The sequence below is a fragment of the Dyella flagellata genome (genome assembly GCF_030160275.1).
Classification (GTDB): Bacteria; Pseudomonadota; Gammaproteobacteria; order Xanthomonadales; family Rhodanobacteraceae; genus Dyella_B; species Dyella_B flagellata.
In genome coordinates, this window is record NZ_BSOA01000003.1 from 111,141 (window position 1) to 327,917 (window position 216,777).

The following is a 216,777-nucleotide window of genomic DNA, read 5'->3' on the forward strand; positions in this document are numbered from 1 at the left end:
CAAAAAGCCTCGAATCCGTATCGCGCGCGCGGTCTGTAAAGGAAAATACGCAATGTAGAGGAAATGTTCGCGGTAAAGCATGCACGGCAAACTCAACCAATGCCGGGCGCACTCTCCCCGTTCAAGGACTTTTGCATGCGCAAGATACTTCCCATCGTTTTTGTACTGATTCCCTCGTTGGTTCCGGCCACGCCCCAATCCGGTTGGGATGGCAAGGTTTCCGCTCAGCAAAGGGCGAGAGAGTTTGAGCAGAAATTCGATCAAGCCAACACGACTCACGATGGCAAGTTGACCTTGGATCAAGCCAAGGCGGGTATGCCGCGCCTGGCCGAACATTTCGACGAGATCGACACGGACCATCGCGGCTATGTGACGCTCGAACAGGTCGAGGCGTATTTCACTAGCAGGCGCAATAGCGCTGCAGGCAGGTGAGTTATTAAGAGAACATAGTGCTTATCCCCATGCCGGCAAGGCGATAGCCACCTATTCGGCACAGCCCATTCATACGGAAAACCGAAGCTGCCGGCAAACACGGCTTGAGCAGTTGGTCTTGCTTGAGCCCAACAATCCATCAGGAGTTACGAACATGAAACTACGCAAGGTTTCTCAGCTTGTTGCAGTGGCTATCGTGATTGCCCTGCCCATGGTGTCCATTGCGGGAACAACGGTCGTCCATCATTGGGTCGCTCCGGGCGGCAGCGTGACCACCGTTCAACACTACGGACCCTACTACGGCTATCGCCCGGGACCCTGCTGCTACTACGGCGGCGCGGCGGCGGCAGGTGCGGCCGCCGGCCTGATCGTTGGCGCAGCTATCGCATCCAAACCAACCGTGGTTTACGCGCCACCGCCAGTGGTGACTTATGCAACGCCTACGATCATCTATACGACTCCCCCACCCATCTACCGCGTACCGTGAGCTGATGAATCGCAAAGATTCATGGCTGACGCGGAGCCAGCCGGGGATACACGTCTGCGCGACTAGTACTTCATGTAATGCCATGTTGCGACATCGCTTCGCCGCACTTCAACCAAGTCCACCAAGGTGGCAGTGAACCTTGACCGAGCAAAGAAATTGGACGCCGCTTTCATCCATCATTATGAGTACGGAGCGAATATGCAGTACCCAAGCCAAATCACGCTTGTTGCCTTCCTCATTGCAAAACCAGGAGAGGAGAACGAGCTAATCCGTCATTTTCAACCGGTCATCCAAGCAACCCGCCGTGAAGCCGGATGCATTGATTACCACCTTCATCAGAACGCGAAAGTGCCCACTGACTTCGTCATGTATGAGAACTATGTTGATCAGCATGCGCTCAAAGCGCATCAGAACGCACCTTACACACAAGCACTTCTCAACTACCTGAACGATAGCGGCGCATCCGTCCAATATGATTTGTGGACCATGCTCACGGAGCATCCGAATCACCACATCGCGTGGTGCTGACAAGCTGCTTTCTCCAAAAGCACCACTACCGCAACCGGCGCGGCTGAGGCAGCTGCACGAACAGCCGCGCTGAACTTAGCTAAGCCGGTTGCTGCCATGCGAGCGACCCACCGCCGCCATGGCCTTAAGGATTTCACTCAAATCCACTTCCCCCCCGTGAATGGCCAAAGCAGGTGTTGAAGCTGGAGGTCCACGACCTGCAATGGGTCGTGTTCCTAGCCATCAGGAAGCCCCGGTGGCGGAGACAGTTTTTGCTCATCGCAGCCGTGACACGGCTTATCGGCAGGCTTTTACATGACAAGAACAATATTGGGAGCCCTTGCGCTCGGTACCTTCGCCATGGGCGTGACTGAATTCACCCCTATGGGTTTGTTGCCGCCTATCGCCAGCAATTTGAATGTGTCCATTCCTACGGCGGGCATGCTCGTCACTGCATTCGCGATCGGCGTAATGGTAGGAGCTCCAGTAGTTACACTCCTGCTGGGCAGACTATCGCGCAAGACCGCGCTATTGTCGCTCATGGGCCTGTTTATCGCAGGCAACGCACTGTCGGCCATCGCCCCCGACTACGGAATTCTAGTGCTGGCCCGTGTCCTAACGAGCCTCTCCCACGGCGCGTTCTTTGGTATCGGCGTCATGGTAGCCATCGAGGCGGCGCCTGCTACGCACAATGCGTCTGCGGTATCCAGCATGTTCATGGGCTTGACCATCGCCAACATCGGCGGCGTTCCGGCCGCGACCTGGCTCGGGACGACCCTGGGCTGGAGATCGGCCTTCGGCGGCATTGCGATACTGGGAGTTCTTGCACTGGCCGCCCTTGCCATGGCACTGCCCTCAGGAAGACATGACCATGACGCAGCCACCTCAGTCAGACGAGAGCTTCGTGTGCTCACCAGTCGCTCGGTCGTGTTGGCACTACTGACCACGGCCTTCGGCGCCGGCGCGATGTTTGCGCTGTTTACCTATGTCGCTGCCCTGCTTGAACGCCTGACCCACGCATCGGCGAGTTTTATCACGGCGATGCTGGCGCTGATCGGAATCGGCTTTACCCTGGGCAACGCGATCAGCGGCCGCTTGGCGGACAAATCCCTGCAAGCCACATTGCTGAGCTTCTTGTCGCTGCTGGCGCTTCTGAGCTTTGCCTTCCCCTTTGCGGCGACAACGCACCTGGGTGCTGCTGTCGCGCTCCTGCTTTGGGGCGCGGCCACGTTTGGGGTGGTGGCACCGGTACAAATGCGTGTGATGCAGGAAGCTCATAGTGCTCCCGGTCTCGCATCGTCCGTAAACATCAGCGCATTCAATCTGGGCAACGCGCTCGGCGCCACCGTGGGCGGATGGGTGATTTCGGCGGGACTCGGGTATGCATGGGTTGCACCGGCGGGCGGCATGCTTGCATGCATCGCCGGCTTCATCGCTCTCTTGAACCGGAATCGCAGAACGATCGTTTCGAACCAGATAGTGTTGGGCGAGCAAGCTTAAATGGGCTCACTTGGCGAGTCATTCCCGGCGAACTAACACCGAGGTCTCGAGTAAGCACCCCGTGCCAGGGCGAATGACCCATTGGCGCATAGACGTGATCTCAGCCGCCGGGATCATTGACCAGCAACATGACCGCGACGGTGCAGCCGCGCAGGGCGTCCAACGAAAGCAAGCGGCGAGAAGGCGCGTTCATGGCTTACCCTTGCTCTCGCTTGGCGGCACCTGCGATACGCGGTCAAAGGCGTGCAGCGCGTAGGCTGGGATGCTAATCCCAGCTTTCCACACCGCATCCCGATGCTGGGATTGTCATCCCAGCCTACGGCGATTCCGCTCCACGGCAGGCAACGCTGTAGCCCCACGATACCTTGCGTGCGCCTTCAGGGCTTAGCCTTGTTTTCGCTGGAAGGAATCAACGACACACGGTCGAAGGCGTACAGTGGCCCATCGGTCGGCGCGGTGAATACGAGGCACAGGTTGTGCTCGTCGTGTTGCGGCGTCAGCGCGGCATCGAGCGCGAAGCGCCTGGTGCTGTTCGCTGGATCGGGCAGCGCGGCGCTCGCAATTGCCGGTCCGTCGCAGCGATCCAGATGGACGACCAACTCGCCATGCGGTGTACTGTGCGGCCGCGGCACCACCAGCTTTATATCGTGCGCGAGCGCGAAATTTCGCTCCAATCGAGCCACCTCGACGTGAATCGAAGCGATGTCATCCAGCGGAGCGGCCAGATACTGCTGACAGGTGTCGAAGATATTGACGGCATACACCGGCAACATGCTGGTGGCATCCGGCATCGGTTGTAAGTGCAGGCGGAAGTCACTGCCTTTGCAGTTCACCAGTTCCGCACCAGTGCGCGATAGCAAATGCTCACGGTCGATCAACCGCGTGCGCGCAGCGGCGAGCATGCCACCATCGCTCGCATAAACCGCAGCCTTGATCGTGACCGGCCAGATCACGTTAAAAGGCTTGTCGTACAGCGGCGCCTGGCCGTCAGGGGCGCTGCCGTCCATTGTGTAATGAATGGCGCCGTACCCGGCCTGGTTGGAGAGCTTTACCAAGGCCTTGCCGCTTTTCAGTGCTGTATTGGCGTCAACCTGGATCACCGGCGCGAACGCACTATCGGCGTAGTCGACTTGCTGCGCCGCATAGCGCTGAAACTGCGCCGGCAGGCGCGCAAGAAAACCCATCCAATCGCGCGAGGAAGCCGGCGACCACACCACTTCGCTCAATGCGTCCAGGCGCGGGAAGGCGGCGTGCTCCACGTGCCGCATGCTGGGCATGTGCTCGGTCCACGCGTTCGCCTGCGCACCCAATACGTGCGCCGCCTGCGCCGCATCGAGCACGGCGGGAACGGGGTTGAAGCGATAGACGTCTTCCAGGCTGCGCACCGGACCGCGGCCGGCGGTTTCATCCGGGAGCTGGCTTTGCAGGCTGTCCAGGTACAGGTCCGGAGCCGGCGACATCACCACGTCGTGGCCGAGCTTGGCGGCCTTGATCGCGCCGTCGGTGCCGCGCCAGGACATCACCGTGGCATCGGCCGGCACGCCACCGTCGAGGATTTCGTCCCAGCCGATCAGGCGCCGCCCGTGCGCCGACAGATAGCTGCCGATGCGGCCGATGAACCAGCCCTGCAAGGCATCCTCATCCTTCAGGTGCAGCGTACGAAGCTTTGCCTGGACGGCAGCCGACGCCTTCCACTGGTCCTTGATCGCTTCGTCGCCGCCGACATGGATGTAGTGCGAAGGGAACAGGGCCATCACTTCATCGAGCACGTTATCGATGAACTGGAAACTCGCGTCGTCCACATTGTAAAGGTAGGGGTTCACGCCCCAATCGACCGATACCGGCGGACGCTTGCCGGTGACGCCGATTTGCGGATACGAGGCGACCGCGGCCTGCGCATGCCCGGGCATGTCAATCTCCGGCATCACGGTAATATGGCGTGCGGCCGCATACGCCACCACGTCGCGAATCTGGTCTTGCGTATAAAACCCACCGTAACGCACAGGCTCGCCGTCGTGACCTGCATCCGGCGGCGTACGCCATGCGCCGATGCGCGTAAGCTCCGGATAGCGCTTGATCTCAATGCGCCAACCCTGGTCGTCGGTGAGGTGCCAGTGCAGCACGTTGAGCTTGTGCTGGGCCATCTGGTCGAGCAACTGCTTTACTTTATCGACGGCCTGGAAATGGCGTGCGGAATCCAGCATGACGCCGCGCCAGGCGAAACGCGGCCAGTCGTTGATATGCAACGCCGGAACTTGCACTTCGCCGTGTTGCGCATTGGGTGTCAGCAATTGGAACAGGGTAACAGCACCATAGAACAGGCCGGCATCGTCGTGGGCCTCGATGCGAATGCCCTTTGGGGTGACATCGAGTATGTAGCCTTCAGCATGCGCCAGCTTGGGATTGCGCTGGAACACAATGGCCTGGCTTGCTACGCCAGCGTCCGTTACCCCGAGATGCAAGCCGCGCGTGCTGGCGATCAAGCCGGCAAGATATTGTGCCGATGCGCTAGCCGCTTGATCGTTCGCGGGTACGCGGATGGAAGTTTTTTCGTCGACCTTGAACGAGCCCTTGGCCAGCTGCAGCTGCGCGGGTAGCGGGATCAGCGATACGGGAGTGGCATGAGCGAAGCCACAAAAGGCAAGGCAGAAGAATAGAGCGGCAAATCGCATGCGTTTTCCCATCATTCGAGTAGGTGCGTAGGCTGGGATGATAATCCCAGCTTTGCATGCGGCATCCCTATGCTGGGATTGGCATCCCAGCCTACGTTAGTCCCCGGAAAAAAAGCGGACCTGGCAAAACATCACCAGGTCCTTGGCGGGGAAGATGACTTAGAACTTGAAGCGCAGATTGAAGTAGTACTGGCGGCCGTTCACATAGAACGCATACGGCTGCTTACCGAAGGTGTTGTTGTCCTGGTAGTAGTAGCGCCACTTCGGGTTGTTGAGGTTCATCGCGTCGAACGTCACCGACATCCAGTCGGTGATCTTGTAGCCGGCCGAGAACGCGAGGTTGCCCACGCCGGCCTGGAAGTAGTTCGCGCCATGGCTGACCGTGTCGTAGAACGACGAGCGGTAGGTGTAGGCCAGGCGTGCGTTGAACAGGTCGTTTTCGAAGTACACCGAAGCGTTGAAGGTGTGCTTGGACGTGCCTTCCAGCGGCTGGCCGTTGTCGGCATGGGCACTGGCGAAGGTGTAGTTGGTTTCCACGCCGAAGTTCTTGCCGATCGGCTGGATGTAGGCCAGTTCCACGCCCTTCACGTTGCCATTGACGTTGCTCGGGACCGTAACGGTGTAGGTCGAGAACACGTCATGCCCAGCAAGGGTGGACGCCTGGATGTCCTTGTACACGCGGTTGACGTCGCCGAAGTTCACATAGTTGTGCAACGACATGTTGTACACGCTGGCCGACAGCAATCCGCGCGGCGCGAAATACCATTCCAGCGCGCCGTCGAAATTGGTGGAGATCAGCGGCTTCAGTGCCGGGTTGCCGCCCGCGCCCGTATGTGTAAGGTCATCCAGCGACACCGAGCCGGCCATCGCCGAATAGTCCGGACGGGTCAGGGTTTGCGACACCGCCATGCGGGCGATGACATCGTCCGTGAGGTCGAACTTGAGGTTCGCGCTGGGCAGCACCTTGTTGTACGAGTGCTTGATGGTGTTCCAGTAGTACGGACCAAAAGCCGAGGTGGTGATCGGCCCGATGGCCGAGCTGGCGCTCGCATCGGGGCTGGTGGTGGCGTCGTTGATCGTCTCGCCGGTATGGACGTAGCGGACACCCACGTTGCCGCCCCAACGATCGCCGTCGAAGTTGGCTTGCAGATACACCGCGCTATCCTTCTCCTTCACGCTATAGATATCGTTCCAGTAGAAGCGCGTGACAGGATTGCGGTTGGCGAACTGCCCGTCGATCGTCGCGAGCTGGCTCGGCGTGTAGAACCACACGCTGCCCGGCACGGTCGCGCCCAGCTGGCTGCCGAAATCACCGGGATAGTTGCCGTAGCCGCCGGCCGGCAGCTGGGCCTGGGTAGGCATGCCGTTCAACGGGCCCTGCGCGATGTCTTCCAGGCTCTGGCGCGTATGGCTGGAATAGCGCGCACCGAACTGCAACGAAGACATCGGGCCGTCAAAATCAAGCTCGCCGTCACCTTGGACCCAGTTTTCCTTGTCCACCATGTGGATGGACTGCTCGCCGAAGATCCAGCCCGCCGACGGCACCATGGTGGAAGGCGAGTTGTTAACGGCGCCTTCGTACCAGCTGATCGGCGTACCCAGGCCATTCATTTGCCAGCCGCCGCTGCCGGCGTTGTTTTCACCCAACTCGAGCACGTTCTGGTGCGGACTGTCGCCGGCGCCATGGGTGGTACCGGCCTGCCCGTGGAAGCTCAGCTTATCGGTGACCTTCCAGGCAGCGTCCAGCGCGACGTACCAGGTTCGGGACGCTGCGCCCGGACGCGAGATCTGATCATAGATGCCATAGGGCGCATTGGTGCCCGGCGCCAGGTCGGCGTGGGTGATGACATTGCCCTGCGTCTGCACGTTGGTGAGCTGACCACCCGCACCCAGCACGCTACTGGTCCACAGCATGTAGTTGCGGTTGTAGTTGTCGGCCTTCATCAGCGAATAGAAGCCGTTCAAATCGAGCGTAAGGTTGTCGCTCGGCTTGAACTCCACGTCGAAGGCGCCGCCTTCGCGCTTGCGCGTCTGGGTGAAGAACGCATTGCCGATTTCATTCGGGTAGTAGTAGGTCTTGCCGTTGAGCGTGGTGGAGTTGTAGCCACCGACCACTTCCTGGCCTTCGCGCTGCAGGCTGCGCTCTTCGTAGAACGCCTGACCCAACACGCCGAAGGTGTTGTCGGGGCTCTTGTAGTTGAACAGGCCGCTGAACTGCGGCTTGGTGGTGCCGGGCAGGTCCGCGTACACGCCACCGATGGAGGCTTCGGCAGTGAACTCCTTGGCGTACTCCAGCGGCTTGCGCGTAACGATGTCCACGGAGCCGGCGCTACCACCTTCCAGCAGGCTGGCTTCGGAGGTCTTGTGCACCACCACTTGGCTGACGATTTCGGACGGCAACAGCGAATAACTGACGCTGCGACCCACGGTCTGCACCTGGTTGAGCACGAACCAGTCACCAGTGGCCACGGTGTGGCCGTTGATCGTGGTCTGCGTCATGCTCGGATTGGTGCCGCGCAAGCTGACACGATCGACTTCGTCGAACGCGCCTTCGCTGGCGCTGGAGGAACTGATGTTCACGCCCGGCAGGCGCTGCAGGGTATCGGCCACGTTCTTGGCGGGCAGCTTGCCGATGTCTTCGGCAGAGACCACTTCCACGTGGGTGTTGTCCGCACGCTTGGTATCCAGCGACAGCTCCTGGCTGCTGCGGATGCCGGTGACCGTAATCGTGGACAGTTCCTTGATCTTCTCCTTGTTGGCCTTCTCTGCACTGTTCTGCTGATTGGCCTGGCTGGAGGTCTGGCTGTTGTCTTGGGCATAGAGCGCACCCGACACGCACCAAAGGCCGGCGATGATGCTCGCGGCGAGCAGGGTCTTACGATGTGACATGGCTTCCTCCCCTCAGAGGCGTTTTTTTCAGCACGGAATATGTTCGCGGCATGTCCGTACTGCATGGCGTATGGGCTTGCGCCCGGTTCGTTTCAGAACACTTCCTCAACCCTTTACATCTCTCACGCGCGCATCAGTGCGCGTGCTGACCATCTAGATACAAGCCAGCGGCGCCAATCACGCCGAGCTGGCCATGCTCCATCAGTCGAACAGGTACCTGCTGCAAAAAAGGGCGCATCACGCCCTTGTTGAAGTAGCGCTCGGCGAAGGTGCTCGACAGCAGCAGGCCGCGAATCTGCGGCAGGATGCCGCCGGCGAGGTAAACCCCGCCGCGGGCGCCGTACAACAACACCAGATCGCCGACAAAGCTGCCGAGCAATCCGCAGAACACATTCAAGGCTTCAACCGCTGCCGCGTCGCTGCGCTCCACCGCGCTGCGCGTTACTTCGGCAGGCAGTTGCAAACCCGGCGTTGCGCCACGCAATGCGCAAATGGCGTTGTACAAATTGAGCAAACCCGGGCCGGATAGCGCATGTTCGTAGGAGACGTACGCGCGATCTCGCGCGAGCCAGCGCAGTATGTCGATTTCCAGTTCGTTGCCGGGTGCCAGCGAGACCTGCCCGGCCTCAGTCGCCAACACGGTGGCGTGCGGCATGCCGGGCAGCAGCACAGCCGAACCCAGGCCCGTGCCCGGCCCCATCACCAACACAGGCCCAGCGACCTGCGCTGCGCTGCTCTCGATCACCGGCACGGCATCGGCCTGGGTCATGAACTGGGTAGCGTAGGCAACGGCCTCGAAGTCGTTGATCACCGCCAGAGTGGAAATTCCCAGGCCTTCGCGAATGTCGCGAATGGATACCGGCCACGGCAAGTTGTCGTTGACGATGGCGTCGCCCAACACATAGCCGGCACTGGCCACCGCACAATGGTCCACCGGCATGTCGGCACTCAACTGCGCGACAAAGTCCTTGAGCACAGCGGTGAGACTGGGCCATTCGGCGCAGGCGTAGCGGCGGTACTCCAGCACGGTGACCGGACGGCGGCCATCCGGACTCGGACTGACCAGCCCGATGCGCGCATGCGTACCGCCGACATCGGCCGCCAGAAATGCCGGTTGCAGCGATCGCGCCGTTTGCGCCTTGCCATGTACAACAGCCTGAACCACGCCCCCTCCTCACGTTTTTTCCCGTGCCTACCCCGCGAAATGCGAGGCCACCTCCAGGCACGTTTCGATGACGGAGTCTGGTCACGAATGACAACGCTGTCAACAGGGTCAAGCCCAGGCATGGCAATGAGCTGTGCCGCAGCGCGAAATGCCACCGCGCGCGGCCACCGGCACGAGTTTTTAAGCCTTTGACAATAAAGCTATTTTAGGTCAATCATGTAGGCCGAATGGCCTATCCCTTGAGCTGCTGCAGCGCATCACGAGCAGCTGTTTGGCAGGGCCAAATGACGCACGTTGTCGTCGGCTCCGGAGGGCTCCGATTGACAACGTTGTGCATTGAGGACAATAAAGGACATCACAGTGATGCCGGTTGCCGGCATCGGGTCAGCCACGGGGAAAGCGCTTCATGTCGTCCACCACTTACACCGCCGACGCACGCACGTCGACCTTGCTGCCGATGCTGATCATCGGCGTACTGTTCTTCATCATGGGATTTTTCACCTGGCTCAACGGGCCGCTGATTTCATTCGTGAAAGTGGCCTTTACGCTGGACGACATCAACGCCTTCCTGGTGCCCTTTGCGTTCTACGTTTCCTATTTCGTGCTCGCACTGCCCGCGGGCGCGGTGCTCAAGCGCACCGGCATGAAAAAGGGCATGGTGCTGGGGCTTTTCATCATGGCCATCGGCGCGGCGGTGTTCGGGGAATTCGTGCGCATTCGCGTCTATCCGGGCGCGCTGGCCGGCTTGTTCGTGATCGGCGCCGGTCTGTCGCTGCTGCAGACAGCGGCCAATCCCTACATCAGCATCCTGGGCCCGATCGACAGCGCCGCCCAGCGCATCGCGCTGATGGGCATCTGCAACAAGGTGGCTGGTGCGCTAGCGCCATTGGCCTTCGGCGCACTGGTGATGGCGGGCATCGATACCTTCCTCGGCCAGGTGACCACCATGGCCGAAGGCCCCGCGCGCGAAAGCCTGCTCAATGAGTTCGCCGCACGCGTATTCTGGCCTTATATGAGCCTGGCCGGGCTACTGGTGGTGCTGGCGATCTGGATCCTGTTTTCCTCGCTGCCGGAAATCAAACCCTCCGGCGCCAACAGCGAACGCTCGATCGGGCATGGCAAAGGCGGCATTTTCAGCTTCCCGCACTTGTGGCTGGGCGTGCTATGCCTGTTCCTCTACGTGGGCGTGGAAGTGATGGCCGGCGATGCCATCAACACTTACGGCCAGGGCTTTGGCCTGCCGCTGCAAGTGACCTCGCACTTCACCACCTACACCATGGTGGCCATGCTAGCCGGCTACGTGATCGGCTCGGCATTGATTCCACGCGTCATTTCGCAACAACGCTACCTGGCTGTGTCGGCCGTGCTCGGCGTGCTGTTCGCCATCGGCGCCTTCGTTACCCACAGCTACGTTTCAGTGGCCTTTGTCGCCGCGCTGGGCTTTGCCAACGCCATGATGTGGCCGGCGATCTTCCCGCTTGCGATCAAGGGCCTGGGCAGCCATACCGAGCTGGGCTCGGCCGTGCTGATCATGGGCATAGTGGGCGGCGCGTTGCTGCCACAGGCCTTCGTGCACTTGAAGCAGTACATCGATTTCCAGCTCGCGTTCGTGATTGTCATCGTGCCGTGCTATCTGTACATCCTGTACTACGGGGTGCGTGGCCATAACGTGGGCACGCACGCCGCCTGAGGCAAATCGTGAAGCCGGGCATCGCAGCTTCCATCTCCACTACACGCCGACATCGGGCGGGGCATTGGGCTACGATGCCCACCCGACACCCGGGAGGATCTCTCGTTGCACAGTCCCACCATCAAGGACGTAGCCAAGCACGCCGGCGTTTCGTTGAAGACGGTTTCGCGCGTCATCAACCACGAGGCAGCGGTACGACCCGAGACCCGCGAAAAGGTGGAACGGGCGATCGAGCAGCTCGGCTACCGCCCGGACCCTTCCGCGCGCAGCTTGCGCAGCAGTTCCCACGCGTATGCGATCGGCCTGGTCTACGACAATCCGAACGCGCATTACGTGATCGATATGCAGAACGGCGTGCTGTCGGCCTGCCGCGAGCGTGGCTTCGGCTTGCAGATCTATCCTTGCGACTCGGCCGCACCCAGCCTGGCCGAAGAACTGGTGTCGCTGGTGCAGCGCGCACGCCTGGCCGGCCTGATCCTGGCGCCGCCGATGTCGGAGCAATCGGCCCTGCTGGCTACGCTGAAGGCGAGCGACGTGGACTTCGTGCGCATAATCGCTGCACGCGAGGACCCCAAGGACGGCATGCCCTGCGTGTACGTGGACGATCACGACGCGGCCTATGCCATCACCGAACACCTGATACAGCTCGGCCATACCCGCATCGGCTTCCTGTGGGGCGAGCCGCATCACCGCTCCAGCCCGGAACGCTATCAGGGCTACGCGGATGCCTTGAAGGACTATGGCATCCCGCTCAATCGCAAATTGATCCTGCCTGGGCGCTATGCCTTCGACGACGGCTTCCGTGGCGCACGCAAGCTGCTGGCACTGAAAGAACCACCCACCGCGATATTCGGCTGCAACGACGAGATCGCCGCAGGCGTGCTGGCCGCGGCGCGCTCGGCCGGCCTGGACGTGCCATGGGACCTGTCCATCGCCGGCTTCGAGGACAGCCCGTTTTCCAAGCAGGCCTGGCCAGCACTGACCACCGCGCGGCAGTCGACCAGCGAAATCGGGCGGCATGCGGCGCTGCATCTGATCAGCGGTCTGCAGCAGGACAGCGACTTGCCCAACGAAGGCTTCATGCCGGAACTGGTGGTGCGCGGATCGACTGCGCCGCCGCGGCAGACCTGATTTTTCTTTCGTTTTCCCACTCCCCCATCCATTTCCGACGCGCCTATCCACTGTACGGCGAGGTTGCCCCCTCTCCCCAATCCTCTCCCCGGCGGGGAGAGGAAATAGCGCATGCCGCGTCTTATTCCCCCGGAGCCTCCCGTGAAATCCGCTCGTGACACCCTGATGTACAACGAGGCGCAGGAAAGCGCCGCCACCGTCGAACGGCAGCTTGCGCAGAACGCATCGATTCTCGCTGCACTCGGCGAACGCTTGCGCGCAAAACCGCCTCGCTTCATTGTGACCTGCGCGCGCGGCAGCTCCGATCACGCTGCAGCCTATGCGAAATACGTGTTCGAGACCCGGCTCGGGCTGATCACGGCCTCGGCCTCGCCGTCGATCTCCTCCATCTACGACGCGAACCTGCAATTGGAAGGCGCCCTGTTCGTGGCGATTTCGCAGTCGGGCAAGAGTCCGGATCTGCTGCGCAGCGCGGAGGCAGCGAAGCAGGCCGGTGCCTATGTGCTTGCCCTGGTGAACGTGGAAGACTCTCCGCTTGCTGCACTTGCCGATACGGTCATTCCGCTGCGCGCCGGCCCCGAGCGCAGCGTCGCGGCCACCAAAAGCTATCTCGCCACGCTTGCCGCCGTGCTGCAATTGACTGCGCATTGGTCCGATGACCCATCGCTGCATGCCGCGATTGCGCGCCTGCCCGACGATCTTCGCCGCGGTTGGGAGGGTGACTGGAATGCGCTGGAACAGGGGCTCGTCGGCGTCCATAACTTGTTCGTGGTAGGTCGCGGCTATGGTTTCGGTGCTGCGCTGGAAGCGGCGCTCAAGCTCAAGGAAACCTGCGGCCTGCACGCGGAGGCCTTCAGCGCCGCCGAGGTGAAGCATGGCCCGATGGCCCTGGTAGGCGAGGGCTTTCCGGTGCTGTTCCTGGCCCAGGATGACGGCACGCTGGAAAACACTCTCGCCGTCGCCAACGAATTCCGTTCGCGCGGCGCGCGTGTGTGGGTAGCGGCACCGGGCGCGCAAGGCGCCGATGCGCTGCCGCTGCCCGGCGGCATCGACCCGATCGTGACACCGCTGCTAGCCGTGCAGAGCTTCTATCGCGCGGCCAGCGCCCTGTCGCTCGCACGCGGCTACGATCCTGACGTGCCGCCGCATCTGCGCAAGGTCACGGAGACTGTGTAATGCCGCCGAATCCGCTCATTGCCCTCGTCAATGGCCGCGTGCTCGGCGATCACGGCCCGCGCGAAGGCTTGGCCGTGCTGGTGCGCGGCAAACGCATCGTGGCAATCGTTGCGCACGACGATGCGCGCCTCGCCGATGCGAAACAGCACGATCTACAGGGTCGCCTGCTGTTGCCGGGCTTCATCGACGTACAAGTGAACGGCGGCGGCGGCCTGTTGTTCAACGACGATCCCAGTGTCGAAACCTTGCGCGGTATCGCCGAGGCGCACCGCAAATTCGGCACCACCGGCATGCTGCCCACGCTGATCACCGACACCGCTGAGAAGATGTGCGCCGCCCTGCAGGCGGTGGATGATGCGATCGAGCAACGGGTTCCGGGCATTCTCGGCATCCACGTGGAAGGCCCTTTCCTGGCCAACGCGCGCAAGGGCATCCACAACGCCGACCTGTTCCGTCTGCCTGACGATGACGACGTCGAAGCACTGATCGCTCCGCACAAGGGCCCGGTGATGCTGACGCTCGCGCCCGACCAGGTGCCGCTGCCGGTGATCGCGAGACTTTCCGGCGCCGGTGTGGTGGTAGTTGCCGGCCACACCGCTGCCGATTACGCGACCACACGCGCCGCGCTCGATGCCGGCGTCTGTGGCTTTACGCATCTCTACAACGCCATGACGCCACTCGCCAGCCGCGATCCCGGAGTAGTGGGTGCAGCCCTGGATGATCCGCATAGCTGGTGCGGCCTGATCGTGGATGGCCACCACGTGCATCCGGCGACGTTGCGCGTCGCCATCGCAGCCAAAGCGCGGGGCAAGTGCGTGCTTGTCACCGACGCGATGCCGCCGGTGGGCAGCGATCAACCCAACTACGTGCTCAACGGCCAGACCATCGTGATGCGCGACGGCATCTGCCAGAGCGAAGCCGGCGTGCTGGCCGGCTCCGGCCTGGACATGGCCAGCGCTGTGCGCAACGCCGTGCAGATGCTCGGCCTGCCCTTGGCGGAAGCATCCCGCATGGCGAGCAGCTATCCGGCGGCGTGGATTGGACTGGATCGCACGCATGGGCGGATCGCGGCCGGCTATCAGGCGGATTTCGCGGTACTGGATGATGCGCTGGTGGTCCAGGAGACCTGGGTGGGAGGCGTGCCTTATCCGGTGCATGCGTAGGCTGGGACGACAATCCCAGCTTGCTGTACCGGTTGCTGATGCTGGGATTGTCATCCCAGCCTACGCGGCTAAAGCTGCTTGAGGACGAGCTGTTTGAGCTGCTCCGCCAACTCCGGCGTGAGTTGCCCCAAGACACCGCGCTTGTCAGCCGGAATGTGCGCAACCGGATCGCTGCTGTCGAACAGGTAGTAATCCAGCAGATGTCGCCAACCCTCTCGCTCCGCTGGCGATAGCCACCTCATGCTCAGCAGCCCGTGCAGCAGAAAGCCGCGTGCCGAATACGTAGCAGGCACGCCGTCCAGCACCGGCTTCCACCAGTAATTCACCAGCGCATTGAGCCGTTCCAGCGATGCCACGTGATGCCACCACAGGGGCGGGATGTAGATCGCATCGCCCGGCTCCAGCACTGCCTGTTGCGCATGCGCCAACGCTTCCCTCAGTTTTGGAAAACGCGGATCGTCAGGTCGGTCCAGCCGCACCATGCTGATCGCCGCTCCGGTGGGCGCAAAATCCAACGGACCGACATAAAGATTCTTCACCTGCTCCGGCGGGAACAAGGTGAATTCCCTGCGTCCGCACACGACGCAGGCGATGTTGAAGTATTCGTCGAAATGCGCCGGCGTCACCACCCGATTGCCCAGCCACAAGCGCGGCTGGATCTGTGATGCGAGAAAGGATACGCCATGCTGTTCGGCGAAACCGGGCATGCATGAGGGTATCAGCGCGCTTTGCACAGCAAGCCCGGCGGTGCTGTGTTCACGACTGTATTGCGCCAGGCGTTGCAGTCCTTGCGTAAGGGACACTCGGTGATGTTCGTAATTGAATCCGCTCAGATCGGCGTTGTAGCCCACCCGGCCATCCTCGCCCGGTGGTATTAGCAAGGTGTCCACAGGTGTGCCGTTGTCCAACTCCGACACCCGGCGTGCGAAAGCTGTATCCGATTCCTGCGCGAGCTTGACGATCGGCCAGTCGCGAACCAGACCGCGGATGACCAGGGGACGGTCGCGGCCGGCAAAATCATCGATGGTTATCGATGAAATGGAAGCTTCGAATGCCTCAATGGATGCCATCATGGGTAGGCCGATAGCTGGGATGGTCATCCCAGCCTACATGAAGCACCGGCTGCTGCATGCGTCATTGATAGACGCGCAGGCGATTGAACACCCAACCGTAATAAGCCTTCACCAGCGACTTGTCGGCGCAATCGGCATACAAGCCGTTGCAGCGCTGCCGCAATGACCCCAGTGCGGAAAAATAGGCGTCCGGCTGCAGGCCGGCCGCATTCAGCACCATGCCCGGCAAATGCGCGATATCCAGCATGGGATAGGTCGGCAACGGCGCGCCGGGCAGGTTGCTCTTGATCATGTAGTAGGTCAGGTAGTCCCGGTATGGCACCAATGCCGGCGGCAGGCTACGCGGCAACGTGCGCATCAGGTCGTCGAACGAAGGCTGGTGGTCGCCGAAGTGCACCAGCACGGTCGGCTGTTCGCGATCGAGGAAGTCGTGCTCCAGCCCCTTCATCGCCATATCCGAATCATGCACACGCTGCAGATACGTGTCGAAATTCAGCGCCGTGGCCGGCGGCAAGCCTTGCAGCAGGTTCTGGAACGGCTTGGGCAGGGTCGACATCGGATCATCGTGCGGGCCGTGCTGGTTGATGGTGAGGACCATCATGAAAACCGGCTGGCCCGGTTTCTTCAGCTTGTCGTAGACGCGCTTGGCGGCTTGGAACATCTGGGCATCCGTTTCGTCCCAGTCGTCCAGGCCTAGCTCGCCGGCGCCGTAGAACTGATCCACGCCGTAAGCCTTATAGGCATCGCGTCCGTTGAGAAACTCGCCATGCGTGGGATAGACCGCCACGGTGAGATAGCCGAGCTTTTTCAGCAGCAGCGGCAGCGAGTCTCGCACGTGCGGGGCGAGCACATACGGTGCGTACATTCCACCGGGGCCGAAGATGTCCTGCGGCATGCCGGTGAGCGCAGCGAACTCGCTGACCCAGGTGCCGCCACCGAAGGTATGCACACGTAGCACGCCGGTGCCGCGCGTACGGGCATCCGGCTTGAACATGTCCAGGCGGCACTCAGGCACGTCGCAGTGCGTGAACGGCGCTGGATCGAAGGTGCTTTCCTCCAACACCTGCACGATGTCCGGATAATGGCTTGGATCGATGTTCGAGGGCACGTCCACCGCCGTGGCCTGCCATTCGCGTGCGGCCGTGGCAGCGTCGGAACCGGCCGGTACGTGCACGCTGGAGTCGCGCAAATTCACGAAGAAGTTGGTGAGATCCGCATCATCGGACATCTTTTCCCAGGTGCCTCTCGCGTGCACTTGTTCAAACGGACCGGTCGGCAGCAGGCAGATCCAGAACAGCAGCGCGCAAAGCACGATGCCTCCCACCCGCAGCAGGGAGCGCGGCATTTTGCGCAAATGCAGGAACAACTGCCGGTCGCAATACCACGCCAGCCACAGCACGATGGGTACTGCGATACCGACGCAGAGGCCGACGCTGTAGATGTTGGGATAGCGCCGCAAGGTTTCGAACAGGCTGGAGCGTACGTAGTAGACGAAGTCCGCCGGCATCAGCGGGGATTCGAGATACTGCTCTTTCAACACCGTGACGGCGCGCAACAGCAGGAACAGGCCTCCGCTGAAGACCAGCGCGAACGCCAGTCGCGCGAACACGAACAGCGCTACGCCAAACGCGCACAGCATCAGGGCCAATACAAAGCTGCGCTGTTCGAGCAGGGGCTCCTGCCAGGCGGTGAACCACACGCAGACGGCAAAGAACGCCCATGCGCAAGCAACAGTCACGCGGTTTCGCTCGGCGCGAAACGGAATCAACGGCATGAGCGATTTCCCTGTATCGGCGGCGCCAGCAAGGCGCTTTCTTCTGGTTGTCAAAAGAGCGTCATTTTACTGCCATTTTGGCGCCCGGCAGCTGCCGGAGGGCAGGCGCGGACTGTCACCCATATCTGCTAGGTTCATACATTTGGCGCCCTAGAACCTTCCCCATGCCTCAACGCTCCTGCCTCGCCGCCCTCGCCGCCGCTCTTTTCCTGGCCGGCTGCGCCAGCCAGCCGTCCGCCGAACAGCCCCGCGCCCAGCCGCTACCGGATGGCCTGCGCGCCGACATCGCGGTGCTGGAAACCACCGACCTGCACTCCAACGTCCTCAGCTACGACTACTACAAGCAGAAGGCCGACCCGACCCTGGGTTTCGAGCGCACCGTCACCCTGATCCGCAAGGCTCGCGAGCAGTTCACCAACAGCCTGCTGTTCGATGCCGGCGACACCATCCAGGGCAGCGTGCTGGCCGACTACCAGGCCAGGGTGCAAAAGCCGGGCTGCGGTGAAGAACTGGCGATCTACAAGGTAATGGACGCCGTGGGCTACGACGGCGGCACCATCGGCAACCACGAATTCAACTACGGCCTGCCCTTCCTTTCGCAGGTCACTGGTACGCCGATGAACGTGGACGGGGGCGCTACGCAACGCTGCGTCGGGCCGCGCTACCCGCTGGTGCTGGCGAACGTGTATAGCGCGCGCGACGGCAAGCCGATCTTCCAGCCGTGGACGATCGTCCAGCGCAAGATCGCGGCGTTTACGCCGGATGGCAGCAAGCTGAGCGTGCCGCTGAAGATCGCCATCATCGGCTTCACCCCCCCGCCGATCATGCAGTGGGACAAGCAGAACCTCGAAGGCAAGGTGACCGTCACCGGGGTAGTTGAAGCGGCACAGAAATACCTGCCCGAGATCCAGGCGCAGCATCCGGACCTGGTGATCGCCATCCTGCACGGTGGCATGAATACCTCGCCCTATACGTCCGACATGGAAAACGGCGGCTGGTATCTGGCCGGCGTGCCGGGCATCGACGTGTTGCTGATGGGACACGAACACACCGAATTCCCCGGCACGCGTTTCGAACACATGCAAGATGTGGACGACGAGCATGGCTTCGTGCGCGGCGTACCGGCGGTGATGGGTGGCTTCTTCGGCAAGGACCTGGGCGTGATCCGCCTGGCCATGCTGCGCCAGCAAGGCCATTGGACCATCGATAAAACCAAGACCTTCAGCCAGGTGCGGCCGATCTGCCCGCCCATGCTGGTCGCCGGCAAGCCCACCGTGTCGGCAAGTAACTGCGTGCCGGCTGATCCGCAAGTCGCCCTCGTAGTCGGCAAGCTGCAACAAGCGACGATCGATTACGTGAACACGCCGATCGGCCAAAGCACAGTGCGCATGAGCAGCTATTTCGCCGACGAGGGCGACATGAGCGCGCTGGCACCGGTGAATGCCGCGCAGATCGATTTTGTGCAGCATGAGCTGGCGACGGCGCATCCGGAACTGGCCAATGGGCCGGTGCTTGCCGCAGCGGCCGCTTTTCGCAATGGCTTCGGCGGTGCAGACGATTACACCGACGTGCAACCCGGCCCGCTCACCCTACGTAGCGCGGCTGATTTGTACTTTTACCCCAATACGCTTTCAGCCGTGAAAATCGACGGTGCGGCGCTCAAGGCCTGGCTGGAGAAATCCGCCGAACGCTTCAACCGCATCGATCCGAATGCAACCGGCGAACAGCAACTGATCAATAGCAAATACCCCGGCTTCAACTTCGACCAGATCCAGGGCGGCATCAACTATGTCATCGACGTCTCCCAGCCGGCCGGGCAGCGCATCGAAAAGCTCAACTACCAGGGCAAGCCGGTGACGGCGTCGCAGACCTTCGTGGTGGTGACCAATAACTATCGCGCCAGTGGCGGCGGGCGTTTTCCCGGCCTGGACGGCAGCAACATCGTGTTGACCTCGCCTGATGGCACGCGCGAGATTCTTGCGCAGTGGCTGAAGGCGCATCCCACGCTCAACGCAGACGATTTGCCGCGCTCCTCATGGCGTTTTGCACGACTGAAAGCGCGGGGCACGGTGGTGTTCACATCTGCCAGCGACAAGCAACCCGCGGCGGAGGCCGATGGGCTGCATAACATCCGGCAATTGCACGACAACGGCGATGGCACAGCCGTATACGCCATCGACCTGTCGTACTGAGACATGGCTTGCAGCAGCGAGCCAGCTGGACAATGGTTTCGCAAGCAACCGTTGACAGCCGCTGCAGTGCACAAGTAGTGTCGATGCCATGTCGCCCGCATTCACGCCAGCACGCATCGATTTCGCACCGGTCAGTACCGGTTGCATCGGCGTTGCGGCGGCAACGATCAGCGCCACGATTATTACCACCACTACCGGAACCGGAACGACCGGGTCTGGGGTGGTGTCTGTGCGCGAATAGTCTTCACACGCAAACGGTCCCGCCCTCGACGAGGCGGACCGGTACTCCCGAACCGCCAGCGAGCTAGGGGCCTCAACCGGAGGCCGTCATGGAAAGCTGTGCATCACCCATCGCCGAACACCCGCACCGCCTGCCCCCTTTGCAGGCCGCCGTGTCGCGACGACGAACGCTCGCCGTTGGCCTGATTGGTCCAGGGCGCGTAGGCAGCGTGTTGTTGGCGCAGTTGCGAGCCGCACAAGAACGCCTGCTGCGTGACGCGGGGCTGGCATTGAAGCTGTGCGGCGTAGCCGCCAGCCGCCGCATGTGGCTGGATTGCGATGATCCGGAACTCAATGCCCAGCACGACGCGCAAACCTGGCGCCCCACCGACCTGGAGCAATTCGCCGCGCACGTTCGCGGCGACAATGGCCGTCACGCGATGCTGATCGACTGCAGCGCGAACGACATGGTGGCTTCGCGGTATTCCTACTGGCTCGCTTCGGGCCTACACGTCGTAACGCCGAACAAACTGGCCAGCAGCGGCCCGCTCTCGCGCTGGCAGGCGATCCGCGCGGCAAGCCAGCACGGCGGCCGCTTCCGTTACGAAGCAACGGTATGCGCCGGCCTGCCGGTGGTGCAGACGCTGCGCGACCTGCTCGACACCGGCGATCAGCTGCTGTCGGTGGAGGGCATGTTTTCCGGCACGCTCGCCTGGCTGTGTTGCCATTACGACGGCAAACGCCCGTTCTCTGCGCTGGTACGGGAAGCGCACGCGCTTGGCTATACGGAACCTGATCCACGCGACGATCTCTCCGGCATGGATGTGGCGCGCAAGCTGGTGATCCTGGCCCGCGAAGCGGCCTGGCCATTGTCCCTGCATGACGTGGGCATAGAGAGCCTGGTGCCGTCCGAACTGGCTGAAGTGCCACTGGATGAATTCATGGCACGGCTGCCGGAACTCGACGCGCCGATGGCCGCGCGCCTCGCCGAAGCCAAGGCGCACCAAGGCGTGCTGCGCCACGTCGCCAGCCTCGACCGTAACGGCCGCACCCAGGTCGGCCTGCAGGCACTGCCTTCATCACACCCGTTCGCGCACACGCGGCTTACGGATAACATCGTGCAATTCCGCACCCAGCGCTACCACGACAATCCGCTGCTGGTGCAAGGTCCCGGGGCCGGTCCTGAAGTGACGGCGGCCGGGATCTTCACCGATCTGCTGCGCATCGCCGAAGCGCTGGAGGTGCGCGCATGAACGCCCCACTTGCCATGAAGTCCGCCATGCCCGCGCAACGCCTGCAAGCCGCCTCCGCCACTGCCTTCGCCAGCGTCGGCAACGTGGGCGTAGGTTTCGACATCCTTGGACACTGCATCACAGGCGCCGGTGATCGCGCCGACGTGCGGCGCGTCGATGCGCCCGTCGTGCGCCTGGCCAGCATTGACGGCTGCGTGGAAGTGCTGCCGATGGATGCGGCGCAGAACACGGCCGGCGCCGCCTTGATGGCCTTGCGCAAGGCACTGGGTTTGCAGCACGGCTTCGAGATTTCATTGCACAAGGGCATCGCGCTTGGTTCCGGCATGGGTGGCTCGGCGGCTTCGTGCGTGGCTGCGCTAGTCGCGGCGAATGCCCTGCTGGAGCGGCCACTTCCGCGCGAATCGCTATACGGCTTCGCATTGGAAGGCGAAGCTGTGGCCAGCGGTGGACGCCATGGCGACAACGTCGGTCCGATGCTATTGGGTGGCTTGGTGCTGGCAACGCGCGATCGCCTGGTGCGACTGCCGGTGCCGGCAAGCTGGCACTGCGCACTGGTGCATCCGCACGCAGTGTTGGAAACACGCAAGGCGCGCGCGGCGTTGGCCGGCGATTATGCGCTGGGCGAGTTCGTGGCCCAGTCGGCCAACCTTGCCCTGGTGCTGGCCGGCTGCTTCCGTGGTGAAGCGGAGCTGGTGCGCGAAGGCCTGAAGGATGTATTGGTGGAACCGCGGCGCGCCTCGCTGATCCCGAATTTCGCGCGCGTGAAGCAAGCCGCGCTGGATCACAAGGCGCTCGGCGCCAGCATCTCCGGCGCCGGGCCTAGCGTGTTCGGCTGGTTCGAACAACGCGCGCAAGCCGAGGCCGCTGCCGAAGCCATGCACAACGCGTTCGCCGAAGCGGGATTGGAGAGCGACCGCTTCGTTTCACCGGTGGATGGGCCTGCCGCTACCTTGGTTCCCGCGGTAGATGCGGGTGAGCGCGCATGAGTGCGGTCATGCGCTATCTCAGCACGCGCAGCGCCAGTCCCGCCGCCACCCTGAGCGAAGCAATCGCTGCGGGACTGGCACCGGATGGCGGCTTGTACGTACCGGATCGCTTGCCCAAGCTCGGCGTGGCCGACTTCAAGCCGGACGGCAGCCTGGCTGAAACGGCGACCACCCTGCTCGCGCCCTTCTTCGCCGGCGACGCCCTCGCTGCGGCGCTGCCGGCCATTTGCGCCGAAGCACTGACTTTTCCCACGCCCTTGCGCTCACTCCCGCAGCATCCGAATACCTGCGTGCTGGAGTTGTTCCACGGCCCCACGGCGGCCTTCAAGGATGTGGGGGCGCGCTTTCTTGCCGCCTGCCTGCGACGCTTGCGCGGCGATGCAACGACACCGTTGACCATCCTGGTGGCCACCTCCGGCGACACTGGCGCAGCGGTCGGCGCAGCGTTCCATCAGCAGCCCGGCATCGAAGTGGCGATTCTTTATCCCGATGGCCGCGTTTCGCCACGCCAGGCGCATCAGCTCGGCTGTTTCGGCGACAATGTGCAGGCATTGCGCGTGCAGGGCCGTTTCGACGATTGCCAGCGCATGGTGAAGGCCGCCTTGAATGACGCCTCGCTGCAGGCGCGGTCGCCGTTGTCATCGGCCAACAGCATCAGCCTGGGCCGCCTGCTACCGCAGATGAGCTACTACGCGCATGCCGCGGTGACGTGGTGGCAACAGCGTCGCGAAGCGCTGAACTTTATCGTGCCCACCGGCAACCTTGGCAATGGGCTGGCGGCGGTGTGGGTGCGCGCCATGGGCTTGCCGCTGGGCGAGATTCGCCTTGCCTGCAACGCCAACCAAACGCTGCCGGATTTCTTTGCCGGCCATGACTACACGCCACGCCAGGCGGTCGCCACGCTGGCCAATGCCATGGACGTGGGTGCGCCCAGCAATTTCGAACGCCTGCGTTGGACGTATCCGGATGCGGATGAGCTGCGCCGCGTCTTTCGGGCCCACAGCGTGGATGATCGCAATATCAGTGCCACCCTTTCCTTGCACGCGCGCGAACACGGCGAAGTGTTCTGCCCGCATACCGCAACGGCGATGCACGTGCTGGATCAGCTGCGCGCCGCCGGTGACAACGCGCCGTGGGCCGTGGTGGCCACCGCGCATCCGGCGAAGTTCGAAAGTGTGGTGGAGCCTTTGATCGGCAAACCGGTCGAGATGCCCACCGCGTTGGGGACCATGTTGCAACGCTCGGCTTCAGCAGAAGCCATGGCGGCGCAAGACAATGCGCTGCGAGAGTGGCTGCTGGATAGATCAGTGCAGCACGTGACGTTGCCTTCCTGAAAAGACCGGCACCGCAGCGATCGTAATCACATGGACTCGCCCCCGCTCCGATAAGGCCTCAAGGGCCAGCGGAGGAGAGTAAAAACTGCCCACCGTCACTGAAGAGCGAGGGCGAGTCCATGAACAAGCGTACTCCTACCGCAGAAGCCAGCGAACTGGCGATTGACCTGGCCAAGAACGTCTTTGACATCGTCGCAGCCGATCGTCAGGGTCGGGAGCTGTGGCATCGAAGCATACGTTCGCGTCGGGCATTCGAAAGCTTTCTGGACAAGCTCAGAGCGCCGTTGTGCGTGGGGATGGAGGCGGGCCCGGGAGTTCAAGCGTGGGGGCGGCGCCTGCAAGGGAATGGTATCGAGGTGAAGATCTTGCCGGCCCGTGCGGTGAAGGCGCATGCCCATCGCATGAAGAATGACCTCAATGACGCGCGAGCGATCCTGCGTGCGATGCGAGACAGTGACATCCACCCCGTCCCGGTCAAAACGCGTGAGCAGCTGGCGTTGCAGATGCAGCATCGGGTGCGTGCCGGCTGGGTGAATCGACGTACGGCGGCGTGCAATCAACTACGTGGTTTGCTGTTGGAGCAGGGGCTCGTTGCGGGGCGCAGTTGGGCGGCGCTGAAGGCGTTGGTGGATCGGGTGCTCCGTGGCGAGTGGTCCCTGCCGGAGGGCGTGGTGGACGTGGTGGAGGCATGCGCCAGTGAGTGGCAAAGTCTGAGCGCCCGCATTGAGGCAGCGACCGCCCGCTTGGCGCGTTTGGCGCATACCGATGAAACGGCCCAGCGGTTATGCACCATACCGGGGATCGGTCCGATCACCGCCACCGCGGTGGTGGGTAAAGGGCTCGATCCAACCCAGTTCAAGAACAGCCGGCGGTGTGGCGCTTACCTGGGCATCGTTCCCGAACAGCACGGCACGGGCGGGCGGGTCGTGCTGGGCAAGATGAGTCGCCGAGGCGATGCGTACTTGCGCACGCTGTTCATCGAAGGAGCCCTGTCGGTGGTCAGGCAGGCGAGGCGGCGCAAGGATGCCACGGACGTGCTGACCTGCCGCATACGGCGCTGGATGGAGCGCCATGGCGTCAAAGGCGCCGCTGTGCGCTTGGCCAATCACAACGTGCGCGTGGTTTGGGCCTTGCTTGAGCACGGTGGCACCTATCAGGTCAGCGCCAGCCACGCATCGATGACTTTGTAACCGAGTTTTCCCGAGCGTATCGCTCAACCGCTGCTGGATAACCTCGAACCCAGGTCAGACCGTCGCGAATCGATGCCTGCCAGCCTACCGACCCTTGAGGTCTTCACGTAATCGGCATTGCGCGAGCTCAAACGATGATGGCCCGGTGGCCCAAACCTGCCACCTTGATGAGGCCTCATACATAGATGCAGCCGGTACTCGGGGATAGAAAAAAGCGGTTGACGAAGGGGGCGAGTCCATACATAGGCTGGGATGACAATCCCAGCTTCGCGCGCCCTGGGGAAGCTGGGATTGTCATCCCAGCCTACGGGTTACGCGCGATAACGCTCCAAGGCATCAGCAAGCATTTCCTTGAGCGGAGCAAGCTGGGGCGCGTACCGGGTCCACTGGTCGATGCCGTCACGGAAGATGGGGCGGCGTACCTGCTCGGAACTGGCGGTGCGCACACTACGCTCGGTCTTGTGGAATTGGAGGCAATCCGGTTCGAACGGCAAGCCGCAGAAATCGAGGATGCGGCGCACGCTGCCTTCCAGGTCATCGACAACGTCTTCGTGATGCACGCGCAGCACACTGCCCGGCAGCACCTCGTCCCAGTGTTGCATTAGGTCGAGATAGGTACGGTAGTAGCGCGCGATGTCCTCGATGCTGTAGGTGAACTCCTGACCGGTGGCGAACAGCTGCTTGAGGTTGCTGAAGCAGCAGGCCATGGGTTCGCGACGTGCGTCGATGATCTTAGCGTTGGGCAGCAGCAGATGGATCAGGCCCAGGTGCCGGAAATTGTTCGGCATCTTGTCGATGAAGTAGGGCTTGCCGCTGCGGTAGATCCGGGTATCGCGCAGATACTTTTCGCCTAGCCGGCGAAAATCCTCGGGCTGCAGTTCGGCCAGCACGCCCGGATAGCGCGGATCGTCCAAGTTGGGATCGCGTCCTTGCAGATCGAGCACGATGCGCGGGATGTCGGCCAGTTCCTGGGTACCCTCGACCAGCGAGTGCGAGGCGAGAATCTGCTCGATCAGGGTGGAACCGGCGCGCGGCAAGCCGACGATAAAAATCGGGTCGGGACTGGGATCACCCGCGCCCGTACGGCTGGCCAGGAATTGGCGCGTGCAAACTTCGATCTGCCTGCGCGTGTTGGTCTCGATGATCTCCGGGCGATAGCGGCTTTCTGAGCGCTTGAGCGCATTGCCCTGTTCGTAATGGCGCCACGATTGAGCGTAGTCGCCACGGTCCTCCAACGCCTTGCCCAGCGCAAAACACAGATGATAGCGGTCGACCAGCGACGTATCCGGCGAGGCGACCTCGCTGCGCATGCGCGCGATCTCATCGTCCCCAAAAGCATAGGTCTTGAGGTTGGCCAGGCTCCAGTAGGCATCGCCAAAATTGGGGCGTGCCGTGGTGGCGGCGCGATAGGCGTCGATCGCCTCGGCCCGTCGACCTTGTGTCTTCAGCGAATGGGCGAGCGACAAATGCAGTTCGGCCGCGCCGGGCAGGTCGCGCAGCAGCTCCCGGTATAGCGCAATCGCGCGTTCGTGTTCGCCCAAGCCTACGCTCGCACTGGCGTAGAGCGTGCGGTAGTCGAGGTGCGCGGGGGTGATGACGAGCAGCTTTTCAACTTCCTCGCAGGCGCGCTGATACAAGTGCCGCTCAAACAAGACACAGGCGTAGTCGTAGCGCGCCGCATGATATTCCGGTGCGATCTTCAGCACGGCGTCGAGCAGGATTTCGGCGTCGTCGAGCACATCGCGGGCCAGACCGATGCGTGCGAGCAGACGCATCGCCTCGACATCGTTGCCCACGCGCAGCAAATACGGACGAATGACATTTTCGGCCGGCTCCAGGTCGCCATCCGAGAACAGGCTGGTAGCGTGAACGACTTCGGGCGCCAGGCGCTTGAGGGTGGCGACATGGGCCGCTGCCGTCGCGGCATTGGCGGCATCGCCGGTCATGCGGTACAGGCCTTCGAGCATGTGCCAGCTCGAAGGCAAGGCGGGATTGATGTTGACGGCACGCAGCAAGGCGTCGATCGCTTGCGGTGCATTGCGCATGGCCACGTAACACAGCCCGCGTTCTTCATGCAGGCGGCTGAATTGCGGATGCCCCTGTTCCAGCTGCGCCAGCGTCGCCAAGGCGGCTTGAAGCTGTCCAACGTGGCGCTGGCTTCTGGCGATCAGGTGCAGCACATCGCGATGGTTCGGCGCATCGAGCGCCAAAGCCTGGACAGCCTGCAAGGCCTGCGCATGTTGGCCTTGCTGCTGCCATTCGCGTACGCGTTGGAGCCCCTGCTCCACCGATGTGTCAACCGCCGTGGCGTTCATGCTCAAAACCTTAAAAAAAGGGGGTGGGCTTGCGCCCACCCCAATTCTACTTTCCTGCTAGCGGAGCAAGGACTTGTAGGCTGGGATGCCAATCCCAGCATCTGGAAGCCACCGGGAGCTGGGATTGACATCCCAGCCTACGCCCGGCGGCTATTGAGCAGGTCAGAACTTGTAGCCGAACTTCACACCCAGCACGCGCGGGCGCAGGGGCACTTCCGACTTGATGAACTCGGCCGAGGAGGTGAACACGCTCGCATGGCTGTTGCCCAGGTTGGTGCCGTACAGGGAAACGTTCCACGCGTCCTTGGCAACGCCGATCGAGGCATCGAAGGTGGTGTAGCCAGCCTGCAGATAACGCAGCTCCACCGTAGTGACGTTGGTCACGCCCTCGCCACTGGGATAGGTGGCCGGCTGGTTGTACATCGAACCGGTGTAGTTGGCGCCGAACTGCCAGAAGGCCTTGTAGCCGCCACCGAAGGTCCAGTCGTAACGCAGGCGCATATTGACCTGCGAACGCGGCGAGAAGGCCGGGGTGCTGCCGATGACACCGAACGGATTGGCGAACGACGTCACCGCGCCAATCGCACCGGTCTGGATGATGCACTGGTTGAAATTGGGCGATTTGGCGATGTTGTCGACCAGGCACGGCGAATTGGTCTGTTTGGCGTGGTTGAGCGAACCGGAGCCGATGAGCGACAGGCCATCCGTCAGACGCGCATGCCATTGCAGCTCCAGGCCGTCCACTTTGTAGTTCGGACCGTTCACCGCGAAGGTGGTGTTGCCCAGCACCAGCGGGTTGAAGAACTGCATCTGCACGTTGTCCCACCGCATGTCATACAACGAGCCGTTGAGCAGCAGGCGGTCGTTGAAGAAGGTGGTCTTGAAGCCGATTTCGTTGTTGGTCAGCGTATCGGGGGCGTAGCTGATCGGCTTCTGGTACTGCGCCTGGCCGTCGAGCTTCGCCACGGCGCCGGTGGTGCGGTTGAAGCCGCCCGGACGGAAGCCCTGCGAGAAGGTGTAGTACACCATCATGTCCGGCGTGATGTGCCATTCCACGTTCGCACGGCTCTTAAAGCCGTGATAGGTGGTGTGGTAGTTCATCACCGCATCATTGCCCAGGAAGCTGCCGTTGGGGACGTTCACCTGGTTGCTGGCGGTCCAGAACTCCGTGCCAGTCTGCCATTCGGAGTAATGGTAGTAACGCGTACCGCCGGTCACGGTCAGCACATCCGGGATGATGTCATAGGACAGCGAACCGAACGCTGCTTCCTGCTTGTAGCCACGGTTCTCGACTTCACCGAAGGCGGTGCCGTCGGGGAGCATCACGCCAGGGGACGACATCGCGTTGGCCACGCAGGGTGCGCCGCCAGCGAGAGCACTGGTGAGGTTCTGCGGCGTACAGGACGGGATCGTCCTGTAGTTGAAGTCCATGTGGTCGTCGATGTTGAAGTTTTCATAGTACAGGCCACCGATCACGCGCAGGCGATAGTCGTCCGGCGTGCTCAAGCGCAGCTCGTGCGTCTCGTGCGTGCTGGCCACGTGGTCGTTCCAATAGCCGATCGGCGAATAGCAGGTCGGCTTGCCGGCGCTGGACAGGCCAGCCGAGGTGCCGGTGCAGCTGTAATACATGCCGCCGGCGCTGCGCGAGTAGTTGGTGTAGTCCTGCTGTTCGCTGATGTGGCGGTTGGTGTAGCCACCGGTGTAAACCAGCGAAAGATCGCCGATCTGGCCATTCAACGTCCAGGCGGTGTTGGCGAAATGGTCCTTGTTCCAGCCCGGCACGAACGCGGTGATCTGGTTGGTGCCAAGCGTCTGGCCATCGGCACCGATCGGATAGACCGAAGACTGGCCGCGGGCGTCCAGGTCCTGGTAGCTCTCGGTGATCAGCGCATTCCAGTTGTCGTTGATCTGGTAGGCGAGGCCCACGCGGCCGCCCTGGTAGGTGACCGGGTTCCACGCGGTCTGCGCCACGGGATAGTTGTTGGCGACCGGGGTGCCGCCGGCGGCCACATACGGCGCCATGGCGCCGCCACCGTCGGTGGGCTGGCGGGTGAACGTGCTGGGCACGTTGTCGATATAACCGCCCTGGCGCTCGTTGTAGAGGACGCCACGCACGGCGAGCTTGCCGGTGATGATTGGCAGGTTCAGCACTACGTTGGCCGAGTTGTTGGCCGCACCGCCCGCGGTCGTGCCGACGCTGGCTTCCGCGCTGCCGCTGACCTTGTACAGATCCGGCTTGTTGGTGATGTAGCGCACCGCGCCCGCTTCGGCGCCGCCGCCGAACAGGGTACCCTGCGGGCCTTCGAGCACTTCGACGCGTTCCATGTCGGCCATGTAGATGTCGAGGTTGCGCGCCGGGAACTGCATCGACTGGTCGTCGAGGTAGACCGCGACGTTCGGGAACGGCGCGATGGACGCGCTGGACTGGTTGCCCAGGAAGCCGGTGCTCAGGCCGCGCATGTAGATATTGCCCTGGCCCGGACCGTTGCTGGCGAAGGTCACGTTGGGCAGGTATTTGATCAGGTCGTTGAACGACACGATGTTCTGTTGCTGCAGGGTGGTGGCAGTGAACGCTTGCAGCGTGATCGGCACGTCCTGCATGTCCTCGGCCGTGCGCTGCGCGGTGACGGTCACTACGCCGAGCATGGCTGCCTGGGCCGTATTGGCCTTATCGGTGGACTTGTCCGCCGGCTGCGCCGGCTGGCTGGTCGAAGCGGGTTGGGTCGTCGCAACCGGTGGGGTCGTGCCATCAGCGTAGGACACACGACTCACCGCGAGCGCGGCCAGCACCGCGCAGGTGATTGGATTGATCTTCAAGATGGTTTCCCCCGAGGGTGTGATGGCCGGAATCCGCCGGCGCAAATGTTTGATACTGCAACTAGGGAAAGGCTAGACAACCGCGATGAAACGCTTATGACGTGGTCTAGCCAAGTTGGATAGATGTCTATACCTTTTCTCGGCGGCAAAGCTTGGGAGGCCGAGGGCAACAACCGCGAAGCGCGGTCATGCGCATGAAACGATTAGAACGCACGCTCTCCGCGCACCCACACGTTGCGCACGATAGGCAGGTTTCCCACGGCGCGCATGCGCACCAGGTCCGCGCGCATGCCGGCCTTTAGCAAGCCACGGTCCTCAAAGCCGAGCGCCTTGGCGGGATTGCGGCTGACCGTCGCCATCGCCTTGGGCATCGACCAGCCGGCATGCGCGTGCAGCATGAAGGCACCGTGCAACAGGCTGGCCGGCACATAGTCGGACGACAACATGTCCAGTCGATCGGTGCGCGCCAGTTCCAGCGCGGCGACATTGCCCGAATGCGAACCGCCGCGTACGACGTTGGGCGCCCCCATCACGGTGACCAGACCGCGCGCATACGCGGCATCGGCGGCTTCTTGGGTGGTGGGAAATTCCGAAATCGTCACGCCAATACGGTGCGCGTGCTCCACCTGTTGGGTGTCCGTGTCGTCATGACTGGCCAGCACCATGTTGCGGCCGTGCATCATGCCCAGCACGACGCTTTCGTGCCTTGCGCTGTATTGGGCTTGCTGCTCGGTGCGACGCCTCACTACGTCGGCGAATTCGTCTTCCGTCCAGCTTATGTGGTTCTTGCTGTAGTACTTGCGGTACTGCGCCAGGTCGCGGTACTGGCGCTGGCCCGGCGTGTGGTCCATCAGCGAGATCAGGCGCACGCTGCCGTGGTCCATCAACGGCTCCAGCGCTTCGATCAGGCGCGGATAGGCCAGCTCGCAGCGCAGGTGAATCCAGTGCTCGGCGCGCAAGGCGCCGGTTGCCTGCCCTTCCAGAATCGCATCGTAAGTGCTGCGCAAGGTTTCGATGCGCACGCTTTCCTCTTCCAGGTCTCCGACCGACAGCGCATCGAAAACCGTGGTGATGCCGGCCGCCGCTACTTGCGCGTCATGGGTCAGCACCGCGGGAATCGATGGCCAGAGCACGCCCGCGCGCGGCATCAGGTGCTTTTCCAAATTGTCGGTGTGCAGCTCCACCAGGCCCGGAATGACGTAGTCGCCGTCGCAATCGATCGCGCCGGGCGCCTGCGTCGAGCCGTCTTCGACCAAACGGATGATCCCCTTGCGGGCGATCAGGGTGCCGTGGATCACGCCGTCGTCCTGCACGATGCGGGCATTGGTCAAAACAAGATCGTTCATGGTCATCTCAGTGCAGACTGTTATCAATGATCGGGTGGTTGAAACGGTGCATCAGGCGGCTTCGAGCGCTTGCATCGGGAACAGGCGGGTGGCGACGCGATCGCGCATGTCCTCGTCATGGAAGATGCCGAGCACGGCCGAACCGGCACTGCGCGCTTCGGCCAGCAACTCCGCGACGATGGCGCGGTTGTCCGCATCCAGCGATGCCGTCGGCTCGTCCAGCAACAGGATCGGGCGCGGCACGATCAAGCCGCGCGCGATGTTCACGCGCTGCTGTTCGCCACCGGAGAAGGTACCCGGCGGAAGTTGCCACAAGCGTTCGGGCACGTTCAGTCGGCTTAACATGTAGGCCGCACGGCGGCGCGCCTGTTGGACGTCGACGCCATGCTCCACCAGCGGCTCAGCAACGATATCCAGCGCCGGCACGCGCGGAATCACACGCAGGAACTGGCTCACATAGCCCAGCGTCTGACGCCGGACGTCCAGCACTTCGTGCGGCGTCGCCTTGGCCAGGTCGAGCCAGCGATCCTGGTGCCGCACATGCACCGCGCCCAGGCTGGGCCGATAGTTGGCGTAGATCACGCGCAGCAAGGTGCTCTTGCCCGCGCCCGACGGACCGGACAACACCACGCATTCGCCGGCGTGCAGCCGCAAATCGAGTCCACGCAACACATTCAGGCGCGCTCCGTGCTGCTGGTGCAATTCGAACGACTTGCTGAGGTCGCGCAGTTCAAGCATCAGGGCGGCGGTCATGTGGTCAACACCGAGGAAACGAGCAATTGCGTATAGGGATGTTGCGGATCGTCCAGAATCTGGTCGGTAAGGCCGGTTTCGACCACACGGCCGCCTTGCATCACGATCGTACGCGCCGCAAGCAGGCGGGCCACGGCCAGGTCGTGCGTCACCATCACAGCGGCCAGTCCCAACTCGTTCACCAGCCGCCGCAACAGGTCGAGAATGCGCGCCTGCACCGAGACGTCCAGGCCGGCCGTGGGTTCGTCCATGAATACCAGGCGCGGTTGCGTGACGAGCGTGCGTGCAATCTGCAAGCGCTGCTGCATGCCGCCGGAGAAACTGGTGGGCGCGTCATCGATGCGCGTGGGATCGATCTCCACGCGTTCCAGCCAATGCCGTGCGGTGGCGCGCAATTGGCTGTAGTGGCGCATGCCGAGCGCCATCAGGCGTTCGGCGACGTTGGCGCCCGCGCTGACATTCAGGCGTAGGCCGTCGCGGGGGTTCTGGGTGACGAAACCCCATTCCTCGCGCGCCAGACGGCGCCGGTCCGCTTCGCTCAGCGTGCCAAGCTCGAGCCATTCGCCGTCGCGCTGGCGGTAACGCACGCTGCCCGCAGTGGGCGTGAGCTGCGCCGCAACGGCGTTGAGCAGCGTCGATTTGCCCGAGCCCGATTCGCCGACGATGCATAGCAGCTCACCAGGATGCAGGTCGAAACTCACGTCTTGGCAACCTACCCGTGGCCCGTAGTGAAGGCTCAGGTTGCGTACTTGCAGCAGCGCGCTCATGCCTGTGCCTCCACCCGGCGGCCGCTGCAGTAGTCGGTGTCTGAACATACGAACATGCGCGCGCCGTGGTCGTCCACCACCACCTCGTCCAGGTAGCTGTCGCCCGAGCCACACAAGGCGCACTGGTGGTCCCAGCGCTGCAGCTCGAAAGGATGATCGTCGAAGGCCAGGCTTTCGACGCTCGTATACGGCGGAATGGCGTAGAGGCGTTTCTCGCGCCCCGCACCGAACAACATCAGCGCTGGCGAGCGATCGAGCTTGGGATTGTCGAACTTGGGAATGGGCGAAGGCGAGGTAAGGAAGCGGCCGTCGACCAGCACCGGGTAGTCATAACTGGTGGCAATGTGCCCGTACTGGGCGATGTCTTCGTACAGCTTCACATGCATCAATCCGTAGTCGGCCAGGGCGTGCAGCGTACGCGTCTCGGCTTCGCGGGGCTCCAGGGTGCGCAGCGGTTCGGGTTCCGGCACCTGGAAGATCAGGATCTGATCTTCCCTGAGCGATGTTTCAGGAATGCGGTGGCGGGTCTGGATCAGCGTGGCGTCGGTAGTGTGCTCAGTGGTGGCGATACCGGCCACGCGGGAGAAAAAGCGACGGATATTCACGGCGTTGGTGGTGTCGTCCGCGCCTTGGTCGATCACCTTCAGCACGTCGTCAGGTCCAAGCAAGGCAGCCGTCACCTGGATGCCGCCGGTGCCCCAGCCGTAAGGTAGCGGCATTTCGCGACTGCCGAACGGGACCTGATAGCCGGGAATCGCCACGGCTTTGAGCAGCGCGCGGCGCAGCATGCGCTTGGTGTCTTCATCGAGGAAAGCGAAGTTGTAGCGCGGTGTCATGCCTGCGCTCCTCCGGCGATGCTGCCTGGCTGCTCGTCGGCATCCGCGGCGTACTGCGCGGCCAGGGTCCGCAGCAGCGACAGTTCCGCCTGGAAATCCACGTAATGCGGCAGTTTCAGGTGCTGCACAAAACCGGATGCCTCCACGCTGTCCGAATGCGACAGCACAAACTCCTGGTTCTGCGCCGGCGCATGGCTCGCTTCGGCCAGTTCATCGCAGCGCAAGGCGCGATCGACCAGCGCCATCGACATGGCCTTGCGTTCGCCCTCGCCCATGCTCAGGCCGTAGCCGCGCGTGAATTGCGGGGGAGTGCCATTGCCACCGTGGAATTGATTGATCATCTGGCATTCGGTCAGCGTGATCGAGCCGATTTCGATCGGGAAACCAAGCTCGTCGGGGCAGATCACGACATCCACCTCGCCCATGCGGATTTCGCCGGCAAAAGGATGGTTTTCCGCATAACCGCGCTGCGTGGAATAGGCCATGCCGAGCAGGAAGCCTTCATCGCCACGCGCGAGATTCTGCAGGCGCGTGGCGCGGTCGGCGGGAAACGTCAGCGGTTCGCGCGTCAGGTCCATGGGTTCCGGATCGCTGCCGGGATCGATGCGTTCGATCAGGGCTTCGGCATCGAGCAGATCCAGTACACGCGGCATATGGGCCGGCAGCGCCGCATCGGCGGGCTGCACCTCTGTGATTGGCACGGTGTCGAATTCGAGCAGGCGTTGCGTGTAGTCATACGTGGGGCCCAGCACTTGCCCGCCGGGAATGTCCTTGAACGTGCCCGAGACACGGCGTCGTACACGCATGGCCGCGGTATTCAGCGGCCTCGTATAGCCAAAACGTGGCAGGGTGGTGCGGTACGCACGCAGCAGGAAGATCGCTTCCAGCATGTCGCCCGCGGCCTGGCGTATGGCCAGGGCGGCCAGCTCTTCGTCATACAGCGAGCCTTCTTGCATCACGCGCGCAACGCCCAGACGAAGCTGCTCGCGGATCTGCGCCAGCTCCAGCTCCGGCACAGCCCTGTCGCCACGGCGCGCTTCCGCCAGCAATTCCAGCGAACGGGCAATGGCCTGCTCGCCGCCTTTTACGGCTACATACATTCAACCCTCCAACAAGCGAGTCGTGCGCGGCATGGCAACGACGTGTTGCGCGGCGACGAAATACAGGTCCACACCCAGCGGCAGCTGCGCGGAAAGCGCCGCGCGCTGGCGCCAGAACCCATCCTGCAGCCCCTCGATGGCTAGCATCTCGGTATGGCGGATGCCGGGGCCGGCAAAGCGCGGACCGCGATCGGTGCGAAAACCTTCGACCTGCACGATCAGGCTGGCCGAGCGATCCGGATAGCGCAGATCGCCGCGCGCGAAACCCTCCAGAGCGGGCATCGAAGTGGGGTCGTCGATCAATGCGAAATCCGCCTGCTGCACCTGGTCGGCCAGCCGCAAACCGGCGTGAAAGCGCAGATGTTCGGCTACTTCGGCGTTGGGCTGCTGCAGCCACAGCGTGGTCGTGGCATCGCACAGGGTCAGCACAATCGCCATCGCTTCGGGCATGACCGGTGCGGGAGAGGGCGGCAACACAGGCAGGCGGCGCGGCACCGCCGGCCGGGCCATCGCCTGCAGCAGTTCGCGGAACGTGCGCTGGCTGTCGAATACGGGATCGGCAAAGGCGGCCAGCATCATTCGCCCCTCACCACGGTAAAGAATTCCACCTTGCTTGCGGCCGCCCTGCGGCTCGCCGCCTCACGGCGCTCGTCGAGCGAACGGCGGAGCGGTTCGAGCACCTGCTGGCGCAGCTGCGGGGCCTGCTCGGGATCCTGCATCAGCGCGTCGGCAAAGGCGGCCAGCTCGGCGTGGCGTGCCTGGCTGCCACGCACCCAGGCATGCCCGATGCGCTCGCCCACCTGGACGCTGCAGCGGGTCACGGTGACTTCACCGAAGTTGAATTGCGGACCGGTGCCGCCGACCCGGCCGCGCAGCATGTACAAGCCGGTCTGGGCCGGACGCAGCCAGGCGGTATCGGCCGGCGGCGCAAAGGCGTCCATGGCCACGGCCAGTTCGGCCGGATCGGCCTGCGCCAGCAGCGACATCCATTGCGCGCGCGCCAAGTGGGGGGAGGTGTCCATGGGTGTTCCTAGGCTTGTCACAAATATCTAGTTATCTAGACAGGTCAGGACGCGACAATGCGCCTCCTGATAGCCATTCCAGCAGGTCAGCGTGCCGCTGCCATGACGATGATTAGACAGGTTGAGGACGTGGTATGAGCGAGATCGAACGCGGACGAGGGGTGGCGCTGTGGAGCCAGATCAGTGGCATCCTCGCGTCGGACATACTGAAGGGCCAGCTACGCCAGGGTGAGCAGTTGCCCTCGGCGCAGGAGCTGGCCATGCGCTTCAACGTCAATCGCCACACCGTGCGCCGCGCCATCGCGGCCCTGGAGCAACGCAACCTGGTGCGCACCGAACAGGGCCGCGGCACCTTCGTGCAGGAGCAGACGCTGGATTACGTCATCAGCCGCCGCACGCGTTTTACCCAGAACATGCGCAATCTGAACGTCGACGCCGATATCCGGGTGCTGGAAGAGGCGCATGAGCTGCCGCCGCCACCGGTGGCACGGGCTCTAGGCCTGGATCGCAATGAATACGTCTACCGCGTCGAAACGCTGGACCGCGCCGATGGCCACATCATCGACTACAGCACGTCGTATTTTCCCGCCGCACGTTTTCCCGACCTACCCGCGCTATACCGGCGCCTGCTGTCGGTCACCCGCACGCTGGCCGAATTCGGCGTCGCCGACTACGAACGCAAACATACCCGCGTTTCCGCCCGTCTCCCCGACGCCACTACCGCGCGCGTGATGCAGCAGCAGACCAGCCGCCCCTTGCTGTATGTGGAATCGATCAATGCCGACACGCGTGGCGTGCCGGTGCAGTACGGGATCACGCGATTTTCTGGCGACTGGGTGCAACTGGTGCTGATGGCGGATCACTGATGCGTTACGCCGTGTATTTCTGCCCAACTGCCGGCAGCGAACTGGGTACTTTCGGCCATGACTGGCTGACTACCGACGCCATTGCGGGCATTGCCGCGGAACGTTTGCGCACATTGACCAGCAACGTGCATCGCTACGGCTGGCACGCGACGCTGTGTGCTCCGTTCGCACTGGCCGAGCAGGCCAGCTATGACGAGCTTCGCTCCCAGGTAGCGGACATCGCACAACACACTCAGACCATTGAACTTCCCCTGCACCTTCAGCGGCTGGCGGGCTTCCTGGCATTGCGCCCGTCAGCTGACGAGCGGGACATCAACCGGCTGGCCGAGCAATGCACGCGTCGCTTGAAGGCGCTGCGCGCGCCAACCACCGAGGCAGCATGGCAGCGCAGGGCGGCGAAGCTCGATGCCACCGAACTGGCCTTGTTCCGGCAATTTGGCTACCCCTACGTGCTGGACCGTTATCGCTTCCACCTGACCTTGTGCGCAGCTGCCAGCGAAGAAGAAGAATCCGCGTTGCGGGCATGGCTGTCGCCCAGGGTGGCAAGCCTCCCGCCGGCCCGCATCGATGCGCTGACGATTTGCCGTGAAGCGGAGCCGGGACAGCCGTTCGAACCATTCGAACGTTTTGCGCTCGGCGCAGGTGTGCGCGCATGAGCGCGGGCCATCTGTATTACGTGATGGGACCTTCCGGCGCCGGCAAGGACAGCGTGTTGGCCTGGGTACGCGAGCATGGCATTGCCCACGGCGTGGTGTGCGCGCATCGTTATATCACCCGTCCCGCGCATGCTGGCGGCGAAAACCATGTGGCGCTGAGCGAGGCGGAGTTCCAATTGCGCGAGCAGCGTGGTTTGTTCGCTCTCACGTGGCAGGCGCACGGCCTGCACTATGGCATCGGCAATGAAGTGGCGCTCTGGCTGGCGCGTGGCGCCGATGTGCTGGTGAATGGATCGCGCGGCGCCCTTGCCTTGGCCTGCGAGCGGTTTCCGGCGTTGCGGCCGGTGCTGATTACCGCCAGCCCCCAGGCGATCGCCAGCCGCCTCGCGGCACGCGGGCGCGAATCGGAACAAGACATCACCGCGCGACTCGCCCGCATGGACGCCTACCCGATTCCTGCCGGCAGCGTGGTGATCCAAAACGACGGCAGTATTGCCGATGCCGGCTCAAGCTTGCTACGGGCGATTCACTCCGCTCACGCATAGGCTGGGATGCCAATCCCAGCATTGCCATGCATGCAGCCGCGCGATGCTGGGATTAGCATCCCAGCCTACGTGACATTGCTCGTCATGCGGGAGCGGGCACGCCGACCATTGCCTTGGAGCGACGCGCCTTTTCATAGAAATAGAACGCCGAACCCAGGGTAATCAGCATTCCGATACCCGATAGCGCCATCACCGTATCGCCATAGAATGACGCCCACGAAAGACGCATGCCGCCGAATTGCTTGAGCAATATCACCAACACGCTGCCCGTGTAGCCGCTGCTGTCGGCGATGTACATGATGAAACCGACATTGCCGGTGACCCGGAACGTCGCCAACATGCGTTCAAAGAAGGTGACACTGTACGGTACGTAGGCGAGATAAAGGCCAAAACCGGTAAAGCCGATCCAGGCCAGCGGATCGATCATGAGGTGCCGGTGCATCCAGGTGCTGAGCACCGCAATGGCGAAGCCACCGAAAATCAGCACATGATTGAGCATCAATGCCTTGAGGTTGTCACGCACGAACATGGTGAAGCCGGTAATGATCAGCACGGCGATGGCGATCGGCACTTCGGTTTCGGTGAAGACGGAGACATCGCCGCCACGGCCAAGGTCGCTCCAGATCTCCGCCGCGAAGTTGTCGCGGAAATCGCGCATCACCGTCAGTGCCACGTAAGGCACCACGATCATCACGATCCCCGCCAGGAAACGCCGGACAAAGGCGCGACGGCTGCCGGCGTCCATCGGCATGCGCACGCTGCGTGCCGCGATATCGGCGGCGCTGGGGGCTGGCAGGTGTTCCAGGATCCAGGTAGCCAGGCACAACGGCGGCACGAACAGCGCCCCGGTGGCGAACGGCATCCAGAATTCGCTGACATGGAAGTTGACCATCAGCCACATGCCGACCGACTTCACCACGCCCGATCCCACGATGAAGCTGGCGCACATGCATGCGCCCATCAACTCGGTGCCGCGGCGTCCTTCCAGGTAGCCGAACAGCACGCCCCACACCATGCCCAGCGGCAGGCCGTTGAGGAACAGAAACGGGATGTTCCAGGGTGCCGGAACCAGGGCGAAACCGAGCAGAGCCAGCCACGAAAACCCGATCAGTCCCGCCATCGTGCGTGCGCGGCGCTGGCGCTGGATTTCCGCAATCCAGGTGATGCCGCGCACCTTGCTCAGCATGTAGCCCAGCACCTGCGCGATCACCAGCCAGACCTTGTAGTCGACGCCGGCCAGGTACATGCCTTCGAACGAAGCCGCCGTAAACGGCTTGCGGAAGGCGTACATGGACGCATAGGCGAGAAAGGCGGCGCCACCGGCCAGCAGATTGATCGCCATGGGATGGCGGACACGCGACAAAAACGACACGAAACCCACCCGACTCGTGGCCCAAAGCTGCCAGCCAGGATGACGGGGGCAGGTTACAGCCGCGTGGCGGTTGCTAGTCCGGGGAGGATGCCTGGCCTAAAGAGATAGGCCTGGAATGTGGCCTAGGCCGCTATGCCAGGGCTTCGTCGCTGGTCTCGATCAGCTTCGCATAGAATCCGTGGCAGTTAGGGCGGTTTGCGCAGGGCACACAGCACGGCGCCTGCACATCATTCAATTATTCAATGCCCTGGCACACAGAGTCATCAGCCCTGGCGGCGAAGTTCAGCCCTCATGAATAAGTTATCCGGTCGCACTGATACAACCGCTCGTCGCCGGACCTGACGACCGGGAACCACACGAGGTCGCCACTGGGCCAAAATCGCTACCAGCGCAATGGTGATTTCACTGATCGCAAAGCGATCACCCATGCATCGGTGGGCGCCGAATCCAAAGGGAATGAATGTGTGGTTGATATCCTCAGCCCCGGACTTCCAACGGTCGGGGACGAATCGATCAGGATCAGGGAAGTACCGCGGATCTCGACCGATGATGTGAGGACTAACCATGACATGGGCGCCCGCTGGTAGCCGGAATTTCCCGAACGTGACGGGCCGTCGCGTGCGCCTGGTGATGGCAAGATTGCCGTATTTTCGCAGTATTTCGGTGATTACAGTGCTCAGAAACGGCAAATTTGGTACGGCATCGTAATCAAGGCTGCCTCCTGCGATCAGCTCATCGATTTCCTGGTAGACCCGTTCCGCAACATCCGGATTCGCATCGAACTCGTAAAATGCCCAGGCAATTTGTTTTCCTGTGTTATTCGCGCCGGCAGCGACGAGGTCCACCACCATATCCAGCAGTTGCAAATCCGACAAAGCTTCTCCGTTTGCCTTATTGGCAGATTGCAGCATCGATAGCATGTCGTCCCGCTCAAATTCCTGCTGACGATGAAGGCGGATAGCAGCTTCCAACGCGGATCGAAGCACACGACCGGCCTTTGCTGCTGCACGATCGCCCGGCAAGGGCACCAGCCTCCACCACTGCTCCGGCCGCGGGTTTCTCAGGGAAACGGACTCAGCCAGGGCAGGCAATGTCTGCATGATCGTGGCCGCCACGTCCTCGCCAATTTCGTTGGAGAACATGCTCTTTGACATGATCCTGGCGACCAGATAGTCCGTCATCTGGCATACGTCAATGACTTGTCCTGGCTGCCAGGCTCCGACAACCGCCTTCGCCTCCTGCCACGTCAGGCGAATTGTGGTGCTTCGCATCGCACGACCAAACGCCGGTTGCGCGCGCCGCCGATACCACAAGTGCTCGTCACCGGAGGTGGTTTCCACGCTTGTTCCAAACACCGGCTTGAGCAGATCGGCAAACATGCCCTGCGAAACGACATCTACGTCGGCAAGCTGACGGATCAATGCCTGATTGGAAATGACATAGACAGGCAACCTGCCCAGACGAATCTCGACCACGTCATCCAGCCTTGCCAGCATGGACAGGAATTGAAGCGGCTTCCGGGCCAGAACCGCGCCGTGGCCGACAATTGGCAAGGCGCCGGGTGCCAAAGGAATACCAACTGCCGTCGCTTTTCCAGGCGGCAATTGCTCTGCGGGCTTGGCTGTACCCCGGACCGTTGTTGCGCTGCCATGCTGACAATCTACTTCGCACTTGGCTTCATGACGTCCAATCATTGCGTCGAACTCCTTTCATTGAGCGATGGCACTTTCCACAGATACTTTGGCCGGACGCCAAATCGGGTGGAGCATCAAGTCGCTGTCCGGCAACGGGAGAGGATGGCCTACCAGCGAAAATCCAATACGCGTCCATAGTCTTGCGTTGTTTTCGTTTCCAGCTTCCGCATACATCGGCAAATTTTGTTCGTCTATCAGATCAAACACTGCGTGCACCAGTCGCGCACCTAGCCCCAGATTCTGATGACTCGGCATAACACCAGTAAAGACCGAATACATGTGATTGGGCGAGTTTGGATGGTGCTCAGCCATGACTTGGTTCATGGCCGATACGCGAACGAAGTGAGGGCCGCACATCTTCTCTAGCTTGGCATCGAATTCGATATCGCTTTCGAGCCGCCTCAACGCATCTAACGGCATTCCGATGGTCGCAGCAACTACATCGCCGGCAATGAAAACATATCCATGTTTGAGGCAATAGTCTGTGTAGCAGGAAAAATAGCCACTAGCGTACCGATGATAGGTGGCCGGATTGTCGAATATCCAGCAATTGATCGGATCAGCTGAAAAACCCTCGGTCAGCGCGGCGACAACCCCATCGCGATCGGCCTGCGTGGCCCGCCTGATGACTAGCTCTGTAGCTGCGTTCATCTCTTTACCCTCCGTTGCTGGCGAAACTGCATCCAAGTAAGAATAGGTACGATGATTTTGCTGCGACTTTCGCGCACTATCGGTAGATGTCGCGCACTACCTGCAGGGTTTGCAAGTCGGGATCGGCGACATAGGCGATTCTTGTTTTGGTGGCCGCTACGTTGCGCAGTGTTGCGAGCGTATCTGCCGTAATTCGTTCCCCAGGCAGCAATACCGGGATGCCGGGCGGATAGGGAGTAACGGCCTCAGTGCTGATCCGATGCAACGCTTGTTCGAGCGGCACAGTTTCATGCGAGGCGAAGAAAGCCTCCCGGGGCGACAAAGCCTGGGTCGGTACTGGCAAGCTCCATGCCGCAGAAACTTCTACAGCACGAGGTTTGTGCTGTTGATGCGCCACCGCGGCGAGCAAACCTGCTTTCAGCACCTGCAGGCTATCGGGTCCATCCATGAGACTGACGAGCGCCACAAGCATGTCTTTGTTCGCCATAGCGAGCGGCATTCCGCGAGCAATCAGCTCACGTTCAATGTCGAGGCCGGCGTACCCGGATGCCGCCGTCTGCAAGACCAGCTTGGCTGGATCAAAGCGGCCGGTGGGGAAATCTTCGGGGGATGGCCCGGTCAGCCCCACACTACGGAGTTCAGTGCGCAGACTAGCGACCCGCTCAGCAAGCTCAGTGAGCATGGTGCTTGCCAAGCCACTTGCAAGCAATGCCCGAGAGGAGTCGATGCTGGCAAGGATCGCTCCCGACGGACTGGTGGTATGGCTGGCCTCAAAGGCACGATCAAAACGAACGCGGTTCAGCAGGTCGCACCGGGCGAGCACCATGGCGCCCTGGCTGAAAGTAGGTAAGGTCTTGTGCAGGCTGATGACCATCGCGTCGGCGCCCGCGGAGAGCGCATGGGCGGGATAGCCTGGCGCAAACCCGAAATGCGCACCCCAGGCTTGATCGACGATTACCGGCACATTGCGCGCATGAGCGATCCTGACGATTGCTGCGAGGTCGGAGACGGTGCCGACATAACTGGGTTCAACACAGAAGACAGCAACCGCATCGCGATGGTCTCTCAACGCTTGCTCAAGCGCCGAGAGAGACAGCTGCGAAGGGATACCGAATCGAGCGTCAATCTCGGTAGGCAGCCAAACGGGGCGTAGACCTGCAAGCACCAGTCCAAGCAGCACGCTGCGATGGGCTGTGCGCGAGACCAATACGGTATCGCCAGGCTTGCCTACAGCAAGGCAGAGCGCCTGGTTGGCGTGCGTGGAGCCTGCCACTGAGAATCGGCACCAGTCAGCCTGCCACAAGCGCGCAGCACGCCGCTCGGCGTCTTTCAGCAAGCCCGCTTCAAGCCGCATGGAGTCCAATCCACCCAGCAGCGGAACATCCGCATCGAGAAGTCGCCCCAAATCAGGATGCAGCTCGCCGGCACGACGCTTGTGGCCTGGTGTTGTGAAGGGTGAATGGTTGGCGCTTACGAAATTTCGCCAGGCACGCAAGAGAGAGGCGTCAGCAGTCCAGTCTGACGACCAGTGCCTTACGTCACCGCCGCCCCATTCCGGCTGTCGCTCACTCGCTTCGGAGCATGGAACGGCGATATGGCCACGCACCACCATCGCCGACGGTGGTGGGATGTCTGCAAGCTTGGTCATGACAGCTCAACCTCGTCGATGAGGATCGGAAAGAGCGTCGCAGATGGTTCAATCGCAAAGCATTGACAGCAGACAGCGGGCATCCAGGTACTCGGATGCGTTCAAGGCAGCATTCTCACTCTCTCAGCAAATACTAGCTCGCAGCCGATAGACGACCTATTTGATGCAATGTCGGGAAGCGGAGTGAAGACAGGGTCGCCCTATGAAGTACTTCTCAATAGTTCCGCAGTGTTCCTAATGGATGACGCTGTTGCGAAACTCAATGATCTTCATTAAATGAAGCATACCAAGTAGAAATAACAGATATGTTTCGAAGCAGCTTCAGCTATATCTCATTACGTCGCGTATCAGTTTCCAACGTTACCTTTTCTTTCTGCGTTGACAACAAACACCCTCGTCGTGCCAAGCTGTCGGCACAACGATTCATAGATTTCTCTGGCAGTCAATTTCAACCATGCAAACGGCATGACGCCCGAGCCGTTTTCAGCGTGATCGACGTATCTAATAGCACGCCATTTACCAGCAAAAACGAGACTCTTATCGCAATTACCACCCACGCATTGCGTCGCGCACAAGTGTTTCAAACCACTTCGATTCGAAAGCGGAGAACGAAAGCATCAAATCGAACCCCATGCCACGCGCTCCAAAGACACCGTTGTCTTCAACAAGAACCACCGCATCCGAATTGAACAATAAGTCACGCGCAGCAATCGTCGCAGTGTCGCCGCGACTACGCCAATACCTGATTTAGGGCAGAACCTTAGCTAAAAAACGGGTAGCCTCACGAAAAATACGTTTAGCGCAAGGTGTGCAAAGCACGACTTAGCAATCAACTGGATGCCAGGGCGTCATTCCGGATAGCCGAACAGACTTTCCACTTCCCTCCCGGAACTGCCGCGGGATTCGTCAGGAGCGAGACGGTCGCGGCGGTTTGCGCAGTTTGCGCGACGCGGCCCCGGCAGCGGCCTTTCCCCCGCAAGATTCGCGGATGACTATGTCGCATCCCAGCGTTTGGACCGACGCCGGCGTCTTGTCAGTCCGATTGAGCAAGGCCGCGAGGCGCTCCAGCGCGAGACGGCCGAGATCGGCGATGCGCACCTGCACCGTGCTCAGCGGTGGCGTGAGATAACGCGACACCAGGATGTCGTCGAAGCCGGCCAGCGCGATGTCCCCCGGCACCGCGAGGCCAGCCTCCCTGAAAGCGCGCAGGCAGCCGATCGCCATCATGTCGTTGGCCGCGAACACCGCTTGCGGGCGCGGCTTTTTAGCCAGCATCTGCTGCCCCGCGCGATAGCCCGATTCTTCGCTGAAATTGCCGTCGAACAGGGTGAGCGGTGCGTCTGGCGCATGCCTGGCCATGGCGGTGCGATAGCCCTTCTCGCGCTGCTGTGCGTTGTAGTTGGTCTTGGGACCACCGATGAAGGCGACTTGCTGGTGTCCTGCTTCGATCAAATGCCCCACCATGGCGATCGCGCCTGCGCGGTTGTCGATGTTCAGTACCGGGTAACGCGCGCTTTTCACCGGACTGTCCAGCAGCACCGCGGGCAGCTTGTCGGGCAAGTTTTCTTCGAGGAAGGCCGCGTCGACGTGTTCGGACAGGATCAGCATGCCATCCACACGTCCGCGCATCGCACGCATCGCGGCGGCGGCATCCTCGATACCGTCATGCGTGCTCGATAGCAGCAGGTGCAGGCCTTGGGCGCGCGCAGCCAGTTCGATACCACGTATCAGCTCGGAAAAGAACTCGCCATGCAGATCCGGCAGCACGGCGCCGATGGTATGCGTGCGTCCGGTGATCAAGCTGCGCGCCGCGTTGTCCGGCACGTAATTGAGGCGCGCGGCCACTTCGCGCACGATCTTTTGCGTCACGGGAGTTACCCCGCCCAGCCCATTGAGCACACGAGAAACCGAAGCGACCGAGACCTTGGCCTCGCGCGCAACGTCCTTGATGGTTGCGTTTTTGGTCGTCATCGTAGCGTTCCTTTGCGCGACGGATGTGCGCGGCAACACCAATGTAAACGAAGCTGTAAAGGCGCTGTAAAGACGCGTGGCGGCCCAGCTGCGCTGCGCCGCAATAGTGGCCAGGACGTTTAAATCCGATAAATTCTTCCGATTCGCGTCAGCTGACAGACTTCGGACCATCCGGACGGCGCCGCGGCGCAGCATCGATTCATGACGGCCGATACGCCTACGGACTCTGCTGCATGATGAATGGGTCAATTAAAGGCGATCGCGCCCTGTCTGCTGGTCACGGCGACGAGCGCCGTCACAGCCGTGACAGCGCTTGTAGATTTCTATGACGGCGCGAATGGCCTCTTCGAAATGGCGCAAGGTAGCTGCACACGTCGAGACACTGTGCCGTCGTAAATCCTCTTCAGCGTGCTCGCAAAGAACCGCCGTCTCTGTTTCACCGAAAACGATCAAGGCACCCCGCAGGGCGTGCAGCCGTCTGAACAGACTGTCTTTATCCCTACTGCGCTGGGCACGTCGTATGACCTTCAGATCAGCTTCGCAGCCGCTGATGAAGATTTCACGGGCTTCCGCTGAGTGGATCAAGGAACTCCGATGGGCTGGAACGGGACGCATGTGGGCGGCGATGACGCAAGCTTGGGGTGAGTACCCACAGTGTGGCCGTGCCCAAGAAGATAAGGGATAACAATAGTTTTAAATTTGAAGGTTTGACCGCCTGATCGCCGTGACTCGGTAGCCCGCATGGATTCGCCAAGCGGCTAAAGATAACGCGGCGATCACTGCTTTGAAGTCCTTGAGATTGCTCTGCATCAGCGCCAGCCCCAGCGGCATGCCCTGGGTTTCCGAGGGCCAGGCCATTAGCAGAGCAGCCGATCGGTCAGCCGCGTCTGCAAGTCGACTCATCAGCGGCCCAGCATCTTATGGATCTTGAATAGCTCGTTGTTGGTGTGGATACCCAGTTTGCGGAACGCGGCATGCTTCTGCGCACTGATGGTGGTGACCTCACGGGAGAACTTCTTTGCAATTTGCGTGACGGACATGCCGTCGAGGAGACAGCGCAACACTTCGCGCTCCCGTGGGGAAAGCCGGGCATAGCCCAGCAGCTCGTTGCCAGCCTCCACGCCGGCTGGGGCGGGCGCTTCGATCGCCTGGAGCAGCTCAGGGCAGAGATAGGTACGTCCTTTGGCGACGGTTCGTATGGCCAGGAACAAATCCGAAGAGTCCTGCTTTTTGCAGACGAAACCGTGGGCGCCGGCCCGCATCGCCAAGGACGCCGTGCCCGCATCTTCATCGGCCGACATCATCAGGATCCGCGCATGCGGAGCGTGCTGTTTCAAGCGCCTGATCAGGTTCAGGCCATCGATATCCGCCCGCCCGAGGGCATAGTCGCAGAGGATCACGTCCGCGCAAATCTGCTTCAGCGCCGCAAACAGCTCCGCGCTCGTGCGAAAGCTGCCCACCACGTCAAGCGAATACTGCTGCCTGAGCAGGAACTCCAGGGCATGGCGCATCACTTCGTGATCGTCCAGCAGCATTACGCGCAAACGCGCCAGCTCTACGCGATCCTGGATTTGCATCACCCGCCCAAACGCGCGGGCATCTTCGGCAAAGCTGAGTCGGCATGCTTGATCGATGCGCCCGGGTGCCGGAATCGGCTCGGCCTGCTCCCCGCTGGACGGCCACGGGTGCTCAAACCACCTCTGCAGCACGGCTTGCAGATCTTGAGCACGCACCGGCTTTTTCAGCACAGCATCCACGCATCTTTGCCCGTGCGCGGCATCGGCAACGTCGCACAGGGCGATGATGGGTCTGCGCGGCACACCCTGCTCTGCTTCCCACCGCCGAATGCGCCGCGCGGTTTCGTAGCCATCCATGCCTGGCCCATGGCAGTTGATTAGAATCAAGGCGGGCGTACTCCACGCGATCGCCTGCAACGACGCAAAGATATCGTCGACGGCTAGCGCAGCCGCACCGAAGCTCTTGAGCCGCTCGACCAGCTCGAAGCGGCGCCGGGGCTGGTCGTCCACCACCAGGATGCGCGCACATGCTTGAGCTGACGCCGCGTGCACGTAGTACAACTCGGACGGCTCCCTCACCATCCAGGCCGACGAGGCAAGACCTAAAGGAAGCGGACAGGTGCGCATGGGGGAACCATCCGTCTCAGGGCATTGGAAACATTAACTACTCGCCCTGCGTCTCGTGGACTGAGACCTGCGTATTCGCGGATCAGCCGCGCAGCTGGTGCCAGATCTTGAATAGCTCATTGTTGGTGCGTATGCCCAACTTGCGGAACGCGGAATTCTTCTGGGCACTGATGGTGGTGATCTGTCTGGAAAACTTGTTCGCGATGCTTGAGATCGACATGCCGTCGAGCACACAGCGCAACACCTCCCGTTCCCGTGGAGAAAGCTTGGCACAGTCCAGCAATTCATCACTTGCCTCCTCGTCGGACGACGCAGCCGGGCTGACGGCTTCGGCCTGCGCGCCAGCTGGGTAGACACGGCCGGCGGCGACGGCACGTATGGCTATGGCCACCTCCGCCAGGCTCTGGCTTTTGCCGATGAAGCCATGCGCCCCGGAGCGCATTGCCATGGCTACCGTGCCTGGATTGCAATGGCTCGACATGACCAGGATGCGCGCCTGTGGGAAGTGCTGCTTCAGGGAGCGGATCAGGCGATGGCCATCGACATCTCCCTTCGCCAAGGCATAGTCGGTAACGACCACATCCGCATGGATGGTATTTTGCACCGCGAACAGTTCCTGGCCGTTGCGGAAGCTGCCCACCACGTCGAACGAATACTCCCGCTTGAGCAGCAGTTCCAGGCCACGAAGCATCACCGGGTGATCATCGACCAGTATCACGCGCACGCGCGCTTCCGTTGATTCGGACATTGACTGCTCCTCTCGGCAACCGCGCGCATCCCGTCTCCCTTTCGAGTTGAATCCGACCGAATAGCCATGCGCTCCGTGAGTACTGCTGCAGGCGCTGGCAAAGCTAACAAAAGCCCAGGCCAGCGGAAGCTTTTCGCCAGGATTTTCGGATTACTACTAGGCGCATGCGAACGACGCTGGACGATACTTTGCGGGCTCGCCAGCACCTCTCCCCACGCCATGCCCATCGTTCGTAGCCTCATTAGCTCGCTGTCATGCTGCTTGCTATGGTCCATCCCGGCCATGGTGATATCCGCCGAACGCTACGCGCAGCCGGAGCTGGATCGCATCCACGCCAATTCAGTCGTCCGCTATGCGGTCTATCCCGGCCAGGCTTTCGCGCCGCAGGACGGCGATCCATCCAACGGCGTGCAGATGGAGTACCTACGTGCGATTGCGCGGACTAGCGGCCTGGTGTTCCGGCCGGTCGAGGTCACGGACGTTGAGCAGGCCACCTTAGCGCTGCGCCAGCATGAGCTGGATCTGCTACCGGTGCTGTCGTCTTCGCAAAACGCTCAGCCGGCACCCGGCCTGATAACGATGACCCGCCCCTATCTGGTGGCAACGGCCGTGGTCATCGCGCGCGGCGCCACTGCCAACATCTTTCGGCTGAGCGAGCTGGAGGGCCTGCGTATAGCCGTTCGACGCGACAGCCTGCTGCACCGGCTTTTGGGCCAACAGCTTCCCGCGGTCACGCTGATGCCCGTAGTCGACGCAAACGAAGAGCTTGCTCTGGTTTCGCGCGGCCTCGCCGACGCCGCGGTGGATGTGGATGCCGTATTGCTGCCACGCTGGCGCAAGCTGTATTTCAGCAAGCTGCACGTCGCCGGCACGATCAGCGACCTGCTGTTGACGTTCCGCATGGGCGTGCGTAGCGATGATGCCGTGCTTCTTGCGATGCTGGACAAGGCCCTGGCATCACTCACCGCCGAGCAGACCGACGTGTTGATGGCGAAGTGGCTGGGCGACTCCAATTACGGCGCTCCCTCCTGGCGCGTGCATTTCCGCTTCCACGCGCCGGAAATCACCGCCGCCTTGATCTTGCTGATAGGTTTGATTTGTTTCTATCTACGCGCCTGCCGGGAGCGCAGGCGCGCCGTCCGGGGCGAGCAGGAAAAATCCCTGTTTCTCGCGGTGATGAGCCACGAGATTCGTCTGCCGTTGAGTGCCGTGCTGTCTGCCGTCGAACTGCTACGGCATACCCGTATCAGCCGGCGACAGAAGAAATTGCTGGCCACCGCCGGTACGGCGGCGGACGCCTTGCTTCGGCTGGTCGACGACGTGCTCGACCTGTCCAAGCTGGGCGCAGGTGGCATGCACTTGAACAACGCGCCTACCAATGTCGCCGCGCTAGCGCGCAACATGGTCGAGATCGTCAAGCACCAGGCCGCGCAGAAAGGACTCGCACTCAAGCTGCACACCGAGGTCCCCGATGACGCCCGGGTGCTGCTGGATGCCACGCGCTTCCAACAAGTCGTGATCAACCTGCTGGGCAATGCCATCAAGTTCACCCACCAGGGCAGCGTTACGCTTGAGGTGACGCTGACTGCCAACGGCGACGACGCTACGTCGCGAAAACTCTCGGTGCGTGTCACCGACACCGGCATCGGCATTCCCGCCCAGCAACGCAGTCGCTTGTTCCGAGCCTATGTGCAGGCCGACAGCACGATCGCGCGGCGTTATGGCGGCACCGGCCTAGGCTTGAGCATAAGCCGCCAATTGGTCGAGCTGATGGGCGGCAGCATCGACCTGCGCAGCGAAGTGAACGTGGGCACCGCCATTTCGTTCCGGCTGCCCGTGCAGCTCGCCCCGATCGAAGCGACCACCACGCCGGATCGCCGCACCCGGCACCCCAAGCCAGGCCGCGCAAAAGCGGTCTCAGTTCTGCTGGTCGAGGATCATCCAGCCAGCCGCCTCGTCTTCGACGAGCAATTGCGCAGCATCGGCTGCCAGGTCACCGCTTGTGCGGATGGCACCTCCGCCCTGCGCTTCTTCGGCAGCAAGGTCTTCGATCTAGTGCTGATCGATGCAGGCCTGCCGGACCTGAGCGGCTACGAAGTAACGCGCATGATGCGCGAGCGCGAAAACGACGGTCATCACACCCCGATCTACTCGCTTTCCGCCTACACCGACACCGCACACCGTATGGCATGCATCGAACACGGCATGGACGGTGTCCTGAAGAAACCGCTGGAGTTGTCTTTGCTGCGCGCGAAAATCCGCGATTGCTGCGACGTCGAACTGCCTGATCCCAAAGACTCTAATGATGGTGAATATCCATTGCCGACTAACGGCGCGGCCAGCTCACCTAAGCACGGATGCATACATCGAGGCAGAGGAAGTACCTGATCCGGGTTCAGTCTGTGTCCAAAAAAACGGGCACCTACTTCGCAAAGATCCCCAAGCGGGGTACGCCATAATTCGCGCTCACGAAGATACTTACTCAGTGCGGTTGATGTGTCGCGCACTGGAGGTATCGCCGTCCGACTACTACGCGTGGCGTGGCCACCCATCCTCATCTACCCAGCTCAAGCCAATCAAGATTCGGCACGCCGTATCTCTAGCCGTTCGATGCACGCGGAATCACACGGCGCATGATGTCATCATGAGTTGGCAGTGTTTTGAGGTCATAAGCAGCCTGCAGCGCCATCCAGCTCGCCGCGTCGCCGCCGAAATAGCGGGCGAGTCGTTCGGCGGTGTCGGCTGTGACGGCGCGCCGCTCGTTGACAATTTCGTGCATGCGGGTGGCAGGTACGCCGAGCGCCAGAGACAGGGCGTTGACGCTCATTCCGAGAGGCGCGAGGAAATCTTCCCGGAGAATTTCTCCAGGGTGGACGGGCCGCATGCGGTTGATGGGTTTAGTCATAGTGGCGATTCCAGTTCAGTGGTAGTCCACGATTTCGACGTAGGCAGGCCCGGCCTTCGTCCATACAAAGCACACACGGAATTGTCCATTGATGCGAATGCTGTGTTGCCCTTTGCGATCACCTTTGAGGGGCTCAAGCATGTTTCCAGGTGGTGCGCGCAGAAAGTCCAGCGTCAAAGCGGCATCCAATTGGGTCAACTTGCGGATGGCAGCGTCTTCGAATGCTCGGAATTTGCGCGGATGACCGCCTTCAAATAGGGCCTGGATGTGTTTGCAGGCGAAAGACTGGATGGCCATGCTATTCCGTTTGGCGTAATACGTCAAACGGAATAGCTAGCCTGAGTGCGCTTACGTGGCAAGGACGAAGTTTGACTCAATCCAGAGCGCTAACCGCAGGTCGGCTTCTCAGCTCCGCTGACGATGGCGCATCGCCCAGCTAACGCCGGTTGGCGGCCTTGTGCTCAAGCCGCCACGGCAAAACGCAAGCATCAACCGCCCTTGGCTGGATAGGTCTGGAATCCGCCGCTCTGTTGCACCGGCGGTGCCTGGTTGCCGGGGTTTTGCGCCGGCGGCGGGGCAGTCGGGCCGAACTGATGATTGCCGCAAGCATAGGCTTCCCATGGCTGCGAACCATTCTCAGGATCGCCCAGTGGCTTGATCGTGTCCGCATGCATGCTTGCCGCGCTGTTGCGCGCCTGTACCTGCAGTTCGTCGCGCACCTTGATGTCGTTGCGATCAAATGGCCCGACTCGGCTCATCACCGACACGGTGATCTTGCCCAGGTCGCGACAGCTGGAAGGGACTTCACCGGTCCACACCGTGCGGATGTTGTTCGAACCGGGATCCGGGTTGATGCCCCAGGTACAGCCGCCAAGCAACACTAGCGGTGCGAGCAGCAGCAGGGTCTTGCGCATAGGTAGCTCCATCGAGAGAGGGAAAACTCAAACTCCGTATGGAATCGTAGCGCGTCGCCGCCGCCTGTCACCTAACGCCGGCTTAGCGCGACCTGTCCGGCCCTGCGCGGACACTGTCCGATCGAGCGCTCGCGCTGTCCGCGGACAACTCACGACGTCCATTCATTCGACAATAATTTTATAGATATCAAAGGATTGCAAAGGCATGCAGGCCTGGCACGGGGATTGCTCAGACCAGGGTGAGGAATTCACCCAATGAGTCGGAGATACGGACATGAAATTCGAAACCCTGATCCTGCGTGGCCTGTTCGTGGCGTGCATCCTGGTCTGCGGCCTGATCCTGACGGCCATGGTCACGAGCAAGACTTCGCCGCTGCACTTGGCGGCCAGCACCTCGATCGCTTCCTTGCTGGTTAGCGCCCCTTCCAGCTGCGTGCTGCCCGTGGTCGACGACATGATTTGCGTGCGCTCGTCGATCTGAAACCTGCCTGAGCCTTAAGGAGATACGGTCATGAACTTCGAAACCCTGTTACTGCGCGGCTTGTTCGGTACCTGCGTACTGGCTTGCGGGCTGATGCTGCTGGCGATGGTGACGGCCAGGCCCGCCTCGGCTTTGGTCACGCCGGCTCACTCGATCGCCGCCGCCACGGCCATCGTGTCGGCGAGTCATGCCGGAAAAGCCGGCTGAGGCGACACGGCGTCCTCAGCCAGCCGATAATGGCGGCATGCTGCATGTCATTCTCTTCCGCCCCGAAATCCCGCCCAATACCGGCAACGTGATCCGCCTGTGCGCCAACACTGGCGCGGCGCTGCACCTGATTCGCCCGCTGGGCTTCGAACTCGATGATGCCCGCCTGCGGCGTGCAGGCCTGGATTATCACGAATACGCCCGCGTCAGCGTGCACGACGATCTGGACACCTGCCTGGCAGCGCTCGCTCATCCACGCGTTTTCGCGTTTTCTACACGCGGCCGCAGCTGGCATGTCGATGCAAGCTTCGCCAGCGGGGACGCCTTGCTGTTCGGCTGCGAAACGGCCGGCCTGCCCGACGCGGTGCTGTCCGAGCTGCCGGCCGAGCAACGCTTGCGACTGCCGATGCGCGCCGACAGCCGCAGCCTCAATCTTTCCAACAGCGTGGCGGTAGCGGTGTACGAGGCATGGCGGCAGCTGGGTTTTCCCGGCGCGGTGGAAACCTGAAAGAGCCTCCGTCACGACCAGGGCGGCTACAATCGCAGCATGACTGCCGCCACTTCCCCGAACCTGTTCCCCCGGCCGTTGCGCAAGCTCGCCGGCCGCGCGCTGGAAAGCGCGCTCAATCATGCGCTTTCGCTCGATCCGGACACGCAAGGCAAGCTCTCCGCGCTCGATGGCCGCAGCGTGCAATTGCAGTTGCAGGGCCTGGACGTGGCCTTGGCGGTAACCGTCGAAGGCAAGCAGCTGAAGGTCGGCCCTGCGCCGGAAAGCAGCGACCTCAGGGTAGCGGCCACGCCCGGCAGCCTGCTGTCGATGCTGTTCCGGCGCAACAACGAAAGCCTCGCGCCCGGCAAGGTGGAAATCGCCGGCGACGCGGAGCTGGCGCGCCGGCTGGAGAAACTCGCCAGCGGCTTCGCACCGGACTTCGAGCAAGCCTTCACCCGCAGTTTCGGCGACGTGGTCGGCGTACCGCTGGCCAAGGCCGTACGGGAGGGCTTCGCTCACGCGCGCGAAACCGCCTCGCATCTCAGCGAGGATGGCGCGGCATGGTTGCGCGACGAGACGCGCATTGCCGTGGCGCCGGGCGAAGTCGAGGGCTTCCTGGATGACGTCGATGCCCTGCGCGAACGTAGCGAACGGCTGGACGCGCGTCTGGTCCGGCTCGAACGCCTTGCGCGGGGAAGCCGCCCGTGACGCCGTTGAAGGTGGTACCCGGCCTGCTACGCGTCGCCATCGTGTTGTTGCGCTACCGGCTCGATGAGCTGGTCGATGCCACGCACCTGTTCCGTCCGCTCAAATTCGTGCGTCCCTTGCTGGGCCGGCCCGTCGTTGACGTGCGGCCGCTCTCGCGCGGCGCACGCATTCGCCTGGCCTTGAACGAACTGGGTCCGATCTTCGTTAAGGCCGGACAGATCCTGTCAACGCGCCGCGACCTGGTTCCCGGCGACATCGCCGACGAACTGGCCTTGCTGCAGGATCAAGTGTCACCCTTCCCCGGCGATCAAGCGCGCGCCATCGTGGAACGCGAATTGAGGCAACCGATCGGCCAGCTCTACGCCAGCTTCGATCCGGTGCCGCTGGCTTCCGCTTCGATTTCGCAGGTGCATGCCGCGACCCTGCACGACGGCCGTGCCGTGGTGGTGAAAGTGCTGCGACCGCGCATCAACGAGCGCATCGCGCGCGATGTCAGTTTGTTGCATTCGCTGGGCGAGATGGCGCAGCGCTGGCACCCCAATGCCGACAAGATCCGCCCACTCGATGCGGTGGCCGAAGTCGAGAAAATGCTGGAAAACGAGCTGGACCTGCAGCGCGAAGGCGCCAATGCCAGCCTGCTGCGCCGCAATTTCATCAGCGGTGTGGATCTGTACGTGCCGGAGGTGCATTGGGAGCTGACCACCGCCGGTGTGCTGACGCTGGAGCGTGTGACAGGTCTTTCCACCGATGACATCGCGGCCATCGATGCGGCGGGCATCGATCGCAAACAGTTGGCCGCCAAGGGCGTGCGGCTGTTTTACGAGCAGGTGTTCCGCGACAACTTCTTCCATGCCGACGCCCACCCCGGCAACATCTGGGTGGATCCCACACGCAAGGAAGAACCGCGCTTCATTGCACTGGATTTCGGCATCATGGGTTCGCTGCCCGAAGCCGACCAGTACTGGCTGGCGCAGAACTTCGTGGCCCTGTTCGAGCGCGATTACGCGCGCATCGCCAAGCTGCACGTGGATGCGGGCTGGATGCCGGCCAGCGTACGGCTGGACGAACTGGAAGCGGCGGTGCGCACGGTTTGCGAACCTTATTTCACACGCCCGCTGTCGCAGATTTCCCTGGCCGAGCTGGTGGTGAAACTGTTCCAGACCGCGCGCCGCTTCGAACTCACCCTGCAGCCGCAGCTGATCCTGCTGCAGAAAACGCTGCTGAATATCGAAGGTGTCGGGCGCATGCTCGATCCGGACATCGACATCTGGGCAGTGGCGCATCCGGTGCTCAAACGTATTCTGCGCGAGCGCTATAGTCCGTTCCGCACCATGCGCGAGATTCGCAAACGCATCCCGGAGTGGTTTCACAACGCGCCGCAGCTACCTGAACTCGTGCGCGATGCTTTGCGCCAGGTTGCGGTGGGCGAACAGCGCCTGCTCGCCGACGCCGATGAGCTGAGCCACCAGCGTCATCTCGTGCGCAAGCTGATGCAGATGCTGGGCAGCGGCTTGCTGGGCTCCACCCTGATCATCTGCGCCACGGTGATGTGGACGTTCGGGCAGCAGCATGGTCCGTTGCTGCCGCTGGGCTTGGGTGCATGCGGCTTGCTGTCGTTTGTGTATGGGTGGGTAAGACGCTAGTCCCGCCTCGCCGATGCTCGACATCCTGTACCAAGACGACGCCCTGATCGCGGTCAACAAACCCGCGGGCCTCGCCGTGCACCGCTCTAAAATGGTGGGCAACGCCGACACCTTCCTGGTCGACGTCCTGCGCGAACAAGTCGGCGGCACGCTGTACCTCGCGCACCGTCTCGACCGCGCCACCAGTGGCGTGCTGCTGGTCGCCCGCTCTACCGAGATGGCCGCCGCACTGGGCGAGCAGTTCATGGGTCGCGACGTGCACAAGCAGTATTTGACGGTGGTTCGCGGCTGGCCGGAGCCGACCGAAGGCACGATCGACTACCCTCTCCCGGGCTCACGCGAAACGGGCCCACGCCGCGAAGCACGCACCTGTTATCGCCGCTTGGCCACGGTGGAGGTGCCCATCGAGCTGGGCCGTTATCCGCAGCAACGCTATGCACTGGTGCTGGCGGAACCGCAAACCGGCCGGTTTCGCCAGATCCGCAAGCACCTGGCGCACCTCCATCACCCGGTGATCGGCGATTGCCAACACGGGCGCAGCGACCACAACCGCCTCTACAAACAATATTTCAGCTGTCATCGCATGTTGCTGCACGCCTGGCGGCTCAGCTTCCGCCATCCGCTCGATGGTCGGCCGATGCTTTTGGAGGCGCCGCTCGATACCGCCTTTCTGGGTCTGCTGGAACGCTTCGGCTGGTCCCTACCGGAGCCGTAGGCTGGGATGACAATCCCAGCATCGCGACAGGCACGCATGACAATGCTGGGATTGTCATCCCAGCCTACCGAGCGAAGGCCAAGCGTCATGCCGACCGGCTAAACTGGCGGCATGTTGCCTGTTAGCCGATCCATCAACCTGCCGGAGTCCGAGCTGGTCGTGCGTTTCATGCGCGCGGACGGCCCTGGCGGCCAGCACGTCAATCGCACCGAAAGCGCGGTGGAACTGCGCTTCGATGTGCTGCACTCTCCTTCCCTGCCGGAAGACGTGCGCGAACGCCTGCTCGCGCGCCGCGACCGGCGCATGACCGATGAAGGCGTGCTGGTGATCCAGGCCCGCCGCTTCCGCGACCAGGGCCGCAACCGCGAAGACGCGCGCGAACGCCTGGTGGAAATCCTGCGCGGTGCGCTCGTCGCGCCGAAGAAGCGCGTTGCCACCAAACCCACCCGTGCCTCGCAACAGCGCCGCCTGGACAGCAAGCAGCAGCGGGGCAAGATCAAGCAAGGCCGATCCCGTTCCTGGAGCCACGAGTGAGCGACCCCATCCTGCCGGCGGTACCACCGCAAGCCCCCCGGCTCAACAGCCGCTTCTGGCCCTGGCTGATGCGCGCGCTGCTGCGCCTTTCCGGCTGGCGCTTGCTTGGCCTGCTGCCGGACGAGCCGAAACTGATCCTGATCGGCGCGCCGCATTCGTCCTATTGGGACGGCGTGTGGGGCTTGATGATGAAGATCGGGCTGGGCATCAACATCAACATCATGATCAAGCGCGAAGTGCTGGAAGGGCCGCTGGGTGTGATCCTCAGGCCGATCGGCATGATCGCGATCAATCGCAAGGCCGCCTTGAACGTGGTCGGCCAGATGGTGAAGCGCTTCGGCGAGCACGAACGCATGTGGCTGGGCATCACCCCCGAGGGCACGCGCAAGCACGTCAAGCAATGGAAATCCGGTTTTCTGCGCATCGCGCGCGAGGCCAACGTGCCGATCCAGCCGATCTTCATCGACTATCCCAGCAAGACCTTCACCCTGGGCCCGCTGCTGCGGGCCAGCGATGATCCCGACGCGGACATGCCGGCCATCCGTGCGTTGTTCCGGCCATACCGCGGCAAGCACCGCAACACTGAAGCATCGTAAAGAGGGAAACGCGTGGAAACCTTAGGCATCCAGCACTACGAAGCCTTCCTGCTGGCCAGCATCGCACTCAACCTCACACCAGGCCTGGATACGTTCTATATCCTTACCCGCAGCGGTCGCGAAGGGCATGCGGTGGGCATGGCGGCAGCGCTGGGCATCAATGCCGGCTGCATCGTGCACACGCTGGCGGCCGTGCTGGGGATCTCGGCGATCCTGATGACATCGGCACTCGCCTTCAGTGTGCTGAAGTATCTGGGCGCAGCCTATCTGGTATGGATCGGCTTGCGCATGCTGTTGTCGCGCGGCGGCACACGGCAGCCAACGGAAACGCGCGGCAAAGGCCTAGGCGCGGCGTTCCGGCAAGGCATGCTTACCAACGTGCTCAACCCCAAGGTGGCATTGTTCTTTCTCGCGTTCCTGCCGCAATTCGTATCCATGCATGCCACCCACCCGCAAATTGGCCTGCTGCTACTGGGCCTGAGCTTTATCGGTACCGGCCTGGCCTGGTCGACCGTGCTGGCTTTGATGGGCGCGCGCATTCATCGGCTGCTGACCACCCGCCCGCGATTCGGGCAAGGGATGGACCGCCTGTGCGGCACGGTGTTGCTGGCGTTTGGCGTGAAACTCGCGCTGCAGCAGCGCACGTAACGCGTAGGCTGGAATGGCAATCCCAGCATCGGGATGCTGTGTAAAAAGCTGGGATTATCATCCCAGCCTACGCGCTTCATCTCCACAACCGCCCTCGATCGAGCCGGCTATTTCGCCTCTGCGGCCAATCCAGTCGGCCCACCCACGGCCTGCTGGTAATTGTGCTGCAGATACTCCTGGGAAACAGTAGCAATGCGATCGAGCATGCCCACGTCGCTTCCCCCAAAACTGTACGCCCCGCCCATCGCAGCGGCACGCTGGTAGAACTCCGGATCGGCCACGACTTTTCCGGTCGAGGCATCGACCAGCCGCAGCTTCATTACGACCGCCGAACTTCCCGCGAACGCTCCGCCCCAAATGCGACCAGCGGTAGTAACGAACTTCAACTGCGTTACGACCGGTTCGATTTGCAGGGTGCGCCCATCGGTGCCCTGGGAATCCCAGCCGGAGATCACCGGCTGAAGCTTGGTTTGCAGATTACCCTCGATCTTCTGCAACGCCTCGGCATTACCCTTCGCATCGGCCGAAGCGGTCAACGGAAGCAGCTTGAAGTGCTGGAAGTTCGCGAGCCGCTCTGACGGCGGCGGGTTTTGGGTCACGTCCGGCTTGATGTTCGTAACGCACGCAGTGAGAGCCACCGTCATACCTAACAGCAGAAAATACCTTTTCATAATGCCCCCTATGGCCTTTGATCCATCACATTTGTCCCGAGCGTCGCTCGGCTTATCAGTATATAGGGACGGTCATGGGCAATTTTCTTTTCTTTCGTTGTCGGACAAACCGATGATGAGCCAGCGGTTGTCGGTATAGCCAAGCGTTATGACGTCGGTGCCGCAATGATGCACGTGCCCATCTACCGTGAACTTGTAAGGCGCCCACACCACGGCAAGATCATGATCCACTTGCACCCGTGGATGATCGATGTGCTCGGCGATGGTTCCGCCTCGATGTGCTGCAATGGCATCGGCCAGGGCATCGATACTCAATCGGTGTAGTTCGCCTTGGTGCATGCTGGTGATTTCGATATGCGGCGCCGCCACGGTGAGCATGGCGTTCTTGTCCTGACGCCCCAGGGCATCGAAAAACTTATGCACGGGTTCCATGACCTGAGAAGCCTGGTCGGCGGCGTGACAGGGAACCCATGAGCACAGCATCAGCGTGCCGGCAAGAATGGATTTGCGAAGTTGCATGATGGACACCCTCTCTCGATGTGCCGGCCATCGTGGCCTGCGCTCGAACAGGACGCCAAGTGCCCATGGTCAGTGGTGCTCAACGCTCCGAATGCCCCGACTCGTCGTAATCGCGATGGGTCAGCAGGCCGGGACGGATCAGGTCGATGAAGGCCTGCGCCTCCTTGCTCAGGAACTTACCCTTGCGCATCGCCACGCCATAGCTGCGCGGCGGGAAGTACTGGCGCATGTTGCGCACCGCCAAGCGTTGGCGATCCGCCTCGGTGATGCAGATGCTGGTGACGATGGAGATACCCATCCCCATCGCCACATACTCCTTGATTACTTCCCATCCGCCGACTTCGATGGCGACGTGATAAGGCACTTGCCGCTGCTGGAACACCAGGTCCACCAGCCGGTAGGTGGAAAGGCGTTGCGGCGGCAGGATCAGGCCATATGGCGACAGATCTTCCAGCAGCACGTTCTGCCGATGCGCGAGCGGGTGATCCAGCGGCGTGATCAACAGAGGGTCGTAGTGATAGACCGGCGCCCAGGCGATGTCGTTGGGCACGTCGAGCATCGAGCCCACGGCGAAGTCGGCCTCGTCCGCGCGCAACAACGCCAGGCCATCCTTGCCGGTGACGTTGGCCAGCTGTAACTGCACTTCGGGGTAGCGTTCGCGATACTGCCGCACCAGGCCAGGCAGCAGGTACTGGATGGTGGACGTGCCGGCCGCCACCGTCAGCTTGCCCGCGTGCATGCCTTTCACCTTCGCATGGAACTGGCGATCGAGGTTTTCCCAGCCCTCCACCAGGGGGCGCGCCAGTTCGTACAGCGCTTCACCGGCGTCGGTGAGATTGATGCGCCGGCGGCTGCGACGCAGCAGCTCCACCCCCAGCTCCCGCTCCAGCGCCTGCAACTGCAGGCTGATCGAGGGCTGGGACAGGTACAGCGCCTCGGCGGCACGACTGAGCGTGCCTAGCTTTACCGTGGTGACGAAGGCGCGCATCTGCTTAAGGCGATTGCCCTTGTAGTAGTACCGGCCGCCGTCTGCTTTCGGGGTGGCAGCCTTGCGCCTTGGCGCGCGCTTCACGCTGCCGGATGCTAGCTTTTTTGCCATGTTCGGCCTCCAGACAGGCCCCAGGATGACAGCTTCTTCAATAGCTTATGCTATGTATTGACAATTTGAATATCTAAAATTGAAACATTTGCTTTGTCAAATCTTACCTCGCTGGCCTAGCTTTCCATCGCACCCGATCAACCCAAGGTGGAGAAGCAGCCCATGGCAGTACCCAGCGAAAAACTCGTCAGCCGGCCGATCGAGATCCAAGCGGACACTACCGGTTACGAGGACCTTCTTACCCCCGAGGCCCTGGCCTTCCTGGCCCGCCTGCACCGCTTTGCGGAACCGCGACGCCGGCAGTTGCTGGAGGCACGGCGCCAGCGCCAGGCCTGTTACGACGCCGGAGTCTTGCCGGATTTCCGGCCCGACACCCAGGACATCCGCCAGGGTGACTGGACCGTAGCCCCGATTCCCACCGCCTTGCAGGATCGGCGGGTGGAGATCACCGGGCCGGTCGAACGCAAGATGATCATCAACGCGCTGAACTCGGGCGCGAAGGTGTTCATGGCCGACTTCGAGGACTCCTCCGCGCCCAGCTTCGCCAACCAGCTGGATGGCCAGCTCAACCTGCGCGACGCGGTGGACGGCACGCTGGAATACCGCGCCCCCGAGGGCAAGCACTATCGCGTGGGCGCCAATCCGGCGGTGCTGGTGATCCGCCCGCGCGGCTGGCATCTGCCCGAACGGCACATCACTGTTTACGGCGAACCCATCGCCGGCGCCCTGGTCGACTTCGGCCTGTTCGCCTTCCACAACGCGCGCAAACTGCATGCGCGCGAGCGCGGCCCGTACTTCTACCTGCCCAAGCTGGAAGCGATGGAAGAGGCGGCGCTATGGAATGAAGTGATGGCGCTGGCCGAGGACGAACTCGACCTGCCATACGGCTGCATGAAAGCCACCGTGCTGATCGAAACGCTGCCGGCGGTGTTCCAGATGCACGAGATCCTGCATGCGCTGCGCGAGCGCGTGGTCGGGCTCAACTGCGGCCGCTGGGACTACATCTTTTCCTACCTGAAGACCTTCCGCGGCCACCGCGACCGCTTGCTGCCTGACCGCGGCCAGGTGCTGATGACGGTGCCGTTCCTGAAGGCGTATTCGGAACTGCTGATTCAGACCTGCCATCGCCGCGGCGCGTTCGCCATGGGTGGCATGGCAGCACAGATTCCGATCAAGAACGACGAGGAAGCGAACGAACAGGCGATGGCCAAGGTGCGCGCCGACAAGTTGCGCGAAGTGCAGGCCGGCCACGATGGCACCTGGGTGGCGCATCCCGCGCTGGTAGCCGTGGCGATGGAAATCTTCGATCGCCACATGCCGACGCCGAACCAGCTCCACGTCAAGCGCGACGACGTGCAAGCAGACCGCGACACGCTGATCGCGCCTTGCGGCGGCACCATCACCCGCGCCGGCTTCGACAACAACGTGGAAGTGGCATTGCGCTATACCGCCGCCTGGCTGGAAGGCCTGGGCTGCGTACCGATCCATAACCTGATGGAGGATGCGGCCACCGCCGAAATCGCCCGCTCGCAGCTGTGGCAGTGGCTGCATCACGGCAGCCTGGAATTCACCGACCACGCGCCGATCGATTTCGCGCTGTTCGATCACGCCCTCGCCACGCACGCACATCGCCTGCAAGGGAGCACGCTGCCCGGCGCACGCCGCGCCGCCGATGCCGCTCGCCTGCTTGCCGAACTCACCCACGACGATGAACTCGGCAACTTCCTCACCCTTCCCGCTTACGAACAGCTCGCTTGATCGCGCGCACAACAAAAAAGGAGCACGCGCCATGAAAACCCACTTGCCGACTGCCGAACAGATTGCCCTCGATTGGAAAAACAATTCGCGCTGGAATGGCATCCAGCGCAGCTACACCGCCGAAGACGTCGCGCGCCTGCGCGGCACGGTAGCGGTCGAACATTCGCTGGCGCGCCGCGGCGCGGAGCGCCTGTGGAAATCGCTGCAGAAAGAGCCGTTCGTCAATGCGCTCGGCGCGCTGACCGGCAACCAGGCGATGCAGCAGGTGAAAGCCGGCCTGCAAGCCATCTACCTGAGCGGCTGGCAAGTCGCCGCCGATGCCAACGTGGCTGGCGAGATGTATCCCGACCAGTCGCTTTATCCGGCCAATTCGGTGCCGCTGGTGGTCAAGCGCATCAATAACACCTTGTTGCGCGCCGACCAGTTGCATCATGCCGAAGGCAAGGACGACATCGACTGGATGGCGCCGATCGTGGCCGATGCGGAGGCCGGCTTCGGCGGCGTGCTCAACGCCTTCGAGTTGATGAAGGCAATGATCGAGGCCGGCGCGGCCGGCGTGCACTTCGAGGATCAGCTCGCTTCAGTAAAGAAGTGCGGCCACATGGGCGGCAAGGTCTTGGTGCCTACCCGCGAAGCGGTGGAGAAATTGAATGCCGCACGCCTCGCCGCCGACGTGCTTGGCGTGCCGACCTTGCTGGTGGCGCGCACCGATGCAGATGCCGCCGACCTGCTCACTTCGGACATCGACGACAACGATAAGCCCTTCACCACCGGCGAGCGCACGCTGGAAGGTTTCTTCCGTGTGCGTCCGGGCCTGGAACAGGCGATCAGCCGCGGCCTCGCTTATGCACCGTATGCCGACCTGGTCTGGTGCGAGACCAGCAAGCCGAACCTGGAGCAGGCGCGCCAGTTCGCCGAAGCGATCCATGCGAAGTTCCCGGGCAAGCTGCTGGCCTATAACTGCTCGCCCAGCTTCAACTGGAAACGCAACCTGGACGACGCCACCATCGCCAAGTTCCAGCGAGAACTCGGCGCGATGGGCTACAAGTTCCAGTTCATCACGCTCGCCGGCTTCCATAGCCTGAACTACGGCATGTTCGAATTGGCGCAGGGCTATGCGCACCGCCAGATGAGCGCCTTCGTGGAGTTGCAGGAGAAGGAATTCGCGGCGGCGGAACTAGGCTTCAGCGCAGTGAAGCACCAGCGCGAAGTGGGCACCGGCTACTTCGATGCGGTGACGCAGGCGATTCAGCAGGGCAAGTCTTCGACGGTAGCCCTGAAAGGTTCGACCGAAGAGGCACAGTTTCACCGCGCATCAGCGGCGTGATGAGCACCATGCACCCTCTCCCTGCGGGGCGAGGGTGCCTACGCGCTAAAACACATAATAGAAAATCAAGCTAGCGACCAAGGACGACGCAACGAAATACAAGATCATCCGCTTATACATTTGCTGCGATGGCATCAGCGGCTGTCCCCGCTGGATGCGATTGGCGCCGTCCCATGAAATGGGCAGGAAGGTGCACGCAAATACCAGGCAAATCAACAGCAGCGCCAGCAAATTCCACAAAAGCGCATCGTCCCGCGCGGAGCCGTCCAGATGGATATGGGTGGCCATGCCAATGATGCAGCCCGCTACCCCGCCGACGCTCAATCTTGATAGCCGTACGAAAGGTGCGGCTTTCAAGGCTTCTCCCCATTGCATGCTCGATCTCCCAGGGTCATCCATGCATTACAAACTGACATCGTTCCACACAGCTGTACCGATCAATCCAGCCCTCGATCGATCAGCGACGCAAACCATCAGGGACGTAGAGGGATGACAATCCCAGCTTTGCGCGTGGCTACTCGGACAGCATCGACAAGCGCCGGTACTGCAATGCCTCGGCCAGGTGATGCTTATCCAGTGCAGCCGCACCGTTATCCAGATCGGCAATCGTGCGCGCCACACGCAGGGTGCGATGATAGGCCCGTGCCGAAAGGCCGAGCTTTTCCAGCGCCGCGTCGAACCATTTGCGCTCCGCCGGCCCCAGCGCGCAATCTCGCTCCAGCTCGCGGTTGCTGATCTCCGCATTTGGCTGGCCGGCGCGCGCCAAGGCATGATTGCGCGCACGCACCACGCGCTGGCGCACCGTGGCCGAATCTTCGTCGTGCGTAGTGCGCTGCGCGCTCAATTCACTCAGAGGCACGGTGGGCACGTCTACGCACAAGTCGATGCGGTCGAGCAGCGGACCGGAAATACGCGAGCGGTAACGCTGGACCTGGTCGGGCGTGCAGCGGCAACGCTGGTTGCTTTCACCCGCATAGCCGCAGGGACATGGATTCATGGCCGCGACCAGCTGGAATTGCGCCGGAAAACGTAGCTGTCGCGCCGCACGCGAGATCAGGATATGCCCCGATTCCAGGGGTTCGCGCAGGACTTCCAGGACGTGCCGGCTGAATTCGGGCAGCTCGTCGAGAAACAGCACGCCGTTGTGCGCAAGCGAGATTTCGCCGGGCCGAGGCTGCGAGCTGCCGCCCACCAGGGCGACCGCCGAGGCAGTGTGATGCGGCGCCCGGAACGGACGGCGGCGCCAATGCGCCGGGTCCACCGTCTGGCCCGCCACCGACAGCACGGCGCAGGTTTCCAGCGCCTCGGATTCACTCAACGGTGGCAGGATGCCGGGCAGGCGCTCGGCCAGCATGGTCTTGCCGGTGCCAGGCGGCCCCACCAGCAGCAGGTGATGACCACCTACCGCGGCGATTTCCAGGGCTCGGCGGGCCTGCAACTGGCCACGTACGTCGATGAGATCCGGGCCGCCATCGTTGTCGGGCGCCAGGCTTAGCGCCATCGCCGGCTGCGCCAGCTCATGCGAGCCACGCAACCAGCCGCAAACGTCGGAAAGCGTGTCCGCCACGCGCACGTCGACTTCGGGAATCAAGGCGGCTTCGTCCGCGTTCGCGCGCGGCACCACTACCCGCCGCCCGCGCGCCCTGGCCCGCAGCAAGGCGGGCAGCACGCCGGAGACGGGGCGCAGCTGGCCGGAAAGCGCCAGTTCGCCCAGGAATTCGCAGTCGTCGAGCTTTTCGCGCGGAACCTGGTTGCCCGCCGCCAGGATGCCCAAGGCGATGGCCAAGTCGAAACGGCCGCCGTCCTTGGGCAGCTCCGCCGGGGCGAGGTTCACCGTGACCTTGCGGTTGGGGTATTCGAACGCAGCGCTCTGGATGGCCACGCGCACCCGGTCGCGCGCCTCGCGCACGGCCGCCTCGGGGAGGCCCACGATGTGGGTGCTGGGCAGGCCGCCGGAAAGATGCACTTCCACCATCACCTGCGGTGCGGCGACCCCTTCCTGGGCACGGCTTAGGGTAACGGCCAGGCTCATGGGCCACCCATGCAAACGGAGTCGCTGATTGATCGGCCCATCGAGCGACTCCATGGCATCTGCGCAAAATGAGGACGAAAACGGCCGCCCCCGATTCCTTGGGGTGATGGTGACGAATCGGGGACGGCTACCGGAACTGGATTAGACCCCGCGGGATGAGACGGCGGCTTCCAGTTCCGCCACGCGTTTTTCGAGTTCCTCGACCCTGGCGCGGGTACGCGCCAATACCTGGGTCTGAACTTCGAATTCCTCGCGGGTAACCAGCTCGAGATGGCGCAGTCCCTGCGCCAGGACATCGTGGAAATTGGCGCGCAAATCCTTATGCGCGTCCACCATCCCTGGCGGAACCAACGAAACTAGTCGCAGGGCAATCTGGTCGATATCCTGCCTGCCCATCATGGTAGGCACCTCGAACTCGTCGGGGAGTAGTTTATGAAGAAGGGGAAAAGCCGCGCCATCGGTGTGCTCCGTCAAAACGTGTAGGCATTTTCCTACAAGGCAGTCCGGACTGCCCTCGGCGGGGCAGAATGGCTATCCTGCGCACCGCGTAACCGGGCCCGAGCGGGCCTGCCAAAGGAAAATTCCATGAAATTGGTGGTAGCTGTCATCAAACCGTTCAAGCTGGACGACGTCCGGGAAGCCCTCGCCGAAGTAGGCGTGCAAGGCATCACCGTGACCGAGGTCAAGGGCTTTGGCCGGCAGAAGGGCCATACCGAACTTTACCGCGGCGCCGAGTACGTGGTCGATTTCCTGCCCAAGATCAAGGTGGAAGTGGCGGTGGACGACGACCAGCTCGAACGCGTGGTGGAAGCCATCACGCAGTCGGCCCGCACCGGCAAGATCGGCGACGGCAAGATCTTTGTCAGCAACCTGGAGCAGGTGGTCCGCATCCGCACCGGCGAGCTGGACCACGACGCCCTGTAGTCAGGCCGGGTCGCGCAGCTCGGGCCGGTTGCGCACGATGCGCTGGTGATGGACCAGCAGCCCGCCGTAGTAGCAGACGTAATAACCCACGACCAGGCCAAACGTGAGCAGGGTCAGCGGACTCTGGCCGATGCCGGGGCCGTGGAGGGGCTGTGTGGCGCCGGTCGGGTCCTGCATCGCCGGCCCTAGCATGGCGAAGCGCCATACCAGGCGTGCCAGCAACAAGGCGGTGACGAGGGCGCCGATGTAAGGATTGGGCACATAGCAGTCGCCTTTCACCGGGTGCACCTCGAACCGGCTGAGGCGAAGCCCGAGCAAGCCCAGTGCGGCGCCGGCCAACACTCCGCCGGCCAGGCCCTCCAGCAGCCGCAGGTCGTGCATGACGGCTAGCGTGATGAGGCCGGCAATCGCGGCGAGGATCGCGATGCGCAGGATCATTCGTGTACGCCGGATCGGCTGCGGGCCAAACTGCCTGCGCACTCGCCGCCATACGGCGAACGCGATCACCGGGATCAGGACCAGCGGCATGCTGAAATGGGGTTCCATGAGGTCTGCCAACCAAGGAGTCCCGCGCAGATTAGCAGCCGCTTCGATGACAGGCGATTGACACCCGTCATGCGCTTTGCCCGCGACGAATGCCTACTTGGCCTTGCCCTGGTTGGCCACGGCGGCCATCTTGGCAGCGATCGCATCCGCGTCGCCCAGGTAGTAGTGGCGCAGCGGCTTGAGCTGTTCGTCGAACTCGTACACCAGCGGCACGCCGTTGGGAATGTTCAACTCGACGATTTCCTCGTCGGAAATCTGGTCGAGGTACTTCACCAGCGCGCGGATCGAATTGCCGTGCGCCACCAGCAGCACGCGCTGGCCACTGCGGATGGCAGGCGCCAGCACTTCATTCCAATACGGCATCACGCGCTCGACGGTGTCCTTCAGGCACTCGGTGTCCGGAATCAGCTTCGGGTCGAGTCCGGTGTAGCGCGGGTCCTCAAGCGAAGGGTTTTCCGCGCGCGGCAGCGGCGGCGGTGGAATGTCATAGCTGCGGCGCCAGACCTTCACCTGGTCCTCGCCGTACTTGGCCGCGGTTTCGGCCTTGTTGAGACCGGTGAGGCCGCCGTAGTGGCGTTCGTTGAGGCGCCAGTCGGTAAGCACCGGTATCCACATCAGGTCCATTGCGTCCTGCACATGCCACAGCGTGCGCACCGCGCGCTTGAGTACCGAGGTATGCGCCACGTCGAAGTGATAACCCGCCTGCACCAGCAGTTCGCCCGACTCGCGCGCCTCCGCGGCGCCCTGCTCGGTGATGTCCACGTCAGCCCAGCCGCTGAAGCGGTTTTCGAGGTTCCATTGGGATTGGCCGTGACGGATCAGGACTAGCTTGTGCATGGTTTCGGTTCGAAGGTAAGCGGAGACAAGAAAGGGAATGGTGCAGGCCGTGCCTGACCGCGTCAATTCCCGGCCCTGTCGGAAGTCACGCTAAACCCTGGGCTGGCACCAGGCATCCTATGTCCAACCCACCAAGGAGGTTCACCATGCGCTTCACGACGTTGGCTCTCGCCCTGACCCTGCTCCTGCCCCTGACGGCGGCCGCCCAGGACATCAGCAAGGTCAATGGCTCGGTTTCGGTCGATGCCGGTCAACACGCCGGAGACGTGCACAGCGTCAATGGCTCGGTAAACATTGGCGACGGCGCCGTCGTGCAGGATGCCAAGACCGTGAACGGTTCGGTGCACCTGGGCGCCAAGGCGCAGGCCGCAAGCGTACGCGCGGTCAACGGTGCGGAGACCCTCGCTCAAGGTGCCCAGGTGCGTGGCGATGTGAGCAGCACGAACGGAGGTATTTCGCTAGCCTCCGATGCGGACGTATCCGGCAATGTAGCCAACGTCAACGGCTCCATCCGGCTTGATCGCGCTCACGTCGGTGGCGGCCTGGAAACCACCAACGGCGACATCACCCTGGGTGAAGGTGCGCGCGTGGACGGCGGCATCGTGGTCAACGAGCAACACGGCTGGAGCATTGGCAGTCGCCCACCGCGCGTAATCATCGGCCCGCATGCGGTCGTTCGCGGCACGCTGGATTTTCACCGCGAGGTGGTCCTTGAGGTCAGCGACAGCGCGCAGATCGGCCCCGTGAAAGGCGCCACGCCGGTGCGTTTCAGCGGCGCCCAGCCCTTGAACTGAGCGCTACAGCCACTCGCGCGGCTTGAGGTATTCAGCAAGCCGCGCTTCGGCGGAGCCTTCCTGCGGCTGGTAGGCGTATTCGAAGCGCACGCGTGGCGGCAGGCTCATCAGGATCGATTCGGTCCGGCCACCGGACTGCAGTCCGAACAGCGTGCCGCGATCGTAGACCAGGTTGAATTCCACGTAGCGGCCGCGCCGGTAGAGCTGGAACTCGCGTTCGCGTTCGCCGTAGGGGGTGTTTTTGCGGCGTTCGACGATCGGCAGATAGGCATCCATAAAACCCTGCCCCACCGCCTGCATGAACTGGAAGCACTGGTCGAATCCGCCTTCGTTGAGGTCGTCGTAGAACAAGCCGCCGACGCCGCGCGTTTCGGCGCGATGCTTGAGGTAGAAATACTCGTCGCACCATTTCTTGTAGCGCGGATAGAAGTCCGCGCCGAACGGCGCGCACAAGTCATGTGCAACGGTGTGCCAATGCCGCACATCTTCTTCGAACGGATAGAACGGCGTGAGATCGAAGCCGCCACCGAACCACCACGCCGGCTGCTCGCCTTCCTTTTGTGCTTCGAAATAGCGTACGTTGGCGTGCGTCGTGGGCACATAGGGGTTGCGCGGATGCAACACCAGCGACACGCCGGTGGCGATAAAACCGCCGCCGGACAGCTCCGGTCGATGTGCGGTCGCACTGGGCGGCAGCTTGTCCCCATGGACCAGGGAGAAGTTCACTCCGGCCTGCTCGAATACAGCACCCTCACGCAACACGCGCGTACGCCCGCCGCCGCCAGCTGGCCGAGTCCACGCATCTTCGATGAAGCGTGCGTTGCCGTCGACCTCTTCGATCGTCTTGCAGATGCCATCCTGGAGCTTGCGCAGGAAAGCTTCGACTCTTTCGACCTGCTCGCTTTTCATCCGTCTATCCGTTTCGCACGTGGGGTGCTCAAGCTTAGCAAGAGCCCTTCCGAGCGAAACCAAACCAAACCGCTGTCGTAGGCTGGGATGGCAATCCCAGCATCGGGAAGCTGGGATTGCCATCCCAGCCTACGCGAATGAACGCCAGCCGCCACGGGCCGGAGAGCCATCTAGGCAAGCCCCTGTCCCGTGGCTAGGCTCTCGCCATGCGTGTGACAACCCTTCCGCTTGCGGTCACGGCCTATACCGCAACTTCTGCACTGGGCCAAGGCTTGGATGCCCATCTCGACGCGCTTTGCCGGCAGCGCAGCGGCCTGCGCATCAACGACTTCAGCAACACCCCGTTGCCGTGCTGGATCGGGCGCGTCGATGGCGTGGAAGAGCTTGCGCTGCCGGCCGCCCAAGCCGAGTGGGATTGTCGCAACAACCGCCTGGCCTGGCTGGGCTTGCGCCAGGATGACTTCCTGGCCAAGGTGCAAGCCGCCCGGGAACGCTATGGAGCCAAGCGTTTGGCCTTGTTGCTGGGCACCTCCACGGCGAGCATCAGGGCTACCGAGGAAGGTTACCGTCGTCTCGAAGCCGGACGCCTGCCCGCCGACCTGCACCGCAAGAGCATTCATACGCCGCATTCGCTTACCGCGTTCGTTGCCGCCGCACTGGGCGTCGAAGGCCCCTGTCTCACCGTTTCCACCGCCTGCTCTTCCAGTGCGAAAGTGTTTGCCAGCGCGGAACGGCTGATTCGCCTTGGGCTGGTGGATGCAGCCATCGTGGGCGGAGTCGATTCGCTATGCGACAGCACGTTGTTCGGTTTCAACGCACTGGAACTCGTATCGCCGGAGCCGTGCCGTCCGTTCGATGCCGCAAGACGCGGCATTTCGATTGGCGAAGCCGCCGGCTTCGCCTTGCTGGAACGCGCACCATCCCAACCCCAGGCGGAGCTGCACCTGCTGGGTTGCGGCGAGTCGAGCGATGCGCATCACATGTCCACGCCCGATCCGTCGGGCCTCGGCGCGGAGCTGGCCTTGCGCGACATCTTCGAGCGCGCGGGCATCGCCGCATCCGCGGTGGACTACATCAACCTGCATGGCACGGCGAGCCAGAAGAACGATGCGATGGAAGCGGCAGTCGTCGCACGCCTGTTTCCCACCAGCACGCGCGTGAGCTCCACCAAAGGCCTCACCGGCCACAGCCTGGGTGCGGCCGGGATCGTCGAAGCGGTGATCACGATGCTGGCCTTGCGCGAGGGCTTCGTACCCGGTAACGCAGGCATTATCGAGCCTGATCCGGCCTGTTCCGAGCACTTTGCATGGCGCAATGAAACACGGTCTTTGCGGATAGCACTCAGCCATTCCTTCGGTTTTGGCGGCAGCAATGCCTGCCTTGCCTTTGCACGCGCGGATCACATCGCATGAATGCGCTGGCGATCCAGATAGAAGGCATCGGCGTATGGTCGCCACAACTGGCCGGCTTCCATGCCTTGCAGGACCTGCTTGCCGGCGAAATGCCCGCGACGGGGGCTGCGCGCCCGCCTGCATCGGCCTTGTCGCCCATTGAGCGGCGGCGCGCTCCGCAAAGCGTGCTCGTAGCCATCGAAGCGGCCTCGCAAGCCGTGGCGATGAGTGGACGGGCCGCCAGCAGCCTGGCTTGCGTGTTCGCCTCGGCCTATGGCGACCAGGTCACCACCGATTACATGTGCAGCGTGCTTGCACGCACGCCCACCGAGCTTTCACCCACGCGCTTCCACAATTCCGTGCATAACGCGGCGGCCGGCTATTGGACCATCGCCGCCGATTGCCATGCGCCGTCCAGCGCCACCTGTGCTGGCAGCGCCAGTTTCGGTGCCGGCCTGCTGGAAGCTGCCGTGCTCGCTTGCGCGGATAACCGGCCAGTGCTGCTGGTCTGCAGCGACGATGTCGGCGTCGGTCCACTCGGCGAGCTGATCGGCGGCACGCAGGTCTTCGGCTGCGCACTGGTGCTGTCGCCTGGCAAGGATGCGGGTCATCGACTGCGTCTTGCCCTGACGGCATCCGCACCCCGCCATCCGCCGCTGCCCACCGAATGCCTGGCATGGATGCACGACAACGCTTCCGCGGCGGCATTGCCGCTGCTGGCCATGTTGGCGACCGGACGCGGCGACTGCGTGCTGGCGGCTTCGGAGCAACTCGGCTTGCATGTACAAAGGGAGATGTAGGTGTGAACGGTGTATTGCGTTGGTGCGTGCTGGTTCCCTGCCTCAACGAGGAGAAGGCGATCGGCAAGGTGGTGAAATCTGCCCTGCGCTTGGGCGTGCCGGTCATCGTCATCGACGATGGCTCCGACGATCGCACCGTGGAGATCGTCAGCGCACTGCCCGTTACGCTGCTGCGTCATGATCATCGGCAGGGCAAGGGCGAGGCCTTGCGCACCGGCTTTCGTGCAGCATTGCGGCAAGGTTTTGACGCCGTGGTCACGATGGATGGCGACGGTCAGCACCTGGCCGAAGATATCCCGCGCCTGGTCGACGTGGGCAAGCGCTTTCCCGATCACATCGTGATCGGTGCGCGCCTATTGCAACGTGAGCAGCAACCGAAGGCACGCCGCCGTGCGAACGCCTTCGCGGATTGGGGCATTTCGTGGGCCTGCGCACAACCGATAGCCGACACGCAAAGCGGGCAGCGCTGGTATCCACGCAGCGCGCTGGAGCTGGTGGAGCTGGATGCCCAGAATTTCGTCTTTGAAGCCGCCGTGTTGATTGCCGCCTCACGCCAAAAGGGGCTGGGCATCGTCTCGGTGCCGATCGCCTCGCGTTACGAAGGTTCGTTCCGCCTTAGCCACTTCAACCCGCTGCGCGACTTCATGCGGATTGCCCTATACACCACCGGCCAGGTTTTCCGTTACGGCCAAATCCGGGCGAGCTACAGCCGCTCCAGGGCAGCACCGCTGATCGTCGATGACACGTACTCGCATCGTGTGGTGTAGGTGACTACAACCCAGTGGCATACATCACTGTCACGCGACCCGAAGCGAGCAACTGACCTTGCTGTTCGACCTCGAACCGGTATTGCGCTCCCAGTTCATCCGCCGCGAGCCGATGCGCGTGGATGTCCAAGCGCCCGTCCGATAGGTCGACGTATTCGACCGCCAGCCGCACATCACGCAGGCTGACCAGCCGGCCCTCGCGTCCACCTGTTTCACCGAGCAACGCGCCATGCACAGCGGTGGCTTGTGCGCCATATTCGGCAAGATGCACAGCATGCAAGCCCGTGGAACTACGCAAGGGATGTTCGTCCAGTGCATGTCGCTCAGCTACCGCATGAATGGCCGTGGCGCTCCAATCCACCACGGTATCGATCAATGCCATGGCACCGGCATGCGGAATCCGTGCTGCCCACGCTTCTTGCCGCAGCATGCTCATGCCTCGCGCACAGCACGCGTAGGGACCGCTTGCGCCAGCAAGCTGTCCTGTTGCCAGAAGTCGTAGAAGTTGAACCAGTTATACGGCTCCAGGCGGGCATAGTGCTCCAGGCGCTGTGCGTAATGGCGCAAAATCTCGTCCAGCGCCTGATGGCGCGTCGCGCGAGGAATCTCCACCCGCTCCATGAAAAGCTCGAAATTGAGCGCGTAACGACGTCCGCCTCGGTACAAGCCGAAACACAGCATCACCGGCACTTGCAGCGTACTGGCCAACAACCACGGACCGATCGGAAACGGCGCTGGTTCGCCAAGAAAGTCCACGCGTCGCAGCGTTTCGTGCGCTCGGCCACGATCAGCGAGCAAGGCCACCATCCCACCGGCGCGGCAGGTTTCGGCCATCGCCAGCGTAACGGCGGTGCCCCCCTGTGAAACGTCGATGACCGCCTCGCCTACTTCGGGGGCCAGGGCTTCCAGTAGCTCGGTGATGGCCGGGGTCTTCTGCTTGTCCAGCAGGACCCGCAGCGGCACCTCGGGACTGCGCGACGCCAGCGCACGCAGCGCTTCGAAACTACCCTGGTGGGAACCGACCAGCAGCACGCCGTTGCCCTGCGCAAGGTAGTGCTTAAGCTGCTCCAGCCCGGTCACTTCGAACTCGAAGTCGCGCTCGCCATGCGCAAGCAGATAGATGCGATCGAGCATGGTGGTGGCGAAATAGTGAAGATGCTTGAACACCTGCCGGAAGCTCGCGCGGCGACCGAACAGGCGGCTCAGATATTCGCGCGAGGCACGCCGCTCGGGACCACGGCGCAGAAAGTAATACAAGCTGATGAGATACAGGAACCGGCGCATGAAGCCATGCCCGAAACGCAGGGTTGCCGCCACTAGTACGCCAAGCCAGAAGCGACTGCCGCCTTCGCGCTGGTCCTGCCAATGGCCGCTCACGCCGCAGCCTCGATCACGCCCCGAGCCAAGACTTGGCCGGCGCGCAGCAACTCGAATCGCAGCTGTCCGGCGCGCTCCACCAGCTCAAGCTCGGCCGTTTCGCCGGGATTGAGCGGAGCGAGGAATTTCGCTTCGCGGATACTCGCCAGGCGTTGCCCGCGCCAATCGCGCAAGGCGCGCGCCACGTACTCGAGCAAAACCACGCCAGGTACCAGCGGGCGACCCGGGAAATGCCCGGGAAGGCAGGGGTGCTCCGGCGCTACGCAAAGCGCCATTCGATGGCTGGCTTGATGGGAAGTAGGCAGGTCCACGTTTACTAGGCCGAGGTCTGGACCGTGCCGATCATGCACGTTTCAAATGTCAGGCGGCTTAATGAGGCTCTGGCTGAGCGTAGGCTGGGATGATAATCCCAGCTTTCCACACGGCGCCCCGATGCTGGGATTGCCATCCCAGCCTACGCTGTACGCTCGCGTTCAATATGTTCGCTAAGCGCGCGCAGGCTGCCGAAGATGCGCTGGTTGTCCGGATGGTCCGAGCGCAGCTGCATGCCGTAGCGCTTGGAAACGGCCAGGGCGATTTCCAGGGCATCGATCGAATCCAGCCCCAGCTCGCCGCCGAATAGCGGGGCTTCGGGATCGATCGCCGCAGGGTCGATCGCTTCGAGATTGAGCGCGTCCACGATCAGGGAGGCCAGTTCGTGTTCGGCGGCGGTCTGCGTGGACATGCTTGGGTTTCGATATTCCGGAGGCACGGCCCCCGGGCAAGAGAGGTGGCCGGCCAGTGTAACATAGGGGTCTTTCGACCCCGGTTGCTGCTTCCCAGCATGGTTCAGGCAAGCGAAAACCTTCAGGCCCAGCCCGATCTGCCGCGTACTCCCCGCGTTACCTATCGCATGGCGACGCCTGCGGCGGCCTTGGCCGAACCCGGCATCCTGGCCGCCTTCGGCTTCGGCGCCGGGACGGAAGACTGGGACGATCCGCGCTGGCTGCGCGTGCCCCTGGAGTGCTTCGACGCGCCCGCACCGCTGGAGGTTTGGCAAGTCGACGCCCCGGTCGTCAGTGGCCGCCAGCACAAGTTGCGCTGGTCCGCCGGTGGCGGCTGGCTGTTCGCTGCGATCGAGCTGGATGAGCGCGAGACGGGCGGCATCGAAGCGGCGGCTCGACAGGCGTATGCCGAACTGGGTCACTTCATGCGCACGCGCAACGAGCGTCATGTGCTGCGCATCTGGAACTATATCGCGGACATCAATCTTGGCGATGGCGATGCCGAGCGTTACAAGCAGTTCTGCAATGGACGCGCGGCGGGCGTGGATGATTTCTTCGCGAACGGATTTCCAGCCGCCACCGCGATCGGCCATCACCACCGCGAGCCAGTGCTGCAGGTCTACCTGCTTGCCTGCGTGGATGAAGGAGCCGCGGTGGAAAATCCGCGCCAGGTCAGCGCGTGGCGTTATCCGCGGCAATACGGCCGCACATCGCCGGGCTTTGCGCGCGGCATGCTGATGCCCCCAAGGGATGCTCTGGCGATTTCAGGCACTGCGGCCGTTGTCGGCCACGCTTCGGCGCATGCAGGCGACCTTGAAGCGCAACTCGACGAAACCCTGCTCAATCTGCAAGCTTTGCTCGCCTCGGCGGACATGCCGGCTGGATTCGATACGCATTCGCCAATGAAGGGCTACGTACGTCATGCTGTCGACGCGGCTCGTGTACGCGAAATGCTGCAGCGGCGTTTGCCTGGCGTGCCGGTACTGCTGATGCACGGCGACGTATGCCGGCAAGAATTGCTGATAGAACTGGACGGCTGGCGGTTCAGATAACGCAGCGCGTAGGCTGGGATGCTAATCCCAGCGTTCCACACGGCATCCCGATGCTGGGATCGTCATCCCAGCCTACTCGCGGGCCAACTTAAATCCGTCCCCGCGCCTGGATCGGCCAGATATCCACCAGCGTGTCGCCATCGACCAGATGGTAGAAGTTATGCAAGTTGACCGTGGGATCGCAGTGCGACGTAACGAACTCGATATGATCGCCTAGCGCTGGACGATGCGGCGTAGCGACGATCAGCTTGCCATGCTCGTCGCCGAAAAATTCATAGTGCGTCGTTCCCTGGACACCATACGCCACCTCCGGCGTGCCGCTGTCCGTAGCCAGGCTCTTGAGGCCGGCATCGACGGCGACCCACTCATCGGCATTGACGCTGACCACCGTGCTCTGCACGAATAGCGCGGTTTCGAACGGTGCCGGATGCGAGGCGTCGCTCATCGCTCTCAAATAGTCCGAATCCATGAACAGATAAGAGCCCGGCTGCATCTCGGTAAAGACGCCGGCGGCCGCATCGAAAGCATGCGTACCGGTGCCTACGCCGGTGACGATATTGAGCGGCATGCCGGCCGCTTCGATTGCCGCAACAACGGCCTTTACGTCCTTGCACAGATTGGCAGCAGCCTGCTCTCGTTGCTGCGGATCATAGATATGCTGCAGATGCCCGCCATAGGCTTGCAGGCCTTGCAGCAGCAGCGAATCGCTGTCGGCGATTTGCTGCGCCAATGCTACTGCCGCCGCTGTATCGGTTACGCCGGTGCGATGAAGACCGGCGTGGTAGTCGACCAACACCGGCAGCCGATAGCCAAGGAGCTTTGCTTGTGCTGCCAGCTCCTGGACATTGCCTGGATGATCGGCGACCACCATCAATTGCCCGGGCCCGGCCTTGCGGCCCGATTCGATCAGTCGGCGCAGCTTGTCAGCGCCGACCACGGGTGAAGTGATCAGTACACCCGGCAGACCGGCCTCGACCATTACCTCGGCTTCGCCAAGCGTTGCGCACGAAATGCCGCGCACGCCGGCCTGGGCTTGCAGGCGGGCGATCTCGATCGATTTGTGACTCTTGGCATGAGGCCTGAGACCGATGCCATGGCTGGTTGCCAGCGCCGCCATGCGAGCGATATTGCGCTGCAAAGCAGGCAGGTCCAGCACCAGGGCGGGGGTGCTGAGCCGGTACCGGCTGCCAGGCTTCCCGATCAGAGCAAGGTTTGGGTTCATCAGCGTAGCTATAAGGCAGGAGGTGACTTGCCTAGCATACGTGCATGGATGGGCATCAAGTGCAACGCACGCGGACATCAACCGCCGGCGTGCGCATTGCGTGATGACGTTGCATGCCTACGTGGCGTGACAGAGATTGCGCGGATCGCTCGCCGGCACTTCAACGATTCACCGACCGGCCACGCATTGCCCGTTTTAGGATGAAAGACAGGCATGCGTCACATCGCTCATTTCTGCTTTTCGGGACGCTTCCATCCCGGCAGCGTCGCCTGCCGTCCGCGCGCCACGGTGAGTTCACCTGCGGGCGCATCCTTGGTAATCACCGAGCCGGCACCAATGGTCGCTTGCGCACCGACCGTCACCGGCGCGACGAGCGCGCTGTTGGAGCCGATGAACGCGCCATCTTCGATGGTGGTGACAAACTTGTTCACGCCGTCGTAGTTGCAGGTAATGGTGCCCGCGCCGACGTTGACGTGGCGTCCGATCACTGTATCGCCGAGATAGGTGAGGTGATTGGCCTTGCTGCCTTCGCCAAGGCGCGCCTTCTTCGTTTCCACGAAATTGCCGATGTGCACGCCCGCCGCCAGCTCGGTGCCCGGACGCAGGCGCGCGAAGGGGCCGATCAGGCAGGGTCCGTGCGTCACGACGCCTTCGATGTCGCAGTGCGCGTGCACGATGGTGCCGGCAGCGAGCTGCACATCCTTCAGGCGCGAATACGGTCCGATGCGTACATCTTCACCCAGCTGCACGTCGCCTTCCAGGATCACATCGATGTCGATTTCCACATCACGCGCGGCGCTAACGCTGCCACGCACATCCACGCGCCGGGGATCGGCTACGCGCACACCTTCGGCCATCAGCGCCTGTACGGCGCGCAGCCGGTAGGCATCTTCCAGTTCCGTGAGCTGCCAGGGATTGTTGGCGCCGGCAGCTTCCACCGCATCCTCGCACTCGATGCACTGCGCGGCGCGATCTTCCTGCGCGGCCATCTGGAAAACGTCGGTGAGGTAGTACTCGCCTTGCGCATTGTTGCGGCCGAGTTTGGCGATCCATTGCTTCAGCGATGCCGCCTCGGCGGCGACGATGCCCGTATTGATCAGGTCGATGGCGCGCTGCTTGGCATCGGCGTCCTTTTCCTCGATTACCGCCTGGACCAGGCCATGGCCGTCACGCATGACGCGACCATACCCGTGTGGATTGGCCACGCGCGTAGCCAGCATGGCCAAGCTGCTTTCGGCGTGCACTAGACGCTGCAGTGTTTCAGCGCGAGTAAGCGGCACATCGCCGTAGAGCACGAGTACGCGCGCTTCGTCCGGCACATTCGCCAAGGCCTGGCCGACTGCATGACCGGTGCCAAGCTGTTCGCTCTGCAAGGCCCAATGCAGGTCCGGCTGGCCATGGAATGCAGCCAGCACCTGCTCGCCGTTGAAGCCGTAGACGACATGAATGGCGGCGGGGCGCAGGGCGCGCGCCGTCTCCAGCACGTGGGCCAGCAGCGGCCGGCCCGCCAAGGGCATCAGCACCTTGGCTTTCTTCGACTTCATGCGCTTGCCTTCGCCAGCGGCGAGGACGATGACATGCACGGCGGGCTGACTCATAAGGGGTTGCTGCCTGGATGACGGTGAGCGCTAAGGATAACTGCTGATTCGTATGCACTTGGAGGCGCTGGGTTGGCAATCCCAGCCTCGGACGTCGCATGGAAAGCTGGGATTGTCATCCCAGCCTACGGGGTGCACGAGTCAAAGCGGTGTGCAAACAAAAACGCCGGCACAAGGCCGGCGTTTTGCGCAGGTTTAGGCGCACTCAGTGCTTGAGGTTCTTGCGCAGGCGTTCCAGCGCCTGCAACTGCGCCAGCGCCTGGGTGAGCTTGGCTTGCGCCTCGGCCACGTCGACCGTGCCGGTGCGGTTGGCCAGGGCGTCTTCGGCCTCCTGCTTGGCGCGCTTGGCGGCGGCTTCATCCAGGTCGGCGGCGCGTGCGGCGGTATCGGCCAGCACGGTGACCACCTGCGGCTGCACTTCGAGGATGCCGCCGGAGACGTAGAACTGCTGGCGCTCGCCACCTTCCAGCACCACGTCGATGTGGCCGGGCTTCAGGCGGGTGATCAGCGGGGCGTGGCGCGGCGTGATGCCCAGTTCGCCCAGCTCACCGGTGGCGACCACCATCACCGCCTCGCCATGAAAAATCTCGGCTTCGGCACTGACGATATCGCAACGAATCGTGCTCATAACTCTCTCGCTTCGCCCGGCGGACCGGACGGAAAGGATTTATATCGCTTTGCGGGGGCCCGCCACGGCGGACTCCCGCACAAGCCTGGATCAGGCAGCCTTCTTGGCGCCCATGTCCTCGGCCTTCTTGATGGCCTCGTCGATGCCGCCGACCATGTAGAACGCCTGTTCGGGGACGTGATCCACCTCGCCTTCCACGATCATCTTGAAGCCGCGGATGGTTTCCTTCAGCGTCACGTACTTGCCGGGCGCGCCGGTGAACACTTCGGCCACGTGGAACGGCTGCGAGAAGAAGCGCTCGCACTTGCGCGCGCGATACACCACCTGCTTGTCTTCTTCGGACAGTTCGTCCATGCCGAGAATCGCGATGATGTCCTTCAGCTCCTTGTAGCGCTGCAGGGTGCCCTGCACCTTGCGGGCCACTTCGTAGTGCTCGACGCCGACCACGTTCGGGTCCAGCTGGCGGCTGGTGGAGTCCAGCGGATCCACCGCCGGGTAGATGCCCAGCGACGCGATCTGGCGGCTCAGCGTCACGGTGGAGTCCAAGTGCGCGAAGGTGGTCGCGGGCGACGGGTCGGTCAAGTCGTCCGCCGGCACGTATACGGCCTGGATCGAGGTGATCGAACCGGTCTTGGTGGAGGTGATGCGTTCCTGCAGCACACCCATTTCCTCGGCCAGGGTCGGCTGATAGCCCACCGCCGACGGCATACGGCCGAGCAGCGCGGACACTTCGGTACCGGCCAGGGTGTAGCGATAGATGTTGTCTACGAAGAACAGCACGTCACGGCCCTTACCGTGCTCGTCCTTCTCGTCGCGGAAGTATTCGGCCATGGTCAGGCCGGTCAGCGCCACGCGCAGACGGTTGCCCGGCGGCTCGTTCATCTGGCCGTACACCATCGCCACTTTCGATTCCGGCAGGTTGTCCAGCTTCACCACGCCGGCATCCTGCATCTCGTGATAGAAGTCGTTGCCTTCGCGGGTACGCTCACCCACACCGGCGAACACCGACAGACCCGAGTGCTGGGTGGCGATGTTGTTGATCAGTTCGAGCATGTTCACCGTCTTGCCCACGCCGGCGCCGCCGAACAGGCCGACCTTGCCGCCCTTGGCGAACGGGCACACCAGGTCGATCACCTTGATGCCGGTTTCCAGCAGTTCGTTGGCCAGCGCCTGCTCGTCGTAGGACGGCGCTTCGCGGTGGATTTCCCAATGCGCTTCAGCGTTGATCGGACCGACTTCGTCGATCGGGCTGCCGAGCACGTCCATGATGCGGCCGAGAGTGGCCTTGCCGACTGGCACCTTGATGCCCGCGCCGGTGTTGCGGGCAACCAGGCCACGCTTCAGGCCGTCGGTGGAGCCGAGGGCGATCGTACGCACCACGCCATCACCCAGCACCTGCTGGACTTCCAGCGTGATCGCGGTGCCGTCGATCTTCAGTGCGTCATAGACCTGCGGCACTTGATCGCGTGCGAACTCGACGTCGATAACGGCGCCGATGATCTGTACAACTTTACCCTGGCTCATTGGATAGGCTCCGGATGGATCTTTAAAGTATTCGTTTAAGGCGCCGCCAAGCGTCGCCAAGCATGATTCAAATCAAACCGCGGCAGCGCCGCCGACGATTTCCGAGATTTCCTGGGTGATCGCCGCCTGGCGCGCCTTGTTGTAGCGCAATGTCAGCTCGCCGATGACCTTGTTGGCATTGTCGGACGCGGACTTCATCGCCACCATCCGCGCGGCGTGTTCGCTGGCCAGGTTTTCCAGCACCGCCTGGTACACCACCGACTCGATGTAACGGCCAAGCACGTGCTCGAGCACTGCCGCCGCGTCGGGTTCGTAGATGTAATCCCAGTCGTGCGACTGTTCCAGCGCGATGCCCGCAACCTGCTGTGCCTCCAGCTCAGCCGCAACAGCCGGTAGTGGCAGCAGCGCGTCGACCGTCGGCTTCTGCGTCATGGTGTTGACGAAGTCGTTGTAGGCAAGATAAACGCGGTCCAGCTTGCCTTCCGTGTACGCATCCAGCACGACCTTGATCACGCCAATCAGCTGCTCCAGCTTCGGCCGCTCGCCCAGGTGGGTGGTGCTGCCGATCAGGTTCACGCCCTTGAGGCGGCGGAAGAACTGCGTCGCCTTCTGGCCGATCGCGATCACGTCGACCTGCACACCCTTGTCCTGCCATTCGCGAATGGCCGGCAGCAGGCGGCGGAACAGGTTCGAGTTGAGGCCTCCGCAAAGACCGCGATCGGTGGTCACGACGACGTAAGCCACGCGGGCCACGTCTGCGCGCTCGACCAGGAACGGATGCTTGAACTCGGTGCTCGCCTGCGCCACATGCGCAATCACCTTGCGCATGGAGCGCGCATAGGGACGCGAGGCCTTCATCAGGTCCTGCGCTTTGCGAATCTTGGAGGCCGAGACCATTTCGAGCGCGCGCGTCACCTTGCGCATGTTCTGCGTGCTCTTGATCTTGGTTTTAATTTCGCGTCCGCTTGCCACGTTTGCCTCAACCTGTTGGGTCCGATTCGGTCGGCTGACCGACCTCAAGTGCAGTCATCCAGAGCGGACGACTACACACCCTTGCATTGCTTACCAGCTGCCGGTCTTCTTGAACTCGTCCAGGCCCGACTTGAAGGTGGCCTCGATGTCGTTGTTCCAGTCACCGCTGGCGACGATCTTCTTCATCAGTTCGCCGTGGTTCTGGTGGAAGAAGGCGTGCAGGCCCTTTTCGAACGCCAGCACCTTGTTCACCGGCAGCTCGTCCAGGTAGCCCTTTTCGGCGGCGTACACGGACAAGGCCAATTCGGCGATGGAAAGCGGGGCATACTGCTTCTGCTTCATCAGCTCGGTGACGCGCTGGCCACGGTCCAGCTGGGCGCGGGTAGCCGGGTCCAGGTCCGAGGCGAACTGCGCGAACGCCGCCAGCTCGCGGTACTGGGCCAGCGCCAGCTTCACGCCGCCGGACAGCTTCTTCACGATCTTGGTCTGCGCCGAACCACCCACGCGCGACACCGAGATACCGGCGTTCACGGCCGGACGGATGCCGGCGTTGAACAGGTCCGTTTCCAGGAAGATCTGGCCGTCGGTGATCGAGATCACGTTGGTCGGCACGAATGCGGACACGTCGCCGGCCTGCGTCTCGATGATCGGCAGCGCGGTCAACGAGCCGGTCTTGCCCTTCACTTCGCCGTTGGTGAACTTCTCGACGTACTCTTCGGACACGCGAGCAGCACGCTCGAGCAGACGCGAGTGCAGATAGAACACGTCACCCGGATACGCTTCGCGGCCCGGCGGGCGCTTCAGCAGCAGCGAGATCTGGCGGTAAGCCACGGCCTGCTTGGACAGGTCGTCGTAAATGATCAGGGCGTCTTCGCCGCGGTCGCGGAAGTATTCACCCATAGCGCAACCGGCGTACGGCGCGATGTACTGCAGCGCGGCCGACTCGGAAGCCGAAGCGACGACGACGATGGTGTTGGCCAGCGCGCCGTTCTCTTCCAGCTTGCGCACCACGTTGGCGATCGACGAACGCTTCTGGCCGATCGCGACGTAAACGCACTTAATGCCGGAATCTTTCTGGTTGATGATCGCGTCGATGGCCAGCGCGGTCTTGCCTGTCTGGCGGTCACCGATGATCAGCTCGCGCTGACCACGGCCGATCGGGATCATCGAGTCCACCGACTTGTAGCCGGTCTGCACCGGCTGGTCGACCGACTTACGCCACACCACGCCCGGCGCGACCTTCTCGATCGGCGAGCTGAGCTTGGCGCTGATCGGGCCCTTGCCGTCGATCGGGTTGCCGAGGGAGTCGACGACGCGGCCGAGCATTTCCGGGCCGACCGGCACTTCGAGGATGCGGCCGGTGGTCTTGGCGGTATCGCCTTCGCGCAGATGCTGGTATTCGCCCAGCACCACGGCGCCGACGGAATCGCGCTCAAGGTTCAGCGCCAGTGCAAACGCGTTGCCCGGCAGTTCGATCATTTCGCCCTGCATCACGTCGGCCAGGCCGTGGATGCGCACGATGCCATCGGACACGCTGATGATCGTGCCCTCGTTGCGGGCTTCCGCGCCGAGCTTGAACTGCTCGATGCGGTTCTTGATCAGTTCGCTGATCTCGGACGGATTCAGAGTGGTGCTGGACATGGTTTTTATCCCAAATGTGTATAACGAGACGCTTTTCTTAAGAGTCCGCCATGGATGGCGGGTTTTGCTCTTCGCGAAAAGGACTTCGCGTAAAACTTAACTGGTGAGCGCGCCTGCAAGGCGCTGCAAACGCCCGCGGGCGGAGCCGTCGATCACCTCGCTGCCGGTATCGATCACCACGCCGCCGAGCAGCGAAGGATCGACCTGGGTTTCCAGTTCGATCTCGCGCTTGAAGCGGCGCTTGAGCGAGGCCTTCAGCTGCTCGGTCTGCGCGGCATCCAGGGCCATCGCGCTGGTCACCTTCACCAGCAGCTGCGACTCGGATTCACGCTTGTAGGTTTCGTACAGCGCGGCCACTTCCGGCAGCAGCGGCATGCGGCGCTTCTCGGCCAGTTCCGTCAGGAACTTGCCGAAGGCGCCATCCGCCTGCGAGCCATTGGGCAGATGCAGCGCTACCAGCTGCTGCGGCTGCACGCGCGGATCATTGCTGAGCGCGGCCACGCGCGCGTCCTTCGCCACTTCAGCGGCGAAAGCCAGTGCCTGCGACCAGGAAGAAAGCGTGCCCTCGGCCCGCGACAGCTCGAAAGCGGCGCGGGCGTAGGGACGGGCGAGGGTAATCGACTGGGCCGCCATCGATCAGATCTCGGTGGCGAGCTGGTCGAGCAGCGTCTTGTGCGCCGCCGCGTCGATTTCGCGCTGCACGATCTTCGAAGCGCCCTGCACCGCCAGCGCACCGACACGCTCACGCAATTCTTCGCGTGCACGCTGCGCCATCGAGGCGATGTCGTCCTGCGCAGCCGCTTTCAGGCGGTTGATTTCCGCCACGGCATCGACCCGCGCCTTGTCCAGAATCTGGTTGGCCTGCTGCTGCGCGCGGTCGATGATCTCGGCCGCCTGCTGGCGAGCCTGCTTCACCTCAGCGGCAGCCTTGTTGTCCGCTTCCCGCAATTCGGCATGCGCGCGCTCGGCGGCATTGAGACCCTCGGCGATCTTCAGCTGCCGCTCTTCGATGGCCTTGGTGATGTGGGGCCAAATGAAGTGCACGCAGAACCAGATCAGAATCGCGAAGGCGATCATCTCACCGATCAGAGTGGCATTGAATTCCATCGCTGCGTTACCTGTACCTACGTCGTGTTACGGGGCTCAATACCCTTAGGGGCTGTGGCGCCGCGCGTGCGGCGCCACCTTCCACGAGGCTTAGTGGCCTGCGGCGGCAGACAGACTGCTGAGCAGCGGGTTCGCCACGGCGAAGTACATAGCCAGCGCCACGCCGATCAGGAACGCCGCGTCGATCAGGCCGGCCAGCAGGAACATGCGACCCTGCAGCAGCGGGACCAGCTCAGGCTGGCGAGCGGCGGCTTCGAGGAACTTCGAACCCATGATGCCGATGCCGATACAAGCGCCCAGCGCGCCGAAACCGATGATCAAGCCGAGCGCGATGGCGGTGAAGCCCTGGACCTGAGCAATATGAGCAACTAGTTCCACGATGATCTCCTCAAGAAAAAGAAAGCGGTAGTTCTAACAAAGGTGAACCAAATCAATGATGATCGTGAGCCATCGAGATATACACGATGGTGAGCACCATGAAAATGAAGGCCTGGATCGAGATGATCAGGATATGGAAGATGCCCCATACGGTATAGCCGATGATGCCCATGCCGTAGAGCAGCCAGCTACCCGCACTGAACAAGCCGGCGATGAGCATGAACACCAGCTCGCCCGCATACATGTTGCCGAACAGTCGCATCGACAGGCTGACCGGCTTGGAAAGCAGCTCAACCAGGTTCAAGGCGAAGTTGAACGGGGCGAACCACTTGCCGAAGGGTGCGGTAAACAGCTCGTGCATGTAGCCGCCCAGGCCCTTGGCCTTGAAGCTGTAGAAGATCACCAGCAGCAGCACCGTAATGGACATCGCGAAGGTCATGTTGACGTCGGCGGTCGGTACGGAGCGGAAATGGCTCAGACCGAACTTCTCGGTCGCCCAGGGGAGCAGGTCGACCGGCAGCAGGTCCATGGCGTTCATCAGGAACACCCAAACGAAGACGGTGAGCGCCAGCGGCCCGAGGAAACGGCGGTCGCCGTGGAAGACGTCCTTGACCTGGCCGTCCACGAACTCGAGCACGATTTCCACAAAAGCCTGGCCCTTGCTCGGCACGCCGGCCGTCGCCTTGCGGGCCAGCAGCCAGAACCACAGGCAGAACAGTACGCCGAGCACGAGCGAAACCGTGACGGAGTCGACATGCACCGACCAGAACCCGCCCTCACTCACGTGCGGCGGCTTCAGATGCGTCAAATGGTGCCGGATGTATTCGGTAAGACCGCCCTGCGGCTCGCTTGCCATCTCTCAACCCTTAAATCTGAATGCCAGCAGATTAACCGCGTACGCTACCGCCAGCCCCGTAATGGCAGCCAGCGGCGGCAATTTCCATTGAAACATGATCGCAATCATCCCCCCGATGATCACCATCCATTTCAGGATCATGCCCGTCAGCAGACGCCCCAGTGCCACACCGGCACCGCTCACCTGGCTGAAAGCCCTCACCGACAGCAGCGCAGTACCTGCCGCCACGATCGCCGCCCCAGCTGCTGCCGCTATCGCCTCGCGGCGCCCAAGCGTCGCGAAAGCGAGACCCATGATGATCGCCGCGACAAGCTGCCAGAGCAACAATCGCAGAGCAAGACGCCGACCGGAAGCAAGACTGTTGAGCACGTGAGGTTCCCGCGGTGTAGCGAGGTATCAAACCCGCCACGGGTCACGATCCAATCTGAAAAAGTATATCAGTGCAGGTTTTAGAGCGGCAAGCGCAAGTACCTGCGACCTACAGTCTCGGGGGGATTTTCGGACAAGAAAAAGGCCGGACGCTTACGCCCGGCCCAAGGGCATACCGCGAGGGGAGTCGCGATATGCTGAACAGCTTGAATTACTTGGCAGCGGCAGCGGCCTTCTTGATGGCGGCGACCGGAGCGGCCACGGCCTCGTTGGCGGCCTTCTGCTGTTCCTGCAGCAGCGCATTGAGCGACTCGGCGGTCTTCTGGGCCACGGCCACCACTTCCTTGGTGACGGAGACCGCGCCTTCGGCCTGCTCGCGGGTCAGCGAAGCGCCCTTTTCCCACAGGCCGCGCAGAGCGTCGATGTCGCGCACTTCAACCGCCTGGGCAATGAATTCAGCCGTCGCCTGGGTCTGCTTCTCCAGCGCGGCGAGCTGCAGCTCGGCGACCTGCTCCAGACCCTTGATGGTCAGGGCGTGGGCCTTGAACGCATTCTCGGCCAGCTGCTTGGCGTAAGCGAAAACCTGGGTGTTCAGTTGCTGAGTCATGACTTGGTTCCCTCGCGGCGGGAATGGGATAGTGGAACAAAGCCTAACAGGGAATTTTGTGCGCTGCAATATGTTCTTTGTTAAAAACTATGTCTGTCACAAAAAATTCAAGGAATGCAGCCGCTTAGTGATAGATTTGTGAATTTTGCGTTGCGTCAAAAACTGTCGCGAGAGCAGCTGGCGCCCGAGGTACAGGTTTCATGCACCACCACCTGGTCCAGTCCCGGCAGGCCAGGCTCCAGGCGCTTGAAGATCCAGCGCGCCAGCATTTCGCTGGTGGGATTCTCCAGGCCTTCGATGTCGTTGAGGTAGTGGTGATCGAGCTGATCGTAGAGCGGCGCGAAGGCCTGCTTGAGGTCGGCGAAATCCATCACCCAGCCGAGCTTGGGATCGGGCTCGCCGCGCACATGGATTTCGACGCGGAAGGAATGGCCGTGCAAGCGCGCGCACTTGTGCCCCTCGGGCACGTTCGGCAGGCGATGGGCGGCTTCGATGTGGAAAACTTTGTAGATGTGCATGGCGCTATTTTACCCGGCTAGGACACGCCCGTAGGCTGGGATGACAATCCCAGCATCAGGAATGCGGCAAGAAGCTGGGATTGGCATCCCAGCCTACGACTGTTTCAGAACCTTGCTACATCTCACCGTTGCGTCCGATCGAGCGCCACACATGCCCCGGATCGAGCAGGCGCTGCTGGCTCGTCGGTCCCTCCGAACCGGACGCGTAGAAATCCGGCTTGCCGTCCTGCCAAACTTCGAGCACCGGCATCAGCAGTTTCCACGCCCATTCCACTTCGTCAAAGCGCAGAAAGTGCGTGCGGTCGCCGCCGATCGCATCGGTCAGCAACTGCTCGTACGCGGAAAATTCGCGATCTTCCGAGTTGGCATACGGCGCGGTAAGGACCACCGGCCGGCCGGCCAGTTCGAGGCCCGGTCGCTTCGCCGTCACCAGCAGATCCATCTGTTCGGTCGGGCGGATGCGGAAGATCATCCAGTTGTTGCCCGCATGCACCGCCTTGGGCAAGGCGCCGGGCACTTCGCGGAACTGCACCGCAATTTCCGAGTAATTGCTCGCCAGCCGCTTGCCGCTACGCAGATAGAACGGCACGCCACGCCAACGCCAGTTGTCGATTTCCAGGCGCAGCGCGGCAAACGTCTCGGTGCGGGAGCCGCGCGCGATGCCGGGCTCGCTGCGATAGCCGGGAAGCTGCTTGCGTCCGATCCGTCCGGCACGGTATTGCCCCCGCACCGCATGCGCATCCACCGTTGCCGGCGTGATCGGCAGCGTCGAGCGCAGCACTTCCACCTTGTGGTTGCGCAGCACTTCGGGATCCCATTCCGCCAACGGCGCCATCGCGGTAAGGCTGAACAGCTGCATCAAATGATTCTGCAGCATGTCACGCAGCGCGCCGGCTTTGTCGTAATACGCTGCGCGCTTTTCTACCCCTAGCGTTTCGGCATAGGTAATCTGCACCTGGGCAATGTGCTGCGCGTTCCAGATCGGTTCGATGAAGCGATTGGCGAAGCGGAACACCATCAGGTTCTGCGTGGTTTCCTTGCCGAGGAAGTGATCGATGCGCAGGATCTGCTCTTCATCCCAGTGCGTGTGCATCGTCTGGCGCAGCGCCTGCGCCGAATCCAGGTCGGTGCCAAACGGCTTCTCCACGATCAGCCGGCGCCAGCCGCCACGCGGCGCCTTGGCAAAACCGGCCTCGCCAAGTGCCGTCGCCGCCTTGCCGAACAGCGGCGGCGGCAAGGCGAGATAGAACAGCGAGGCTGGACTCAGCTTGTCCTTCAGTGCGGCCAGTTGCCCGGGATCCAACTCGCCGCCCACGTAATCGAGCTGGCGGCGGAAGCGGTTCCATTGCGCCGGGCTGTAGTCCGACGCAAACGATCGCAATGCCTTCTGGATATGCCGCTCGAAATGCTCGCGGCTCCACTTGTCCATCGCGTAGCCCACGATGCGCAGGTCGCGCGTCAAACCGAGCGCATGCAGGCGATACAACGCCGGCATCAGCAGGCGCTGGGTGAGATCGCCGCTTGCCCCCAGGATCACCAGCGTTGTCGCAGCCATGGTAGGGGGCCTCCGATGTATTCCTGCGTACCCGTCACCGCACTGTATGCGCGTCTGGCTGCGCCCCAGCGGCGAAGGCATACCGGGAGTATGTCTAGACGCCGGGGCGAAGCGAGGCGCGCATACAGTGCGGCCCCAACATTTAAAATTTAAAGACGGGGTGACGTCCAGAAGGCCCGCAGGCCGTGCCGTGCGGCTTGAACAGACGGCCAGTCTGCCCTGTGCCGCGCGACCCACCCTGCGAGCCTTCTGGACGTCATGCCGGGCACGTAGGAATAGATCAGAGGCTCCCTTGCTAATGTCGAATCCTTCCCCGCTTCCCCCTCCGGCCATTCTGAGTCCGTGCATCGGCATCTGCCGGCTGGACTCGCGTGGGCTTTGCGAAGGCTGCCATCGCACTGGCGATGAAATCGCGCGCTGGCGCAGCATGAGCGAGACCGAGCGTTCACACTACATGGACGTGGTGCTGCCCGCGCGCGCGTCCGCATGATCGAGGCCCTGCAGCGCGCTTTGCGTCCGCTGTCGCAGCCACCGACGCCGCCAGGCTGGAACCACGCCGTGATGACGGAGCTGATCGGCGAAGTCGAACGCAGGCCGGCTGCCGTGCTGATCGGCTTGCGTGACGAATGCATGGTGTTCACGGTGCGCACGGATCATCTGAGTTCGCACGCGGGGCAAGTTGCGTTTCCCGGTGGCAGTGTCGATCCCGCCGATGCCGATGCGTTGAGCGCGGCATTGCGCGAAAGCGAGGAGGAGATCGGCCTGGATCGCGCCTGGGTGACGCCGCTGGGCTACCTGGATTGCCTGGAAACCATCAGCGGCTTCTGCATCACGCCGGTGGTTGCGCACATTGCCAGGGAAGCGAAATTTCGCCCGGCGCCGGACGAAGTGGCCGAGGTGTTCGAAGTGCCGCTGGCTTTTTTCCTGGACCCGGCGAACTTGCGGCGCTACACGATGGACTACCGCGGTCGTGCGCGCGAGATGGCGGAGTTCCTCTACGAAGGCCATCGCATCTGGGGAGCCACCGCCGCGATCTTGCTGAATCTTTTGCAAAGAATGGAGCCGCAATGAAAAGCACATTGATTGCCGCCGAAGAGCTTGCGGCGCTGCCGCCGGAAAACGTACTGATCGTCGATTGCCGCCATGAACTGGCCGATCCGACCAAGGGCGAGCGCGATTACCGCAGCGAACACATTCCTGGCGCGGTGTTCGCGGACCTCGATCATGACCTGTCCGATCTGAGCCGAGTGCCATTGGGCCTGGGGCGTCATCCGCTGCCGTCGGAAGCCGCGTTTTCAGCCGTGCTTTCACGCCTGGGCTGGCGCCCTGGCTTGCAGGTGGTGTGCTACGACGCAAGCACCGGTGCGCTGGCGGCCGTGCGTCTATGGTGGCTGCTGCGCTTGTGCGGCGTGCGCGAAGCGGCGGTGCTAGATGGCGGCTATGCGGCATGGAAGGCGGCCAAGCTGCCGGTGACGCAGGAGATCCCGCAACGGCAACCGACCCAGGTGAGCGTGCATTACCAGCCCAGCCAGGTCATCCTCGACCATGCTGCGATCAACAGCCTGCAACAAGAACTGCTGATCGATGCACGCGCCACACCGCGTTATCGCGGCGAAGTGGAGCCGATCGATCGCGCCGCGGGCCATGTGCCGGGCGCGGTGAATCGTCCGTTCACCGACAACCTGCAGGCGGATGGGCGATTCAAGGCGCCGGCCCAATTGCGTCAGGAATTTCAGTCAGTGATCGGCAAGCGTGCGCCGGATCAAGTGGTGCACATGTGTGGTTCCGGGGTCACCGCCTGTCACAACCTGCTAGCGATGGAGCATGCTGGGCTTGCCGGTTCGCGGCTGTATGCTCCATCGTGGAGCGGCTGGATCAGCGACGAGTCACGCCCGGTCGCGACCGGCGATGCGTAGGTTGGGGTGTAAACCCCAACATCGTTAGCCGTCCGGCAAGGCAATGCTGGGGTTTGCACCCCAGCCTACGTGTCATTTCGCCTTGTTCTTCAACCTGTCCACCAACGCTTGCAACGTCGCTTGCGTCTGCGGATGGAAGAACGCATCCACGAAGCTGTCGATCGGCAAGGCATCCACATCGGCAAAGGCGGTCGTGAGATCCGTACGCGCGATCTGGCGCGTTCCCAGCATGGCGTGCGAGGGCAGGGCGAGCGTTTCGTTGAGCCAATGCAGCGCGCGCGTGGGAACCTGATCCACGGCGGTAAGTTCATCGACAAAGCCGAACGCGAGCGCTTGCCCCGCTTCGATCAATGCGCCGGAAACCAGCAAGCGCTCCGCTCGATAGGCACCTACAACGCGGCGCAACGCCATCTGGATGCAGTCCGGGGCGATCAGGCCCACCTGTACCTCATTCAGCCCGATGCGATAGGGTCCCTCGGCCATCACGCGATAGTCGCAGAACAAGGAAAGCACCGCGCCGCCCGCCGGGCTATGGCCGGTGATGGCGGCGACGACCGGTATCGGCAAGTGGGCAAGGGCGGCGCAGGTGGCGAAGAACTCACGCCAGTATTCGCGCACACCGGCACGATCGCGCGTCAGCAAGGCCGGTACATCCACCCCGGCCGAGAACATGCCTTGCGCACCGGACAGGGCGATGCCGCGTGCACCGCCTTTCACTGCTTCCGCCAAAGCTTGCTGCAAGGCGCGCAGCAGCTCCAGATTCAACGCATTGACGGGTGGGCGCGCCAGCTGGATCTGGGTAATAGCGTCGTGTTGGGTGATGTTTAGCATAGGCTGTCCATACGGTAGTCAGGATTGTGGCTGGTCGTCAGCCGTCCAGGTATAGCGTACGCCATAGTCGAGCACGGCCTTGCCGTTGGCGGGTACGTCGACCCTGAATTCCAGCGTATCGGAGGTCTGCTTGCTGGGCTTGACCGTGGACGAGCTGAGCGTCCATTGCCGCCAGCGGTTGGGGTGTTCGCGGACCGTTACCGTGCGGGTGCTGTCGCCGCTATTGCTCAGCGTGATGCGGAACGCCTCGTCCATCGTGCGACCATCCTTGTTTACGTGGAGACTGCTGCGTTCGCGCTTGCCGCGCAGATCGAAAGCGGTGCCCAGGGTGATCGTTGCATCAGTCCCCTTGGGGGTGTCGTTGATGCGATCTTCGCCGATGAATTGCGGTATGCCGTTGCGGTCAGCGGTGAGCACGCGCAGATAGCCGGCGGGCAGGCTGTCAAAGGCGCCGAAGCGCAGCGTACTGGTGATGCTGGTGCTGCTATCGGAATTGAACTCCTCGTTGAGCATCGGCTGCGGTGGCATCCAGTTACCACCGTTCTCATACAGCCACGTGCGTTCACAATCGACCGAGCGCGGGGCATATAGCGGCACCTGGCTGATGCTGCCATCGGGCAGGTCGACCGGCGCGGGCATGGCATAGCTGCGGTAATCGCCTAGCGAGGATTGTGCGGGCAAGGGAGCCGGGGCGGCGGCAGCCATCGCGCGCATCATCACCGGGCGCGGCGCGGAAGTCTTGGCCATGTTCGGTTCGCCGGCGATCAAGAGCAGCCGGGCATCGTGCCAGTCACGGCCGCTGCGATTGGCAATGCTGGCGCGTGATTCGAATTGCATGCGGCAGCCGTTGCCCGGTTGCAAGGTGGCAACGTAGCTGGCACGCCAGCCGATGCCGGAGGTGGGATAACTCAGGACAGCCTCGGCTTGCCCGCTGCGCGACGAATCTACGCGCAGGCGCAGGCTGGAGCCGGTAGGGAATTGGCCGCCTGCCGTAGTCACCGCGGCGTATTGGCGAATCAAGATGGTGCCATTGCCGTTACGCACGACCAGCCCATCCGGGCCAGCACGCAGCAGCGAGCCGCTGGCCAAGGCCTGGCCAGCGTCGCCAAGCACCTTGATATCGCTGCCGGTCAGGCCGGTCAGCGCGGCGTTCGGGCCTTGTCCTAGCAGCAGGCGTTGCGAAATGACCTTGGCCGTGCCGTCGGGAAAGCCCAGCGCCATCGCTTCGGCATCCAGGTGATTGGGCAGGTCGCCCAGCACCAGATCGTGAAGACCCGACTGCAGCATTACGTTGCGCTGCTCGCGTACTACCGCATAGCCATCATTGCTGCCGTTTTCGCTGCTGCTGGCATACAAAGAGGGGCTGTCGCTGCGATACAAGGTGATCGATGAACCATCGGCAGCAGCCCACGCCGACGAAGCGCCGCAGAGCGTGGCGAGGCTGAAGGCCAGTACGGTTCGATGCCGGATCGTCATGGTGCACTCCCTTGGCGGATGATGCGGCCGATCATAGCGGCGGAACCTGGCTCTGCATGTGCCCCCCTTAGCACATGCTTCAGCCTGCGCTAGGGATTCCTAGATGGCCTACGCTGTTTGCGAGGCGGCGTCCCTGAGCGCTTGTGGTAGCGGCACGGATTTTCCGGTGGCCGGATCCATCCACACCATCACCACATGACCGTCGCAATAAAGCTTGCCGTGATCGGTGGCATCGACGATGCGGTGCCCGACCGTCATGGAACTGTTACCCAGCCGGGCGCAGTACAGCTGCACGTGCACCTCGCCGGGCCATTCGATCGGCAGGCGATAGTTGAGTTGGCTGGCGGCCATCACCGGCATCGCGTGCTCGCTGGACCATGGCCCGGGGAGGTGCTGCAGCCATTGCACGCGCGCCTCTTCCAGATAGGTAAGGTAGGTCGAATTGTTGACGTGGTTGAACGCGTCCAGATCACGCCAGCGCACGCTGATGGGTGCCGTGTACAGCAGCTGCGCTTGCGCCGCAGAGGTATCGGTTGCCGTCGTCATGAGGCCACTTTGCGTTTGGATTTGGGCTTGTCGTTTTCGACCTTGGCGCGAGGTGCTTTGGCCGGCTTCAGGTGTGTGGCCAGGAAACGTCCGGTGTGCGAACCCGGCGTGGCGGCCACGGTTTCCGGCGTGCCGGTGACCAGGATACGTCCGCCGCCGGCGCCGCCTTCGGGACCTAAGTCAACGATCCAGTCGGCGGTCTTGATCACGTCCAGATTGTGCTCGATCACCACCACCGTGTTGCCTTGCTCGACCAGCTGATGCAACACGTCCAGCAACTGTTCGATGTCGTGAAAATGCAGGCCCGTGGTAGGCTCGTCGAGGATATACAGCGTGCGTCCGGTTTCGCGCTTGGACAATTCCTTGGACAGCTTCACGCGTTGCGCTTCGCCGCCGGACAGCGTGGTCGCGCTCTGGCCGAGCTTGATGTAGTCCAGGCCCACCGCGCGCAAGGTATCGAGCTTGCGCGCAATCACCGGCACGTTCTCGAACAGCTTGGCGGCGTCTTCCACCGTCATGTCGAGCACATCGGCAATCGTGTGGCCCTTGTACAGAATTTCCAGCGTTTCGCGGTTGTAGCGCTTGCCATGGCAGACATCGCAAGGCACATACACATCCGGCAGGAAGTGCATTTCCACCTTGATCATGCCGTCGCCTTCGCAAGCCTCGCAGCGCCCGCCACGGACGTTGAAGCTGAAGCGGCCCGGTGTGTAACCACGCGAACGTGCCTCCGGCACCTGCGCAAACAGTTCGCGCAGCGGGGTGAACAAACCAGTGTAGGTGGCGGGGTTCGAACGCGGCGTGCGGCCGATCGGCGACTGGTCGATGTCCACCACTTTGTCGAACAGCTCCAGCCCCGTCACCGACTTGTACGTCGCCGGCTGCACGCTTGAGCCATTCAATTCGGCGGCCGCGAGCGCGAACAGGGTGTCGTTGATCAGCGTGGACTTGCCTGAGCCTGATACGCCGGTAACACAAGTGAACAGGCCGGCGGGAATCGACAGGTCCACGTTCTTCAGATTGTTGCCGCTGGCGCCGCGCAAATGCAGCCAGGAATCCTTGTCCAGCTGCTCGCGGCGCTCTTCCGGCACCTTGATCTCGCGCTTGCCCGACAAATATTGGCCGGTGAGCGAACGGGGGGAGGCAAGGATGTCCTTCAGCGTGCCTTGCGCGACTATTTCGCCGCCGTGCACGCCGGCACCGGGGCCGATGTCGAGCACATGATCGGCGGCGCGGATCGCATCCTCGTCGTGTTCCACCACGATCACCGTATTGCCCAGGTCGCGCAAGCGCGTAAGCGTGCCGAGCAGGCGCTCGTTGTCGCGCTGGTGCAGGCCGATCGATGGTTCGTCCAGCACGTACATCACGCCGACTAGGCCGGCGCCGATCTGCGAGGCCAGGCGAATGCGCTGCGCTTCGCCACCGGACAGCGTATCGGCCTGGCGATCGAGCGTGAGGTAGTTCAGGCCCACGTCGTTGAGGAAGCTCAGGCGCTCGCGGATTTCCTTTACGATCTTCACCGCGATCTCGCCGCGCCAGCCGCTGAGCGTGAGCGTTTCGAAGAAGGCGAGGGCGTCGTCGATGGAGCGCGAGGTGAGCGCGGGCAGCGATTGATCGGTCACGAACACGTTGCGCGCCGAGCGGTTCAAGCGCTGCCCCTCGCATTCGCGGCAAGGCTGGTCGCTGATGTATTTGGCCAGCTCTTCGCGCACCGCCGCCGATTCGGTTTCCTTGTAGCGGCGCTCCAGGTTCGGCAGGATACCTTCGAAGGCGTGCTCGCGCGTGACCTTGCCGCCGCGCTCGGTGAGGTACTTGAAGGTGATCTTTTCCTTGCCGCTGCCGTACAGGACTGCCTGTTGTACCGGTTTGGACAGCTTCTGCCAGGGCGTGTCGACATCGAAGCCGTAGTGCTTGGACAGCGACAGGATCAACTGGAAGTAATGCGCATTGCGCCGGTCCCAGCCGCGGATTGCGCCGCTGGCAAGTGACAGGTCCGGGTGATGCACCACCCGCTCGGGCGAAAACACCTGGGTCACGCCCAGGCCGTCGCAACTCGGGCACGCGCCCACCGGCGAGTTGAAGGAGAACAGGCGCGGTTCCAGCTCCGGCAGCGAGTAGTCGCATACCGGGCAGGAGTAGCGGGACGAATACAGCTGTTCGCTCGCCTTGGCGTCGTCCATGTCGACCACGATGGCCAGGCCATCGCCCAGGCGCAGCGCGGTCTCGAACGATTCGGCCAGGCGCTGCTTGATGTCTTCACGCGGACGGAAGCGGTCGATCACCGCCTCGATGGTGTGCTTCTGGCGCAGGGTTAGCGGCGGGACGGCGTCCAGGTCGTACACGGCGCCGTCCACGCGTGCGCGCACAAAGCCCTGGGCGCGCAGTTGCTCGAACACCTGCACGTGCTCGCCCTTGCGCTCGCGGATCACCGGCGCCAGCAGCATGAAGCGCTTTTCGGGGTTCAACGCCAGGGTGGTGTCGACCATCTGGCTCACCGTCTGCGCCTCCAGCGGAATGCCGTGATCCGGGCAGCGGGGCGTGCCCACACGCGCATATAGCAGGCGCAGATAGTCGTATACCTCGGTAATGGTGCCCACGGTGGAACGCGGGTTGTGCGACGTGGATTTCTGTTCGATCGAGATCGCCGGCGACAGGCCCTCGATGTGGTCCACGTCCGGCTTTTCCATCATCGAGAGGAATTGCCGGGCATAGGCCGACAGCGACTCGACATAGCGCCGCTGGCCCTCGGCGTAGATGGTGTCGAAGGCCAGCGAGGATTTGCCCGAGCCGGACAGGCCGGTGATCACGATCAGCCGATCGCGTGGCAGGTCCAGGTCGATGTTCTTGAGGTTGTGCGTGCGCGCGCCGCGGATGCGTATGGTGTCCATTACGCTAACTATTTTGGGTGACCTCGCACTATAACAAGTGGACGGAGCAGGACCGCATGGCGTTCACGGAAACCTGCTGACAGCGTTGTGTCAGCAGCCGGCGGCGGGGCTTGTCTAGGCAGCAGCCAGGCAGGCGACTTATGCTCGCCGGCGTGAATCGCGTTGGGCGAGCGGAGGACCTATGAACGCAAAGCGGTTGATGATCCTGGGGGCGTGGGCAGCGCTGGCGGCCGGGCCTGCCTTGGCGTCGCAGCCCACCGAGGCGCAGGTCCGGGAACTGATGCAGGTCATGAACGTGTCCAGCCAGTTCGCCGCCATGAACGGCCAGATGGCCGAGATGATGGGCCAGCAGCTGCCCTGCGTGCCGGTCGACTACTGGAAGGGCTATATCGACAAGGCCGGGACGGAGCAGCTGGTTACCGCGATGATTCCGGCCTACCAGCACCATTTCAGCGCCGAGGAGGTGGCGGCCCTGATCAAGTTCTATAAATCCCCGCTGGGGCAGAAGCTGGTGGCGCAGATGCCGGCCACCCTGGCCGAGGCGGCCCAGAGCGGCCAGCAATGGAGCCGCAGGCGCACAGCGGACATGTTTGCCGAGCTTGAGAAGCAAGGAAAACTGGGGGCCGACGGCCGTTGCCCGGCGACCGGCGGCGACTCGAGCCCGGCTGGTCAGTGATTGACCAGCTCATGGCCGCGTCGCTATAATCCCCAGTTCGCTACGTCCGTAAAGGGCGCAGCGTACCCAAGAGAATAACGACACAAGGGCCAATCCCATGAGTTATGCAGTCATCAAGACCGGCGGCAAGCAATACCGCGTCCAGCAAGGCGACGTCCTGCGCGTGGAACTCCTGAACGCCGAAGAAGGCGCCAGCGTGAAGTTCGACCAGGTGCTGCTGGTCGGTTCCGGCGAAACCATCACCGTCGGCGCCCCGACCGTGGCTGGCGCCACTGTCTCCGCCACTGTGCGCAAGCACGGCCGCGCCGACAAGGTCCGCATCATCAAGTTCCGCCGCCGCAAGCACCACAAGAAGCAGCAGGGACATCGTCAGCATTTTACCGAAGTCGAGATCACGGGCATCAACGCCTGATCCGCCAATCTGGAGTAATCAGTCATGGCACATAAGAAAGGCGTAGGTTCATCCCGCAACGGTCGCGATTCGAACCCGAAATACCTCGGCGTGAAGATTTACGGCGGTCAGGCCATCGAAGCCGGCAACATCATCGTGCGCCAGCGCGGCACCAAGTTCCATGCCGGCACCGGCGTGGGCCTGGGCCGTGACCACACCTTGTATGCGTTGGTCGACGGCGTGGTCGAGTTCAAGACCCGCGGCGAGAACAACCGCAAGTTCGTCAATGTAGTCAAGGCCTAATCCGGCCTTTGCACTGCAACGAAGGCCCCGCTCCGGCGGGGCTTTTGCTTTATTCGTATCCGGGTCGTGCCCGGCGACGCCTGGCCTTCGTCATTCCGGTCTGCGCCGGAGCGAGGGTATGGCAAGATCGCCTTTTCGCCACGATCCCTCCTCTACGGTCTCAATCCCATGAAATTCGTCGACGAAGCGATCATCAAAGTCCACGCCGGAGACGGCGGCAACGGCTGCATCAGCTTCCGCCGCGAGAAATTCATTCCGTTCGGCGGCCCCGATGGCGGCGACGGCGGCTCGGGCGGCTCGGTATGGCTGGTGGCCGACGAGGGCCTCAATACCCTGATCGACTTCCGTCACCAGCGCAGCTTCAAGGCGCAGCGCGGCCAGAACGGCATGGGCAGCGACATGTACGGCAAGGGCGGTGAGGACACCACCATCCGCGTCCCGGTCGGCACGGTGGTCACCAACCGCGACACCGACGAAATCATCGGCGACCTCACCGCGCACGGCCAGCGCCTGCTGGTGGCACAGGGCGGCAAGGGTGGCCTGGGCAACATCCACTTCAAGAGCTCGGTGAACCGTGCTCCGCGCAAGTCCACTCCCGGCACCCCGGGCGAAGTGCGCGAGCTGAAGCTGGAGCTGAAGCTGCTGGCCGATGTGGGGTTGTTGGGATTCCCCAACGCCGGCAAATCCACTTTTATCCGCGCTGTTTCCGCCGCCACCCCGCGCGTGGCCGACTATCCGTTCACCACCTTGCACCCTAATCTGGGTGTGGTCAGGCTGGGGTCCGAGCAGAGCTTCGTGATCGCCGATATTCCCGGCCTGATCGAAGGCGCCGCGGACGGTGCCGGCCTGGGCATCCAGTTCCTGCGCCACGTAGCACGCACCCGCCTGCTCTTGCATGTAGTGGACATCGCGCCCATCGACGGTTCTGACGTGGCGGAACAAGTTCACGCCATCGAACATGAACTGGAGAAGTTCGACCGCGAACTCCTGCAGCGCCCACGTTGGCTGGTGCTGAATAAGGCAGACGTGCTGCCGCAAGACGAGCGCCAGGCGGTGGCCGAAGCCTTAGTCAAGCGCTTGGGCTGGACCCAGCCATGGTTCCTGGTCTCGGCCATCGCGCGCGAAAACACCATGAGCGTGTGCCAGCAGATCCAGCGCTTCTTCGAAGCGCAGCATGAGGCGCGCGAAGAGCGCACCGACATGCTGCCGGGGGATGTGCGCTTGCGCGGAGAGTCCTGAGCCGCGCAATGAAACTCCAGGCCCGCATCGCCACCTATCGCCGCCTGCGCGAAGAGCCCTTGTGGCGCCTGCTGGCCGCCGATCACGCACCGGAAATCGTCGGCCTGCTGCAGACCCTGCTGATGGATGGCGAGCGCAAGCTCGGCGCCTCCATCCTGTTCGAGCGTCTGCAGCATCAACTCGATGCCATCAACGCTTCGGACCTGCCGCGCGAATTGCCGCGCACCGCGCAAGCCTATGTCGCCGATTGGCTGGCCAAGGGCTTCCTTGAGCGCCGACTGCCTGAGAACGCCAGCGAAGAGGAATACGAGCTTTCCGCGCAAGCTGCGCAGGCGATCCGTTTCGTAAGCACGCTCGATACACCACGTCATGTTGCCACCGAGAGCCGCCTGTCGCTGGTGATCCAGCAGCTGGTGCGCCTGGCCGAACAGACCGAGACCGATCCGACCACGCGCCTGGACGCGCTATACGCAGAACGCGACCGGCTGGACGCGGAAATCGCACGCGTCGGCACCGGTAAAGTGGCCTCGCTGGATGGCAAGCGCGCCTTGGAGCGTGCGCGCGAGGTGATCCAGCTTGCCGACGAGCTGGCCGAAGACTTTCGCCGCGTGCGCGATGACTTCGAGCACCTGAACCGTGAATTCCGCGAGCGCATCATCGATGACGAAGGCGAGCGCGGCGAGGTGCTCGATCGCCTGTTCGAGGGCGTCGACGTGATTGCCGAAAGCGAAGCCGGCCGCAGCTTTAACGCTTTCTGGAACCTGCTCAACGACATGGAGCAAAGCGCCCAGCTCGATGCGGCACTGGAAAACGTACTCTCGCGCAACTTCGCCAAGAAGCTGCAGCGCCACGAACGCCAATTCCTGCGCGGCTTCACCGGCGTGATGATGGAGCGGGGCGGCCACGTCCATGACGTGCTGCAGCAGTTTGCACGCAGCCTGCGCGGTTTCGTGCAAAGCCGCGGCTACCTGGAGCAGCGCCGCTTGAACCAGTTGCTGAAGCAGGCACAGGCCGAAGCGCTGCAACTACGTGACTCGGTAAGCGTGCGCCAACGCACCCCGTACACGCTACAGCTCACCACCAGCCGCCTGCGCTCGCTCTCCCAATGGCGTCTGCACGATCCGCGCAATGCCCAAGTGGATGGCAGCATCCTGCGCAGCGAAGGCGCGGCGATTTCGCTGGACAGCGTGAGCGAGCTGGTGTCGCAATCGGAAATCGATTTCCGCAGCTTGCGCCGCGACCTGCACGAGTTGCTGGCCGAGCACGACCAGCTTTCCATTGCTCAGGTACTGGAGCGCAAGCCGGCCGAGCAGGGACTTGGCAGCGTGGTGGGCTATCTATCGCTGGCCACGCGCCATGGCGTGATCGGCGACGAACAGGAAGCCGTACGCTGGAAAGGTGGCGACGGCAATTGGCGTCAGGCGCGCATTCCGCTGGTGTGGTTTCTGAAAGAGAAACGCAATGAATTTGCTTGAAGACGAAACACCTCCCGTCGAGCCTGCGCCCAAACCGGCGCGTGACGGCACGTTGTTCGAGGGCGACTCTGGCAGTTTGCCGCTGGATGCGCGGCGCGCATTGTGCCAATTGCTGAGCGGTCCCAGCCTGGACCAAGGGCGGCATGGCCAGTTATGGTCAGCTGTATTGCGCTACGAAACGCAATTGCGCTCGCAACTCAACGACCTGTTCCTGGAGCTAGTGCTCGATCGCGACGCTGGCGTCGCTTTCACCCGCCAAGCCGATACCGGGGAGCTGGAAACGCCTGTGCTGCTGCGTTCTTCGCCGCTCACCTTCATCGACTCGGTGCTGCTGTTGTATCTGCGCCAGCAACTGGCCGAAGCCGACGCGCAAGGTCATCGCGCGGTGGTGGAAGAAAGTGTGCTGGTGGATGCGCTGTCGGTCTACGAGAAGAATCTTTCCACTGATCGCGCCGGCTTCAACAAGCGCGTCGCTACCTCCATCGCCAAGATGAAGGACAATCACGTGCTGGAAAAGCTGCGCGGCAGCGAAGATCGCTATGAAGTTTCACCCGCGCTGAAGCTGCTGTTCTCCGCCGAAGACGTGCAGAACCTGGCGCAGATCTATCGTCAGCTGCGCGAGGCCGACGAAGCCATGGAGGAGGTGGCGGATGAACGCTAAGACCAAGACCGCGCGCAAGCAGCCCAAGCGTGACACGATGCCCACGCTGTTCCTCTCCGACTTGCCTGACCCGCGTGACGAGCAATTTCGCATGCGGCGCCTGCAGGTGCTCAACTGGGGCACTTTCAGCGGCCTGGTCGAGGTGCCGATCGCCGAGCGCGGTTTCCTGTTCGTTGGCCGTTCCGGCTCGGGCAAATCCACTTTGCTCGACGCGATGTCGGCCTTGCTGGTGCCGCCGAACCTGGTGGATTTCAACGCGGCGGCGCGCGAGGCCGAGCGCAGCGGCCGCGATCGCAGCCTGATTTCCTACGTGCGAGGTGCGTGGGCCGATCAGCACGATGGCGAATCCGGCGAAATTGCCACGCAGTATCTGCGCAAGGGCAGCACCTGGTCGGCGCTGGTGCTGGAATACCGCAATGCGGTGGGCGCAACGGTCAGTCTGATCCGCTTGTTCTGGGTGGCCGGCAACGGCTCCACCGCGGCGGACGTGAAGAAGCACTACATGGTGTGCGAGCGCGCCTTCGACGTCGCTACCGAGCTGCAGGGATTCGATCTGGATCTGCGCAAGCTGAAGACGCGCCTCGGCGAAGACGTGCATCACTTCGACACCTTCGCTGGTTACGCCGAACGCTTCCGCCGTTTGCTCGGTATCCAGAACGAAATGGCGCTGAAGCTGCTACACAAGACGCAGTCGGCCAAGAATCTGGGCGATCTCAATTCGTTCCTGCGCGGCTTCATGCTGGACGAGCCGGAAACTTTCGGTGCGGCCAGCCGGCTGGTGACGGACTTTGGGGAGCTGGACGCCGCGCACAAGGCGGTGGTTATTGCGCGCGAGCAGGTCGATACACTGGTGCCTGCACGCAGCGCGTATGAAAACCTGCAGAAGCTGCGCCGCGAAACCAGCACTCTGCGCGAACTGCATCTGTGCGTGGACACCTGGCGCGAGCAACGCCGTCTGGTATTGCTGGATGAGCGGCTGGCCGAACTCAAGGTGCGCGACGTAGCGCTGGAAGGCGAAATCGCCCAGCGCCGCCAGACCCTGGACAATCACGACCGTCGCCTGAGCGATCTGGAGCAGCAGCGCCGCGATCAGGGTGGTGACCTGATCGACCAGTTGGAGCGCGAGCACGATCAGGTCTCGCGCGAGCGCGATGAACGCATGAAGCGCAGGGACAAGGCCGAGCGTGCCTGTAGCGGCCTGGGCTGGACCGTGCCATCCAGTGCGCAGAGCTTTGCCGAACTCGTCGGGCGTTCGCGAGAACTGCTCGATGGCGCGCGCGATCGCTCCGCCGGACTGGAGGAGCGCATGGATGCGCTCAAGCGCGAACGCGATCAGGCGAGCCAGCGCTTTGCCGGCGTGCGTGCTGAAATCGAGGCCTTGAAGCGCAATCCGTCCAACATCCCCGCACCGATCCAGGCCATGCGTGCGCGTTTGTGCGGCGAGCTGGGCTGGTCGGAGAACGCCTTGCCGTTCGTGGGCGAGTTGCTGCAAGTCAAAACCGAATTTGCTGCATGGCGTGGCGCCATCGAGCGCGTTCTGCACGGTTTTGCGCTGTCGTTGCTGGTGGACGAGCGCCAATACGCCGAGGTCTCCAGCTGGATCAACCAGACTCACCTGGGGGGCAAGCTGGTGTATTACCGCGTGGGTCGCGTCGACACTCTCGGCAAGCGCATGCTGGAATCACGCTCGCTGGTGCAGCGGCTGGACATCCGCGATCACGCGCATCGCGATTGGCTGACTAACGAGCTGACGCGGCGCTTCGATTACGCTTGCGTGGATACGCCCGCTGCCCTGCGTAACACCGACCGCGCGATCACTCGCGAAGGCCTGGTAAAGCATGGCGGCGATCGTCACGAAAAGGATGACCGTCGCGCGGTGGACGATCGCCGCAACTGGGTGTTGGGCTTCGACAATCGCGACAAGCTTGGCGTGTTCGAGCGCGAAGGGCAGGAGCTGGCGCAGGCCATTGCGCAAACTGCCGCCGAGCTGGATCAGCTGAAGAGCGAGCGCGACGCCGATGGCGATCGTCGCCTTGCCGCATCGCAGCTCGCCAGCCTGGAGTGGGAAGAGATCGATGTGGCGCCCAAGTTGCGTCGATTGGGCGATATCGAGAACCAGTTGCAACAATTGCGTTCGGGCGATGCCACACTGCAGGAGATCATGCGGCAGCTCGACACTGAGCGCGTCGCACGCACGCGTGCGGCCAAGACGCTGGAAGACGCCTCGGCCGAACGCCTATCCATGGAGCGCGAGCGCAACGGCTTCACCAGACAGCGCGAATCCTGCCTGTCGCTTGCTCACGCCATGACGCTTTCGCCCGTACAGACCGAAGCGCTGGCGGCGCGCCTGCCGCAGCATCCGCCGTTACTGTTGGACAATCTGGATCGCCAGGTCAACCAGGTGAAGGACGGCTTGAACGTCGCGCTGGCCGAGCATGCGGAGGAAGACAACGAGCTGGTGCACGCCACCGAAGAGTGCTTCCGTAGTTTCTGCCGCAAATGGCCGCAGGACAGCGCCGACTTCACGCCCAATATGGATTCGGCGGAAGGCTTTCTCTCGCGCCTGCGTCGGTTGGAGCTGGATGGTCTGCCCAAGCACGAGGCACGCTTTTTCGAACTGCTGCAAAGCCAAAGCAAGCAAAATCTGCTGGTGCTGCAGAAACACATGACCGAGGCGCGCAAATCGATTGGCCAACGCATGGAAGAGGTGAACGAGAGCCTGGAGCGCGTGCCGTTCAATCGGGGCACCTTGCTGCAGATCGACCTCACCGACCGCAACTTGCCGGAGGTGCGCGACTTCCAACTGCAATTGCGCGAAGTGCTTTCGCATCACCAGACCGAAGATCGCGATCGCGCCGAGGCGCAATTCGCCGTGCTGCGCCAGCTGGTAGCAAAGCTGGCTGCCGACGATGCCGAGCACAAGCGCTGGCGCGAACAGGTGCTCGATGTGCGACAGCACGTGGAGTTCGTGGGCGTTGAGAAGGATGCCAACACGCGCGATACAGTGGAGGTCTACCGTAGTGGCGCGGGCAAATCAGGCGGCCAGCGCCAGAAGTTGGCCACGACCTGTCTTGCCGCGGCATTGCGCTACCAGCTCGGTGGCGACGATGGCCATCTGCCGCGCTATGCACCGGTGGTGCTTGACGAGGCCTTCGACAAGGCCGACAACGAATTCACTGCGCTGGCGATGAACATCTTCGAGAACTTCGGTTTCCAGATGGTGGTGGCTACGCCGCTGAAATCGGTAATGACGCTGGAGCCGTTCATCGGTGGCGCATGTTTCGTCGATATCACGGGCCGGCATGACTCGGGCGTGTTACTGATCGAATACGACGAGGGCAACAAGCGGCTGGCGCTACCTGAGAAGGCGCGTCAGGCCAATGCCGACACCTGAGAAGCCAGGGTAGGCTGGGATTGGCATCCCAGCCTACGACCGCGCGGTAATGCAGGTTTTGCGGCCAGAACATGACCTGTGAAGCATGCAAGCGGACCATCAATCCGTCATGATGCAGTGTCTATTCGCCGGAGCTGCCCATGACCGACCGCCGCGATTTCCTCAAGGCCAGCTTGCTGGCCACTTCCGCCTTGGCCCTGCCGCGAATCTCGCGCGCCGCCACCACCGTGTCCGGCTCTGTCCCCGGTAAGGTCGGCGCGCGCGTCGTGTCCACCTGGGATTTCGGTGTACCTGCCAACCAGGCTGCGTGGGCCGTGCTCGGTAAGGGCGGCAAGCCGCTGGATGCGGTGGAGAAGGGCGTGATGGTGCCCGAGTCGGATCTCAACAATCACAGCGTGGGGCGGGCGGGTTATCCGGATCGCGACGGCCACGTGACGCTGGACGCCAGCATCATGGATGGCGATGGCCGCTGCGGTGCGGTGGCTGCGCTGGAACATATCGGCCACCCGATCAATGTCGCGCGCAAGGTGATGGAGAACACGCCGCACGTGCTGCTGGTCGGCGACGGCGCGCTGGAATTCGCCTTGCAGCAGGGCTTCAAGAAAGAACACCTGCTTACGCCGGAATCGGAAAAAGCCTGGCATGAGTGGCTCAAGCAGGCCAAATACAAGCCGGTGGCCAACAGCGAGAACATCGATTACCACCGCAGCGTGCAAAACCTGGGAATGCCGGGCGGCAAGAACAATCACGACACCATCGGCATGCTGGCCGTCGATGCGGATGGACATCTTGCCGGCGCCTGCACCACCAGCGGCATGGCGTGGAAACTGCATGGCCGCGTGGGCGACAGCCCGATCATCGGCGCAGGTTTGTATGTCGACAACGAAGTCGGCGGCGCAACCTCGACCGGGGTCGGCGAGGAGGTGATTCGCACTGCCGGAAGCTTCCTGGTGGTGGAGCTGATGCGTCATGGGCGCAGTCCGCAGGAGGCTTGCGAAGAGGCCGTACGGCGCATCGTGAAGAAGCGCCCGGATGCCGCCAAGGAATTGCAGGTAGGCTTCCTGGCTTTGCGACGCGACGGTGAGTGTGGCGCTTACGCCATCCAGAAAGGCTTCACCTATGCGGTATGCGATATGCAACAGCAGGATCGCCTGCTTGCTTCACCCAGTGTCTATCAGACCACCTACACATGATGTCCAGCTCTTCCTTGCTTGAAATTGCCGCCGGCTCGCTGGCTTCCGCGTTGGTCGCGCAGGAAGGCGGCGCCGATCGCGTCGAACTTTGCAGCAGTCTGGCCGAAGGCGGCATTACCCCGTCCTACGGAATGTTGGTTGCGGTGCGCGAGCGCGTGAGGATTCCGGTGTATGTGCTGGTACGGCCGCGGGCGGGCGATTTTCTGTATGACGCCGCCGATTTCGAAATGATGCGGCGGGACATCGAAACCTGCGCCAAGTTGGGATTCGACGGCGTGGTGATCGGTGCGCTGGATGCGGACGGGCACGTCGATCCGCGTTGCCGTGAATTGGTGGGCGCTGCCGGCAAGCTGGGTGTCACCTTCCACCGAGCGATCGATGCCAGCGTGGATCTGAGTCGCGCGCTGGAGGACATCATCGCGCTGGGTTGCGAGCGCGTGCTGACCTCGGGCGGATGCGCGAACGCGCTGGCCGGGGCGCAGGCGATTGCCGGTTTGGTGAGGCAGGCTGGCGAGCGAATCAGGATCATGGCCGGTGCCGGCATTCGGTCAGGCAATCTGGCCGAAGTGGCGCGGCTGACCGGGGCGCATGAATTTCATGGCTCGGCGCGCGCGGTAGTGAAATCCTCGATGCGATACCTCAATCCGGCCCTGCAGGATCTTGCGCCGGATATCGAGCGGAGCAGCGCGGAGGAAGTGCGGGCGATGAAGGCGCAGCTGCCGTATTAGCCCCTCGCGCCCCCGTAGGGGGCATTGAATATAAAAAGCCGGCGTTTCCGCCGGCCTTCCTCTCCCCCCGGAGAGGGAGCATTGAATATGAAAAAGCCGGCGTTTCCGCCGGCCTTCCTCTCCCCCGGAGAGGGAGCATTGAATATGAAAAAGCCGGCGTTTCCGCCGGCTTTTCGCACCAACCCTTATGCGTGCTTGGCCTTAGGCCAGCTCGTGAATCTTGGCATTCAGGCGGCTCTTGTGGCGAGCGGCCTTGTTCTTGTGGATCAGACCGCGAGCGGCATAGCGATCCATCACCGGCTGGGCAGCCGCGAAGGCTTCCACGGCGGCAGCCTTGTCCTTCGCTTCGATCGCTTTGACGACCTTGCGCAGGGCGGTACGGACCATGGAACGGGCGCTGATGTTGCGCAGGCGGCGCTGCTCGGACTGGCGCGCGCGCTTCTTCGCGGACTTGATGTTGGCCAAGGTAGAACTCCGGAATGAATACTGGGGCTGGAAAAAGGCGGCAATTATGGCGTCATTTTGCCGGTAGGTCAAGCGGTTAAGATGCTGGGCAGGGCAATGGTTGCCTGGAGCCTCAACAGAGCCACGTTGGCTGGGATGATAATCCCAGCTTCGTTGGGCGCCTGACGCTGGGATTTCATCCCAGCCTACGCCACGGCGGTTGGCCTCCCGGTTACGTTTTGTTCCTTGAGTGCTGCCAAACTACACACCGCTTCAGCCCAAGGAATCCTTGCCCCAGCATGAAATCCCCCAGCATGTTACGCGGGCTGCTCTCTTTCAGCAGCATGACCATGGTTTCACGCGTGCTCGGGCTGCTGCGGGATATCTCGATCAGCCACGTGTTCGGCGCCAACGTTGCCACCGATGCGTTCTGGGTCGCGTTCCGGATTCCCAACTTCATGCGCCGCATGTTCGCGGAAGGCGCATTCTCCACCGCCTTCGTGCCCGTATTCACGGAAGTGAAGGAAACGGACACGCATGCGCAATTGAAGGAACTGATGTCGCGGGTTGCCGGCACGCTAGGTGGTGTGCTGCTGGTGGTGGCGGCGCTGTGCGTACTGTTTGCGCCGCAGGTGGCGACCGTGTTCACGCCGGGGGCCGTGGATGAGCCGCATAAGTTCACTCTCACCGTTCAGTTGCTGCGGCTCACGTTTCCCTTCCTGCTGTTCGTCGCGCTGACCGCGCTGGCGGGCGGAGCGCTCAACAGTTTTCATCGCTTTGGCTGGCCGGCGCTTACGCCGGTGATCCTCAACCTGTGCATGATCGCCGGTGCGTGGTGGTTGTCGAAGCGTTTGCAGACGCCGATCCTGGCGATGGGCTGGGCAGTGCTGGCGGCAGGCCTGCTGCAGGTGTTGTTCCAGCTGCCCGCGCTGCGCAGTCTCGATCTGCTGGTGTTGCCGCGCTGGGGCTGGCGTCACCCGCAGGTGCAACGGATCATGCGCCAGATGGTGCCGACGCTGTTCGGTTCCTCGGTGTCGCAGATCAATCTGCTGTTCGACACGGTGATCGCCTCGTTGCTGATTTCCGGTTCGCAAACCTGGCTATCGCAAGCTGATCGTTTCCTGGAATTACCGCTGGGAGTGTTTGGCGTGGCGCTGGGTACGGTGATCCTGCCCTCGCTGTCGCGCCATCATGTGGCGACCGATCATGCTGGTTTTTCCAAGGCGCTGGATTGGGGTTTGCGCATCACCTTGCTGATCGCCGTGCCGGCCATGTTCGGCCTGATGCTGCTGGCGCAACCGCTGGTTGCCACGCTGTTCCAGAACGGCCAGTTTCGGCCGTTCGATACGCGCATGACCACGTTATCGGTCACTGCGTTGAGTTTTGGCGTGCCGGCGTACGCGCTGGTGAAAGTGTTGTTGCCGGCGTTCTATGCGCGCAAGGATACGCGCACGCCAGTGCGTGCCGGCGTGGCGGCATTGCTGTCGAACATGCTGCTCAATGGCGTGTTTTTGCTGACATTGTATGCGTTATGGGCGCCACCGGAACTGCGGGCCGGGTCGCTGCTGGAAGGCTTGTCCAGGGTACCCGGCTTGCATCTGGCGCTGGGCATGGCCAGTGCGGTGGCCAGCTATATCAACCTGGCGCTGCTGTGGCGCTGGCTGCGGCGGGCGGATATCTATCAGCAGCAGCCGGGCTGGGGGCGCCACCTGGCACGGCTGGCCATGGCCTGTGCCGCGATGGTCGCGCTCTTGTTGCTGGGCCGCTGGTATTGGCCGGACTGGACGTCATTATCGGTAGCTGGACGCGTGTGGCGCCTGGCCTTGCTGGTCGGGGCCGGTGGGGCGACCTATGTCACGGTGCTGTTTGCCACCGGCCTCCGCCTGCGCGACCTGCAGCACGAGTAAGCGGAATCGTCAGGGGCATCCTCTATACTTCCGTGATGATGAAACTGTCCCGGGATGTCGCGGGGCCGTGCCTGGCCCCCGGCGGCAGCGTGGTTGCGGTCGGCGCTTTCGACGGCCTGCACCGCGGCCATCAAGCCTTGCTCAGTGAAGTGCGCCAGCGAGCGCAGGCGCTCGGCTGCACGCCGATCGTGGTGAGTTTCGAGCCGCTGCCGCGCGCCTATTTCTCCAAGGAGCCGGTGCCGCGTCTGTCCAGCGTGCGTGAAAAGTTGTTGGGCTTTGCCGCGGCCGGTATGGAACACACGCTGCTGCTGCGCTTCAACCGTGACCTGACGGCCATGTCCCCGGAAGACTTCGTGCAGCAGGTGCTGATCGACCGGCTCCAGGTGCGCGAAGTTTGGGTAGGAGCGGATTTCCGTTTCGGTCATAAGCGTGCCGGTGATGTGGCCATGCTGGAGCGTATCGGCAGCGAACGGGGCTTCGCCGCGCATACCTTGCGGGCCGTGCTGCTGGAAGGCGAGCGCGTCTCGGCCAGCCGGGTGCGGGCGCTGCTCGCGGCCGGGAATTTTGGTGCCGCCACACCGCTGCTGGGCCGGCCCTACGTAATCGAAGGTAAGGTCGAATACGGCAACCAGCTGGGCCGCACCCTGGGCTTCCCCACCGCCAACATCCATCTGCGTGAACGCGTGTCTCCGCTGCACGGCATTTTTGCTGTGCGCGTGGGGCTGGGCGAGGGCGAGTGCAGCTGGCCGGGCGTGGCCAGCCTGGGCACGCGGCCCACCGTCAACGAGGTGGCCGAGCCGTTGCTGGAGGTGCACCTGTTCGATTTCGAGGGGGATCTCTACGGCCAGCGCATGGCGGTGGAGTTCGTGGCCAAGCTGCGTGACGAAATGAAATTCGACGGCCTCGACGCATTGCAGCAGCAAATGCGGCATGATGCACGTTCCGCCCGGGAGATCCTTGGGATGAACCCGGTATTGATCGACGCGAAATAAGGCCGCTTCATGAGCAGCACCCCGTCCAGCTTACACACTTCGCCGACGGCCATGCCCGCGACGATCATTATTATTTGACGAGCACTCGCCGAAGCGCGTGCGCTTGCCGCCGCGCGCGGCAAGTGAATAGCACGAGGCTTCGGTTCCCCTCCAGGCATCGAAGCGGAACCCCCGTAGACACGGCGACCGAGCGATGACCCAGGACTACAAGAGCACCATCAACCTGCCGCAGACCAGCTTCCCGATGCGCGGCGACCTGCCCAAGCGCGAACCGGGCTGGCTGGCCGAATGGGAAAAGGCGAACCGCTACGCCCAGATCCAGGCCCGGACCGCGGGGCGGCCGATGTTCCTGCTGCATGATGGCCCGCCGTATGCGAACGGCACGATCCATCTGGGTCACGCGATCAACAAGATCCTCAAGGACGTGGTGGTCAAGTCCAAGCTGCTGGCCGGCTATCACGCGCCTTATGTGCCGGGCTGGGATTGCCACGGCATGCCGATCGAGATCCAGATCGAAAAACAGTTCGGCAAGAGCCTGCCCACCAGCGAGGTGATGAGCAAGGCACGCGCCTATGCCAACGAGCAGATCGCCAAGCAGAAGGGCGATTTCAAGCGCCTGGGCGTGCTGGGCGAATGGGATCGTCCTTACCTCACGATGGCACCGCAAAACGAAGCGGGAGAAATCCGTGCGTTGGCCGAACTGCTGCGCAAGGGCTATATCTACCGCGGCCTGAAGCCGGTCAATTGGTGCTTCGATTGCGGCTCCGCCCTGGCGGAGGCGGAAGTGGAGTACGAAGACAAGGTCGACATCGCCATCGACGTCGGTTTTGCCTTCGACGATCCCGCGGCGGTGGCCAAGGCGTTCGGCTTGGAGAAATTGCCCAAGCCCAACGGCCAGATCGTGATCTGGACCACCACGCCCTGGACGATTCCCGCCAACCAGGCGCTCAACCTGCATCCGGAATTCGGCTATAGCCTGGTCGATACGCCTCGTGGCTTGCTGATCCTTGCCACCGAGCGCGTCGAGGAATGCCTCAAGACCTACGGCCTGGAAGGGCACATCGTGGCCTCGGTGGAAGGCCATGAGCTGGGCGATCTGAAGTTCCGCCACCCGTTGTACGCAGTGGATCCCGGCTATGCGCGCCTGTCGCCGATTTATTTTGGCGACTACGTGACGCTGGACACCGGTACCGGCATCGTGCACTCCGCGCCGGCATATGGCGTGGAAGACTTCCAGTCGTGCAAGGCCTACGGCATGAAAGATGCCGAGATCCTCAATCCGGTGATGGGCAATGGCGTCTATGCCTCCTGGCTGCCGCTATTCGGCGGCATGTTCCTGTGGAAGGCCAATCCCAAGATCGTCGAGGCGCTTGAGCAGGCCGGTTCGCTGCTGCACCAGAACAGGTATGCGCATAGCTACATGCACTGCTGGCGCCACAAAACGCCGATCATCTATCGCGCCACTTCGCAGTGGTTCGCCGGCATGGACATCAGCCCCAAGGACGGTAGCAAGACCTTGCGCGAAACCGCACTGGACGGCGTGGAAGCCACGCAATTTTTCCCCGCCTGGGGCAAGCAGCGCCTGCACAACATGATCGCCGACCGCCCAGACTGGACGCTGTCGCGCCAGCGCCAGTGGGGCGTGCCGATGGCGTTCTTCGTTCATCGCGAAAGCGGCGAGTTGCATCCGCGCACGCCGGAGTTGCTGGAGGAAGTCGCCAAGCGGGTCGAGCAGCACGGCATCGAGGCATGGCAAAGCCTGGACCCGGCCGAGCTCCTCGGTACGGACGCCGAGCACTACGAAAAAAACCGTGACACGCTGGACGTGTGGTTCGATTCCGGCACCACGCACTGGCATGTGTTGCGCGGCTCGCATGCCGACGTATCGCGTTTCCCGGCCGATCTTTACCTGGAAGGATCGGACCAGCATCGCGGCTGGTTCCATTCCTCGCTGCTCACCGCGGCCATGCTCGATGGCAAGCCACCGTACAAGCAATTGCTGACGCATGGCTTCACCGTCGACGCGCAAGGCCGCAAGATGTCCAAGTCGCTGGGCAACGGCATCGAGCCGCAGGACATCATGAATCGCATGGGCGCGGACATTCTGCGCCTATGGGTCGCCTCGACCGATTATCGCTACGAGATGTCCTTGTCTGAGGAAATCCTCAAGCGTGTGTCGGACATGTACCGGCGCATCCGCAACACCGCGCGATTCCTGCTTGGCAATCTGGACGGCTTCGATCCGGCCAGGCATCTCGTGCCGGTGGAGCAAAGCCTGCTGCTTGACCAGTGGGCGATAAGCCAGGCGTACGAAATGCAGCAGACAGTGGCTGCCGCGTACGAGCGCTACGACTTCCCCGAGATCGTGCAGCGCGTGCAGAACTTCTGCACCAACGAAATGGGCGCGCTATACCTGGACATCACCAAGGATCGCCTCTACACCATGCCGACCGAAAGCGTCGGCCGGCGCAGCGCGCAGAGCGCGATGTACCGCATCCTGGAAGCGCTGGTGCGCTGGCTGGCGCCGATCCTCAGCTTCACTGCGGAAGAGATCTGGCAACACATGCCGGGCCAGCGCAGCGAAAGCGTGCTGTTCGAAACCTGGTACGACGGGCTGGCGAACACGCAAGGCTCGCCGGAGCAGCGCCGTTACTGGGCCGATCTGTTGGCGATGCGCGACACTGCATCGCGCGTGCTGGAAGAGATGCGCAAGGCCGAAAAGATCGGCGCCGCGCTGGAAGCGAAGCTGGTGCTGCATGCCGACCCGGCAACAACCGAGCGTTATGCATCCACCGCGGACGAACTGCGCTTCTTCTTCATCACGTCCGAACTGATCTTTGCACCGCTGCAGCCACGGCCTGCGGACGCGGCGGCGCTGCAGTTCGAAGGCGGCGGTGAAGTCCACGTATCGGCCAGCGTGAGCGATGCGGCCAAGTGCATCCGCTGCTGGCACCGACGTGAGGATGTGGGTAGTCATCCGGAACACCCGGAAATCTGCGAGCGTTGCGTAAGTAACGTTGAAGGGCCTGGCGAACATCGCCAGTGGTTCTAAACTTCGCCGCAAACTGACCCCTCCCCTACGTGTAGTAGGGGAGGGAGCAATGCTTCGGCACGCTATGTAACCGGTTGAGTATCTCCATGCACCCCAAACCCAACGCACTCCCCTGGCTGCTGGTTTCCGCACTGACGATCGTCCTGGATCAGCTCAGCAAATGGTGGGCGCTTGCCGCGCTGCAGCCGGTCGGCCTGCCGCACCCGGTGATTCCTGGCCTGCTCAACTGGACGCTGGATTTCAATCGAGGTGCCGCCTTCAGCTTTCTCGCCCAGGGCAGCGGCTGGCAGCGCTGGTTTTTCGTGCTGCTGGCGGTGGTGATAACCACGGCGCTGTTGGTGTGGCTCACGCGTACGGCAAGGCGCGAGTGGCGTACCGCCTTGCCGCTATCGCTGGTGATCGGCGGCGCCCTGGGCAACCTGATCGATCGCCTGCATGCTTCGCAGGTAACCGACTTCATCCAGGTCTACTACCACGACTGGTACTACCCCACGTTCAATGTGGCCGATTGTGGCATTACGGTGGGCGCGGTGCTGCTGATACTGTTTGGTCTGCGCTCGAACTCGTCCAGGTAGTCCAGGCGCTTAGCTTGCGCGAAAGTGACATAAACAGTCGCTGTCCTGTTGTGACACATGTGAATTGCGTCACATTTGGCGCGGGCCCACTGTGGCCCCGTTATGAATCGCCGCCGCGGTTAAATTCGTTTTAAAAACAGTTGCTTATGATAAATAAGCTGAGCTTTGGGCAGTCTTTCCCATGCTTGCCGTGACAAGCCGATAACCCTTTGGCGTGTGAAAACCATCTTCACGCGCCGTGGCGTGATTTTTGCGACTTAACTCCTGCGGAGACAGGGAGTTCGACGAAGCAGGGGGGACCCGCGGCTTCACCGGACTTGGGGTTTTCTAACGTTAGGCGCGAGAGCGGCTCTGGCGATGAGAAAGCGCGTGAAAATCGCAGCGGCACCGGCAACGCGGGCAGTCATGCTGCGGCGTGCAACGTTGGCAGTGGTTGTCACGCTTGCGCTCTGCACGGCCAGCGAGGCCGTTACCGCGCAGGGCGCGCCTGATCGGACTGCGCTGCTGACTCAAGCGCGCGCCGAGCGCTCTGCCGGCCATCGAGTGGAGGCGCTGGCGCATTGCCAGGAAGTACTGGCGCGCTGGCCCAATGATCGCAACGCCCAAGTGCTTACCATCCAGCTGCTGTCGGAGCTGGGCGGCGCGGCACGTGCCGAGGAGCTGGCGGCGAAACTGTCGCCTCCATTCAGCCCCGCCGAGCGAGAACAACTGCAAACTGACTACGCCTCGCACGAAGTGCGTTGGGCCAAAGGCATTCCCGCCGACGCCACGCATCCTTACGCGGACGGCGACAAGGCCGTCGCCGACATCGAGCGTATCGCGGACGATTCCGCCGCACCCACGGATGTGCGCAGGCGCGCGCAGCTCGATCTGCTGGTGGCGCTGGACCAGGGGGATCGCGCGCGGGAGGCGTTGGCCGAGTACACCCAGCTGAAGCAGGAAGGCGTGCAATTGCCAGCGTATGTAGAAAACGCGGCAGCTGACGCGATGATGCAAGAGCATCGGCCGCGCGAAGCGATTGCCTTGTATGAAGACAGCATCCGTCAGGATCCGGATCCCTACCTGCCGGGCGATGTTGATCCACGCGTCGGTCTGGCTTCCGCTTATTTCGACGCGGGCCGCACGCGCGAATCGCTTGCGATGATCGACAAGCTGGCCGCGGACGAGCCGCGCTGGCTGCACAGCCCTGGCGTTCGCGGCGCCAAACAGGACGCACGCAAGCTCGATGCGGACAGCACGGACATCCAGTTGCACGAAGATGCCGGCGAACTTCAAAGCGCTTATGAGCGCCTTACCGCGATGTGCGCCGAAGCGCCCGGCAATGCCGATCTGCGCCGCCAGCTCGCGATGACGGAACTGGCACGCGGCTGGCCACGCCGTGCGGTGGATACCTTGAAGATTACCGCTACGCTGGAAGATGAACATGATGCCAGCGCCAACCTGGACGACGCCGAAGTCCGGCGCGCCGCCTACGATTACGCGGGTACGCAGGCGGCACTCGACCAGGCGCAACAGCAGGCTGATCGCAGTGGTCGCGTGGAGGATGCACTGGCGGCCTGGGATCGTCAGCGTGGTTGGCAATTGGATCTCACCCACGACAACGGTTGGGGCAACAGCCCCGACTATGGCGATCGCGACCAGGAAACGCTGGCGACGCTGGCCAGTCCGCTGATCGACAATCACTGGCGAGTGCTGGCGCTCGCGCGCGCCTCGTCCGCCGCTTTGCCCGAGGGCCACGTCGCGAGGGACCGCGGCGGCCTCGGTCTGCAGGGGTTCGTGCCCCATCTGTCGTTCTACGTGCAGGCATTGCCCTCGGCCGATCACTACGTGCGCCGCACGGATTTTGAAGCCGGCTTCAATTGGGCCATCAGCGACCGCTGGTCGTGGTCTTCCGACTGGGCCAGCGCCGGTGCGGACATTCCGCTGCGCGCGCAGTACTACGGCATTACCGGCAAAACCTTCAGCACTGCCGCGCAATGGCGTGCAAGCGAACTCACCTCAGCGCGCTTGGCGTTGTATCGGGATCGCTTCACGGACGGCAATGTGCGCAAAGGGTGGCTGGGAGACTTCGTACAGCGCCTGCACACCGGTCCGAACCTGAGCCTCGATGGTGGCGTGGAAATCGGCGGCTCGACTAATAGCGAAACGAACCGCCCGTATTTCAATCCTGCCCGGGATCGCTCCTACGCGATCACTGGGGTGATGCAAAACGTGCTCAACCAATACGACGATCGCATCTGGAACCAGCGTTTCGAGTTTGCCGTGGGCCGTTACGAAGAGCGCAATTTTGCGAGCGGCTGGATGGCCAGCGCGCGCTACGGGCAAGTCTTCCAGGCACATGCCGGCTTGCGTTTTGGCTGGGGCGTGAGCTGGCATTGGCAACCCTACGACGGCCGGCACGAATCGCGTGTCGTGCTGGACGTTTCCATGCATTGGGGAGAGTAGCCATGCGTATCCTGCTGCTCACCTTGTTTGTTTTCATCCTGGCACCGCTGGCATGCGCCAATGAATTCGTACCGGATGCGTCGTTGATCGTGCTCACCTATCACGACGTGCGCGACGACGTGAGCCTGCAAGGCGATCGCGATCCGGACGCCACCAGCACAGACCACCTGATTGCGCATTTCGACTGGCTCAAGGCCAACGGCTATCAGGTGGTCAGCCTCGACCAGGTGATCAAGGCAAGGCAGGGCGGTACGCCACTGCCGGCCCACGCCGTACTGCTCACTTTCGACGACGGACTGGAAAGCTTCTATACACGTGTGTATCCACTGCTGCGCGCTTACAACTATCCGGCAGTGTCGGCCCTGGTGGGATCGTGGATGGACATGCCCTCCGGCCAGAAAATGCCGTACAACAGCGGCCCCTGCACGCGCGATTGCTTCCTGAGTTGGGAGCAGGTGCGCGAGATGCAGCGCTCAGGCCTGGTGGAATTCGCCTCCCATACCTGGGATTTGCACGAAGGCATCATGGCCAACCCGCAAGGCAACCAGTTGCCGGCGGTGGTCAACCTTGAGTACGACCCCCACACGGCAAGCTACGAAAGCATCGCAGCCTATACCGCACGCTTGCGCAAGGATCTCAAGCACAGCGCCGAGGAAATCGAGCAGGCCACCGGCCATCGCCCGCGTGCGATCGTGTGGCCCTATGGCGCCTATAACCAGATTGCAACGCAGGTGGCCGTCAGTGAAGGCATGGGCGTGTCTTTCAGTCTGGACGATGTCATACCGGTATCGCCGGACGATCATACGCTGCCGCGCCTGCTGGTCAGCGGCAACATCAGCGCCAATCGCCTCGGCTGGTTGATTCGCCACCAGGATCGCCTCGACCCTGTGCGCGCCGTGCAAGTGGACCTGGACTATGTTTACGACCCGGATCCGGCGCAGCAGGAACGCAACCTCTCGCATCTGCTCGATCGCATCCGCCGTATGCATCCCAGCCAGGTATGGCTGCAGGCCTATGCCGATCCGAAAGGCGACGGCGTGGCGCGGGCGGTGTATTTCCCGAACCGCCATTTGCCGATGCGCGCGGACCTGTTCTCGCGCGTCGCCTGGCAATTGCGCACGCGTGCCCAGGTGCGGGTGTATGCGTGGATGCCGGTGCTCGCTTTCCGTTTTCCGGATGCTCCGAACCTGCCTTCGCTGGGCGGTGAGCCGAAGCCGGGCGGCGATCATTATCGTCTTGCGCCGTGGGACCCGCGCGTGCGGCAGATGATCGGCGACGTCTATGAGGATCTTGCCATGCACGCGGATGAAGCGGGCCTGCTGTTCTCCGACGATGCTTATATCCGCGACACCGACAACCTGGGTCCGTGGTCGAACAAGTCGCCCGCCGAACGCACGTCCGCGCTGATCGATTTCACGCGGGAACTGACTGCACGCGTACGTTACTGGCGCCCGGAGGTGAAGACGGTGCGCAATATCTATACGCGGCCGATCTTCGACCCCAAAGCGGAAGCCTGGTTTGCGCAAAGCCTGCCGGCTTTCCTGGCCAGCTACAACCTCACCGCCATCATGGCGATGCCGCAGTTGGACAAGCAGGACGATACGGCGCGCTGGTATCGCGCACTGGTCGCACATGTTTCCGCTGCCGGCCCGCATGCCTTGAATGGTGTCTTGTTCGAGTTGGCCACGCATGACTGGCGCAGCAGTCAGGCCATATCCAACCAAGACATCGACGCGCGCTTTCGCCTGCTGCAGATCGAAGGCGCACGCCACCTGGGCTACTACCCGGACGACTTCGTCCAGAACCATCCGCAGCTCGAAGCGGTCCGCCCGGCGATTTCCATCGCCGACTATCCCTATCCGGAGCGATAACCATGCATACCCATGCGCTCCAAAGCTTGCTCGACTTCGCCTTCTTCTACCCGCTGGCGATGTCGCTGATCTGGATGAGCGGCGGCCTGATCTACTTCTTCCGCTGGGAACGCACCGAGCCGTCGCGGGTGAAACCGCCACCGCTGTCGTCGTACCCGCTGGTGTCGCTGATCGTGCCTTGCCACAACGAAAGCGAACATGTGCGTGAGACCATCACGCAATTGGCCAAGCAGACCTATCCGAGCTTCGAGATCATCGCTGTCAACGACGGTTCTACCGACGACACCGGCGCCAAGCTCGACCAGCTGATGGAGGAGATCCCGGAACTGCGTGTACTGCACCTCGCCGCCAATCGCGGCAAGGCGACGGGATTGCGTGCCGCGGCGCTCGCTTCCAAGGGCGATTACCTGGTGTGCATCGATGGCGATGCCTTGCTCGATACCTACGCCACGCATTGGCTGGTGATGCACATGCTCGACAGCCCGCGCGTGGGAGCGGTGACCGGCAACCCGCGCATCCGCAACCGTTCCACCTTGCTGGGCCGGCTGCAGGTAGGCGAGTTCTCCTCGATCATCGGCCTGATCAAGCGCGCGCAGCGTGTGTATGGGCGCATCTTCACCGTCTCCGGCGTGATCTCGGCCTTTCGCAAGGCGGCGCTGCACGATGTCGGCTACTGGAACACCGATATGGTGACCGAAGACATCGACGTGAGCTGGCGCTTGCAGATGCGCCACTGGGAAATCCGCTACGAACCTAATGCGCTGTGCTGGATCCTGATGCCGGAAACACTGCGTGGCCTATGGCGGCAGCGCCTGCGTTGGGCGCAAGGCGGTTCGGAAGTGCTGCTGCGTTACGGTCTGAAGTTATTGCACTGGCGGCAGCGGCGCATGTGGATGGTGGCGCTCGAATACGTGGTGAGCCTGGCATGGTCCTTCGATATGGCGGTGATCGCGCTGCTGTGGCTGCTCGGGTTTGTCGTGAAGCTCCCGCTGTGGTTGCACGTTCCGACCTTTATTCCGCAATGGAACGGCGTTGTGCTCGGCATGGTGTGCATGCTGCAGTTCCTGATCAGCCTGCTGATCGATCGCCGCTACGAAGCACGTATCGGCCGCAACTATTACTGGATGATTTGGTACCCGCTGGCCTACTGGATGCTTACCACCACCACCTCCATCGTCGCCTTGCCCAAGGCCATCTTGAAACGCCGTGGCACGCTGGCGATCTGGACCAGTCCTGATAGGGGGATACAATGAAAGCCGAATTCATCATCAACCGTCCGCATCGCCAGCCGCATCTGCAGCGCACCCTGTTCACCCTGATCACCATGGTGGCTTGGACGTTGTGGATATCGCTGTGGCTACCGGTGCTCACCTTGATTGCCTGGCTGCTCGGCCTGGAAAGCGCGTATCAGAAACTGGGTTTGATGCATCCGTTGCAGGCCGCCGACAATCTGAGCATCGTGCTGAGCATTGCCGTCATCTGCGTGCTGTCGATGGGTTCGTGGTCGCAATACAACCGCCTGCGCTTCGCCGGCAAGCAAAGGCGTCGCGGCAACCGAGTCCTGGATATCGAGGAAATGGCGCCGGCGTTGGCGGCCTCGGTGGAGACTGCGAAGCAATTGCGTGCGCGGCAGCGCTCGGTAATCAGCTTTGCACCGGATGGCCGGATGTCGGTCGATGTCGAGTGACAGGTAGGCTGGGATGAAAATCCCAGCTTACGCGAGATACACGGGTGCGGGAATTGCGGTCCCGGCCTACGATCGCCGGCCAGACTGCGAGGTTGTATATTCCGGCGATCCCCAAAAACTCGCTAAACCCCGTGAAAGCGCTGGATCTCGACGCCGTCAAAGCCTTCGTTTTTATCGCCGATCTGCAGAGCTTCACGCGTGCGGCGGAGATACTCGATACCACCCAATCGGCGCTCAGCCTGAAGCTGAGGCGCCTGGAAGAACAGCTTGGCCGGCGCCTGCTGGAACGCACGCCGCGACAGGTGCGTCTGTCGGCAGAGGGCGCGGTATTCCTCGACGCAGCGCGTTCCCTCATGGGGGCGCACGAACGCGCCGTTGCCTCCTTCCAGGAAGAGCGGCGCCGCCTGACCATTGGCATCAGCCAGATGATCGTCGGCAGCGAATTGCCAGCCCTGCTGCGCCGCATGAATGAGCATGATCCCAACCTGCTGATCGAAATGCGTGTGGCAGGGTCGCGTGATGTCATGCAAGCGTATGAAGAAGGTGCGCTGGATGCCGCGCTGGTGGTTCAGTCCGATAACCGCCGCAACCAGGGCGAAACGGTCTTCACCGAGAGTTTCGCTTGGATCGGCGTCCCGCATTGGGAATCGCGTCCCGGCCAGCCTTTGCCGCTATCGACCCAAGGCGACTCCTGCAGCATCCGCGCCGCAGCCGTGCGTGCACTGGATGAAGCGGGGATTGCGTGGACCGAGGTTTTCATCGGCAAGGGCGCTGCGGTCGTGGGTGCCGCCGCCGCGGCAGGTCTTGCTATCGCCGTACTTGCACGGCGTACAGCGCCCAGCGGCACCATCGACTTGGGCTCGGTTTTGTCGCTACCCCCGCTGCCTACCCAGGAAGTGGTGCTGTATACAGCGCTCAACGACCGTCGCTCGCGTAATGCGCTGCGTACGCTGACCGAGGCGTTCAAGAGTCTTTCTGTAGTGTAGGTAACTCAGAAGAGCTCCGGTGAATAATCGGCGCCGTTTCCCCACACCGAGCAGGGGTGGGCGCCGCTTGGTAATAAACACCAAACAGATCAAATTCATCGATACCTCCGCGGCGGCCGGCTGCTGAATGGATGCCCCCCAAACTGACATGACGGCATTCTGGCGCCCAAGCATTGATTGAGGTGGCGCTGGCCGCTTCTTTTGTATAAAATTTTATACGTCAATGTGCAATGGATAAAGAGATTCGCTGGGTTGGCTCAGCCTACGACGACCTGTTGGCTTTTCCTGTCGAAGCTCGCCGGCAGGCGGGGTTCCAGTTGGGCAAAGTCCAGGCAGGCCTTGAACCAGAAGATTGGAAGCCGTTCGATGACATTGGTGCGGGCACCCGTGAAATTCGTCTGCGTGATACGGGAGGTGCGTTCCGGGTGATGTACGTTGCCAAATTCGAGGAGGCTGTTTATGTCCTGCACTGTTTCCAAAAGAAAACACAGACAACCAGTCGGCAGGACAAGCACATTGCCGAGGCCCGCTATCGAGCCATCGTCAACGCGAATAGAGGCAGATGATGAAGACTGACACTGAAATCCGTCATGTGACCAAGCCTGGGGCGAATCTGTTCCTGGAGTTGGGGTTTTCTCCTCCGGAAGCCAAGCGGTTGCAGGCAGCGTCGAAGAAGCAGATCAACGATACAAAGCTGCTCAAGGAACAGCTTATGTGCGAGCTGGCAGCGTGGATTGAGCAGCATCATTTGAAACAGTCTGAAGCAGCGGAAATCTTGATGGTCTCTCGTCCGCGCGTGTCAGACGTGGTGAACATGAAGGCTGCTAAGTTCACTATCGACGCCCTGGTGGAGATGTTGAGCCGGGTCGGGAAGCCCGTGCGGCTGGCAATCGGTCGATAAGTTGTGGGTACTTGAAGGCAGTGCTTACTTCACGAGGTGCGCGGGAGTACGCGATGGCTCGCAAAGCCAATTCCAAGGGAATCGACAATGTGCTGGTCGACCTCGGGTTCGACGATGCAGAAGAGCTTTCAGCGAAGGCCATGCTCGCGCTCAAGCTGAATAAATTGATCGACAAGCGAGGACTCTGCCAGACCGAAGTCGCTGCGATTACAGGCATGACGCAACCCAAGGTATCCCAGGTACGTCGCTATAAGTTACAGAACATTTCGCTTGAGCGACTGATGCAAGCTCTCGTCGCCTTTGATCAACATGTCGAGATTGTCGTATATCAGGCGCGCCGTGCACATGCGCTGGGTATCAGCGTAGCGGCCTGACTGAAAAGACAAAGGCCGCGTAAGCGGCCTTTGCTGATCTTGGTACCGGTGATAGGACTTGAACCTACACTCTGTCGCCAGAAGCGGATTTTGAGTCCGCCGCGTCTACCATTCCGCCACACCGGCAAGTGCGAACGCGCATTATGCCGGATTTAGTGCACCGGGTCGAGACTCAGTTTGCGGTCATGGCGCTCGTAGCAGCGGTCGCCGTCTTTGGGCTGGAACACGGCGCAATGGGTCATGTTGCCGGAATAGATGTGCAGGCTTACCGCGACCTTGTCTTCGCTGGGATTGCGAATGGTGTGGTACTCGTGCGGCGGGATCAGGCTGCCGGCGGAGCCGGGGCCGGCCTGGATCGAGCCGACCGGCTGGAAGCGGTACTGGTCCTCCTGGTCGCCGGCGGCCATGCGCTCGTATTGGATAACTTCCAACGCACCGCTCCAGACGCCTTCCACGCACCACATGCCGCAGTGGTCGTGGATGGGGGTGCCTTGGCCTGGGCCCCAGGTCATGGCCACCACGCAGTAGCCGTATTCGTCGCTGTGATAGAGCTCGCGGCGGGCGTAACGGCCCTCGGCGGTTTCGAACACGCAGGCGGGCAGGACGATTTCCTGGCTCTGGATCAGCTTGCACAGGCTGTTGCGCAGGCTGTCCGTGATGGCTGGCGTGGAGCCCTTGGCGACGGCGGTGTCGATCGCCTGAATGAGTTTCCGACAGCCGGGGAATTCCGTGGTGAGCATGATGGTCTCGGTCGATCTGAAGGACTTGCCACCCAGGAAAGCCTTTGCATGGGGCTTCTCTGCTAGCCTTCCTCGAAATGACCCGAGGGGGGAGCGTCCATGGGTGTGATGGTAATTGTAGCGTACCGCCCGAAGCCGGGGTGTGCCGAGGAACTGGAGGCCCTGGTCCAAGAGCACGTCCCGTGCCTACGCACATTGGGGTTGGTCACCGACCGACCCGCACAGGCCATGCGGGGCCTGGATGGCATCATCGTGGAGGTGTTCGAGTGGAAGGACGGCGCCATCGAGGATGCCCACATGAGCGCGCGCGTGGTGGAACTGTGGGAGCGCTTCGCGCTCGTCTGCGACTACGTGCCGCTGCGCGAGCTACCCGAGGCAGGGAAGATGTTTGCCGAGTTCAGGCCGCTCGCGCGGTAACCGCCACGAACCCCGAAAATCGTCAACTTGCGTAGGCTGGGATTGTCATCCCAGCCTACGAGCCTCATCAAAGTTTCGAGAGAAAGCCGCCGATCGCGCGGCTGTAGTTCTCGATATCCACCAGGAAGGCGTCGTGGCCCTGCGGCGAATCCAGGGCAACGAATTCGACCTTGGCGCCGGCCGCCTCTAGCCCTTCTGCGATCTGCTCCTGCTGCTCCAGCGGGAACAGGATGTCGGTGCTCACGCCGATCACCAGCGCCTGCTCGATGCGGATGCGCTGCAAGCCTGCCATGACGTTGCCTTGGCCGTACTCGGCCATGTCGAACCAATCGCTGGCGCGCGAAAGATACAGGTAGCTGTTGGGATCGAAGGTGCGTACAAAGCGCCGGGCGTGGCTTTCGAGATACGACTCCACCTGGAATTCGAAGCCGAACGGCTGTTCTTCGCGTTGCTCGGGATCGAGGCGGATGCGCGCGAAGCGGCCGTTCCATTCCATCGCGGAACGATAGGTGATCACACCGAGTTTGCGGGCGATGCTCATGCCGATGTCCGGGTAGCGTTCGTCGCCGTATTGGCCGCCATGCCAGTTCGGGTCGAGCCGGATCGCCTCGCGCTGCAAGGAGCGGATGGCGATGGCGAACGGTTGCGCTTGCGGCGCCGTATCCACGCTGATGTGCGCGCGCACGCTGCCGGGATGCAGCACCATGTAGCCCAGGGCGCTCATGCCGCCCATCGAGCAGCCGATCAGGCAGGCCAGCTGTGCGATGCCCAGGCTCTCGACCAGCGCATGCGCCGCGTTGGCGACATCTTCCAGGGCAAGTTCGGGGAAGGTGAGACGATACGCTTCCCCGGTGGCCGGATCGATGGAGGCGGGGCAGGTGGAGCCCTTGTCGCTGCCCAGCGAATTGACGCAGATCACGAACCAGCGCCGGGTATCGATCGCCTTGCCTGGGCCAAGCATGCCTTCCCACCAGCCGTGCGAGGGATCTTGCTCGTTGGACGCGGCGTGCGCGCTGGGTGACAGGCCGGTGAGAATCAGTACGGCGTTGTCCCGGGCGGTGTTCAAGCTGCCCCAGGTTTCGTAGGCGATCCGGGCATCCTGCAAGCTGCCGCCGCGCTTCAGGGCGAACGGTGAGAGCAGGTTGAAGTATTGGCGTGCGTCGCTCATGACCAGTCCTTGTTCGCGATCTTCAATCATGCACTTTGTCGATGACGACGTTCACCGGCGTCTTGCTGTCTACCTCAACCGTGCCGCCATCACCTTCCAGGTCTCCGGCTTGCGCGACCGCATTGCCGCTATGGCTGATGCGCGCACCAATCACCACGCGCGGCACGGACGATAGCTTCATCGATGGCAGCATGCTCATTGCATCGTCCAGCGTGACCGTGGTGGGCAACTGGCTGGCGTCGAGCTTGGCCACTGCCAGCGGCATCGGTGGACCGTGTTCCGCGCGAGCGTAGACGAACAGCGTATCGCCGGCGGCGAGTTTGGCTTTGAGTGCCGGTGCCAGCGCCACTTTTACCTGCAGCGAGAGCCCGGCAGAAGCCGGGGCTGTCGAACTTGAGGGTGCAGCCGGTGTACCGGCGCGGGCGTCCGCCAGGGCGATTTGTTGCGCAACGGCCTGGGCGACGGTGGAGCCTGGCTGCAATTGCGGCTGCAGGATACGCCAGGTGGACGCCGCGTCGGCAAAGCGGCCCTGCTGGAAATCGCTGATACCCAGCAACCAAAGCCCGCGCTGGTTATCCGGTTCGAGTTTCACCGCCTGTTCCAGCAGCTCACGCGCGCGTTTGTCGATGTAGTGATCCGGACGGGCGGTGGAATCGGCTTGCGCCCAACCCACCATGGCGCCGGTATCGTTGGGCCGCAGCTTCAAGGCTTGCCCGAAGGCATTGCGCGCCTCTTCCGGCTGCTGCATTTCCATCTCGGCCTGCGCCAGCAGCATCCAGCCTTGGGCATCAGCGGGTTGCGCAACGAGGTGCGCGCGCAATTCATCCAGCGCCTTGTTGACGTCGGTGAGGGTCTGCGCCTGGGTCGATACGCCTTCAAGTGTGGCTGGCGTGCCGATCTGCCGATATAGCAATGCTGTGCCGGCCGGCACCACCAGTGCAATAGCCAGCATGAGTACGAAAAGGCTGCGCGGTCGACCTGCCTGCCGCCCGTGCCGCAGCAGCGGAAGCAGCAGCAAGGCCAGCGCCACAGCGGTCATCACTGCGGCGGAAATATAGAAAAGCGATTTCACCAATCGTCCCCGTTGTCGGTCGGTGCGGATGCGGCGAGCGTGCCGGCCAGGCTGCGTTTGCGGATCGTGTAGGCAACAACCGCGCCGCCCGCAAGCAGGATCAGCAGCGGGCCGAACCATAGCAGCCAGGTGCGATGGTTCACCGGCGGATCGTAAAGCACGAATTCGGAGTAACGATCGACCAGGTACTGCTTGATCTCGGCGTCGCTCTTGCCTTGTTGCATCAGCTCGAACACCTTATGGCGCAAATCGCGCGCGAAATCGGCGTTGGAGTCGGCCAGGTTTTCGTCCTGACAGACCAGGCAGCGCAGTTCGCTGGTGAGATGCTGGAAGCGCAGTTCTTCGGCGTGGTCGCGGAACGGGAGCGGATCAATGGCCTGGGCGGCGGCGATGCCGGCGAAGGCGACCAGCATGAGCAGTACAGCGGTGCGCAGAAGCTTCACCATTTCAGGGTGCATCCTTCTGCAGCGCCTCGATCGCAGGCTTGAGTTGCTGCGCGATCACTTCCGGCGTGAGCGGCCCGATGCGTTTGTAGCGGACCACGCCCTTGCCATCGATCAGGAATGTCTCCGGCGCGCCGTAGACGCCGAAGTCGATGGCGGTGTGGCCGCTTACATCGGTGATCACCATGTCGTAAGGATTGCCATGCTGTGCCAGCCAGGCTTTCGCATCGTTGGCGTCGTCCTTGTAGTCGTAGCCGATCAGCGGAACACCGAGGCTCCTGGATTCGGCCATCAATACGGGATGTTCTTCACCGCAGGCAAAGCACCAGCTCGCAAACACGTTCACCAGGTAAGGCTTGCCCAGCAGCGTATCTTTGCTCACCGTCTTCGTCGGCTGGTCCAGCATGGGCAAGGCGAAGGAAGGCGCCGGCTTGTTGATCAGCGGTGAAGGCACGGCGGTGGGATCGTGCGCGCTGTTCCACCAGATGCCGAAGCCGAGCAGCGCGGCAAGCAGTACGAAGGCAAACAGGGGCAGCAGCCGGCTCATGCCTGTGTTTCCTGCAGCGCGGTCACAGTGATGGTTTGGGCAGCTTCCGCTTCGCGCTTCAAGCGGAAGCGGCGGTCGGCCGCACTGACAAAACCACCCAGCATCATGAACAGGCCGCCTCCCCAGATCCAACGCACGAACGGCTTGGTGTACAGGCGCAGGGCCCATGCGCCCTCCACGTGATGGGGATCCATCGGCTCGCCCAGTGCCACGTAGATATCGCGTGTGATGCCCGGATCGATCGCGGAAGTGGTCTGCACCTGCTCGTGGGTGTAGGTGCGCTTTTGCGGATGCATCACCGCAACCGGCGCGCCATTGCGCGTTACGGTGACTACGCCCTGGTGCGCCGTCCAGTTGGGTCCGGTGGCTTGCGTTACGCCATCAAAACGGAATTCATAGCCGCCGACCGTGGCGATTTCTCCAGGCGACAAGCGCACATCGCGCGTGACGCTCAGTGACTCGGACAACAGCACACCGATAATGAAAATCGCCACGCCCACGTGCGCCAGCAGCATGCCGGCCATCTCGGCGGGATAACGGCGCCCTCGCGGCATCTCGCGCCAGCGCTTCACTACGTACAGCAGCACGCCCACGCCTACCCACACCGCACAGGCCACGCCGGCGATCGCCTTGAACTGACCTTGCACAAAAAATGCCGCGATCAACGCGCACGCCGCCGCTGCGATGCCGGCACGCATGAGTACTTGCTTGAGTACGGGCGCTTCGCTGTTTCCCCAGCGCAGATACGGCCCGAACGGCAGCAACAGCACCACTGGCGACATCAGCAGGGGAAACAGCAGTCCGAAGTAGGGCGGTCCCACTGAAATCTTGCCGAGGTTCAACGCGTCACCCAGCAAGGGAAACAGAGTGCCCAGCAGCACCATGGCCGCGGCGACGGTGAACATGAGGTTGCCGATCAGGATCGCGCTTTCGCGCGAAACCCACGCAAATGCCTTGCCGCCGGCCACCTTTGGTGCGCGCAATGCATAGAGCAGCAACGAGCCGCCGACCACCACCGCCAGGAAGCAAAGGATGTAGGTGCCGCGGCGAGGATCGGAGGCAAACGCATGGACCGAAGTGAGAATGCCCGAGCGCACCAGGAACGTACCCAGCAGCGATAGCGAAAACGCGAACAGCGACAGCAGGATGGTCCATGCGCGCAGAGAACCGCGCTTCTCTGTCACCGCCTGAGCGTGGATCAGCGCTACTCCCACCAGCCACGGCATGAAGCTGGCGTTTTCCACCGGATCCCAGAACCACCAGCCGCCCCAGCCCAGTTCCGCGTACGCCCACCAGCTGCCGGCGACGATGCCGCAGGAGAGGAAACCCCAAGCTGCATTCGTCCACGGGCGGGCCCAACGGACCCAGGCCTGTTCCATCGAGCCGCCGAGCAAGGCCGCGATGGAGAACGCAAAAGCGACCGAGAATCCGACATAGCCCATGTAGAGCACAGGTGGGTGGAAGGTCATACCCGGGTCTTGCAGGATCGGGTTGAGGTCCGCACCGTCCGGCGGCATCGGCAGCAGGCGTGCGAACGGATTGGAGGTGAACAGGATGAAGCACAGAAAACCGGTCGAGATGATCCCCAGTACGCCCAGTACGCGCGCCAGAAACACATCCGGCAGGCGCCGGCTGAACAGGGTGAGCGCGACGGTCCATACGTTGAGGATCAGCACCCACAGCAGCATCGAGCCCTCGTGCGCGCCCCATACTGCCGCGATGCGGTAATACCAAGGCAACTGTAGATTGGAATTGGCGGCTACGTATTGCACGGAAAAATCGAAGCGTAAAAATGCCCAGGCCAGGATGGCGAAGGCCAGCGCCACGAATACAGCCTGCCCGGTTGCTGCCGGACGCGCCACGGCCATCAACGCACGATTGCCACGCCATGCGCCGATCAACGGCAGCACGCTCTGCGCCAGCGCGAGAAACAAGGCAAGAATGAGTGCGAGCTGGCCGAGTTCGGGTGTCATAGCTGCTGCTTGTCCTGATTGGCTGCTTCATCGATGCGCTTGCCGGCATGCGCCTTGGCCATCGCATCCTTCAGTTCTTTCGGCATATAGGTTTCGTCGTGCTTGGCCAGCACTTCGGTGGCGACGAAGCGCGCGTGATCCATATGGCCGGTGGCGATCACCGACTGGTTCTCGCGAAACAGGTCCGGCAGGATGCCGGTGTATTCCACCGGCATGGCGCCGCTGGCATCCACCACGGTGAAGGTGACTTTCAGGGAGTCGTTGCTGCGCTGGATCGAACCGGCCTTGACCATGCCGCCGAGACGGAAGGTCTTGTAGGAGGTTGCTTCACCCGCCTGCACCTGGCTGGGCGTGAACAGGTAGTTCATGTTCTGCTGCAGCGCGTACACCACCAGGGCCGCCGCCACGGTCACGGCAACGAGGATGGCGATGATGATGGTTAGCCTGCGTTGGCGCGTCGGATTCATGGATAGGCTTAAGTTGAGGCTGTGGATGGCTGGCTGCTGCGATCTTTGCGCGCGTTCTGCCGCGCCATGCGTGCGCGCAATTCGCGCAATTGCCGTCGGCGGCGGAACTGCGGTGCAAGCCAGTCGGCCAGCAGCACGATGAAGAACACGCCATAGGCCGGCCATACGTAGACCGCATAACCACCCATGGCCAGAAACGATTGCAACGATGCGGCGTTCATCCGCGCACCTCATCTTCGGCGATCTGCCGCACCCAATCCTTGCCGCCTTCCAGTGCCAGCAGGTCCGCGCGCACGCGGCCGCATAAACTGGCGACGTAATAAAGCTTGGTGGCAATCATCATGGTGAGCAGCGGCCATACCATCGCCGGCGCGATGGTGGAGGGGTCGAGCAGCTTGATGGTGGAGCCCTGGTGCAAGGTGTTCCACCAGTTCACCGAGAAATGCACGATCGGCACGTTGACGATGCCGATCAGCGCCAGGAATGCAGCCGTGCGTGCGCCCTGGCGGCGATCCTCGAAGGAGTGATAAAGCGCGATCACGCCCAGGTACAGGAACAGCAGCACCAGTTCGGAGGTGAGTCGTGCATCCCAACTCCACCAGGTGCCCCACATGCGCACGCCCCAGAGCGAACCGGTGACCAGGGTGATGAAGGTGAAGGCAGCACCGATCGGCGCGGATGCCATCGCCACCACTTCGGCCAGTTTGATGCGCCAGACCAGGGCAATGAACGCTGCAACGCCCATCACGCCATAGATGAACAGGCTCATCCAGGCGCTGGGCACGTGGATGAAGATGATGCGGTAGTCGTCGCCCTGCTGGTAATCCGGTGGCGCCAGCACCAGGCCACCGTACAGAGCGACCAGGCCGAGCACCAGCGCAAGTCCTATCGCCCAGGGCCGCAGCGTGCCGGCAAAGCGGTAGAACACCGGTGGTGAACTCAGCTTGTGCAACCACAGGGGGATCCAGTTGGCCATTAGGAGCCTCCCCCCTGTCGATGCGTAGTCCGTGTTGTGTCTGAGTGGCCGTCAGGTGGTAGTGCACGGCGCAGCGCCAGACTGGCCGTCTGGTCCAGCCGTGCGCTGCCGCATGGCGGCCGCTCAGGCGCAACCCGAAGGGCTGAATCTGTTTGCCTCAATGCTTGCGTCATCGTTCGCTCATGCATAGACATACATTTCTCCCCTATTTGCATCGAGTGTGCAAACAGATTCAGCACGGACCACGCAGCGGCAGGGGGTAGGCTCCTCATGAATCCAGCGCGATGCGGAGGGCGGCTGCGCAGGCTAGCGGAGCCAGCACTACGGCCAGTACGAACGCTGCGCCCAGCCAGGCGATGGGAGCGATCCATGGCAGCCCTTCCTGGGCGGCTGCCAGTGCTCCGGCGGCGAAGATCACCACCGGCACGCAAAGCGGCAGCAGCATCAAGGCAAGCAGCATACCAGAGCGCCGCGTGCCGGCTGTCAGTGCTACGAGGATGCCGCCCAGCAGGCTCAGCAGCGGTGTGGCGAGCAGCAAAGCCGCCAGCAGTACCGGGGTGATCGCGATCGGCAGGTGCAGCATGCCCGCCAGTACCGGCGCGATTACGATCAGGGGCAGGGCGGTGGCCAGCCAGTGGGCGAGGATTTTCATGCCCAGCATCAGCGCCAGCGGTTGCGGCGCGAGCATCAGCTGCTCCAGCGAGCCGTCCTCGATGTCGCTGCGGAACATCGCATCCAGCGCCAGCAGCATCGCCAGCAATACCGTTACCAGGACCACGCCGCCGGCGATACGTTTCAGCAAGGCGCTTTCCGGCCCGAGCGCGAACGGGAACAGCGAGGTGACGATCAGCGCATACAGCACCGGCAGCACCATGTCGCCGCGCTGGCGCCAGGCCAAGGTGAGATCGCGGCGCAACACCGCGATACAGGCGTGGGCGAGACCAGGGCGCCGGGTATCAAGCATGTAAGCGAATCCGCTGTGGCTCGCCGCCGTGGAACTGCACGGCGCCGTGACTGGTGACCAGCGCTGCACCGCCGTGCGCGATGTGCGCCTCCAGCAGGGCATCCACCAGCTGGATGCCGGAGCGGTCCAAGTTGGCGTAGGGTTCGTCCAGCAGCCATAGCGCGGCGGGAATCAGCAGCAAGCGCGCCAGCGCCACGCGCTTCTTCTGGCCGGCGGAAAGTTTGCGTACGGGTTCATCCTCATAGCCGATCAATCCCACCTGGGTAAGTGCGCCTTCGATGCCGCTCTGGTTGCGATGGCCATGCAGGCCAATGGTGAACGCCAGGTTTTCCCGCGCGCTGAGTTCCGCCTTCAGGCCGAGCTGGTGGCCGAGAAACACCACTTCACCACTGCAGCGATCCCAGGTGAGCGGCTCGCCGCGCCAGCGCAGCTCGCCCTCTTCAGCGCGCAGCAGGCCGGTGAGGATGCGCATCAAAGTGGTCTTGCCGCTGCCGTTGTCGCCTTCGATCAGCATCAGCTCGCCGGCATCCAGGCGGAAATCCAGGGGGCCGAATACCGCGTCGTCCTGGCGGTGGAAGGCAAGGGCGCGGGCTTCGAGTAAGGGGCTGTGGGAGGTCATCGCCGGCATTGTGGGGATGACTTATCCGGCTTGTCCACGCGGCGGCTCGCCGCTGGTCAGGCGCAGGCGCGCGTAGCCATCGGCCAAGCCGTGGATGTAGGCGTTCTGCTGGAATTGCTGCGCCAGGACATCCGTTTCGGCTAGCCCTGGGCCGACGACGAAAAAGCTCGGCTCGCGCCAATCCTCGCCTACCCCGACGGCCGGGTGGATGGTCAGCGTGGATGGCAGTTTTCGCAGGGCTGCCAGCAAGTCTTGTTGCGCAACGTGGTTTTGATCGCGCGGCCGGGCCCGTGAGCCGGGATTCCATGCGGTGATGAAGGCCCAGCTGTGCGGACCGATCAGGCTGCTCAGGGGGGCGGGCACGGGTGCATCCACGCGGATGGACGCGAAGCCGCCCGAGGTCAGGCGCACGCGGTAGTCGGTGCCACGATAGGCGGCAATCAGCGCGCTATCCATGCCGCAAGGGTGGCAGCGGGGGCAGGGTGGCTTCCAGTGCGGTTACCGCGGCCTCCAGCGGCACGTCATTGACGTTGGTGGAACCGCGCAGCAATTGCTCAAGCAGCACGTCTTGCGCCCGTCCGCGTTCGTAAGCGTAGGCGTAAGGCAAATGCGTGAAGGTGACCATGCGGTAGCGTGCCATGAAGTGCTGCGGCGCGCGCTGCGCCAGCCGGGCACCCAACTCTCGCTTGGCCAGATAGCGAGGATCGGCTACCGAATCGCGCATCTCGATATAGTTTTCCAGCGCCATCGCCGCGATCGCGTCGGCGTTCGGCTTGCGGATGCGTTGGAACTCGGCAAAGGCATCGGCCGTATCGCGGCCTGCTTCGGCCAGCAGATTGGCGAGCACCACCGTATCTTCGAATCCGCAGTTCATGCCCTGGCCGTGGAACGGCACGATGGCGTGCGCCGCATCGCCGACCAGCAGGGCGCGGCCGTCGATATGCCAGCGATCCAGATAGAGCGTGGACAGCCCACCGACCGGATGCGCGTCGTAATCCTCCGCGAAACGCGGAATCAATGGCAGCAGGTCGCGGAAATCACGGCGGAAGAATTCACTCGCCGCGGCCGCGTCCGGCAAAGTATCGAAGCTGGGATGCGGGCCGTGCGCCGGCAGGAACAAGGTGACGGTGAAGCTGCCTTCGGTGTTCGGCAAGGCGATGCACATGTAGCCGCCGCGCGGCCAGATGTGCAGGGCATGCGGCTCGATCGCGAAGCGTTCGGCGCCGGCGGCCGGCGGTATTTCCAATTCCTTGTAGCCGTGGCCGAGCGGTTCGACGCGCTGGCCCAGTGGCTGGTAATCGTTCATGGCCACGCGCAGGGCGGAGCCGGCACCGTCCGCACCGATCAGCACGGTGGCATCGTGCTGGCGTTGCACGCCGTCATCGTCGATCAAGCCGATGCACTGCGCGTCCAGATCGGCCCGGACCAGGCCTTGGCCGAAATGGAAGCGCGCGCCGGCTGCTTCCGCCGCATCGAGCAGCAGCATGTTCAGTCCGCCTCGCGAGACCGACCAGATCACTTCGCTGTCGTCCACGCCGTAGCGCTGCAGACCGGAGGCTCCCTCGAGCGGATGCACCATGCGCCCGCGCATCATCACCGCGCGTTGCAGCACGTCGTCGGCGAGACCGGCTGTGCGCAGGGCTTGCAAACCGCGTTCGGCGAGTGCGAGGTTGATCGAGCGCCCGCCGACGAAACCTGCCCGGCGCGGATCGGGGCGCTTTTCGAAAACCTCGACGGCGAATCCGCGCGTGGCCAGCAGCTGGGCGAGCAACGCGCCGACCAAACCGCCGCCGATCAAGGTGATTGCTGGTTGCGTCATGCTGCGCGCCATGGGTGGGAGCGCAACAATGTTCCGCAAGTGGGCGTTTACTGCAAGAGGCGCGGACTGCGTAGGCTGGGATGCCAATCCCAGCATCGCTCGTGCTGCATACATGGCAGCGCTGGGATTGGCATCCCAGCCGACCGTTCAGAAGCTCATGAAGTAGCCGCCATTCACCGGCAGATTGGCACCCGTGATGTAGCTGGCGTCGTCGGCGGTGAGAAACACTACCGCGCGCGCTATGTCAGCAGGCGTGCCGAGGCGGCCCACTGGAATATCGGAGATGATCTGCTGGCGAATTTCCTGCGGTACCGCAGCCACCATCGGCGTATCACAGTAGCCAGGCGAAACCGTATTCACCGTAACGCCTTTGCGTGCGGTCTCGCGCGCCAGCGCCATGCTGAAGCCGTGCACGCCGGCCTTGGCCGCGGAGTAATTGGTCTGTCCGAACTGGCCGGTCTGGCCGTTTACCGAACTGAGATTCACGATGCGGCCGAAGCCGCGCTCGGTCATGCCTTCAACGACGTGCCGGCAAGTGTTGAAGACCCCATCCAGGTTAACGCGCATCAGTTCATGCCAATGCTGCGGATCCATCTTGCGCAGGCTGGTATCGCGCGTGATGCCGGCAGCATTTACCAGGATGTCGACGTGGCCGATGTTGCGTTCGATGTGCTCGATAAGCGAGCCGCAGGCCTTGAAATCGCTGACGTCGCAGGGCTCGAAACGGATCGCGCCGTTAGAGGCTGCGATATGTTCGCGGAAGGCTTCGATGCGGTCGCTGCGAGTGGCCAGATCGACTGCAATCACCGTACGCCCAGCCAGTGCCAGCTGCAGACAGATCTCGGTGCCGATGCCGCCGATCCCGCCCGTGACCAGGGCAACGCGCGGGGCGGTCTTCGAGGGGCTCATGAAAAATTCCTTCAGCGCATGCCGCGCGGCAGCACGTGTTGTGCTGCAGCGGTACGGGAGCCCCAGGCAATAGCGATCAGGGTTTCTTGGTGGTGCCGCCGCGACCGGTCTGACCCGGTGCGGGGGTGGCCTGCGAGGCGGATTCCAGGAAGCCGCGCTGCATGTTCTTCCATGCATCCAGATTGCGTTCCGTCAGCTCGTTGAGCAGCGACCAGGGGGTTTGCCCCATCAGGCTGTTGAGCTGGTTGCGGAACTGCTGTTGCTGGTCGAGGAACACCTGCAGGCTGCGCTCCAGGTACGGCCCCATGAATCCTTGCAGGGAATCGCCGTAGAAACGGATGATCTGGCTCAGCAGCTGGGGCGACAGCATCGGCTGACCTTTCTCCTCGTGCTCGGAGATGATCTGCAGCAGCACGGAGCGGGTCAGGTCCTCGCCGCTCTTGGCGTCGCGGACTTCGAAGGTCTCGCCATCCAGCACCAGCTGACGGACTTCTTCCAGCGTGATGTAGCTGGAGATTTCCGTGTCGTAGAGCCGACGGTTCGGGTACTTCTTGATGATGCGGGTTGTTTGTGCCATGCACACAAACTAGCAGAAGGTATTGCGTCGCACCAGTCAGGAAGGGCCTTTTTATGCTGCACCGGGAGGTGCAGCAATTGTAGGGAGCCTCTGATCCATTCCTGCGTACCCGGCATGACGTCCAGAAGGCCCGCAGGGCGTGTCGTGCGGCACAGGGCAGACTGGCCGTCTGTTCAAGCTGCGGGGCACGTCCTGCGGGCCTTCTGGACGTCACCCCGTCTTTAAATTTTAAATGTTGGGGCCGCACTGTATGCGCGCCTCGCTTCGCCCCGCCGTCTAGACATACTCCCGGTATGCCTTCGCCGCCGGGGCGAAGCGAGGCGCGCATACAGTGCGGTGACGGGTGCGCAGGAATGGATCAGAGGCTCCCTAGATTAGTGCCCCATGGCGCCGCCTCCGGCACTGCCGAAGGGCGGGCGGGCGAACCAGAGCACGGGCAGCAGCAGCACGAACAGAATGGCGCAAGCGTAGAAAATGTCGTTAACCGCCAGGGTATAGCCCTCGCGATTGATGATTTGATCGATATAAGCGATGCGTCGGCTCGCTCCCAGGCCCAGCTGGGAAAGCTGCTGGAGGTATTGCGTGGCGCCCGGTTGGGCCGGATTAACGTACTCGGTCAGGCTGGCGTGGTGAGAAATGGCGCGGTGTTGCCAGAGTGTCACCATCACCGCGGTGGACACGCTGGAGCCGAGGGTGCGGAAGAAGTTGGAAAGCCCGGAGGCGCTGGCGATTTCCGAGGCAGGCAGGCCGGACAGATAGATCTGGTTGAGGGGAATGAAAAAGCACGGAATCGCCAGCCCCATCACGAAGCGCGGTACCACCAGCGTGCCGAAGGACGCGGCGCTGTCGAAGGTGGAAAACCAGTAGGAGGTGAGCGCGAATACGATGAACGCCCAGCTCACCAGTAAACGCAGATCGACCTTGTGCATGTTGCGTCCGACGATCGGCGATAGCAGGAACGCCAGCACGCCCACCGGCGCCGCCGCCAGGCCCGCCCAGGTGGCGGTGTAGCCCAGCGTGGTCTGCAGCCACAGCGGGAACACCACATTGATGCCGAAGAAGGCGAACATGCCCAGCGACAGGCTGATCACGCCCACGGTGAAATTGCGCTGCTTGAACAGTGACAGGTCGATCACCGGATGCTTGGCGTGGATTTCCCACACCACCAGGAAGGTGAGGCACACCAGGGCGATCAGGCCCAGCGTGAGGATCAGCGGCGAGGCGAACCAATCATGGTCGTTGCCGTTGTCGAGCATGAACTGCAAGCAGCCCACACCCACCACCAGCAACACCAGGCCGACCGCGTCGATCGGTGCCTTCACGGTCTTGGTTTCGCGCTTGTGCAGCAGGGTCCAGGTGATGATGGCGGCCAGCACGCCCACCGGCAGGTTGATATAGAAAATCCACGGCCAGGAGAAATTATCGGTGATCCAGCCACCCAGGATCGGGCCGAAGATCGGCGCGACCACCACCGTCATCGCCCACATCGCCAGCGCGATGCCCTGCTTCTCCTTCGGATAGCTCGACAGCAGCAAAGTCAGCGAGAGCGCCACCATGGGGCCGGAGCCGGCGCCCTGCAGCAAGCGGCCGACCACCAGCATCGGCATGGTGGTGGCCATGCCGCAGAACATCGAAAAGATCACGAACAGCATCACCGACGCAACGAAGGTGCGCACCTCGCCGAAGCGGCGCGCGATCCAGCCGGTGAGCGGCTGCATGATGGCGCTGGCCAGCGAATACGAGCTGATCGCCCAGGTGCCTTCGTTCGGACTTACCGCCAGGCTGCCGGCAATATGCGGAACGGAGACGTTCACGATGGTCATGTCCAGCACCTCCATGAAGGTGCTGAAAGCGACGGCGATAGTCAGCAAGACCAGCGGAGTGCCGTGCAATGGTTTCAGGGGTGCAGCGTTTTCGGGTGTGGCAGCCATGCTGGCCTCGCGATCTTGCTTTGCCGGCGGTCATTCCCGCTTGCGCGGGAATGACGGCGCTGAGGATAGGTGGTGTCGCTATTTGAACTTCATTCCCCAAGATTGGCGCGAATGATCTTCTCGGCTTGAGCGTCGGCTTGCGCGGCAACCTGGTCATAGACGGAGGTTTGCGCGGGCGGTTGGGCAGGGGCGGATGCCAGCGCAGGACCATGGTCGTTGCTGATGTCGACGGTGACATCGGTGGAAAGGCCGACCCGCAGCGGATGCGTGTCCAGTTCATCGTTGTTGAGCGCAATGCGCACCGGCACGCGTTGTACAACCTTGATCCAGTTGCCGGTGGCGTTCTGGGCCGGCAGCAGCGAGAAGACACTGCCGGTGCCGGCGCCCAGGCCGATCACCTTGCCGTGGTATTCCACGCCGCCACCGTACAAGTCCGTGGTGATTTTCACCGGTTGGCCTATGCGGACGTGGCGCAACTGGTTTTCCTTGAAGTTCGCATCGATCCACAGGTCGTGCAGCGGCACGATGGTCATCAATTGCTGACCGGGAGCGATGCTGGCACCGAGCTGCACGCTGCGTTGCGCCACGTAACCGCTCACCGGCGCAACGATAGTGTTGCGTTGCGCGGCGATCCACGCGGCGCGGAAGTTTGCGCGCGCCTGCATCACGGCCGGATTGTTGGCGATGTCGGTGCCTTCCACGGCGGCGCGCGCGGATTGGGCTTGCGCTTTCGCGGCGTTCAGAGCTGCCTGCGCTTGCGCCACGCTGTCGCGCATGTGCTGCACCGTCTCGGGCGATTCGGCTTGTGCACTGACTAGCGGCAGATGACGCTTCAGGTCGGCTTCGGCCTTGCGCAGATCGACTTCGCGAGCAGCCACGGTGGCGTCGGCTTCGTTCACCGAATCGTTCTGCTGGCGAACCTGACGCACCGCCTGCGCAAGCGAGCTGCTGGTCTGGCGCAGGCGCACGTCGGCGTCGGTGGCGTCCAGTTTCAGCAAGACCTGGCCGGCGGTAACGTGCTGCGTATCATCGGTGAGAATGGCCACCACGGTGCCGGGCACTTGCGAAGAGAGCGCCACCTGATTGCCGCCGACATAGGCGTTATCGGTGTTCTCGCGTGTGGAAAATACGAAGTACCACAGCAGGAACCAGGTCAGTGCCGCGAGTAGGAAAATCGCCGCTACGATCAGTAGCGCGCGGCTGCGCTTGGCGGGATCTTTCGCGGCCAGGCCGCTGTCGTTGGCGCCCTTGGAGAGGGCGGACTCGGAGGCGCTCATGCTCAGGGGGCTCCTGCGGGATTCGAAGTGGGAGAGGGGGCTGCGGCGGAGGGCGCCGTCTTGGTGTCTAGATCCGATCGATAGCCGCCGCCCAGGGCCTTTATCAGCGCCAGATCGGTGCTGACCGCCTGGGCATGCAGGTTGATGGCCTGGTCGCGCTGCTGCAGCCATTGCGCTTGGGCATTGAGGCTTTCGCGGGCGTCCTTGGTGCCATGCGTGGCACGGGCCTGCGCGTTGGCGAGCAGTGCAGCGTCGGCTTTGACCTGGGCGTCCTGCTTCTCGCGACGAGCGGCGATCTGTTGCGCGGTCACTGCTTGTGTGGCGACATCGCGCGCGGCATTCGTCACCGTCACGTTGTAGTCCGCGATGGCCGCATCAAGCTGCGCGCGGCTGGCGCCGTAGCTGGCCTTGAGCCGACCGCCTTCGAAAATCGGCAGGTGCACCGCCGGCGTGATACCGAACACCCGGCTGCCAAGGCTGAACAGATTGCCCAGATCGCCCTTGCTGCCGGACGAGACGCCGGCGAAGTGCGGTGCACCCTGGTCGGTGCTGGAAAGCCCGGCCATGGCGTTGATGCTGAAGTCGGGGAAATAGTCCGCGCGCGCGACGTCGGTCTGTTTCAGGGCCGCCTCTACCTGCCAGCGGCTGGCGGCGATGTCGGGACGGCGGGCGATCAGGTCCAGATGTGCGTTGTCCGGGATGGCGCCTTCGAGTTCGGGCAGCGCGCGCGCTTGGAGCGGCGGCAACTCGGCCGGCGATACATTCACCAGTGCAGCCAGCACTACTTTGCGAAGCTGAATCGAGCCTTCCAGAGTCGCTTGTATCTGCTGTGTATTGGCAAGCTGCGCACGTACCTGTTGCACGGTATCGGGCAGATCCACGCCTTGCCGCACGCGCAGTTCGGCAATGTGCTCAAGCCGTTGTTGCACGCCTACCGCCTGCTGGGTGAGCGCAAGGCGGTTTTCATCGGCCAGCAGGCCGAAATACGCATCCGCTACGGCATTCTGGATGCTGAGCATCGCGGCGCTGCGCTCAGCTTCCGCCGCGTGTGCCTGGTCGAGTGCGGCCTCGATCGACGAGCGCTTCTTGCCCCACCAATCGAAATCGTATTCGAGTTGCAGGCTCAGGTCGGCCTGGTTGTACCAGTTGAAACCGAGCAGGGAAGGCGGGATCAAGCCATGATCGCTCATACGCTGGCGCGTGAGCTGTCCATTGCCCTTGATGCTGAGGCCGGCCTGCGCCGCGGTAACGCGCACCGACTGCTCGGCGGTTTTTACGCGCGTACGTGCCTGCGCCAGGTCGGGAGACTGTTGCATGACTAGCGCCATGACCTGATCCAGTTGCGGATCGTTGTACACGCGCCACCATTCAGCAGCCGGCCAACCGGCGTTTGCCGTGGTCGGCAATCCGGCCAGCGGCACGTCATCGCGCAAGGCCGGGTGCTGCACCTTGGAAGGAATCCAGCAGCCGGCAAGGCTCAGCACGGTAACGAGTGCGAGCGGACGAAGCCGCGCGATAGGAATTGAAGCGACGTTCATGGCGGGTCACCCGCTGCGTGTTCGAGTTGACTGAGATTGTGCGCAAGCTTGCGCAACAAGCGGTTCAGGGTACCGCGCTCGGATTGGCTGAAGCCTTCGAACAGAAGGTTCAGCCGCGGAAACATGGTGGGCAGCATCTTCTGTACGAAACGCTTACCGGCCGGGGTGATCTGCATGGCCACGCGGCGACGGTCATCAGCTCCGGGCCCGCGGGTAATCAGTCCGCGTTTGACCAGCGCGTTGGAAATGCGCGTCATGTTGGTGACGCCCAGGGAAGTGAACTGGCACACCTCGCCAGGCGTGGACATGCCGCCAGGGCGCGAAAACAGCGCTATCAACGTGCGAAATTCGCTGTCATTGAGTTTGTGCGGGCGCAGCTTGTGCTCAAGTTCCGCCTGCAGGCTCTCGCTGATCAGCAGCATTATCCGGCACAGTCCGACATCGGCGGGTACTTCGGGAATCGCCTTGCGCACCCCTGCGATGCCTTCGTCCATGCATTTGATCTTGTCGGTCAGAAACATTTCATCGATGCATATTTCACTGATGAAATAAATAATGCGCCGGAGGGTGCCGGCTTGGCAAGTGCCGTGCGAGGGCGCCCGTCCCATAGGGGAGTGGGGCGCAGCCTAGTGGCCCTGCGCTTGCGCAAGCTTATGCGATCGCGAAAAGTCGCTTTGCATTGGCAGTGGTGGCGGCTGCGATCGCTGCGGGCGCTTCACCGCGCAGGGTGGCAATGCAATGCAAAACTTCTGCCACGTAGGCTGGCTCGTTGCGCTCGCCGCGATGTGTCGACAGCGGCTGATCCGGTGCGTCGCTTTCCAGTAGCAGATACTCGATCGGCATTTTCGAAACGATCTGTCGCAGGCGTTGCGCGCGCTCGTAAGTCACCGGTCCGCCGATGCCGATCTGAAAGCCGAGCTTCCATAGTTGCTCGGCTTGTTGCTGGCTGCCGGCGAAGCTGTGCACCACTCCACGCAGGCTGCCGACGCGGCGCAAGCTGGCGGTGATTTCGTCCAGCGCGGCGCGTGCGTGCAGGATTACCGGCAGGTCGAACTCGCGGGCGAGGGCGAGCTGTTGCTTGAAATAGCCGCGCTGCCCTTCCGCGTCGTAATGGTCGGCGTAAAAATCCAGGCCGATTTCGCCCACGGCGACCGGCCGATGGGCCTTCAGCCAGTCAGACAGCGCGGCAAGATCTTCCGGTCGGTGCCGCTGCAGGAACATCGGATGCAGGCCATAGGCCGGAAAAAGCCCGCTGCCGGGGGTGCATAGCGCCTGGATGTGGGGCCAGCTGGCGGCGTCGACGCCGGGGATGATTTGTAGCGCCACGCCGGCCTTCCGGGCGCGCTCGATAACCGTGTCGCGATCGCTATTGAACGAGGCGTCGTCCAGGTGTACATGACTATCGGCGAGCGTAAGCGTGCTTGTCATGATGGGTTCTTTTGAGCCTGTTCTGATAGTCGCGAATCGGTCTAGCCGTCATTCAGCGTGTGGGCGCTTCAATGCTGCACATCAAGACTCGCTTAAGCGGCGCGCTTGCGCATATCTACATAACATAGGAGGTTGTCGTGAAAAGCAAATCGTTCAAATTCGGTGCGGTAGCGGCGGTGTTGATCGCCGTTGCCGCCCTGTCCGGTTGCCAGACGCAGCCAACCACCTACCAAACGAGCTACGGCTACCAGGGCTGCCAGAACTGCGGGGTGGTGCAGCAGGTTCAGCAGATCTACATCCAGCAGCAAGGCAGCAATAACAGTGGCCTGGGCACCGTGCTCGGCGCGGTGGCAGGCGGTTTGCTGGGCAGCACCGTCGGCCATGGACGAGGCAATACGGCGGCCATCGTGGGCGGTGCGGTCATCGGCGGCGTGGTCGGCAACAAGGTGGGACAGGCCAACAGCCAGCCTGCCGGCACCACGCCTGCATGGCAAATCGTAGTGCGCATGGACAATGGCCAGTACGCAACGGTGACGCAGGTTCCCAATCCTGGCGTGCGCCCGGGCGATTATGTGGTAATCAGCAACAACCAGGTTTATCCGCGCTGATTTGTTTTGTATGGACGTCTGGACGTCCAAACAGAAAAGGCCCTCTTGCGAGGGCCTTTTTTATGCGTTCGGGCGTATCAGTTGATCGAGTAGAACTTGTGGTCGCCGATGATGATGGCGTGCTGATTGCGTGACCACGCAGGCGCCACCGCGGCCGTGGCAAAGTGATCGGCATGCGGCACGAGCAGGTGGCGTTCGTCGACGGGAAGGCCCCAGTTCTCGATCGACTTGCCGGCGATGTCCCAGGCCTTCTGGAACGCCACCAGATTGTCGACTTCCTGACCGGGTGAGGTGGTTGAGAGCGCGAACTGGTGCGGCGCCTTGACCACCTTGCATACGGTGTCACCCCATTGGCCGCGTTCGCGCCGGCGCATGGCGACTTCCGCCACGGCCATCTGACCGACCGTCGACTGGCTACGTGCTTCCAGGTAGACGGTGGTTGCCAGACAAGTCTGGTCTGCGAGCGGTTGGGGCAGCACGGACATCAGCCACAACAACATGGAAAGTTTCATATCTGCCTCCAGCTTGCTGTACGTGCCGGCGCACATGCGCGCCTTAACGCCGTTGCGGTGGACGGGCGGGCAGACCGTTCCACCTGGATTTATCGCTTGCGTTGAAACTCGAGGCGCAGGCGAGGTTGGCCACTATAGCGCGGCGGAATCGATCGGCATGTCTGATGCCGATCGGGAAAGCTTGTGGCTATGACGCTGCGTGCATAAGGCACCTGAGTGCAGCGTGTTCGCGCATACGGCGAGTTGTACACCGGCCTTCTTCTTGCCGGGTCGCGCCGATCCGGACCCCTCCGGTTCGTCGCGTATATCGGCGCCCTGTGAACAGGTGGGCGCCAGAAAAAGTTTGGCGGAATCTAGTGGGGCGCGCTCATCTTTGCAAGTGCCCGCCACATGAGATTCACATTTCGCTCACCATTCTGGCATGGCGCGCATGATGTAAACGTCAAGCAGGCCAGGCGTTTAGAAGTCCCGCGCCAATACCTTCGTCAGTGATTTTTTTCTCGCCGTGCTGTCCGAATTGACCGGCCGCATCATCGCTTATGACAGCCAGTGCCTCGATTTGTTCTCCGTGCGCGATGACGTTGAGCAAGCGCATGAACTCGCGATTTTCCAATTGCAGTACTGAGCCCTCCGCGACGTGCTTCGACAATGCAACACGACGCAGATGCCGTTTGTTGCCGCCACGATAGTGCAGGCGCGCAACAATTTCCTGGCCCGGATAACAGCCTTTGTCGATGGCTACTGCGCCTAGTCTGTGCAGCGACAAGGCGGGTGGAATAAATTCGTTCAACGCATTGTCCGGAAGCCATGCCCAACCATCGCGCAGCTGCTGCAGTCGCCACGCATCATCACTGTGTACGTTCGCGCCCAATAGCATGCTGTGCGTTGCGCATCCAAGACGAATGACATCGTCTTGGATTTCCACTTCATGCAACGGCATCGCAGAAGCTCCCGCGAGCAAGCCGTTTGCTTCAGACAACTTGACGCGCGAGCGGAACACGTATCGACGCAAGTTGTCGATGAAGCTCGTTGCGTCGCCGCCGCGCAAAATCACCAGCAGGTGTTCGTCGTCGAGTCGCGCAAGATGAAACAGGTTGCGCACTCGCCCTTGCGCGTCGAGCCAGCTGCTGAATTGCCACTTGAGGTTCTCCAGTGTCGTGACCTGGCTGGTGAACTGGCTATGTGCGAACGCGACAGCGTCCGGACCTTCGATGAGAATGGCGTGGGCGGTGTGAGATGTCGGCATGGCCGCAGGAGTGGGGGCGGCGGGGGCCGGGCGCAAGTGGTTGGCGGGCATTCCCTGCCTGCAACGCCCGGCGCCCGGCGTCAACTGGTTGTGCGGCTATGCGGCAAGTATTACGCTTTTAGCGATACGAACATGCCCGACACGTCCTCCAAACCCGCAACGCCAAACGAGCCCGCCAAGCGAGAGCGGGCCGCCACGCCCGTTTCGCCCGTGCCGGGCAAGGAACAAGACGAGCGGCCGGCGCCGGACCCCACGCGCTACGGCGATTGGGAAAAGAACGGGCGCTGCATCGACTTCTGATCCGTCGCGCCGTTTGCGCCACGGCTCTGGCGGTGGCGCGCGGTACAGCTGAGCGGAAAGCCGATGGCAGTGCGCGGGCATTAGCGATTCCACCCCAGGATAGCCGCCATGGCACAGACGCAACGACCGCTTTCACCGCATTTACAGATATATAAGTGGCAAGTGCAGATGGTGACCTCCATCCTGCATCGCGCCACCGGCATTGCCTTGTCCGTGGGCACCCTGATCGTCGTGTGGGGGCTGGTCGCCCTGGCCGCCGGCGAGGATGCGTTCCATCAGTTCAAGATCTGCATGGGCAGCCCGCTGGGCATGATCCTGATGATCGGCTGGACCTGGTCGCTGTTCTACCACCTGTGCAACGGCATCCGCCACCTGGTGCAAGATGCCGGCGCGGGCTATGCCATCGCCCAGTTCGTGCGCTCGAGCTGGCTGACCGTGATCGGCAGCATCGTGCTGACCTTGATCGTCTGGGGCTACGTGCTGTCCGCCGGAGGTGCCGCATGAGTACGAACGCAAAAGATCTGCGGCATCCGCTGAAGCGGGCGCGTGGCCTGGGTTCGGCTCAGTTCGGGGTGGCGCATTGGTGGACCCAGCGCACCACGGCGGTCGCCCTGGTCCTGCTCGGCCTATGGTTCGTGATCCTGGTGCTCGGCCTGCTGCAGGGAGACTATGCGACGGCCCGCGCGGCGGTGGCCAAGCCGTGGAACGCGGTGCTGCTGATCGCGTTCCTGGTCAGCATGTTCTGGCACGCGGTGCTCGGCCTGCAGGTGGTGGTTGAAGACTATGTGCACACCCGCTGGAAGGAAATCACCCTTCTGGTGCTCATCAAGTTTATCGCCGTGCTGTGCGTGCTGGGCGGCACGCTGGCTGTGCTGCGCATCGCACTGGGAGCCTGAGCTCGATGGAAGCCTACAAAATTCAGCAGCACAAATTCGACGTGGTGGTGGTGGGTGCCGGCGGCGCCGGCCTGCGCGCCACGTTCGGCCTGGCCGAGAAAGGCCTGAAGGCCGCTTGCATCACCAAGGTGTTCCCGACCCGCTCACATACGGTAGCGGCACAGGGCGGTATTGCGGCGGCGCTTGGCAACATGGGCGAGGACGACTGGCGCTTCCACTTCTACGACACCATCAAGGGGTCGGACTGGCTGGGCGATCAGGACGCGATCGAATACATGTGCCGCGAGGCCATTCCGTCGATCCTGGAGCTGGAACACTACGGCGTGCCGTTCTCGCGCACCGACGACGGCCGCATCTACCAGCGCCCGTTCGGCGGCATGACCACGCACTACGGCAAGGGCACCGCGCAACGCACCTGTGCCGCGGCGGACCGCACCGGCCACGCGATCCTGCACACCTTGTACCAACAGGCGCTGGCGCACGACGCCACCTTCTTCATCGAATACTTCGCCATCGACCTGATCTTCGACGACGAAGGCGTGTGCCGCGGCGTGCTGGCGCTCGACATGAACGAGGGTACTTTGCATTTCTTCCGCGGCCAGGCTGTGGTGCTGGCTACCGGCGGCTACGGCCGCGCGTACTTCAGCGCCACTTCCGCCCATACCTGCACCGGCGACGGTGGCGGCATGGTGCTGCGTGCGGGCCTGGCGATGCAGGATATGGAATTCGTGCAATTCCATCCTACCGGTATCTACGGCGCCGGCTGCCTGATCACCGAAGGCGTGCGTGGCGAAGGCGGCTATCTCACCAATTCCAAGGGCGAGCGCTTCATGGAGCGCTACGCGCCGAGCGCCAAGGATCTGGCTTCCCGCGACGTGGTTAGTCGCGCCATGACCCTGGAAATCCGCGAAGGCCGTGGCGTGGGCGAACACAAGGATCACGTGCATCTGAACCTGATGCATCTGGGCCCCGAGGTGATTCACGAACGCCTGCCGGGTATCGCCGAATCGGCGCGCATCTTCGCTGGTGTGGACGTCACCAAGGAACCGATCCCGGTGCTGCCGACCGTGCACTACAACATGGGCGGCATCCCCACCAACTACCACGGCGAAGTCGTGCAGAAGAAGGGCGAGGACGTCGATTCCGTCGTGCCGGGCCTGTTCGCGATCGGCGAAGCTGCCTGCGTGTCGGTACATGGCGCCAATCGCCTGGGTTCCAACTCGCTGCTCGACCTGGTGGTGTTCGGCCGTGCCGTTTCGCATCGCTGCGCCGAGCTCATCAAACCGGGTGCTGCGCACAAGGATCTGCCGGCCAGCGTGCTTGATAAGGCCTTGGCCCGTTTCGATGGCTTGCGCAACGCCAACGGCGGTACGCCCACGGCGAAGATCCGCGCGAACATGCAGCGCACCATGCAGGAAGACGCTGCGGTGTTCCGTACCGGCGAAACGCTCAAGGCCGGCTCGAAGAAGATCTCCGAGGTGCATGATTCGTTCAAGGACGTGCGTGTCAGCGATCGCTCGATGGTTTGGAACTCCGACCTGATCGAAACGCTGGAGCTGTCCAACCTGTTGGACCAGGCCGTGGCGACCATGCATTCGGCCGAGCAGCGCCAGGAGAGCCGCGGCGCGCATGCCCGCGAGGATTTCCCTGAGCGCGACGACCACACCTGGATGAAACACTCCCTGGTGAAGGTCGACGAAGCCGGCAAGACCAGCTTCGATTTCCGTCCGGTGCACATGTACACCTTGACCGGCGAGGTCGAGGTGGTGCCGCCGAAGAAGCGCGTTTACTAAGTACCGACTGGAGAGGCAATCGTGGCCGAGTTCACGCTACCGAAGAATTCCAAGATCCAGCCGGGCAAGCACTATCCGGCGAAGGACGCGAAAAAACCGCGTACGTTCCGCATCTATCGCTGGTCGCCGGACGATGGCCAGAACCCGCGCGTCGATACCTACGAGGTCGACCTGGCCGCGTGCGGCCCGATGGTTCTGGACGCGCTGCTGAAGATCAAGAACGAGATCGATCCCACCCTCACGCTGCGCCGCTCCTGCCGCGAAGGCATCTGCGGCTCCTGCGCGATGAACATCGACGGCACCAATACGCTGGCCTGCACCAAGGCGATCACGGAATGCCCGTCGGGTGACGTGAAGATCTACCCGCTGCCGCACATGCCGGTGGTGAAGGATCTGGTTCCCGATCTCACGCACTTCTACGCGCAGTTCGCTTCGATCCGTCCGTGGTTGCGTACGCAAAGCGCGGCACCTGACCGCGAGCGCTTGCAGTCCCCGGAAGACCGCAAGAAGCTCGACGGCTTGTACGAGTGCATCCTGTGCGCCTGCTGCTCGACCAGCTGCCCGAGCTACTGGTGGAACGGCGACCGTTACCTGGGGCCGGCGATCCTGTTGCAGGCCTACCGCTGGATCGTCGATTCGCGCGACGAGGACACCGGTGCGCGCCTGGACGATCTGGAAGATCCGTTCAAGCTGTACCGCTGCCACACCATCATGAACTGCGCACGCACCTGTCCGAAGGGTTTGAACCCGGCCAAGGCGATTGCGGAGATCAAGAAGCTGCTGGTGGCGCGGCGGTCCGCCTGACATGAGCGGCGGGACTCCGGACCAACCGGGCTCTGACCGAGCCTCGAGTCCAGCCTCCGGAGTCCCGGACTTGAAGCGCCTGCGGTGGCGCACCCGTCGCGGCACGCGCGAACTGGATGCCTTGTTCGGCGGCTGGCTGGAAACCTCGTTTCCCACGGCCGACGCGGCCCTGCAGCGGGCCTTCGACGAATTGCTCGACGTGCAGGACCCGGACCTGTGGGACTGGGTGATGGGTCACGCCAGGCCGCCGCGCATCGATTGGCAGGCGATCATCGATGACATCCGCGCCCGCCATCGGCTTTGAATACCGGCCTTCGCGCTGGGTGTCGCGGCTGTTTGCCGGGGTCACCGGTTTGGCGGCGATAGCCGTGGCGGTATCGGGTTTGCCGCTAGCCATGCGCATTGTGCTGGTGCTGGTCTCCATCGGAGCCTGCCTGCATGCCATTCGCCGCCAGCGTGTGCCGATCCGTGCGGTGGGCTGGGCTGGCCAAAGCGGCTGGACCTTGCGCGGCCTGGATGGCGGGGACGATGCGGCCACGCTGCTGTCGTTTCGGGTGATTCACCCAGGGGCGCTGATTCGCCTGGCCAGCCAACGCTACGGCAAGCTCACGCTGTGGCTGATGCCCGACAACACCGATTCGGACATCCGGCGGCGCTTGCGTATGCGCCTGGCCGTCGTGCGGGCTGAAGCGCAAGAACATCCCTAAGGTTGCCGCCATGCCCCGCTTCGGGCACTCTGCGCGCGCGGCACGGTCTGAAGGATTCTTACATACCCGCCGCCCATACCCCACAAGCGAAGCCTCCATGTTCCGACCGCTCGAGCTTTTCATCGGCCTGCGCTACGTCCGTGCCAAGCGGCGCAACCAGTTCATTTCCTTCATTTCCACCGTGTCCATCGTATGCATCACGATCAGCGTGATGGCACTGATCACCGTGATGTCGGTGATGAACGGCTTCGACTACCAGCTTCGTTCGCGCATCCTGGGCGCGATTTCCGATGCCACCGTGTCTGCGATACAACCGGGCGAGTCGGTGCAGAATTGGCAATACGCCATGCAGCAGGTGAAGGCCAACCCGCACGTGCGGGGGGCGGCACCTTACGTTGAGATCCAGTCCTTCCTGCAGGGGCAGCGTTCCAGCGGGGCGATCGTGCGTGGCGTCGATACGGCGCAGGAGCCGAATGTATCGGATATCAACAAGCACATGGTCGCCGGCTCGTTTGATTCGCTGAAGCCGGACAGCTGGAATATCGTCCTGGGCAAGGATCTGGCTTTGCAGCTTGGCGTGAACGTGGGCGACAAGGTCACCATGATCGTGCCGGAGTTGCGTGCCACGCCGCTGGGTTCGGTGCCGCGGATTCGTGGATTTCGCGTCAGCGGCATTTTTGAAGTGGGCATGGAGGAATTCGATTCCGGCCTTGGCGTGATCAGTCTCGGAGACGCGGAAAAACTCAAGAGCCTCGCTGGTCCCACCGGCATCCGCCTTAAGCTGGACGACCTTTACAACGCGCAACCCGTGGCGCGTCAACTGGCCGACACGCTTGGCCAGGTCTACGGGGTGACGACGTGGATGGACAGTCACGCCAACTTCTTCACCGCCATTGCGATGGAGAAGCACGTGATGTTCATCATCCTCTCGCTGATCATCCTGGTGGCGGTGATCAACCTGATCTCGATGCTGATGATGCTGGTGACCGACAAGCAGGCCGACATTGCCATCCTGCGCACGCTGGGCTCGACGCCGCGCAGCATCATGGGCATGTTCATGGTGCAGGGCGTGCTGGTGGGCTTCGTGGGCATCGGTTTCGGCGTGGGGCTAGGCTCGCTGCTTTCGTGGCGACTGCCCGGCATCGTGAAATTCATCGAGCACGTCACTGGCGTGACCTTCCTTTCGCCGGACGTCTATTACATCAGCGAAGTGCCCAGCAGGCTCGATTGGCATGACGTGGTCGGGGTATCGCTAGTCACCTTCCTGTTCTCCCTGCTTGCGACGCTCTACCCCGCATGGCGCGCCTCGCGTACGCAACCGGCCCAGGCATTGCGCTATGAGTAAGTCCATGAACGCTACCAACGATATCGTGCTGCGCGCCAGCCACGTCGCCAAAACCTACGAGGAAGGCGATCTGCGCACCAAGGTGCTGATCGATGTGAACTTTGCCCTCAAGCGCCGCGAAACGCTGGCGATCGTTGGCGCCTCCGGTTCCGGCAAGAGCACTCTGCTGCACATCATCGGCGGCCTGGACACGCTGACCAGCGGCGAGGTGGAGGTGGAAGGCCAGGTGCTTTCCAGGCTGTCCGATGCCGAGCGGGGCAGGGTGCGTAACCGATCGATGGGCTTCATCTACCAGTTTCATCATCTGCTGCCTGAGTTCACCGCGCTGGAAAACGTGTGCATGCCCCTGCTGATCCGTGGTGCGGGCATTGCCGAAGCGCAGAAGCAGGCCAAGGCCTTGCTGCAACGCGTGGGCTTGGGGCAGCGCCTGGAGCACAAGCCATCGGAACTTTCCGGTGGCGAACGCCAACGCTGTGCAGTGGCGCGTGCACTGGTGACGCGTCCTGCCTGTGTGCTGGGCGACGAGCCCACCGGCAATCTGGATGAAGACAATGCCGCGCAGGTCTACGCCTTGATGCTGGAGTTGAATCACGAGATCGGCACCAGCTTCATCCTGGTGACGCATGATCGCCACCTGGCCGCGCGAATGGACCGCACGCTGGAATTGCATAACGGCGAGTTGCGCGACAAAGCCTGAGCACCACTTTCGACGCAGGTTTGCCCTCATCCACGCGCGTGGTCGCACAGGCGGCGGCCTTGCCTCACTTCCATTCGCGTCGGCTCCCTACAAGCGTGGATTGCTGCCTGCGCTAGTTTCCCCTCATGGCAGGCGGGGAGACGCAGGCAACACGAACATGGCCCAGCGCAATCACGGCGGCGCTGGCGCTATTGGCCGGAATAGCCGCGGTTCAATGGCTGCCCTTGTTGCCGCCTCGCTGGTGGGTGGGCGGGCTGGCGGCATGTTCATGGATGCTTGCGTGGCGCCTGCCGCGCTTGCGGTGGCTTGCCGTATTGCTGTTCGGCTTCGCATGGGCGGCCTGGCGTGGTGGTTCGGCGATGGAGGCGCGTTTGCCAACGGCTTGGGAAGGGCAAGACTTCCAAGTGGTTGGACACGTTGTTGACCTGGCGCAAACCAAAGCCGGCGCCACCAGCGTGCAATTGGAGATCGAGCGCGCCACGCGTGACAAGCAAGTCATAGCCTGGCGGGGACGCGTGCGCATCAGCTGGTACGGCAAGCCCTCCGCCGAGCCGGAGCCCTGTTCGCAATGGCAATTGCGGTTGCGCTTGCGCAGGCCGCGTGGAACCGTCAATCCAGGCGGCGCCGATAGCGAACGCAGCGCGCTTGCGCGCGGCATCGCCGCCGTGGGTTATGTTCGTGGCGATCCGGGCAACCGCCGCTTGAGCGTGGCGACATGGTGCCTGGATCGCCTGCGCGGATCGCTTGCCGACGGCATCCAGGCTCGCGTGCATGATCCGCATAGTGCCGCATTGTTGCGCGCCTTTACGGTGGGCGACACGCGTGGTCTTGAGCAACATGACTGGATGGTTGCGCGAGGCAACGGTATTTCCCATTTGCTCGCCATTTCCGGCTTTCATGTGGGCGTGGCGGCGGTGTTCGGGCTGTGGTTGTGTCACGTCGTGTACTGGTTGTGGCCTGCGTTGGCGCTGCGCTGTCCGCGATCGCTGGCACAAGCCGTGTTCGCGTTGGCGTCGGCCAGCACATACGGTGCGTTAGCGGGCTTGGGCATGCCGACGATGCGCACCATGTTGATGATTGCTGCCTGCGCCGTGGCACGTTGCAGTCGCCGTGCCAACGACGCGACACAGGCGCTGGCGATCGCGCTGACGGCGATACTGTTGGCCAATCCTGCCGCCGTGCTGGAGGCAGGCTTCTGGCTGTCGTTTGTTGGCGTCGCGTTCCTGATCCTGTGCATGGAAGCGAAAGGACGCGGCCTGCGCGGTTTTCTGCACGAGCTGACGCTGGGGCAATTGGTGATGACGGTCTCCTTGCTGCCGTTGACGATGTGGTTTTTCGGCGAGGCGTCGCTGGTCGGGGCTTTGTCCAACCTGGTCGCGGTGCCTTTCGTGAGTTTCGTGATCGTGCCGTGTGCCCTGTTCGGCACACTGTTGCTCGTCGTCTGCCCACCGCTGGCGACGCCTGTGTTGCATGTGGCGGAGTGGTTGACGCGTGCGCAATGGTGGCTGCTCGAACTGCTCGCACAGTGGCCTGGCGCGCATTGGTATTTGCCCACGGTGAAACCCTGGGCGCTGCTATTGGCCATGCTGGGTGCGGTGTGGTTGTTTGCGCCACGCGGCGTGCCTTTGCGAATACTCGGCGTATTTATGTTTCTGCCGCTGCTGTGGCCGGTACGCCAACTGCCGGCCGAAGGCGGTTTCCAGGCGTGGACGCTGGATGTCGGGCAGGGGCTTGCGATGATTGTGCGTACGCGCCACCACGCCCTGATTTACGACGCGGGTCCCCGCTTTCCCTCGGAATACGATTTGGGAGCGGCCGTCGTCGTGCCTTCCATGTATGCGCTGGGGATGGATCGGCTGGATGTGCTGATGATCAGTCACGGTGACAACGATCATGCTGGCGGTGCTGTGGCCGTGGCGGCGGCATTTCCGATGGTTCGGCGCTTTTCCGGCGAACCCGCCCGCTTGCGGGTACCCATGGAGCAGTGCCGTGCAGGACAGCAATGGGAGTGGGACGAGGTGCGTTTTCGCGTGCTGAGTCCCGCGGTGGAGGCGCACAAAGCGCCAGCGAACGACGACTCCTGCGTGCTGTTGGTCGAAGGCCGTTCAGGGCGCCTGTTGCTCACTGGCGATATCGCGGCGCCTACCGAACGGCAAGTTGCCGCTTCGCTGGGGCCGGGGCCTCGGCCGGTGCTGCAGGTGCCCCATCATGGCAGCAAGAGTTCCTCCAGCGCCGGTTTCATTGCCGCTATCAATCCGGAGCTTGCCGTGGTCTCCGCCGGCTGGCGCAATCGTTTTGGTCATCCGCACCCGGCCGTCATGCAGCGCTACAAAGCTGCGGGCGTACCGGTATTCAATACGGCGGTGGATGGCGCCGTTCAGATTGACTTTCCGGCGACGGGCCAGGCCCATGTTGCGGCGCGTTGGCGCTCGCTGGAACGGCGCTATTGGCGGGAGTGATTGGCCGCACGGTACGTTTCGGAGACGCTGCTATGATGGCGGCTTGCGCAGGCGGCAGGGCCAGGAGTTTTGCTGTGGGTGATTTGGGTCAGATTCTGATGGCGGGCGGTTGGGCGATGGCGCCCATCCTGATCTGCTCGGCGGTGGCGTTGGCGATTGTGCTGGAGCGGTCCTGGACCTTGCGGCGCAGCTACGTGCTGCCGCCCGGGCTGGCGCAGGAGGTGCGCGAATGGGCACGTTCCGATCAGCTCGATCCGGCCCACTTGGAAAAGCTTGCGACCGGCTCGCCTCTGGGCGAATTGCTGGCCGCCGCGTTGGCTGTGCGCCACCATTCGCGCGAACTGATCAAAGAGCGCATCGAGGACACCGGCCGCCACGTGGTGCATCGCATGGAGCGCTATCTGAACACGCTCGGCACCATCGCCCTGATCGGCCCGCTGCTCGGCCTGTTCGGTACCGTGATCGGCCTGATCCGCATGTTCATGCAGGTGATGGTGGGTGGCATGGCCGATCCCACCAAGATGGCCGGCGGCATCGGCGAGGCCCTGATCTGTACGGCGGCGGGTCTGACGGTGGCGATTCCCGCCTACGTGCTGCACCGCTATTTCCGCTCCAAGGTGGCCGGTTACGTGGTGGACATGGAAAAGCAGGCTACGCTGCTGCTGGACGATCTCACGCTTTCCGCGCCGGGCACCGCTCCACGTGCGCGACGCACCTCGCTGGCCACGGGCGACAAGGCCTCGGTCTGAGCCATGCGTATCGGTAACGACCGCCGCAGCGACGATTTCGAGATCAACGTGGTTTCGTTGATCGACGTGCTGCTGACCCTGCTGATGTTTTTCGTGCTCACCACCACCTTCGTGCAGCATTCGCGCATGAAGGTGAACCTGCCGCAGGCCAGCGCGGAAGATCGCGACATGCAGCCGCCGGCGATCACCGTGATGGTGGATCGCGAGGGCCACTTCTACGTGGGCAGCGATGAGGTGCGGGGCGCGAGCGTTGATGCGGTAAAGCAGGCCATTGCGCACGTGGCCGGCGACGATCGCAACCAGACCGTGACCATTCGCGCCGATGCCATGACCGCGCACCAGAACGTGGTCATCGCCATGGATGCGCTGGGCCAGCTCGGCTTCACCCATCTTTCCATCGCCACGACGCCGACGCAGGCGGAAACGGGCAAATGAGCGGCGCCAAAATCTCGTTGTGGGATGCGGACAGCCGCCGCACGTACAGGCGGCTGCTCGGCTATTCCGCACGCTTTTGGCCGGTGATACTGATCACCATCATCGGCTTTGCCGTGGATGGCGGCTGCCTTGCGTTCTTCACCAACCAATTGCAGCCGATCATCGACAAATTGTTTGTGAAGAAGGATCCCTACCTGATCTTCTGGATGCCGATCTGGATCATCGCCATCTTCCTGGTGCGCGGCGTTGCCACCTTCGTCAGCAACTACGGCATTGGCTATGTCGGACGCAACGTGGTGCAGTCCCTGCAGCGCGATGTATTCGCCGCCTATCTGCGATTGCCGGCCACGTTCTTTGGCGACGAACATTCGGGGCATCAGATTTCGCGCATTACCTACACCAGCGAACAAGTGGCCGGTGCTTCCACCGATGCCTTGAAAGTGGTGGTGACCGAAAGCGTCACGGCCATCAGCATGTTCTACGTGATGTTGAGCAAGAGCGCCTACCTCACCATGGTGCTGTTCCTGATCATCCCGCCGATCATGCTGATCGCCGCCTTCGTCAGCCGCCGTTATCGCGCGATCAGCCGACGCATCCAGAACATGATGGGCTCGGTGACCGGAACGGTGGAAGAAGCCATCGACGGTCACCGCGAATTGCGCATTTACGGCGGTCAGCAGCAGTCCGCGGAGCGCTTCAAGGATGTTACCGGACGAGCGCGCTACCTGAACCTCAAGATCGTCGCGACTTCCGCCACCTCCAGCGCCTCCGTCCAGACCGTGGCTTCGTTCGCCCTGGCCGTTCTGATCTTCCTGGCTTCGCGCCCGTCGGTGATCGATAGCATTTCGGCCGGCATGTTTGTGGCCGTGCTGACCGCGATGGGCGGCATGCTGCCCTCGCTGAAGCGACTGGCCAATGTGCAGTCCAACATCCAGACCGGTCTGGCCGCCGCCGAAAACCTGTTTGCGGTGATGAACCTGCCGCCGGAAGTCGATCGCGGCAGCAAGATCCTGGAGCGCACCAAGGGCGACTTGCGTTTCGAAGACGTGCGCCTGGTTTATCCTCGCGGTGACTGCCAGGCACTGGCTGGTGTGAGCCTGCATTGCCCGCCGGGTTCCGTGACCGCGCTGGTAGGCCGCTCCGGCAGCGGCAAAAGCAGCCTGGTCAGCCTGCTGCCGCGGTTCAATGCGCTGACTGACGGCCGCATCCTGCTCGATGGCGAGAGTTACGAGGACTACACCTTGTCCTCGCTGCGCAAGCAGATCGCCTGGGTGGGGCAAAGCGTGGTGCTGTTCGACGGCAGCGTGGCCGAGAACATCGCTTACGGTGAGCTGGCCGGTGCGAGCGAGCAGGAGATCGTGGCCGCGGCCGAAGCCGCCAATGCGATGGAGTTCATCGCGCGGATGCCGCAGGGCATTTACAGCCCAATTGGCGAGGGCGGCAACATGCTTTCCGGTGGACAGCGCCAGCGCATCGCAATCGCCCGCGCGATCCTCAAGAACGCGCCCATCCTGGTGCTGGACGAAGCTACCAGCGCACTGGATACCGAATCCGAACGGCTGATCCAGCAGGCGCTGCAGCGCTTGATGCGCGACCGCACCACGCTGGTCATCGCGCATCGTCTGTCCACCATCGAACACGCCGACCAGATCGCGGTGATGGAGCAGGGCCAGATCATTGAGCGTGGCACGCATGCCGAGCTGATGGCCCTGGGTGGTCATTACGCCGCGTTGCACCGCATGCAGTTCAACGAACGTCCCGCTGCTGTTGCCGCTGACTGACGCAATGAATTTGGCCGAGACGCTCCAAGCGGGCTGGTATGGCACAAGACGATTGCCGTGGTGGTGTCACCCGCTTGCGGCGCTTTATGGGTTTGTCGTGGCCGTCCGGCGCACGCTTTATCGAATCGGTTGGCTGAGTGCGGCGCAATTGCCTTGTCCAGTCATCGTGGTTGGCAACATCACGGCGGGGGGCACAGGGAAGACACCGCTTACGCTGGCGTTGGTGGATGCATTGCGCGAACGAGGCTATCGGCCAGGCGTGGTGAGCCGCGGCTATGGCGGCAGCCAGCATGGGCCAAGCTTGCTCGGTGAGTCGCCAGATCCCAGCGAAGTAGGCGACGAGCCTTGTTTGATACGTGCAAGTGGTGTGTCGGTCGCCATCGGGCGTGATCGCCCTGCAGCCGCGCAGTTACTGCTCAATGAAGGATGCAACGTCATCATCGCGGACGATGGCTTGCAGCATTACCGCCTTGCCCGCGATGTGGAAATTTGCGTAATCGATGGCGAGCGCCGCTTTGGCAATGCCCGCCTGCTTCCGGCGGGACCTTTGCGTGAGCCGCTGCGGCGTCTTAAGCAGGTCGATTTTCGCGTCTGCAACGGTGGCGACCCGCAAGTGGGCGAAGTGCCCATGCGCCTGGGTGGCGGCACCGCGCGGAGATTGTGTGATGGACGTGAGCAGACTCTTGCCAGCTTTGCCGGCATGCGCGTCCATGCGGTGGCCGCGATCGGCCATCCGCAGCGCTTCTTTGCCAGTCTCAGCGCGCAAGGGGTCGAGGTGATTGCGCACCCCTTTCCCGATCATCATGCCTTCATACCGCAGGATCTCGCCTTTGGCGATGATTGTCCGGTGCTGATGACGGAAAAAGACGCGGTGAAGTGCCGTGCTTTCGCCCAGCCGCATTGGTGGAGCGCGCCGGTAAAGGCCGACTTGCCCCCGAATTTTTACGCGGATTTATGCGCAAAACTGACTGTGCGGACGCAATCGCGGGCGATGGCGTTATCATAGGCGTCGTTTTCCGGCACCCAGCCGGCACTTCTTCCGCGCGAGGTCTTTCATGAGCCTGATCCAGGTACCGGTATCCTTTGGCGAGCTGATCGACAAGATCACCATCCTCGAGATCAAGGCACGCCAGATCGCCGATCCGGCCAAGCTCGCCAATGTGCATAACGAGCTCAACCTGCTGAATGCGACTTGGGCCAATCACCATGCGTCGCAAACCGACATCGGCAAGGAGCGCGCGCGCCTGCTGGAGGTGAACGAAGCGCTGTGGGATATCGAAGACCGTATCCGCCTGAAGGAAAAGGCGCAGGCCTTCGATGCCGAGTTCATTGAATTGGCGCGTTCGGTCTATATCCAGAACGATGAGCGTGCGGCGGTGAAGCGCGAGATCAATTTGAAACTCGGCTCGCAGCTGGTGGAAGAGAAGTCGTATCAGGACTATCGGGCGGCCAAGTAATTACGCAATGCCGGCTACTTCTGCGGTTCCGCAGCGGCAGCTTCGAAGCGTTCGATCACGTCTTCGGCCTCGATCAAGTCCATGACGCCGGGCTTCTCGATCTTGCTTCCCCACGGAATTTCGCTGGCCGGCTTGCCGAAGTATTTGCGCGAGGCGGCATCGTATCTGTCGACGCACCAGCGTCGATCGGAATAAGGGCCGGAGCGGGCCGGATTGCTGGCGGCATGCAGGCCTAGCACTTTCAACCCCACGCTGTTGGCCATATGCATGGGGCCGGAGTCGGGTGTCAGCAGCAGCTGCGCCCGGCAGAACATGGCCATCAGCTTCTTGAGTGTGTCCTTGCCGGTGAGGTCGAGCGGAGGCTGCCGGCAGCGCGCAAGGATGGCGTCGGCCATGTTGCGTTCCATCGCGGAAGGGCCGCCGATCAGCACCGTGCGCCAGCCGCGGGCATGGGCGTGATTCATGACGGTGGCGTAACGGTCGGGGCGCCAGTTGCGCAAGGCATGGCTGGAGGTGGGGCTTACCAGCAGCACCGGCTGGTCGTCGGGCCATTGCTGTGCAGCCCATGCGTGGGCTTCTTCGGAAATCGGAATATCCCAGCACACCTCGGCCTGTTTCAGGCCCAGCGGTTCGCAAAAGCTGCCAATGGCCTGCAGCACGTGCTCGCCACTGCGCGCCGGGATGCGTTCGTTGATCACCAGGCCATGCAGATCCTTGGAGCGGGCGTGGTCGTAGCCGATGCGGCGTTCGGCCTTGAGTCCCAGGCTCAGCAAATTGGAACGTAAGGCTACTTGCATCTGCAGCAATGCATCGAAGCGCCGCCCTTTCAGAGTGGCGTGTACCTCGCGCATGCCGGCCCAGCCGGCGCCCTTGTCGAAGGTGACGAAGTCCACGCCGGGCAGATCGCCGACCAGCTTGCGCTCCAGCTTGCCGACGATCCAGGTCAGCTCGGCCTGTGGCCAGGCGCGCTGCAGGGTGCGGACCAGGGGCACCACATGGGTGACGTCGCCGATGGCCGAAGTGCGCAGCAGGCAGATGGAAGCGGGAGCGGACATGTAGAATCGCCAGGATTGACTTAAAACAGGGCCGCCGCAGCACCGATGCACGAGCAACTGCGCCAAGACGCCAAGGGTGCGATTCTGTTCGACGCCACGGTATCGCCACAAGTCGATAGCCCATGGTTCGATGCCGACCATTGGCATCGGCAGGGGGCGCTCAGCACGCAAGCCGGCGGTCGCGGTGGCGTGGCGGTCATCCAGACCCCGGCCGGCGAGTGCGTGCTGCGGCATTACCGCCGCGGCGGCATGGTGGCACGGCTGATGGGTGATCGGTACTTGTGGACCGGTGAGGATCGTACGCGCAGCTTTCTGGAATTTCGGCTGCTCCAGGCCATGACCCGGCTGCAATTGCCGGTTCCGCAAGTGGTGGCTGCGCGCTATCAGCGCAGCGGGCTTTATTATCGGGCAGACCTGATCATGCAGCGTCTTGCCAATACGCACACGCTGGCGCAGAGCCTGGCCCAGGGCCAGTTGGATGCCGAACTCGCTCAAGCGGTGGGTTCCATGGTGGCGCGATTTCATCGCGCGGGCGTGTGGCATGCCGATCTCAACGCGCACAATGTACTGATCGCCCCAGCAGGACTCTATCTGGTGGATTTCGACCGAGGCGCCATGCGTGTGCCGGAGCAGGGCTGGCGCCTGGCGAACCTGCAGCGCCTGCGCAGGTCCCTGTTCAAGCTTGGGGCGGCAGCACAGGGCGAGGCGGTGTTCGATCAGGCTATCTGGAGACCCCTCATGGACGGTTACCAACGGATCCTGAGCACATGAGCTGGCATCTCAATTTTCTCGGCACCGGCGCCGCGCACGCCGTGGAGCTGGGTTCCTCGTCCGCGGTGCTGGAACGGGACGGCAAGCCGGTGTTGCTGATCGACTGCGGCCCCGACACGCTCGACCGTTATTTCGCCGCATATGGCGAGCTGCCGCGCAACCTCTACATCACGCATACGCATATGGATCACGTAGGGGGGCTGGAACGCCTGTTTACGCGCGTGTGGTTTGATGAATCCCTGCGCGGAAGGCCGCGCGTATTCGCTCACGCAGGGCTGGTGCCGTGGTTGCAGACGCGGGTGGCGGACTATCCCGGGGTACTGGCCGAGGGCGGGGTGAATTATTGGGAAGCGTTCCGGCTGGTGCCATGTTCGCGTGGCTTTTGGCTGGAAGGCTGCTGGTTCGACGTGTTTTCCACGCGGCATCATCGTCCAGGCACTTCGTTCGGCTTAGGCCTGCAAGGCAGCTTCGCGTTCACCGGCGACACCCGCCCGATTCCCGAAGTGCTGGCGCACTACGCAGGTGGGCAGGAGCTGATCGCGCACGATTGCGGCCTGGTAGGTAACCCTTCGCATACCGGTATCGACGACGTCGAGCGCGAATACGACGAGGGTTTGCGGGCGCGGTTGGTGCTTTATCACTACGGCAGCAAGGCGGATGGGGATGCGTTGACTGCGCGTGGGTATCGTGTCGCCAGGGCTGGGGACCGAGTGGAATTGATGAATCCCCTGCCTCCGGGGCACGACGCAGGGTAGGTAGGCTGGGATGATAATCCCAGCATTTCCGGCGGCGTCCCGATGCTGGGATTGCCATCCCAGCCTACGCGCTCTTGTCTGCAATCGGGCCAGCCGCTATGCTTCCGCTTCTTTGTTGGCGTCCAACCAGCAAGATGGTTTTTGCGTGCGGAGAGGTGTCCGAGTGGTTGAAGGAGCACGCCTGGAAAGTGTGTATACGGCTTATCCCCGTATCGCGGGTTCGAATCCCGCCCTCTCCGCCAGTTCTAGTTGAAATTGGCAAGTTAGCAGCCAGTTTCAGGGCTTCGATGCCCACCCTATGGTGGCCCCGTCGGTCCCCCCGCGACGATAGTTCGCAAACCCCGCCAGGTCCGGAAGGAAGCAACGGTAGCGAATGATTCGGGTGCCGGGGTGTGGCTGGCGGGGCCGCCGCCTTTAAGGATGCTCTGATCTATTCCGCGTGCCCGGCATGACGTCCAGAAGGCCCGCAGGGTGTGTCGCGCGACACAGGGCAGATAAGGCCGTCTGTTCAAGCCGCGGGGCGCAGCCTGCGGGCCTTCTGGACGTCACCCCGTCATTAAAATTCAAAAGGTTGGGGCCGCACTGTATGCGCGCCTCGCAGCGACCCAGCGTCTAGACAGACAGCCATGCCTTCCTCGCTCCTCAAACCAGGCACGTCCCTGTGCCTTCCCCGCGTGCGCCACTGGGTCGCTGCGAGGCGCGCATACAGTGCGGTGACGGGTACGTGGAATAGATCAGAGCATCCTTAGGGGCTTCTGACTATGGCCCGGTCTGTCCGCTTCGCATGACTTGCCAGCCCGGACTTGGCACAATCGCTCTTTAGGCCCTAACAGCGTTAACGCATGTCCTATCAGGTACTCGCGCGCAAATGGCGCCCCCGCAAGTTCGCCGAACTCGTCGGTCAGGAGCATGTCGTACGCGCGCTGACCAATGCGCTGGATAGCGGGCGTATGCATCACGCCTATCTGTTCACCGGCACACGTGGTGTAGGCAAGACCACCATCGCGCGCATCTTCGCCAAGTCGCTGAACTGCGAGCGGGGCGAATCGGCCGATCCCTGCGGCGAATGCGCCGTGTGCACGGCAGTCGATGCCGGACGCTTTGTGGACTTGCTGGAAATCGACGCCGCCAGCAACACTGGCGTGGACGACGTGCGTGAAGTGATCGAGAACGCGCAGTACGCGCCGGCGCGTGGGCGCTTCAAGGTCTACCTGGTGGACGAGGTGCACATGCTCTCCAAGCCCGCCTTCAACGCGTTGTTGAAGACGCTGGAAGAGCCTCCTCCGCACGTGAAGTTCCTGCTGGCCACCACCGATCCGCAGAAGCTGCCGGTGACCGTCTTGTCGCGCTGCCTGCGCTTCAACCTCAAGCGTTTGTTGCCCGATCAGATTGCCGGGCAGATGCGGCACATCCTTGGCGCCGAGCACATCGATTTCGACGACCAGGCCATCGCGGAGCTGTCGCGGGCGGCTGATGGTTCAATGCGTGACGGCTTGTCTCTGCTGGACCAGGCGATCGCGTACGGCGGCGGTGCGTTGAAGGCCGCTGAAGTACGCGCGATGCTCGGCAGCGTTGAACGTGGACAAGTGCTTGGCTTACTTGGTGCCTTGGCGACAGGCGATGGGCAGGCACTGATGGCCGAATGCGCGCGCATCGCCTCGTTCTCGCCGGATTTCGGCAGCGTGCTGGACGATCTGGCCGCCGCCCTGCATCGCATCCAGCTGCTGCAACTGGTACCCGGCTACCGGCTCGATCAGAACGATGGCGACGACCCGGTCCTGGCGGATCTGGCCGAGCGCATGACGCCCGAAGACGTGCAGCTCTACTACCAGATCGCCACCGCCGGACGTCGCGACCTGGCGCTTGCGCCCGACACACGCACCGGTTTCGAGATGGCCCTGCTGCGCATGCTGGCGTTTCGTCCCGGGGATGGCGCCACACCGGTAGCGGCCTCCGGTGGACAGCGTCCGACTGCGCCCTCGCACCCGTCCGCTGCGCCGTCAGCGCCTGCTGCAGCCCCTGCGCAAGGCGCACGCCCCGTGACGCCTCCGCATTCGACATCGGCATCGCCGGCACGTGAAAATACCGCTGCTGCGGCACCTCCTGCGGCGCCGGTGCAGCGTATCGCCAACCCTGGCGGTCTGCCCGATTGGGAGGCGCTGATCCAGCGCGCCGACCTGCGCGGCCCGATCGGCCAGCTGGCGCAGAACTCGGCGCTGCGCGGCAGGGAAGGGCAAACCCTTGTGTTGGCGCTGCAACCCACACATATGCATCTGGCGGTGGAACCGATCATTGGCCAGATTGCCGACCGGCTCAGCGAAGTGATGGGTGAGCCGATCCGCTTGCGCTTCGTCGAGGACAGCCAAGGTGCGGCACATACGCCGGCAGCGCGTGCTGCCGAAGCACGCAGTGTGGCGCAGTCGGCCGCCGAGGCATCGATCGAGGGCGATCCGCTGGTGCAGGCGCTCAAGCGCGAGTTCGGTGCGCGCGTGGTGCCGCAATCCATCAAACCTATTGAATCCTAGAGCTTTGGAGTAGACGTCATGAGAGGACAACTTGGCCAGCTGATGCAGCAGGCGCAGCGCATGCAGGAAGACATGAAGCGCGCGCAGGAAGAAATCGCCAAGCTCGAAGTTACCGGCAGTTCCGGCGGTGGCCTGGTCAGCGTCGTGATGAGCGGTGCGCACGAGGTGCGTCGCGTACAGATCGATCGCAAGCTGTTCGCCGACGATCCGGAAATGGCCGAAGACCTGGTGGCTGCCGCGATCAACGATGCGGTAAACAAAGTAGCCGAGGCCAGCAAGAACAAACTGGGCGGCATTACGGCCGGCATGAATCTGCCGGCCGGGTTCAAGATGCCGTTCTAACGAGGCGCTCCCTCTTTCCGGATGGAAGAGGGAGTAAAACGCATGAGTTCATCCCCCCTTCTCAGCGAACTTATCGAGGCCTTGCGCTGCCTTCCCGGTGTCGGCGGCAAGAGCGCGCAGCGCATGGCGTTCCATTTGCTGGAACGCGAACGCGAGCGTGGGCTGAAACTGGCCCATGTGCTGCGGGAGGCGATGCAGAAAATCGGTCACTGCACGCGCTGCCGCAATTTCAGCGAAACGCCGGTATGTGCCATTTGCGCGAGCAGCAGCCGCGACCGGCAGGTGTTGTGCGTGGTCGAATCGCCGACCGATCTTGCCGCGATCGAGCAGGCCACTGGCTTCCGCGGGCAGTACTTCGTGCTGATGGGGCGCCTGTCTCCGCTGGATGGCCTGGGGCCGGAAGAACTTGGCCTGGGATTGTTGAGCGAGCGCCTGGCCGAAGGTGAAGTGGAAGAACTGATCCTGGCCACCAATCCCACGGTGGAGGGCGAGGCTACCGCGCATTACCTGGCGCAGCTTGCACACGCCGCCGGCATCCGCCCGACGCGCCTCGCGCACGGGGTGCCGCTGGGTGGTGAACTGGAATATGTGGATCGTGGCACGCTGGCGCATGCCTTTGGCAGCCGGCAATCCGTCGACTAAGGAGAAATGCACATGGGTGACACCATCTTCGGCAAGATCGTCCGGCGCGAGATTCCGGCCGACATCGTCTACGAGAACGACGACGTGCTCGCGTTCAAGGATCTCAACCCACAAGCGCCGGTGCACGTGCTGTTCGTTCCCAAGCGCGCCTTGGCCACGTTGAACGAAGCGACGCTGGCCGATGCCGAGCTGCTTGGCAAGCTTATGCTTGCCGCCGCCGACTATGCGAAAGCCCAAGGCTTCGGCAAGGACGGCTATCGCGTGGTGGTCAACTGCAACGAACATGGCGGGCAGACGGTATTCCACCTGCATTTGCATCTGCTGGCAGGTCGTCGCATGCATTGGCCGCCGGGCTGATTCGCAATCGTTCGCGGCAAAAAAAACGCCGGCATGAGCCGGCGTTTTTGCGAGAGCTTTCAAGGCGATCAGCGATGGCGTACCACGATCACCGGCGGCGGAGCATACCAGCCACCCCAACCTCCCCAGTAAGGTCCCCAATACGGGCCCGGCCCCCAGTAGGGACCCCAGAACGGGTCGTACCAGCCAGGGCCGTACGGGTAACCCACCACCACCGGGCGCTTCGGCCACAGATACACCACACTGGCTTCGACGCGCGGATAGGCGTAATCGTAATCGCCGACCTTGCGGCTGACGGTGCCCTGGACAGCGCCGGTCACGGTGATTTCCCGGCCTGGCTTGAAGACTTCAGGATCGTAGAAGCCGGCGCGGCATGCCACGAAGCGGCCCTGGTTGTTGCTGTTGTTGTCGCCGCCGATCGGACGCGCTTCATTGTCGAGCGGATGGCTCAACACATAGAAGCAGGTTCCGTTCTGGCCGGGCTCGGTGCTGATGATGTCTCCACCCCAGCGCACTTGCGTGCCGTTGGCGGTGGTGCCTTGCTGGACGCTTGCCGTGGTGATGGGGGCGAAGTTGCCCTGCAGCGGCTGCGGCACCGTGGCGCACGCGGCCAGCAGGGTGGAAAGCGCTGCGAGGCTGAGAATTCGGTACAGGGGAGACATGGTGTGTTTCTCCATCTTGGTCGGATGCATGCTACATCTAAAGCTCCATGCTTAGACCATGCGACGCGGGTGGAAATTCCGTATGGCTAATCTGAAGGAGCGCAGGGATTCAGTGGAAGGTTCAACAGTGGCGTAGCGCAGTTCGATATAGCACCTCATCAAATGGTCCAGTTCCGCACGTTGTCGGGGCAGTGACCGGGCTGCGCGGCGAAGGAAGTGCTGCGGCCCTTCGCTGCGCCGGCGTACGACTCCTGCGTGTGCCAATTTGCGTTCCAGTGAACGCAACGCGGCAAGCGCGGGGTCGCCTTCCGGTCGACGCCACAACGCCCACGCCAAGCCAGCTGCGGCGAACACCGCCATTGCGATCACCAGCAACCTGGTCAGCATGCCGACGTCCGCCTCGCGAATGCCGAACGGCGTCAGCAGCCCGCGCTGGCGTAGTGCGTCGAAACCAATAACGCTTTGGTTCCACCATCGGTTGACGATGTCCCAATGGTTACGTGCCGATTCCAGCAGTCCTGACTGGTACCAGGGGAGCTGGCTGCCGGCCGCACTTGCCGCACCCTGCGCGATGCGCTGCGGGCGTACCGCCGCGGTGGGGTCCACGCGTACCCAGCCGCGCCCCGCCAGCCACACTTCGCTCCAGGCATGCGCATCGGCATTGCGCACCAGCAGGTACTGGCCCATCTGGTTCCAGAAGCCGCCCTGGAAGCCGGTGACCACCCGCGCGGGAATGCCCGCGGCGCGCATCAGCACGGTGAAGGCGGAAGCGTAGTGTTCGCAAAAACCCTGGTGTGTGTTGAACAGAAAATCGTCTACGGCGTCGCGGCCCAGCGGGGCCGGCAGCAAGGTGTAGCTGAAGCCGCCGTCATGGAACATGGCCAAGGCGGCCCGGATGATCGCGCCGTTGTCTTGGCCATAGCGTTGGCGCCATTGCTCGGCGAGTGCATGTGTGCGTGGATCGAAACCGTCGGGCAGCTGCAGGGCTCGCAGGCGTGTGACGGGATCCAGCTTTGGCTCGAAGCGGTAGTTCACTGCGGAGCGAAGCTCGTATTCCCGCACTTCGTCGACCGCTTTGTCCGCAAAGATTTCGCCGTCCGTATACGCTTGCGATTGCGGCGGGGCATCGAGCGGCACGTCCAGCGCAGGGAGCACGCGCTGATGGGTGGGTTCCAGGCTGACGCGATAGTCGATCGCGCGATTTGCCTCGACGGGTATCCGCGTGTCGGCCGATTGATCGGACCGGTTCCAATCCCGGCCGTCGTAATCCCACATCACGAACGCACGGAAATAGCGCTGCTCCCGCGGCGGCGGTGGGCCGTCGAAACTCACGCGCATCGCAGGACTGTCATCGACCAGCAGTTGGTTGAAATCACCGGGCGACATGCGGTCGCTGAGCCCGGTTGTCCCTGAGGATGGACCGTTGGTACCCCATAGCGGCGTGCTCAAGCGCGGCACCAGCACGAATGCGGTAAGCGCCAAAGGCAGCGATGCAGCCAGAAGCCCAAGCGCAGGCAGCAACTGGCGCGGCAGGCTGGGCGAAGCTTGCGTGGGTTCGAGCGAACGCCAAGTGGTCAGCGCAGGCAGCAGGCCGAGTGCGACCACGAACGTCGCCATCATGCCTTGGCCGAACAGCAGTGCCGCCATCAGCAGGAAGCAGGCAAAGGCCGCGGCCACCCGCGCATCGCGTGGCGCTTCGGTTTCGGTGAGCTTCAACACCAGCAGGCCCGTGGCGAGCGCCGAGCCTGGTTCGCGTCCGAACACGTTGCCGTAATCGAGCGCGACGCTGCCGACCAGGATCGCCAGCATCGGAATTTTCAGCCATCCCGGCACGCGACCCGGCCGATATCTGCGCTGCCACCAGCGCAAGCCAAGTGCCACCGATAGCGCAGCGCTCAGCCAGACTGGCAGATGTCCCGCGTGCACGGCCAATACAAAGGCTGACGTCAGGCAGAGCAGATCGAAGCTGCGCTCGGAGATCCGCTCATGCACGGGGCGGCTTGTTTTGCGCCACCCGATCATGGCAGCAGCGCCAACGCGCTCATGCAGCGCGCGTAGTGAGACGGTCCGTCGCCGATGCCGATCACCTCATTGGGCAGCCACAGACTCCATTGCCGCCCTTGCGCCAAAGCTTCGCCCAGCCAGCGGGCGAGTCGTGCGATGCGCGCTTCGTTGTCCAGGCCGCGCAGGTGGCGCCAGTCGAGCCGCCATTCCTGCCGGGCTTCGGGTTGTTCGTAATCTTTCACCAGCAGGTTTTGGTGCCGTGCGCTCGCCTTCCAGGCTACGTGGCGCATGGAGTCGCCGGCGCGGTAATCGCGCAGCGAAGCCAGGTCTTCGCCGATATGCAGGCGCTGCCTGCGGTTGTCTTCAAGTGGCAGGGTCGGGCCGGGGCCGCCGATTTCCGGTCGCGGCCAGACCAGCACCGCGTAATGGGGGTTCACCCAACTCCACGCGCGAAACAGCCCCATCGGCCAGGTCGTCCAGATGCGCAGGCGTGGCACCGCCAGCCATCCGCGATGCTCGGTCGGAAGCCTGGCGGTGACGTCGGTACGGCCATTCACGTCGAAGACTTGGGTGAACTCGGCGATATCGAGCCGCAATGCCTGGCGCAGATGCCTGGCTTCGAAATCGAAGGTGACGTCGATCGGTTCTCCAGCCGTGGCGTGGCCACCACGCACACCGCGTATGCGCAAGCCGTTCAAGCTGCGAAACGCCACCAGCATGCTGATCGACGTGGCTGCGCCGAGCACACAGGTGAGCAGCAGTGCCGCGTTATTGGAGTAGTTGAGGCTGCCGACCAGCATCACTAGCAGCAACATGGTAAACGCCGCTCCGAAGCCGGTGGGCACGATATAGATGCGCCGCCGGTGCAGTTCGATCGGCAGTTCTTCCTGGCGGCGATGCCGGGTCAGGGCCGGCAGGCGCCGTTCGGCCCATTGCTGCAGGCGCTGCCATTGCGCTTGCATGGACGCGGCCCTCAGTCGACAGCGACTTCGTTCAACAACGTGCGCGCCAGGGCATCGCCACTGGCGCCGCGTGAGGCGACCAGGCGATGCGCGGCAAGCGGTACGAACAGTGCCTGCAGATCTTCCGGCAGCACGTGACCACGGTTGCTGAGCATGGCCCATGCGCGTGCCGAGGCCAGCAACGACAGGCCGGCTCGCGGCGAGAGCCCGACCCGGATGTCCGGATGACGGCGGCTCGCCGCCAGCAAGGCTTGCAGATAATCCAGCAACGCTGGACTGGCGGTGATGGCTTTTGCTTGTCGAAACAAGGCGGCAAGACTGGCGGCATCCAGCTGTGGCGTGAGCTGGGTCAGCAAGTCGCGTCGATCGCTGCCGGTGAGCAGTTCGCGTTCGGCGCTGGCGTCGGGATAGTCGAGCGAGATGCGCAACATGAAGCGATCGAGCTGCGAATCAGGCAATGGGAAGGTGCCGGCGAGGTCCAGCGGATTCTGCGTGGCTACCACGAAGAACGGATCGGGCAGGGTATGCGTCTGGCCATCTACGGTGACCTGCCGCTCAGCCATCGCTTCCAGCAAGGCGCTCTGGGTTTTTGGCGTGGCGCGGTTGATTTCGTCGGCCAGCAGCAAGCCGGCAAAGATCGGTCCGGGATGGAAGCGGAACTGGCCCGTCTCGCGCTCATACATGCTGACCCCGATAATGTCCGACGGCAGCAGATCGCTGGTGAACTGCACGCGCTGGAACTCCAGCGCAAAGCTTGCCGCCAGCGCATGCGCCAAGGTGGTCTTGCCGACGCCGGGTACGTCTTCCAGCAACAGATGGCCGCCGGCGATCAGACAGGTGAATGCCAGTTTGACCTGGCGCGCCTTGCCGAGCAGCACTTTGTTGACCTGGGCGATGGCGGCGTAAAGGCGCTTTTGCAGGTTTTCATCACGAAGCGGGGTGATCGCTGACATGGGTTTGCGCAAACCGGGGACAAATGGGGTGGGCGACGCCAGTGTAGTCGCCGGCATCGCGCGCTGGCGAGCGGCTTTCGTCACAGTGTTTGTTGGCCTGACCCTGTTGAAGCTGCTGCTGGTCTCGACCCTCCAGCCGTTCGGCGATGAAGCGTTCTACTGGCAGGAAAGCCGTCACCCAGCCTGGGGCTACAGCGACCTGCCGCCGCTGACGGCCTGGCTGATTCGCCTGGGCGAAAGCGTGGCGGGGCATGGACTTTGGGGCATGCGCTGGCCGTTCCTGTTGTTGGGAAGCGCACTGCCTTGGCTGCTCGTGGGGTTTGGCCGCCGCGCATTCGATGCGCGTACCGGTTGGCAGGCAGGCCTGTTGTGCTTGTGTTTGCCGCTGGCCGGCAGTTTGGGGGTGATGTCGATGCCCGACGTGCCGCTCACCGTGGCTGGTACGGCAGCCATGTTCGCGCTGCTGCGCGCGATGGACCGCGACCATCTGGCTGATTGGTTGCTGCTCGGTGTCGCACTCGCGTTCTGCTGGATGAGCCACTATCGCGCTGCAATGTATATGCTGGCCGGCTTGCTGCTCTGTCTGCTGACACCGCGGGGGCGTGCGCAATGGCGGCGGCCGGGCTTTTGGCTGGCCATGGCCGTGGCGGCGCTGGGGCTGGTGCCCTTGCTGATTTCCAACTGGCAGCAGCACGGCGCGGGCATCAGCTTTCAGCTGATCGAACGCAACCCGTGGCGCTTTCATGCCGATGCACTGGTGCAGCCGTTGGAACAGGCGGTGACTTGTACGCCGCTGTTGTATGTGTGTCTGCTGTGGGCTGCCTGGCAGTGCTGGCGCCGGCGTGCTGAAGGCGGGCCGTGGGATCTCATTGCACTGATGTCGCTTAGCTTCATCGTGGTCTATTTTGTGGCGGGGTTGTTTGCCGACAACGAACGCTTTCGGGTGCATTGGCCGCTGCCGGGCTATTTGCCTTTGCTCGCCGCTTTGCCAGTTTTGCTGCCTAGGACAGCCGGCGCTGGCTGGTGGCGCATAACGACGGCGTGCGGGGCCGGGTTGGCATTGTTGGCGCAGGTGGCAGGGCTGGTTTATCTGGCAATGGCCGCGTATCCGGCTACGGCGCAGTCGCTGGGCGGGGCGCGTATCGTGCCGACCGCCTTCGTCGGGTGGCAGGAAAGCGCCGATATCGCAAAAACACAACTTGCCACCCAGCCGGCGCTGCTGGTGGCGGACAACTTCATGATGGCCGCGGAACTCGACTTCCAGTTCGACGGCAAGCGCGAGATCTACACGCTAGACAACCCCCTCAACGTGAAATACGGGCGCGCGCCGCAGGTGGCGATATGGGGACTGGATGAGGCCGCCTTGCGCCACAGGCATCCTGGCGCACCGGTTTTATTGGTAGTTGACGAGTTTGCCGCACGCGGAAGCGAGCGTGCGGCATGGCTGGGGTCGCTATGCGCGCGAATCGACAAGCTGCAGGCGGTGCAGCGCTTTAGTCTGTTCGAGGGGCGCAAGAGCATCGCGTTTTATCGTGGGCAGGTGGCGCCTGCCGTGCGGGAAAGCCGTGTGGAGGATTGCGTCGCCTGGCGCGATTACATCAATACCTTGGACTTGTAGGTGCGTAGGCTGGGATGACAATCCCAGCGTCGCGATGTGTGGACATGGCAATGCTGGGATTGTCATCCCAGCCTACGTATTACGGCAGGCTGAGTCCTGCCTCGCGTAGCAAGCTCGCCAGCGCAATCAACGGCAAGCCGATCAGTGCAGTGGGGTCCTCGTTTTCGATGCGCTCGAACAGGCTGATGCCGAGACCTTCGCACTTGAAACTGCCGGCGCAATCCAATGGCTGCTCGTGCGCAATATAGCGGCTGATTTCTTCCGGCCCGAGCTGACGGAAATGCACGCGTGTGAGATCCAGATGGGTGCGGCGTTGCCCGCTGGCGGTATCGAACACACACACGGCAGTGTGAAAGCAGACTGCCCGGCCCGAGCAGACACGCAACTGCTCGTGGGCTCGTTCCATGCTGCCGGGCTTTTCCAGCAGCCAGCCGTCGAGTTCGGCGACCTGGTCCGAACCGATCACCAGCGCGTTGGCCAGGCCTGCGCCTGCGTCGATAGCCTTGGTCGTGGCCAGCCGCATGGCGCGAGCGGCTGGCGTCTCGCCGACCAGTTCGGTTTCGACGGTGCCGGGCGCGCACTGCTCGAAGTCCAGGCCGAGCCGCCCCAGCAGTTCAGCGCGGTAACGAGAGGTGGAGCCGAGCACCAGCCGTCGCTGGGAACTCACAAGTTTGAATCCTGGCGAATATGCTCGCGCATGGCCGTGTCCAGCTCGTCCTGCGCCTCGCCCAGGGCCTGTAGCAAGGGCTGCAGCCGGTCGCGGGTCTGGTCCATGGAGCGGGCGGCGGCGTCCAGCTCTTGCTGGCTGGCGGTGGGTGCGTGGTCGCGGATCCAGATGCGCTGCTGCAGCAGGGCGCGCAAGCCGGCATCCACGGCCTGGGATGCCTCCTGCTCGCCGGCTGCCGGCAGGTCCGGATTGATCGACATGACGGCATGGGCCTGCTTGAGCTTGGCGCGGCAGGACTTGAGGTCGGCCTCGACCCGGTCGGCCAGCTCCAGCAGGCGGCGCAGGCTGGCATTGCGGCGGCTCAGCCGGCGCAACACCAGGGCGCCGGCGATCGCGATGGCCAGCAGAACCAGCAGGGTGGCCAGGCCGAGCGTGAGGGGAGTGTCCAAGGAGAAGTCGGCAGGGGCTTAAGATGGGCCCCAGTCTGCCGCAGACGCCCGGCTCAGGCAAAGCCAGCCGGCCGGGTGATGTGAGCTGCAGCGCGGTTGACTTAACCTCCCGGGAAACTTACTATTTCCCGGTTATGTCCGCGACACTGCCAGAGTCCGTGGACGCTTGGCGCATGGTTTCCGCGCGGCGTTCGTTCCAGGGGTCACTGCCCATCGCCGCAATGCCTCGCCTCTGCGAGGCACTGGCGGATGACGCAGGTTTGGCCCAGTACCAGCTCGACTTCGGTCGGGACGAGTTCGGCACCGCCTACGTCGAAGTTCGCGTCCAGGCGCCCTTGTGGCTGGTCTGCCAGCGCACGCTCGAACCGTTCGTCATGCCTGTGACGGTGGATAGCCGTTTGGGCCTGATCCGTTCCGAGCGCGAGGAAGCCGCGCTTCTAGCCGGGTTCGAGCCCCTGCTGGTCGCCGAGGATGACAAGCTGAACCCGATCGATGTGATCGAGGACGAACTGTTGTTGGCGTTGCCGCTGGTGCCGGTCAATCCGGACAGCGCGATGCCCGAAGAAGTCACACGCCCACCGGCGGAAGCGATTCCTGCCGAGGAGCGTCCCGATAACCCGTTCGCGGTATTGCGCGAACTCAAGAAGAAATGATTTAGCTGGAGAAACCATCATGGCCGTTCAAAAGAGCCGCAAGACCCCGTCCACCCGCGGCATGCGTCGCTCGCACGACAAGCTCAGCACCGTGCAGCTGGCCACCGATCCGACCAGCGGCGAAGTGCATCGTCGTCACCATGTGACGGCCGATGGCTACTACCGCGGCAAGAAGGTGATCGACACCAACGTTGCGGTGACGGACGAAGACTGAGCCATCCAAACCCGACGGTTTCGTTCACAAAGCGGCGCGGTGACGCGCCGCTTTGCGTTGTGCGCGGCTTTAGCAGCGCCTATTGAACCAGCACTCACGGCAACGTAACGTTGCGGTCTTGGTGTTTTAAAGTCACCCGCCGGGCGGATGGCATCAGGCACCTTCGTCCGCTGATGGATAATCCATGACCCAGATCTACTCCCGCATCGTCGGCACCGGCAGCGCCTTGCCGGAACGTGTTCTTACCAATGCCGATCTTGAAAAATTCGTTGATACCAGTGACGAATGGATTCGCGAGCGCACCGGCATTCGCCAACGTCATGTCGCTGCCGACGGCGAAACCACGGGGGATCTGTCCACGCTGGCCGCGCAGCGCGCGCTGGAAGCGGCCGGCGTCAAGGCCTCCGAGCTGGATCTCATCGTGCTGGGCACCACTACGCCCGACATCATTTTTCCTTCCACTGCGTGCCTGGTGCAGCATCGCCTGGGTGCCAACGGCTGTGCCGCGTTCGATGTGAACGCGGCTTGCTCGGGTTTCGTCTACGCCTTGGGCGTGGCGGACAAGTTCATTCGCAGCGGCCAGTCGAAGAAGGTGCTGGTGATCGGCGCCGAAACGCTGACCCGCATGGTTCGCTGGGAAGAGCGCGAAACCTGCGTGCTGTTCGGTGACGGCGCCGGCGCGGTGGTGCTGGAGGCATCCAGCGAGCCCGGCATCTATGCCACCTGCCTGCATGCGGATGGCGGCTATAAGGAGCTGCTCTGGAATCCGGTAGGCGTGTCTGTCGGTTTCAGTGACGAGGAGCCCAATCACGGCGTGCGCATTCGCATGGCCGGCCGTGAGGTGTTCAAGGTGGCGGTGAGAACGCTCGACTCGCTGGTCGAGGAAACGCTCAAGGCCGGCGGCATGGAAGCCTCGCAACTGGATTGGCTGATTCCGCACCAGGCCAATCTGCGCATCATCGAAGCCACCGCGAAGCGGTTGGGTATGCCGATGGAGCAGGTGATCGTCACCGTGGACAAGCACGCCAATACCTCGGCGGGTTCCGTGCCGCTTGCGCTGGATTTCGCCGTGCGCTCGGGCAAGGTGCAGCGTGGGCAGAATCTGCTGCTTGAAGCCTTCGGCGGCGGCTTTACCTGGGCTTCCGCGCTGCTGCGATACTAAGAGCCGTCATTCCCGCGTAAGCGGGAATCCATTTTGATCTGATGCAAAAAAGACGCAAAAAGCAAAATGGTTTCCCGCTTGCGCGGGAATGACGGCCGTACATAGGCTGGTCTTGCATCCCAGCCTATGTACTGCTGCGTACGTCGTGTGTTCATGGCACCATTCCGCTTTTCCAGATGGATCGCGCCCGTTCATGACTCAATCGTCCGCATCGCTTGCTTTTGTGTTTCCCGGCCAGGGTTCGCAGTCGGTCGGCATGCTGGCCGAATTGGCTGCAGCCCATGGCGAGGTGAAGGCCGCGTTCGACGAAGCCTCACAAGGCGCCGGCACCGACCTGTGGGCACTCAGCCAACGAGGGCCTGAGGATCAGCTCAATCGCACCGAAAACACGCAACCTGCCTTGCTTGCGGCCAGCGTGGCGGTGTGGCGCGTGTGGCAGAAGCTTGGTGGTGCATGTCCGGCGCAACTGTCCGGGCATAGCCTGGGTGAATACAGCGCGCTCGTTTGTGCGCAAGCCTTGTCGTTGCACGACGCTGCAGCGTTGGTGGCCGAGCGCGGCCGTCTGATGCAGGCGGCGGTGCCTGCGGGCGTCGGGGCGATGGCCGCGATTCTCGGTGGTGACGACGCACAAATTGCGGCCGTGTGTGAAGAGGTTTCGCAGGGGCAGGTGGTGGCGCCGGCCAATTACAACTCGCCGGGCCAGCTGGTGATTGCCGGTCACGCTGAGGCGGTGGATCGCGCGCTGGCGAAGCTTGCCGAGCAAGGCGTCAAGAAAGCGGTGAAGCTGGCTGTATCGGTGCCTTCGCATACTGCGTTGATGCGCGAAGCGGCCGACAAGTTGGGCGCCCGCATGACCTCGATCGCATGGCAACTGCCTGCGCTGCCGGTGGTGCAGAACGCGGAAGCGCGCAGCTATGCCTCCTTGGAAGAAATTCGCGGCGCCTTGCAGCGCCAGCTTTATCTGCCGGTGCGCTGGAGCGAGTGCGTGCAGGCTCTCGTTGCGGGTGGGGCCACGCGCTTGGTCGAATGTGGCCCGGGCAGGGTGCTGGCAGGTCTGATCAAACGTATCGACAAGAGCGTGGAAGCCCGCTCCATCGGTACTTCCGCCGAACTCGATGCCGTGCGCAGCGAGTGGACCTGAAGGAAGCTCTGATTTATTCAGAGCTTCCGCAGTGCACGGATGCACTGCCCACCAATCAAGCGCGTAAGTGCTTGATTGGTGGTAGCCGCGTGCGGACATGTGCCGCGCGCGGCGCGTCTAAAAAATCCAGGATGGGTTTTTTAGACCTTTCCAAGACGCCCCCAATTTCGAATCAAGCCTCCCCGAAGGACAGCAAGCATGAGCACACTGCAGGGTGAAATCGCATTGGTCACCGGCGCCAGCCGCGGCATCGGCGCGGCCATTGCCGACGAATTGGCCAGCATGGGCGCCACCGTCATCGGCACTGCCACCACAGAGGCGGGCGCTGCGGCGATCGAGGCGCGGCTCGCTGCGCAGGGTGGCCGGGGTCGGGTCCTGAACGTTACCGAGGCGGCTTCCGTGGAGGGGCTGATCGAGGACATCGCCAAGCAGCATGGCTCGGTGTCGATCCTGGTCAACAACGCCGGTATCACGCGTGACCAGTTGCTGCTGCGCATGCGCGATGAGGACTGGCAAGCCATCCTGGATACCAATCTCACGTCGGTGTATCGCCTGTCCAAGGCGGTCATGCGCGGCATGATGAAGGCGCGCAAGGGGCGCATCATTTCGATCGCTTCGGTAATCGGCCTTACCGGCAATCCGGGGCAGGCCAATTACGCCGCGGCAAAGGCGGGCATCATCGCGTTTTCCAAGTCGCTGGCGCGTGAGATCGGTTCGCGCGGCATCACCGTCAACGTGGTGGCGCCGGGCTTCATCGACACCGACATGACCCGCGGCCTTCCGGAAGAGTCCAAGCAGGCCCTGCTGGGCCAGATCGCGCTGGGCCGGTTGGGCGAGGCGAGCGACATCGCCAAGGCGGTGGGCTTCCTGGCTTCGCCGGCCGCCGCCTACATTACCGGTGAGACTTTGCATGTGAACGGCGGCATGTACATGCCTTGAGCCGGGTAGGACATGGCGGTGGCCCGCGCCGGCCGGACTGGCCGATTTGAAGCGCGCCGATCCGCCGGTGGGTAGCGAAAAAACGAAAAAGGTCGTCACGGAGCCCGTTTTGGGCGACAATCGGCCGCTTCGCGGCGCGAGTCATCCGCGTCGGCTGGTATTCCTGGCATAATTGGCGGCTTCGCGGCTTAGCCACTACAATGCCGCAGACTTTGCCGGAGGAAACCCGGCAAACGGACTAATTTCCCCTTGGGAGGCAAAGGCAACATGAGCACCATCGAAGAACGTGTCAAGAAAATCGTCGTCGAGCAGCTTGGCGTGAAAGAAGACGAGGTCAACTCGAACTCTTCGTTCGTAGACGATCTGGGCGCGGATTCGCTGGACACGGTCGAACTGGTGATGGCGCTCGAAGAGGAATTCGAAACCGAAATTCCCGACGAGGAAGCCGAAAAGATCACCACCGTGCAGCAGGCCGTCGATTACATCAAGGCCCACACCAAGGAGTAATCCGCGTGGCGGGGCGGCGCACACTTTCGTCCCATCCATCCACGTAGCAAAACCGGAAGCTGCGCCATCTCGGCGCAGTTTTCGTTTCTGCAATTTGTAACGTCCGATCCCGTATGGTGTGCCGGATTGGTACGCATCGCGAGCACGGAAGGAATGCCTTGTGGCTGATCCTTCCCGAACCAGCTAGGAATTCGATCCATGAGCAAACGACGTGTGGTAGTGACCGGCATGGGCATCATTTCGCCGGTTGGCAACGACATCGCCACCGCCTGGAACAACATCCTCAAGGGTGTCAGCGGCATCGGACCGGTTACGCATTTCGACGCTACGGCTTATGCCACACGCATGGCCGGCCAGGTGCGCGATTTCGATCCTGCGCAATGGATCGCGCCGAAAGAAATCAAGAAAATGGATCCGTTCATCCACTACGGCATCGCCGCGGGCACGCAGGCCCTGCGCGACTCCGGGCTGGAGGTGACGGAAGCCAATGCGCCACGCATTGGCGTGGCAGTCGCCGCAGGCATCGGCGGCCTGAACACCATCGAAGACACCTCGATCGAACTGCATGAAAAGGGGCCGCGCCGCGTGTCGCCGTTCTTCGTGCCCAGCTCGATCATCAACATGGTGTCGGGGCACCTGTCGATCATGTTTGGCCTGAAGGGGCCGAACATCGCTTGCGTCACCGCTTGCACTACGGGTTCGCACAACATCGGCCTGGCCGCGCGCATGATTCAATACGGCGATGCCGACGTGATGTTGGCCGGCGGTGCCGAATTCGCGACCACCGGTACCGCCATGGCGGGCTTCTGCTCGGCCAAGGCGATGTCCACCCGCAACGACGAGCCGACCAAGGCGAGCCGTCCGTGGGACAAGGATCGCGACGGTTTCGTGCTGTCCGATGGCGCCGGTGTGCTGGTGCTGGAAGAGTACGAACAAGCCAAGGCGCGCGGTGCGAACATCTACTGCGAGCTGGTCGGCTTCGGCATGAGCGGCGATGCGTACCACATCACCGCGCCCAGCGAGGGCGGCGAAGGTGCGGCGCGCTGCATGGTTGCCGCGCTGCGCGATGGCGGCATCAATCCGACCGATGTGCAGTACATCAACGCACATGGCACCTCTACGCCGCTGGGTGATCTCGGCGAAGTGCTGGCAGCCAAGAGTGTGTTCGGCGACCACGCGTACAAGCTGGCGATGAGTTCCACCAAGTCCACCACCGGCCATCTGCTGGGTGCCGCCGGCGGTGTGGAGGCGATCTTTACCATCCTGGCGATGCGCGATCAGGTGCTGCCGCCCACCATCAACCTCGACCAGCCGGGCGAGGGCTGTGATCTGGATTTTGTGCCGCATACCGCACGCGAAGCGAAGCTCGATCTTGCCATCTCCAATTCGTTCGGCTTCGGCGGCACCAACGGCACGCTTGCTTTCCGTCGTATCTGACGTTGAGCGGTATCGTTCGCAGTTTTGCCGGCCGGCGCGATCTGCTCGCGCCGGCCGCTGCTTTTCCGGAACGCTATCCGGCCTTGCTGGAGAGCGTGACACGCGCGAACGCGCACGCGCGTTACGACATTCTGTTCGCCTTTCCGCAATCTACGCTGACACTAACGTCCGACGGGCTCGTGCACGAGCCCGATGGGCGCGTGCATGCCGGCCGTTTTCTTGACGCGCTTGATGCGGCGTGGCGTGCAGAGCGTTTGCCGCAGGGCGTCAATGACGGGCTACCCTTCCATGGTGGCTGGGTACTGCTGTTGGCATATGAGCTGGCGGCGGAAATCGAGCCGACGCTGCGCTTGCCTGTTTCGCAGCAACTGCCGGTGGCGCTGGCAGTGCGCTGCCCGGCGGCGATCATCGTCGACCATCTGCGCGAGCGCACCATTCTGATCGCGGAAGCCGGGCAGGAAGCCCTGCTCGATACGATGGAAGCCGACCTTTCCGCCATGCCCGAGATAGCGCCGCTCGCGCTTCCGGAAGCGATCGAGGAAGATGCGCCTCAGCGCTTCCTGGATGGTGTGGCGCGCGTGCACGAACACCTGCATGCCGGTGATCTGTTCCAGGCCAATCTTTCACGAGCATGGCGGGCCCGTTTTGCACAGGCTCCTGCCGCCACCAGCCTGTATGCCGCCTTGCGGCGCGCCAACCCGGCGCCGTTCGCCGGGTTGCTGCAGCAGAAGGATTGGGCGGTGGTCAGTTCGTCGCCGGAGCGGCTGGTCGAAGCGCGCCATGGCCTGGCGCAAACGCGGCCGATCGCAGGCACGCGTCCTCGCGTGGCTGGCGATGACGATCTTGCGCGCATCCGCGAACTCACCGCGCATCCCAAGGAGCGCGCCGAGCATGTGATGCTGATCGACCTGGAGCGCAACGATCTGGGGCGCGTGTGCAAACCTGGCACGGTGGAAGTGAACGAGCTGATGGTGGTGGAAAGCTACGCGCATGTGCACCACATCGTTTCCAACGTGCGCGGACGATTGCGTGAGGGTGTTACCCCGGGTCAGCTGATCGCGGCGACGTTCCCGGGCGGTACCATCACCGGCTGTCCCAAGGTGCGCTGCATGGAAATCATCGCTGCCCTGGAAGACGCGCCACGCGGCGCCTACACCGGTGCGCTTGGCTACCTCGACCGCAACGGTGACCTGGATCTGAACATCCTGATCCGCACGCTGAGCTTGCATGGGCATGAGGTTAGCTTGCGCGCGGGCGCAGGCATCGTGGCCGACTCCGATGCGGCCAGGGAGCTGGATGAAACGCGAGCCAAGGCACGCGGCATGCTGCGTGCCTTGGGAGTGGCCGGCTGATGATGCTGATCAATGGCCAACCATCCGACAGCGTCTCGGCGCTCGATCGCGGCCTTAGCTATGGCGATGGCTTGTTCGAGACGATTCGCTTCGAGCAGGGTGCGGCGCCGTTGTGGGCCAGGCATATGCAGCGATTGGTTGCCGGCTGTGAACGTTTGCGCATACCCCAACCCGATGCCGAACTGCTTTGGCAAGAGGCACAGCAGGCTAGTGGCGGTCAGACGAGATTCGTCTTGCGCATCACCGTGACGCGCGGTCTGGGGGAGCGAGGTTATGCGCCGCCGGCGGTGGCTTTGCCAACCCGCATCGTTGCCGCTTTTCCCGTGCCGGTGATATCCAACGAACTTTATACCGACGGTATCCGGCTGCACCGTTGCCGTACCATGCTGGCGGATCAACCGCTGCTGGCTGGCATCAAGCATCTCAATCGCCTGGAGCAGGTGCTGGCGCGAGCCGAATGGAGCGACCCCGGCTTCGGTGAAGGGCTGCTCTGCGATAGCCATGGGCATGCGATCTCGGCTACCGCCGCGAACCTTTTCGCGGTCGTCGATGGCGTACCGGTCACGCCAGCGCTGGATCGCTGCGGGGTGGCCGGGGTGGCCAGGGCGGAGATGCTGGCGGCCTTTCCACAATGCCAGGTGCGGGATTTGCCGCTGGGCGAAGCCTTGCGCGCTTCCGAACTCTTCCTCAGCTCCAGCGTTCGCGGCATCCTGCCGGTTCAGGCGGTGGGCGATAACGTGTACGCTCCCGGTCCGGTCGGCCGAGCCATGCAGCAGCATTGGCTCGATTTGGGGTTTAGGGATGCTCTGGCCTATTCCACGCGCCCGGCATGACGTCCAGAAGGCCCGCAGGGTGGGTCGCGCGGCACAGGGCAGACTGGCCGTCTGTTCAAGCCGCGGGGCACACCCTGCGGGCCTTCTGGACGTCACCCCGTCTTAAAATTCAAAATGTTGGGGCCGCACTGTATGCGCGTCTGGCTGCGCCCCAGCGTCTAGACAGACAGCCAGTCTGCCTTCGCCACTGGGGCGCAGCCAGACGCGCATACAGTGCGGTGACGGGTGCGTGGAATAGGCCAGAGCATCCCTAAATGGAGCAAGCATGAGTCTAGGCGTTGCACAACGGGGGCGCGTTTCTTGGCGCGCGCTGCTGGCGGTTCTGCTGCTGGTGTTCGTAGCTGCAGCCGGCTGGTTCTGGCTCAGTTTCACGCGTTTCGCCGTGACGCCGCTGCGCGTCAACGCAACGGGCGAAAGCGTCGACATCGGGCGCGGCACGAGCTTCAAGGACATCGTGCATCAGTTGCGTTCCCAAGGCCTGACCACCTCCGCCCCGCTGTATTGGCGTGTGCTGGCGGAGAAAATGCGCGTGGCCGGTCGTCTGCATGCGGGTGAGTACGCCCTCACCCCCGGCATCACGCCAACGGATCTGCTCAACGCCATGGCGCAGGGCAGGGTGATGCAGCGCGACGTCACCATCGTCGATGGCTGGACCTTCCGCGACGTCTTGCAGGCCCTGGCCAAGGCCGACAGGCTGAAGCACGAAACGGCCGTCCTCGACGATGCCGCCATCATGCGCAGGATCGGCGCACCGGACGAAAAGCCGGAAGGACGTTTCCTGCCGGAAACCTATGCTTACGTAAAAGGCGACAGCGATCTGGACGTCCTGCGCCGCGCGCACGAAGCCATGAGCAAGACGCTGGCGGCGCTGTGGGCGCAACGCGATCCAAGCGTGCCTTTCGCCACGCCGTACGATGCCTTGATTCTTGCCTCGATCGTCGAAAAGGAAACCGGCCGTGCGGATGAACGTCCACGCGTTGCCGGCGTCTTCATCCGCCGCTTGCAGAAGAACATGCTGTTGCAGGCCGATCCTACCGTGATTTACGGCATGGGCAGCAGTTACGCGGGCAGCATCCACAAAAGCGATCTGATCACTGATACGCCGTACAACACCTATACGCGGACCGGCTTGCCGCCTACGCCGATCGCAATGCCTGGCAAGCCGGCGATCGAGGCGGTGTTGCATCCTGCCGCCGGAAATGAGCTGTACTTCGTAGCGCGTGGCAACGGCACGCATATATTCGCCAGCACATTGGAAGAGCAGAACCGCAATGTCGCCTGTTACCAGCTGAAGCGTTGCCAATGAGCCGGCGCGGACGTTTCATTTCCCTGGAAGGTGGCGAAGGCGCGGGCAAGAGCACCTTGCTCGCCGGTTTGCATGCGCATTTGGCGCGGCAAGGCGTGAACTTGCTGCAGACGCGCGAGCCTGGCGGCACGCCGTTGGGTGAAACGATTCGTGCGCTCGTGCTCGATCCGGCTCATGCCGCCATCGGCGCGGAAAGCGAATTGCTGCTGATGTTCGCTTCGCGCGCGCAGTTGGTGCGCGAATGCATCGTGCCGGCGCTGGAAGCAGGGCAGTGGGTGCTGTGCGATCGCTACGTCGACGCCAGCTATGCGTACCAGGGTGGCGGACGCGGTCAGCCGATCGAGCGCATTGCCGAACTGGAGCGCTGGGCGTGCGATGGCGTAAAGCCGGATCTCACGCTGCTGCTCGATCTGCCGGTTTCGACCGGGCGTGCGCGCGCCGCCGGCCGCGGTGCGGCCGACCGCATCGAGGTAGAGGCCGATGGGTTCTTCGAGCGCGTGCGTCAGGCCTATCGCGAACGCGCGCAGGCCGAGCCGCAACGTTTCCGTGTGATCGACGCCAGTCTGTCGCAGGATCAGGTGCTGGAAGCAGCTATTGCCGCGACGGCGCATCTGTTCGAGGCAGGCCGATGAGTATTCCGTCCTGGCACGTCGAGCATTGGGCGCGTCTGCAGGCACGCCGCCAGCGCGATGCCTTGCCGCATGCGCTGTTGCTGTGCGGTCCGCAGGGCCTGGGCAAACGCGATTTTCTCCGCCGTTTCGTGCGCGGCCTGCTTTGCCAGCATCCGCACGAAGGCGACGCTTGCGGCACCTGCCGTAGCTGTCTTTTGTTCGATGCCGGCACCCATCCGGACTACGTCGCGCTGAGCTACGGTTTACGCAAGGATGGCGTGCAACGCCAGGACATCGTGGTGGATCAGATTCGCGAACTCTCCGCGCGGCTTGCCACGGCCAGTCAGTTCGGCGGTTGGCAGATCGCGAGTATCGATCCGGCCGATGCGATGAACCACGCCGCCGCCAATGCCCTGCTGAAGACGCTGGAAGAGCCCGCTACGCAGACCATGCTTGTGTTGGTGGCTGACGCGCCCTGGCGAATGCCGGCCACGATCCGCAGCCGTTGCCAGCGGATCGACTTCCAGTTGCCCAAGCAGGAGGTGTCTCTGGCCTGGCTGCAGGAAGCCGGTGTGCGCGATGCCGAAGTCGCGCTCGCCGCGGCGAGTGGCAATCCCGGTCTTGCGCGGCTGTGGGCGGAACAGAATGCGCTCGCCAAGCGCCAGGAGGTTCGCAAGGATCTCGCCGCGCTGGCTTCAGGGCGCGGTGACGCCATGGCGATGGGCAAGCGCTGGCTGGAAGATGCCCCGGAGCAGCGCCTGTGGTTTGCCGCGCAGGCGGTTGCGGATGAAATGCGCGCCCGTGCCTGCGCGCAATCCGCACCGCTGTCCAGCGCCCTGGACGGCGAAGGTTTGGCGGCCTGGTACGAAGCGGCCAATCGCACGCGTGAGGCTCTGCGTGGGCCTCTGCGTGGCGACCTGTTGCTGCTGGAGTTGCTGGGACGCTGGCACTGATGCAGCCGTGGCACGTCCCGGCGCGAACCCGCCTGCTGGCGGTGGCGCCACATCCGGACGATGAGACGCTGGGGTGCGGAGTGCTGCTGCAGCAGGTGCTGGCAGCAGGCGGCGAGGTGCGCATTCTGTTGCTCACCGATGGCGACAATAATCCCTGGCCGCAGCGCTACCTCGAACGGCGCCTGTTCATTGACGGCGCGGCGCGTCGGGCCTGGGGCATTCAGCGGCGTGAAGAAGTGATGCAAGCCCTCGGACGCTTGGGCGTGCCGGCGGCTGCGCTGCAACCGTTGGGTTGGCGAGACATGGAAGTGACAAGCCGGTTGGGCGAGGATATGGTCGGCTCGGTCGCGTCGATCCGCGCCGCTATCGAGGCATTTCGGCCAAGCCTCATCGCCGTCCCGGCGTTAGGAGATAGCCATCCCGACCATGGTGCCGCGCATGTGCTGAGCCGGCTCGCGCTGGCCGAGATGGAGTCGGCGCCCCAACTGCTTGCCTATCCCATCCATGGTGCTGCGCAAGCGCGGGGCTATTGGACCTTGCCGGAGGCTACGTCCGAGCAGCACGAGTGCAAGCTGGCGGCGCTGGCTGAGCACCGCACCCAGATGGCGCTGAGCGGGCGGCGGATGCGACGTCTGGCAGATGGTCCCGAGCGCTATATACAGGTGGCGGGCGAGGCGGCAAATGGGTACCTGCCCTGGAGGCCCCCGCTACCGCTGCAGCGATGGCTGCGGCTGCTGGTGGCAACGTCGGCCGGGGTGCGTGACTGGCCATGGCCAGAGGCACCGGTGGCGCGCGATGCCAGCGGGGCATGGCGGCTGCAGCGGTCAGGGGCGGGGCCTGCATTCGTGAAGCTGCACCTGGACTGGCCCTCGCCCTGGATCTTTGATCACTGGGGCTGGTGCGAGGTTTGAGGGATTTTTCGCTATCGGCAAGCGTTGGATACCCGTGCGCATGGCGCTCGCTTTCTGAGCAGCACGTCTTTGCGTACATCAAGTCGCATGGTTAGGATGTACCTTTACACCGCTAGTGCTTTTTCAGGGGAGCAGGCATGAACCCGGTCGCCGCCCGCCAGGGCATCATCTCGCTGAAATTCAAGGACACGGCTTCGCTGTACAACTCGTACATGCCGTTCCTGAAGCACGGTGGCCTGTTTGCTCCCACCGCCCAGCGCTATTCGCTAGGTGACGAAGTGGTGCTGCTGATCAGTCTGATTGACGAAAGCGAGCGTCTGTCGGTGGCCGGCAAGGTGGTATGGATCACCCCGATCGGCGCGCAGGGCAACCGCACGGCCGGCATCGGCGTGCAATTCAACGATTCGTCCGATGGCGAAGCGGCGCGCGGCCGCATCGAGGCCCTGCTGGCGGGAGTGCTCAATTCCGAGCGCGCCACCCAAACCATGTAGCGGTCGATTCGCTCCACACCGATACGCGCAAAAGCTTGCGCGCGCGGCGGCACTTTCCTCAAGGGAACAAGCTTCGTCGGGAAAAACCGCCTTTGCTTGCAAGAAACGTCCCAAGTCCCGTCAGATAAGGCTTGTCGGCCCACCCATGCCCGCTGATACAATGTCGTGATCCCCGGGCTCGGCCCGAGGATCGTCGAGCGTCCGCATCGGGATTCACCGTGCTGGGCAGCCCGCTGATTTGAATTTCCGGACCGTTTGCCCCAACGGCCGCTGATGCACTCATGTGGTGCGGAGGTATTTGAACCGTGCTCGCCGAATATTGGCCTGTTCTCCTGTTCCTAGGCGTTGCCACAGGGCTAGGTGTCGTCCTCCTGATCGTCGGCCTGCTGGCCGGCCCTCGCCGTCCGGAGTCGGAGAAACTCTCGCCGTACGAGTGCGGCTTCGAGGCCTTCGAGGATGCGCGCATGCAGTTCGACGTGCGCTATTACCTCCTCGCCATCCTCTTCATCATTTTCGATCTGGAAATCGCCTTCCTGTTTCCCTGGGCGGTGGTGTTCCAGCACATCGGCATCGTCGCGCTGATTGAAATGGCGCTGTTCCTGTTGCTGCTGGTGGTCGGTTTCGCTTACGTGTGGAAGAAGGGAGCACTGGAATGGGAGTGATCTCCAGCATTGACCGGGTGATGCACAACCCGCAGCCGTTGAACCTGGTGGACGATATCCTGCGTCCGGCCGGGGACAATCCGGTCATCCAGCGCGGTGTCGTCACGACGTCGGTCGATGCCCTGATGAACTGGGCGCGCACCGGCTCGATGTGGCCGATGACCTTCGGTCTCGCCTGCTGCGCGGTGGAAATGATGCATGCCGGCGCCGCCCGCCTGGACCTGGACCGCTACGGCGTGGTGTTCCGCCCGAGTCCGCGCCAGTCCGACGTGATGATCGTGGCCGGTACCCTGGTCAACAAGATGGCGCCGGCGCTGCGCAAGGTCTACGACCAGATGCCCGACCCGAAGTGGGTGATCTCCATGGGCAGCTGCGCCAATGGCGGCGGCTACTACCACTACTCGTATTCCGTTGTACGCGGCTGCGATCGCATCGTGCCGGTGGACATCTACGTGCCGGGCTGCCCGCCCACGGCCGAAGCGCTGATCCACGGCATTCTGCAGTTGCAGAAGAAGATTCGTCGTACCAGCACCATCGCGCGTTCCTGAGGCGCAGTCAGTCATGAGTGATACGAAAACCAACTCGCTGGTCGAGCGGCTTGCTGCGCGATTTGGCGATAAGCTCACCGTCTCGGTCAGCCATGGTGCCGTAACGGCCGTGGTCGAGGCAGCCAATCTGCTGGCCGTTGCCACCGCATTGCGCGACGAAGCGGGCTTCCGCTTCAGCGAACTGGTCGATCTGTGCGGCGTCGATTACCTCGGTTACGGCCAGACCGAGTGGGACACCACCGACGTCTCCGGCAATGGTTTTTCGCGCGGTGTGGAAGGCGAGGCGCTCGGCCGCTTCACGTGGGCTGACCGTCCGCGCGAGGTGTCGATTCCGAATCGTTACGCATCGGTATTCCACCTATTGTCGATCGAGCTCAATCAGCGCCTGCGCGTACGCGTGTTCTGCGCCGACAACGATCTGCCCGTGGTGCCCTCGCTTACCGGCATCTGGCCGGGCGTGAACTGGTTCGAGCGCGAGTCCTTCGATCTGTTCGGCATCATCTACGAAGGGCATCCAGACCTGCGCCGTATCCTCACCGACTACGGTTTCGTCGGCCATCCGTTCCGCAAGGATTTCCCGCTGATCGGCAACGTGGAAGTGCGCTACGACCCCGAGCAGAAGCGCGTGATCTACGAACCCGTGTCGATCGAGCCGCGCGTGCTGGTACCGCGCGTGATCCGTGATGACGCCGACCTGATGCAAGCGAAGGCGGAAGCCGCCGACCATTGGCGGGAGAACTGAGCATGTCCGCACAAGAAATCCGCAACTACACGATGAACTTCGGTCCGCAGCATCCGGCCGCGCACGGCGTGCTGCGCCTGGTGCTGGAGATGGACGGCGAAACCGTAGTGCGCGCCGATCCGCACATCGGCCTGCTCCATCGCGGTACCGAGAAGCTGGCCGAGTCCAAGCCGTTCAACCAGTCGATCGGCTACATGGATCGCCTCGACTACGTGTCGATGATGTGCAATGAGCACGCCTATGTGCGCGCCATCGAAACCCTGCTGGGCATCGAGGCGCCGCTCCGCGCGCAGTACATCCGCACGATGTTCGACGAGATCACTCGTATCCTCAATCACCTGATGTGGGTGGGTTCGAACGCGCTCGACCTGGGCGCCATGGCGGTGTTCCTGTACGCCTTCCGCGAGCGCGAAGAGCTGATGGACTGCTATGAGGCAGTCTCCGGCGCGCGCATGCACGCTACCTACTACCGTCCGGGCGGTGTCTACCGCGATCTGCCGGGGAAGATGTCGCAGTACCGTGAGTCGCCCTGGCACAAGGGCAAGGACCTCAAGCGCCTCAATGCCTGGCGCGAAGGCTCCATGCTCGACTTCCTCGATGCCTTCACCGCCGACTTCTCCAAGAAGGTCGACGAATACGAAGAGCTGCTCACCGAAAACCGCATCTGGAAGCAGCGCACCGTCGGCATCGGTGTGGTGTCGCCGGAAATGGCCCAGCAATGGGGCATGACCGGTGTGATGCTGCGCGGCTCGGGCATTGCATGGGATCTGCGCAAGAAGCAGCCGTATGCCAAGTACGCGGACGTGGATTTCGACATCCCGGTTGGCGTCAACGGCGATTGCTACGACCGCTACCTGGTGCGCATCGAAGAAATGCGCCAGTCCAACCGCATCATCAAGCAGTGTGCCGATTGGCTGCGCGCCAACCCCGGTCCGGTGATGGTGGAAAACTTCAAGGTCGCGCCGCCCAGGCGCGAGGCCATGAAGGAGGACATGGAAGCGCTGATCCACCACTTCAAGCTGTTCACCGAAGGCTACGGCGTGCCGGCCGGCGAAACCTATTGCGCGGTCGAAGCGCCCAAGGGCGAGTTCGGTTGCTACCTGGTTTCCGACGGCGCCAACAAGCCCTTCCGTGTGCACCTGCGTGCGCCGGGTTTTGCGCATCTCTCGTCGATGGATGTCCTCGTGCGTGGCCACATGCTGGCCGACGCGGTGGCAGTGATCGGCACCTATGACCTCGTGTTCGGCGAAGTCGATCGCTGAGCGTAAGAGGATAAGCACACATGAAAGCCACTGGAAATTACGAGCAGGTCAAGCACGTCGATCCGCTCGTCGTGCTCAACGAGCACACGCGCCATCACATCGATCACTGGCTGGGCAAATTCCCGCCGGATCGCAAGCGCTCCGCGCTGATCCAGGCGCTGTTCGCCGCACAGGAACAGAACCACGGCTATCTCACCGATGAGCTGATCACGGCGGTCGCCAAGTACATCGACGTGCCTGCCGTCTGGGCCTACGAGGTTTCGAGCTTCTACTCGATGCTGGAAACCAAGCCGGTCGGGCGCAACAACGTCGCCATCTGCACCAACATCTCGTGCTGGCTCAACGGCGGTGAAGACCTGCTGCGCCATTGCGAGAAAAAGCTCGGCATCAAGGCGGGCGAAAGCACGGCCGATGGCCGCGTGTATCTGAAGCAAGAAGAAGAGTGCATCGCTGCCTGCGTGTATGCGCCGGCGATGACGGTCAATGGCCATTACCACGAGCGTCTCACGACTGAAAAAGTCGACGAGATCCTCGATGGCTTGAAGTAAGGGCAGGGCACTATGGCAGTCGGACCCGCACCCCAGGAACACCAGGTCGTCTACACCACGCTGCATTTCGACAAGCCGTGGGCGATGGACAGCTATGAGCAGGTGGATGGCTACAAGGCGTGGAGGAAGATCCTCGCCGAGAAGCCCGACCCCGCTTCGATCGTGGAGATCGTCAAGAACAGCAATCTGCGCGGCCGCGGCGGCGCAGGCTTCCCGACCGGCCTGAAGTGGTCCTTCATGCCCAAGGGCAACATGCAGAAGTACATCCTCTGCAATTCCGACGAATCGGAGCCCGGTACCGCGAAGGACCGCGACATCCTGCGCTATAACCCGCATTCGGTGATCGAAGGCCTGGCGATCGCGTGCTACGCGACCGGCTCGACGGTTGCTTACAACTACTTGCGTGGCGAATTCCATCACGAACCTTTCGAGCATTTCGAAGAGGCGCTGAAGGAAGCTTATGCAGCCGGCCTGCTCGGCAAGAACATCCAGGGCAGCGGTATCGACGTGGACATCTACGGCGCACTTGGCGCCGGCGCCTACATCTGCGGCGAAGAAACCGCGCTGATGGAATCGCTGGAAGGCAAGAAGGGCCAACCGCGCTTCAAGCCGCCGTTCCCGGCCAACTTCGGCCTGTATGGCAAGCCCACCACGATCAACAACACCGAAACCTATGCTTCGGTGCCGGCAATCCTGCGCAATGGCGCCGACTGGTTCTTGAACCTGGGCAAGCCGAACAACGGCGGTCCGAAGATTTTCTCGGTGTCCGGCCACGTCAACAATCCGGGCAATTTCGAGATCCGCCTTGGCACCTCGTTCAAGGACCTGCTCGAAATGGCCGGTGGTGTGCGCAACGGCAACAAGCTCAAGGCGGTGATTCCCGGCGGCTCCTCGATGAAGGTGCTCAACGCCGAGGAAATGATGGCCGCCACCATGGACTACGACTGCCTGCAGAAGGCCGGTTCGGGCCTGGGCTCGGGCGCGGTGATCGTGATGGACGAAACCACCTGCATGGTGAAGGCCTGCCATCGCATCTCGCAGTTCTATCACGCCGAATCCTGTGGCCAGTGCACACCGTGCCGCGAAGGCACCGGCTGGATGCACCGCGTGCTGACCCGCATCGTGGAAGGCAAGGGCACGCTGGACGACCTGCATCGCCTGAAGGCCATCGCGGGCCAGATCGAGGGCCATACTATTTGCGCCTTCGGCGAAGCCGCGGCGTGGCCGGTGCAAGGCTTCCTCGCCAAGTTCTGGCATGAATTCGAATACTACGTGCAGAACGGCCGCTCGATGACCGAGGACCGTCTCGCCGAAACCCGTGGAGTTGCTGCATGAGTGCGCAGCCAGCCAATACCGCGCCGGATCTGGTGAACATCGAGATCGATGGCAAGCCTACGCAGATCCGCAAAGGCGCCATGATCATCGAGGCGGCCGACAACATCGGCATCGCCATCCCGCGTTTCTGCTATCACCGCAAGCTGCCGATCGCCGCCAATTGCCGCATGTGCCTGGTGGACGTGGAAATGGGCGGCCGCATGATGCCCAAGCCGCAGCCGGCCTGCGCCACGCCGGTGGCCGAGGGCATGAAGGTCGTCACGCGTTCGGAGAAGGCGCTGAAGTTCCAGCGCGACGTGATGGAATTCCTGCTGATCAACCACCCGCTCGACTGCCCGATCTGCGATCAGGGCGGCGAGTGCGAGCTGCAGGACGTCGCGCTCGGTTATGGCCGCAGCGTGTCGCGCTTCACCGAACGCAAGCGCACCATCGCCGACGAGAACCTCGGTTCGCTGGTCGCCACCGAAATGACCCGCTGCATCCAGTGCACCCGTTGCGTGCGCTTCACCAGCGAAATCGCCGGCACGTATGAACTCGGCGGCATGAGCCGTGGCGAGAACCTGCAGATCGGCACCTACATCGGCAAGGCGCTGGAAACCGAGCTGTCCGGCAACGTCATCGACGTATGCCCGGTCGGCGCGCTCACCAACAAGCCGTTCCAGTTCAAGGCGCGCGCCTGGGAACTGATCGCCAAGCCGTCGGTGGCTTATCACGACGCACTCGGTTCCAACCTGTGGCTGCACACGCGCCGCGGTGAAGTGCTGCGTACCGTGCCGCGCGATAACGAAGCCATCAACGAGTGCTGGCTGTCCGACCGCGATCGCTACAGCTATGAAGGCCTGTATGCGGCCGATCGCGTGCATGCGCCGGAAGTGAAGCGTAACGGCCAGTGGCAGAAGACCACCTGGGACGACGCGCTGGCGGTTGCCGCCGAAGCGCTGAAGAGCGTGCCGGGCAGCGAACTTGGCGTGCTGGTGCATCCGGCTACAAGCAGCGAAGAAGGCGATCTGCTGGTGCGCCTGGCGCGCGGCCTGGGCAGTGCCCACATCGATCATCGCCTGCGTCAGCTCGACTTTGCCGACAACGCGGTGGCGCAGACTTTCGCCATGCCGGTTGCGGATGTGGACAAGGTCAAGGCGGCGCTGCTGGTCGGTTCCGACCTGCGTCACGAAATGCCGCTGTTCAACCACCGCATCCATCAGGCGGTGAAGAAGGGCGCCAAGGTCTATGCCGTCAATCCGGCGGAATTCAACTTCAACTACAACCTGGCCGGCGAAGCGGTGGTGCCGCCGCACTACCTGGTTGATTCCCTGCTGGTACTGGCCAAGGCGGCGATCGAGGCCGGCGCGGCACAGCCGGGCTTTATTTCCAACGAGTCGCTCGCGCCGCTGCAGATGACCGACAAGGCACGCGAGGCCATCGCGTCGCTGAAGTCCGGCCACGCCGTGGTCATTCTCGGTGAAGCGGCCGTCACGCATCCACAAGCTTCGTGGCTGCGCGCCGTTGCTCGCTTCATCGCTGAAGCGACTGGTGCGGCCTACAATGAGCTGCCGGTCGGCGCCAATGCCGTGGGCCTCGCCAAGTCCGGCGTACTGCCGGGCAATGGTGGCTTGAACGCGCAGGCCATGCTGGCGCAACCGCGCAAGGCCTATCTGCTATACGGCCTGGAATTCCCGCACGATTTCGCCGACGGTGCGGCGGTCGCCAATGCCATGAACGGCGCGCAACACATCGTTGCGTTCAGCGCCTTCGCCAATGCGGCGTTGCGCGACGTGGCAGACGTGATCCTGCCGATCGGTCTGTTGCCGGAAATCGCCGGCACCCTGGTGAACGTCGACGGTCTCCTGCAGCGAGTGGAAGCCGGTGCCAAGGCACCCGCGGAGGCTAGGGCGGGCTGGAAAGTGTTGCGTGCGCTCGGCGGCCTGATGAAGCTTGCCGGCTTCGAGTTCGACGACATCGCCGGCTTGCGTGAGGGCATGGCCGAACACAAGGCATCCGCTACGCACGGCCTGAGCGAGCGCAAGCCGGTGCAGGGCCTGAGCCGTCTCGCCACCTGGCCGATCTACCGTAGCGACGCCGTGGTTCGCCGTGCGAATTCGTTGCAAGCACATCCGCTCAACCGTGCGCCGGCCGTGCGCTTGAACGCGAACGAGGCGCAGCGTCAGGGATTGGGCGAGGGCGACAAGGTCAAGCTCGCGAATGCTGTCCTGCCGCTGGTCATTGACGCCACGTTGCCCGATGGTGGCGTGTGGATCGATGCCGCCCACGATCAGACTGCGACGCTGCCGCCGTACGGTGCAGCCATCACCTTGAGCAAGGCGTAACCCATGGGCGATCAACTTATCCATCAGCTCCTGCTACCGCTTCTGTACACGATTGCGGTCGTATTGCCGCTGGTCATCGCTGTGGCGTTGTACGTGTGGTGGGAACGCAAGGTCATCGGCTGGATGCACGTCCGCATGGGACCCAACAAGGTAGGCCCGTTCGGTTTGCTGCAGGCCTTCGCCGACGTGGTGAAGCTGCTGTTGAAGGAAGTGATTCTTCCCACCAATGCGAACAAGGCGCTGTACTACCTCGCACCGCTGATCGGCCTGGTGCCGGCCCTGGCCGCCTGGGCGGTGATCCCGTTCAGTGACAAGGTGGTGCTGTCAAACGCGAACGCCGGTTTGTTGTATCTGCTGGCCATGACGTCGCTGGGCGTGTACGGCATCATTCTCGCCGGCTGGTCCTCAAACTCGCGCTACGCATTGCTTGGCGCGATGCGTTCAGCAGCGCAGGTGATCTCGTACGAGCTGGCCATGGGCCTGTGCCTGGTGTGTGTGCTGGTGCTGGCGGGCAGCCTGAACCTCACGGACATCGTGCATGCGCAGGCCGGCAACAAGGGCATCTTCGACTGGTTCATGTGGCCGCTGCTGCCGGTGTTCATCGTCTACTTCATTTCCGGCGTAGCCGAAACCAACCGCGCGCCGTTCGACGTGGCCGAAGGCGAGTCGGAAATCGTGGCTGGCTTCCACGTGGAATATTCGGGCTCGGCATTCGCGCTGTTCTTCCTGGCCGAATACGCCAACATGATCCTGGTCAGCTTCCTGGCCGCGATTCTGTTCTGCGGTGGCTGGCTGAGCTTTTTCCCGGCCAGTGTGCCAGTGCTTGGCCAAGCCAGCCCGTTGTGGCTAGTCATCAAGGTCTTCGTGTTTGCCACCCTGTTCCTGTGGTTCCGTGCCACCTTCCCGCGCTATCGCTACGACCAGATCATGCGCCTGGGCTGGAAGGTGTTCATCCCCATCGGCATCGTCTGGGTGCTGGTGGCCGGCTGCATGAAGTACTACGGCTGGGTTCACGTCGGCACGGGAGGCTAAGGAAAAAACATGTCCCGCGTTACCAACTATTTCAAGAGCCTGCTGCTCATCGAGCTGTTCAAAGGCATGGCGCTCACGCTTCGGTACATGTTCCTGCCGAAGTACACGATGCGCTATCCGATGGAGCACATTCCCAAATCCAACCGCTTTCGCGGTCTGCATGCGCTGCGTCGTTATGCCAACGGCGAGGAACGCTGCATCGCGTGCAAACTGTGCGAAGCGGTGTGCCCGGCGCTGGCGATCACCATCGATTCGGCGCCGCGTGCCGGCGACGGCCAGCGCCGCACGACGCGCTATGACATCGACCTGTTCAAGTGCATCTACTGCGGCTTCTGCGAAGAAAGCTGCCCGGTGGACTCGATCGTCGAAACACACATCCACGAGTACCACTTCGAGCATCGCGGCGAGAACGTGGTGACCAAGCCGCAACTGCTGGCCATTGGCGACCGCTTCGAGGCGGAGATCGCGGCGGCCCGTGCCCAGGACGCGGCTTACCGCTAAGGACATACCATGATTGATCCGTCCTTGTTCCAACTCGTCTGTTTCTATGCCTTCGCCACGGTTACCGTGGTGGCGGCGCTCTCGGTGATCACGCTGCGCAACTCGGTGCAGGCCGTACTGGCGCTGGTGCTCACGTTCTTCAGCACAGCCTGCATCTGGATGCTGGCCGAAGCGGAGTTCCTCGCCATCGCCCTGATCGTGGTCTACGTCGGTGCCGTGATGGTGCTGTTCCTGTTCGTGGTGATGATGCTCGACATCGACCAGGAAAAGATCCGCGAGGGCTTCGTGAAGTTCCTGCCCGTCGGCCTGATCGTGGCCGTGGTGATGCTGGTGGAAATGCTCGGCCTGATCGGCGTGCGCGTGATGCATGCGCAGACCATGGGCGAGAACCCGGCCACCGCTGCGGGCATGTCCAACACCGAGTGGCTGGGTATGGCGCTGTATACACAGTACCTGCTGCCGTTCGAAATCGCCGCGCTGATCCTTACCGTGGGCGTGATCGCCGCCGTCGCACTGACCTTGCGTCAGCGTACCGGTGCGCGCAAGCAGCATCCCAGCGAGCAGGTGGCCGTGAAGGCGCGCGATCGCGTGCGCATCATCAAGATGGCGGCGGAGCGTCCGGCCGAAAGCCAGAGCGCACCGGCCCAGGAGTCCAAGCCATGATTACGCTTTCGCATTACATCGTGCTGGGCGCGATCCTGTTCTGCATCTCGGTGGCGGGCCTATTCATCAACCGCAAGAACGTGATCGTGCTGCTGATGGCGATCGAGCTGATGTTGCTCGCCGTCAACATCAACTTCGTGGCCTTCTCGCGTTTCAATCATGACGTGGCGGGACAGGTCTTCGTGTTCTTCATCCTCACAGTGGCTGCGGCGGAATCCGCCATCGGCCTGGCGATCCTGGTCCTGCTGTTCCGTAACCGCAGCACGGTCAACGTCGCCGAAATCGACAGCATGAAGGGCTGAGCATCATGGAACTTTCCTCCTCCATCCTGTTGACCATTGCGCTGGCGCCCCTGGTTGGCTGCCTGCTGGCCGGCTTCTTCGGCAAGCAGATCGGCCGGGCCGGTGCGCACAGCGTGACGATCCTCGGCCTGCTGATCTCCTGCGGCCTGTCGTTCTACGTGCTGTACCAGATCACCGCGGGCGGTGCGCCGGTCTACAACCACAATATCTATACCTGGTTCGAGATCGGCAAATACACCGCCAGCGTGGGTTTCCTGATCGATCGTCTCACTGCCATGATGATGGTGGTGGTCACCTTCGTGTCGTTGTTGGTGCACGTGTACACCATCGGCTACATGGCGGAAGACGACGGTTATCAGCGCTTCTTCAGCTACATCTCGCTGTTCACCTTCTCGATGTTGATGCTCGTAATGAGCAACAACTTCCTGCAGCTGTTCTTCGGCTGGGAAGCGGTGGGCCTGGTGTCGTATCTGCTGATCGGCTTCTGGTTCAAGCGCCCCACCGCGATCTTCGCCAACCTCAAGGCGTTCCTGGTCAACCGCGTGGGCGACTTCGGCTTCCTGCTGGGTATTGCCGCGGTCCTGTATTTCCTGGGTACGCTGGATTACGCCACTGCCTTCGCCACCGCACCGTCCCTGGTGGGCAAGACGTTGGCACTTACCCAGAACACCCACTGGGATGCGGCCACGGTGATCTGCATCCTGCTGTTCGTCGGCGCCATGGGCAAGTCGGCACAGGTGCCGTTGCACGTGTGGCTGCCCGATTCGATGGAAGGCCCGACCCCGATTTCCGCGCTGATCCACGCCGCGACGATGGTGACCGCCGGCATCTTCATGGTGGCGCGCATGTCGCCGCTGTACGAACTGTCGGAAACCGCGCTCAGCGTGGTGCTGGTGATCGGCGCCACCGGTGCGCTGTTCACCGGCCTGATCGGCATCGTGCAGAACGACATCAAGCGCGTGGTGGCGTACTCGACGCTGTCGCAGCTGGGTTACATGACGGTCGCGCTGGGTGTGTCCGCCTATGCCGGCGCAGTGTTCCACCTGATGACGCATGCCTTCTTCAAGGCGCTGCTGTTCCTCGGCGCGGGCTCGGTGATCATCGCCATGCACCACGAGCAGGACATGCGCTACATGGGCGGCCTGCGCAAGTACATGCCGATCACCTGGATCACCATGTGGATCGGTTCGCTGGCGTTGGTGGCGTTCCCGGGTACCGCTGGCTTCTTCTCGAAGGACACGATCATCGAAGCTGTGGGTGAGTCGCATCGCTGGGGTGCGCATTACGCCTACTTCTGCGTGGTCGCGGGCGCCTTCGTGACGGCGACCTATACCTTCCGCCAGATGTATCTGACGTTCCATGGCAAGGAACGCTTCACCATCGTGCACGACGACCATCATGGCCACGGCCACCACGTCGATCACCGTGACGATCACGGTCATCACGAAGCGGGCATCATGCATGAGGCGCCTAAGGAGTCGCCGTGGGTGGTTACCTTGCCGCTGATCCTGCTGGCCATTCCTTCACTGTTGGTGGGATTCTTTACCGCCAAGCCGATGTTGTTTGGCGGCTGGTTCGGCAGTGCGATCAAAGTGAACGAAGCTAACGACGTGCTTGGCGAAGTGGGGCATGAATTCCACGATGCGTTCCACAAGATGCTGTCTGGATTCGCCACCCTGCCGTTCGGCCTGGTAGTGCTGGCGTTCCTAATCACCACCTACATCTATCTGTTCAATCCTTCCGTCGCCGATCGTGTGCGTCGTGCCTTCCAGCCGGTGTACCACGTACTGCAGCACAAGTACTGGTTCGATGCGGTCTACTACATCGTGTTCGCGCGCGGCGGCATCGCGCTGGGCCGTATGTTCTGGAAGGGCGGTGACGCTGCCGTAATCGACGGCGTGCTGATCGACGGTTCGGCCAGCATGATTCAGCGCATCGCCGCCGGCGTGCGCCGCTTGCAATCCGGTTATCTGTATCACTACGCGTTTGCGATGATCCTCGGTCTGATCCTGCTCCTGGGCGGGTATTGGCTGGTCGGGCACTAAAGGGAATCGAGCTCCATGTTCAATCACTTGCTCAGCCTCTTGATCTGGCTGCCCATCGTTGGCGCGGTGCCTGTGTTGCTGGCCGGCTCCGGCCGTCCCAATGCGGCGCGCTGGATCGCCCTGCTGATGGCCATCCTCACCTTCGCCATCAGCCTGTTCCTCATTCCGCAGTACAACCCGGATGTGGCCGGTATGCAGCTGGTCGAAAGCCATCTGTGGATCGATGCGCTCAACGTCCATTACAGCCTCGGTGTCGACGGTATTTCCGTGGCGCTGATCCTGCTGACCACTTTCGTGGGCATCCTGGTGATCGTCGGTGCCTGGGAGGTGATCCAGGACAAGCCGCACCAGTACATGGCCGCCATGCTGGTGCTCGAAGGCCTGATGATCGGCGTGTTCTGCGCCACCGACGCCTTGCTGTTCTATGCGTTCTTCGAGGCGATGCTGATCCCGATGTTCATCCTGATCGGTATCTGGGGTGGTCCGCGCCGCGTCTACGCCACCTTGAAGTTCTTCATCTACACGTTCTTCGGCTCGATCTTCATGCTGATCGGCCTGATCTACCTGTACCTGAAGGCCGGGTCGTGGGACCTGCATACGCTGTCGACTTTGCCGCTGTCGCTGACCGAGCAGAGCTGGCTGTTTTTTGCCTTCCTGATCGCCTTCGCGGTGAAGGTGCCGATGGTGCCGGTGCATACCTGGTTGCCGGATGCGCACGTGGAAGCCCCGACCGGTGGCTCGGTGGTGCTGGCGGCGGTGATGCTGAAGATCGGCGGATACGGCTTCCTGCGTTTCAGCCTGCCGATCGTGCCGGATGCATCGCATCAGTTTGCCTGGGTGGTGATCCTGCTCAGCCTGATCGCCGTGGTCTACATCGGCTACGTGGCGCTGGTGCAGGAAGACATGAAGAAGCTGGTGGCGTACTCGTCCGTGGCGCACATGGGCTTCGTAACGCTGGGCGTCTTCATCGCCTTCATGCTGGTGCGCGACCAGGGCAACACCGATGCCGCGCGTCTGGGCCTGCAGGGTGCGATGGTGCAGATGATTTCGCACGGCTTCGTCTCGGGCGCGATGTTCTCGTGCATCGGCGTGATGTATGACCGTTTGCACACGCGCCTGATCAAGGATTACGGCGGCGTGATCAACGTGATGCCCTGGTTCGGCTTTTTCTACGTGCTGTTCGCCATGGCCAATTGCGGTCTTCCGGGCACCAGCGGCTTCGTCGGCGAATTCATGGTGATCCTGTCCAGCTTCAGCGCCAATCCATGGATCGCGTTCGTCGCTGCCTTCACCCTGATCATCGGCGCCGCCTACACGCTGTACCTGGTCAAGCGCGTGCTGTGGGGTGAAGTCACCAATCCGCACGTGGCGGAAATGAAGGACATCAACGGCCGCGAGTGGTTCGTGCTGGGCGCGTTCGCCGCCGCGGTGCTGGTGCTGGGCGTCTGGCCGGCACCGTTGACCCACCTGATGGACAGCTCGGTGAACCAGCTCGTGCAAGTGCTCGCCAATCACAAGGTCTGATCGAGAACGACCATGCCGAATATCAACGACATTCTCATCATGTTGCCGGAATTCTTTCTGGTGACAGCGGCGTGCATTCTCCTGCTGGCCGATGCCTTCATGAAGCCCGCCGAACGCGTGTACCTGCACTGGCTTTCCATCGGCGTGCTGGTGGTCACAGGCTACCTGGTGCTGCGCTATCAGCCGGAGGGCGCCGTCACGGCGTTCAATGGCATGTTCATCCGCGATGGCCTGGGCGCGGTACTCAAGCTGTTCGCGATCCTGTCGACCATCCTGGTGTTCATCTACGGCCGCCCCTACATGGTCGACCGCAAGCTGTTCGTGGGCGAGTTCTACACGCTGATGCTGTTTGCGGTGATCGGCGTGATGCTGCTGGTTTCGGCCGGCAACCTGGTGATGATCTACCTGGGGCTGGAACTGCTGACGTTGTCTTCGTACGCCCTGGTTGCGCTGAACCGCGATTCCAGCTTGTCCTCCGAAGCCGCAATCAAGTATTTCGTGCTGGGTGCGCTGTCGTCGGGCATGTTGCTGTACGGCATGTCGATGGTCTATGGCGCCACGGGTGCGCTGGGCCTGGCCCAGCTGCACGAGGCGATTCCGCATAGCGCGATGCCGCATTTGCTGGTGTTCGGCCTGGTGTTCATGGTCATCGGCGTGGCGTTCAAGCTGGGCGTGGCGCCGTTCCACATGTGGATCCCCGATGTCTATGAAGGTTCGCCCACGGCGGTGACGACCTTCATCGGTTCGGCTTCCAAACTGGCTGCGTTCGGCATGGCGTTCCGCCTGCTGGCCACCGGCATGGGCGATTTCGCGCAGCATTGGCAGATCATGCTGGCTGCGCTTGCTGTCGCGTCGCTAGCCATCGGCAACATCGTGGCCATCGTGCAGAGCAACCTCAAGCGCCTGCTCGCCTACTCGACCATCTCGCACATGGGTTACCTGCTGCTGGGCCTGGTCAATGCGGGCCCGGAAGGCTATTCCGCGGCGATGTTCTATGCGGTGAGCTATGCGCTGATGTCCACCGCGGCCTTCGGCGTGATCCTGGCGCTCAGCCGCGCCGGTTTCGAATGCGACAACATCGACGACTTCAAGGGCCTCAACCAGCGTGCGCCGTGGATGGCGTTTCTGATGATGCTCGCGCTGTTCTCGCTGGCCGGCGTGCCGCCGATGTTCGGCTTCTACGCCAAGCTGCTCGTGCTGCAGGCTGCGATCCATGCCGGCATGTTGTGGCTGGCGATCGTCGGCGCTGTGTTTGCCATCATCGGCCTGTACTACTACCTGCGCGTGGTGAAGGTGATGTACTTCGACAAGCCGGAGGCCGGCACCGAAGTCCGCCTGCAATCGGATTTCACCCTGCGTCTGGTGCTGTCCTTGAATGCGTTGGTGCTGCTTGGACTCGGGCTTTACTGGGGCCCGCTGCTGAACTGGTGCAAGCAGGCGTTTGTGGGCTAAGAAAAAAATTCTGCACGCAGACGAGAAAAAAAAGCGGTCATGGTCTTGCAAGAATTCGGCCAAGTCGCTAACATTCTCGAACTCTGATGCGGGGTGGAGCAGTCTGGCAGCTCGTCGGGCTCATAACCCGAAGGTCGTAGGTTCGAATCCTACCCCCGCTACCATGCATTGGATGGAAAACCGGCAATCCCATCAGGGTTGCCGGTTTTTTTATGCGCGCATCGCTGGCTCCTGGAGCATAAATCATTGCGCCGTACCGTCCGGTTGCGTATACTTTCTGAACTCTGTAGCGGTCAGAAGCGCGTATCAACGTCCTCGGACAGGCGCGAATCGGCAGGCGACCAGATCTTTCTTGGACAAGAAAGCCTCCTCGCGAGGCTTTTTTGTTGGGCGCAAGGATGCGGATGTGCCTTGCCGGGCGATAATCACCGGCTTCGGGCGCGCGGAAGGGTTCTGGTGGAGCGGAACATCGGCAAGGTAAGGGAATGGGCCGTTCGAGCCCATTTTTTGTTTCCGGTAACGGTATCGAGCGAGTGGACACACAGGCGCTAGCACAACGCTTCACCGAGGTTTTGGCGGATCTCCAGCTGGAGTGCATCGGTGTGGAATTCAGCCCTTCGCAGGGGCAGAGTACGCTGCGCGTGTATATCGACGCCGAGGGGCGCGAGGTCAGCCTCGACGATTGCGAGACGGCCAGCCGCGAGCTCTCCGCTCTGCTGGACGTGGAAGATCCCATTCCCGGTCATTACCTGCTGGAAGTGTCCTCGCCAGGTATCGATCGGCCGCTGTTTAGCGCCGGGCAGTTCGCCAAGGTGGTTGGGCAGGAAGCGAAGGTGTTGTTGAAAGCGCCGCTGGAAGGGCGCCGCCGCCTGCGCGGCAAGGTCGTTTCGGTGGAAGGCGAGCAGATCAGTCTGGAAGCTGAAGGAAAGGTATTTCAGTTCGAGCACGATGCGGTGGAAAGTGCGCGCATCGTGCCGGACTGGGCAGCGCTCGGTTACGTGCCGCAGCCCAAACCCGGCGGTCGCAAGCCGGGCAAGAAAAAAGGGTAGAAATTTAAGGTCAATCGGTGAAACGAACGCTGGAGCAGCGTTCACGGAGTGGTTGCAATGAGCAAAGAACTTTTGCTGGTCGTTGATGCGGTTGCCAACGAAAAAGGCGTGTCGCGAGACGTGATCTTCCAGGCGATGGAAGCCGCGTTGGCGTCGGCTGCGAAAAAGCGCTATCCGGAGGAAGACCCGGATATCCGCGTCACCATCGACCGTAACTCGGGCGACTACGAAACCTTCCGTCGTTGGGAAGTAATCGCCGACGATGGCGAGATGGAGTCGCCGTTCCACCAATTGCGCCTGATGGACGCCGAGGATGAACGCCCTGGCGCGCAGGTGGGCGAATTCATCGAGCAACAGATCGAAAACGCCGAATTCGGCCGCATTGCGGCTCAGGCGGCCAAGCAGGTGATCGTGCAGCGCGTACGCGAGGCCGAGCGCCAGCAGGTGGTGGACGCGTTCAAGGATCGCGTGGGCGAGCTGGTCACCGGTATCGTCAAGCGCGTCGAGCGCGGCAACGTCTATCTTGATCTCGGTGGCAATGCCGAAGCGTTCATTCCGCGCGACAAGACCATTCCGCGCGAATCGCACCGAGTCGGCGACCGCGTGCGCGGTTACTTGTTCGAGGTGAAGTCCGAAGCGCGTGGTCCGCAGCTGTTCGTCTCGCGCGCCGCACCCGAATTCATGATCGAGCTGTTCAAGCTCGAGGTACCCGAAGTCGGCCAGGGCCTGGTCGAGATCAAGGGCTGCGCCCGTGATCCCGGCGACCGCGCCAAGATCGCAGTGGTGGCGCACGACAACCGCACCGATCCGATCGGCGCCTGCATCGGCATGCGTGGTTCGCGCGTACAGGCGGTGTCGAACGAGCTCAACGGCGAGCGCGTGGACATCATCCTGTGGCACGAGAACCAGGCCCAGTACGTGATCAACGCGATGGCGCCGGCCGAGGTGCAGTCGATCATCATGGATGAAGACAAGCACTCCATGGACATCGCGGTGGCCGAGGAGAAGCTTTCCCAGGCCATCGGCCGCGGCGGCCAGAACGTGCGCCTGGCCAGCAAGCTCACCGGCTGGCAGCTCAACGTGATGACCCAGGACCAGGTCGCCGCCAAGAGCGAGGCCGAGCAGGAGTCCGCCCGCCAGCTGTTCATGGACAAGCTGGAAGTGGACCAGGAGATCGCCAACATCCTGGTGCAGGAAGGCTTCTCCAGCGTCGAGGAAATCGCCTACGTGCCGAGCGCGGAGCTGTTGGCCATCGAAGGCTTCGACGAGGACATCGTCGAAGAACTGCGTGCCCGCGCCCGCGACTCGCTGCTGACCGAGGCGCTGGCGGTGGAGGAAAACCTGGACGAACACCAGCCTTCGCAGGAATTGCTGGAGCTGGAAGGCATGGACGAAGCGACGGCGTATGCGCTGGCTGAGCGCGGTGTCGTCACGCTGGACGATCTGGCCGACCTCGCGGTCGATGACCTGATCGACATCGAAGGCATGGACGAAGAGCGTGCTGCGGCACTCATCATGGCGGCGCGTGCGCCGATGATTGCGCGGCTGGAGAAGGGCGGCTAACCGCGAGCGGCCGCGTCCCGGATGGGCGCGCCGGGGGACCTATACTAGGTCTCCACCAGGGATGGCGGTGGCCGTGCAAGAACCTTTTTTGCACGGACGATAAGCGCGGGAACGGCGGAGAAAGAATCACGATGTCGGACGTCACAATCAAACAACTGGCCCAGGTTCTGGGCATGCCCGTCGACCGGCTGCTGACGCAGCTCGGCGAGGCCGGCATGAAGTTCGAGAACCCGGAGCAGGTCATCAGCAGCACCGAGAAGGTGAAACTGCTGGGCTTTCTGCGCCGCACGCATGGCAAGGCGGACGTGGCTGCGGAAGTGGAAGATTCCTCGCCGCGGCAGATCACCTTGAAGCGCCGCAAGATCAGCGAGCTGAAAGTATCCACGCCTGGCGGCCGCGGCGTGTCCAGCGCCAAGACGGTGAACGTGGAAGTGCGCGCCAAGCGTACCTACGTCAAGCGCAGCGTGATCGCCGAAGAAGCGAGTGCGGAGCCCGAGCGCGAGGAAGCCTTGCGCCGGCTGCAGGAATCGCAGCAGCAGCGCGAACACGAAGAACACGAGCGCGCCGAGATCGAGCGTCGGCGCCAGGAAGAGGCGCTGCAGCGCGCCGAAGAGGAAGCGGCACGCCGTGAGGCCGAGACTGCCGAGCGCGCGCGCCAGGAAGCTGCCGAGCAGCAGGCCGCCGCCGAGGCACAGGCCGCTCAGCAGGCGCAGCAACAAGCCGAACCTGTCGAAGAAAAACCCGAACCGGTACACGTTCCCGCACCGGTGGTTGAACCCGAGGAAGAAAAAGTGGCCGAATCCCCGGCCGTGCAGCGCATCGATCCCAGCTCGCTGGGCATGATCCTGCCGCGCATTCATGAGCCGCGTAAGCGTGAGAAGAAACCTGTAGTGGCAGCGCCTGCACCGGCTCCCGCACCTGCGCCGGCCCCTGCGCCGAGCAGCGGCGCGGATCGTGGCAAGGTGAAGCACGGCGCTGGCGGCTTCCGCGAGCGTGACGAGGTGGCGGGCGGCAAGCGCTTCGCCTCCGGCGAACTGCATCTTTCCGATGCCGACCGTGCGCGCCGTTCCAAGCGCGGCAAGGGTGGCAGAGCGCCCGTGCGCGAGACCACGCGTGGCGGCAACGTGGCATCGGCTGGCGGCGCGCATGGCTTCTCCAAGCCTACGGCGCCGGTGGTGCGTGAAGTGGTGGTGGGCGATGCCAACGTGGTCGCCGAGCTCGCGCAGAAGATGGCGGTCAAGGGTTCGGAAGTGGTCAAGGCGCTGTTCAAGATGGGCGTGATGGCCACCATCAACCAGACCATCGACCGCGACACCGCCATGTTGGTGGTGGAAGAACTCGGTCACAAGGCGGTGGAAGCGAGCGAGCAGGGCGCCGAAGCCGCGCTCGCCGCGCACACCCAGAGCGTCGAGCTGGAAGGCGAGCGCGAGTCGCGTCCGCCGGTGGTCACCATCATGGGCCACGTCGATCACGGCAAGACCTCGCTACTCGATTACATCCGTCGCACCAAGGTGGCGGCTGGCGAAGCCGGCGGCATTACCCAGCACATCGGTGCCTATCACGTGACCACGCCCAAGGGTGTGATCACCTTCCTGGACACGCCCGGTCACGCCGCGTTTACCGCGATGCGTGCGCGCGGCGCACAGTCCACCGACATCGTGGTGCTGGTGGTGGCGGCCGATGACGGCGTGATGCCGCAGACGCAGGAAGCTGTCCAGCATGCGCGTGCGGCGAAGGTGCCGCTGATCGTCGCGATCAACAAGATGGACAAGTCCGACGCCAATCCGGACCACGTCAAGCAGGGCCTCGGCAATCTGGAGGTAATCCCGGAAGAGTGGGGTGGCGACACGCCGTTCGTACCCGTGTCGGCCAAGACCGGTATGGGCGTGGACGCTCTGCTCGACGCGATTTCGGTGCAGGCCGAAGTCATGGAGCTGACGGCGGTCAAGGATGGCCCGGCCTCGGGCGTGGTGATTGAATCGAGCCTCGATCGCGGCCGCGGTCCGGTGGCGACCGTGCTGGTGCAGCAGGGTACGCTCAAGCGCGGCGACTTCGTGGTGTGCGGCGTCGAATATGGCCGCATGCGCGCGCTGATCGACGAGACCGGCAAGACGGTGCAGGAAGCGGGTCCTTCGATTCCGGTGCAGGTGCTCGGCTTGTCCGGCGTGCCGGAGGCGGGCGACGATTTTGTGGCCGTGGCCGACGAGCGCCTGGCGCGCGAAGTGGCGGCGGAGCGTCAGCTGAAGCGGCGCGAGACGCGCATGGTCAGCAAGGCCAACCGCCTGGAAGACATCATGGCGCAGATGGGCCAGGCGGCCGAGCAGCAGACGCTCAACATCCTGGTCAAGGCCGATGTGCAGGGTTCGGTGCAGGCCTTGCGCGATTCGCTCAGCCAGATCGGCAACGAAAACGTGAAGGTCAACGTGATCGCGGCCGGCGTCGGCGGCATCACCGAATCCGATGCCACCCTGGCCGCGGCTTCGAAGGCCTTGATCATCGGCTTCAACGTGCGCGCCGATGCCTCGGCACGCAAGGTGATCGACACGGCCGGCCTGGACGTCCGCTACTTCTCGATCATCTATGACGTGATCGACCAGGTGAAGCAGGCCGCTTCGGGTCTGCTTGGCGTGGAAGTGCGCGAGGAAATCATCGGCACGGCCCAGGTGCGCGACGTGTTCCGCAGCTCCAAGTTCGGCGCCGTCGCCGGCTGCATGGTGGTGGAAGGCATGGTCAAGCGCAGTAAGCCGATCCGCGTGCTGCGCAACAACACGGTGATCTTCCAGGGCGAGCTCGAATCGCTGCGACGCTTCAAGGACCTGGTGGACGAAGTCCGCTCCGGCATGGAATGCGGTATCGCCGTGAAGCAGTACAACGATGTGAAGGTGGGTGACCAGATCGAGTGCTTCGAGCGTATCGAAGTGCCCCGCACGCTGTAATCCACACAACACCCTCTCCGTCCGCGGAGGGGGTGTAGGTTGGGGGGCAAACCCCAACATCACCGTATTCCCAACATTGCGACGTTGGGGTTTGCCCCCCAACTTCCGTACCAACGACCAATCGATACATGCCATCCCGCGACTTCAAACGCACCGACCGCGTAGGCGCCGAACTCCGTCGTGAGTTGGGCACGCTGGTGCATGCCGCCGTACGCGACCACGGCCTGCCTTCGTGCAGCGTGTCGGACGTGGAAGTGACACGCGATCTGGATTGGGCGACGGTGTGGGTGACTGCGCTGCTGCCGCAGCAGTCCAAAGAAGCCGTGAAGGCCCTCAACGAACTGGCTGTCGAATTTCGTCGCTCCCTTTCGCGCAGCATGCGCTTGCGCCGCGTCCCGGAATTGCGCTTCAAGTACGACGACTCGGTGGACAAGGGCGAGCGCATCGAGCAGCTGTTGCGCCAGAGCCCGCAAGAGCCGGTTGACGGCGAAGACTGAAGTTTTCTCTCTCCGCTTAGGGAGAGGGATGGATACTGTGCACCCATGAGCCGCCGCCGCCATCGTCCCGGTGCCCGTGACCTGCACGGCATCCTGCTGCTCGACAAGCCGCTAGGCATGAGTTCAAACAAGGCGCTGCAGGTGGCCATGGCCATTCTGCGCGCAGCCAAGGGCGGCCATACCGGCGCACTCGATCCTCTGGCCACCGGCCTGCTGCCGCTGTGTTTTGGCGAAGCCACCAAGATTGCCGGCAACCTGCTCGGTTCCCGCAAGGCCTACCTCGCCGAATGTCGCCTGGGCGCCACCACCACCACGGCTGACCTGGAGGGCGAGGTGGTGGACCGACGCCCGGTTCCGGAGCTGGACGAGGCCACGATCGAGGCTGCCCTGGTAACGCTGCGAGGCCGGATCGTTCAGGTGCCACCGGTCTATTCGGCCCTGAAGCAGGGAGGGGAGCCGCTTTACCTCAAGGCCCGCCGTGGCGAAGACGTGCAGGCGCCGCGGCGGGAAGTGGATGTCTATCGGCTGGAGCTGGTGTCCCGCACAGAACAGACGCTTACGCTGCACGTGGAATGCGGTTCAGGCACCTATGTCCGCAGCCTGGCGGTGGATCTGGGGGCGAAGCTTGGTTGTGGCGCCCATTTGAGCGCCCTGCGCCGCTTATGGGTGGAGCCCTTCCGCAGCCCGGCGATGGTCACCATGGATGAGTTGCGCGAGGCGGCCGAGCAGGGCGATGAAGCGGCGGATCAGCTGGTCCTGCCGCTGGCGGCGGGGGTGGCCGATCTCCCGACGCTGTCCCTGGATGCACCCTGCAGCCAGGCCGTCTCACAGGGGCGCCAGATCGACTGGCCCGACGGCCAGCCACGCGAGCGTTCGGCTGCTTTTGCCGCCGACGGACGCCTGTTGGCGCTGGTGGATTGCGACGAACTGGGGCGGATCCGCATCCTCAGGGGTTTCAATCTGCCTGCGAATACTTAACGCGCATTGTGATGGTCTTGTTGCAATCCACCGGCCCTCGGTACAATAACCCGCTTGATTCAGACTTTTCACTCAACCTGTCGGAGCTTGCGCAACGTCATCGGGCGGTGACGTTGCGCAAGTTCCGCACCCGTTTTTTTAAGGAAGACATCATGTCCCTCACCGCAGAACAGTCCGGCAAGATCATTGCTGACTTCGGCCGCGCGCCGAACGACACCGGCTCCACGGAAGTGCAGGTTGCCCTGCTTTCCGCCCGTATCGAACATCTTACCGATCATTTCAAGACGCATAAGCAAGATCATCACTCCCGTCGTGGTCTGCTGAAGCTGGTCAACCAGCGCAAGCGCTTGCTCGGCTATCTGAAGGATCGCGATCTGGCTCGCTATCAGAGCCTGATCGAACGCCTCGGACTGCGTCGCTGATCGGACGAGGACATTCAAAGTGGCGAAAGTAACCAAGTCATTCCAGTACGGTAATCACGAAGTCACACTGGAGACGGGCGAAATCGCCCGCCAGGCTTCGGGTGCCGTCATGGTCAGCATGGGCGGCACCGTGGTGCTGGTCACCGCAGTGGCCGCGGCCAAGGCGAAAGACGGGCAGGATTTCTTCCCGCTCACCGTCGACTACGTCGAGAAGTTCTACTCCGCCGGCCGCATTCCCGGTGGCTTCTTCAAGCGTGAAGGACGCCCGACCGAGAAGGAGACGCTCACCTCGCGTCTGATCGACCGTCCGGTCCGCCCGCTCTTCCCGGAAGAATTCAAGAACGAAGTGCAGATCATCGCCCAGGTGATCTCGCTCAATCCGGAAATCGACGGCGACATCGTCTCGATGATCGGCGCTTCGGCGGCGTTGTCCCTGGCGGGTATCCCGTTCAAGGGGCCGATCGGTGCCGCACGCGTGGGCTACGCAAACGGCAAGTACTTGCTCAACCCCACGGTCACGGAACTGAAGACGTCCGACCTGGACCTGGTTGTCGCCGGTACCGCCAACGCCGTGCTGATGGTGGAATCGGAAGCCAAGTTGCTCAGCGAAGAAGTGATGCTGGGCGCCGTGGTATTCGGCCACCAGCAGATGCAGTCGGTGATCACCGCCATCAACGCCTTCGTGGCCGAAGCCGGCCGCAAGCCGTTCCAGTGGGAAGCGCCGGCGCGTAACGATGCGCTGTTCAATGACATCCAGGGTATCCTCGGCGATCGCCTGGAAAAGGCTTTCGCCATTCGCGACAAGCTGGAGCGCCGCGACGCCATCGTTGCCCTGAAGAGCGACATCAAGGCCGGCATCGCCGAAACCGCCGCTTCGCACGGCTGGAGCGATCTGGACATCAGCAATGCTTTCGCCGAAATCGAATACCGCACCATGCGCGACGGCGTGCTGAAGACCAAGCTGCGTATCGACGGCCGCAAGCTGGACGACATCCGCCCGATCTCCGTGCGCGTGGGCGTGCTGCCGCGCACCCATGGCTCGGCGCTGTTCACTCGTGGCGAAACCCAGGCGCTGGTCGTGGCCACCTTGGGCACCGCGCGTGATGCGCAGATCATCGACGCGCCGGAAGGCGAGTCGAAGGATCCCTTCCTGTTCCATTACAACTTCCCGCCGTTCTCGGTGGGCGAAGCCGGCCGTTTCGGTGCGCCGAAGCGTCGTGAGATCGGCCACGGCCGTCTCGCCAAGCGCGGTGTGCAGGCTGTGAAGCCGGCGCTGGAAGAATTCCCGTATGTGCTGCGCGTGGTGTCTGAAATCACCGAGTCGAACGGTTCGTCCTCGATGGCTTCGGTATGCGGCTCCTCGCTGGCGCTGATGGATGCCGGCGTGCCGCTGAAGGCACCGGTGGCGGGCATCGCCATGGGCCTGGTGAAGGAAGGCAGCGACTTCGTCGTGCTGTCGGACATCCTGGGCGACGAAGACCACCTCGGCGACATGGACTTCAAGGTGGCCGGTAGCGCCGAAGGCGTGTCCGCGCTGCAGATGGACATCAAGATCGACGGCATCACCGAAGAAATCATGAAGGTGGCGCTGGAACAGGCCAAGCGTGGCCGTCTGCACATCCTGGGCGAAATGGCCAAGGTGATCAGCCAGCCGCGCGCGGAGATGAGCGAATACGCACCGCGCCTGCTCACCATCAAGATCCATCCGGACAAGATCCGCGAAGTGATCGGCAAGGGCGGCGCCACCATCCGCGCCATCACCGAGGAAACCGGCACCACCATCGACATCAGCGACGACGGCACCGTGGTGATCGCCTCGGTCAACCGCATGGCGGCGGAAGAAGCGCGCAAGCGCATCGACCAGATCGTGTCGGACGTCGAGCCGGGCCGCATCTACGAAGGCAAGGTCGCCAAGCTGATGGACTTCGGCGCGTTCGTGACGATCCTGCCGGGCAAGGACGGTCTGGTGCACGTGTCGCAGATTTCCAACGAGCGCGTGGAGAAGGTCTCCGACAAGCTCAAGGAAGGCGATATCGTCAAGGTGAAAGTGCTGGAAGTGGACAAGCAGGGCCGTATCCGCCTGTCCATGAAGGCGGTCGCCGAGGACGAAGGCGCCAGCGTGTGAGCGCTTTTGCGACAAGCTGATCCTCAAGACGCCCGGCTTTTCAGCCGGGCGTTTTCATTTCTGCAATCTGGTATTTGATACGATCCGCGCTTCACTTCGAGGATGCCGGCATGCCCGACCAGGCGACTGATTTTATGAAGGACTACCAGGCTTTTGCGCAACAATCCTGGGATGCCTGGATGCGCTATATGCAACAGCAGCCGGGGCAAGCCAATCCCCTCGGCTTCGGATTGGGCTACGCAGCCATGCCGCAGGACGATTTGCTCACCCGCAGCCTTGCCAACCTCAAGGCATATGGCAACTGGCTGCAGCAGGCGGCGGGGGCTGGGTTGGGACAGTCATCTCCTTGGCAGCAACCGGCCGCCATGCAGGCATTCCTGGCCGCCTTCAACCAGCCTTTCCCGCAGGCCATGGCCGGTCTGGACAGCGCTTCCGCCTTCGGCCTGGAGCATCAGTGGCAGGCCTGGCTGCAAGCCATGCAGCGGGCGGGCATGGCTGCTGGTGTGCCGAATAGTCAGGTGGCAGCGTTCGGTATCACGCGCGAATTCCAGCTTGACCAGCAGGCCTTGCAGGCAGCGATGCAGAATTACGCGCAGGTCAACGCGCGCTACCAGGGTTTATTGCAGCAGGTGAACGCACAAGGCATCGCCAAGTTGCAGGAGTTGTTGGCTCAGCACGCCGAGCCCGGAAAGCAGGTCCAATCGCTGAAGGCGCTGTACGACCTGTGGGTTGACGCCATGGAGCAGGCTTACGCCGAAATGGCGCTTTCGCAGGAATTTCGCGAAGTGTTCGGCGCGCTGACGAATGCGCAGATGCAGGTGCGCAAGTTGCAACAGCAGCAAACCGAGCAGATGTGCCGCGAGCTGGGTATTCCCACGCGCAGCGAAGTCAACAGTCTTGGCGAGCGCGTGCAGCAGTTGCGGCGGGATCTGAAGGCACGCGAGCAGGGGCAATCAGCCTCCGATACCTCCCTGGTCGACACGCTGCAAAGCGAAATCGCCGCGCTGAAACGGGAGCTGGCAGCAAGCAAGGTGGCGAAAGTACGTTCGATCGAACGCCAGGCCAGCGGCGAAAACGGCAAAACCCCTTCGCAACGCACCAAAGCCACGCGCTCCGCCGCCGGCAAGCGGAAATAAGGAACCAGCATGCAAAATCCCTTGCACTTCGATCCGCAGCAAGCCTTCAACGAAGTCGCCGCTTTCCAGCGCAAGCTGGCGGCTGGCCTGCAGAACCTGCGCGGCCTCGGTGAGCAGGACTATGCCAACACGCCGCGTGAAGCGGTGTATAGCGAAGACAAGCTCACCGTCTGGCATATGAAAGGCAGCAACAAGCCCACCGCACGCGTGCCGATCCTCATCGTGTACGCGTTGGTCAACACCGTCTGGATGACCGACCTGCAGGAAGACCGCTCGCTGGTGCGCAACCTGCTGGAGCAGGGCGAGGATGTCTACCTCATCGACTGGGGCTACCCGGACGGTGCGGATCGCTGGCTCACCCTGGACGATTACCTGAACGGCTATCTGGACCGTGCCGTCGACGCCATCCGCAAGCGCCACGCTCTGGATGCGATCAACCTGCTCGGCATTTGCCAGGGCGGTACGTTCTCGTTGTGCTACACCGCCATGCACCCGGAGAAGGTGAAAAACCTGGTCACGATGGTGACGCCGGTGGATTTCTGCACGCCGGACAACATGCTTTCGCACTGGGTGCAGAGCATGGACGTGGATCTGTTTGTCGATACGCTGGGCAATGTCCCGGCAGAGCTGATGAACTGGGTGTACCTGATGCTCAAGCCGTTGCGCCTGAATCAACAGAAGTACGTGAGCATGATCGAGATCCTGGACAACCCGGTGGAATTGAAGAATTTCCTGCGGATGGAGCGTTGGATCTTCGATTCACCCGACCAGGCCGGCGAAGCCTTCCGCGAATTCATCAAGGCCTTCTTCCAGCAGAACCGGCTTATCAAGGGTGACCTGCAAATCGGCAGACAGCCGGTGGACTTGGGTATGGTGACCCAGCCGGTGCTCAACATCTACGCCACGCAGGATCACCTGGTGCCGCCGGATGCGTCGCGCGCGCTGCAGCGCCATGTAGGCACTACCGACTACACTGAGATCGCGTTCAAGGGCGGGCATATCGGCATTTACGTTTCCGGCCGCGCACAACGCGAAGTGGCGCCATCGATTCATCAGTGGCTGCGCCAGCGTACGTAGGCTGGGATGACAATCCCAGCATTGCCATGCATGCAGCAAGCGATGCCCGATTCTCAGTGCGTCTAAGCCGTTCAAACCATTGCTGCTAAACTACGGCAATGACCAATCTCGCTTCTGCCCATGACACCATCCGCGCCGTGCAATGGCGCGGCGATCATCTCCGTCTGCTGGATCAGCGCCTGCTGCCGGCCGAGGAAAAGTGGCTCGATTGCCGGGATTACGTGGCGGTTATCCATGCGATCAAGGATCTGGCCGTTCGCGGCGCGCCCGCCATCGGCATTGCGGCGGCCTGGGGCGTAGTGCTTGCTGCGCAGCAGGCGGCATCGATGGAACAAGCCCTGGCGGAGCTTCGTGCGGCACGTCCCACGGCGGTGAACCTGATGTGGGCGCTCGATCGCATGAAGGCGCGCATCGCCGCCGGTGCGGACACGGCGCAATTGGAGCGCGAAGCCCAGGTCATCCAGGATGAGGATCTCGCCGCCAACCACCAGATGGGTGAACTCGGTGCGGCGTTGATCGCACCGGGTTCCGGCGTGATGACCCATTGCAATGCCGGCGCGCTGGCCACCTCCGGCTACGGCACCGCACTGGGCGTGATCCGTGCCGGCGTCGCTGCCGGACACATCAACCAGGTGTTTGCCGGCGAGACGCGTCCCTGGCAGCAGGGGGCTCGGCTCACCATGTGGGAGCTGGTGCGCGATGGCATCCCCGCCCAGTTGATTGCCGATTCGGCCGCTTCGCACCTGATGAAATCAGGCGCGGTGAAGTGGGTGATCGTGGGTGCGGACCGCATCGCCGCCAACGGCGATACCGCGAACAAGATCGGCACTTACCAGCTAGCCATTGCCGCACGCCACCATGGCGTGAAGTTCATGGTGGTGGCGCCCTCGTCCACGGTGGACATGGCGACCGCTTCGGGCGATGACATCGACATCGAACTGCGCGATGCCGCCGAACTGTTGAGTGTGGCGGGGCGCCGCACTGTGGTCGAAGGGGCGCAAGCCTGGAATCCGGTGTTCGACGTCACGCCGGCCAGCTTGATCGATGCCATCGTTACCGAGCGCGGAGTGATCGAGCAGCCTACGCTCGAACGAATGCGGGCCGTCTTTGCGGCATGAGGCTGCGCCATGAAGTGATGCTGTTTGCGGTCGGTGGGGCGATCGGCTTCGTGGTCGATGCCGGCATCGTCCAGGCGCTGGTCACCTTCGCGCACTTCAATCCTTATACCGGCCGGGTGATCTCCTTTCTGGCAGCCGCCACGGTCACCTGGTGGTGGAATCGAAGCCATACCTTCGCAGCACGCCGCAGCGGACGTTCACTGCCCATGGAATGGCTGCACTGGATGGCCCTGATGGGCGGCGGAGCGGTGGTGAATTACGCCGCCTATGCGGCCTGCCTGATGGCTTTTCCGAGCTGGCATAAGTGGCCCACGTTCGCCGTGGGCGTGGGCTCGATTTTCGCCGCCGTGGTCAATTTCGTGAGCGCCCGCGTGCTGCTTTTTCGGCGCGCCAAAACAGGCTCGTAACCTATTGATTGAAAAGGCTAAAAACCAGCCTGTTCAAGAGCCTCTGTGGTATAATTTCGCGCTAACGCCTGACCCTCGCAGACAAACGCCCAGCGCGCCTGTCTCGGGGCTCTTATTCGCTACCAGGGAAGCCGATTGATGGCAGATCTCGCCAAAGAAGTCATTCGCGTCAATATCGAAGACGAAATGCGCCAGAGCTACCTCGATTACGCCATGAGCGTGATCGTGGGACGCGCCCTCCCGGATGTTCGCGATGGCTTGAAGCCCGTACACCGCCGCGTGTTGTTCGGCATGTACGAGGCCAACAACGTTTGGAATCGCCCCTATGTGAAGTGCGCGCGCATCGTCGGTGACGTGATGGGTAAATTCCATCCGCACGGCGACGCCTCGATCTACGATGCGCTGGTGCGCATGGCCCAGGATTTCTCGCTGCGCTATCCGTTGGTCGACGGGCAAGGCAACTTCGGCTCGATCGACGGCGATGCCGCCGCGGCGATGCGTTACACCGAATGCCGTATGGAGCGCCTGTCCGCCGACCTGCTGGCGGATATCGACAAGGAAACCGTCGATTTCGTGCCGAACTACGACGAGAAGGAACTCGAGCCGTCGGTTCTGCCCACGCGTGTTCCCAATCTGCTGATCAACGGCTCCGCCGGTATCGCAGTGGGCATGGCGACGAACGTCCCGCCGCACAATCTGAGTGAGGTGATCGCCGCTACCATTGCGCTGGTAGACGATCCGTCGCTGTCGATCGACGACCTGATGGGCTACGTCAAGGGTCCGGATTTCCCCACCGCCGGCATCATCAACGGCGCGGCCGGCATCGTCGAGGCCTACCGCACCGGTCGCGGGCGCATCCTGGTGCGTGCGCGTACCGAGATCGAAACCGAATCCAACGGCCGCGAGACGATCCTCGTCCACGAGCTGCCGTACCAGGTGAACAAGGCGCGCCTGATCGAGAAGATCGCCGAGCTGGTGAAGGAAAAGCGCGTCGAGGGCATCTCGGAGCTGCGCGACGAATCCGACAAGGACGGCATGCGCATCGTGATCGAAATCCGTCGCGATGCGATGGCCGACGTGGTGCTCAACAACCTGTTCCAGCAGACGCAGCTGCAGGTGACCTTCGGCATCAACATGGTGGCGCTGGTCGATGGCCAGCCGCGTACGCTCAACCTCAAGGAAATTCTCGAAGCGTTCATTCGCCATCGCCGTGAAGTGGTGACTCGGCGCACGATTTTCGAACTGCGCAAGGCGCGTGCCCGCGCGCACCTCCTGGAAGGTCTCACCGTCGCGCTCGCCAACATCGACGAGATGATCGAGCTGATCAAGACTTCGGCCTCGCCGCAGGAAGCGAAGGAGCGCATGCTGGCGCGCAAGTGGGAGCCGGGCATGGTCGCCTCGCTGCTGGCTGCGGCAGGCGCGGAAGCTTCGCGGCCGGAAGACCTGGACCCGCGTGATGGCTATAAGCCGGACGGCTATCAGCTGTCCGATACGCAGGCGCAGGAAATCCTTGCCATGCGCCTGAATCGCCTGACCGGCCTGGAGCAGGAAAAACTTTCCGACGAATACCGCGAGATTCTGGAAACCATTCGCGGCCTGATCCTGATCCTCGAAGATCCCGTTCGCTTGCTCGCCCTGATCCGCGAAGAACTCGAAGGGATCAAGAACGAATTCGGCGACGAGCGCCGCACCGAGATCCAGCCTTCGCAGGAAGATCTCAACGTGCTCGACCTGATTGCGCCGGAAGACGTGGTGGTTACGCTGTCGCATGCCGGCTACGTGAAGCGCCAGCCGATCAGCATCTATCGCGCCCAGCGCCGCGGCGGCAAGGGACGTTCCGCCTCGGCATTGAAGGAAGAAGATTTTGTCGAGCAGCTGTGGGTGGTGAACACGCACGATACGCTGCTCACTTTCACCAGCACCGGTCGCGTGTACTGGCTCAAGGTCTACCAGATGCCGGAGGCGGGCCCGAACGCGCGCGGCAAGCCGATGGTGAACCTGCTGCCGCTGGGCGAGGGCGAGAAGGTGCAGGCGGTGCTGCCGGTGCACGAGTACAGCGCCGATCGCTACGTGTTCTTCGCCACCGCGCAAGGCACGGTGAAGAAGACGCCGCTGACCGAGTTCGAATACCAGTTGCAGAAGGGCAAGATCGCCATCAACCTGGAGGACAGCGATGCGTTGGTCGGTGTGGTGATGACCGACGGCAACAGCGACGTCTTGCTGTTCGCATCGAACGGCAAGGTCGTGCGCTTCGATGAAAGCGAAGTGCGCCCGATGGGCCGTACCGCCACCGGCGTGCGCGGCATGAAGCTTACCGACGAAGCGAAGCTAGTATCGCTGGTAGTGGCGCAGGAAGGCGACATTCTCACCGCTACCGAGCGCGGTTACGGCAAGCGCACCGAACTGGCTGAATTCCCGAAGAAGGGTCGCGGCACCCAAGGCGTGATCGGCATCCAGTGCTCAGAACGCAACGGCGCCCTGGTCGCCGCCACTCAGTTAGCCGACACGCACGAAGTGATCCTGATTTCCAACCAGGGTACCCTGGTGCGCACTCGTGCGATGGAAATTTCGCAACTGGGCCGCAACACGCAGGGCGTGACGTTGATTCGCCTGCCTGCCGAGGAGTCCCTGGTCAGCGTAGTGCGTGTGGACGCGGACGAAAGCAACGGTGACGAGGCCGAAGTCCTGGAAGGGGCTCCGCTTGCACCGAACGGCTCGGACGAGGGCGCAGAACCGGCGGGCGAATAAGCCCGCCGTAGATACACCTTAGTCTGCGGGAATCTTTGCGTAGGCTGGGATGACAATCCCAGCATCACGTTATGGCAAACATGGCAAAGCTGGGATTGTCATCCCAGCCTACGCGCTGTGTACGCATTCCCCGATACGGGGACGCGACGCATACCCATATGCTGCGCCGATAGGGCAACGCTAGCCTCCAACAACGACCGCGAGCGCCGCTAACCGATCTTCGGTCTGCTGCGTTGCGGCCGTTTGCGAAACTGACGGAGGCTAAGTGATGAAAAAGCACGCGAGTATCATCCTGCCAGGCCTGATGTTCATCCCGCTGGCATGTATGGCCAGGGGGCAAAATACGACGCCCTCACCGCAAGCGTTGGGCGCGCTCAATCCGGATGCGATTGTCGATTATCGTGAAAGCCTGGAACCTGACGGCAGAACCTTGATCTACCGGTCGGTAAAAGTTGACAGCCTGGACGAAGCTGGCAAGCAAATCGTCATCGGCCAGGTCTTGGAGCGCACCCAGGACGGTAATTTTCGTCTTGTGCCGGGAAGGCAACCGGAAGAGGCGGATCTCTACCGGCAGAAACTTTGCCAGAAGCTGGGGGGTATCGACATCAGCAACGACAACGGTGGTCTCATTATCGGCCCGGGCACTTTGAATGGGGCTGGCTGCAAAGGACCGTCCCCCAACTCCAAGGCATCGAAGTACCTTCCAAGAGCCGGCTCAATTGAAGGTGGTGTACTTAAGGAGTCCGAGACGGAGAAAAGTGGCGAACCTTCGAATCCATTCGCACCAGTCACATCCGATTACGTCAACCCGGCTGCACCTAATACATCAACGATAACCAACCAGAATTTTACTGTGTACGGGAGAGCATTTTATGGCTCGACCAAAGCTGGCATGGCAACCGGGCGACTAACTGTGATGAATAGATGTGTGGCCTTCCAAACCGATGCCGTCGTTCCAGGCCAAACCGGTGTACTGGAGATGGCCGTCAACTGTTGGTCGGGCTCCGTTGCAGGCTTCTATCCAACCGTAGTGAACGGCTGTATCCCCGCTTTCTGTCGAAATGACTACGGACAGGTAGCCGTGTTTCAGTAACACCAAGAGCAAGTAGGCTGGGATGGTAATCCCAGCATTGCCGTGCACGCCGCATCGCGATGCTGGGATTGTCATCCCAGCCTACGGTATGGCGGAGAGCATCGCTTCGGCGGTGCTCACGCGCAGCTCGCCTGGGCTTTCGATATGGAGCTGCTTCACCACGCCGTTTTCGGCATACAGCGCAAAGCGGCGTGAGCGCATGCCCATGCCATAGGCGCTGCCGTCCATTTCCAGTCCCAGCGCCCGCGTGAAGCCGCCGTTTCCGTCCGCAAGCAGCTTCAGACCGGCGGGTACATTCTGCGATAGAGCCCAGGCTTTCATCACAAAGGCGTCGTTCACCGCCATGCAGTACACGTCCACGCCACGGGCTTTGAAATCGTCAAAGTGCTTGACGTAGCCCGGTAGATGACGTCCCGAGCAGGTTGGGGTAAAGGCGCCGGGTACACCGAACAGCACAGCGTTTCGGCCGCTGAAAAGCGGCGCGGTGGTGGTGCGCTGAATGTCGGCGCCGTCGTCGATGACGGCGATTTCGAAGTCAGGCAAGGGCTGTCCGATCTGGATGGTCATGGCGAACTCGCTGAAGCGGTGGCAACGGCCGGAATGCTACCGTCGGGGCGGGTGGCTTGTCGCCTTGAAACTCTGCCGGCAGGAACTTATTTGGCTGTCAAGCGGGAAATACCGCAACTTTATCGAGGAAACAGCCATGAATTCCAGTCGTAGCCATCTCTGGAGCGCCCGCAGCGCGTTCCCGGCTGACGTGCGTCATTTGTTCGAACGCTACTTCCACGGCGAGGAAAGTGATGGTTCCAGCGTGGTGACCAGCCAGTGGGCGCCGCGCGTGGACATCAAGGAAGAAGAACAGCGTTTCGTGATTTTTGCCGATATACCGGGCGTGGATCCAGCCAGCATCGAAGTGAGCATGGAAAAAGGCATACTTGCCATCAAGGGCGAGCGCACGCTCGAAAAGCAGGAACAAGCAGGCCGCTTTACGCGCGTTGAGCGTGCACACGGCAGCTTCCATCGTCGTTTTGCCTTGCCCGACAGCGCGGACGCCGACAACATCAGCGCCACCGGCAAGCACGGCGTGCTGGAAATCGTGATACCGAAGAAGGCGGAGAAAGCGCCACGCCGGATTACCATCAACACGCAGTAAGTAAACTTGCTCGATGTTGCATAGACGGCTCGCCGCGGACCATGATCCGCGGCGGGCCATTTGTGTTGGGGGCGACGTGTTGGGGTCGGACATGAGCGTCGGGCAGGCGCGGCGTGGGGTCGCTCGACTTATCTTGTTTGAGGAGTGGCAGTGGAATTCAAAGACTATTACGAAGTCCTGGGCGTCAAATCCGACGCCAGCGAGGCCGACATCAAGGCGGCTTTTCGCAAGCTTGCGCGCAAATATCACCCGGACAAGAACAAGGAAGCCGGCGCGGAAGAGAAATTCAAGGCGATCAACGAAGCCAACGAAGTGCTGCGCGATCCCGAAAAGCGCCGCGCCTACGACCAGCTGCGCGCCGGCGGATATCGACCGGGCGAGCAGTTTCGTCCGCCGCCGAATTGGGGGCAGGGTCAGGGTTTCGACTTCGGCGACGTCGGTGACGGCGATTTCAGCGATTTTTTCGAAAGCCTGTTCGGCCGCGCCGGCGGCGGGCGTCATGCGCCGCGTGCACGTCGTGGCCGCGATGTGCGTGCGCACGTGCAGATCGACCTGCAGACCGCCTTCAATGGCGGCCGCACGCGCCTGAACCTGGACGACGGCAGCGGCCATGAACGCGTGCTGGAGGTGAAGATCCCTGCCGGCATCCAGCCGGGCCAGGTGATTCGCCTTGGCGGCCAGGGACACCCCGGCGCGGGCGGCGGTCCGGGCGGCGACCTGCTGCTGGAGGTGGGTATTCGCGATGATGCGCGCTTCAAGCTGGACGGTCGCAATGTGCTGCACGTCCTGGCGCTCAGCCCCTGGGAGGCGGCCCTGGGGGCCACCGTAGCAGTGCCGACCCTGGCGGGCACGGTGGACTTGCGCATTCCCGCCGGGACGCAGTCGGGCCGCAAGCTGCGCTTGAAAGGGCGGGGCTTGCCGGGGCAGACGCCAGGCGATCAACTGGTGGAGGTGTCGATCAGGGTGCCGCTGGTGGAGAGCGATGCCCAGCGCCAGGCCTTCGAGGCCTTGCAAATGCAGTTCACGCACTACGATCCGCGACAGTAGGTTTTAGGGACGCTCTGACCTATTCCGCGCACCCGGCATGACGTCCAGAAGGCCCGCAGGGTGTGTCGCGCGGCACAGGACAGACTGGCCGTCTGTTCAAGCCGCGGGGCACGGCCTGCGGGCCTTCTGGACGTCACCCCGTCT

211 protein-coding genes, 3 tRNA genes, 1 other RNA gene and 2 pseudogenes are annotated in these 216,777 nt (G+C 62.8%); 128 read left to right on the top strand and 89 right to left on the bottom strand.

The window, feature by feature from the left end; all coding sequences use genetic code 11:
• Nucleotides 1–135 precede the first annotated feature (135 nt).
• The 4 genes from QQJ96_RS01980 (at nt 136) to QQJ96_RS01995 (ending at nt 2,926) form a co-directional block, all read left to right on the top strand.
• Nucleotides 136–432, top strand: a complete 297-nt coding sequence (locus QQJ96_RS01980) for an EF-hand domain-containing protein (RefSeq protein WP_284330249.1) — start codon at nt 136–138, stop codon at nt 430–432.
• 154 nt (nt 433–586) lie between these two features.
• Complete coding sequence (locus QQJ96_RS01985) at nt 587–919, top strand: hypothetical protein (protein ID WP_284330250.1); 333 nt, start codon at nt 587–589, stop codon at nt 917–919.
• Between the two features lie 198 nt (nt 920–1,117).
• Complete coding sequence (locus tag QQJ96_RS01990; RefSeq protein WP_284330251.1) at nt 1,118–1,447, top strand: putative quinol monooxygenase; 330 nt, start codon at nt 1,118–1,120, stop codon at nt 1,445–1,447.
• A gap of 294 nt (nt 1,448–1,741) precedes the next feature.
• On the top strand, nt 1,742–2,926 hold the full coding sequence (locus QQJ96_RS01995) for an MFS transporter (protein WP_284330252.1): 1,185 nt from the start codon (nt 1,742–1,744) through the stop codon (nt 2,924–2,926).
• A 377-nt stretch (nt 2,927–3,303) separates the two neighbouring features.
• On the opposite strand, the gene QQJ96_RS02000 is transcribed toward QQJ96_RS01995, so the two are convergent.
• The 3 genes from QQJ96_RS02000 to QQJ96_RS02010 form a co-directional block, all read right to left on the bottom strand.
• Nucleotides 3,304–5,598: a beta-N-acetylhexosaminidase gene (locus QQJ96_RS02000; protein WP_284330253.1), complete on the bottom strand. Its 2,295-nt coding sequence runs from the start codon at nt 5,596–5,598 to the stop codon at nt 3,304–3,306.
• A gap of 159 nt (nt 5,599–5,757) precedes the next feature.
• Nucleotides 5,758–8,487, bottom strand: coding sequence for a TonB-dependent receptor (locus QQJ96_RS02005; RefSeq protein WP_284330254.1), 2,730 nt, complete (start codon nt 8,485–8,487; stop codon nt 5,758–5,760).
• Between the two features lie 133 nt (nt 8,488–8,620).
• Nucleotides 8,621–9,652 carry a glucokinase gene (locus QQJ96_RS02010; RefSeq protein ID WP_284330255.1) on the bottom strand — a complete coding sequence of 344 codons (1,032 nt, stop codon included), beginning with the start codon at nt 9,650–9,652 and terminating at the stop codon, nt 8,621–8,623.
• A 406-nt stretch (nt 9,653–10,058) separates the two neighbouring features.
• On the opposite strand from QQJ96_RS02010, the gene QQJ96_RS02015 reads away from it, so the two are divergent.
• From QQJ96_RS02015 to nagA, 4 genes are all read left to right on the top strand, one after another.
• The gene (locus tag QQJ96_RS02015) at nt 10,059–11,342 is read left to right on the top strand and encodes a sugar MFS transporter (protein ID WP_284330256.1); all 1,284 of its coding nucleotides are present in this window, start codon (nt 10,059–10,061) and stop codon (nt 11,340–11,342) included.
• A 105-nt stretch (nt 11,343–11,447) separates the two neighbouring features.
• Complete coding sequence (locus QQJ96_RS02020) at nt 11,448–12,473, top strand: LacI family DNA-binding transcriptional regulator (protein ID WP_284330257.1); 1,026 nt, start codon at nt 11,448–11,450, stop codon at nt 12,471–12,473.
• 111 nt (nt 12,474–12,584) lie between these two features.
• On the top strand, nt 12,585–13,649 hold the full coding sequence (locus QQJ96_RS02025) for an SIS domain-containing protein (protein WP_284330259.1): 1,065 nt from the start codon (nt 12,585–12,587) through the stop codon (nt 13,647–13,649).
• Nucleotides 13,649–14,812 carry an N-acetylglucosamine-6-phosphate deacetylase gene (gene nagA, locus QQJ96_RS02030; RefSeq protein WP_284330260.1) on the top strand — a complete coding sequence of 388 codons (1,164 nt, stop codon included), beginning with the start codon at nt 13,649–13,651 and terminating at the stop codon, nt 14,810–14,812. Before QQJ96_RS02025 ends, nagA begins: the two co-directional genes overlap by 1 nt.
• A 68-nt stretch (nt 14,813–14,880) precedes the next feature.
• Here nagA and QQJ96_RS02035 read toward each other — a convergent pair whose 3' ends face one another.
• Both QQJ96_RS02035 and QQJ96_RS02040 read right to left on the bottom strand, forming a co-directional pair.
• Entirely contained in the window at nt 14,881–15,885 is a 1,005-nt protein-coding gene (locus QQJ96_RS02035; RefSeq protein ID WP_284330261.1) for a cupin-like domain-containing protein, read from the bottom strand.
• A gap of 61 nt (nt 15,886–15,946) precedes the next feature.
• Entirely contained in the window at nt 15,947–17,659 is a 1,713-nt protein-coding gene (locus QQJ96_RS02040) for an LTA synthase family protein (protein WP_284330262.1), read from the bottom strand.
• Between the two features lie 164 nt (nt 17,660–17,823).
• Between QQJ96_RS02040 and QQJ96_RS02045 the strand changes: the two genes are divergently transcribed.
• The 6 genes from QQJ96_RS02045 to QQJ96_RS02070 all read left to right on the top strand — a co-directional run bounded on the left by QQJ96_RS02045 (nt 17,824) and on the right by QQJ96_RS02070 (nt 24,833).
• On the top strand, nt 17,824–19,851 hold the full coding sequence (locus QQJ96_RS02045) for a bifunctional 2',3'-cyclic-nucleotide 2'-phosphodiesterase/3'-nucleotidase (RefSeq protein ID WP_284330263.1): 2,028 nt from the start codon (nt 17,824–17,826) through the stop codon (nt 19,849–19,851).
• Nucleotides 19,852–19,939: 88 nt separating this feature from the next.
• The gene (locus QQJ96_RS02050; protein WP_284330264.1) at nt 19,940–20,092 is read left to right on the top strand and encodes a hypothetical protein; all 153 of its coding nucleotides are present in this window, start codon (nt 19,940–19,942) and stop codon (nt 20,090–20,092) included.
• Nucleotides 20,093–20,180: 88 nt separating this feature from the next.
• Nucleotides 20,181–21,323, top strand: coding sequence for a homoserine dehydrogenase family protein (locus QQJ96_RS02055; RefSeq protein WP_284330265.1), 1,143 nt, complete (start codon nt 20,181–20,183; stop codon nt 21,321–21,323).
• Nucleotides 21,320–22,309: a homoserine kinase gene (locus tag QQJ96_RS02060; protein WP_284330266.1), complete on the top strand. Its 990-nt coding sequence runs from the start codon at nt 21,320–21,322 to the stop codon at nt 22,307–22,309. The genes QQJ96_RS02055 and QQJ96_RS02060 overlap by 4 nt, the downstream gene beginning before the upstream one ends.
• On the top strand, nt 22,306–23,643 hold the full coding sequence (gene thrC / locus QQJ96_RS02065) for a threonine synthase (RefSeq protein ID WP_284330267.1): 1,338 nt from the start codon (nt 22,306–22,308) through the stop codon (nt 23,641–23,643). Before QQJ96_RS02060 ends, thrC begins: the two co-directional genes overlap by 4 nt.
• Before the next feature lie 119 nt (nt 23,644–23,762).
• Nucleotides 23,763–24,833 carry an IS110 family RNA-guided transposase gene (locus QQJ96_RS02070; RefSeq protein ID WP_284330268.1) on the top strand — a complete coding sequence of 357 codons (1,071 nt, stop codon included), beginning with the start codon at nt 23,763–23,765 and terminating at the stop codon, nt 24,831–24,833.
• A 311-nt stretch (nt 24,834–25,144) separates the two neighbouring features.
• Here QQJ96_RS02070 and QQJ96_RS02075 read toward each other — a convergent pair whose 3' ends face one another.
• The 9 genes from QQJ96_RS02075 to phnG form a co-directional block, all read right to left on the bottom strand.
• Nucleotides 25,145–27,148 carry a tetratricopeptide repeat-containing sulfotransferase family protein gene (locus QQJ96_RS02075; protein ID WP_284330269.1) on the bottom strand — a complete coding sequence of 668 codons (2,004 nt, stop codon included), beginning with the start codon at nt 27,146–27,148 and terminating at the stop codon, nt 25,145–25,147.
• 162 nt (nt 27,149–27,310) lie between these two features.
• The gene (locus QQJ96_RS02080) at nt 27,311–29,965 is read right to left on the bottom strand and encodes a TonB-dependent receptor (protein ID WP_284330270.1); all 2,655 of its coding nucleotides are present in this window, start codon (nt 29,963–29,965) and stop codon (nt 27,311–27,313) included.
• Between the two features lie 203 nt (nt 29,966–30,168).
• Nucleotides 30,169–31,311: an alpha-D-ribose 1-methylphosphonate 5-triphosphate diphosphatase gene (locus tag QQJ96_RS02085; RefSeq protein ID WP_284330271.1), complete on the bottom strand. Its 1,143-nt coding sequence runs from the start codon at nt 31,309–31,311 to the stop codon at nt 30,169–30,171.
• 51 nt (nt 31,312–31,362) lie between these two features.
• Nucleotides 31,363–32,064: a phosphonate C-P lyase system protein PhnL gene (gene phnL, locus QQJ96_RS02090; protein ID WP_284330272.1), complete on the bottom strand. Its 702-nt coding sequence runs from the start codon at nt 32,062–32,064 to the stop codon at nt 31,363–31,365.
• Entirely contained in the window at nt 32,061–32,831 is a 771-nt protein-coding gene (gene phnK, locus QQJ96_RS02095; RefSeq protein WP_284330273.1) for a phosphonate C-P lyase system protein PhnK, read from the bottom strand. Before phnK ends, phnL begins: the two co-directional genes overlap by 4 nt.
• Nucleotides 32,828–33,667 (bottom strand): alpha-D-ribose 1-methylphosphonate 5-phosphate C-P-lyase PhnJ, encoded by an 840-nt coding sequence (locus QQJ96_RS02100; protein WP_284330275.1) that lies wholly within the window; start codon nt 33,665–33,667, stop codon nt 32,828–32,830. Before QQJ96_RS02100 ends, phnK begins: the two co-directional genes overlap by 4 nt.
• Nucleotides 33,664–34,767, bottom strand: coding sequence for a carbon-phosphorus lyase complex subunit (locus tag QQJ96_RS02105; RefSeq protein WP_284330276.1), 1,104 nt, complete (start codon nt 34,765–34,767; stop codon nt 33,664–33,666). Before QQJ96_RS02105 ends, QQJ96_RS02100 begins: the two co-directional genes overlap by 4 nt.
• Nucleotides 34,768–35,346 carry a phosphonate C-P lyase system protein PhnH gene (gene phnH, locus QQJ96_RS02110; RefSeq protein WP_284330277.1) on the bottom strand — a complete coding sequence of 193 codons (579 nt, stop codon included), beginning with the start codon at nt 35,344–35,346 and terminating at the stop codon, nt 34,768–34,770. It lies immediately after the preceding gene.
• On the bottom strand, nt 35,343–35,789 hold the full coding sequence (gene phnG, locus QQJ96_RS02115; RefSeq protein WP_284330278.1) for a phosphonate C-P lyase system protein PhnG: 447 nt from the start codon (nt 35,787–35,789) through the stop codon (nt 35,343–35,345). Before phnG ends, phnH begins: the two co-directional genes overlap by 4 nt.
• A 134-nt stretch (nt 35,790–35,923) precedes the next feature.
• On the opposite strand from phnG, the gene phnF reads away from it, so the two are divergent.
• The 3 genes from phnF to phnN are packed head-to-tail and all read left to right on the top strand — an operon-like array spanning nt 35,924 to nt 37,856.
• Nucleotides 35,924–36,655, top strand: a complete 732-nt coding sequence (gene phnF / locus QQJ96_RS02120) for a phosphonate metabolism transcriptional regulator PhnF (RefSeq protein ID WP_284330279.1) — start codon at nt 35,924–35,926, stop codon at nt 36,653–36,655.
• Nucleotides 36,655–37,311: a DUF1045 domain-containing protein gene (locus QQJ96_RS02125; RefSeq protein ID WP_284330280.1), complete on the top strand. Its 657-nt coding sequence runs from the start codon at nt 36,655–36,657 to the stop codon at nt 37,309–37,311. The genes phnF and QQJ96_RS02125 overlap by 1 nt, the downstream gene beginning before the upstream one ends.
• Nucleotides 37,308–37,856, top strand: coding sequence for a phosphonate metabolism protein/1,5-bisphosphokinase (PRPP-forming) PhnN (gene phnN, locus QQJ96_RS02130; protein ID WP_284330281.1), 549 nt, complete (start codon nt 37,308–37,310; stop codon nt 37,854–37,856). The genes QQJ96_RS02125 and phnN overlap by 4 nt, the downstream gene beginning before the upstream one ends.
• A gap of 82 nt (nt 37,857–37,938) precedes the next feature.
• Here phnN and QQJ96_RS02135 read toward each other — a convergent pair whose 3' ends face one another.
• From QQJ96_RS02135 to QQJ96_RS02170, 9 genes are all read right to left on the bottom strand, one after another.
• The gene (locus QQJ96_RS02135; protein WP_284330282.1) at nt 37,939–39,228 is read right to left on the bottom strand and encodes a DUF5690 family protein; all 1,290 of its coding nucleotides are present in this window, start codon (nt 39,226–39,228) and stop codon (nt 37,939–37,941) included.
• A 263-nt stretch (nt 39,229–39,491) separates the two neighbouring features.
• Nucleotides 39,492–40,922, bottom strand: coding sequence for a cytochrome P450 (locus QQJ96_RS02140; RefSeq protein ID WP_284330283.1), 1,431 nt, complete (start codon nt 40,920–40,922; stop codon nt 39,492–39,494).
• 15 nt (nt 40,923–40,937) lie between these two features.
• Nucleotides 40,938–41,573 (bottom strand): GNAT family N-acetyltransferase, encoded by a 636-nt coding sequence (locus QQJ96_RS02145; RefSeq protein WP_284330284.1) that lies wholly within the window; start codon nt 41,571–41,573, stop codon nt 40,938–40,940.
• A 76-nt stretch (nt 41,574–41,649) separates the two neighbouring features.
• Nucleotides 41,650–43,221 carry an aminotransferase class I/II-fold pyridoxal phosphate-dependent enzyme gene (locus QQJ96_RS02150; RefSeq protein WP_284330285.1) on the bottom strand — a complete coding sequence of 524 codons (1,572 nt, stop codon included), beginning with the start codon at nt 43,219–43,221 and terminating at the stop codon, nt 41,650–41,652.
• Nucleotides 43,222–44,127: 906 nt separating this feature from the next.
• Nucleotides 44,128–45,192 carry a LacI family DNA-binding transcriptional regulator gene (locus tag QQJ96_RS02155; RefSeq protein ID WP_284330286.1) on the bottom strand — a complete coding sequence of 355 codons (1,065 nt, stop codon included), beginning with the start codon at nt 45,190–45,192 and terminating at the stop codon, nt 44,128–44,130.
• Between the two features lie 249 nt (nt 45,193–45,441).
• Nucleotides 45,442–45,807: an Hpt domain-containing protein gene (locus QQJ96_RS23550; RefSeq protein ID WP_404649069.1), complete on the bottom strand. Its 366-nt coding sequence runs from the start codon at nt 45,805–45,807 to the stop codon at nt 45,442–45,444.
• Nucleotides 45,808–45,885: 78 nt separating this feature from the next.
• Nucleotides 45,886–46,023, bottom strand: coding sequence for a hypothetical protein (locus QQJ96_RS02160; RefSeq protein ID WP_284330287.1), 138 nt, complete (start codon nt 46,021–46,023; stop codon nt 45,886–45,888).
• A 71-nt stretch (nt 46,024–46,094) separates the two neighbouring features.
• Nucleotides 46,095–47,336 carry a response regulator gene (locus QQJ96_RS02165; RefSeq protein ID WP_284330288.1) on the bottom strand — a complete coding sequence of 414 codons (1,242 nt, stop codon included), beginning with the start codon at nt 47,334–47,336 and terminating at the stop codon, nt 46,095–46,097.
• 82 nt (nt 47,337–47,418) lie between these two features.
• Nucleotides 47,419–48,084, bottom strand: a complete 666-nt coding sequence (locus QQJ96_RS02170; protein WP_284330289.1) for a response regulator transcription factor — start codon at nt 48,082–48,084, stop codon at nt 47,419–47,421.
• Nucleotides 48,085–48,366: 282 nt separating this feature from the next.
• Between QQJ96_RS02170 and QQJ96_RS02175 the strand changes: the two genes are divergently transcribed.
• Nucleotides 48,367–50,472 carry a hybrid sensor histidine kinase/response regulator gene (locus QQJ96_RS02175; RefSeq protein WP_284330290.1) on the top strand — a complete coding sequence of 702 codons (2,106 nt, stop codon included), beginning with the start codon at nt 48,367–48,369 and terminating at the stop codon, nt 50,470–50,472.
• A 211-nt stretch (nt 50,473–50,683) separates the two neighbouring features.
• Here QQJ96_RS02175 and QQJ96_RS02180 read toward each other — a convergent pair whose 3' ends face one another.
• The 3 genes from QQJ96_RS02180 to QQJ96_RS02190 all read right to left on the bottom strand — a co-directional run bounded on the left by QQJ96_RS02180 (nt 50,684) and on the right by QQJ96_RS02190 (nt 51,903).
• Complete coding sequence (locus tag QQJ96_RS02180; protein ID WP_284330291.1) at nt 50,684–50,989, bottom strand: HigA family addiction module antitoxin; 306 nt, start codon at nt 50,987–50,989, stop codon at nt 50,684–50,686.
• 15 nt (nt 50,990–51,004) lie between these two features.
• Nucleotides 51,005–51,286 (bottom strand): type II toxin-antitoxin system RelE/ParE family toxin, encoded by a 282-nt coding sequence (locus QQJ96_RS02185; protein ID WP_284330292.1) that lies wholly within the window; start codon nt 51,284–51,286, stop codon nt 51,005–51,007.
• A gap of 191 nt (nt 51,287–51,477) precedes the next feature.
• Nucleotides 51,478–51,903 (bottom strand): DUF4156 domain-containing protein, encoded by a 426-nt coding sequence (locus QQJ96_RS02190; protein ID WP_284330293.1) that lies wholly within the window; start codon nt 51,901–51,903, stop codon nt 51,478–51,480.
• Between the two features lie 274 nt (nt 51,904–52,177).
• On the opposite strand from QQJ96_RS02190, the gene QQJ96_RS02195 reads away from it, so the two are divergent.
• The 9 genes from QQJ96_RS02195 to QQJ96_RS02235 all read left to right on the top strand — a co-directional run bounded on the left by QQJ96_RS02195 (nt 52,178) and on the right by QQJ96_RS02235 (nt 57,925).
• Nucleotides 52,178–52,384: a hypothetical protein gene (locus tag QQJ96_RS02195; protein ID WP_284330294.1), complete on the top strand. Its 207-nt coding sequence runs from the start codon at nt 52,178–52,180 to the stop codon at nt 52,382–52,384.
• A 30-nt stretch (nt 52,385–52,414) separates the two neighbouring features.
• Nucleotides 52,415–52,591, top strand: a complete 177-nt coding sequence (locus QQJ96_RS02200) for a hypothetical protein (RefSeq protein WP_284330295.1) — start codon at nt 52,415–52,417, stop codon at nt 52,589–52,591.
• Between the two features lie 37 nt (nt 52,592–52,628).
• A complete protein-coding gene (locus QQJ96_RS02205) occupies nt 52,629–53,099 on the top strand; it encodes a tRNA (cytidine(34)-2'-O)-methyltransferase (protein WP_284330296.1) in 471 nt (156 codons plus the stop codon).
• 39 nt (nt 53,100–53,138) lie between these two features.
• Nucleotides 53,139–53,789 carry a ubiquinone biosynthesis accessory factor UbiJ gene (locus tag QQJ96_RS02210; RefSeq protein WP_284330297.1) on the top strand — a complete coding sequence of 217 codons (651 nt, stop codon included), beginning with the start codon at nt 53,139–53,141 and terminating at the stop codon, nt 53,787–53,789.
• A 5-nt stretch (nt 53,790–53,794) separates the two neighbouring features.
• Nucleotides 53,795–55,432: a ubiquinone biosynthesis regulatory protein kinase UbiB gene (gene ubiB, locus QQJ96_RS02215; RefSeq protein WP_404649088.1), complete on the top strand. Its 1,638-nt coding sequence runs from the start codon at nt 53,795–53,797 to the stop codon at nt 55,430–55,432.
• Nucleotides 55,433–55,445: 13 nt separating this feature from the next.
• On the top strand, nt 55,446–56,147 hold the full coding sequence (locus QQJ96_RS02220; protein WP_284330300.1) for a pseudouridine synthase: 702 nt from the start codon (nt 55,446–55,448) through the stop codon (nt 56,145–56,147).
• A 111-nt stretch (nt 56,148–56,258) separates the two neighbouring features.
• Nucleotides 56,259–56,681 carry an alternative ribosome rescue aminoacyl-tRNA hydrolase ArfB gene (arfB, locus tag QQJ96_RS02225; RefSeq protein ID WP_284330301.1) on the top strand — a complete coding sequence of 141 codons (423 nt, stop codon included), beginning with the start codon at nt 56,259–56,261 and terminating at the stop codon, nt 56,679–56,681.
• Nucleotides 56,678–57,277, top strand: a complete 600-nt coding sequence (locus QQJ96_RS02230; protein WP_284330302.1) for a 1-acyl-sn-glycerol-3-phosphate acyltransferase — start codon at nt 56,678–56,680, stop codon at nt 57,275–57,277. Before arfB ends, QQJ96_RS02230 begins: the two co-directional genes overlap by 4 nt.
• Nucleotides 57,278–57,289: 12 nt before the next feature.
• Nucleotides 57,290–57,925, top strand: coding sequence for a LysE family translocator (locus QQJ96_RS02235; RefSeq protein ID WP_284330303.1), 636 nt, complete (start codon nt 57,290–57,292; stop codon nt 57,923–57,925).
• 107 nt (nt 57,926–58,032) lie between these two features.
• On the opposite strand, the gene QQJ96_RS02240 is transcribed toward QQJ96_RS02235, so the two are convergent.
• The 3 genes from QQJ96_RS02240 to QQJ96_RS02250 form a co-directional block, all read right to left on the bottom strand.
• Nucleotides 58,033–58,596 carry a hypothetical protein gene (locus QQJ96_RS02240; RefSeq protein WP_284330304.1) on the bottom strand — a complete coding sequence of 188 codons (564 nt, stop codon included), beginning with the start codon at nt 58,594–58,596 and terminating at the stop codon, nt 58,033–58,035.
• Nucleotides 58,597–58,668: 72 nt separating this feature from the next.
• Nucleotides 58,669–59,115 carry a nuclear transport factor 2 family protein gene (locus tag QQJ96_RS02245; protein WP_284330305.1) on the bottom strand — a complete coding sequence of 149 codons (447 nt, stop codon included), beginning with the start codon at nt 59,113–59,115 and terminating at the stop codon, nt 58,669–58,671.
• 79 nt (nt 59,116–59,194) lie between these two features.
• Entirely contained in the window at nt 59,195–60,103 is a 909-nt protein-coding gene (locus QQJ96_RS02250; protein ID WP_284330752.1) for a LysR family transcriptional regulator, read from the bottom strand.
• A gap of 273 nt (nt 60,104–60,376) precedes the next feature.
• Between QQJ96_RS02250 and aceB the strand changes: the two genes are divergently transcribed.
• Together aceB and aceA are read left to right on the top strand one after the other, a co-directional pair.
• Nucleotides 60,377–61,972, top strand: a complete 1,596-nt coding sequence (aceB, locus tag QQJ96_RS02255; RefSeq protein WP_284330306.1) for a malate synthase A — start codon at nt 60,377–60,379, stop codon at nt 61,970–61,972.
• A 31-nt stretch (nt 61,973–62,003) separates the two neighbouring features.
• Nucleotides 62,004–63,299 (top strand): isocitrate lyase, encoded by a 1,296-nt coding sequence (gene aceA / locus QQJ96_RS02260; RefSeq protein ID WP_284330308.1) that lies wholly within the window; start codon nt 62,004–62,006, stop codon nt 63,297–63,299.
• A 45-nt stretch (nt 63,300–63,344) separates the two neighbouring features.
• Here the strand turns inward: aceA and QQJ96_RS02265 are convergent, their stop codons facing one another.
• The 3 genes from QQJ96_RS02265 to QQJ96_RS02275 form a co-directional block, all read right to left on the bottom strand.
• Nucleotides 63,345–63,674, bottom strand: a complete 330-nt coding sequence (locus QQJ96_RS02265) for a hypothetical protein (protein ID WP_284330310.1) — start codon at nt 63,672–63,674, stop codon at nt 63,345–63,347.
• Between the two features lie 139 nt (nt 63,675–63,813).
• Nucleotides 63,814–65,331 (bottom strand): YifB family Mg chelatase-like AAA ATPase, encoded by a 1,518-nt coding sequence (locus QQJ96_RS02270; protein WP_284330311.1) that lies wholly within the window; start codon nt 65,329–65,331, stop codon nt 63,814–63,816.
• Between the two features lie 141 nt (nt 65,332–65,472).
• A complete protein-coding gene (locus QQJ96_RS02275) occupies nt 65,473–65,730 on the bottom strand; it encodes an accessory factor UbiK family protein (protein ID WP_284330313.1) in 258 nt (85 codons plus the stop codon).
• 186 nt (nt 65,731–65,916) lie between these two features.
• Here QQJ96_RS02275 and glnK point away from each other — a divergent pair, with 186 nt between their 5' ends.
• On the top strand, nt 65,917–66,255 hold the full coding sequence (glnK, locus tag QQJ96_RS02280; RefSeq protein WP_284330314.1) for a P-II family nitrogen regulator: 339 nt from the start codon (nt 65,917–65,919) through the stop codon (nt 66,253–66,255).
• On the opposite strand, the gene QQJ96_RS02285 is transcribed toward glnK, so the two are convergent.
• Nucleotides 66,256–66,801 (bottom strand): CcdC protein domain-containing protein, encoded by a 546-nt coding sequence (locus QQJ96_RS02285; protein ID WP_284330315.1) that lies wholly within the window; start codon nt 66,799–66,801, stop codon nt 66,256–66,258.
• A gap of 93 nt (nt 66,802–66,894) precedes the next feature.
• Entirely contained in the window at nt 66,895–67,638 is a 744-nt protein-coding gene (gene gpmA / locus QQJ96_RS02290) for a 2,3-diphosphoglycerate-dependent phosphoglycerate mutase (RefSeq protein WP_284330316.1), read from the bottom strand.
• A 146-nt stretch (nt 67,639–67,784) separates the two neighbouring features.
• Here gpmA and QQJ96_RS02295 point away from each other — a divergent pair, with 146 nt between their 5' ends.
• Nucleotides 67,785–68,432, top strand: a complete 648-nt coding sequence (locus QQJ96_RS02295; RefSeq protein WP_284330317.1) for a DUF4097 family beta strand repeat-containing protein — start codon at nt 67,785–67,787, stop codon at nt 68,430–68,432.
• Between the two features lie 3 nt (nt 68,433–68,435).
• On the opposite strand, the gene hemF is transcribed toward QQJ96_RS02295, so the two are convergent.
• Nucleotides 68,436–69,341, bottom strand: coding sequence for an oxygen-dependent coproporphyrinogen oxidase (gene hemF / locus QQJ96_RS02300; RefSeq protein ID WP_284330318.1), 906 nt, complete (start codon nt 69,339–69,341; stop codon nt 68,436–68,438).
• Between the two features lie 206 nt (nt 69,342–69,547).
• Between hemF and QQJ96_RS02305 the strand changes: the two genes are divergently transcribed.
• The 3 genes from QQJ96_RS02305 to QQJ96_RS02315 are packed head-to-tail and all read left to right on the top strand — an operon-like array spanning nt 69,548 to nt 72,299.
• Entirely contained in the window at nt 69,548–70,753 is a 1,206-nt protein-coding gene (locus QQJ96_RS02305) for a beta-ketoacyl-[acyl-carrier-protein] synthase family protein (protein WP_284330319.1), read from the top strand.
• A complete protein-coding gene (locus QQJ96_RS02310; protein ID WP_284330320.1) occupies nt 70,750–71,532 on the top strand; it encodes a beta-ketoacyl synthase chain length factor in 783 nt (260 codons plus the stop codon). Before QQJ96_RS02305 ends, QQJ96_RS02310 begins: the two co-directional genes overlap by 4 nt.
• 2 nt (nt 71,533–71,534) lie before the next feature.
• Entirely contained in the window at nt 71,535–72,299 is a 765-nt protein-coding gene (locus tag QQJ96_RS02315) for a glycosyltransferase family 2 protein (protein ID WP_284330321.1), read from the top strand.
• 4 nt (nt 72,300–72,303) lie between these two features.
• Here the strand turns inward: QQJ96_RS02315 and QQJ96_RS02320 are convergent, their stop codons facing one another.
• From QQJ96_RS02320 to QQJ96_RS02335, 4 genes are all read right to left on the bottom strand, one after another.
• A complete protein-coding gene (locus tag QQJ96_RS02320) occupies nt 72,304–72,729 on the bottom strand; it encodes a hotdog family protein (protein WP_284330322.1) in 426 nt (141 codons plus the stop codon).
• 2 nt (nt 72,730–72,731) lie between these two features.
• Complete coding sequence (locus QQJ96_RS02325; protein ID WP_284330323.1) at nt 72,732–73,676, bottom strand: lysophospholipid acyltransferase family protein; 945 nt, start codon at nt 73,674–73,676, stop codon at nt 72,732–72,734.
• Nucleotides 73,673–74,026, bottom strand: a complete 354-nt coding sequence (locus QQJ96_RS23640; protein WP_486599107.1) for an ApeI family dehydratase — start codon at nt 74,024–74,026, stop codon at nt 73,673–73,675. The genes QQJ96_RS02325 and QQJ96_RS23640 overlap by 4 nt, the downstream gene beginning before the upstream one ends.
• A 104-nt stretch (nt 74,027–74,130) precedes the next feature.
• Nucleotides 74,131–74,400 (bottom strand): phosphopantetheine-binding protein, encoded by a 270-nt coding sequence (locus QQJ96_RS02335; protein ID WP_284330325.1) that lies wholly within the window; start codon nt 74,398–74,400, stop codon nt 74,131–74,133.
• A 99-nt stretch (nt 74,401–74,499) separates the two neighbouring features.
• Between QQJ96_RS02335 and QQJ96_RS02340 the strand changes: the two genes are divergently transcribed.
• Nucleotides 74,500–75,492, top strand: coding sequence for a chorismate transformation FkbO/Hyg5 family protein (locus tag QQJ96_RS02340; protein WP_284330326.1), 993 nt, complete (start codon nt 74,500–74,502; stop codon nt 75,490–75,492).
• 88 nt (nt 75,493–75,580) lie between these two features.
• Here QQJ96_RS02340 and QQJ96_RS02345 read toward each other — a convergent pair whose 3' ends face one another.
• The 14 genes from QQJ96_RS02345 to zwf form a co-directional block, all read right to left on the bottom strand.
• Nucleotides 75,581–76,714, bottom strand: a complete 1,134-nt coding sequence (locus QQJ96_RS02345) for a DSD1 family PLP-dependent enzyme (RefSeq protein ID WP_284330327.1) — start codon at nt 76,712–76,714, stop codon at nt 75,581–75,583.
• Between the two features lie 227 nt (nt 76,715–76,941).
• Nucleotides 76,942–78,312: a bifunctional UDP-N-acetylglucosamine diphosphorylase/glucosamine-1-phosphate N-acetyltransferase GlmU gene (gene glmU / locus QQJ96_RS02350; RefSeq protein WP_284330328.1), complete on the bottom strand. Its 1,371-nt coding sequence runs from the start codon at nt 78,310–78,312 to the stop codon at nt 76,942–76,944.
• Nucleotides 78,313–78,517: 205 nt separating this feature from the next.
• The gene (locus tag QQJ96_RS02355) at nt 78,518–78,940 is read right to left on the bottom strand and encodes a F0F1 ATP synthase subunit epsilon (protein WP_284330329.1); all 423 of its coding nucleotides are present in this window, start codon (nt 78,938–78,940) and stop codon (nt 78,518–78,520) included.
• Between the two features lie 90 nt (nt 78,941–79,030).
• Nucleotides 79,031–80,464 carry a F0F1 ATP synthase subunit beta gene (atpD, locus tag QQJ96_RS02360; protein WP_284330330.1) on the bottom strand — a complete coding sequence of 478 codons (1,434 nt, stop codon included), beginning with the start codon at nt 80,462–80,464 and terminating at the stop codon, nt 79,031–79,033.
• Nucleotides 80,465–80,536: 72 nt separating this feature from the next.
• Nucleotides 80,537–81,436, bottom strand: a complete 900-nt coding sequence (gene atpG, locus QQJ96_RS02365; protein WP_284330331.1) for a F0F1 ATP synthase subunit gamma — start codon at nt 81,434–81,436, stop codon at nt 80,537–80,539.
• A gap of 90 nt (nt 81,437–81,526) precedes the next feature.
• Nucleotides 81,527–83,077, bottom strand: a complete 1,551-nt coding sequence (atpA, locus tag QQJ96_RS02370) for a F0F1 ATP synthase subunit alpha (protein ID WP_284330332.1) — start codon at nt 83,075–83,077, stop codon at nt 81,527–81,529.
• A gap of 96 nt (nt 83,078–83,173) precedes the next feature.
• On the bottom strand, nt 83,174–83,710 hold the full coding sequence (locus QQJ96_RS02375) for a F0F1 ATP synthase subunit delta (RefSeq protein ID WP_284330333.1): 537 nt from the start codon (nt 83,708–83,710) through the stop codon (nt 83,174–83,176).
• A gap of 3 nt (nt 83,711–83,713) precedes the next feature.
• On the bottom strand, nt 83,714–84,184 hold the full coding sequence (locus QQJ96_RS02380) for a F0F1 ATP synthase subunit B (RefSeq protein ID WP_284330334.1): 471 nt from the start codon (nt 84,182–84,184) through the stop codon (nt 83,714–83,716).
• A gap of 90 nt (nt 84,185–84,274) precedes the next feature.
• Nucleotides 84,275–84,562 carry a F0F1 ATP synthase subunit C gene (gene atpE, locus QQJ96_RS02385; protein ID WP_404649085.1) on the bottom strand — a complete coding sequence of 96 codons (288 nt, stop codon included), beginning with the start codon at nt 84,560–84,562 and terminating at the stop codon, nt 84,275–84,277.
• Between the two features lie 52 nt (nt 84,563–84,614).
• Nucleotides 84,615–85,418, bottom strand: coding sequence for a F0F1 ATP synthase subunit A (gene atpB / locus QQJ96_RS02390; RefSeq protein ID WP_284330335.1), 804 nt, complete (start codon nt 85,416–85,418; stop codon nt 84,615–84,617).
• 3 nt (nt 85,419–85,421) lie between these two features.
• A complete protein-coding gene (locus QQJ96_RS02395) occupies nt 85,422–85,787 on the bottom strand; it encodes a hypothetical protein (RefSeq protein ID WP_284330336.1) in 366 nt (121 codons plus the stop codon).
• Between the two features lie 211 nt (nt 85,788–85,998).
• Nucleotides 85,999–86,394: a phasin family protein gene (locus tag QQJ96_RS02400; RefSeq protein WP_284330337.1), complete on the bottom strand. Its 396-nt coding sequence runs from the start codon at nt 86,392–86,394 to the stop codon at nt 85,999–86,001.
• Nucleotides 86,395–86,549: 155 nt separating this feature from the next.
• Nucleotides 86,550–86,912: a 6-carboxytetrahydropterin synthase QueD gene (queD, locus tag QQJ96_RS02405; protein WP_284330338.1), complete on the bottom strand. Its 363-nt coding sequence runs from the start codon at nt 86,910–86,912 to the stop codon at nt 86,550–86,552.
• Between the two features lie 115 nt (nt 86,913–87,027).
• Nucleotides 87,028–88,467, bottom strand: coding sequence for a glucose-6-phosphate dehydrogenase (gene zwf, locus QQJ96_RS02410; RefSeq protein WP_284330339.1), 1,440 nt, complete (start codon nt 88,465–88,467; stop codon nt 87,028–87,030).
• A 298-nt stretch (nt 88,468–88,765) separates the two neighbouring features.
• Here zwf and QQJ96_RS02415 point away from each other — a divergent pair.
• Nucleotides 88,766–89,538 (top strand): annotated as a pseudogene (locus QQJ96_RS02415) (NUDIX hydrolase).
• Entirely contained in the window at nt 89,535–90,383 is an 849-nt protein-coding gene (locus tag QQJ96_RS02420; protein WP_284330340.1) for a sulfurtransferase, read from the top strand. Before QQJ96_RS02415 ends, QQJ96_RS02420 begins: the two are co-directional and overlap by 4 nt.
• A gap of 72 nt (nt 90,384–90,455) precedes the next feature.
• Here QQJ96_RS02420 and QQJ96_RS02425 read toward each other — a convergent pair whose 3' ends face one another.
• The 4 genes from QQJ96_RS02425 to uvrA form a co-directional block, all read right to left on the bottom strand.
• A complete protein-coding gene (locus QQJ96_RS02425) occupies nt 90,456–91,214 on the bottom strand; it encodes an enoyl-CoA hydratase/isomerase family protein (protein WP_284330341.1) in 759 nt (252 codons plus the stop codon).
• Between the two features lie 18 nt (nt 91,215–91,232).
• Nucleotides 91,233–92,690, bottom strand: coding sequence for a DUF4139 domain-containing protein (locus QQJ96_RS02430; RefSeq protein WP_284330342.1), 1,458 nt, complete (start codon nt 92,688–92,690; stop codon nt 91,233–91,235).
• A gap of 108 nt (nt 92,691–92,798) precedes the next feature.
• Nucleotides 92,799–93,236 carry an acyl-CoA thioesterase gene (locus tag QQJ96_RS02435; protein WP_284330343.1) on the bottom strand — a complete coding sequence of 146 codons (438 nt, stop codon included), beginning with the start codon at nt 93,234–93,236 and terminating at the stop codon, nt 92,799–92,801.
• Entirely contained in the window at nt 93,233–96,124 is a 2,892-nt protein-coding gene (gene uvrA, locus QQJ96_RS02440) for an excinuclease ABC subunit UvrA (RefSeq protein WP_284330345.1), read from the bottom strand. The genes QQJ96_RS02435 and uvrA overlap by 4 nt, the downstream gene beginning before the upstream one ends.
• A gap of 181 nt (nt 96,125–96,305) precedes the next feature.
• Between uvrA and QQJ96_RS02445 the strand changes: the two genes are divergently transcribed.
• The 9 genes and pseudogenes from QQJ96_RS02445 to QQJ96_RS02485 all read left to right on the top strand — a co-directional run bounded on the left by QQJ96_RS02445 (nt 96,306) and on the right by QQJ96_RS02485 (nt 106,184).
• Nucleotides 96,306–96,800, top strand: coding sequence for a DUF2059 domain-containing protein (locus QQJ96_RS02445; protein WP_284330346.1), 495 nt, complete (start codon nt 96,306–96,308; stop codon nt 96,798–96,800).
• A 97-nt stretch (nt 96,801–96,897) separates the two neighbouring features.
• Nucleotides 96,898–97,212, top strand: a complete 315-nt coding sequence (gene rplU, locus QQJ96_RS02450; RefSeq protein ID WP_284330347.1) for a 50S ribosomal protein L21 — start codon at nt 96,898–96,900, stop codon at nt 97,210–97,212.
• A 24-nt stretch (nt 97,213–97,236) separates the two neighbouring features.
• Complete coding sequence (gene rpmA / locus QQJ96_RS02455) at nt 97,237–97,494, top strand: 50S ribosomal protein L27 (protein WP_126682898.1); 258 nt, start codon at nt 97,237–97,239, stop codon at nt 97,492–97,494.
• Nucleotides 97,495–97,662: 168 nt separating this feature from the next.
• Nucleotides 97,663–98,733: an Obg family GTPase CgtA gene (cgtA, locus tag QQJ96_RS02460; RefSeq protein WP_284330349.1), complete on the top strand. Its 1,071-nt coding sequence runs from the start codon at nt 97,663–97,665 to the stop codon at nt 98,731–98,733.
• 8 nt (nt 98,734–98,741) lie between these two features.
• Nucleotides 98,742–100,208 carry a DUF3375 domain-containing protein gene (locus QQJ96_RS02465; protein ID WP_284330350.1) on the top strand — a complete coding sequence of 489 codons (1,467 nt, stop codon included), beginning with the start codon at nt 98,742–98,744 and terminating at the stop codon, nt 100,206–100,208.
• Nucleotides 100,195–100,869, top strand: coding sequence for a DUF4194 domain-containing protein (locus tag QQJ96_RS02470; RefSeq protein WP_284330351.1), 675 nt, complete (start codon nt 100,195–100,197; stop codon nt 100,867–100,869). The genes QQJ96_RS02465 and QQJ96_RS02470 overlap by 14 nt, the downstream gene beginning before the upstream one ends.
• Nucleotides 100,859–104,242, top strand: a pseudogene (locus QQJ96_RS02475) (ATP-binding protein); the annotation flags it as partial. The gene QQJ96_RS02470 and the pseudogene QQJ96_RS02475, both read left to right, overlap by 11 nt.
• Before the next feature lie 161 nt (nt 104,243–104,403).
• Nucleotides 104,404–105,456: a glycosylasparaginase gene (locus QQJ96_RS02480; RefSeq protein ID WP_284330352.1), complete on the top strand. Its 1,053-nt coding sequence runs from the start codon at nt 104,404–104,406 to the stop codon at nt 105,454–105,456.
• Nucleotides 105,453–106,184 carry a copper homeostasis protein CutC gene (locus QQJ96_RS02485; RefSeq protein WP_284330354.1) on the top strand — a complete coding sequence of 244 codons (732 nt, stop codon included), beginning with the start codon at nt 105,453–105,455 and terminating at the stop codon, nt 106,182–106,184. Before QQJ96_RS02480 ends, QQJ96_RS02485 begins: the two co-directional genes overlap by 4 nt.
• A gap of 201 nt (nt 106,185–106,385) precedes the next feature.
• On the opposite strand, the gene rpsT is transcribed toward QQJ96_RS02485, so the two are convergent.
• Entirely contained in the window at nt 106,386–106,649 is a 264-nt protein-coding gene (gene rpsT / locus QQJ96_RS02490; protein WP_284330355.1) for a 30S ribosomal protein S20, read from the bottom strand.
• 278 nt (nt 106,650–106,927) lie between these two features.
• Here rpsT and murJ point away from each other — a divergent pair, with 278 nt between their 5' ends.
• The 12 genes from murJ to QQJ96_RS02550 all read left to right on the top strand — a co-directional run bounded on the left by murJ (nt 106,928) and on the right by QQJ96_RS02550 (nt 121,418).
• Entirely contained in the window at nt 106,928–108,535 is a 1,608-nt protein-coding gene (gene murJ, locus QQJ96_RS02495; protein ID WP_284330356.1) for a murein biosynthesis integral membrane protein MurJ, read from the top strand.
• 35 nt (nt 108,536–108,570) lie between these two features.
• Entirely contained in the window at nt 108,571–109,527 is a 957-nt protein-coding gene (locus QQJ96_RS02500; RefSeq protein WP_284330357.1) for a bifunctional riboflavin kinase/FAD synthetase, read from the top strand.
• 193 nt (nt 109,528–109,720) lie between these two features.
• Complete coding sequence (ileS, locus tag QQJ96_RS02505; RefSeq protein ID WP_284330358.1) at nt 109,721–112,579, top strand: isoleucine--tRNA ligase; 2,859 nt, start codon at nt 109,721–109,723, stop codon at nt 112,577–112,579.
• A gap of 86 nt (nt 112,580–112,665) precedes the next feature.
• A complete protein-coding gene (gene lspA, locus QQJ96_RS02510; protein ID WP_284330359.1) occupies nt 112,666–113,154 on the top strand; it encodes a signal peptidase II in 489 nt (162 codons plus the stop codon).
• Nucleotides 113,155–113,523: 369 nt separating this feature from the next.
• Nucleotides 113,524–115,599, top strand: coding sequence for a poly-beta-1,6 N-acetyl-D-glucosamine export porin PgaA (gene pgaA / locus QQJ96_RS02515; RefSeq protein ID WP_284330360.1), 2,076 nt, complete (start codon nt 113,524–113,526; stop codon nt 115,597–115,599).
• 2 nt (nt 115,600–115,601) lie between these two features.
• Nucleotides 115,602–117,470, top strand: a complete 1,869-nt coding sequence (gene pgaB, locus QQJ96_RS02520) for a poly-beta-1,6-N-acetyl-D-glucosamine N-deacetylase PgaB (protein WP_284330361.1) — start codon at nt 115,602–115,604, stop codon at nt 117,468–117,470.
• A 2-nt stretch (nt 117,471–117,472) separates the two neighbouring features.
• Nucleotides 117,473–118,723, top strand: coding sequence for a poly-beta-1,6-N-acetyl-D-glucosamine synthase (gene pgaC, locus QQJ96_RS02525; RefSeq protein ID WP_284330362.1), 1,251 nt, complete (start codon nt 117,473–117,475; stop codon nt 118,721–118,723).
• Nucleotides 118,720–119,157, top strand: a complete 438-nt coding sequence (pgaD, locus tag QQJ96_RS02530) for a poly-beta-1,6-N-acetyl-D-glucosamine biosynthesis protein PgaD (protein ID WP_284330363.1) — start codon at nt 118,720–118,722, stop codon at nt 119,155–119,157. Before pgaC ends, pgaD begins: the two co-directional genes overlap by 4 nt.
• 131 nt (nt 119,158–119,288) lie before the next feature.
• Nucleotides 119,289–120,143 carry a LysR family transcriptional regulator gene (locus QQJ96_RS02535; protein ID WP_284330364.1) on the top strand — a complete coding sequence of 285 codons (855 nt, stop codon included), beginning with the start codon at nt 119,289–119,291 and terminating at the stop codon, nt 120,141–120,143.
• A gap of 230 nt (nt 120,144–120,373) precedes the next feature.
• Entirely contained in the window at nt 120,374–120,709 is a 336-nt protein-coding gene (locus QQJ96_RS02540) for a type II toxin-antitoxin system RelE/ParE family toxin (RefSeq protein WP_284330365.1), read from the top strand.
• The gene (locus tag QQJ96_RS02545) at nt 120,706–121,044 is read left to right on the top strand and encodes a helix-turn-helix domain-containing protein (protein ID WP_284330366.1); all 339 of its coding nucleotides are present in this window, start codon (nt 120,706–120,708) and stop codon (nt 121,042–121,044) included. Before QQJ96_RS02540 ends, QQJ96_RS02545 begins: the two co-directional genes overlap by 4 nt.
• A 53-nt stretch (nt 121,045–121,097) precedes the next feature.
• Nucleotides 121,098–121,418, top strand: coding sequence for a helix-turn-helix domain-containing protein (locus QQJ96_RS02550; RefSeq protein WP_284330368.1), 321 nt, complete (start codon nt 121,098–121,100; stop codon nt 121,416–121,418).
• A 40-nt stretch (nt 121,419–121,458) separates the two neighbouring features.
• Here QQJ96_RS02550 and QQJ96_RS02555 read toward each other — a convergent pair.
• Together QQJ96_RS02555 and QQJ96_RS02560 are read right to left on the bottom strand one after the other, a co-directional pair.
• A tRNA-Leu gene (locus QQJ96_RS02555) sits at nt 121,459–121,544 on the bottom strand.
• A gap of 26 nt (nt 121,545–121,570) precedes the next feature.
• Nucleotides 121,571–122,158, bottom strand: a complete 588-nt coding sequence (locus QQJ96_RS02560; RefSeq protein ID WP_284330369.1) for a cysteine dioxygenase family protein — start codon at nt 122,156–122,158, stop codon at nt 121,571–121,573.
• A gap of 99 nt (nt 122,159–122,257) precedes the next feature.
• Between QQJ96_RS02560 and QQJ96_RS02565 the strand changes: the two genes are divergently transcribed.
• The gene (locus tag QQJ96_RS02565) at nt 122,258–122,575 is read left to right on the top strand and encodes a hypothetical protein (RefSeq protein ID WP_284330370.1); all 318 of its coding nucleotides are present in this window, start codon (nt 122,258–122,260) and stop codon (nt 122,573–122,575) included.
• Nucleotides 122,576–122,642: 67 nt separating this feature from the next.
• On the opposite strand, the gene metX is transcribed toward QQJ96_RS02565, so the two are convergent.
• The 19 genes from metX to QQJ96_RS02660 all read right to left on the bottom strand — a co-directional run bounded on the left by metX (nt 122,643) and on the right by QQJ96_RS02660 (nt 140,283).
• Complete coding sequence (metX, locus tag QQJ96_RS02570; protein WP_284330371.1) at nt 122,643–123,743, bottom strand: homoserine O-acetyltransferase MetX; 1,101 nt, start codon at nt 123,741–123,743, stop codon at nt 122,643–122,645.
• Nucleotides 123,744–123,765: 22 nt separating this feature from the next.
• Nucleotides 123,766–124,815 carry a tetratricopeptide repeat protein gene (locus QQJ96_RS02575; RefSeq protein ID WP_284330372.1) on the bottom strand — a complete coding sequence of 350 codons (1,050 nt, stop codon included), beginning with the start codon at nt 124,813–124,815 and terminating at the stop codon, nt 123,766–123,768.
• A complete protein-coding gene (locus tag QQJ96_RS02580; RefSeq protein WP_284330373.1) occupies nt 124,812–125,261 on the bottom strand; it encodes a cytochrome c-type biogenesis protein in 450 nt (149 codons plus the stop codon). Before QQJ96_RS02580 ends, QQJ96_RS02575 begins: the two co-directional genes overlap by 4 nt.
• A 1-nt stretch (nt 125,262) precedes the next feature.
• The gene (locus QQJ96_RS02585) at nt 125,263–125,805 is read right to left on the bottom strand and encodes a DsbE family thiol:disulfide interchange protein (protein ID WP_284330374.1); all 543 of its coding nucleotides are present in this window, start codon (nt 125,803–125,805) and stop codon (nt 125,263–125,265) included.
• Complete coding sequence (locus tag QQJ96_RS02590; protein ID WP_284330376.1) at nt 125,802–127,778, bottom strand: heme lyase CcmF/NrfE family subunit; 1,977 nt, start codon at nt 127,776–127,778, stop codon at nt 125,802–125,804. Before QQJ96_RS02590 ends, QQJ96_RS02585 begins: the two co-directional genes overlap by 4 nt.
• Nucleotides 127,775–128,245 (bottom strand): cytochrome c maturation protein CcmE, encoded by a 471-nt coding sequence (ccmE, locus tag QQJ96_RS02595; protein ID WP_284330377.1) that lies wholly within the window; start codon nt 128,243–128,245, stop codon nt 127,775–127,777. Before ccmE ends, QQJ96_RS02590 begins: the two co-directional genes overlap by 4 nt.
• Nucleotides 128,246–128,253: 8 nt before the next feature.
• Nucleotides 128,254–128,466, bottom strand: coding sequence for a heme exporter protein CcmD (ccmD, locus tag QQJ96_RS02600; RefSeq protein WP_404649515.1), 213 nt, complete (start codon nt 128,464–128,466; stop codon nt 128,254–128,256).
• Nucleotides 128,463–129,221, bottom strand: a complete 759-nt coding sequence (locus tag QQJ96_RS02605) for a heme ABC transporter permease (protein ID WP_284330378.1) — start codon at nt 129,219–129,221, stop codon at nt 128,463–128,465. The genes ccmD and QQJ96_RS02605 overlap by 4 nt, the downstream gene beginning before the upstream one ends.
• 268 nt (nt 129,222–129,489) lie before the next feature.
• Nucleotides 129,490–130,185, bottom strand: coding sequence for a heme exporter protein CcmB (gene ccmB, locus QQJ96_RS02610; RefSeq protein ID WP_284330380.1), 696 nt, complete (start codon nt 130,183–130,185; stop codon nt 129,490–129,492).
• Nucleotides 130,178–130,804: a cytochrome c biogenesis heme-transporting ATPase CcmA gene (gene ccmA / locus QQJ96_RS02615; RefSeq protein WP_404649513.1), complete on the bottom strand. Its 627-nt coding sequence runs from the start codon at nt 130,802–130,804 to the stop codon at nt 130,178–130,180. Before ccmA ends, ccmB begins: the two co-directional genes overlap by 8 nt.
• A 21-nt stretch (nt 130,805–130,825) precedes the next feature.
• Nucleotides 130,826–131,260 (bottom strand): DUF3293 domain-containing protein, encoded by a 435-nt coding sequence (locus QQJ96_RS02620; RefSeq protein ID WP_284330382.1) that lies wholly within the window; start codon nt 131,258–131,260, stop codon nt 130,826–130,828.
• Complete coding sequence (locus QQJ96_RS02625) at nt 131,253–132,623, bottom strand: FAD-dependent oxidoreductase (protein ID WP_284330383.1); 1,371 nt, start codon at nt 132,621–132,623, stop codon at nt 131,253–131,255. The genes QQJ96_RS02620 and QQJ96_RS02625 overlap by 8 nt, the downstream gene beginning before the upstream one ends.
• A 147-nt stretch (nt 132,624–132,770) precedes the next feature.
• Nucleotides 132,771–133,532 carry an acetoacetyl-CoA reductase gene (gene phbB, locus QQJ96_RS02630; RefSeq protein WP_284330384.1) on the bottom strand — a complete coding sequence of 254 codons (762 nt, stop codon included), beginning with the start codon at nt 133,530–133,532 and terminating at the stop codon, nt 132,771–132,773.
• 76 nt (nt 133,533–133,608) lie between these two features.
• Entirely contained in the window at nt 133,609–134,109 is a 501-nt protein-coding gene (gene phaR, locus QQJ96_RS02635; protein ID WP_284330385.1) for a polyhydroxyalkanoate synthesis repressor PhaR, read from the bottom strand.
• Nucleotides 134,110–134,483: 374 nt separating this feature from the next.
• On the bottom strand, nt 134,484–136,040 hold the full coding sequence (locus tag QQJ96_RS02640) for a DHA2 family efflux MFS transporter permease subunit (protein ID WP_284330386.1): 1,557 nt from the start codon (nt 136,038–136,040) through the stop codon (nt 134,484–134,486).
• Between the two features lie 89 nt (nt 136,041–136,129).
• Nucleotides 136,130–137,317: an HlyD/EmrA/EmrK family protein gene (locus QQJ96_RS02645; RefSeq protein ID WP_284330387.1), complete on the bottom strand. Its 1,188-nt coding sequence runs from the start codon at nt 137,315–137,317 to the stop codon at nt 136,130–136,132.
• A 2-nt stretch (nt 137,318–137,319) separates the two neighbouring features.
• On the bottom strand, nt 137,320–138,855 hold the full coding sequence (locus tag QQJ96_RS02650) for an efflux transporter outer membrane subunit (protein WP_284330388.1): 1,536 nt from the start codon (nt 138,853–138,855) through the stop codon (nt 137,320–137,322).
• Nucleotides 138,852–139,376, bottom strand: coding sequence for a MarR family winged helix-turn-helix transcriptional regulator (locus tag QQJ96_RS02655; protein ID WP_284330389.1), 525 nt, complete (start codon nt 139,374–139,376; stop codon nt 138,852–138,854). Before QQJ96_RS02655 ends, QQJ96_RS02650 begins: the two co-directional genes overlap by 4 nt.
• 130 nt (nt 139,377–139,506) lie before the next feature.
• A complete protein-coding gene (locus tag QQJ96_RS02660; RefSeq protein ID WP_284330390.1) occupies nt 139,507–140,283 on the bottom strand; it encodes a TatD family hydrolase in 777 nt (258 codons plus the stop codon).
• Between the two features lie 137 nt (nt 140,284–140,420).
• On the opposite strand from QQJ96_RS02660, the gene QQJ96_RS02665 reads away from it, so the two are divergent.
• Entirely contained in the window at nt 140,421–140,891 is a 471-nt protein-coding gene (locus QQJ96_RS02665; RefSeq protein WP_284330392.1) for an outer membrane lipoprotein, read from the top strand.
• 77 nt (nt 140,892–140,968) lie between these two features.
• On the opposite strand, the gene QQJ96_RS02670 is transcribed toward QQJ96_RS02665, so the two are convergent.
• Together QQJ96_RS02670 and ygfZ are read right to left on the bottom strand one after the other, a co-directional pair.
• Nucleotides 140,969–141,403, bottom strand: a complete 435-nt coding sequence (locus QQJ96_RS02670) for a cell wall hydrolase (RefSeq protein ID WP_284330393.1) — start codon at nt 141,401–141,403, stop codon at nt 140,969–140,971.
• Nucleotides 141,404–141,845: 442 nt separating this feature from the next.
• Nucleotides 141,846–142,700 carry a CAF17-like 4Fe-4S cluster assembly/insertion protein YgfZ gene (ygfZ, locus tag QQJ96_RS02675; protein ID WP_284330395.1) on the bottom strand — a complete coding sequence of 285 codons (855 nt, stop codon included), beginning with the start codon at nt 142,698–142,700 and terminating at the stop codon, nt 141,846–141,848.
• A gap of 81 nt (nt 142,701–142,781) precedes the next feature.
• Between ygfZ and QQJ96_RS02680 the strand changes: the two genes are divergently transcribed.
• From QQJ96_RS02680 to QQJ96_RS02750, 15 genes are all read left to right on the top strand, one after another.
• Entirely contained in the window at nt 142,782–142,949 is a 168-nt protein-coding gene (locus QQJ96_RS02680; RefSeq protein WP_284330396.1) for a DUF1674 domain-containing protein, read from the top strand.
• Between the two features lie 108 nt (nt 142,950–143,057).
• The gene (gene sdhC / locus QQJ96_RS02685) at nt 143,058–143,453 is read left to right on the top strand and encodes a succinate dehydrogenase, cytochrome b556 subunit (RefSeq protein WP_284330397.1); all 396 of its coding nucleotides are present in this window, start codon (nt 143,058–143,060) and stop codon (nt 143,451–143,453) included.
• Nucleotides 143,450–143,845 carry a succinate dehydrogenase, hydrophobic membrane anchor protein gene (sdhD, locus tag QQJ96_RS02690; RefSeq protein WP_284330398.1) on the top strand — a complete coding sequence of 132 codons (396 nt, stop codon included), beginning with the start codon at nt 143,450–143,452 and terminating at the stop codon, nt 143,843–143,845. The genes sdhC and sdhD overlap by 4 nt, the downstream gene beginning before the upstream one ends.
• 5 nt (nt 143,846–143,850) lie before the next feature.
• Nucleotides 143,851–145,638 (top strand): succinate dehydrogenase flavoprotein subunit, encoded by a 1,788-nt coding sequence (gene sdhA / locus QQJ96_RS02695; RefSeq protein ID WP_284330399.1) that lies wholly within the window; start codon nt 143,851–143,853, stop codon nt 145,636–145,638.
• Nucleotides 145,639–145,659: 21 nt separating this feature from the next.
• Nucleotides 145,660–146,442, top strand: coding sequence for a succinate dehydrogenase iron-sulfur subunit (locus QQJ96_RS02700; protein ID WP_284330400.1), 783 nt, complete (start codon nt 145,660–145,662; stop codon nt 146,440–146,442).
• A gap of 79 nt (nt 146,443–146,521) precedes the next feature.
• Nucleotides 146,522–146,746, top strand: coding sequence for an FAD assembly factor SdhE (locus QQJ96_RS02705; protein ID WP_284330755.1), 225 nt, complete (start codon nt 146,522–146,524; stop codon nt 146,744–146,746).
• Nucleotides 146,718–147,149 carry a YgfX family protein gene (locus tag QQJ96_RS02710; RefSeq protein ID WP_284330401.1) on the top strand — a complete coding sequence of 144 codons (432 nt, stop codon included), beginning with the start codon at nt 146,718–146,720 and terminating at the stop codon, nt 147,147–147,149. Before QQJ96_RS02705 ends, QQJ96_RS02710 begins: the two co-directional genes overlap by 29 nt.
• Nucleotides 147,150–147,246: 97 nt before the next feature.
• The gene (locus tag QQJ96_RS02715; protein ID WP_284330402.1) at nt 147,247–148,494 is read left to right on the top strand and encodes a lipoprotein-releasing ABC transporter permease subunit; all 1,248 of its coding nucleotides are present in this window, start codon (nt 147,247–147,249) and stop codon (nt 148,492–148,494) included.
• A 4-nt stretch (nt 148,495–148,498) separates the two neighbouring features.
• Nucleotides 148,499–149,191, top strand: a complete 693-nt coding sequence (gene lolD, locus QQJ96_RS02720; RefSeq protein ID WP_284330404.1) for a lipoprotein-releasing ABC transporter ATP-binding protein LolD — start codon at nt 148,499–148,501, stop codon at nt 149,189–149,191.
• A gap of 125 nt (nt 149,192–149,316) precedes the next feature.
• Complete coding sequence (locus tag QQJ96_RS02725) at nt 149,317–151,650, top strand: DNA internalization-related competence protein ComEC/Rec2 (protein ID WP_284330405.1); 2,334 nt, start codon at nt 149,317–149,319, stop codon at nt 151,648–151,650.
• Between the two features lie 98 nt (nt 151,651–151,748).
• On the top strand, nt 151,749–152,399 hold the full coding sequence (locus QQJ96_RS02730; RefSeq protein ID WP_404649527.1) for a MotA/TolQ/ExbB proton channel family protein: 651 nt from the start codon (nt 151,749–151,751) through the stop codon (nt 152,397–152,399).
• A gap of 3 nt (nt 152,400–152,402) precedes the next feature.
• The gene (locus tag QQJ96_RS02735) at nt 152,403–152,834 is read left to right on the top strand and encodes an ExbD/TolR family protein (protein ID WP_284330407.1); all 432 of its coding nucleotides are present in this window, start codon (nt 152,403–152,405) and stop codon (nt 152,832–152,834) included.
• Nucleotides 152,831–154,615 (top strand): lipid A export permease/ATP-binding protein MsbA, encoded by a 1,785-nt coding sequence (gene msbA, locus QQJ96_RS02740; protein ID WP_284330408.1) that lies wholly within the window; start codon nt 152,831–152,833, stop codon nt 154,613–154,615. The genes QQJ96_RS02735 and msbA overlap by 4 nt, the downstream gene beginning before the upstream one ends.
• Nucleotides 154,616–154,619: 4 nt before the next feature.
• Entirely contained in the window at nt 154,620–155,621 is a 1,002-nt protein-coding gene (lpxK, locus tag QQJ96_RS02745; protein WP_284330409.1) for a tetraacyldisaccharide 4'-kinase, read from the top strand.
• A 49-nt stretch (nt 155,622–155,670) separates the two neighbouring features.
• On the top strand, nt 155,671–156,072 hold the full coding sequence (locus tag QQJ96_RS02750) for a DUF6165 family protein (protein WP_284330410.1): 402 nt from the start codon (nt 155,671–155,673) through the stop codon (nt 156,070–156,072).
• A 14-nt stretch (nt 156,073–156,086) separates the two neighbouring features.
• Here the strand turns inward: QQJ96_RS02750 and QQJ96_RS02755 are convergent, their stop codons facing one another.
• Nucleotides 156,087–157,127, bottom strand: a complete 1,041-nt coding sequence (locus QQJ96_RS02755) for a glycosyltransferase family 9 protein (protein WP_284330411.1) — start codon at nt 157,125–157,127, stop codon at nt 156,087–156,089.
• Between the two features lie 45 nt (nt 157,128–157,172).
• On the opposite strand from QQJ96_RS02755, the gene QQJ96_RS02760 reads away from it, so the two are divergent.
• The 8 genes from QQJ96_RS02760 to QQJ96_RS02795 all read left to right on the top strand — a co-directional run bounded on the left by QQJ96_RS02760 (nt 157,173) and on the right by QQJ96_RS02795 (nt 162,519).
• Nucleotides 157,173–157,898 (top strand): 3-deoxy-D-manno-octulosonic acid kinase, encoded by a 726-nt coding sequence (locus tag QQJ96_RS02760; protein WP_284330412.1) that lies wholly within the window; start codon nt 157,173–157,175, stop codon nt 157,896–157,898.
• On the top strand, nt 157,895–158,653 hold the full coding sequence (locus QQJ96_RS02765) for an MBL fold metallo-hydrolase (protein WP_284330413.1): 759 nt from the start codon (nt 157,895–157,897) through the stop codon (nt 158,651–158,653). The genes QQJ96_RS02760 and QQJ96_RS02765 overlap by 4 nt, the downstream gene beginning before the upstream one ends.
• Nucleotides 158,654–158,802: 149 nt before the next feature.
• Nucleotides 158,803–158,895 (top strand) — tRNA-Ser (locus QQJ96_RS02770).
• Between the two features lie 66 nt (nt 158,896–158,961).
• Nucleotides 158,962–159,058: signal recognition particle sRNA small type (ffs, locus tag QQJ96_RS02775), an RNA gene on the top strand.
• A gap of 437 nt (nt 159,059–159,495) precedes the next feature.
• Nucleotides 159,496–161,178 (top strand): DNA polymerase III subunit gamma/tau, encoded by a 1,683-nt coding sequence (gene dnaX / locus QQJ96_RS02780; RefSeq protein ID WP_284330414.1) that lies wholly within the window; start codon nt 159,496–159,498, stop codon nt 161,176–161,178.
• A gap of 18 nt (nt 161,179–161,196) precedes the next feature.
• Nucleotides 161,197–161,520 (top strand): YbaB/EbfC family nucleoid-associated protein, encoded by a 324-nt coding sequence (locus QQJ96_RS02785; RefSeq protein WP_284330415.1) that lies wholly within the window; start codon nt 161,197–161,199, stop codon nt 161,518–161,520.
• Nucleotides 161,521–161,562: 42 nt separating this feature from the next.
• Nucleotides 161,563–162,162: a recombination mediator RecR gene (recR, locus tag QQJ96_RS02790; RefSeq protein ID WP_284330416.1), complete on the top strand. Its 600-nt coding sequence runs from the start codon at nt 161,563–161,565 to the stop codon at nt 162,160–162,162.
• A gap of 12 nt (nt 162,163–162,174) precedes the next feature.
• The gene (locus QQJ96_RS02795; protein ID WP_284330417.1) at nt 162,175–162,519 is read left to right on the top strand and encodes a histidine triad nucleotide-binding protein; all 345 of its coding nucleotides are present in this window, start codon (nt 162,175–162,177) and stop codon (nt 162,517–162,519) included.
• Between the two features lie 68 nt (nt 162,520–162,587).
• Here the strand turns inward: QQJ96_RS02795 and QQJ96_RS02800 are convergent, their stop codons facing one another.
• The 4 genes from QQJ96_RS02800 to QQJ96_RS02815 are packed head-to-tail and all read right to left on the bottom strand — an operon-like array spanning nt 162,588 to nt 167,100.
• Nucleotides 162,588–163,181, bottom strand: a complete 594-nt coding sequence (locus QQJ96_RS02800; RefSeq protein WP_284330418.1) for a Slp family lipoprotein — start codon at nt 163,179–163,181, stop codon at nt 162,588–162,590.
• A 51-nt stretch (nt 163,182–163,232) separates the two neighbouring features.
• Nucleotides 163,233–165,203, bottom strand: a complete 1,971-nt coding sequence (locus tag QQJ96_RS02805; RefSeq protein ID WP_284330419.1) for a transglutaminase TgpA family protein — start codon at nt 165,201–165,203, stop codon at nt 163,233–163,235.
• Entirely contained in the window at nt 165,200–166,147 is a 948-nt protein-coding gene (locus tag QQJ96_RS02810) for a DUF58 domain-containing protein (RefSeq protein ID WP_284330420.1), read from the bottom strand. The genes QQJ96_RS02805 and QQJ96_RS02810 overlap by 4 nt, the downstream gene beginning before the upstream one ends.
• An 11-nt stretch (nt 166,148–166,158) precedes the next feature.
• Nucleotides 166,159–167,100 carry an AAA family ATPase gene (locus QQJ96_RS02815; RefSeq protein ID WP_284330421.1) on the bottom strand — a complete coding sequence of 314 codons (942 nt, stop codon included), beginning with the start codon at nt 167,098–167,100 and terminating at the stop codon, nt 166,159–166,161.
• Between QQJ96_RS02815 and QQJ96_RS02820 the strand changes: the two genes are divergently transcribed.
• Nucleotides 167,099–168,718: an ArnT family glycosyltransferase gene (locus QQJ96_RS02820; RefSeq protein ID WP_284330422.1), complete on the top strand. Its 1,620-nt coding sequence runs from the start codon at nt 167,099–167,101 to the stop codon at nt 168,716–168,718. The two genes, QQJ96_RS02815 and QQJ96_RS02820, sit on opposite strands and share 2 nt — an antisense overlap.
• Before the next feature lie 79 nt (nt 168,719–168,797).
• On the opposite strand, the gene QQJ96_RS02825 is transcribed toward QQJ96_RS02820, so the two are convergent.
• Together QQJ96_RS02825 and QQJ96_RS02830 are read right to left on the bottom strand one after the other, a co-directional pair.
• Entirely contained in the window at nt 168,798–169,385 is a 588-nt protein-coding gene (locus QQJ96_RS02825; protein WP_284330423.1) for a Maf family protein, read from the bottom strand.
• Nucleotides 169,382–169,834: a hypothetical protein gene (locus QQJ96_RS02830; protein WP_284330424.1), complete on the bottom strand. Its 453-nt coding sequence runs from the start codon at nt 169,832–169,834 to the stop codon at nt 169,382–169,384. Before QQJ96_RS02830 ends, QQJ96_RS02825 begins: the two co-directional genes overlap by 4 nt.
• A gap of 134 nt (nt 169,835–169,968) precedes the next feature.
• On the opposite strand from QQJ96_RS02830, the gene QQJ96_RS02835 reads away from it, so the two are divergent.
• The 42 genes from QQJ96_RS02835 (at nt 169,969) to QQJ96_RS03040 (ending at nt 214,433) form a co-directional block, all read left to right on the top strand.
• Nucleotides 169,969–170,487 carry a YceD family protein gene (locus tag QQJ96_RS02835; RefSeq protein WP_404649507.1) on the top strand — a complete coding sequence of 173 codons (519 nt, stop codon included), beginning with the start codon at nt 169,969–169,971 and terminating at the stop codon, nt 170,485–170,487.
• 19 nt (nt 170,488–170,506) lie between these two features.
• A complete protein-coding gene (rpmF, locus tag QQJ96_RS02840) occupies nt 170,507–170,701 on the top strand; it encodes a 50S ribosomal protein L32 (protein WP_284330425.1) in 195 nt (64 codons plus the stop codon).
• A gap of 184 nt (nt 170,702–170,885) precedes the next feature.
• Complete coding sequence (locus QQJ96_RS02845) at nt 170,886–171,863, top strand: beta-ketoacyl-ACP synthase III (protein WP_284330426.1); 978 nt, start codon at nt 170,886–170,888, stop codon at nt 171,861–171,863.
• Nucleotides 171,864–172,056: 193 nt separating this feature from the next.
• Complete coding sequence (gene fabD, locus QQJ96_RS02850) at nt 172,057–173,004, top strand: ACP S-malonyltransferase (RefSeq protein WP_284330427.1); 948 nt, start codon at nt 172,057–172,059, stop codon at nt 173,002–173,004.
• A 198-nt stretch (nt 173,005–173,202) separates the two neighbouring features.
• On the top strand, nt 173,203–173,943 hold the full coding sequence (gene fabG / locus QQJ96_RS02855) for a 3-oxoacyl-ACP reductase FabG (RefSeq protein WP_284330428.1): 741 nt from the start codon (nt 173,203–173,205) through the stop codon (nt 173,941–173,943).
• 267 nt (nt 173,944–174,210) lie between these two features.
• Nucleotides 174,211–174,450, top strand: a complete 240-nt coding sequence (gene acpP / locus QQJ96_RS02860; protein ID WP_126682822.1) for an acyl carrier protein — start codon at nt 174,211–174,213, stop codon at nt 174,448–174,450.
• Nucleotides 174,451–174,648: 198 nt separating this feature from the next.
• Nucleotides 174,649–175,887: a beta-ketoacyl-ACP synthase II gene (fabF, locus tag QQJ96_RS02865; protein ID WP_284330429.1), complete on the top strand. Its 1,239-nt coding sequence runs from the start codon at nt 174,649–174,651 to the stop codon at nt 175,885–175,887.
• Nucleotides 175,888–175,889: 2 nt separating this feature from the next.
• Nucleotides 175,890–177,239, top strand: coding sequence for an aminodeoxychorismate synthase component I (locus QQJ96_RS02870; RefSeq protein ID WP_284330430.1), 1,350 nt, complete (start codon nt 175,890–175,892; stop codon nt 177,237–177,239).
• Entirely contained in the window at nt 177,239–178,072 is an 834-nt protein-coding gene (gene pabC, locus QQJ96_RS02875) for an aminodeoxychorismate lyase (RefSeq protein ID WP_284330431.1), read from the top strand. The genes QQJ96_RS02870 and pabC overlap by 1 nt, the downstream gene beginning before the upstream one ends.
• Before the next feature lie 265 nt (nt 178,073–178,337).
• Complete coding sequence (gene mltG, locus QQJ96_RS02880) at nt 178,338–179,378, top strand: endolytic transglycosylase MltG (protein WP_284330432.1); 1,041 nt, start codon at nt 178,338–178,340, stop codon at nt 179,376–179,378.
• Entirely contained in the window at nt 179,375–180,010 is a 636-nt protein-coding gene (gene tmk, locus QQJ96_RS02885; RefSeq protein ID WP_284330433.1) for a dTMP kinase, read from the top strand. Before mltG ends, tmk begins: the two co-directional genes overlap by 4 nt.
• On the top strand, nt 180,007–180,942 hold the full coding sequence (holB, locus tag QQJ96_RS02890; RefSeq protein ID WP_284330434.1) for a DNA polymerase III subunit delta': 936 nt from the start codon (nt 180,007–180,009) through the stop codon (nt 180,940–180,942). Before tmk ends, holB begins: the two co-directional genes overlap by 4 nt.
• Nucleotides 180,942–181,853 carry a PIG-L deacetylase family protein gene (locus tag QQJ96_RS02895; RefSeq protein WP_284330435.1) on the top strand — a complete coding sequence of 304 codons (912 nt, stop codon included), beginning with the start codon at nt 180,942–180,944 and terminating at the stop codon, nt 181,851–181,853. Before holB ends, QQJ96_RS02895 begins: the two co-directional genes overlap by 1 nt.
• A gap of 137 nt (nt 181,854–181,990) precedes the next feature.
• Nucleotides 181,991–182,344 (top strand): PilZ domain-containing protein, encoded by a 354-nt coding sequence (locus QQJ96_RS02900; RefSeq protein ID WP_284330436.1) that lies wholly within the window; start codon nt 181,991–181,993, stop codon nt 182,342–182,344.
• Between the two features lie 305 nt (nt 182,345–182,649).
• Nucleotides 182,650–183,006: an NADH-quinone oxidoreductase subunit A gene (locus QQJ96_RS02905; RefSeq protein WP_115496169.1), complete on the top strand. Its 357-nt coding sequence runs from the start codon at nt 182,650–182,652 to the stop codon at nt 183,004–183,006.
• Nucleotides 182,997–183,554, top strand: a complete 558-nt coding sequence (locus tag QQJ96_RS02910; RefSeq protein ID WP_284323005.1) for a NuoB/complex I 20 kDa subunit family protein — start codon at nt 182,997–182,999, stop codon at nt 183,552–183,554. Before QQJ96_RS02905 ends, QQJ96_RS02910 begins: the two co-directional genes overlap by 10 nt.
• 13 nt (nt 183,555–183,567) lie before the next feature.
• Nucleotides 183,568–184,296: an NADH-quinone oxidoreductase subunit C gene (locus tag QQJ96_RS02915; RefSeq protein WP_284330437.1), complete on the top strand. Its 729-nt coding sequence runs from the start codon at nt 183,568–183,570 to the stop codon at nt 184,294–184,296.
• A gap of 2 nt (nt 184,297–184,298) precedes the next feature.
• Nucleotides 184,299–185,558, top strand: coding sequence for an NADH-quinone oxidoreductase subunit D (locus QQJ96_RS02920; protein ID WP_284330438.1), 1,260 nt, complete (start codon nt 184,299–184,301; stop codon nt 185,556–185,558).
• Nucleotides 185,559–185,578: 20 nt separating this feature from the next.
• On the top strand, nt 185,579–186,106 hold the full coding sequence (gene nuoE / locus QQJ96_RS02925; protein ID WP_284330440.1) for an NADH-quinone oxidoreductase subunit NuoE: 528 nt from the start codon (nt 185,579–185,581) through the stop codon (nt 186,104–186,106).
• Between the two features lie 12 nt (nt 186,107–186,118).
• Nucleotides 186,119–187,441 carry an NADH-quinone oxidoreductase subunit NuoF gene (gene nuoF, locus QQJ96_RS02930; RefSeq protein WP_284330441.1) on the top strand — a complete coding sequence of 441 codons (1,323 nt, stop codon included), beginning with the start codon at nt 186,119–186,121 and terminating at the stop codon, nt 187,439–187,441.
• Nucleotides 187,438–189,765, top strand: a complete 2,328-nt coding sequence (nuoG, locus tag QQJ96_RS02935) for an NADH-quinone oxidoreductase subunit NuoG (protein WP_284330442.1) — start codon at nt 187,438–187,440, stop codon at nt 189,763–189,765. The genes nuoF and nuoG overlap by 4 nt, the downstream gene beginning before the upstream one ends.
• Before the next feature lie 3 nt (nt 189,766–189,768).
• Complete coding sequence (gene nuoH / locus QQJ96_RS02940; RefSeq protein WP_284330443.1) at nt 189,769–190,797, top strand: NADH-quinone oxidoreductase subunit NuoH; 1,029 nt, start codon at nt 189,769–189,771, stop codon at nt 190,795–190,797.
• A 9-nt stretch (nt 190,798–190,806) separates the two neighbouring features.
• Nucleotides 190,807–191,298, top strand: a complete 492-nt coding sequence (gene nuoI / locus QQJ96_RS02945) for an NADH-quinone oxidoreductase subunit NuoI (protein ID WP_284330444.1) — start codon at nt 190,807–190,809, stop codon at nt 191,296–191,298.
• A 9-nt stretch (nt 191,299–191,307) separates the two neighbouring features.
• On the top strand, nt 191,308–191,961 hold the full coding sequence (locus QQJ96_RS02950; RefSeq protein ID WP_284330445.1) for an NADH-quinone oxidoreductase subunit J: 654 nt from the start codon (nt 191,308–191,310) through the stop codon (nt 191,959–191,961).
• Nucleotides 191,958–192,263, top strand: a complete 306-nt coding sequence (nuoK, locus tag QQJ96_RS02955) for an NADH-quinone oxidoreductase subunit NuoK (RefSeq protein WP_115476769.1) — start codon at nt 191,958–191,960, stop codon at nt 192,261–192,263. The genes QQJ96_RS02950 and nuoK overlap by 4 nt, the downstream gene beginning before the upstream one ends.
• A 5-nt stretch (nt 192,264–192,268) precedes the next feature.
• Nucleotides 192,269–194,308 (top strand): NADH-quinone oxidoreductase subunit L, encoded by a 2,040-nt coding sequence (gene nuoL / locus QQJ96_RS02960; protein ID WP_284330447.1) that lies wholly within the window; start codon nt 192,269–192,271, stop codon nt 194,306–194,308.
• A gap of 15 nt (nt 194,309–194,323) precedes the next feature.
• Nucleotides 194,324–195,832, top strand: a complete 1,509-nt coding sequence (locus QQJ96_RS02965) for an NADH-quinone oxidoreductase subunit M (protein WP_284330448.1) — start codon at nt 194,324–194,326, stop codon at nt 195,830–195,832.
• Between the two features lie 12 nt (nt 195,833–195,844).
• Entirely contained in the window at nt 195,845–197,284 is a 1,440-nt protein-coding gene (gene nuoN / locus QQJ96_RS02970; protein WP_284330449.1) for an NADH-quinone oxidoreductase subunit NuoN, read from the top strand.
• Between the two features lie 87 nt (nt 197,285–197,371).
• Nucleotides 197,372–197,448, top strand: a tRNA-Met gene (locus tag QQJ96_RS02975).
• A gap of 369 nt (nt 197,449–197,817) precedes the next feature.
• Entirely contained in the window at nt 197,818–198,333 is a 516-nt protein-coding gene (locus QQJ96_RS02980) for a ribosome maturation factor RimP (RefSeq protein WP_284330758.1), read from the top strand.
• A 57-nt stretch (nt 198,334–198,390) separates the two neighbouring features.
• Nucleotides 198,391–199,896, top strand: coding sequence for a transcription termination factor NusA (gene nusA, locus QQJ96_RS02985; protein WP_284330450.1), 1,506 nt, complete (start codon nt 198,391–198,393; stop codon nt 199,894–199,896).
• A gap of 131 nt (nt 199,897–200,027) precedes the next feature.
• Nucleotides 200,028–202,832: a translation initiation factor IF-2 gene (gene infB, locus QQJ96_RS02990; protein WP_284330451.1), complete on the top strand. Its 2,805-nt coding sequence runs from the start codon at nt 200,028–200,030 to the stop codon at nt 202,830–202,832.
• Nucleotides 202,833–202,960: 128 nt separating this feature from the next.
• Nucleotides 202,961–203,329, top strand: a complete 369-nt coding sequence (gene rbfA, locus QQJ96_RS02995) for a 30S ribosome-binding factor RbfA (protein WP_284330452.1) — start codon at nt 202,961–202,963, stop codon at nt 203,327–203,329.
• 45 nt (nt 203,330–203,374) lie between these two features.
• Complete coding sequence (gene truB, locus QQJ96_RS03000) at nt 203,375–204,307, top strand: tRNA pseudouridine(55) synthase TruB (RefSeq protein WP_284330453.1); 933 nt, start codon at nt 203,375–203,377, stop codon at nt 204,305–204,307.
• A gap of 152 nt (nt 204,308–204,459) precedes the next feature.
• On the top strand, nt 204,460–204,729 hold the full coding sequence (gene rpsO, locus QQJ96_RS03005) for a 30S ribosomal protein S15 (protein WP_284330454.1): 270 nt from the start codon (nt 204,460–204,462) through the stop codon (nt 204,727–204,729).
• Between the two features lie 19 nt (nt 204,730–204,748).
• On the top strand, nt 204,749–206,854 hold the full coding sequence (gene pnp, locus QQJ96_RS03010; protein ID WP_284330455.1) for a polyribonucleotide nucleotidyltransferase: 2,106 nt from the start codon (nt 204,749–204,751) through the stop codon (nt 206,852–206,854).
• Nucleotides 206,855–206,964: 110 nt separating this feature from the next.
• Nucleotides 206,965–207,990, top strand: a complete 1,026-nt coding sequence (locus QQJ96_RS03015) for a poly(R)-hydroxyalkanoic acid synthase subunit PhaE (RefSeq protein WP_284330456.1) — start codon at nt 206,965–206,967, stop codon at nt 207,988–207,990.
• 9 nt (nt 207,991–207,999) lie between these two features.
• Nucleotides 208,000–209,067 (top strand): class III poly(R)-hydroxyalkanoic acid synthase subunit PhaC, encoded by a 1,068-nt coding sequence (gene phaC / locus QQJ96_RS03020; RefSeq protein WP_284330457.1) that lies wholly within the window; start codon nt 208,000–208,002, stop codon nt 209,065–209,067.
• A 98-nt stretch (nt 209,068–209,165) separates the two neighbouring features.
• On the top strand, nt 209,166–210,185 hold the full coding sequence (gene mtnA / locus QQJ96_RS03025) for an S-methyl-5-thioribose-1-phosphate isomerase (protein ID WP_284330458.1): 1,020 nt from the start codon (nt 209,166–209,168) through the stop codon (nt 210,183–210,185).
• On the top strand, nt 210,182–210,592 hold the full coding sequence (locus QQJ96_RS03030; protein WP_284330460.1) for a GtrA family protein: 411 nt from the start codon (nt 210,182–210,184) through the stop codon (nt 210,590–210,592). Before mtnA ends, QQJ96_RS03030 begins: the two co-directional genes overlap by 4 nt.
• Nucleotides 210,593–210,730: 138 nt before the next feature.
• The gene (gyrA, locus tag QQJ96_RS03035; protein ID WP_284330461.1) at nt 210,731–213,340 is read left to right on the top strand and encodes a DNA gyrase subunit A; all 2,610 of its coding nucleotides are present in this window, start codon (nt 210,731–210,733) and stop codon (nt 213,338–213,340) included.
• A gap of 268 nt (nt 213,341–213,608) precedes the next feature.
• On the top strand, nt 213,609–214,433 hold the full coding sequence (locus QQJ96_RS03040) for a hypothetical protein (protein WP_284330462.1): 825 nt from the start codon (nt 213,609–213,611) through the stop codon (nt 214,431–214,433).
• Nucleotides 214,434–214,514: 81 nt separating this feature from the next.
• Here QQJ96_RS03040 and QQJ96_RS03045 read toward each other — a convergent pair whose 3' ends face one another.
• Complete coding sequence (locus QQJ96_RS03045; RefSeq protein ID WP_284330464.1) at nt 214,515–215,000, bottom strand: peroxiredoxin; 486 nt, start codon at nt 214,998–215,000, stop codon at nt 214,515–214,517.
• A 136-nt stretch (nt 215,001–215,136) separates the two neighbouring features.
• On the opposite strand from QQJ96_RS03045, the gene QQJ96_RS03050 reads away from it, so the two are divergent.
• Nucleotides 215,137–215,586, top strand: coding sequence for an Hsp20/alpha crystallin family protein (locus QQJ96_RS03050; protein ID WP_284330466.1), 450 nt, complete (start codon nt 215,137–215,139; stop codon nt 215,584–215,586).
• Nucleotides 215,587–215,736: 150 nt separating this feature from the next.
• Nucleotides 215,737–216,633, top strand: a complete 897-nt coding sequence (locus QQJ96_RS03055) for a DnaJ C-terminal domain-containing protein (protein ID WP_284330467.1) — start codon at nt 215,737–215,739, stop codon at nt 216,631–216,633.
• Nucleotides 216,634–216,777 lie beyond the last annotated feature (144 nt).

What these genes read in the sequence shown, in the direction of transcription:
- QQJ96_RS02820 (WP_284330422.1), top strand. Translation starts at nt 167,099, where the DNA reads ATGGGTTTGCGCAAACCGGGGACAAATGGGGTGGGCGACGCCAGTGTA.
- QQJ96_RS02085 (WP_284330271.1), bottom strand. Translation starts at nt 31,311, where the DNA reads ATGAACGATCTTGTTTTGACCAATGCCCGCATCGTGCAGGACGACGGC.
- QQJ96_RS02845 (WP_284330426.1), top strand. Translation starts at nt 170,886, where the DNA reads ATGACCCAGATCTACTCCCGCATCGTCGGCACCGGCAGCGCCTTGCCG.
- QQJ96_RS02275 (WP_284330313.1), bottom strand. Translation starts at nt 65,730, where the DNA reads ATGATGGGCAGGCAGGATATCGACCAGATTGCCCTGCGACTAGTTTCG.
- QQJ96_RS02445 (WP_284330346.1), top strand. Translation starts at nt 96,306, where the DNA reads ATGAACGCAAAGCGGTTGATGATCCTGGGGGCGTGGGCAGCGCTGGCG.
- murJ (WP_284330356.1), top strand. Translation starts at nt 106,928, where the DNA reads ATGAAATCCCCCAGCATGTTACGCGGGCTGCTCTCTTTCAGCAGCATG.
- QQJ96_RS01980 (WP_284330249.1), top strand. Translation starts at nt 136, where the DNA reads ATGCGCAAGATACTTCCCATCGTTTTTGTACTGATTCCCTCGTTGGTT.
- lspA (WP_284330359.1), top strand. Translation starts at nt 112,666, where the DNA reads ATGCACCCCAAACCCAACGCACTCCCCTGGCTGCTGGTTTCCGCACTG.
- QQJ96_RS02015 (WP_284330256.1), top strand. Translation starts at nt 10,059, where the DNA reads ATGTCGTCCACCACTTACACCGCCGACGCACGCACGTCGACCTTGCTG.
- ileS (WP_284330358.1), top strand. Translation starts at nt 109,721, where the DNA reads ATGACCCAGGACTACAAGAGCACCATCAACCTGCCGCAGACCAGCTTC.
- QQJ96_RS02200 (WP_284330295.1), top strand. Translation starts at nt 52,415, where the DNA reads ATGAACTTCGAAACCCTGTTACTGCGCGGCTTGTTCGGTACCTGCGTA.
- lpxK (WP_284330409.1), top strand. Translation starts at nt 154,620, where the DNA reads ATGAATTTGGCCGAGACGCTCCAAGCGGGCTGGTATGGCACAAGACGA.
- uvrA (WP_284330345.1), bottom strand. Translation starts at nt 96,124, where the DNA reads ATGGACACCATACGCATCCGCGGCGCGCGCACGCACAACCTCAAGAAC.
- QQJ96_RS02310 (WP_284330320.1), top strand. Translation starts at nt 70,750, where the DNA reads ATGAATGCGCTGGCGATCCAGATAGAAGGCATCGGCGTATGGTCGCCA.
- QQJ96_RS02420 (WP_284330340.1), top strand. Translation starts at nt 89,535, where the DNA reads ATGAAAAGCACATTGATTGCCGCCGAAGAGCTTGCGGCGCTGCCGCCG.
- QQJ96_RS02580 (WP_284330373.1), bottom strand. Translation starts at nt 125,261, where the DNA reads ATGGTGAAGCTTCTGCGCACCGCTGTACTGCTCATGCTGGTCGCCTTC.
- QQJ96_RS02735 (WP_284330407.1), top strand. Translation starts at nt 152,403, where the DNA reads ATGCGTATCGGTAACGACCGCCGCAGCGACGATTTCGAGATCAACGTG.
- QQJ96_RS02340 (WP_284330326.1), top strand. Translation starts at nt 74,500, where the DNA reads ATGGTTCAGGCAAGCGAAAACCTTCAGGCCCAGCCCGATCTGCCGCGT.
- QQJ96_RS02100 (WP_284330275.1), bottom strand. Translation starts at nt 33,667, where the DNA reads ATGACACCGCGCTACAACTTCGCTTTCCTCGATGAAGACACCAAGCGC.
- QQJ96_RS02815 (WP_284330421.1), bottom strand. Translation starts at nt 167,100, where the DNA reads ATGTCAGCGATCACCCCGCTTCGTGATGAAAACCTGCAAAAGCGCCTT.
- msbA (WP_284330408.1), top strand. Translation starts at nt 152,831, where the DNA reads ATGAGCGGCGCCAAAATCTCGTTGTGGGATGCGGACAGCCGCCGCACG.
- QQJ96_RS02480 (WP_284330352.1), top strand. Translation starts at nt 104,404, where the DNA reads ATGACCGACCGCCGCGATTTCCTCAAGGCCAGCTTGCTGGCCACTTCC.
- QQJ96_RS02500 (WP_284330357.1), top strand. Translation starts at nt 108,571, where the DNA reads ATGATGAAACTGTCCCGGGATGTCGCGGGGCCGTGCCTGGCCCCCGGC.
- QQJ96_RS02550 (WP_284330368.1), top strand. Translation starts at nt 121,098, where the DNA reads ATGGCTCGCAAAGCCAATTCCAAGGGAATCGACAATGTGCTGGTCGAC.
- fabG (WP_284330428.1), top strand. Translation starts at nt 173,203, where the DNA reads ATGAGCACACTGCAGGGTGAAATCGCATTGGTCACCGGCGCCAGCCGC.
- QQJ96_RS02485 (WP_284330354.1), top strand. Translation starts at nt 105,453, where the DNA reads ATGATGTCCAGCTCTTCCTTGCTTGAAATTGCCGCCGGCTCGCTGGCT.
- QQJ96_RS02425 (WP_284330341.1), bottom strand. Translation starts at nt 91,214, where the DNA reads ATGCTAAACATCACCCAACACGACGCTATTACCCAGATCCAGCTGGCG.
- QQJ96_RS01985 (WP_284330250.1), top strand. Translation starts at nt 587, where the DNA reads ATGAAACTACGCAAGGTTTCTCAGCTTGTTGCAGTGGCTATCGTGATT.
- QQJ96_RS02715 (WP_284330402.1), top strand. Translation starts at nt 147,247, where the DNA reads ATGTTCCGACCGCTCGAGCTTTTCATCGGCCTGCGCTACGTCCGTGCC.
- QQJ96_RS02285 (WP_284330315.1), bottom strand. Translation starts at nt 66,801, where the DNA reads ATGGAACCCCATTTCAGCATGCCGCTGGTCCTGATCCCGGTGATCGCG.
- QQJ96_RS02155 (WP_284330286.1), bottom strand. Translation starts at nt 45,192, where the DNA reads ATGACGACCAAAAACGCAACCATCAAGGACGTTGCGCGCGAGGCCAAG.
- nuoK (WP_115476769.1), top strand. Translation starts at nt 191,958, where the DNA reads ATGATTACGCTTTCGCATTACATCGTGCTGGGCGCGATCCTGTTCTGC.
- QQJ96_RS02105 (WP_284330276.1), bottom strand. Translation starts at nt 34,767, where the DNA reads ATGTATGTAGCCGTAAAAGGCGGCGAGCAGGCCATTGCCCGTTCGCTG.
- QQJ96_RS02055 (WP_284330265.1), top strand. Translation starts at nt 20,181, where the DNA reads ATGGAAAGCTGTGCATCACCCATCGCCGAACACCCGCACCGCCTGCCC.
- nuoF (WP_284330441.1), top strand. Translation starts at nt 186,119, where the DNA reads ATGGCAGTCGGACCCGCACCCCAGGAACACCAGGTCGTCTACACCACG.
- mtnA (WP_284330458.1), top strand. Translation starts at nt 209,166, where the DNA reads ATGACCAATCTCGCTTCTGCCCATGACACCATCCGCGCCGTGCAATGG.
- atpA (WP_284330332.1), bottom strand. Translation starts at nt 83,077, where the DNA reads ATGTCCAGCACCACTCTGAATCCGTCCGAGATCAGCGAACTGATCAAG.
- lolD (WP_284330404.1), top strand. Translation starts at nt 148,499, where the DNA reads ATGAACGCTACCAACGATATCGTGCTGCGCGCCAGCCACGTCGCCAAA.
- phbB (WP_284330384.1), bottom strand. Translation starts at nt 133,532, where the DNA reads ATGAGCCCCTCGAAGACCGCCCCGCGCGTTGCCCTGGTCACGGGCGGG.
- phnG (WP_284330278.1), bottom strand. Translation starts at nt 35,789, where the DNA reads ATGGACACCTCCCCCCACTTGGCGCGCGCGCAATGGATGTCGCTGCTG.
- QQJ96_RS02795 (WP_284330417.1), top strand. Translation starts at nt 162,175, where the DNA reads ATGGGTGACACCATCTTCGGCAAGATCGTCCGGCGCGAGATTCCGGCC.
- QQJ96_RS02125 (WP_284330280.1), top strand. Translation starts at nt 36,655, where the DNA reads ATGCGTTACGCCGTGTATTTCTGCCCAACTGCCGGCAGCGAACTGGGT.
- QQJ96_RS03015 (WP_284330456.1), top strand. Translation starts at nt 206,965, where the DNA reads ATGCCCGACCAGGCGACTGATTTTATGAAGGACTACCAGGCTTTTGCG.
- QQJ96_RS02305 (WP_284330319.1), top strand. Translation starts at nt 69,548, where the DNA reads ATGCGTGTGACAACCCTTCCGCTTGCGGTCACGGCCTATACCGCAACT.
- nuoG (WP_284330442.1), top strand. Translation starts at nt 187,438, where the DNA reads ATGAGTGCGCAGCCAGCCAATACCGCGCCGGATCTGGTGAACATCGAG.
- QQJ96_RS02295 (WP_284330317.1), top strand. Translation starts at nt 67,785, where the DNA reads ATGCGCTTCACGACGTTGGCTCTCGCCCTGACCCTGCTCCTGCCCCTG.
- phnF (WP_284330279.1), top strand. Translation starts at nt 35,924, where the DNA reads ATGAGCGAGATCGAACGCGGACGAGGGGTGGCGCTGTGGAGCCAGATC.
- QQJ96_RS23550 (WP_404649069.1), bottom strand. Translation starts at nt 45,807, where the DNA reads ATGCGTCCCGTTCCAGCCCATCGGAGTTCCTTGATCCACTCAGCGGAA.
- gpmA (WP_284330316.1), bottom strand. Translation starts at nt 67,638, where the DNA reads ATGCACAAGCTAGTCCTGATCCGTCACGGCCAATCCCAATGGAACCTC.
- pgaD (WP_284330363.1), top strand. Translation starts at nt 118,720, where the DNA reads ATGAAAGCCGAATTCATCATCAACCGTCCGCATCGCCAGCCGCATCTG.
- rplU (WP_284330347.1), top strand. Translation starts at nt 96,898, where the DNA reads ATGAGTTATGCAGTCATCAAGACCGGCGGCAAGCAATACCGCGTCCAG.
- QQJ96_RS02465 (WP_284330350.1), top strand. Translation starts at nt 98,742, where the DNA reads ATGAAACTCCAGGCCCGCATCGCCACCTATCGCCGCCTGCGCGAAGAG.
- QQJ96_RS01995 (WP_284330252.1), top strand. Translation starts at nt 1,742, where the DNA reads ATGACAAGAACAATATTGGGAGCCCTTGCGCTCGGTACCTTCGCCATG.
- QQJ96_RS02640 (WP_284330386.1), bottom strand. Translation starts at nt 136,040, where the DNA reads ATGGCTGCCACACCCGAAAACGCTGCACCCCTGAAACCATTGCACGGC.
- ygfZ (WP_284330395.1), bottom strand. Translation starts at nt 142,700, where the DNA reads ATGCCCGCCAACCACTTGCGCCCGGCCCCCGCCGCCCCCACTCCTGCG.
- infB (WP_284330451.1), top strand. Translation starts at nt 200,028, where the DNA reads ATGTCGGACGTCACAATCAAACAACTGGCCCAGGTTCTGGGCATGCCC.
- glmU (WP_284330328.1), bottom strand. Translation starts at nt 78,312, where the DNA reads ATGAGTCAGCCCGCCGTGCATGTCATCGTCCTCGCCGCTGGCGAAGGC.
- QQJ96_RS02750 (WP_284330410.1), top strand. Translation starts at nt 155,671, where the DNA reads ATGAGCCTGATCCAGGTACCGGTATCCTTTGGCGAGCTGATCGACAAG.
- nuoI (WP_284330444.1), top strand. Translation starts at nt 190,807, where the DNA reads ATGTCCCGCGTTACCAACTATTTCAAGAGCCTGCTGCTCATCGAGCTG.
- QQJ96_RS02185 (WP_284330292.1), bottom strand. Translation starts at nt 51,286, where the DNA reads ATGGCCATCCAGTCTTTCGCCTGCAAACACATCCAGGCCCTATTTGAA.
- QQJ96_RS02210 (WP_284330297.1), top strand. Translation starts at nt 53,139, where the DNA reads ATGACTGCCGCCACTTCCCCGAACCTGTTCCCCCGGCCGTTGCGCAAG.
- QQJ96_RS02040 (WP_284330262.1), bottom strand. Translation starts at nt 17,659, where the DNA reads ATGCCGTTGATTCCGTTTCGCGCCGAGCGAAACCGCGTGACTGTTGCT.
- QQJ96_RS01990 (WP_284330251.1), top strand. Translation starts at nt 1,118, where the DNA reads ATGCAGTACCCAAGCCAAATCACGCTTGTTGCCTTCCTCATTGCAAAA.
- truB (WP_284330453.1), top strand. Translation starts at nt 203,375, where the DNA reads ATGAGCCGCCGCCGCCATCGTCCCGGTGCCCGTGACCTGCACGGCATC.
- QQJ96_RS02165 (WP_284330288.1), bottom strand. Translation starts at nt 47,336, where the DNA reads ATGCGCACCTGTCCGCTTCCTTTAGGTCTTGCCTCGTCGGCCTGGATG.
- arfB (WP_284330301.1), top strand. Translation starts at nt 56,259, where the DNA reads ATGTTGCCTGTTAGCCGATCCATCAACCTGCCGGAGTCCGAGCTGGTC.
- zwf (WP_284330339.1), bottom strand. Translation starts at nt 88,467, where the DNA reads ATGGCTGCGACAACGCTGGTGATCCTGGGGGCAAGCGGCGATCTCACC.
- QQJ96_RS02920 (WP_284330438.1), top strand. Translation starts at nt 184,299, where the DNA reads ATGTCCGCACAAGAAATCCGCAACTACACGATGAACTTCGGTCCGCAG.
- rpmA (WP_126682898.1), top strand. Translation starts at nt 97,237, where the DNA reads ATGGCACATAAGAAAGGCGTAGGTTCATCCCGCAACGGTCGCGATTCG.
- QQJ96_RS02680 (WP_284330396.1), top strand. Translation starts at nt 142,782, where the DNA reads ATGCCCGACACGTCCTCCAAACCCGCAACGCCAAACGAGCCCGCCAAG.
- QQJ96_RS02810 (WP_284330420.1), bottom strand. Translation starts at nt 166,147, where the DNA reads ATGCAAGCGCAATGGCAGCGCCTGCAGCAATGGGCCGAACGGCGCCTG.
- QQJ96_RS02950 (WP_284330445.1), top strand. Translation starts at nt 191,308, where the DNA reads ATGATTGATCCGTCCTTGTTCCAACTCGTCTGTTTCTATGCCTTCGCC.
- ccmB (WP_284330380.1), bottom strand. Translation starts at nt 130,185, where the DNA reads ATGCTTGATACCCGGCGCCCTGGTCTCGCCCACGCCTGTATCGCGGTG.
- nuoN (WP_284330449.1), top strand. Translation starts at nt 195,845, where the DNA reads ATGCCGAATATCAACGACATTCTCATCATGTTGCCGGAATTCTTTCTG.
- metX (WP_284330371.1), bottom strand. Translation starts at nt 123,743, where the DNA reads ATGAGCGACGCACGCCAATACTTCAACCTGCTCTCACCGTTCGCCCTG.
- pgaB (WP_284330361.1), top strand. Translation starts at nt 115,602, where the DNA reads ATGCGTATCCTGCTGCTCACCTTGTTTGTTTTCATCCTGGCACCGCTG.
- QQJ96_RS02800 (WP_284330418.1), bottom strand. Translation starts at nt 163,181, where the DNA reads ATGTCTCCCCTGTACCGAATTCTCAGCCTCGCAGCGCTTTCCACCCTG.
- aceA (WP_284330308.1), top strand. Translation starts at nt 62,004, where the DNA reads ATGAAAACCCACTTGCCGACTGCCGAACAGATTGCCCTCGATTGGAAA.
- phaC (WP_284330457.1), top strand. Translation starts at nt 208,000, where the DNA reads ATGCAAAATCCCTTGCACTTCGATCCGCAGCAAGCCTTCAACGAAGTC.
- QQJ96_RS02400 (WP_284330337.1), bottom strand. Translation starts at nt 86,394, where the DNA reads ATGACTCAGCAACTGAACACCCAGGTTTTCGCTTACGCCAAGCAGCTG.
- QQJ96_RS03040 (WP_284330462.1), top strand. Translation starts at nt 213,609, where the DNA reads ATGAAAAAGCACGCGAGTATCATCCTGCCAGGCCTGATGTTCATCCCG.
- QQJ96_RS02760 (WP_284330412.1), top strand. Translation starts at nt 157,173, where the DNA reads ATGCACGAGCAACTGCGCCAAGACGCCAAGGGTGCGATTCTGTTCGAC.
- QQJ96_RS03045 (WP_284330464.1), bottom strand. Translation starts at nt 215,000, where the DNA reads ATGACCATCCAGATCGGACAGCCCTTGCCTGACTTCGAAATCGCCGTC.
- QQJ96_RS02785 (WP_284330415.1), top strand. Translation starts at nt 161,197, where the DNA reads ATGAGAGGACAACTTGGCCAGCTGATGCAGCAGGCGCAGCGCATGCAG.
- nuoH (WP_284330443.1), top strand. Translation starts at nt 189,769, where the DNA reads ATGGGCGATCAACTTATCCATCAGCTCCTGCTACCGCTTCTGTACACG.
- QQJ96_RS02375 (WP_284330333.1), bottom strand. Translation starts at nt 83,710, where the DNA reads ATGGCGGCCCAGTCGATTACCCTCGCCCGTCCCTACGCCCGCGCCGCT.
- QQJ96_RS02585 (WP_284330374.1), bottom strand. Translation starts at nt 125,805, where the DNA reads ATGAGCCGGCTGCTGCCCCTGTTTGCCTTCGTACTGCTTGCCGCGCTG.
- QQJ96_RS02205 (WP_284330296.1), top strand. Translation starts at nt 52,629, where the DNA reads ATGCTGCATGTCATTCTCTTCCGCCCCGAAATCCCGCCCAATACCGGC.
- QQJ96_RS02915 (WP_284330437.1), top strand. Translation starts at nt 183,568, where the DNA reads ATGAGTGATACGAAAACCAACTCGCTGGTCGAGCGGCTTGCTGCGCGA.
- sdhD (WP_284330398.1), top strand. Translation starts at nt 143,450, where the DNA reads ATGAGTACGAACGCAAAAGATCTGCGGCATCCGCTGAAGCGGGCGCGT.
- rpsO (WP_284330454.1), top strand. Translation starts at nt 204,460, where the DNA reads ATGTCCCTCACCGCAGAACAGTCCGGCAAGATCATTGCTGACTTCGGC.
- nusA (WP_284330450.1), top strand. Translation starts at nt 198,391, where the DNA reads ATGAGCAAAGAACTTTTGCTGGTCGTTGATGCGGTTGCCAACGAAAAA.
- QQJ96_RS02180 (WP_284330291.1), bottom strand. Translation starts at nt 50,989, where the DNA reads ATGACTAAACCCATCAACCGCATGCGGCCCGTCCACCCTGGAGAAATT.
- QQJ96_RS02145 (WP_284330284.1), bottom strand. Translation starts at nt 41,573, where the DNA reads ATGAACGCAGCTACAGAGCTAGTCATCAGGCGGGCCACGCAGGCCGAT.
- QQJ96_RS02355 (WP_284330329.1), bottom strand. Translation starts at nt 78,940, where the DNA reads ATGAGCACGATTCGTTGCGATATCGTCAGTGCCGAAGCCGAGATTTTT.
- QQJ96_RS02835 (WP_404649507.1), top strand. Translation starts at nt 169,969, where the DNA reads ATGTCCGCGACACTGCCAGAGTCCGTGGACGCTTGGCGCATGGTTTCC.
- tmk (WP_284330433.1), top strand. Translation starts at nt 179,375, where the DNA reads ATGAGCCGGCGCGGACGTTTCATTTCCCTGGAAGGTGGCGAAGGCGCG.
- QQJ96_RS02265 (WP_284330310.1), bottom strand. Translation starts at nt 63,674, where the DNA reads ATGCAATGGGGAGAAGCCTTGAAAGCCGCACCTTTCGTACGGCTATCA.
- recR (WP_284330416.1), top strand. Translation starts at nt 161,563, where the DNA reads ATGAGTTCATCCCCCCTTCTCAGCGAACTTATCGAGGCCTTGCGCTGC.
- ccmD (WP_404649515.1), bottom strand. Translation starts at nt 128,466, where the DNA reads ATGAACGCCGCATCGTTGCAATCGTTTCTGGCCATGGGTGGTTATGCG.
- QQJ96_RS02805 (WP_284330419.1), bottom strand. Translation starts at nt 165,203, where the DNA reads ATGATCGGGTGGCGCAAAACAAGCCGCCCCGTGCATGAGCGGATCTCC.
- QQJ96_RS02050 (WP_284330264.1), top strand. Translation starts at nt 19,940, where the DNA reads ATGTCGCCCGCATTCACGCCAGCACGCATCGATTTCGCACCGGTCAGT.
- atpB (WP_284330335.1), bottom strand. Translation starts at nt 85,418, where the DNA reads ATGGCAAGCGAGCCGCAGGGCGGTCTTACCGAATACATCCGGCACCAT.
- QQJ96_RS02590 (WP_284330376.1), bottom strand. Translation starts at nt 127,778, where the DNA reads ATGACACCCGAACTCGGCCAGCTCGCACTCATTCTTGCCTTGTTTCTC.
- QQJ96_RS02250 (WP_284330752.1), bottom strand. Translation starts at nt 60,103, where the DNA reads ATGCGCGCCTTCGTCACCACGGTAAAGCTAGGCACGCTCAGTCGTGCC.
- nuoE (WP_284330440.1), top strand. Translation starts at nt 185,579, where the DNA reads ATGAAAGCCACTGGAAATTACGAGCAGGTCAAGCACGTCGATCCGCTC.
- QQJ96_RS02175 (WP_284330290.1), top strand. Translation starts at nt 48,367, where the DNA reads ATGGTGATATCCGCCGAACGCTACGCGCAGCCGGAGCTGGATCGCATC.
- pabC (WP_284330431.1), top strand. Translation starts at nt 177,239, where the DNA reads ATGATGCTGATCAATGGCCAACCATCCGACAGCGTCTCGGCGCTCGAT.
- QQJ96_RS02190 (WP_284330293.1), bottom strand. Translation starts at nt 51,903, where the DNA reads ATGCGCAAGACCCTGCTGCTGCTCGCACCGCTAGTGTTGCTTGGCGGC.
- rpmF (WP_284330425.1), top strand. Translation starts at nt 170,507, where the DNA reads ATGGCCGTTCAAAAGAGCCGCAAGACCCCGTCCACCCGCGGCATGCGT.
- QQJ96_RS03050 (WP_284330466.1), top strand. Translation starts at nt 215,137, where the DNA reads ATGAATTCCAGTCGTAGCCATCTCTGGAGCGCCCGCAGCGCGTTCCCG.
- QQJ96_RS02245 (WP_284330305.1), bottom strand. Translation starts at nt 59,115, where the DNA reads ATGCAACTTCGCAAATCCATTCTTGCCGGCACGCTGATGCTGTGCTCA.
- QQJ96_RS02035 (WP_284330261.1), bottom strand. Translation starts at nt 15,885, where the DNA reads ATGATGGCATCCATTGAGGCATTCGAAGCTTCCATTTCATCGATAACC.
- mltG (WP_284330432.1), top strand. Translation starts at nt 178,338, where the DNA reads ATGAGTCTAGGCGTTGCACAACGGGGGCGCGTTTCTTGGCGCGCGCTG.
- QQJ96_RS02650 (WP_284330388.1), bottom strand. Translation starts at nt 138,855, where the DNA reads ATGAACGTCGCTTCAATTCCTATCGCGCGGCTTCGTCCGCTCGCACTC.
- QQJ96_RS02195 (WP_284330294.1), top strand. Translation starts at nt 52,178, where the DNA reads ATGAAATTCGAAACCCTGATCCTGCGTGGCCTGTTCGTGGCGTGCATC.
- QQJ96_RS03030 (WP_284330460.1), top strand. Translation starts at nt 210,182, where the DNA reads ATGAGGCTGCGCCATGAAGTGATGCTGTTTGCGGTCGGTGGGGCGATC.
- QQJ96_RS02160 (WP_284330287.1), bottom strand. Translation starts at nt 46,023, where the DNA reads ATGCCGCTGGGGCTGGCGCTGATGCAGAGCAATCTCAAGGACTTCAAA.
- QQJ96_RS02910 (WP_284323005.1), top strand. Translation starts at nt 182,997, where the DNA reads ATGGGAGTGATCTCCAGCATTGACCGGGTGATGCACAACCCGCAGCCG.
- QQJ96_RS02710 (WP_284330401.1), top strand. Translation starts at nt 146,718, where the DNA reads ATGACATCCGCGCCCGCCATCGGCTTTGAATACCGGCCTTCGCGCTGG.
- QQJ96_RS02620 (WP_284330382.1), bottom strand. Translation starts at nt 131,260, where the DNA reads ATGGATAGCGCGCTGATTGCCGCCTATCGTGGCACCGACTACCGCGTG.
- atpD (WP_284330330.1), bottom strand. Translation starts at nt 80,464, where the DNA reads ATGAGCCAGGGTAAAGTTGTACAGATCATCGGCGCCGTTATCGACGTC.
- acpP (WP_126682822.1), top strand. Translation starts at nt 174,211, where the DNA reads ATGAGCACCATCGAAGAACGTGTCAAGAAAATCGTCGTCGAGCAGCTT.
- phnK (WP_284330273.1), bottom strand. Translation starts at nt 32,831, where the DNA reads ATGAGCGCGCTGCTGCAAGTACGCAACCTGAGCCTTCACTACGGGCCA.
- QQJ96_RS02170 (WP_284330289.1), bottom strand. Translation starts at nt 48,084, where the DNA reads ATGTCCGAATCAACGGAAGCGCGCGTGCGCGTGATACTGGTCGATGAT.
- QQJ96_RS02625 (WP_284330383.1), bottom strand. Translation starts at nt 132,623, where the DNA reads ATGACGCAACCAGCAATCACCTTGATCGGCGGCGGTTTGGTCGGCGCG.
- ccmA (WP_404649513.1), bottom strand. Translation starts at nt 130,804, where the DNA reads ATGACCTCCCACAGCCCCTTACTCGAAGCCCGCGCCCTTGCCTTCCAC.
- QQJ96_RS02655 (WP_284330389.1), bottom strand. Translation starts at nt 139,376, where the DNA reads ATGTTTCTGACCGACAAGATCAAATGCATGGACGAAGGCATCGCAGGG.
- hemF (WP_284330318.1), bottom strand. Translation starts at nt 69,341, where the DNA reads ATGAAAAGCGAGCAGGTCGAAAGAGTCGAAGCTTTCCTGCGCAAGCTC.
- phnL (WP_284330272.1), bottom strand. Translation starts at nt 32,064, where the DNA reads ATGACCGCCGCCCTGATGCTTGAACTGCGCGACCTCAGCAAGTCGTTC.
- QQJ96_RS02345 (WP_284330327.1), bottom strand. Translation starts at nt 76,714, where the DNA reads ATGAACCCAAACCTTGCTCTGATCGGGAAGCCTGGCAGCCGGTACCGG.
- QQJ96_RS02560 (WP_284330369.1), bottom strand. Translation starts at nt 122,158, where the DNA reads ATGCTCACCACGGAATTCCCCGGCTGTCGGAAACTCATTCAGGCGATC.
- QQJ96_RS02060 (WP_284330266.1), top strand. Translation starts at nt 21,320, where the DNA reads ATGAACGCCCCACTTGCCATGAAGTCCGCCATGCCCGCGCAACGCCTG.
- QQJ96_RS02025 (WP_284330259.1), top strand. Translation starts at nt 12,585, where the DNA reads ATGCCGCGTCTTATTCCCCCGGAGCCTCCCGTGAAATCCGCTCGTGAC.
- gyrA (WP_284330461.1), top strand. Translation starts at nt 210,731, where the DNA reads ATGGCAGATCTCGCCAAAGAAGTCATTCGCGTCAATATCGAAGACGAA.
- QQJ96_RS02220 (WP_284330300.1), top strand. Translation starts at nt 55,446, where the DNA reads ATGCTCGACATCCTGTACCAAGACGACGCCCTGATCGCGGTCAACAAA.
- queD (WP_284330338.1), bottom strand. Translation starts at nt 86,912, where the DNA reads ATGCACATCTACAAAGTTTTCCACATCGAAGCCGCCCATCGCCTGCCG.
- aceB (WP_284330306.1), top strand. Translation starts at nt 60,377, where the DNA reads ATGGCAGTACCCAGCGAAAAACTCGTCAGCCGGCCGATCGAGATCCAA.
- glnK (WP_284330314.1), top strand. Translation starts at nt 65,917, where the DNA reads ATGAAATTGGTGGTAGCTGTCATCAAACCGTTCAAGCTGGACGACGTC.
- thrC (WP_284330267.1), top strand. Translation starts at nt 22,306, where the DNA reads ATGAGTGCGGTCATGCGCTATCTCAGCACGCGCAGCGCCAGTCCCGCC.
- QQJ96_RS02150 (WP_284330285.1), bottom strand. Translation starts at nt 43,221, where the DNA reads ATGACCAAGCTTGCAGACATCCCACCACCGTCGGCGATGGTGGTGCGT.
- QQJ96_RS02270 (WP_284330311.1), bottom strand. Translation starts at nt 65,331, where the DNA reads ATGAGCCTGGCCGTTACCCTAAGCCGTGCCCAGGAAGGGGTCGCCGCA.
- QQJ96_RS02470 (WP_284330351.1), top strand. Translation starts at nt 100,195, where the DNA reads ATGAATTTGCTTGAAGACGAAACACCTCCCGTCGAGCCTGCGCCCAAA.
- QQJ96_RS02730 (WP_404649527.1), top strand. Translation starts at nt 151,749, where the DNA reads ATGGCGGGCGGTTGGGCGATGGCGCCCATCCTGATCTGCTCGGCGGTG.
- holB (WP_284330434.1), top strand. Translation starts at nt 180,007, where the DNA reads ATGAGTATTCCGTCCTGGCACGTCGAGCATTGGGCGCGTCTGCAGGCA.
- QQJ96_RS02430 (WP_284330342.1), bottom strand. Translation starts at nt 92,690, where the DNA reads ATGACGATCCGGCATCGAACCGTACTGGCCTTCAGCCTCGCCACGCTC.
- dnaX (WP_284330414.1), top strand. Translation starts at nt 159,496, where the DNA reads ATGTCCTATCAGGTACTCGCGCGCAAATGGCGCCCCCGCAAGTTCGCC.
- nuoL (WP_284330447.1), top strand. Translation starts at nt 192,269, where the DNA reads ATGGAACTTTCCTCCTCCATCCTGTTGACCATTGCGCTGGCGCCCCTG.
- QQJ96_RS02045 (WP_284330263.1), top strand. Translation starts at nt 17,824, where the DNA reads ATGCCTCAACGCTCCTGCCTCGCCGCCCTCGCCGCCGCTCTTTTCCTG.
- QQJ96_RS02380 (WP_284330334.1), bottom strand. Translation starts at nt 84,184, where the DNA reads ATGGAATTCAATGCCACTCTGATCGGTGAGATGATCGCCTTCGCGATT.
- QQJ96_RS02070 (WP_284330268.1), top strand. Translation starts at nt 23,763, where the DNA reads ATGAACAAGCGTACTCCTACCGCAGAAGCCAGCGAACTGGCGATTGAC.
- QQJ96_RS02755 (WP_284330411.1), bottom strand. Translation starts at nt 157,127, where the DNA reads ATGTCCGCTCCCGCTTCCATCTGCCTGCTGCGCACTTCGGCCATCGGC.
- cgtA (WP_284330349.1), top strand. Translation starts at nt 97,663, where the DNA reads ATGAAATTCGTCGACGAAGCGATCATCAAAGTCCACGCCGGAGACGGC.
- QQJ96_RS02545 (WP_284330366.1), top strand. Translation starts at nt 120,706, where the DNA reads ATGATGAAGACTGACACTGAAATCCGTCATGTGACCAAGCCTGGGGCG.
- QQJ96_RS02240 (WP_284330304.1), bottom strand. Translation starts at nt 58,596, where the DNA reads ATGAAAAGGTATTTTCTGCTGTTAGGTATGACGGTGGCTCTCACTGCG.
- QQJ96_RS02320 (WP_284330322.1), bottom strand. Translation starts at nt 72,729, where the DNA reads ATGCTGCGGCAAGAAGCGTGGGCAGCACGGATTCCGCATGCCGGTGCC.
- QQJ96_RS02725 (WP_284330405.1), top strand. Translation starts at nt 149,317, where the DNA reads ATGGCAGGCGGGGAGACGCAGGCAACACGAACATGGCCCAGCGCAATC.
- QQJ96_RS02005 (WP_284330254.1), bottom strand. Translation starts at nt 8,487, where the DNA reads ATGTCACATCGTAAGACCCTGCTCGCCGCGAGCATCATCGCCGGCCTT.
- QQJ96_RS02895 (WP_284330435.1), top strand. Translation starts at nt 180,942, where the DNA reads ATGCAGCCGTGGCACGTCCCGGCGCGAACCCGCCTGCTGGCGGTGGCG.
- sdhA (WP_284330399.1), top strand. Translation starts at nt 143,851, where the DNA reads ATGGAAGCCTACAAAATTCAGCAGCACAAATTCGACGTGGTGGTGGTG.
- fabF (WP_284330429.1), top strand. Translation starts at nt 174,649, where the DNA reads ATGAGCAAACGACGTGTGGTAGTGACCGGCATGGGCATCATTTCGCCG.
- nagA (WP_284330260.1), top strand. Translation starts at nt 13,649, where the DNA reads ATGCCGCCGAATCCGCTCATTGCCCTCGTCAATGGCCGCGTGCTCGGC.
- QQJ96_RS02660 (WP_284330390.1), bottom strand. Translation starts at nt 140,283, where the DNA reads ATGACAAGCACGCTTACGCTCGCCGATAGTCATGTACACCTGGACGAC.
- QQJ96_RS02900 (WP_284330436.1), top strand. Translation starts at nt 181,991, where the DNA reads ATGAACCCGGTCGCCGCCCGCCAGGGCATCATCTCGCTGAAATTCAAG.
- QQJ96_RS02540 (WP_284330365.1), top strand. Translation starts at nt 120,374, where the DNA reads ATGGATAAAGAGATTCGCTGGGTTGGCTCAGCCTACGACGACCTGTTG.
- QQJ96_RS02645 (WP_284330387.1), bottom strand. Translation starts at nt 137,317, where the DNA reads ATGAGCGCCTCCGAGTCCGCCCTCTCCAAGGGCGCCAACGACAGCGGC.
- QQJ96_RS02765 (WP_284330413.1), top strand. Translation starts at nt 157,895, where the DNA reads ATGAGCTGGCATCTCAATTTTCTCGGCACCGGCGCCGCGCACGCCGTG.
- ccmE (WP_284330377.1), bottom strand. Translation starts at nt 128,245, where the DNA reads ATGAATCCGACGCGCCAACGCAGGCTAACCATCATCATCGCCATCCTC.
- QQJ96_RS02140 (WP_284330283.1), bottom strand. Translation starts at nt 40,922, where the DNA reads ATGATTGGACGTCATGAAGCCAAGTGCGAAGTAGATTGTCAGCATGGC.
- pgaC (WP_284330362.1), top strand. Translation starts at nt 117,473, where the DNA reads ATGCATACCCATGCGCTCCAAAGCTTGCTCGACTTCGCCTTCTTCTAC.
- QQJ96_RS02965 (WP_284330448.1), top strand. Translation starts at nt 194,324, where the DNA reads ATGTTCAATCACTTGCTCAGCCTCTTGATCTGGCTGCCCATCGTTGGC.
- phnN (WP_284330281.1), top strand. Translation starts at nt 37,308, where the DNA reads ATGAGCGCGGGCCATCTGTATTACGTGATGGGACCTTCCGGCGCCGGC.
- phaR (WP_284330385.1), bottom strand. Translation starts at nt 134,109, where the DNA reads ATGGCACAAACAACCCGCATCATCAAGAAGTACCCGAACCGTCGGCTC.
- QQJ96_RS02335 (WP_284330325.1), bottom strand. Translation starts at nt 74,400, where the DNA reads ATGTCCACGCAGACCGCCGCCGAACACGAACTGGCCTCCCTGATCGTG.
- QQJ96_RS02075 (WP_284330269.1), bottom strand. Translation starts at nt 27,148, where the DNA reads ATGAACGCCACGGCGGTTGACACATCGGTGGAGCAGGGGCTCCAACGC.
- sdhC (WP_284330397.1), top strand. Translation starts at nt 143,058, where the DNA reads ATGGCACAGACGCAACGACCGCTTTCACCGCATTTACAGATATATAAG.
- QQJ96_RS02670 (WP_284330393.1), bottom strand. Translation starts at nt 141,403, where the DNA reads ATGAAACTTTCCATGTTGTTGTGGCTGATGTCCGTGCTGCCCCAACCG.
- rbfA (WP_284330452.1), top strand. Translation starts at nt 202,961, where the DNA reads ATGCCATCCCGCGACTTCAAACGCACCGACCGCGTAGGCGCCGAACTC.
- QQJ96_RS02435 (WP_284330343.1), bottom strand. Translation starts at nt 93,236, where the DNA reads ATGACGACGGCAACCGATACCTCTGCGGCGCAAGCGCAGCTGCTGTAC.
- QQJ96_RS02000 (WP_284330253.1), bottom strand. Translation starts at nt 5,598, where the DNA reads ATGCGATTTGCCGCTCTATTCTTCTGCCTTGCCTTTTGTGGCTTCGCT.
- QQJ96_RS02605 (WP_284330378.1), bottom strand. Translation starts at nt 129,221, where the DNA reads ATGGCCAACTGGATCCCCCTGTGGTTGCACAAGCTGAGTTCACCACCG.
- QQJ96_RS02565 (WP_284330370.1), top strand. Translation starts at nt 122,258, where the DNA reads ATGGGTGTGATGGTAATTGTAGCGTACCGCCCGAAGCCGGGGTGTGCC.
- phnH (WP_284330277.1), bottom strand. Translation starts at nt 35,346, where the DNA reads ATGATGCTGGCCGCCTTTGCCGATCCCGTATTCGACAGCCAGCGCACG.
- fabD (WP_284330427.1), top strand. Translation starts at nt 172,057, where the DNA reads ATGACTCAATCGTCCGCATCGCTTGCTTTTGTGTTTCCCGGCCAGGGT.